Origin of the sequence: Pedobacter sp. AK017 (genome assembly GCF_014200825.1) — a bacterium.
Classification (GTDB): domain Bacteria; phylum Bacteroidota; class Bacteroidia; order Sphingobacteriales; family Sphingobacteriaceae; genus Pedobacter; species Pedobacter heparinus.
Genome location: NZ_JACHCW010000005.1, coordinates 115,343 through 346,028 on the forward strand (window position 1 = coordinate 115,343; position 230,686 = coordinate 346,028).

General features: G+C 41.2%; 212 protein-coding genes and 1 pseudogene (2 of these 213 cut by a window edge). 138 read left to right on the top strand and 75 right to left on the bottom strand.

Annotation, left to right across the window (positions count from 1 at the left end; genetic code table 11):
* From HDC92_RS08620 to HDC92_RS08630, 3 genes are all read left to right on the top strand, one after another.
* On the top strand, positions 1-193 hold the 3' portion of the coding sequence (locus tag HDC92_RS08620; RefSeq protein ID WP_183873822.1) for a VOC family protein. It extends 191 nt beyond the left edge of the window; the window shows 193 of its 384 coding nt (coding positions 192-384); its start codon lies off the left edge, out of view; its stop codon occupies positions 191-193.
* A gap of 244 nt (positions 194-437) precedes the next feature.
* Positions 438-1,163 carry a peroxiredoxin family protein gene (locus HDC92_RS08625; protein WP_183873823.1) on the top strand — a complete coding sequence of 242 codons (726 nt, stop codon included), beginning with the start codon at positions 438-440 and terminating at the stop codon, positions 1,161-1,163.
* A gap of 97 nt (positions 1,164-1,260) precedes the next feature.
* Positions 1,261-1,626, top strand: a complete 366-nt coding sequence (locus tag HDC92_RS08630; RefSeq protein WP_183873826.1) for a thioredoxin family protein — start codon at positions 1,261-1,263, stop codon at positions 1,624-1,626.
* A 31-nt stretch (positions 1,627-1,657) separates the two neighbouring features.
* Here the strand turns inward: HDC92_RS08630 and HDC92_RS08635 are convergent, their stop codons facing one another.
* The 3 genes from HDC92_RS08635 to HDC92_RS08645 form a co-directional block, all read right to left on the bottom strand.
* On the bottom strand, positions 1,658-1,933 hold the full coding sequence (locus tag HDC92_RS08635) for a hypothetical protein (RefSeq protein ID WP_183873828.1): 276 nt from the start codon (positions 1,931-1,933) through the stop codon (positions 1,658-1,660).
* Positions 1,934-1,942: 9 nt separating this feature from the next.
* Positions 1,943-2,539 (bottom strand): sigma-70 family RNA polymerase sigma factor, encoded by a 597-nt coding sequence (locus tag HDC92_RS08640; protein ID WP_183873830.1) that lies wholly within the window; start codon positions 2,537-2,539, stop codon positions 1,943-1,945.
* 235 nt (positions 2,540-2,774) lie between these two features.
* The gene (locus tag HDC92_RS08645) at positions 2,775-3,563 is read right to left on the bottom strand and encodes a DKNYY domain-containing protein (RefSeq protein ID WP_183873833.1); all 789 of its coding nucleotides are present in this window, start codon (positions 3,561-3,563) and stop codon (positions 2,775-2,777) included.
* A gap of 222 nt (positions 3,564-3,785) precedes the next feature.
* Here HDC92_RS08645 and HDC92_RS08650 point away from each other — a divergent pair, with 222 nt between their 5' ends.
* From HDC92_RS08650 to HDC92_RS08665, 4 genes are all read left to right on the top strand, one after another.
* The gene (locus tag HDC92_RS08650) at positions 3,786-4,253 is read left to right on the top strand and encodes a DUF305 domain-containing protein (RefSeq protein WP_183873835.1); all 468 of its coding nucleotides are present in this window, start codon (positions 3,786-3,788) and stop codon (positions 4,251-4,253) included.
* A gap of 50 nt (positions 4,254-4,303) precedes the next feature.
* Positions 4,304-5,020 carry a PRC-barrel domain-containing protein gene (locus tag HDC92_RS08655; RefSeq protein ID WP_183873837.1) on the top strand — a complete coding sequence of 239 codons (717 nt, stop codon included), beginning with the start codon at positions 4,304-4,306 and terminating at the stop codon, positions 5,018-5,020.
* Between the two features lie 84 nt (positions 5,021-5,104).
* On the top strand, positions 5,105-5,443 hold the full coding sequence (locus tag HDC92_RS08660; RefSeq protein ID WP_183873838.1) for a YciI family protein: 339 nt from the start codon (positions 5,105-5,107) through the stop codon (positions 5,441-5,443).
* Between the two features lie 59 nt (positions 5,444-5,502).
* Entirely contained in the window at positions 5,503-6,765 is a 1,263-nt protein-coding gene (locus HDC92_RS08665) for an RNA polymerase sigma factor (protein ID WP_183873840.1), read from the top strand.
* Between the two features lie 152 nt (positions 6,766-6,917).
* On the opposite strand, the gene HDC92_RS08670 is transcribed toward HDC92_RS08665, so the two are convergent.
* Positions 6,918-7,385, bottom strand: a complete 468-nt coding sequence (locus HDC92_RS08670; protein ID WP_183873842.1) for a hypothetical protein — start codon at positions 7,383-7,385, stop codon at positions 6,918-6,920.
* A gap of 928 nt (positions 7,386-8,313) precedes the next feature.
* Here HDC92_RS08670 and HDC92_RS08675 point away from each other — a divergent pair.
* The 4 genes from HDC92_RS08675 to HDC92_RS08690 all read left to right on the top strand — a co-directional run bounded on the left by HDC92_RS08675 (position 8,314) and on the right by HDC92_RS08690 (position 11,853).
* Positions 8,314-9,468 (top strand): hypothetical protein, encoded by a 1,155-nt coding sequence (locus tag HDC92_RS08675; protein ID WP_183873844.1) that lies wholly within the window; start codon positions 8,314-8,316, stop codon positions 9,466-9,468.
* Between the two features lie 13 nt (positions 9,469-9,481).
* Entirely contained in the window at positions 9,482-9,796 is a 315-nt protein-coding gene (locus HDC92_RS08680; protein WP_183873846.1) for an HPF/RaiA family ribosome-associated protein, read from the top strand.
* A gap of 85 nt (positions 9,797-9,881) precedes the next feature.
* Positions 9,882-11,489, top strand: coding sequence for a murein L,D-transpeptidase (locus HDC92_RS08685; protein WP_183873848.1), 1,608 nt, complete (start codon positions 9,882-9,884; stop codon positions 11,487-11,489).
* A gap of 43 nt (positions 11,490-11,532) precedes the next feature.
* Entirely contained in the window at positions 11,533-11,853 is a 321-nt protein-coding gene (locus tag HDC92_RS08690; RefSeq protein WP_183873850.1) for a phosphoribosylpyrophosphate synthetase, read from the top strand.
* A 108-nt stretch (positions 11,854-11,961) separates the two neighbouring features.
* On the opposite strand, the gene HDC92_RS08695 is transcribed toward HDC92_RS08690, so the two are convergent.
* Positions 11,962-12,522 carry a helix-turn-helix domain-containing protein gene (locus HDC92_RS08695; protein ID WP_183873852.1) on the bottom strand — a complete coding sequence of 187 codons (561 nt, stop codon included), beginning with the start codon at positions 12,520-12,522 and terminating at the stop codon, positions 11,962-11,964.
* A gap of 432 nt (positions 12,523-12,954) precedes the next feature.
* On the opposite strand from HDC92_RS08695, the gene HDC92_RS08700 reads away from it, so the two are divergent.
* The 4 genes from HDC92_RS08700 to HDC92_RS08715 all read left to right on the top strand — a co-directional run bounded on the left by HDC92_RS08700 (position 12,955) and on the right by HDC92_RS08715 (position 27,438).
* Positions 12,955-13,863: an SPFH domain-containing protein gene (locus HDC92_RS08700; protein ID WP_183873854.1), complete on the top strand. Its 909-nt coding sequence runs from the start codon at positions 12,955-12,957 to the stop codon at positions 13,861-13,863.
* A 130-nt stretch (positions 13,864-13,993) separates the two neighbouring features.
* Positions 13,994-14,308 carry a hypothetical protein gene (locus tag HDC92_RS08705; RefSeq protein ID WP_183873856.1) on the top strand — a complete coding sequence of 105 codons (315 nt, stop codon included), beginning with the start codon at positions 13,994-13,996 and terminating at the stop codon, positions 14,306-14,308.
* Positions 14,309-14,953: 645 nt separating this feature from the next.
* Positions 14,954-26,509: a gliding motility-associated C-terminal domain-containing protein gene (locus HDC92_RS08710; protein ID WP_183873857.1), complete on the top strand. Its 11,556-nt coding sequence runs from the start codon at positions 14,954-14,956 to the stop codon at positions 26,507-26,509.
* 11 nt (positions 26,510-26,520) lie between these two features.
* Positions 26,521-27,438, top strand: coding sequence for a PorP/SprF family type IX secretion system membrane protein (locus tag HDC92_RS08715; protein ID WP_183873858.1), 918 nt, complete (start codon positions 26,521-26,523; stop codon positions 27,436-27,438).
* Between the two features lie 57 nt (positions 27,439-27,495).
* On the opposite strand, the gene HDC92_RS08720 is transcribed toward HDC92_RS08715, so the two are convergent.
* Positions 27,496-27,750, bottom strand: a complete 255-nt coding sequence (locus HDC92_RS08720) for a hypothetical protein (RefSeq protein WP_183873859.1) — start codon at positions 27,748-27,750, stop codon at positions 27,496-27,498.
* A 386-nt stretch (positions 27,751-28,136) separates the two neighbouring features.
* On the opposite strand from HDC92_RS08720, the gene HDC92_RS08725 reads away from it, so the two are divergent.
* From HDC92_RS08725 to HDC92_RS08755, 7 genes are all read left to right on the top strand, one after another.
* Positions 28,137-28,460 (top strand): hypothetical protein, encoded by a 324-nt coding sequence (locus tag HDC92_RS08725; protein ID WP_183873860.1) that lies wholly within the window; start codon positions 28,137-28,139, stop codon positions 28,458-28,460.
* Between the two features lie 126 nt (positions 28,461-28,586).
* Entirely contained in the window at positions 28,587-29,381 is a 795-nt protein-coding gene (locus HDC92_RS08730; protein WP_221270938.1) for an alpha/beta fold hydrolase, read from the top strand.
* Positions 29,382-29,392: 11 nt separating this feature from the next.
* The gene (locus HDC92_RS08735) at positions 29,393-30,862 is read left to right on the top strand and encodes a PAS domain-containing sensor histidine kinase (protein ID WP_183873861.1); all 1,470 of its coding nucleotides are present in this window, start codon (positions 29,393-29,395) and stop codon (positions 30,860-30,862) included.
* A gap of 49 nt (positions 30,863-30,911) precedes the next feature.
* The gene (locus tag HDC92_RS08740; RefSeq protein ID WP_183873862.1) at positions 30,912-32,618 is read left to right on the top strand and encodes a PAS domain S-box protein; all 1,707 of its coding nucleotides are present in this window, start codon (positions 30,912-30,914) and stop codon (positions 32,616-32,618) included.
* A 251-nt stretch (positions 32,619-32,869) separates the two neighbouring features.
* Positions 32,870-34,327 carry a hypothetical protein gene (locus HDC92_RS08745; protein WP_183873863.1) on the top strand — a complete coding sequence of 486 codons (1,458 nt, stop codon included), beginning with the start codon at positions 32,870-32,872 and terminating at the stop codon, positions 34,325-34,327.
* 65 nt (positions 34,328-34,392) lie between these two features.
* Positions 34,393-35,895, top strand: coding sequence for a sulfatase (locus HDC92_RS08750; RefSeq protein ID WP_183873865.1), 1,503 nt, complete (start codon positions 34,393-34,395; stop codon positions 35,893-35,895).
* 438 nt (positions 35,896-36,333) lie between these two features.
* Complete coding sequence (locus HDC92_RS08755; protein ID WP_183873867.1) at positions 36,334-38,064, top strand: response regulator; 1,731 nt, start codon at positions 36,334-36,336, stop codon at positions 38,062-38,064.
* A gap of 156 nt (positions 38,065-38,220) precedes the next feature.
* Here the strand turns inward: HDC92_RS08755 and HDC92_RS08760 are convergent, their stop codons facing one another.
* Positions 38,221-38,400: a hypothetical protein gene (locus tag HDC92_RS08760; protein ID WP_183873869.1), complete on the bottom strand. Its 180-nt coding sequence runs from the start codon at positions 38,398-38,400 to the stop codon at positions 38,221-38,223.
* A gap of 409 nt (positions 38,401-38,809) precedes the next feature.
* Here HDC92_RS08760 and HDC92_RS08765 point away from each other — a divergent pair, with 409 nt between their 5' ends.
* A complete protein-coding gene (locus HDC92_RS08765) occupies positions 38,810-39,370 on the top strand; it encodes an RNA polymerase sigma factor (protein ID WP_183873871.1) in 561 nt (186 codons plus the stop codon).
* 163 nt (positions 39,371-39,533) lie between these two features.
* Here HDC92_RS08765 and HDC92_RS25360 read toward each other — a convergent pair whose 3' ends face one another.
* On the bottom strand, positions 39,534-39,698 hold the full coding sequence (locus HDC92_RS25360) for a type II toxin-antitoxin system RelE/ParE family toxin (protein ID WP_183873873.1): 165 nt from the start codon (positions 39,696-39,698) through the stop codon (positions 39,534-39,536).
* Complete coding sequence (locus HDC92_RS08775) at positions 39,698-39,955, bottom strand: hypothetical protein (protein ID WP_183873876.1); 258 nt, start codon at positions 39,953-39,955, stop codon at positions 39,698-39,700. Before HDC92_RS08775 ends, HDC92_RS25360 begins: the two co-directional genes overlap by 1 nt.
* 126 nt (positions 39,956-40,081) lie before the next feature.
* Between HDC92_RS08775 and HDC92_RS08780 the strand changes: the two genes are divergently transcribed.
* The 4 genes from HDC92_RS08780 to HDC92_RS08795 all read left to right on the top strand — a co-directional run bounded on the left by HDC92_RS08780 (position 40,082) and on the right by HDC92_RS08795 (position 47,600).
* Entirely contained in the window at positions 40,082-41,218 is a 1,137-nt protein-coding gene (locus HDC92_RS08780) for a FecR family protein (RefSeq protein WP_183873878.1), read from the top strand.
* A 178-nt stretch (positions 41,219-41,396) separates the two neighbouring features.
* On the top strand, positions 41,397-44,681 hold the full coding sequence (locus tag HDC92_RS08785; RefSeq protein ID WP_183873880.1) for a SusC/RagA family TonB-linked outer membrane protein: 3,285 nt from the start codon (positions 41,397-41,399) through the stop codon (positions 44,679-44,681).
* A gap of 9 nt (positions 44,682-44,690) precedes the next feature.
* On the top strand, positions 44,691-46,070 hold the full coding sequence (locus HDC92_RS08790; RefSeq protein ID WP_183873882.1) for a RagB/SusD family nutrient uptake outer membrane protein: 1,380 nt from the start codon (positions 44,691-44,693) through the stop codon (positions 46,068-46,070).
* A 42-nt stretch (positions 46,071-46,112) separates the two neighbouring features.
* Positions 46,113-47,600, top strand: coding sequence for a TlpA family protein disulfide reductase (locus HDC92_RS08795; RefSeq protein ID WP_183873884.1), 1,488 nt, complete (start codon positions 46,113-46,115; stop codon positions 47,598-47,600).
* A gap of 12 nt (positions 47,601-47,612) precedes the next feature.
* On the opposite strand, the gene HDC92_RS08800 is transcribed toward HDC92_RS08795, so the two are convergent.
* The 6 genes from HDC92_RS08800 to HDC92_RS08825 form a co-directional block, all read right to left on the bottom strand.
* Positions 47,613-48,683, bottom strand: coding sequence for a hypothetical protein (locus HDC92_RS08800; RefSeq protein ID WP_183873886.1), 1,071 nt, complete (start codon positions 48,681-48,683; stop codon positions 47,613-47,615).
* A 55-nt stretch (positions 48,684-48,738) separates the two neighbouring features.
* Complete coding sequence (locus HDC92_RS08805) at positions 48,739-48,972, bottom strand: hypothetical protein (protein WP_183873888.1); 234 nt, start codon at positions 48,970-48,972, stop codon at positions 48,739-48,741.
* Between the two features lie 108 nt (positions 48,973-49,080).
* Positions 49,081-49,539, bottom strand: a complete 459-nt coding sequence (locus HDC92_RS08810; RefSeq protein WP_183873890.1) for a MauE/DoxX family redox-associated membrane protein — start codon at positions 49,537-49,539, stop codon at positions 49,081-49,083.
* Between the two features lie 5 nt (positions 49,540-49,544).
* Positions 49,545-50,030: a hypothetical protein gene (locus tag HDC92_RS08815; RefSeq protein ID WP_183873892.1), complete on the bottom strand. Its 486-nt coding sequence runs from the start codon at positions 50,028-50,030 to the stop codon at positions 49,545-49,547.
* 468 nt (positions 50,031-50,498) lie between these two features.
* A complete protein-coding gene (locus HDC92_RS08820) occupies positions 50,499-51,161 on the bottom strand; it encodes a Crp/Fnr family transcriptional regulator (protein ID WP_183873894.1) in 663 nt (220 codons plus the stop codon).
* Positions 51,162-51,170: 9 nt separating this feature from the next.
* Positions 51,171-51,440, bottom strand: a complete 270-nt coding sequence (locus tag HDC92_RS08825) for a hypothetical protein (RefSeq protein ID WP_183873896.1) — start codon at positions 51,438-51,440, stop codon at positions 51,171-51,173.
* Positions 51,441-51,699: 259 nt separating this feature from the next.
* On the opposite strand from HDC92_RS08825, the gene HDC92_RS08830 reads away from it, so the two are divergent.
* The gene (locus tag HDC92_RS08830; RefSeq protein WP_183873898.1) at positions 51,700-52,635 is read left to right on the top strand and encodes a LytTR family DNA-binding domain-containing protein; all 936 of its coding nucleotides are present in this window, start codon (positions 51,700-51,702) and stop codon (positions 52,633-52,635) included.
* Between the two features lie 122 nt (positions 52,636-52,757).
* Here the strand turns inward: HDC92_RS08830 and HDC92_RS08835 are convergent, their stop codons facing one another.
* Positions 52,758-52,958, bottom strand: a complete 201-nt coding sequence (locus tag HDC92_RS08835; protein ID WP_183873900.1) for a hypothetical protein — start codon at positions 52,956-52,958, stop codon at positions 52,758-52,760.
* Between the two features lie 279 nt (positions 52,959-53,237).
* Here HDC92_RS08835 and HDC92_RS08840 point away from each other — a divergent pair, with 279 nt between their 5' ends.
* From HDC92_RS08840 to HDC92_RS08870, 7 genes are all read left to right on the top strand, one after another.
* Positions 53,238-53,447, top strand: a complete 210-nt coding sequence (locus HDC92_RS08840) for a hypothetical protein (RefSeq protein ID WP_183873902.1) — start codon at positions 53,238-53,240, stop codon at positions 53,445-53,447.
* Between the two features lie 20 nt (positions 53,448-53,467).
* Complete coding sequence (locus HDC92_RS08845) at positions 53,468-54,109, top strand: DUF6266 family protein (RefSeq protein WP_183873904.1); 642 nt, start codon at positions 53,468-53,470, stop codon at positions 54,107-54,109.
* Entirely contained in the window at positions 54,106-55,281 is a 1,176-nt protein-coding gene (locus HDC92_RS08850) for a hypothetical protein (protein WP_183873905.1), read from the top strand. Before HDC92_RS08845 ends, HDC92_RS08850 begins: the two co-directional genes overlap by 4 nt.
* 260 nt (positions 55,282-55,541) lie before the next feature.
* Positions 55,542-56,189, top strand: a complete 648-nt coding sequence (locus HDC92_RS08855) for a DUF6266 family protein (RefSeq protein ID WP_183873907.1) — start codon at positions 55,542-55,544, stop codon at positions 56,187-56,189.
* Positions 56,190-56,398: 209 nt separating this feature from the next.
* Positions 56,399-56,803: a hypothetical protein gene (locus tag HDC92_RS08860; protein WP_183873909.1), complete on the top strand. Its 405-nt coding sequence runs from the start codon at positions 56,399-56,401 to the stop codon at positions 56,801-56,803.
* On the top strand, positions 56,782-57,237 hold the full coding sequence (locus HDC92_RS08865) for a peptidoglycan-binding protein (protein ID WP_183873911.1): 456 nt from the start codon (positions 56,782-56,784) through the stop codon (positions 57,235-57,237). The genes HDC92_RS08860 and HDC92_RS08865 overlap by 22 nt, the downstream gene beginning before the upstream one ends.
* Before the next feature lie 29 nt (positions 57,238-57,266).
* Positions 57,267-57,635, top strand: a complete 369-nt coding sequence (locus HDC92_RS08870; protein WP_183873913.1) for a hypothetical protein — start codon at positions 57,267-57,269, stop codon at positions 57,633-57,635.
* Between the two features lie 15 nt (positions 57,636-57,650).
* On the opposite strand, the gene HDC92_RS08875 is transcribed toward HDC92_RS08870, so the two are convergent.
* The 6 genes from HDC92_RS08875 to HDC92_RS08900 all read right to left on the bottom strand — a co-directional run bounded on the left by HDC92_RS08875 (position 57,651) and on the right by HDC92_RS08900 (position 68,650).
* A complete protein-coding gene (locus HDC92_RS08875; RefSeq protein ID WP_183873915.1) occupies positions 57,651-60,326 on the bottom strand; it encodes a glycoside hydrolase family 78 protein in 2,676 nt (891 codons plus the stop codon).
* A 9-nt stretch (positions 60,327-60,335) separates the two neighbouring features.
* Positions 60,336-61,937 (bottom strand): FAD-dependent oxidoreductase, encoded by a 1,602-nt coding sequence (locus HDC92_RS08880; protein ID WP_255484491.1) that lies wholly within the window; start codon positions 61,935-61,937, stop codon positions 60,336-60,338.
* A 17-nt stretch (positions 61,938-61,954) separates the two neighbouring features.
* Entirely contained in the window at positions 61,955-63,394 is a 1,440-nt protein-coding gene (locus HDC92_RS08885) for a RagB/SusD family nutrient uptake outer membrane protein (RefSeq protein ID WP_221270939.1), read from the bottom strand.
* Positions 63,395-63,431: 37 nt separating this feature from the next.
* Entirely contained in the window at positions 63,432-66,662 is a 3,231-nt protein-coding gene (locus HDC92_RS08890) for a SusC/RagA family TonB-linked outer membrane protein (RefSeq protein ID WP_255484492.1), read from the bottom strand.
* 161 nt (positions 66,663-66,823) lie between these two features.
* Positions 66,824-67,978 (bottom strand): FecR family protein, encoded by a 1,155-nt coding sequence (locus HDC92_RS08895; RefSeq protein ID WP_183873917.1) that lies wholly within the window; start codon positions 67,976-67,978, stop codon positions 66,824-66,826.
* A gap of 72 nt (positions 67,979-68,050) precedes the next feature.
* Complete coding sequence (locus HDC92_RS08900; protein ID WP_183873919.1) at positions 68,051-68,650, bottom strand: RNA polymerase sigma factor; 600 nt, start codon at positions 68,648-68,650, stop codon at positions 68,051-68,053.
* A gap of 241 nt (positions 68,651-68,891) precedes the next feature.
* Here HDC92_RS08900 and HDC92_RS08905 point away from each other — a divergent pair, with 241 nt between their 5' ends.
* From HDC92_RS08905 to HDC92_RS08915, 3 genes are all read left to right on the top strand, one after another.
* Positions 68,892-70,238 carry a TIGR00341 family protein gene (locus HDC92_RS08905; protein WP_255484493.1) on the top strand — a complete coding sequence of 449 codons (1,347 nt, stop codon included), beginning with the start codon at positions 68,892-68,894 and terminating at the stop codon, positions 70,236-70,238.
* A 45-nt stretch (positions 70,239-70,283) separates the two neighbouring features.
* Positions 70,284-71,642: a chloride channel protein gene (locus HDC92_RS08910; RefSeq protein ID WP_183873921.1), complete on the top strand. Its 1,359-nt coding sequence runs from the start codon at positions 70,284-70,286 to the stop codon at positions 71,640-71,642.
* Between the two features lie 202 nt (positions 71,643-71,844).
* Positions 71,845-72,933: a mechanosensitive ion channel family protein gene (locus HDC92_RS08915; protein ID WP_183873923.1), complete on the top strand. Its 1,089-nt coding sequence runs from the start codon at positions 71,845-71,847 to the stop codon at positions 72,931-72,933.
* 18 nt (positions 72,934-72,951) lie between these two features.
* Here HDC92_RS08915 and HDC92_RS08920 read toward each other — a convergent pair whose 3' ends face one another.
* The 4 genes from HDC92_RS08920 to HDC92_RS08935 all read right to left on the bottom strand — a co-directional run bounded on the left by HDC92_RS08920 (position 72,952) and on the right by HDC92_RS08935 (position 77,232).
* Positions 72,952-74,688: an APC family permease gene (locus HDC92_RS08920; RefSeq protein ID WP_183873925.1), complete on the bottom strand. Its 1,737-nt coding sequence runs from the start codon at positions 74,686-74,688 to the stop codon at positions 72,952-72,954.
* A 65-nt stretch (positions 74,689-74,753) separates the two neighbouring features.
* The gene (locus HDC92_RS08925; protein WP_183873927.1) at positions 74,754-75,605 is read right to left on the bottom strand and encodes a universal stress protein; all 852 of its coding nucleotides are present in this window, start codon (positions 75,603-75,605) and stop codon (positions 74,754-74,756) included.
* A gap of 11 nt (positions 75,606-75,616) precedes the next feature.
* Positions 75,617-76,858 carry a cation:proton antiporter gene (locus tag HDC92_RS08930; protein ID WP_221270940.1) on the bottom strand — a complete coding sequence of 414 codons (1,242 nt, stop codon included), beginning with the start codon at positions 76,856-76,858 and terminating at the stop codon, positions 75,617-75,619.
* Positions 76,855-77,232: a hypothetical protein gene (locus HDC92_RS08935; protein ID WP_411267831.1), complete on the bottom strand. Its 378-nt coding sequence runs from the start codon at positions 77,230-77,232 to the stop codon at positions 76,855-76,857. Before HDC92_RS08935 ends, HDC92_RS08930 begins: the two co-directional genes overlap by 4 nt.
* A 381-nt stretch (positions 77,233-77,613) precedes the next feature.
* Between HDC92_RS08935 and HDC92_RS08940 the strand changes: the two genes are divergently transcribed.
* Positions 77,614-77,931, top strand: a complete 318-nt coding sequence (locus HDC92_RS08940) for an HPF/RaiA family ribosome-associated protein (protein WP_183873929.1) — start codon at positions 77,614-77,616, stop codon at positions 77,929-77,931.
* A gap of 19 nt (positions 77,932-77,950) precedes the next feature.
* Here the strand turns inward: HDC92_RS08940 and HDC92_RS08945 are convergent, their stop codons facing one another.
* From HDC92_RS08945 to HDC92_RS08975, 7 genes are all read right to left on the bottom strand, one after another.
* Positions 77,951-78,712, bottom strand: a complete 762-nt coding sequence (locus HDC92_RS08945) for a 4-hydroxy-tetrahydrodipicolinate reductase (protein ID WP_221270941.1) — start codon at positions 78,710-78,712, stop codon at positions 77,951-77,953.
* Between the two features lie 28 nt (positions 78,713-78,740).
* The gene (gene nhaA, locus HDC92_RS08950) at positions 78,741-80,054 is read right to left on the bottom strand and encodes a Na+/H+ antiporter NhaA (protein ID WP_183873931.1); all 1,314 of its coding nucleotides are present in this window, start codon (positions 80,052-80,054) and stop codon (positions 78,741-78,743) included.
* A 343-nt stretch (positions 80,055-80,397) separates the two neighbouring features.
* Positions 80,398-81,294 (bottom strand): BT_3044 domain-containing protein, encoded by an 897-nt coding sequence (locus HDC92_RS08955; RefSeq protein WP_183873933.1) that lies wholly within the window; start codon positions 81,292-81,294, stop codon positions 80,398-80,400.
* Between the two features lie 22 nt (positions 81,295-81,316).
* On the bottom strand, positions 81,317-83,338 hold the full coding sequence (locus HDC92_RS08960; RefSeq protein ID WP_183873935.1) for a RagB/SusD family nutrient uptake outer membrane protein: 2,022 nt from the start codon (positions 83,336-83,338) through the stop codon (positions 81,317-81,319).
* 21 nt (positions 83,339-83,359) lie between these two features.
* Positions 83,360-86,491, bottom strand: a complete 3,132-nt coding sequence (locus tag HDC92_RS08965; RefSeq protein ID WP_183873937.1) for a SusC/RagA family TonB-linked outer membrane protein — start codon at positions 86,489-86,491, stop codon at positions 83,360-83,362.
* 104 nt (positions 86,492-86,595) lie between these two features.
* Complete coding sequence (locus tag HDC92_RS08970; protein WP_255484494.1) at positions 86,596-87,957, bottom strand: IPT/TIG domain-containing protein; 1,362 nt, start codon at positions 87,955-87,957, stop codon at positions 86,596-86,598.
* Between the two features lie 325 nt (positions 87,958-88,282).
* Positions 88,283-89,047, bottom strand: a complete 765-nt coding sequence (locus HDC92_RS08975) for a DeoR/GlpR family DNA-binding transcription regulator (protein ID WP_012780743.1) — start codon at positions 89,045-89,047, stop codon at positions 88,283-88,285.
* Positions 89,048-89,238: 191 nt separating this feature from the next.
* Between HDC92_RS08975 and HDC92_RS08980 the strand changes: the two genes are divergently transcribed.
* The 15 genes from HDC92_RS08980 to HDC92_RS09050 all read left to right on the top strand — a co-directional run bounded on the left by HDC92_RS08980 (position 89,239) and on the right by HDC92_RS09050 (position 112,857).
* The gene (locus HDC92_RS08980) at positions 89,239-90,849 is read left to right on the top strand and encodes a glycerol-3-phosphate dehydrogenase/oxidase (RefSeq protein ID WP_183874105.1); all 1,611 of its coding nucleotides are present in this window, start codon (positions 89,239-89,241) and stop codon (positions 90,847-90,849) included.
* 276 nt (positions 90,850-91,125) lie between these two features.
* Positions 91,126-94,392 (top strand): SusC/RagA family TonB-linked outer membrane protein, encoded by a 3,267-nt coding sequence (locus tag HDC92_RS08985; RefSeq protein ID WP_183873939.1) that lies wholly within the window; start codon positions 91,126-91,128, stop codon positions 94,390-94,392.
* 12 nt (positions 94,393-94,404) lie between these two features.
* Positions 94,405-95,976, top strand: a complete 1,572-nt coding sequence (locus tag HDC92_RS08990) for a SusD/RagB family nutrient-binding outer membrane lipoprotein (RefSeq protein WP_183873941.1) — start codon at positions 94,405-94,407, stop codon at positions 95,974-95,976.
* A 13-nt stretch (positions 95,977-95,989) separates the two neighbouring features.
* Positions 95,990-97,549, top strand: coding sequence for a DUF5689 domain-containing protein (locus HDC92_RS08995; RefSeq protein ID WP_255484495.1), 1,560 nt, complete (start codon positions 95,990-95,992; stop codon positions 97,547-97,549).
* Positions 97,550-97,861: 312 nt separating this feature from the next.
* On the top strand, positions 97,862-99,085 hold the full coding sequence (locus HDC92_RS09000) for an O-antigen ligase family protein (protein WP_183873943.1): 1,224 nt from the start codon (positions 97,862-97,864) through the stop codon (positions 99,083-99,085).
* A gap of 49 nt (positions 99,086-99,134) precedes the next feature.
* Positions 99,135-100,409: a hypothetical protein gene (locus tag HDC92_RS09005; RefSeq protein ID WP_183873945.1), complete on the top strand. Its 1,275-nt coding sequence runs from the start codon at positions 99,135-99,137 to the stop codon at positions 100,407-100,409.
* A gap of 80 nt (positions 100,410-100,489) precedes the next feature.
* The gene (locus HDC92_RS09010; RefSeq protein WP_183873947.1) at positions 100,490-102,457 is read left to right on the top strand and encodes a transglutaminase-like domain-containing protein; all 1,968 of its coding nucleotides are present in this window, start codon (positions 100,490-100,492) and stop codon (positions 102,455-102,457) included.
* 259 nt (positions 102,458-102,716) lie between these two features.
* Positions 102,717-103,205: a hypothetical protein gene (locus tag HDC92_RS09015; RefSeq protein WP_183873949.1), complete on the top strand. Its 489-nt coding sequence runs from the start codon at positions 102,717-102,719 to the stop codon at positions 103,203-103,205.
* Between the two features lie 155 nt (positions 103,206-103,360).
* Positions 103,361-104,398 carry a PorV/PorQ family protein gene (locus HDC92_RS09020; RefSeq protein WP_183873951.1) on the top strand — a complete coding sequence of 346 codons (1,038 nt, stop codon included), beginning with the start codon at positions 103,361-103,363 and terminating at the stop codon, positions 104,396-104,398.
* Between the two features lie 301 nt (positions 104,399-104,699).
* The gene (locus HDC92_RS09025) at positions 104,700-107,141 is read left to right on the top strand and encodes a S8 family serine peptidase (RefSeq protein ID WP_183873953.1); all 2,442 of its coding nucleotides are present in this window, start codon (positions 104,700-104,702) and stop codon (positions 107,139-107,141) included.
* Between the two features lie 274 nt (positions 107,142-107,415).
* Complete coding sequence (locus HDC92_RS09030; protein ID WP_183873955.1) at positions 107,416-108,828, top strand: calcineurin-like phosphoesterase C-terminal domain-containing protein; 1,413 nt, start codon at positions 107,416-107,418, stop codon at positions 108,826-108,828.
* Between the two features lie 44 nt (positions 108,829-108,872).
* On the top strand, positions 108,873-109,841 hold the full coding sequence (locus tag HDC92_RS09035) for a DUF6528 family protein (protein WP_183873957.1): 969 nt from the start codon (positions 108,873-108,875) through the stop codon (positions 109,839-109,841).
* Positions 109,841-110,743: a glycerophosphodiester phosphodiesterase family protein gene (locus HDC92_RS09040; RefSeq protein ID WP_183873959.1), complete on the top strand. Its 903-nt coding sequence runs from the start codon at positions 109,841-109,843 to the stop codon at positions 110,741-110,743. Before HDC92_RS09035 ends, HDC92_RS09040 begins: the two co-directional genes overlap by 1 nt.
* Positions 110,744-110,794: 51 nt before the next feature.
* Positions 110,795-112,135, top strand: a complete 1,341-nt coding sequence (glpT, locus tag HDC92_RS09045) for a glycerol-3-phosphate transporter (RefSeq protein ID WP_183873960.1) — start codon at positions 110,795-110,797, stop codon at positions 112,133-112,135.
* A 35-nt stretch (positions 112,136-112,170) separates the two neighbouring features.
* Positions 112,171-112,857, top strand: a complete 687-nt coding sequence (locus HDC92_RS09050; RefSeq protein WP_183873962.1) for a GDSL-type esterase/lipase family protein — start codon at positions 112,171-112,173, stop codon at positions 112,855-112,857.
* A 10-nt stretch (positions 112,858-112,867) separates the two neighbouring features.
* Here HDC92_RS09050 and HDC92_RS09055 read toward each other — a convergent pair whose 3' ends face one another.
* Entirely contained in the window at positions 112,868-114,004 is a 1,137-nt protein-coding gene (locus HDC92_RS09055) for a fatty acid desaturase family protein (RefSeq protein WP_183873964.1), read from the bottom strand.
* Between the two features lie 273 nt (positions 114,005-114,277).
* Between HDC92_RS09055 and HDC92_RS09060 the strand changes: the two genes are divergently transcribed.
* Entirely contained in the window at positions 114,278-115,240 is a 963-nt protein-coding gene (locus HDC92_RS09060) for an acetyl-CoA carboxylase carboxyltransferase subunit alpha (protein ID WP_012780755.1), read from the top strand.
* Between the two features lie 374 nt (positions 115,241-115,614).
* On the opposite strand, the gene HDC92_RS09065 is transcribed toward HDC92_RS09060, so the two are convergent.
* Positions 115,615-118,644 (bottom strand): DUF2723 domain-containing protein, encoded by a 3,030-nt coding sequence (locus tag HDC92_RS09065; protein ID WP_183873966.1) that lies wholly within the window; start codon positions 118,642-118,644, stop codon positions 115,615-115,617.
* Between the two features lie 768 nt (positions 118,645-119,412).
* Here HDC92_RS09065 and HDC92_RS09070 point away from each other — a divergent pair.
* From HDC92_RS09070 to pth, 3 genes are all read left to right on the top strand, one after another.
* The gene (locus tag HDC92_RS09070) at positions 119,413-120,354 is read left to right on the top strand and encodes a ribose-phosphate pyrophosphokinase (RefSeq protein ID WP_012780757.1); all 942 of its coding nucleotides are present in this window, start codon (positions 119,413-119,415) and stop codon (positions 120,352-120,354) included.
* Between the two features lie 61 nt (positions 120,355-120,415).
* Positions 120,416-120,994 carry a 50S ribosomal protein L25/general stress protein Ctc gene (locus HDC92_RS09075; RefSeq protein ID WP_183873968.1) on the top strand — a complete coding sequence of 193 codons (579 nt, stop codon included), beginning with the start codon at positions 120,416-120,418 and terminating at the stop codon, positions 120,992-120,994.
* 136 nt (positions 120,995-121,130) lie between these two features.
* A complete protein-coding gene (gene pth / locus HDC92_RS09080; RefSeq protein WP_012780759.1) occupies positions 121,131-121,691 on the top strand; it encodes an aminoacyl-tRNA hydrolase in 561 nt (186 codons plus the stop codon).
* On the opposite strand, the gene HDC92_RS09085 is transcribed toward pth, so the two are convergent.
* The 5 genes from HDC92_RS09085 to HDC92_RS09105 are packed head-to-tail and all read right to left on the bottom strand — an operon-like array spanning position 121,681 to position 129,857.
* Positions 121,681-123,267, bottom strand: a complete 1,587-nt coding sequence (locus HDC92_RS09085; protein ID WP_012780760.1) for a response regulator — start codon at positions 123,265-123,267, stop codon at positions 121,681-121,683. The two genes, pth and HDC92_RS09085, sit on opposite strands and share 11 nt — an antisense overlap.
* 28 nt (positions 123,268-123,295) lie before the next feature.
* Positions 123,296-124,120: a CheR family methyltransferase gene (locus HDC92_RS09090; protein WP_183873970.1), complete on the bottom strand. Its 825-nt coding sequence runs from the start codon at positions 124,118-124,120 to the stop codon at positions 123,296-123,298.
* 1 nt (position 124,121) lies between these two features.
* Complete coding sequence (locus HDC92_RS09095) at positions 124,122-127,607, bottom strand: response regulator (RefSeq protein WP_183873972.1); 3,486 nt, start codon at positions 127,605-127,607, stop codon at positions 124,122-124,124.
* A gap of 43 nt (positions 127,608-127,650) precedes the next feature.
* Positions 127,651-128,334, bottom strand: a complete 684-nt coding sequence (locus HDC92_RS09100) for a LytR/AlgR family response regulator transcription factor (protein WP_183873974.1) — start codon at positions 128,332-128,334, stop codon at positions 127,651-127,653.
* 8 nt (positions 128,335-128,342) lie between these two features.
* Positions 128,343-129,857, bottom strand: coding sequence for a sensor histidine kinase (locus HDC92_RS09105; RefSeq protein ID WP_221270942.1), 1,515 nt, complete (start codon positions 129,855-129,857; stop codon positions 128,343-128,345).
* Between the two features lie 93 nt (positions 129,858-129,950).
* Between HDC92_RS09105 and HDC92_RS09110 the strand changes: the two genes are divergently transcribed.
* The gene (locus HDC92_RS09110) at positions 129,951-130,346 is read left to right on the top strand and encodes an arsenate reductase (RefSeq protein WP_255484496.1); all 396 of its coding nucleotides are present in this window, start codon (positions 129,951-129,953) and stop codon (positions 130,344-130,346) included.
* A 67-nt stretch (positions 130,347-130,413) separates the two neighbouring features.
* Complete coding sequence (locus HDC92_RS09115; RefSeq protein ID WP_012780766.1) at positions 130,414-131,145, top strand: hypothetical protein; 732 nt, start codon at positions 130,414-130,416, stop codon at positions 131,143-131,145.
* A gap of 123 nt (positions 131,146-131,268) precedes the next feature.
* On the opposite strand, the gene HDC92_RS09120 is transcribed toward HDC92_RS09115, so the two are convergent.
* The gene (locus HDC92_RS09120; RefSeq protein WP_183873976.1) at positions 131,269-131,904 is read right to left on the bottom strand and encodes a hypothetical protein; all 636 of its coding nucleotides are present in this window, start codon (positions 131,902-131,904) and stop codon (positions 131,269-131,271) included.
* 55 nt (positions 131,905-131,959) lie between these two features.
* Between HDC92_RS09120 and HDC92_RS09125 the strand changes: the two genes are divergently transcribed.
* The 6 genes from HDC92_RS09125 to rpsJ all read left to right on the top strand — a co-directional run bounded on the left by HDC92_RS09125 (position 131,960) and on the right by rpsJ (position 136,872).
* Positions 131,960-132,181 (top strand): VF530 family DNA-binding protein, encoded by a 222-nt coding sequence (locus HDC92_RS09125; protein WP_012780768.1) that lies wholly within the window; start codon positions 131,960-131,962, stop codon positions 132,179-132,181.
* A gap of 29 nt (positions 132,182-132,210) precedes the next feature.
* Positions 132,211-133,338 (top strand): acyloxyacyl hydrolase, encoded by a 1,128-nt coding sequence (locus HDC92_RS09130; protein WP_183873978.1) that lies wholly within the window; start codon positions 132,211-132,213, stop codon positions 133,336-133,338.
* A 134-nt stretch (positions 133,339-133,472) separates the two neighbouring features.
* Complete coding sequence (gene rpsL, locus HDC92_RS09135) at positions 133,473-133,886, top strand: 30S ribosomal protein S12 (RefSeq protein WP_012780770.1); 414 nt, start codon at positions 133,473-133,475, stop codon at positions 133,884-133,886.
* Between the two features lie 16 nt (positions 133,887-133,902).
* Positions 133,903-134,370 carry a 30S ribosomal protein S7 gene (gene rpsG, locus HDC92_RS09140; protein ID WP_012780771.1) on the top strand — a complete coding sequence of 156 codons (468 nt, stop codon included), beginning with the start codon at positions 133,903-133,905 and terminating at the stop codon, positions 134,368-134,370.
* Positions 134,371-134,387: 17 nt separating this feature from the next.
* Positions 134,388-136,502 carry an elongation factor G gene (gene fusA / locus HDC92_RS09145; RefSeq protein WP_012780772.1) on the top strand — a complete coding sequence of 705 codons (2,115 nt, stop codon included), beginning with the start codon at positions 134,388-134,390 and terminating at the stop codon, positions 136,500-136,502.
* Between the two features lie 64 nt (positions 136,503-136,566).
* Entirely contained in the window at positions 136,567-136,872 is a 306-nt protein-coding gene (rpsJ, locus tag HDC92_RS09150) for a 30S ribosomal protein S10 (RefSeq protein WP_008244591.1), read from the top strand.
* 67 nt (positions 136,873-136,939) lie between these two features.
* On the opposite strand, the gene HDC92_RS09155 is transcribed toward rpsJ, so the two are convergent.
* Positions 136,940-137,548 carry a hypothetical protein gene (locus HDC92_RS09155; RefSeq protein WP_012780773.1) on the bottom strand — a complete coding sequence of 203 codons (609 nt, stop codon included), beginning with the start codon at positions 137,546-137,548 and terminating at the stop codon, positions 136,940-136,942.
* A gap of 81 nt (positions 137,549-137,629) precedes the next feature.
* On the opposite strand from HDC92_RS09155, the gene HDC92_RS09160 reads away from it, so the two are divergent.
* The 31 genes from HDC92_RS09160 to rplQ all read left to right on the top strand — a co-directional run bounded on the left by HDC92_RS09160 (position 137,630) and on the right by rplQ (position 154,042).
* Positions 137,630-138,466, top strand: a complete 837-nt coding sequence (locus HDC92_RS09160; protein ID WP_012780774.1) for a sulfite exporter TauE/SafE family protein — start codon at positions 137,630-137,632, stop codon at positions 138,464-138,466.
* On the top strand, positions 138,463-138,858 hold the full coding sequence (locus tag HDC92_RS09165) for a DUF1634 domain-containing protein (RefSeq protein ID WP_183873980.1): 396 nt from the start codon (positions 138,463-138,465) through the stop codon (positions 138,856-138,858). The genes HDC92_RS09160 and HDC92_RS09165 overlap by 4 nt, the downstream gene beginning before the upstream one ends.
* Before the next feature lie 182 nt (positions 138,859-139,040).
* Positions 139,041-139,658, top strand: a complete 618-nt coding sequence (gene rplC / locus HDC92_RS09170) for a 50S ribosomal protein L3 (protein ID WP_012780776.1) — start codon at positions 139,041-139,043, stop codon at positions 139,656-139,658.
* Positions 139,659-139,662: 4 nt separating this feature from the next.
* Positions 139,663-140,292, top strand: coding sequence for a 50S ribosomal protein L4 (gene rplD, locus HDC92_RS09175; protein ID WP_012780777.1), 630 nt, complete (start codon positions 139,663-139,665; stop codon positions 140,290-140,292).
* A 1-nt stretch (position 140,293) separates the two neighbouring features.
* On the top strand, positions 140,294-140,584 hold the full coding sequence (rplW, locus tag HDC92_RS09180) for a 50S ribosomal protein L23 (RefSeq protein WP_012780778.1): 291 nt from the start codon (positions 140,294-140,296) through the stop codon (positions 140,582-140,584).
* A 24-nt stretch (positions 140,585-140,608) separates the two neighbouring features.
* Complete coding sequence (gene rplB / locus HDC92_RS09185) at positions 140,609-141,433, top strand: 50S ribosomal protein L2 (RefSeq protein ID WP_012780779.1); 825 nt, start codon at positions 140,609-140,611, stop codon at positions 141,431-141,433.
* Positions 141,433-141,699 carry a 30S ribosomal protein S19 gene (gene rpsS, locus HDC92_RS09190; protein WP_008244581.1) on the top strand — a complete coding sequence of 89 codons (267 nt, stop codon included), beginning with the start codon at positions 141,433-141,435 and terminating at the stop codon, positions 141,697-141,699. The genes rplB and rpsS overlap by 1 nt, the downstream gene beginning before the upstream one ends.
* Before the next feature lie 7 nt (positions 141,700-141,706).
* Positions 141,707-142,069 carry a 50S ribosomal protein L22 gene (gene rplV, locus HDC92_RS09195; RefSeq protein WP_012780780.1) on the top strand — a complete coding sequence of 121 codons (363 nt, stop codon included), beginning with the start codon at positions 141,707-141,709 and terminating at the stop codon, positions 142,067-142,069.
* Between the two features lie 5 nt (positions 142,070-142,074).
* On the top strand, positions 142,075-142,932 hold the full coding sequence (rpsC, locus tag HDC92_RS09200) for a 30S ribosomal protein S3 (protein ID WP_012780781.1): 858 nt from the start codon (positions 142,075-142,077) through the stop codon (positions 142,930-142,932).
* Between the two features lie 38 nt (positions 142,933-142,970).
* A complete protein-coding gene (gene rplP / locus HDC92_RS09205; protein WP_008244578.1) occupies positions 142,971-143,393 on the top strand; it encodes a 50S ribosomal protein L16 in 423 nt (140 codons plus the stop codon).
* Positions 143,394-143,465: 72 nt separating this feature from the next.
* Entirely contained in the window at positions 143,466-143,675 is a 210-nt protein-coding gene (gene rpmC / locus HDC92_RS09210; RefSeq protein WP_012780782.1) for a 50S ribosomal protein L29, read from the top strand.
* 13 nt (positions 143,676-143,688) lie between these two features.
* Positions 143,689-143,943 carry a 30S ribosomal protein S17 gene (gene rpsQ, locus HDC92_RS09215; protein ID WP_012780783.1) on the top strand — a complete coding sequence of 85 codons (255 nt, stop codon included), beginning with the start codon at positions 143,689-143,691 and terminating at the stop codon, positions 143,941-143,943.
* 1 nt (position 143,944) lies between these two features.
* A complete protein-coding gene (gene rplN / locus HDC92_RS09220; protein WP_008244575.1) occupies positions 143,945-144,313 on the top strand; it encodes a 50S ribosomal protein L14 in 369 nt (122 codons plus the stop codon).
* A 1-nt stretch (position 144,314) separates the two neighbouring features.
* Complete coding sequence (gene rplX / locus HDC92_RS09225) at positions 144,315-144,653, top strand: 50S ribosomal protein L24 (protein ID WP_221270943.1); 339 nt, start codon at positions 144,315-144,317, stop codon at positions 144,651-144,653.
* Positions 144,653-145,219, top strand: a complete 567-nt coding sequence (gene rplE, locus HDC92_RS09230; RefSeq protein ID WP_012780785.1) for a 50S ribosomal protein L5 — start codon at positions 144,653-144,655, stop codon at positions 145,217-145,219. The genes rplX and rplE overlap by 1 nt, the downstream gene beginning before the upstream one ends.
* Positions 145,219-145,488: a 30S ribosomal protein S14 gene (rpsN, locus tag HDC92_RS09235; RefSeq protein ID WP_012780786.1), complete on the top strand. Its 270-nt coding sequence runs from the start codon at positions 145,219-145,221 to the stop codon at positions 145,486-145,488. Before rplE ends, rpsN begins: the two co-directional genes overlap by 1 nt.
* A 111-nt stretch (positions 145,489-145,599) precedes the next feature.
* Positions 145,600-145,998: a 30S ribosomal protein S8 gene (gene rpsH, locus HDC92_RS09240; RefSeq protein ID WP_012780787.1), complete on the top strand. Its 399-nt coding sequence runs from the start codon at positions 145,600-145,602 to the stop codon at positions 145,996-145,998.
* An 18-nt stretch (positions 145,999-146,016) separates the two neighbouring features.
* Positions 146,017-146,574 carry a 50S ribosomal protein L6 gene (rplF, locus tag HDC92_RS09245; RefSeq protein WP_012780788.1) on the top strand — a complete coding sequence of 186 codons (558 nt, stop codon included), beginning with the start codon at positions 146,017-146,019 and terminating at the stop codon, positions 146,572-146,574.
* 5 nt (positions 146,575-146,579) lie between these two features.
* Positions 146,580-146,933, top strand: a complete 354-nt coding sequence (gene rplR / locus HDC92_RS09250) for a 50S ribosomal protein L18 (RefSeq protein ID WP_012780789.1) — start codon at positions 146,580-146,582, stop codon at positions 146,931-146,933.
* A gap of 18 nt (positions 146,934-146,951) precedes the next feature.
* On the top strand, positions 146,952-147,470 hold the full coding sequence (gene rpsE, locus HDC92_RS09255) for a 30S ribosomal protein S5 (RefSeq protein WP_008244566.1): 519 nt from the start codon (positions 146,952-146,954) through the stop codon (positions 147,468-147,470).
* 4 nt (positions 147,471-147,474) lie between these two features.
* Positions 147,475-147,654 (top strand): 50S ribosomal protein L30, encoded by a 180-nt coding sequence (rpmD, locus tag HDC92_RS09260; RefSeq protein WP_012780790.1) that lies wholly within the window; start codon positions 147,475-147,477, stop codon positions 147,652-147,654.
* A gap of 115 nt (positions 147,655-147,769) precedes the next feature.
* A complete protein-coding gene (gene rplO / locus HDC92_RS09265) occupies positions 147,770-148,216 on the top strand; it encodes a 50S ribosomal protein L15 (RefSeq protein WP_183874116.1) in 447 nt (148 codons plus the stop codon).
* Positions 148,217-148,219: 3 nt separating this feature from the next.
* Entirely contained in the window at positions 148,220-149,554 is a 1,335-nt protein-coding gene (gene secY / locus HDC92_RS09270) for a preprotein translocase subunit SecY (protein ID WP_183873982.1), read from the top strand.
* A gap of 8 nt (positions 149,555-149,562) precedes the next feature.
* A complete protein-coding gene (map, locus tag HDC92_RS09275) occupies positions 149,563-150,351 on the top strand; it encodes a type I methionyl aminopeptidase (protein ID WP_012780793.1) in 789 nt (262 codons plus the stop codon).
* A 67-nt stretch (positions 150,352-150,418) separates the two neighbouring features.
* Positions 150,419-150,637 (top strand): translation initiation factor IF-1, encoded by a 219-nt coding sequence (gene infA / locus HDC92_RS09280; RefSeq protein ID WP_008244555.1) that lies wholly within the window; start codon positions 150,419-150,421, stop codon positions 150,635-150,637.
* Between the two features lies 1 nt (position 150,638).
* A complete protein-coding gene (ykgO, locus tag HDC92_RS09285) occupies positions 150,639-150,755 on the top strand; it encodes a type B 50S ribosomal protein L36 (protein WP_008244551.1) in 117 nt (38 codons plus the stop codon).
* Positions 150,756-150,867: 112 nt separating this feature from the next.
* Entirely contained in the window at positions 150,868-151,245 is a 378-nt protein-coding gene (rpsM, locus tag HDC92_RS09290) for a 30S ribosomal protein S13 (protein ID WP_012780794.1), read from the top strand.
* A 21-nt stretch (positions 151,246-151,266) separates the two neighbouring features.
* Positions 151,267-151,656: a 30S ribosomal protein S11 gene (rpsK, locus tag HDC92_RS09295; protein ID WP_012780795.1), complete on the top strand. Its 390-nt coding sequence runs from the start codon at positions 151,267-151,269 to the stop codon at positions 151,654-151,656.
* Between the two features lie 65 nt (positions 151,657-151,721).
* Positions 151,722-152,330, top strand: a complete 609-nt coding sequence (rpsD, locus tag HDC92_RS09300; protein WP_012780796.1) for a 30S ribosomal protein S4 — start codon at positions 151,722-151,724, stop codon at positions 152,328-152,330.
* Between the two features lie 77 nt (positions 152,331-152,407).
* Positions 152,408-153,400: a DNA-directed RNA polymerase subunit alpha gene (locus tag HDC92_RS09305; protein WP_012780797.1), complete on the top strand. Its 993-nt coding sequence runs from the start codon at positions 152,408-152,410 to the stop codon at positions 153,398-153,400.
* A gap of 90 nt (positions 153,401-153,490) precedes the next feature.
* Positions 153,491-154,042: a 50S ribosomal protein L17 gene (gene rplQ / locus HDC92_RS09310; protein WP_012780798.1), complete on the top strand. Its 552-nt coding sequence runs from the start codon at positions 153,491-153,493 to the stop codon at positions 154,040-154,042.
* 59 nt (positions 154,043-154,101) lie between these two features.
* On the opposite strand, the gene HDC92_RS09315 is transcribed toward rplQ, so the two are convergent.
* Entirely contained in the window at positions 154,102-154,656 is a 555-nt protein-coding gene (locus tag HDC92_RS09315; RefSeq protein WP_183873984.1) for a 2'-5' RNA ligase family protein, read from the bottom strand.
* 57 nt (positions 154,657-154,713) lie between these two features.
* Between HDC92_RS09315 and HDC92_RS09320 the strand changes: the two genes are divergently transcribed.
* Both HDC92_RS09320 and dnaK read left to right on the top strand, forming a co-directional pair.
* Positions 154,714-155,928: a class I SAM-dependent methyltransferase gene (locus HDC92_RS09320; RefSeq protein WP_183873986.1), complete on the top strand. Its 1,215-nt coding sequence runs from the start codon at positions 154,714-154,716 to the stop codon at positions 155,926-155,928.
* Positions 155,929-156,093: 165 nt separating this feature from the next.
* A complete protein-coding gene (dnaK, locus tag HDC92_RS09325) occupies positions 156,094-158,013 on the top strand; it encodes a molecular chaperone DnaK (protein WP_183873988.1) in 1,920 nt (639 codons plus the stop codon).
* Positions 158,014-158,084: 71 nt separating this feature from the next.
* On the opposite strand, the gene HDC92_RS09330 is transcribed toward dnaK, so the two are convergent.
* The 7 genes from HDC92_RS09330 to HDC92_RS09360 all read right to left on the bottom strand — a co-directional run bounded on the left by HDC92_RS09330 (position 158,085) and on the right by HDC92_RS09360 (position 166,237).
* Positions 158,085-158,987 (bottom strand): NDP-sugar synthase, encoded by a 903-nt coding sequence (locus HDC92_RS09330; protein WP_012780802.1) that lies wholly within the window; start codon positions 158,985-158,987, stop codon positions 158,085-158,087.
* 98 nt (positions 158,988-159,085) lie between these two features.
* Positions 159,086-160,627 (bottom strand): helicase HerA-like domain-containing protein, encoded by a 1,542-nt coding sequence (locus HDC92_RS09335; protein WP_183873990.1) that lies wholly within the window; start codon positions 160,625-160,627, stop codon positions 159,086-159,088.
* A 48-nt stretch (positions 160,628-160,675) separates the two neighbouring features.
* The gene (locus tag HDC92_RS09340) at positions 160,676-161,791 is read right to left on the bottom strand and encodes a M42 family metallopeptidase (RefSeq protein WP_012780804.1); all 1,116 of its coding nucleotides are present in this window, start codon (positions 161,789-161,791) and stop codon (positions 160,676-160,678) included.
* Positions 161,792-161,842: 51 nt separating this feature from the next.
* Entirely contained in the window at positions 161,843-162,262 is a 420-nt protein-coding gene (locus HDC92_RS09345) for a GNAT family N-acetyltransferase (RefSeq protein WP_012780805.1), read from the bottom strand.
* 2 nt (positions 162,263-162,264) lie between these two features.
* Complete coding sequence (locus HDC92_RS09350) at positions 162,265-163,428, bottom strand: MFS transporter (protein WP_183873992.1); 1,164 nt, start codon at positions 163,426-163,428, stop codon at positions 162,265-162,267.
* Positions 163,428-164,969 (bottom strand): acyl-CoA carboxylase subunit beta, encoded by a 1,542-nt coding sequence (locus tag HDC92_RS09355; RefSeq protein ID WP_183873994.1) that lies wholly within the window; start codon positions 164,967-164,969, stop codon positions 163,428-163,430. The genes HDC92_RS09350 and HDC92_RS09355 overlap by 1 nt, the downstream gene beginning before the upstream one ends.
* Before the next feature lie 35 nt (positions 164,970-165,004).
* Positions 165,005-166,237 (bottom strand): porin, encoded by a 1,233-nt coding sequence (locus HDC92_RS09360; RefSeq protein WP_183873996.1) that lies wholly within the window; start codon positions 166,235-166,237, stop codon positions 165,005-165,007.
* Between the two features lie 201 nt (positions 166,238-166,438).
* Between HDC92_RS09360 and HDC92_RS09365 the strand changes: the two genes are divergently transcribed.
* From HDC92_RS09365 to HDC92_RS09375, 3 genes are all read left to right on the top strand, one after another.
* Positions 166,439-166,777 carry a hypothetical protein gene (locus HDC92_RS09365; RefSeq protein WP_012780809.1) on the top strand — a complete coding sequence of 113 codons (339 nt, stop codon included), beginning with the start codon at positions 166,439-166,441 and terminating at the stop codon, positions 166,775-166,777.
* Between the two features lie 82 nt (positions 166,778-166,859).
* Positions 166,860-168,464 (top strand): SulP family inorganic anion transporter, encoded by a 1,605-nt coding sequence (locus HDC92_RS09370; protein WP_012780810.1) that lies wholly within the window; start codon positions 166,860-166,862, stop codon positions 168,462-168,464.
* Positions 168,465-168,470: 6 nt separating this feature from the next.
* A complete protein-coding gene (locus HDC92_RS09375; RefSeq protein ID WP_012780811.1) occupies positions 168,471-169,142 on the top strand; it encodes a carbonic anhydrase in 672 nt (223 codons plus the stop codon).
* Positions 169,143-169,250: 108 nt separating this feature from the next.
* Here HDC92_RS09375 and pruA read toward each other — a convergent pair whose 3' ends face one another.
* Entirely contained in the window at positions 169,251-170,888 is a 1,638-nt protein-coding gene (gene pruA / locus HDC92_RS09380) for an L-glutamate gamma-semialdehyde dehydrogenase (RefSeq protein WP_012780812.1), read from the bottom strand.
* A 78-nt stretch (positions 170,889-170,966) separates the two neighbouring features.
* On the opposite strand from pruA, the gene lpxK reads away from it, so the two are divergent.
* Genes lpxK through HDC92_RS09395 form a run of 3 tightly spaced genes read left to right on the top strand, consistent with a single transcriptional unit; the run spans position 170,967 to position 174,830 of the window.
* On the top strand, positions 170,967-172,028 hold the full coding sequence (lpxK, locus tag HDC92_RS09385) for a tetraacyldisaccharide 4'-kinase (protein ID WP_012780813.1): 1,062 nt from the start codon (positions 170,967-170,969) through the stop codon (positions 172,026-172,028).
* Positions 172,000-172,815, top strand: coding sequence for a purine-nucleoside phosphorylase (locus tag HDC92_RS09390; RefSeq protein WP_012780814.1), 816 nt, complete (start codon positions 172,000-172,002; stop codon positions 172,813-172,815). The genes lpxK and HDC92_RS09390 overlap by 29 nt, the downstream gene beginning before the upstream one ends.
* On the top strand, positions 172,815-174,830 hold the full coding sequence (locus HDC92_RS09395; protein ID WP_183873998.1) for a putative porin: 2,016 nt from the start codon (positions 172,815-172,817) through the stop codon (positions 174,828-174,830). Before HDC92_RS09390 ends, HDC92_RS09395 begins: the two co-directional genes overlap by 1 nt.
* On the opposite strand, the gene HDC92_RS09400 is transcribed toward HDC92_RS09395, so the two are convergent.
* The 3 genes from HDC92_RS09400 to HDC92_RS09410 all read right to left on the bottom strand — a co-directional run bounded on the left by HDC92_RS09400 (position 174,827) and on the right by HDC92_RS09410 (position 176,860).
* Positions 174,827-176,089 (bottom strand): hypothetical protein, encoded by a 1,263-nt coding sequence (locus tag HDC92_RS09400; protein ID WP_012780816.1) that lies wholly within the window; start codon positions 176,087-176,089, stop codon positions 174,827-174,829. The two genes, HDC92_RS09395 and HDC92_RS09400, sit on opposite strands and share 4 nt — an antisense overlap.
* A 76-nt stretch (positions 176,090-176,165) precedes the next feature.
* Complete coding sequence (locus tag HDC92_RS09405) at positions 176,166-176,630, bottom strand: NUDIX domain-containing protein (RefSeq protein WP_183874000.1); 465 nt, start codon at positions 176,628-176,630, stop codon at positions 176,166-176,168.
* Positions 176,627-176,860 carry a hypothetical protein gene (locus HDC92_RS09410; RefSeq protein WP_036675470.1) on the bottom strand — a complete coding sequence of 78 codons (234 nt, stop codon included), beginning with the start codon at positions 176,858-176,860 and terminating at the stop codon, positions 176,627-176,629. Before HDC92_RS09410 ends, HDC92_RS09405 begins: the two co-directional genes overlap by 4 nt.
* Positions 176,861-177,041: 181 nt before the next feature.
* Between HDC92_RS09410 and HDC92_RS09415 the strand changes: the two genes are divergently transcribed.
* The 3 genes from HDC92_RS09415 (at position 177,042) to HDC92_RS09425 (ending at position 178,803) form a co-directional block, all read left to right on the top strand.
* Positions 177,042-177,689, top strand: a complete 648-nt coding sequence (locus HDC92_RS09415) for a DUF4136 domain-containing protein (RefSeq protein WP_143715682.1) — start codon at positions 177,042-177,044, stop codon at positions 177,687-177,689.
* Between the two features lie 138 nt (positions 177,690-177,827).
* Positions 177,828-178,265, top strand: a complete 438-nt coding sequence (locus HDC92_RS09420; protein WP_012780820.1) for a peptidylprolyl isomerase — start codon at positions 177,828-177,830, stop codon at positions 178,263-178,265.
* A 1-nt stretch (position 178,266) separates the two neighbouring features.
* On the top strand, positions 178,267-178,803 hold the full coding sequence (locus HDC92_RS09425) for a DUF5606 domain-containing protein (RefSeq protein ID WP_012780821.1): 537 nt from the start codon (positions 178,267-178,269) through the stop codon (positions 178,801-178,803).
* Positions 178,804-178,872: 69 nt separating this feature from the next.
* On the opposite strand, the gene HDC92_RS25135 is transcribed toward HDC92_RS09425, so the two are convergent.
* Together HDC92_RS25135 and rlmH are read right to left on the bottom strand one after the other, a co-directional pair.
* Positions 178,873-179,001 carry a hypothetical protein gene (locus HDC92_RS25135; protein ID WP_012780822.1) on the bottom strand — a complete coding sequence of 43 codons (129 nt, stop codon included), beginning with the start codon at positions 178,999-179,001 and terminating at the stop codon, positions 178,873-178,875.
* 59 nt (positions 179,002-179,060) lie between these two features.
* Positions 179,061-179,534 carry a 23S rRNA (pseudouridine(1915)-N(3))-methyltransferase RlmH gene (gene rlmH / locus HDC92_RS09430; protein WP_183874002.1) on the bottom strand — a complete coding sequence of 158 codons (474 nt, stop codon included), beginning with the start codon at positions 179,532-179,534 and terminating at the stop codon, positions 179,061-179,063.
* A 104-nt stretch (positions 179,535-179,638) separates the two neighbouring features.
* Here rlmH and HDC92_RS09435 point away from each other — a divergent pair, with 104 nt between their 5' ends.
* Genes HDC92_RS09435 through HDC92_RS09445 form a run of 3 tightly spaced genes read left to right on the top strand, consistent with a single transcriptional unit; the run spans position 179,639 to position 183,280 of the window.
* Positions 179,639-181,453, top strand: coding sequence for a MutS-related protein (locus HDC92_RS09435; RefSeq protein WP_183874004.1), 1,815 nt, complete (start codon positions 179,639-179,641; stop codon positions 181,451-181,453).
* A gap of 37 nt (positions 181,454-181,490) precedes the next feature.
* Positions 181,491-182,828 carry a GH1 family beta-glucosidase gene (locus HDC92_RS09440; RefSeq protein WP_012780825.1) on the top strand — a complete coding sequence of 446 codons (1,338 nt, stop codon included), beginning with the start codon at positions 181,491-181,493 and terminating at the stop codon, positions 182,826-182,828.
* Positions 182,829-182,866: 38 nt separating this feature from the next.
* The gene (locus HDC92_RS09445; protein ID WP_183874006.1) at positions 182,867-183,280 is read left to right on the top strand and encodes a putative signal transducing protein; all 414 of its coding nucleotides are present in this window, start codon (positions 182,867-182,869) and stop codon (positions 183,278-183,280) included.
* Between the two features lie 55 nt (positions 183,281-183,335).
* Here the strand turns inward: HDC92_RS09445 and HDC92_RS09450 are convergent, their stop codons facing one another.
* The 3 genes from HDC92_RS09450 to HDC92_RS09460 form a co-directional block, all read right to left on the bottom strand.
* Positions 183,336-183,863, bottom strand: a complete 528-nt coding sequence (locus HDC92_RS09450) for a DUF3575 domain-containing protein (RefSeq protein ID WP_012780827.1) — start codon at positions 183,861-183,863, stop codon at positions 183,336-183,338.
* A 145-nt stretch (positions 183,864-184,008) separates the two neighbouring features.
* Positions 184,009-186,285, bottom strand: coding sequence for an aconitate hydratase (locus HDC92_RS09455; protein ID WP_183874008.1), 2,277 nt, complete (start codon positions 186,283-186,285; stop codon positions 184,009-184,011).
* A gap of 272 nt (positions 186,286-186,557) precedes the next feature.
* Positions 186,558-187,175: a polysaccharide deacetylase family protein gene (locus tag HDC92_RS09460; RefSeq protein ID WP_183874010.1), complete on the bottom strand. Its 618-nt coding sequence runs from the start codon at positions 187,173-187,175 to the stop codon at positions 186,558-186,560.
* A 45-nt stretch (positions 187,176-187,220) separates the two neighbouring features.
* Between HDC92_RS09460 and HDC92_RS09465 the strand changes: the two genes are divergently transcribed.
* From HDC92_RS09465 to HDC92_RS09480, 4 genes are all read left to right on the top strand, one after another.
* A complete protein-coding gene (locus tag HDC92_RS09465) occupies positions 187,221-188,672 on the top strand; it encodes a TolC family protein (RefSeq protein WP_183874012.1) in 1,452 nt (483 codons plus the stop codon).
* Positions 188,673-188,708: 36 nt separating this feature from the next.
* Positions 188,709-190,070 (top strand): efflux RND transporter periplasmic adaptor subunit, encoded by a 1,362-nt coding sequence (locus tag HDC92_RS09470; RefSeq protein ID WP_183874014.1) that lies wholly within the window; start codon positions 188,709-188,711, stop codon positions 190,068-190,070.
* A gap of 75 nt (positions 190,071-190,145) precedes the next feature.
* The gene (locus HDC92_RS09475; RefSeq protein WP_183874016.1) at positions 190,146-191,144 is read left to right on the top strand and encodes an NAD(P)H-dependent glycerol-3-phosphate dehydrogenase; all 999 of its coding nucleotides are present in this window, start codon (positions 190,146-190,148) and stop codon (positions 191,142-191,144) included.
* Positions 191,145-191,190: 46 nt separating this feature from the next.
* A complete protein-coding gene (locus HDC92_RS09480) occupies positions 191,191-191,544 on the top strand; it encodes a hypothetical protein (protein WP_183874018.1) in 354 nt (117 codons plus the stop codon).
* A 57-nt stretch (positions 191,545-191,601) separates the two neighbouring features.
* Here HDC92_RS09480 and HDC92_RS09485 read toward each other — a convergent pair whose 3' ends face one another.
* Together HDC92_RS09485 and HDC92_RS09490 are read right to left on the bottom strand one after the other, a co-directional pair.
* A complete protein-coding gene (locus tag HDC92_RS09485; RefSeq protein ID WP_183874020.1) occupies positions 191,602-193,479 on the bottom strand; it encodes a DEAD/DEAH box helicase in 1,878 nt (625 codons plus the stop codon).
* 84 nt (positions 193,480-193,563) lie between these two features.
* A complete protein-coding gene (locus tag HDC92_RS09490) occupies positions 193,564-194,028 on the bottom strand; it encodes a DUF4293 domain-containing protein (RefSeq protein WP_012780835.1) in 465 nt (154 codons plus the stop codon).
* Positions 194,029-194,117: 89 nt separating this feature from the next.
* On the opposite strand from HDC92_RS09490, the gene truA reads away from it, so the two are divergent.
* Both truA and HDC92_RS09500 read left to right on the top strand, forming a co-directional pair.
* Entirely contained in the window at positions 194,118-194,903 is a 786-nt protein-coding gene (truA, locus tag HDC92_RS09495) for a tRNA pseudouridine(38-40) synthase TruA (RefSeq protein ID WP_183874022.1), read from the top strand.
* Between the two features lies 1 nt (position 194,904).
* Positions 194,905-196,671: an ABC transporter ATP-binding protein gene (locus HDC92_RS09500; protein ID WP_183874024.1), complete on the top strand. Its 1,767-nt coding sequence runs from the start codon at positions 194,905-194,907 to the stop codon at positions 196,669-196,671.
* Positions 196,672-196,677: 6 nt separating this feature from the next.
* Here the strand turns inward: HDC92_RS09500 and HDC92_RS09505 are convergent.
* Positions 196,678-197,037, bottom strand: a pseudogene (locus HDC92_RS09505) (DUF4180 domain-containing protein).
* A gap of 134 nt (positions 197,038-197,171) precedes the next feature.
* Here HDC92_RS09505 and HDC92_RS09510 point away from each other — a divergent pair.
* Positions 197,172-198,614, top strand: a complete 1,443-nt coding sequence (locus HDC92_RS09510) for a L,D-transpeptidase family protein (RefSeq protein WP_183874026.1) — start codon at positions 197,172-197,174, stop codon at positions 198,612-198,614.
* Between the two features lie 100 nt (positions 198,615-198,714).
* Here the strand turns inward: HDC92_RS09510 and HDC92_RS09515 are convergent, their stop codons facing one another.
* The gene (locus HDC92_RS09515) at positions 198,715-199,134 is read right to left on the bottom strand and encodes an OsmC family protein (RefSeq protein ID WP_183874028.1); all 420 of its coding nucleotides are present in this window, start codon (positions 199,132-199,134) and stop codon (positions 198,715-198,717) included.
* Between the two features lie 354 nt (positions 199,135-199,488).
* Here HDC92_RS09515 and HDC92_RS09520 point away from each other — a divergent pair, with 354 nt between their 5' ends.
* From HDC92_RS09520 to HDC92_RS09530, 3 genes are all read left to right on the top strand, one after another.
* Positions 199,489-202,719 (top strand): glycoside hydrolase family 9 protein, encoded by a 3,231-nt coding sequence (locus HDC92_RS09520; protein WP_183874030.1) that lies wholly within the window; start codon positions 199,489-199,491, stop codon positions 202,717-202,719.
* A gap of 49 nt (positions 202,720-202,768) precedes the next feature.
* A complete protein-coding gene (locus HDC92_RS09525) occupies positions 202,769-203,551 on the top strand; it encodes an AraC family transcriptional regulator (protein ID WP_183874032.1) in 783 nt (260 codons plus the stop codon).
* Between the two features lie 65 nt (positions 203,552-203,616).
* A complete protein-coding gene (locus HDC92_RS09530; RefSeq protein WP_183874034.1) occupies positions 203,617-204,153 on the top strand; it encodes a dihydrofolate reductase family protein in 537 nt (178 codons plus the stop codon).
* Here the strand turns inward: HDC92_RS09530 and HDC92_RS09535 are convergent, their stop codons facing one another.
* Positions 204,154-204,897 carry a DeoR/GlpR family DNA-binding transcription regulator gene (locus HDC92_RS09535; RefSeq protein WP_183874037.1) on the bottom strand — a complete coding sequence of 248 codons (744 nt, stop codon included), beginning with the start codon at positions 204,895-204,897 and terminating at the stop codon, positions 204,154-204,156.
* A gap of 179 nt (positions 204,898-205,076) precedes the next feature.
* Between HDC92_RS09535 and HDC92_RS09540 the strand changes: the two genes are divergently transcribed.
* The 3 genes from HDC92_RS09540 to HDC92_RS09550 are packed head-to-tail and all read left to right on the top strand — an operon-like array spanning position 205,077 to position 207,978.
* Positions 205,077-206,054: an ROK family protein gene (locus HDC92_RS09540; protein ID WP_183874039.1), complete on the top strand. Its 978-nt coding sequence runs from the start codon at positions 205,077-205,079 to the stop codon at positions 206,052-206,054.
* Entirely contained in the window at positions 206,044-207,198 is a 1,155-nt protein-coding gene (locus tag HDC92_RS09545; protein WP_183874041.1) for an MFS transporter, read from the top strand. The genes HDC92_RS09540 and HDC92_RS09545 overlap by 11 nt, the downstream gene beginning before the upstream one ends.
* Positions 207,199-207,216: 18 nt before the next feature.
* Positions 207,217-207,978, top strand: a complete 762-nt coding sequence (locus tag HDC92_RS09550) for a sugar isomerase domain-containing protein (RefSeq protein WP_012780849.1) — start codon at positions 207,217-207,219, stop codon at positions 207,976-207,978.
* 13 nt (positions 207,979-207,991) lie between these two features.
* On the opposite strand, the gene HDC92_RS09555 is transcribed toward HDC92_RS09550, so the two are convergent.
* On the bottom strand, positions 207,992-208,735 hold the full coding sequence (locus HDC92_RS09555; RefSeq protein WP_012780850.1) for a DeoR/GlpR family DNA-binding transcription regulator: 744 nt from the start codon (positions 208,733-208,735) through the stop codon (positions 207,992-207,994).
* Between the two features lie 171 nt (positions 208,736-208,906).
* On the opposite strand from HDC92_RS09555, the gene HDC92_RS09560 reads away from it, so the two are divergent.
* Both HDC92_RS09560 and HDC92_RS09565 read left to right on the top strand, forming a co-directional pair.
* Positions 208,907-209,350 (top strand): hypothetical protein, encoded by a 444-nt coding sequence (locus tag HDC92_RS09560; protein ID WP_183874043.1) that lies wholly within the window; start codon positions 208,907-208,909, stop codon positions 209,348-209,350.
* Positions 209,351-209,555: 205 nt separating this feature from the next.
* On the top strand, positions 209,556-210,242 hold the full coding sequence (locus HDC92_RS09565; protein WP_183874045.1) for a substrate-binding periplasmic protein: 687 nt from the start codon (positions 209,556-209,558) through the stop codon (positions 210,240-210,242).
* Here HDC92_RS09565 and HDC92_RS09570 read toward each other — a convergent pair.
* Positions 210,239-210,667 (bottom strand): hypothetical protein, encoded by a 429-nt coding sequence (locus HDC92_RS09570; RefSeq protein WP_183874047.1) that lies wholly within the window; start codon positions 210,665-210,667, stop codon positions 210,239-210,241. The two genes, HDC92_RS09565 and HDC92_RS09570, sit on opposite strands and share 4 nt — an antisense overlap.
* Before the next feature lie 181 nt (positions 210,668-210,848).
* Between HDC92_RS09570 and sucD the strand changes: the two genes are divergently transcribed.
* Positions 210,849-211,721, top strand: coding sequence for a succinate--CoA ligase subunit alpha (gene sucD / locus HDC92_RS09575; RefSeq protein WP_012780854.1), 873 nt, complete (start codon positions 210,849-210,851; stop codon positions 211,719-211,721).
* Positions 211,722-211,758: 37 nt separating this feature from the next.
* Here sucD and HDC92_RS09580 read toward each other — a convergent pair whose 3' ends face one another.
* Positions 211,759-212,424, bottom strand: coding sequence for a glycosyltransferase family 32 protein (locus tag HDC92_RS09580; protein ID WP_183874049.1), 666 nt, complete (start codon positions 212,422-212,424; stop codon positions 211,759-211,761).
* A 124-nt stretch (positions 212,425-212,548) separates the two neighbouring features.
* On the opposite strand from HDC92_RS09580, the gene HDC92_RS09585 reads away from it, so the two are divergent.
* The 8 genes from HDC92_RS09585 to fabG all read left to right on the top strand — a co-directional run bounded on the left by HDC92_RS09585 (position 212,549) and on the right by fabG (position 220,619).
* Complete coding sequence (locus HDC92_RS09585; RefSeq protein WP_012780856.1) at positions 212,549-213,028, top strand: methionine-R-sulfoxide reductase; 480 nt, start codon at positions 212,549-212,551, stop codon at positions 213,026-213,028.
* A 136-nt stretch (positions 213,029-213,164) separates the two neighbouring features.
* Complete coding sequence (locus tag HDC92_RS09590; protein WP_012780857.1) at positions 213,165-213,572, top strand: septal ring lytic transglycosylase RlpA family protein; 408 nt, start codon at positions 213,165-213,167, stop codon at positions 213,570-213,572.
* 387 nt (positions 213,573-213,959) lie between these two features.
* Positions 213,960-214,934 carry a ribonucleoside-diphosphate reductase small subunit gene (locus tag HDC92_RS09595; RefSeq protein ID WP_183874051.1) on the top strand — a complete coding sequence of 325 codons (975 nt, stop codon included), beginning with the start codon at positions 213,960-213,962 and terminating at the stop codon, positions 214,932-214,934.
* Between the two features lie 105 nt (positions 214,935-215,039).
* Positions 215,040-217,418: a ribonucleoside-diphosphate reductase subunit alpha gene (locus tag HDC92_RS09600; RefSeq protein ID WP_012780859.1), complete on the top strand. Its 2,379-nt coding sequence runs from the start codon at positions 215,040-215,042 to the stop codon at positions 217,416-217,418.
* A 106-nt stretch (positions 217,419-217,524) separates the two neighbouring features.
* Positions 217,525-217,728, top strand: a complete 204-nt coding sequence (locus HDC92_RS09605; protein WP_012780860.1) for a cysteine-rich CWC family protein — start codon at positions 217,525-217,527, stop codon at positions 217,726-217,728.
* Between the two features lie 85 nt (positions 217,729-217,813).
* Positions 217,814-218,689 (top strand): carbon-nitrogen hydrolase, encoded by an 876-nt coding sequence (locus tag HDC92_RS09610; protein WP_012780861.1) that lies wholly within the window; start codon positions 217,814-217,816, stop codon positions 218,687-218,689.
* A 95-nt stretch (positions 218,690-218,784) separates the two neighbouring features.
* Complete coding sequence (locus HDC92_RS09615; protein ID WP_012780862.1) at positions 218,785-219,834, top strand: agmatine/peptidylarginine deiminase; 1,050 nt, start codon at positions 218,785-218,787, stop codon at positions 219,832-219,834.
* Positions 219,835-219,875: 41 nt separating this feature from the next.
* Positions 219,876-220,619, top strand: coding sequence for a 3-oxoacyl-[acyl-carrier-protein] reductase (gene fabG / locus HDC92_RS09620; protein ID WP_183874053.1), 744 nt, complete (start codon positions 219,876-219,878; stop codon positions 220,617-220,619).
* 3 nt (positions 220,620-220,622) lie between these two features.
* On the opposite strand, the gene HDC92_RS09625 is transcribed toward fabG, so the two are convergent.
* On the bottom strand, positions 220,623-221,357 hold the full coding sequence (locus tag HDC92_RS09625; RefSeq protein WP_012780864.1) for a murein L,D-transpeptidase family protein: 735 nt from the start codon (positions 221,355-221,357) through the stop codon (positions 220,623-220,625).
* Positions 221,358-221,440: 83 nt separating this feature from the next.
* Here HDC92_RS09625 and HDC92_RS09630 point away from each other — a divergent pair, with 83 nt between their 5' ends.
* Entirely contained in the window at positions 221,441-223,528 is a 2,088-nt protein-coding gene (locus HDC92_RS09630) for a hypothetical protein (protein WP_183874055.1), read from the top strand.
* A 12-nt stretch (positions 223,529-223,540) separates the two neighbouring features.
* Positions 223,541-224,152 (top strand): trimeric intracellular cation channel family protein, encoded by a 612-nt coding sequence (locus HDC92_RS09635; protein WP_012780866.1) that lies wholly within the window; start codon positions 223,541-223,543, stop codon positions 224,150-224,152.
* Here the strand turns inward: HDC92_RS09635 and HDC92_RS09640 are convergent.
* The 7 genes from HDC92_RS09640 to carA all read right to left on the bottom strand — a co-directional run bounded on the left by HDC92_RS09640 (position 224,149) and on the right by carA (position 230,151).
* Positions 224,149-224,448, bottom strand: coding sequence for an FtsB family cell division protein (locus HDC92_RS09640; protein WP_012780867.1), 300 nt, complete (start codon positions 224,446-224,448; stop codon positions 224,149-224,151). The two genes, HDC92_RS09635 and HDC92_RS09640, sit on opposite strands and share 4 nt — an antisense overlap.
* Positions 224,449-224,497: 49 nt before the next feature.
* Positions 224,498-224,686, bottom strand: a complete 189-nt coding sequence (locus HDC92_RS09645) for a hypothetical protein (protein WP_183874057.1) — start codon at positions 224,684-224,686, stop codon at positions 224,498-224,500.
* A gap of 88 nt (positions 224,687-224,774) precedes the next feature.
* The gene (gene eno, locus HDC92_RS09650; RefSeq protein ID WP_012780869.1) at positions 224,775-226,070 is read right to left on the bottom strand and encodes a phosphopyruvate hydratase; all 1,296 of its coding nucleotides are present in this window, start codon (positions 226,068-226,070) and stop codon (positions 224,775-224,777) included.
* Between the two features lie 148 nt (positions 226,071-226,218).
* The gene (gene aqpZ, locus HDC92_RS09655) at positions 226,219-226,911 is read right to left on the bottom strand and encodes an aquaporin Z (RefSeq protein WP_012780870.1); all 693 of its coding nucleotides are present in this window, start codon (positions 226,909-226,911) and stop codon (positions 226,219-226,221) included.
* A gap of 161 nt (positions 226,912-227,072) precedes the next feature.
* Positions 227,073-228,164 carry an ABC transporter permease gene (locus HDC92_RS09660; protein ID WP_012780871.1) on the bottom strand — a complete coding sequence of 364 codons (1,092 nt, stop codon included), beginning with the start codon at positions 228,162-228,164 and terminating at the stop codon, positions 227,073-227,075.
* 6 nt (positions 228,165-228,170) lie between these two features.
* Positions 228,171-228,941, bottom strand: coding sequence for an ABC transporter ATP-binding protein (locus HDC92_RS09665; protein ID WP_012780872.1), 771 nt, complete (start codon positions 228,939-228,941; stop codon positions 228,171-228,173).
* 97 nt (positions 228,942-229,038) lie between these two features.
* Complete coding sequence (carA, locus tag HDC92_RS09670) at positions 229,039-230,151, bottom strand: glutamine-hydrolyzing carbamoyl-phosphate synthase small subunit (protein WP_012780873.1); 1,113 nt, start codon at positions 230,149-230,151, stop codon at positions 229,039-229,041.
* A gap of 252 nt (positions 230,152-230,403) precedes the next feature.
* Here carA and panB point away from each other — a divergent pair, with 252 nt between their 5' ends.
* A protein-coding gene (gene panB, locus HDC92_RS09675) for a 3-methyl-2-oxobutanoate hydroxymethyltransferase (RefSeq protein ID WP_012780874.1) crosses the window boundary here: on the top strand, positions 230,404-230,686 show its 5' portion. 533 nt of this gene lie beyond the right edge of the window; the window shows 283 of its 816 coding nt (coding positions 1-283); it begins with the start codon at positions 230,404-230,406; its stop codon lies beyond the right edge, outside the window.

The window sequence follows — 230,686 nt, forward strand, 5'->3', positions numbered from 1 at the left end:
ACTCAATTTTCCTGTAGATAGTGTTGATCAAACTGTGGACGAATTGATCCAAAAAGGTGTTCAGTTCGAACACTATGATTATGATGGTCTTAAAACTGATGATAAAGGGATTATGCGTGGTGAAGGCCCGGTTATAGCATGGTTTAAAGATCCGGCTGGGAACATTTTATCTATACTTGAAATAGATAAATAGTTACGGATGTCATAACTATCATTTTTTTCTTCTTTTCACCATTGATGCATCGAACAAGAATACTCCTGGACCAGTAATGAGCAGAGAAACAAGGCCTGCCATTAATTTGGACAGTGAACAGCACTGCCACAGTTACAACTTTTTATTTATTTAAGCGGAAGGACACTATATGTTGTCCGGTTAATTTTCTAAACCTTGTAAGGTATTGGCCATTGGTACGACTATTAAAGAAAGCTTAAATTATATGAAAACGAATCCTAACAAAAACACACATTTAACAAGAAGTCTGTTGGGCGGTGGTTTGCTGTTTTGTGCAGTATTGCATTGCCCTTCAAGTTCAGATGTGAAAGGTGCCGAAGTACATCCGATCTTTGCCAAGGCAAGCTTGTATGCTGAAAATGATACCCTGAAAACGGTAGCAGGAGTGCCCTTAAAGCCACAAGACATTAGTCCGCTACTGATCGGTGAAAGTATACCGGTAATCAATTTATTAAAATCATCAGGAGAAAGCTTTGATCTGAACAAAGCTGTTGCTGAAAAACCCACCATACTTGTCTTTTATCGTGGAGGTTGGTGCCCTTACTGTACTAAACAGCTGTCGGGAATGCAGGAAATCGAAATGGACCTGGTAAAACTTGGATATCAGGTGATCGCAGTAAGCACCGACAGTCCGGAAAATTTAAGTAAGACCATTGGCAAACAAAAATTATCCTATACATTATTGTCAGATGGAGACATTACGGCTGCCAAAAAATTTGGTATTGCTTTTAAAGGGCCTAAAAGTTATGATTCTTTTTTAACAGGAACCTCAGGCGGTAAAAATGTGGATAAACTGTTGCCTGTGCCCTCGGTATTTATCCTCGGAAAAAAAGGAAATATCCTGTTTGAATATATTAATCCAAATATTACACAAAGGCTAAGTGCATCGTTGTTGAAAGCCGCTGCCAGCGCACTGAGAGATGAGATATAGATTTTTTTTGGTCCTTACAATATGTTTATGTCTTGGATTCACAGGGCCGGATTTGTATTCAATCGGACAATCCGGAAAAAATAAAAATGCTGAGGAAATGCACGCGAAAACAAGCGGCATCAGGTTTATTGCAAACATGCTGCCAGTTGCAATTAAACAGGCCAAAGCATCAAAGAAGTACATTTTTGTAGATGCATATGCAGATTGGTGCGGCCCTTGCAAGTTATTGAAATCATCCACGTTTGCTGACCTCCAGGTGTCAACATTCTTTAATTCACATTTCGTAAATGTTGCTATAGATATGGAAAAAGGTGGGGGCATCGCTCTGGCTGAAGATTGGGATATTCAGGCATATCCCACTTTGCTTATCCTGGATTCCACTGGCAAAGTGGTGTTTCGTAGTGTCGGTTTTTTAAGACCAAAAGAATTACTCGAGTTTGGGCGGCAAGGGCTCAACAGATAATCTGAGTTTTCTTATACTGCAGGGGCCACCGTTAATTTTTATCCAATAGTTTGTTAATGCGCTTCTGCAGTTCCTTCTTGAAATTCTCATCTAGTTTCATGTTGGTTTGCCCATCTAAATAAAATAAATTTCGGACCATGTTATTGATCACGACACTTTGCTGCTGGAAGGTTTTACAGATTGAGCAGGTCATCAGGTGTATTTTCAATTCCAGCTTTTCCCGAACAGTGATATGACCTATTTCTTGTTTTTCGATCAGGTAGGTTGCTTTTCGACAGTTGTATTGTATTTTTTGTAATTCGTTCATGGCTAAAGATTAAATCCAGTTTTTTTGCAGACAAGACCTTAAGTTTACTTTAGTGCGATGTATGATCACCCAGAAATTCGATGCGGTCACCTTTAATTCTCTGCATATGGTTTCGGTTGCTTCATCATCCATATGCTTCATGGTAAACACTGCAAGCCATAGTCCCGGGAGCTTTTCCATACATTGTTGGAGTATTTTCTGGAATTCCTTATTTTCGAGTGCATCCGGGTGCTCAATGCCAAGTTCCCGGGGTCTATGGTGGTCATTCCAGTGACCATCCTGAGTGTCGAAAAAATCTTCATGTTCTTCATCCAGATTATTTATATCTGCAGGCTTATATTTTTTCGAGTTTTTCCTGTAGAAATCAATCACCTTGAATTTCAGAATGGCCGTTAGCCAGGTTCGTTCGGAACTTCGTCCTTCAAATTTCTCTGCACTTTCTAATGCGGCAAGAAAAACCTCCTGTACAATATCTCTTGCCTGGTCTTGGTCATTTATCCGCACCAGTGCGTAAGCGTATAAATAATCTGCATGCTTGCTCACCCAATATTGTGGATGAAGCGTATGGCTTTCAGAAATATTGGCTTCATTTGGGTCTGCTTGCATATAATAAAATTAATTGTTTTTACTTCAACTGATGTCTATATTTTGTCGAAAACTTTGAAATAACCTTACAATATCTTTATATGGTTTTCTGGCTATGTTAAACCGACTTAGCTTTTCTTAATCGTCGTTGCTTTTCAGTCGTTCCTTGTACTAAAATCGTATTAAACCCGGAACCCCGGTGCTCTCCAGCAACCATAATGCAGATTCAATAATGGGGAATTTGACCGAAAGGTTATTATCCTAATTGTTGTGAATGTTTAAGTACCTCAAACTCTTTCACAGTAATCTCCATGCCATTCCAGTAACAACGGTATTTGTCGCTGGCCAATCGTAAAGTTCTTTTGGCATTGTTTTCAGGGTAGACAATCTTAAAAGTCTCTACATCAGCATGTGGAATCAGTCTATGAAGATAATATACCTTTTCGAGATCTCTGGAATAGAAAATTCCTGCACCGTACCTTTGCCAGGATTTACGATCTACTCCTTCTATTTCTCTTGCCTGACAGAATATGTGATAGGCATCATATCCGAAGTAACCATCATTCAATGACACAAAGGAGGAAGATACTGCTGTCTCGTTGATAGAGAGTCCATTGCGGAAATTAAAGTAATAGATCCGGTCTTTGTCTTTTGCATAGCCACAAGCAAGTTTAATTTCCTGGAGCGGAAGTCGAACCGGTATTTCTGTTGAATTGGAGAGTATAAATTTTCCAGAGTCACAGACTTCAAAAGTTTTGCGGTCTGCCTGATCTACTTTCCCTGAAGCACACCATATTATATTAATGTCAGCTGCAAAGGAAAGATTGATACCTTCGAAGGTATCGTTTTCTGCTTCTTCCAGTACTTCATTTCCAAGGTAACAGTAGTTTTTATCTTTTGCAAAGGGACCTGTGTAAAATTGGAAAGTTTCGAGGTCTGCACCTGCTATTTCATTAAATTTAAAAAAAACAGACCGGCCATCTGTCCAATAGTAAACGTTTGGATCGTGTTCATTATAAGCGGATTGTATAGTCAAATTGTACATAGGCAATTAGGTTAAAAATTATCCTGCAAAAACCTGGTCTGTTGAAAACCTTTACTGATCTTAAATTTCGGTATGGATGTAAATCACAATTACCAAGCCAATTAGTAGACTGTGACCGCATATATCAATTTAAAATAGCACGATCAGCTCTGTATGCACATTTGTCAAAACTTACTGAGCTCTATCTTGTTAGTTTTATGTATTTAACCTAAACTTTTCAACATGCAATATAATCATTATAAAAAACTGCCATTAATGTTAACTTTTTCGATTGTTACGATGTATGGAGTTATGTTTCTCAATGTTGATGAGATCGATCATATCTATCTTAGCCTTACTCGGCTTTACATGTCTATTCTGATGGTTTGCCCGATGGCTGTTTTGATGCTTTTACTTATGCCTATAATGTACCCTAACAAAAAGCTAAACAGATTTATCTTTTCTTCCAGTACCGGAGTTTTTATTGTAGCTTTGATAATGTTGCGCTCCCAGGCATTTATAAGTGATACTCAATATATGAAAGCTATGATACCACATCATTCTTCGGCGATCATGACCAGTAAAAGAGCGGGGATTAAAGACAGAAATGTAAGAAAACTGGCCGATAGCATTATTGTTTCCCAGCAAGAGGAAATCCTGAGAATGAAGTTTCTCATGGATACACTAGATGGAAAATTTTTACAACGCTGATTGCTAAATTGGCATGTAATATGTGCTATAGTTAAAACCTAACAAAAATTATGCAGATATATGCGCAACAGCTTTTTGGATGTTCGCTCGGTGCCGCGGACGGAGAAATAGGTAAGGTAAAAGATATTTATTTTGATGACCAGGCATGGTCTGTGCGGTACCTGGTTGTGGAAACAGGAACCTGGCTGTTTAAGCGAAAGGTTTTGATTTCTCCATATGCTGTTGATGCCGATCTGAAAATAAATTCAAACTTGTTGACGGTTAAACTCAATAAAGAACAAATCAAAAATAGTCCGCATATTGACACAGACATTCCAGTATCTCGTCAACAGGAATCCAATCTTTCTGATTATTATTCCTGGCCATCACTCGGTGGGGCAGGTATGGGCTATCCTACAACAGGAATGCTGAAGGGAGCAGCCGCACTAGCAAATAGACTGGAAAATCAAGATGAATTTGATCCCCATTTGCGAAGTTTTAGCCATGTGGCACAATACGAAGTTCACAATAAGGAAGGGCGTGTTGGACTGGTTAAAGATCTTATTATCGACCTGTCGACCTGGTCTGTCCCTTACATGCTGCTGGACGATCTATCCACTTCCGATAAAGAAAGGGTGGCGGTGAACACTAACAGTATAATTTCGATCGACTGGGATACCTACCGGGTAATGGTCTCCTTTACCCATGGGGATATGCAAAATGCTCCCAGAATAAATCCGGAAGGGTTCTTTCACGATGGGCGTGAAATATTTCCTCCGCTTAGCTAGGTTCTGAAAATATAAATTAGCCATCCTGTCCATTTGTGAAATGTTCAATTGTTATTAGGGTATAACAATTTAAAAAATAAAACAATGAAAAATTTCTTATTCGTTTACAGATCTGAACCCAACAGAAACCAACCATCACCTGAGGAAATGCAGGCAAATATGAAAAGATGGTTGGATTGGATAGGCAATATAGCCGCACAGGATAAACTTGTTGATGGTGGTAGTGGCCTGCAGGCTGCCGGTAAACTGGTAAAGCAGAACACCATAGTAACTGATGGCCCTTATACTGAAATAAAGGAAGTTGTAGCTGGATATAGCATTGTTAAAGCTACCTCAATTGAAGAAGCTGCTTCACTGGCCGACGGCTGCCCGATCTTTAACGTAGGTGGTAGTGTAGAGGTGCGTGAAATAAATATGATGTAGTACTTTTGAAGGTAATTTTATAAGCCTTTGTAATTTTGCAAAGGCTTTTTTCTGGTTTTATGCAACAAACAGAATTAATACCGCATTTATTCCGGACAGAATACAGAAAAATAACTGCTGTATTGTGTAAGGCTTTTGGTATTGAGCATATGGAGATTGCCGAAGATATTGCAAGCGATACTTTTTTACTGGCAGCTGAAACCTGGGGTATCAAGGGACTGCCTGAACATCCTACAGCATGGTTATACACCGTAGCAAAGAATAAAACAAAAAACTTTCTAAAGCGGGATGAACTGTTCCAGCAGAAAGTCGCATTACAGTTGAGCTCTGAAGCTGGCGACACTAACGAAATGGAGATAGACCTCTCTGAACAAAACATAACAGATAGCCAGCTGCAAATGATCTTCGCCATATGTCATCCAGCCATTGCGCCAGAAGCGCAGATAGGATTGGCCCTGCGCATACTATGTGGGTTTGGCATTAATGAAATAGCCTACGCTTTCCTTACCAATAAAGAAACCATAACAAAGCGCCTTTACAGGGCAAAAGAAAAATTACGGGTGGAAGATGTACAAATCGAATTTCCTGCGGGAACTGAGATCAGCAAACGGTTGGAAACAGTAATGAGAACACTTTATCTACTGTTTAACGAAGGGTATTATTCAGCCCACCATGATGTTACTATACGAAAAGATCTATGTGAGGAAGCCATGCACCTTACTTACCTTTTACTGCAAAATCCCCTCACGAATCTGCCTGCTGTGAATGCACTATTTGCCTTAATGAGTTTTCAGGTATCCAGATTTGAAGCACGTACTGATAGCAATGGTGAAATTGTATTGTATGAAGACCAGGATGAAACATTATGGGACCAGGATGTCATCAAACAAGGTCAGTATTATTTAGAAATAGCTTTTAGCAATAGCAAGCCTAGCCGTTATCACCTGGAAGCAGGTATAGCCAGTTTCCACACACAGAAATCGGATACTAAGGAAAAATGGGAGTATATATTACAGTTGTATAACCAGTTGCTGATACTGGAATATTCACCTATAGCCGCACTTAACCGTACCTATGCATTAGCAAAAGCAAGAAGCAAAACTCAAGCAATAATTGAAGCAGAAAAACTTCGATTGACCGACAACCATTTTTATCATTCGCTGCTTGGAGAGCTGTACAGAGATGTAGACAACTCAAAGGCCTTAGCTCATTTTGACGTAGCTATACATTTAACACGATCTGCTGCGGACAAAATTGTCCTTTCAAAAAAACGATCTCTATGTTTGGAAAGAATGGAAGATAAAAGCGCGAAAACCTTATAAGAATTATTTTGCCGCCACAACCTTACATGCCAGTTTATCAATTGTTCTTGCGTGCATAAACTACACTTCATGATTAATCCATCTAAGAAAAAATTGCTCGACAAAATTAAATAAAAGCGGGAAGAATTTGCACGGACCATAAAACATAAATTTTATGGTTCACATTTTTTTATTTTGAATTTGAACCTTCCTCGTTCAAAGTTAATAGGTTTATCTTTTGCAAAATAGGAATTTCCGAGGGTTGTCTCAATTACTCCGACACCTAGTATTAGCATTCCTTCTTTTTTTAGAAAGGCCAGGGGATTTTTACTAATGACAGTAGACTCACCAACTTTAAATGTATAATCTACAAATACGGTGTCGCGTTTCATTGTCCCCACTATCTTACCGTAATTTTTAGGCATATATTCGAAGGTAAACAGCAAATCACCTTTAACCTTGCCACTTTTTAGTGATTCGATATTAAGGAATGCGCTGTCGCTGCCGTCGATAGCTAAATAACAGGTTTTCTTAATCACAGGGTCACTAACATTATCTTGTATTTTTTCTCTACTATTTCCGGTGCACGCGGATACAAAACACAATATAAGAATTGAATAAAGACAGTGTTGATTTTTCATAATATTGTTATGAGATGGGTTTAATTAAAAGGGTATTTTAAAGAGAATTGTTAGGGATGTACTCCGAGTAAATTACTGTATAGTTAGGATTAAAATGCGGTAGAATTGGCTATCAAACTTTTTATTGTAAAATAAGAACTTTAATTCCATTAATATCTTACATGATTTTGAGCAAGAGTTGCATAATTCACGGATGTTTAAGAGTACCCTCGAAGTTGACTTGAATTTCTCGGGCTAATGTTATCATGTTTCGTCGTTTAAATGGGTCGATGTTATATCAGTAATTTTTAAAGATGAAAAACTGAAAACAAGTTGTTGTTTGGTGAAAATGTGTGAATGATACAACTTTTATTTAATGTTGTGTAACATTTGATCTTGTCAATAGACTTAACTTTAAATTGTTAATAGAATGGTCTGCTAGGTTTAACTTTTGAAAATTACATTTATCTATACAAGATAAGACCAATCGGATGGCAGTACAAACTTATTGTGGCATCATCACTTGGATTGAAATTTAATTTTTTATAAAGTAAAGATATCAGTAATAACTTACGTGGTGGCCGATTGATTATTGGTATGTGGATATGCACGTCAGTTCAGCTATGGTGAAAGAAAGAGATTTTCAAAAAGTGATGGTTACAATGATAAGGGGTTTGTGATTTTGTCAAGAAACAAAAAAGAAGTGAAAGAATTTATAGCTCCTGGAAAAGTTAATATTTACTACCAGATACAACAGTGGTTGAGAATTTTAGGCCTCACTGATGGTAATGAGTTGCCCGGTAATGGGTTCCAGTAACCGGCTTGGTACATTAATAGTAAAGTTCAGTATCAGAAGGCAAATTAGCATTACAGCAATCAGAAAGCTGGTAGTTTTTGCAGTTGAAGCATAGTTTAGGATATAATCAGTTTAAAAAAAGAAAGTTTAATTATGATTTCGATCAACAAAGAATTGGTAAAGGAATTATCCCTATACAAAGATACGCCCTGCATTTCTGTATATATGCCTGCACATCAAAGCCATCCGCGTAATCTTCAGGATATCCTTGATTATAAAAAATTGCTCAAAAAAGTGGAAATTTCTTTATCTCAGCTTTACTCTTTAAATGAAATAAAGCAACATATGAATCCGCTTGAATCTCTTATCAATGACAAAAAATTCTGGAACCATACCACTCCTGGCATCGCTATTTTTAATGGCCCTGGTATATTCAAGGTGATTGGTTTATTAGAGAATGTTGGGAAAATGGCTATAGTTGCTAATAGCTTTCATACAAAACCACTGCGGCAATTTCTACAAACTATGGATAGATACCAGATCCTTGGTTTGAGCCTCGACAGAATTCAACTTTTTGAAGGCAATCGGCACTCATTGATAGAAATTATATTGCCGGAAGAAACGCCTACAACACTTACAGCAGTGCTTGGCAAGGAGGTGACTGAAAAACACACTACTGTTGCATCCTATGGGGGAGTTGGTAAAGGAAGCATTGACATGCATCATGGTGATGGAGGAATAAAAGACCAGATAGATCACGATACAGAGAAGTTTTTCCGTTTTGTAAGCAAAGAAATATTTGAAAATTTTTCCAAGCCAACTGGGCTGCCGCTAATATTAGCGGCGTTGCCAGAGCATCACTCCCTTTTCCATGAGGTGAGTAAAAACCCATTTCTATTAAAAGAAGGCATTTATAAAAACCCAGAACATATATCCACAGACAACTTGGCAAAAATGGCCTGGAAAGTAATGGAACCGGCATACCTGCTAAAAATTAAAGATCTGATAGAGCAGTTTGGTCAGGCAAAAGCAAATAATTTGGGAAGTGATGAATTGGAAACTACTGCCAAGGCAGTAGCAATGGGAAGAGTTGCTACCTTACTTGTCGAGGCCCACCGGATTATATCAGGTAAAATTACAGACAACAATACTGGTTCAATTGAATATAAGCCAATAAAACACCCGAAAATTAATGACTTGTTAGATAACATCGCTAATATGGCAATAACAATGGGATCAGACGTTTTAGTTATACCACTACATGATATGCCTTCTCAAACGGGATTGGCAGCAATATTTCGTTATTAAAAATTAAATAATTATGAACATTCAATTTAATACTGACAAAACTATAAATGCAAGTGAGAAAAATACAGCACCATTTATGGTACAGATAATAGATGAGTTAAGCAGGTTTAGTACAGACATAACAAGGATAGAAGTACACCTTTCAGATGAAAATGGCAATAAAGATGGATTAAATGACATACGTTGTTTGCTGGAAGCGAGACTTGAAGGCAAGCAACCAATTGCGGTAACCAACCAGGCTGATACTCCAGATCAGGCGTTATCGGGTGCGATTGATAAACTGAAGGCCTCTCTTGAAACAATTACAGGAAAAGGAAGGAATTATTAATGCTGTTTGTTGGCTTTATTGATGGGTAAAATGCCCTGAAATTTTAAATAGCCATAAAAGATACACTAAAAATGAAAATAATTACATGAAGCTGGGATATACTTTTACGATATGTTTTGTCATTCTTTTTATCAATTGTTCAGGCCAGGTTATAAACCAGATAGTTACAAAACGAGATACAACTATTACAAAAAATAATGCCTTCTCAGAGTTATTACTTGACAGCACGATGCTGGAAAAATTCATTATCGAACAAAAGATAGAAGTCAGTTCCGCTTTGAGGTTACGCAACTTTTACAATAGTCGGAATTTTCAGTTCGCATGGTTTGGCAGAGATGGGATAGAAGATCAGACCCTAGCTTTTTGGAACCTTCATAACAATTTTAAAAACCTTACAAATGATTCTTCTTTTAAAAATAAGTGGCTACACGACGAAATGGAATTGCTGATAAATGAGGATACAGCTTTTAATGCGAGTAACAATAATATCGTAGAAGCAGAATTGCAACTCACCCAACACTTTTTTGATTTTGCAAAATATGCTTACGAGGGAAAAATTGATCCTATGGAATTGCAGTGGCATATCCCAAGAAAGAAAATAGATCCAATAGCTATGTTGGATTCTTTAATTTCCAACAAAGGGCAACATACAGCGCTGTGGGAACCTGTTAGTGCACAGTATAAATTGATGTATGCAGCGCTAAGGAACTATCAAGGCATTTATAGATCAGGTGGCTTTAAAAAAATGGCATTGGTTGGTAAAATAAACTATATACAGGGGGACTCTGCAGAGAACATTTTGCGGCTTAAAAAAAGGATGCAAGCTGAAGGTGATTATGGGACAGAGGATACCTCAAGAATCTTTACAGAAGAACTTACTTCGGCGGTAAAAAATGTACAAATGCGTTTCGGATACAAACAAAATGGGGTGGTTGATGTTGCCTTTATCAAAGCGTTGAATGTGCCCTTACAGAAACGGATTCAACAGATGCTGGTTAATATGGAACGGATGAGATGGATGCCCAAAGAAGCTCAGGGAGACAGGATCGTTGTAAATATTCCGGAATTTAAAATGCATGTTTACGGGGATTCAGGAAAGGTCTTTGATGTTGATATTGTGGTAGGCACAGCTGCAAATAAAACCGTTGTGTTTAATGATATACTCAAATTTGTAGTGTTTAGTCCATACTGGAATATTCCTCGGAGTATTGTGCGAAAAGAAATTCTACCAGAAATGCGGCGAAGCTCCAACTATCTTGTTAATAATAACATGGAACAAACAGGTTTTAGCAATGGTCTACCGGTCATACGTAAGAAGCCCGGTGCTAACAATGCGCTAGGGAGGGTGAAGTTTATTTTTCCAAACAGTTATAGTATTTATTTTCATGGCACGCCATCGAAATCATTATTTGATGAAGACAAGCGTGCATTCAGTCATGGCTGCATAAGATTGGCGGAACCAAAAAAAATGGCAGCATACCTGTTGAGGAATCAACCTGAATGGAGCAATGTTAAAATTAACGCAGCCATGATTGCATCAAAAGAAAAATGGGTCACCCTAAATAAACCTGTTCCGGTAATCATTAGTTATTTTACTTCGTGGATAGGTGAAGATGGTTTACTCAATTTTAGAGAGGATATCTACGGACGTGATAAAAAAATGGCTGAAAGACTTTTTATAAATCATAATTGAACTAACATTCTCTCTCTAATGTATTTTTAACATTCAAATTCGTATGAAAGAAAGTTACGGCACCTTTTCTGAAACAATTAATGGCTTAATAAAGGATGGTTATTCACTGGATTTTAATATCCGGAAGGAACGAATTACTTGTCATCAGACAAATATCGAATTGTCGCCAGAAGATTTTGAGATTGACAAAGTGTACCGGTTTGAAGGTGCATCTAATCCTGATGACCAGTCGGTGTTATATGCAATATCATCCCCTAAGTTTGGTATAAAAGGCATGTTAGTAAATGGGTATGGAATTTCTGCAGATGCTGCAACAGATGCCATAATTGCAAGGTTGAAAACACATCCGGAAGCAAACTTGTAGAACATAAACTTCTGTATATTAACAGCAACTTACAATAAACTGTTTGCAAAAAATGATAGCATAATGTTGCACCCACTCCCTAATCATTAGGGTTATCAAAAACCTACATTAGAAACTTGATAGTTCTTTCCGCCTACGAACCCTTAAGCTTTTAAAATGTGAAGGGGTTAAGCCTGTGATCTTTTTGAACTGGTTAGACAAATGTGCAACGCTGCTATAATGAAGTTTATAGGATATTTGTTTTATAGAAAGTTCGTCATAAATCAACAATTCTTTGACCCTTTCTATTTTGTGAACAATGATATAATGTTCGATATTAATACCCACTACTTCAGAAAATAAATTAGCCAGGTAGGTATAGTTGTAGTTTAATCTTTCTGACAAATGATTTGAAAAGTTTATCTTTTCCGGTTCATCCTGATAATGGACCAGTTCTATAATAATCTTTTTTATCTTATCAATCAGAATACTTTTTTTATCATCTAAGACTTCCAGACCATATTTTTTCAAATTGAAATCTAGCTCCTCCATTTGATTTGTTTCAATGAATTCAAGGATTTCAATTTCACCTAAGTCTACTTTTACCCATTGTATACCTAATTTTTTTAATTGCTGCTTTACGATCATTTTACATCTGATGCAAACCATATTTTTGATGTAAATTTTCATGTTTTATGTCGGTCAGTTAATATACCGGTTACAAAAGTCAAAATCTGAAAAGGAATCAACCTCGTGCGGGAGAAAATAGAAGAAAGACTTCCGTAGAAAATGTATAATTCTATCTTTTAATATACAACCCATTAAATCGTTGAATGTTTTAATTAAATCTAAAAGCGGTCTATACTTATCATCTGCAATTTTAAATTGCGACTATCAGAAAGAAATAGCTTAAGTAACAATTATATCAGCGGAGAATTTACAATTGCATAGGGTGAATAATTAAAGCTGTCAGCCTAATATGCAGGCGTTATTCATTAATGTGTGAATGATGTAACTAATTTAAACAATTATGTAAAGTACTGCAGATAAAAAAAACCGACCTTAATCGATAGCGAATTTCTCCATTTATACTTACTGACTAAATGACTTAAAATAACGATTATGCAAATATTATTAATAATAATCGGCTTAATTATAGTGCTTTTCTTTTCAGGGATAAACATTGTAAGGCCAACACATAGAGGGTTAATTGAACGACTAGGCAAATATACCAAGTTTGCAAACCCTGGGTTTCACTGGATCATTCCAGTTATTGATAAAATGTATATTGTAAACACTACTGAGCAAATGGTTGATGCACAGCCACAGGAAATTATAACCAATGATAACCTGAATGCGAGTGTAGATGCCCAAATTTATTTCAGGGTGCTTGATGCTGAAGAAGATGTGAAGAGTTCTCTGTATCACGTCAATGATTACAGACTGCAAATTGTGAACCTTGCCCGTACTACCTTGAGAAACATTATTGGTACACTTACGCTAAGATCGGCTAATAGCGAACGGGGTAAAATAAATGCTGAACTTCACATGACACTTAAAAATGAAACTGCTAGCTGGGGAATTGTAATTGTTAGAACTGAGTTAAAGCAGATTGATCCCCCTTCAGACGTACAGGAGACCATGAATAAAGTGGTAAAAGCGGAAAACGAAAAAATTGCAGCCATTGACTATGCAACCGCGGCAGAAACGGTAGCCGATGGCGTAAAACGCGCCAAGATAAAAGAAGCTGAAGGTTACAAACGTGCAAAGGTTTTACACGCAGAGGGTGAAGCAGAGGCCATTAAACTAGTAAATGTTGCTGCTGATGAATTTTTTACAGGGAATGCACAGCTACTCAGAAAACTCGAAGCGGTAGAAAACTCTCTTATGTCTAATGCCAAGATCGTTGTCCCATCTGGCTCGGAATTAATAAACATCATTGGCGAAATGGCAGGGATGTTACCTGTTTCACAAAAGAAAAAATTGAGTGGCGATGATAAGTCGATATTGCTTAATCCTTCAAATCCTTGATATAGTCTAACTGTTGTAGTGTTGGCGTTAACACCGCATAATCAAGATAATGCAGCCAAAACTTATGTTGAGCGATCGGATCTCAAAGCGGAAATAATCAGGCACAATTAAGAATCAAAATTAAAAAAATATGGCTAGTCTGCAGAAAGTTTCATTTGTATCCTGGATTTTGGTATTAATACTAGTAATGTCATTGTTTATTGTGGCTTATTTTTTTAATCTGTGGCCTTCGCAAAGAGCCAAAAAAATAGAACTACGTGCCCCTGAAGTTAGGTTGCTGGAAAAGCGAGAGAATAGTGTTACCGTCAATGACTACATTAAATATGTTCAGGAAAATCCGGAAAAAATGACACTTGATCATGATTTTTTGAATAAGGCATTGCTTAAGCTCTCTGTCGCGATTAATACAATGGCAAAAACTATCAATTATAAGCTTACTGGATAAACCATGGCAAACTGATCCCCCTTCGCCATTTTGAACTATCCCTTTTGTTATTGATGGTCAATTAGTTACTTTGAATTTTGAAAATGGCCGATGAGGGTCAATCAAATTGGTTTTTTCAATATGTTTCTTATTTGGATATATTGAAACCTTTACCAATACAGGAGCGAGATTCAAAGTTTGAAGAGTGTGAATCCCGTGATGGATTATTTTCTATAAACTACTAGGAGATAAGACGGGACTATTTTGCTCTTATTTCGCCACTTTGGGGATTTAGTGCTCAATGTTTGTGTAATATTTTTGATTGATTATTTGGTCTTGTAGATATTCGTTTATTGTTATATTGTTGATAGTGAGTTGTTTAAATTCTAATTCCCTTAAGATATAAAGCTTCATATGTAATTTGTCTAATTAATACTACAAACTCTTTCTTTTTTTGATTTAAATTTATGGCAATTGTATTTGGGGTTTCATCAGCCGCAAGACACATCTATTCTAAGCTCTATATCATGAACAAACTACTACTCCAACATTTGTTAACCCTCCTCAGGAAGAACGCCGGTTCTTATAGAAAAATCTCTATTGCTTTCATTCCAACGGTTCGTGCCACAAAAATGATCTTCCGTCAAACCAGATAACTTATCGCATATGATACAATTTTACTTAAGAAGCCTATTGGCTTGTTTAGTGTTGCTTTTGTTCGGTTCACAGCTCCAGGCTGCCAACTATTATTGGGTGGGCGGCTCTGGAAACTGGAGCGAAGTGAATCTCCACTGGTCATCCACCTCTGGTGGGGTGCCAGACAGATCTATCGTTCCTGGTACAGGTGACGATGTTTATTTTGATGCCAATAGTGGCCTGGATGCCTCTTCGGTAATCATATTGCCAACTTCAGGAAACGCACTTTGTCGCAACATGTCCTGGGTAGGCGTAACTGCCGCTGCTACATTTAGGGCTAACGGTTCTGGCACCACCTTACAACTTCAAATTTATGGCAATTTAGAATTGTCATCTGCGGTGAAGTACGGTATGGTAAACGTAAGGTTTATGGGCAGCAGTAATGCTACTTATAAGATCAATGGTGCACAACGGTTATCAATTAACTGGTATAACCAGCTTTTGGTGGAGAAAACAGGCGGATCATTAAAATTATTGGATGGCATTCCGGCAAATTTTGGTATAGGTCTAATTACTTTAGAAAGTGGAGGTTTAGATTTAAGCGGCAATACGCATGAAATAAACCGCTTTACCAATGGGGCGGTTGGCAATACACGTACACTTAATTTAACCAATTCTACCTTAAATGCTGCGGTTGAGTTTTTTCTTAACGCCACTAATAGCACCCTGTTAGCTACAGGTTCCACATTAATTACCGGCCTATTCACGAGTAATGGACTTACCTTTTCAAAAGTAGAGGTAACAGGGACTAGCGGGGGGCCAACTATATTAAATACTACTTTTGATGAATTATTATTTTCTAATCCCAATTCGGTTACAGGTAGTGTAAGGATAGGTGCAGGTAATCAGGTAGGTCGTTTAGAATTTAAAGGTGGTGGCCGCATTGAATCGGGCAACAACATAATCGGTAAATTGATTTTAGCGCCCAGTAAAGGCTATATTTTTAGAGAAAGCATCACGGTAAACGAACTATTTCAATTCAATACGCCAGATTGCGACGCTTTGGGACAACTTACAGGTGGTCCGTCGATCTCGCTTAATTTGGCAACAGGAGCAGTAGCAGATGTACAGAATGTATTTTTAACCAATATGGTTATTACCGGCAATGGTACACCGCTTACTGTACAAGGTGCTGATGGCGGTGGAAATACTGGTTTTAATATCCAACCTCGTGCTACGGGAACTACTTTATATTGGGTAGGTGGTGCAGGTAATTGGGATGATAAAGATCACTGGTCATCCAGCAGTGGCGGCACTGGCGGTGCCTGTGTGCCTTTCACAGGTGATAATGTCATTTTTGATGCCAATTCTGGATTTACAGCAGTGAGTAAAACAGTTACGGTTGCGGGTGCTGCCTGGTGCCATAATATGACCTGGACCAATGTGGCCAATGCGCCGGTTTTTGATACAGGAACGAATATTTTAGAAGTTTATGGGAATATAGAATTAGATCCTGGCTTATCAATTTCCGGTATTTTACTAGCTGCCGGATCAGAACCCGCTACCTTCACGACCAAAGGCGCAAACTTAGGAAAACTTTCGTTTCGAATATATAAAGCACCTGGCGTTGCATTGACAGTTACAGATGATATCAATTTTCCAGAATTAAGCATTGTTCATTCACGGGGAGGCTTATTGATGGGTAATCGTAACATCAATATATTTGCTTTGACCAGCACGGGAAATGGTCGTATAGTTGATATCAGCAATTCAACGATTACGGTTACAGATAACTGGACTGTGGGGGCTACAAATTCAACTTGGGTAAATAATGCTGCAGGTTCTTTCGTAACCTCAAATAGGGTGTTTTCAACCAATGGATTTACTTACCCCAAAGTCCATATTACCACCAATCTAAATGTGGTTAACATAACGGGTACCACCATTGATGAATTGGTATTTACTGATACCAGCCCAAGCTCTTTGGTGGTTGCTTTAAATGGGGCGGGTAACAATACCATTGGTACACTTGATGTAAGATCGGGTGGGGTAACTTTCATGGGAAATAACACCATTAATAATTTATTTTTAACGCCTTCGCGTACTTATTATTTCCGTAACACGCAGACCGTTAATGGTCTCTTTCGTTTCAATAGCCCTGGTTGTGAAGGATTAGGAGAGCTAAGAGGAGTTGAAGGCTTTGCTCCAACACTCAACTTCGGGCCGTCTTCTACACGGGATTTTGATAATGCTTATGTGCAGAACATGACAGCTACGGGTAGCGGTGTTCCCATTTCAATAGTAGGTGCAGATGCAGGCGGCAACTCAGGTTTTGTATTTACCTCTTCTACAGCAGGTGCACGTTATTGGGTAGGTGGTGATGGCGATTGGAACGAATCCGCTCATTGGAGTACCACTAGTGGTGGCGCCGGCGGTGCCTGTGTACCAACCGTCGCTAACGATGTATTTTTTGATGCCAACAGTTTCACACCGGGTAGCAAGGCCGTGACCATCAACCAGGGAAATGCCTATTGCCGAAATATGGATTGGACAGGGGCTGTCAACGGTGCAACATTTTTTAAAAATGCTTCGTTTACCTTGGAAATATGGGGCAACATGGTCTTAAACTCTGGTGTAACCTCTACTGCTAAGGTGAATTTTATGGGACCAGCTAACGCTTCGTTAACTCCTAATAATGCCAGTTTAGGTGCTTTAAGTATGGAGATCATCAAGCCTGGAAGCAAACTGACTTTCCTTGGAGACTATAACAACGTTAGCTCATCGATCTTGTTGACAAGTGGAGGGCTTGATTTAAGCGGCCGTACCATCACAGCGTCTTTCGTTTATGACAACACAAGTGCCCAACCTCTAAATATAGACATCAGGAATGCAACCATTAATGCGAGATGGCATTTCATGGGGGCTAATAAAGTACTGCAACTGGCGGGCTCGAAAATAACCGCTGGTGCTTTCCGGTCTAATGCCGGAGTATATAACATTGTCGATGTAACTGTTGCTACTGCTGGGGATATATCAATTTCCAACACTACTTTTACTGATCTTTTATTTAGCAACGCGGCTAGTGCATCACAAGCTAATATCGGAGCAAATAATACGATTGGACGTTTAGAGTTTAAAGGAAAGGGTACCATCAATGGCAGTGGGAATACCATTGAGACCTTGATCTTTTTCCCAGGAAAAATGTATACCTTCCTTAGCGGTTCTACTAACACAATTACCAAAGATTGGTTTGGTAGCGGTACGCCTTGCAACCTGACAGAAATCAACAGTTCAGCAGCGGGTGCCTTTACCGTGAATAAAACAACCGGAGGAGTCGAATTGGATTATGTGCGTCTGCGTAACATCACCGCAGTGGGCAATACCGCTAATCCACAATTCCAGGCCTTAGAACATTCGGAAGACTTAGGAGGAAATACCAATTGGTCTATTTTACCATATAACAATTCCACACCTATTTTAGGCCTAGGATCGGATAAAACCGTATTTGCCGCTGAGTTTCCTTATACCATTAATACGGAAGGTTTCTTTGCCTCGCCACTAGCCATTTTCGCCTGGGGCGATGGCAGCACAGGGAAGGCACTTGTTGTAAATGGCCCGGGCACCTATAGTGTAACGGTAAGTTACCCGGATGGATGTTCCCGTTCGGATGAGATCGTCATCTCCCAGGCCGCTGTAGATCTTGCGATAGTAAAAACAGCTAATAACATGACCCCTGCTGTAGGCAGCGATGTGGTGTTTACCCTTGCTGCAACTAATAATGGTCCTCAGCAAAGTACTGGCATATCTGTTACCGACCTGCTTGCGGTGGGATATACGTTTAAGAGTGCAGCCCCTCCGGCAGGGACTACCTATGATGCCAGTACGGGTGTGTGGACCATCGGAACGCTGGCCAGCGGTGCAAGTTCAACCCTAACGGTTACCGCAATCGTAAATGCAGCGGGTCCTTATGTGAACACCGCAACAATTACCGGCCCGGAAGTTGATCCGGTGCCTGGCAATAACAGCTCGTCCATCACCCCGGTTCCTGTTCCTACTGCAGATGTTGCTGTGACAAAAACGGTAGACAATGGGAACCCTTTGGTAGGCAGCAATGTCGTGTTTACACTGGCAGTGAACAATGCAGGTCCGAGCAGCGCCACCAATGTTGCCCTAACAGACCTGCTGCCTGATGGCTATACGTATGTAAGTGCTGTTGCTCCGGCAGGAACCACCTACGATCCTTTAACGGGTTTGTGGACCATCGGGACTTTGGCGAACGGTGCCAATGCCAGTGCAACCATTACGGCTACGGTAAAGGCAACGGGAACCTATGCAAACACGGCATCAGTTACACTGACAGAAAACGATCCTGTATCAGCTAATAACACAGCTACGGTAACACCGGTACCTGTCCCCCAGGCCAACCTTAGTGTTGTTAAAACGATAAACAATGCAGCGCCTTATGCCGGCAATAATGTAATTTTCACCATAACAGCGGCAAATGCGGGGCCAAGCCCTGCCACGGGTGTTCAGGTGAATGACCTGCTTCCTTCGGGTTATACCTTTGTTTCCGCAACACCATCGCAGGGTGCTTACAACCCCTCAACAGGGATCTGGACGATGGGAACACTGGCCAACGCAGCAAACGCTACCTTGACGATAACGGCGACTGTAAAAGACGCCGGAGTATATGCGAATACAGCAACGATCACATCCACAGAGGCTGATCCTGTGATGACCAATAATTCATCAACAGTTACACCAACACCAATTGTTATAAAAATAACCAAAACAGGGCCTGCAACAGTAAATGCCGGCGCGCTGGTACAATATGTTTTGTCTGTAAAGAATACCGGCACAGGTAACGCTCTGGCTGCAGTGATTGCTGATGCTGTTCCTGCTGAACTGACAAACGTAAGCTGGACGACTGTGCTACAGGGCACGGCAACAATATCCAGTGGTGCTACCGGAACGGGCAATAATGTAAGCGTAACGGGCAACATCCCGGCCGGTACCGCCAGCCAGATCGATATTACGGTGAGCGGAACCATCCCGGCAGCTTCATCAGCCAGCTCCATTTCGAATACGGCAACGGTAACTGCTTCCGGCAGCCCGGTGATCAGTTCCAATACAGTGATCACAGCAATTGGCAGAGCAGTAGACCTCCATGTCCAGAAGACAGGCCCTGCCAGTGTTGTTGCGGGAAGTGCGGTTGTGTATACCCTTCAGGTGACCAATACCGGTCCTTCGGATGCCAGCAATGTGGCCATTGCCGATAATATTCCTGCCGGGCTAAACAATGTAACCTGGACGGCAGTTGCACAGAACGGGGCCGTCATTAACGGGGCAGCAACCGGAACCGGAAACGTAAACCTTTCAGGATTTATACCGGCAGGAACTGCTTCCATTTCAGTGAACATCACCGGAACACTGGACGCCAGCTATGCAGGTGCTACCCTTGTAAATACGGCTACCGCGACTCCTTCGTCCGGCGTGACAGATCCTACGCCTGCCAGCAGTACGGTCACTTCTACAGTTTCAAGAACGGCAAATATCCGCATCGTAAAATCCGGCCCCGGTAGTATTGGAGCAGGAGAAGATATAGCTTATATCCTACAGATAACTAATGACGGGCCAAGTAATGCCTCTGGTATAGAGATTAAGGACGACATTCCCGTAGAGGTTGAAAACCCAACATGGACAGCAACCGTGCCAAGCGGGGCAACCTTAAGCGCCTCAGCTGGTACAGGCGACATTGACCTTGTGGGAAGTATCCCTGCCGGAACGGGATTAATTGAGATCCTGGTGAAGGGCAAGGCGGGTACCACATTCACAGATGGTAGTACTTTCATTAATACTGCAACTGCGAACCTTCCTGCGGGAAGTCCGGTTACCGATCCTGAACCGGCTTCAAATACCAGTACGATTTCAACACTTTATACCAATACGCCAAACATACGGGTGTCCAAGAACGGGCCTGCCACGGTAAACATTGGGGATCCGATTACTTATACGATCGTCATTACCAATGGCGGTGGGGGCAATGTGACTGGTGCTGTAATCCAGGATATCGTACCTGCTTCTGTAACTGTAACAGGCTGGGACATCGTTGCTGCAGGAACTGCTCAAGTTACCGGAGACCCATCTGGAACCACCAATAACGTAAACACTGCGGGAGATATTCCTGCAGATCCGGCGGCCAGCCTGACTTTAACGATACAGGGTACGGTGAATGCAACCGCGGTGCCAACATTTACCAATACGGTAACTGTAACAGTAGGCGCGATTGGCGAAAGCTCGGTAACTACAGCGGTAAACCAGTCGAAAGACATTGTGGTAGAGAAAAATGGTCCACAGGCTGTCATTGCCGGCAGGCCGATCTTCTACACGGTTAAACTGAGTAACGCCGGACCGCAGAACGCGCAGGGGCTGATCCTTAACGATGTTATTCCTGCTGAAGTGGAAAATGTGACCTGGAGCGCTGCAACATTCGGAACGGCTTCAATTAACGGCACCTTTACCGGTACGACCAATGCAATCATGGTAAAGGCCGATGTAGCTGCAGGGGCAGGTAATTATGTCCTGATTACGGTTAATGGCACAGTGAGTCCTTCAACGCCACCATCAACCATCACCAATACCGCCTCGGTTACCCTTCCGATACCTTCACAGGATTTCAACCTGACCAACAATACAAGCGAGGTGAACACACAGGTTAGCAGAGAGACCAATCTGGCGATCACAAAAGCGGTAGACAATGTTGCGCCAGATGCGGGCAGCAACGTAGTGTTTACCCTTGCCGCTACCAATAACGGACCAAGTAATGCCTCAGGGGTTATCGTAACTGATCCACTTCCTGCAGGCTATACTTATGTGAGTTCGAATGCTCCGCTAGGAACAAGTTACGATCCGGGCACGGGGGTATGGACCATCGGAACACTAGCCAATGCAGCGAGCTCTGCCCTGACCATTACCGCTACTGTAAACGCAGCCGGTCCGTATGCCAATACTGCCACCATCAGCGGCACAGAGCCTGACCCGATCATGGCCAATAATACAGCAACAGTTACTCCGGTACCAGTGCCCCTTAGCGATCTGATGATCACTAAGACCGCTGATAAGCTGACTCCGGATGCGGGTAGTACTATTGTCTTTACCCTTGGGGCAACCAATAACGGGCCAAGTGCAGCAACGGGGGTTAGCGTGACTGATCTGCTTCCTGCAGGTTACAGCTATGTGAGTTCAACACCTGCCGCAGGGACCACTTATGACCCGGTTACGGGGGTGTGGATGATCGGTACCCTGGCCAATGGAGCGAATTCAGGCTTGACGATAACAGCCAGGGTAAATGCGGCCGGCCCGTATGCCAATACGGCCAGCATTATTGGAACCGAAACTGATCCTGAAACGACAAATAATACGGCAACAGTTACTCCTGTGCCTGCGGCAGTGACTGACTTGTCCATCACCAAAACAGCGGATAACCTGTCGCCCAATGTAGGTGGCAATATCGTGTTCAGCCTTGTGGCAAGCAATAACGGGCCGAGCCCGGCCACAGGGGTTAGCGTGACCGACCTGCTTCCTGCGGGCTATACTTATGTGAGTTCAACTGCGCCTGGAACCAGTTATACGCCGGCTACCGGGATATGGACAATCGGCACCCTGGCCAATTCAGCAACTGCCACCCTGACCATTACCGCAAAGGTGAATGCGGCCGGTCCTTATGCCAATACGGCCAGCATTACTGGAACCGAAACTGATCCTGAAACGACAAACAATACGGCAACAGTTACTCCGGTACCTGCGGCAGTGACTGACCTGGCCATCAGTAAAACGGCAGATAACCTGTCGCCGAATACTGGCGGAAATATTGTTTTCAGCCTTATAGCCACCAATAACGGGCCGAGCACTGCAACAGGGGTTAGTGTAGCAGACCTGCTTCCGGCAGGCTATAGCTATGTGAGCTCCGTACCTGCGGCAGGGACCAGCTATGATCCCCTTACCGGAGCGTGGACGATTGGAACCCTGGCCAACGCAGCCAGCTCAACCTTAACTGTAACTGCTACTGTAAATGCAGCAGGCTCTTATGTGAATACTGCAGTCATCAGCGGAACTGAGGCCGACCTGATCGCGGCAAACAATACTTCGGCCGTTACACCGGTTCCTGTACCGGTAACCGATCTGCAGGTAACCAAAACGGCAGACCAGATGAACCCTGTTATGGGCAGCAATGTAGTGTTTACGATAGTGGCTGCCAATAACGGGCCGAGCGGGGCGACAGGGCTGAAGGTCACCGACCAGCTTCCTACGGGTTACGCTTATGTAAGTTCAGCCCCTGCAGCAGGCACGAGCTACGATGCCGCTACCGGAGTATGGACGATCGGGGCATTGGCCAATGCAGCCAGTTCAACCCTAACCATTACGGCCAGGGTAAATGTAACCGGGCTTTATGCAAATTCGGCAGTGATCAGCGGAGCAGAAACTGACCTTGTAGCTGCCAACAACATTTCGGGCGTTACACCGGTACCTGTGCCCCTTACCGACCTGATGGTTGTTAAAACAGCCGATCAGCCGAGCGCGCCTGTGGGCAGCAATGTCACCTTCAGCATAGTGGCCTCCAATAACGGGCCGAGTGAAGCTACAGCGGTGGTAGTTAATGACCTGCTTACTTCGGGTTATACCTATGTGAGCTCGGTGGCAGAGCCGGGAACCAGTTATGATGAGCTTACCGGGGTCTGGAGCATCGGCAGCCTGGCTAACGGGGCCAATGCGACATTAACGGTAACAGCAACGATCAATGCAAGCGGCGATTATACCAATAGCGCCACCATCAGCGGAGCCGAGGACGATCCTGCAACAGCAAACAATACGGCAACAGCAACGCCATTTGCTGAGCCGGTTACCGATCTGCTGGTGAACATGACCGCCAGTGACCTGGCTCCGGTCACCGGCAGCAATATGAGCTTTGAGATTACGGCCAGCAATATCGGGCCAAGCGGGGCGACAGGGATCACAGTAACAGACCTGCTTCCTGCAGGCTATACTTATGTAAGTTCAGCTGCCCCTTCGGGGAGCACATACAATCCTGCTACGGGTGTATGGACAATTGCAACTCTGTCGGCTACCGAAAGCATGACCTTAAGCATTACCGCCCGTGTAAATGCAGCTGGTCCGTATGCCAATACAGCAATAATTGCCGGAACAGAGAGCGATCCGGTACCGGCAAACAATACAGCATCTGTTACTCCGGTACCAGTACCGGTAACAGATCTGGCCATTGTTAAAACAACAGATCAGGCCAGTCCGGCTGTAGGCACTAATGTCGTGTTTACGCTGGTAGCCACTAACAACGGGCCGAGCCCGGCAACGGGTATTGCGGTGACTGATCTGCTTCCTGGGGGCTACACTTATGTGAGTGCCACTGCTCCTGCAGGCAGCACTTATGTGCCGGCAACAGGCTTGTGGACCATTGGCGCATTAGCCAACGGGGCAAGTTCAACCCTGAGCGTAACAGCGCGCGTTAATGCAACGGGTCCGTATGCCAATACAGCAATAATTGCCGGAACAGAGAGCGATCCGGTACCGGCCAATAACACAACAACTGTTACTCCGGTGCCATCACCGGTAACAGATCTGGCCATTGTTAAAACAGCAGATCAGGCCAGTCCGGCTGTAGGCAGTAATGTTGTGTTTACGCTGGTAGCCACTAATAACGGGCCGAGCCCGGCAACGGGTGTTACGGTGACTGATCTGCTTCCTGCAGGCTATACCTATATTAGTGCCACTGCTCCTGCAGGCAGCACTTATGTGCCGGCAACAGGCTTGTGGACCATTAGAGCATTAGCCAACGCGGCAAGTTCAACTTTGACCATAACAGCCCGTGTAAATGCAGCTGGTCCGTATGCCAATACAGCAACAATTACCGGAACAGAAAACGATCTGGTACCGGCAAATAATACCGCAACGGTGAGCCCTGTGCCGCAGGCAGTGACAGATCTGGCCATTGTTAAAACAGCAGATCAGGCCAGTCCGGCCGTAGGCACTAATGTCGTGTTTACGCTGGTAGCCACTAATAACGGGCCGAGCCCGGCAACGGGTGTTGCGGTGACTGATCTGCTTCCTGCGGGCTACACTTATATTAGTGCCACTGCTCCTGCAGGCAGCACTTATGTGCAGGCAACAGGTTTGTGGAGCATTGGGGCATTAGCCAACGGGGCAAGTTCAACCCTGACCATAACAGCCCGTGTAAATGCAACGGGACCTTATGCCAATACCGCGACAATCAGTGGGGCACAGCAGGACCTTGTTGCTGCCAACAATGCATCAACAGTTACGCCAGGCCCACAAACCCGGGCCGATTTGGTTACCGTTAAGACCTTGAAAGATCCTGCGCAGACCAGCGTTGTGCCAGGGCAGGCGGTTACTTATGTGATCAAAGTGACCAATAACGGGCCAAGCAGTGCTTTGTCGGTCAATATCCGCGATGCCGCGCCTGCAGGCACGACCATCAGCAGATGGACAACGGTGCCTGCTGCAGGGGTAGCTTATCCTAATGCTTCTGGTACAGGAGATCTGAATGAAACGATCGCTGTTCTGGACAATGGACTGACCGCTACCTATGAAGTGACCGTACAAACACCAGTATCCCTTAGTGGTAATTTAACCAATACGGTGCAGGTGAGTAGTCCAACATCAGATCCAAATCCAGGCTGCACAAGCTGTACCCAGGTTTTAACCGTTTTATCACCTCCTAATACTGCGCCAACCCTTGCAGTCATTGCTGATCAGCAGGTTTGTTATGCCAGTGCCGGCCAAACTATTGCCTTAACTGGCATCACGGCAGGTAACGAACAGAATCAGACCGTTACATTAAGTGTAAGCAGCAACAATCCGGACCTGTTCTCATCGCTCGAAGTAACGCCGCTTAGTAGTGGAAATGCCTCGCTCAACTATACCATTAACAATAGTGCCGGGGGCACCGCATTAATTACGGTGACGGTTAAAGACAACGGTGGTACCTTACACGGGGGATCAGATACCTTTAGCCGTAGCTTTACGCTGGTGGCTGCTCCGCTTCCGCAACTTCATATTGCAGCTGATCCTGGTACAAGTGTAAGTAAAGGACAAACCATTGCCCTTGGTGCCAGCGGTGCCTCCAGCTATAGCTGGGCAAATGCCGCCGGGATCCTTGGCGGACAGAATTCAGCTACGCTTACCGTACGTCCGGCACAAACTACCACTTATACGGTAACCGGCACCAGTGCTGCAGGCTGTATCAGCACCCAGGAGATCACCATCACGGTGATTGAAGATTACAACCTGGTTGCCAATAACGTGCTTACCCCGAATGGTGATGGCAAGAACGATTTCTTTACAGTCAAGAACATTGACATGTACCCCAACAATGAGGTGCGCATATTTGACAGGGCCGGAAGATCGGTTTATAGCAAGAGAGGTTATAACAATGAATGGGATGGCACACTAAATGGCAGCCCGCTCGATGAAGATACCTACTACTATATCATAGATTTTGGTAATGGGGTGAAAGCGAAAAAAGGGTTTATATCAATTGTTAGAAAATATTAATACATCAGGAAATGAAAACAATTAACAGACATATCCCCAAAGCAGCAATCCAATGTTTTTTTATACTGCTGTTTATAACCCTTCCTTATTTAAAAAGCTGGGCACAGCTCAATCCGATGAGCGCGGTGTATTATCAGAACCAGTACCTGGCCAACCCTGCAATGGCAGGGTTGCAGCAGCGGCTGACCTTAAATGCAGGCATACGCCAGCAGTTCAGCACCATGCCGGGGGCGCCGGTTACCCAGTTTATAACGGCAGACTATGGCTTTGCCGGGAAATCTGCCCTGGGGCTGCAAGTATATAACGATCGTGCGGGATTGCTTAAACGAACCCGCGCGGCAGCTTCCTTTGCGTATCATCTTCCCCTAGACGCGGACAGCAAGAACCTAAGCTTTGGCCTTGCCTTGTCCTTTGCTGATGATGACATTAACCTTGCCGACCTGCGGGGTGATGCGGATGACCTGGATGTATATGGTGTTAACCAGCGTGAAACCTATCTTGATGCAGATTTCGGGATGGCTTACCGGAGTGATAACCTTCAGATCCAGGGTGCGGTAACCAATATGAAGCGTCTGCTTAAAAAGGATACCTATCATGCATCAGATATGCCGGTATTCTTTTCGGCCGTCAGTTACCGCATACCCACAAGCTTTGCCATGGTAGAGCCGAAGGTGGTTTACCGGGGCGTGAAAGGGTATGACAATTTACTGGATGCGGGCGTGAATTTAGAATTCCGGTCCCCAGCTGCCAGTAAAGTCAACGTACTTGCCTTGTACCACAGTGCCGGCAGTGCAACCTTCGGGATAGGGGTGAACTGGAACAATACACTTGCCATCAATGGCATGTATACGACCAATACTTCACCTTTACAGGGTTATACCAGTGGCGATTATGAAATTGGCATCAGCTATAGCTTTTTTAATAAATAGTTTAGATATTATTGCCGAAAGACTAGCTTCTGCACAGAAGAACCGAATTTACTATTGTTAAGTAATAATATGGGGTTTACGGCTACCAATAAATGATTGATTAGCAAGAAGTATCAGCTGAATAGAAGCTCCGATGACAGGCATGTTTGTCACCTGCATCTTACCGCCAATTACCATGATGATTGCCGTTATGACGAGCTGCAACATTAGGCCATAGGAAAGCATCCTTAACCGCGAACGGTTGATGATATTGAGTTCCTGGCGTAAAATGTTCTTTATTGTCCATTCAAAGAAGAGCATAATCACCTTCATAGAGCAAACTTACTGTTTCAGCCAAAAATAGAAAACAAAATGGATGCTCAGGTTGGTTAAAGGATATTTATTTTCAGATGATACATACAACGCAGACATAGTGTGTCTAATTATAGATCCTCAACTATTTGGTGCTTGTCATTCATAACTCTTCCATGAATCTGGTGATGACAATTTGTGCGTAGTAAGACGAGATCGCAGCAAGTACTGCACCTCGCTCTTCCGCTGTTCTATAAGCCGAATTAATAGTTTCTGGTCCTTCAACTTTCCGCCAAGTACCTCTCCGGAGTTTTTTTCGTGACTCCGATTTGCTTATTTATATTAATTTTCATTACTGAACCGGGATGTGTCATACATGATCGTTAAATTTTCGCCAAATTGTATCCATGGGTTACGAAAATATAATTTCACAGTTACAACGGCTGTATTTTGGTGTAGAGGACTTATCCTACGATAATTTTGATCATCGAGAAGGAGCTAGCGAAATCATTTCACAATATAACAGGATATTGACCACGCTATATCAGCAACATGCAGAGGTTTTTGAGAATCTTTTACAAATAGGAGTCAACGAGCTCTTGGATCATTTGGCGCTGCTGGATAATAATTTGAATGTTGATAACCGTAAGGAATATTTTGATGATTTAAAATTTTACCTGCAAGAATCAATATTGGAAGCACGATCTAAAGTAAAATCTTTGGGATCATGAGTCAAATAAGCTAGTTTTTTTACCTCATAAAATAAGCATCGCAATTCTTCCAGCTTTCAAACCGAAGGTTACTTTACAATGTTATTTGTATCTTGCATTAGATAATTCGCATTTAAGTTGATACCTATGGATATTCTAAAAAGAAATAATGTTACGATTTTAGGGGAAGAAAATAAGCCAACCATGGTTTTTGCGCACGGCTATGGTTGCGACCAGAATGTGTGGCAGGATATGATTAACTCATTTTCGAAGGACTATCGGGTGGTCTCCTTTGATTATGTTGGGGCTGGAATGTCTGATCTTTCTGCCTATAGCAAAGAACGGTACAGTAGCCTTAACGGATATGCCCAGGATATTCTGGAAATATATGAGTCGCTAGGGTTAAAGGATACCATCCTGATTGCCCATTCCGTTAGCAGTATGATCGGACTACTTGCCGGAATTCAAAAACCTGAATATTTTAAAAGCATCATCTTCCTGGGTCCATCGCCGAGATATCTTAATGATGTTGATTATCACGGGGGGTTTGAACAGGAAGACCTTGAAGGCCTTTTTGAAATGATGGACAATAATTATTTAGGCTGGGCACGGGCGCTGGCTCCATCTATCATGGGAAATCCTGAATACCCGGAATTGGGTGAGCGATTGACCAATAGTTTCTGTGCTACCGACCCGGAAATTGCCCAACAATTTGCCCGGGTAACTTTTCTTTCTGATAACCGGGCAGATCTTCCAAAACTAACTGTGCCAAGCCTCACCCTGCAATGCAGCAATGATATCATTGCGCCCATTTCGGTAGGGAATTACATGAATGAAAACATGAGAAACAATACCCTGGTAATTATGGAGGCAACCGGCCACTGTCCTCATATGAGCGCTCCTGGCGAAACTATTGCTGCGGTGAGAAATTATCTGAATTAAAAAAGCCAGAAATGGAAAGAAACCCAAAAGACGATTTTCTTAAAGCAATTACAGACCCGGGTATACTTTATGAAAATGCGCCATGCGGATACCTCTCGTTTACAGCCAATGGAAAAATTGTAAAAATCAACCAGACACTTCTTTCCTGGCTCGGATACAAGCAAAGCGAGGTCATAGATAAGCTATACTATACTGATCTGATTTCCCGTGGCGGCAGAATCTATTACGAAATGTTTTATATGCCATTGCTACAGATGCAACCTAACGTAAATGAGATCAATTTTGATTTTCAGCGCATTGATGGTTCAAAATTTCCAGCGCTGATCAATTCAACAGCTTTTAAGGATAGTAATGGCAGTATGGTCGCCATAAATGCGACTGTATATGATATAACCGACCGGAAAAAATACGAGCGTGAGCTGCTGGAAGCAAAAAAACAAGCGGATGCAGAGCGAAATAAATTTGAGCTGTTGTCAGATTTGATTCCAGAGATGGTTTTCACCGCTGACGCATCTGGGGAGATAAATTATATAAACAAGCGTTTTACAAGTTTCTTTGGCCTGCCGGACGGATCTTTTTCTGCCATTGTTATTTTGTCCAAGATACATCATCGGGATCGTTTCAAGTTATTCAGAAACTGGAAACGTGCCGTTGCAATTGGTGAAGAAGTCCAGATTGAGGTAAGATTGCACAATCAGGACGGTAGTTATAAATGGCATCTGGTTCGGGCCCTGCCGATTAAAGGCATGGACGGAAAGATCGAAAAATGGATGGGCTCTTGCACCGACATTAACAGACATGTAGCCGCTATCCAGCACCTGGATGAGTTTATTTCGGTGGCCAGCCATGAACTTAAAACACCAATTACGAGTTTAAGGGCTTCGCTTCAGTTAATGGACCGACTGATTACTCAACAAGGGGAGCCTAGATTGATGATGTTAATGGCGCAATCAAAAAAAAGTATAGAAAAGATGAATAGCCTTGTGGATGACCTGCTCAATACTGGAAACATCAAGGAAGGACAACTCGTCTTGAACATAAGGCAGTTTGATGTGTCTGAATGGCTTGATAACACCTGCTCTCATGTCCGGTTAGCAGGCAAGTACCAATTGCACATTAAATGTCAACGCGGACTTACCGTTTATGGCGACGAGCATCGGATTGACCAGGTAATTGTCAACTTTGTCAATAATGCGATTAAGTACGCGCCCCTCTCATCTGATATCTTCATCAGCGCTTACAGGGATAATGGCCAAATAATTGTGGCAGTAAAAGATAATGGACCAGGGATTGCCCCTGATAAGGTTCCATATGTTTTCGACCGCTATTTTCGCGTTAGCCATTCAGGTGCCGAATATTCGGGGCTTGGGCTGGGGTTATATATTTGCGCTGAGATTATCAAAAGACATGGAGGGAGGATCGGAGTTGAAAGCATTATTGGAGAAGGGTCAACCTTCTGGTTCAGTTTGCCTGAGTCGTAAATTGGGAACCATCGTACTAATTTAAAAACTACTAAAGTCATCCCAAGCTATGAGTTTTGAATCCGAATTAATAAAATATAAGCAGAAAATAGCAAATATCCTGGAGAGCTTCACAGACGCCTTTTTTGAGGTAAACCTGGATTGGACTGTTACTTACTGGAATAAAGAATGTGAGCGCCTGCTGGGTAAGTCAAAGTCAGATATTATTGGAAAAAATCTTTGGAAGGAGTTTAGCAAAGCTATTTCTCTAAAATTTTATACGGAATATCATAAGGCGATGCGTGAAAAAGTAGCTGTCAGATTTCAGGAATACTGGCCGGAAAAAAAAATGTGGGTTGAGGCCAATGCATTTCCATCCGGCGAAGGCTTATCAGTTTATTTCAAAGACATTACGGAATGGAAGCAGATTACCCGACAGCTGGAAAGAGAAAAAAAAAGGTACTATGACCTTTTTAATCATAGTCCTTTGCCGCAATGGGTGTATGATTTTAAAACGTTATCAATTTTACAGGTCAATGATGCTGCCATTAAGCAATATGGCTATAGCCGAAGGGAATTCCTGAAAATGACATTGATAGATATCCGGCCACCAGAAGACGTAAGCACTTTCACGCAAATTTTAGATAATGATATTTTAAAAGGCCATTTTAATTCCTCAGTTGTCAGGCACCGAAAAAAAAACGGTGATATTATTTTTGTGTCAGTTGATGGGAACTCTGTTTTCTTTGATAACAAAAACGCACGCCTGGTGATGGCGGTAGATCAGACAGAACAGATTAAGGCTGAGCTTGAACTGGGCAGAAGTGAGCAGCGGTTTAAGGCACTGGTACAGGATGGCTCGGACCTTATCGGGATATTAGACCAACAGGGCAACTATAAATATGTTAGCCCTACTACGAAACAGATACTTGGAATTGAGACTGCTCATTTTATTGGTAAAAATGCTTTTGAATTTATCCATCCAGACGACAGGTCTGCAACATTGTCACAATTTGAGCAGCTCGCAAATGAAAAGCGGGTTAAATTATTACCCTTTCGTTTCGTCGATGGCAAAGGACAATACAGATGGATTGAAACCGTAGTGACCAACATGCTTGATGACCCGGCTATTGAAGGGATTGTATCAAATTCCAGGGATATTACGGACCGGGTAGAAGGTGAGCTGAAAACGGAGCAGCTCCTAAACCGGTTTAATATTGTTGCGAAGGCTACGAGCGACGCCATCTGGGACTGGGATATAACAACCGGAAAAATACAGTGGAACCAGGCAATTAAAGGTGTTTATGGTTATCGAGATACCTGTTTTGATATCAATTGGTGGGAGCAACAGGTTCATCAGGATGACATCCAGAATGTGCAGCAACAATTCGATAGATTGACCCAGAGCAAACAATCAAGACTTCAGATTGAATATCGTTTTCGGTGTGCGGATGGAACTTACAAATGCGTGCTGGACAGATCTTTCGTGCTCTTTAACCAGGAGGGGAAGCCAACCAGGATGATTGGGTCTATGGAAGATATCACAGAGCGGATTGCGCATATCAAAGCGATTGAAGATCAAAACACCCGGTTACATGAAATCGCATGGATTCAGGCACATGAGGTCCGTGCGCCATTGGCTAAGATAATTGGATTGGTAAATCTGTTAGAAGGTGATATGAACCAAGAAGCGTTGGGCAACATCATCAACCATTTAAAATGCTCAACGCGTGATCTGGACCAGGTGATCAACAGATTAATCAACAAACCTGACTAGGTGGATAAACCATGGCAAACTGATCCCCCTTCGCCATTTTGAACTATCCCCTTTTGTTATTGATGGTCAATTAGTTACTTTGAATTTTGAAAATGGCCGATGAGGGTCAATCAAATTGGTTTTTTCAGAAACAGATCTAAACAAAAAAGTCCATCGTATATGTAAGAATGTCCATTGTATATGTATATCAAATCGCTCAACTTTATGCAACATATAACTAACGGTCTATTTATTTACTAATTATTAATATTATGAATCGAAATATTTTAATTATAGCAATATTTTGTCTATTATTTATCGCCTGTAAAAAAAGTGGATTAAATGAAGTTGCAGAAACAAGTGATACTACTTCTTTTTCTGTACCAGAGGTGCGCTCTACCTTGTATTCCCGAAATTTGCATGTATATGTAAATGATAAGGTTGATATTCATCCTGAGTTGTTCGGTGTCAATAACGACTGGACCCAGGTAACAAATGCAAATTTCCATAACTTTGCGAATGCGATGAGTGATATATCTGCGAAGATCATCCGCTTTCCGGGAGGCTGGGAATCAGAATTTTATAAATGGGCCACTAACCAGACCCCCGGCTGGTCTTCGGCACCTGTTGTTGCAGGAGCTTCAATTGGAACCCTGAAATATCAGATGGGTTTGCATGGCATAGCTTACGGTATAGTAGTGCCTACCAATGCTGCTATGGAAAAAACAATTAACACCACTGCTTTTAACAACGCAGTAGATAGTTTAGCAAATGTGGCTCTTGCGGCTATAGATAGTGCGGGTGCCGCTAATGTAAAAATAGTTGAAATAGGTAACGAATGGTGGCTTCAATACGCTGCTGGTTCTTCGAGGGCAAACAAGTTAGACAAGTATGTGAAAATTGCAATTGGTATAGCCGAACGTATTTATAGCCAATACCCCAGCCACACCTTCAAAGTGTTGGTTAATGGAGACTGGACAGTTCCGTTTGAATTTACAACTATGAAAAATGGTTTTGCTGGCCATTCAAATGCCTACAATACCCTCGATGGTTTAGCCCTTCATCCATACGCCGGATATGAGCCTAAAGCCCCGTATGCATCATATAATATTGCTGATCTTCAAACCAAGCTACAGTCTTGTGTTAACAATTTTAATCCGAATAAGAAATACCTATATTGTTCGGAATGGATGCCTTCAAGGGCTGTAAATAACAATAAAGCTTATATGGAAACTGCCAATATTATACCTGATTTTATTCAGATATTTGCCCGTTCGAGAGTTAATGCTGCAGCCTACTGGCCTCCAATGAATCCGACAGTATCTGGAAATGGATTATTTACTTATGCTTACACTTCAATTTATCCTGTTGCACAGATCTTTAAGGAACTGGCTGACAATTTTTACGGCAAGTGTGTAAGTACCGTTTCAGATTCTTTACATATAGCTGGCGCACTACATCCAGACAATAAATTATATTTATATGTAACGGGTGGCAAATGGGACGCAACTACTGCCAATATTACAGTACATGGTTATGCGGTTTCTTCTGTTGTTAGTGTAACCAGGTTTAGACCTTACAATAGCAGCAATACACAGTCCGCTAATGGGTATATTACAGATGATATGACCGCAAGTTATGCAGCTTTAAGCAGTAACGTGGTTTCATTTGATATGAATACCCTCTCCCCGTACGAAATTTACAGAATCGTTTTAAGTGTAAGTCCTTAGAATTATCCAATCTGTTATAACAGCAGAAAATACCCTGTAGAGTTTTACGAATAAATTTTGAATACATGAACTTTATTATAACTAAAACGATGATTATTGAAAGCTTGACCTCAACCATCAAATTGATAGTGTTAACCTGGTTATTTGGTCTGCCCGGCTATATCATGGCACAAGAAAAGATACAGAAAAAACCCAATATTATATTTTTTTTAGTTGACGACCTGGGCTGGAGGGATGTTGAGCCTTTTGGTACTACGTTTTATGAAACACCAAACTTAAAACAACTTGCAAAGGAGTCTATGAGATTTACAAATGCTTATGCAGCATGCCCTGTTTGTTCGCCTACAAGGGCAAGTTTAATGACAGGTAAATATCCGGCAAGAACACAAACCACAGAATATTTTGGTGCGAGCCAGCCAGAACAAATTGTTAAAAACCCTAAATTAAGAACCCGGAATATTTTGTTGCCGGCTCAATACCGCGATTATTTACCATTAGAGGAAACCACCATAGCAGAAGCACTAAAGGCCGGTGGATATACAACTATGATAGCCGGGAAATGGCATTTAGGAGATTCGGAGAAATACTGGCCAGAAAATCAGGGATTTGATTATAATTTTGGAGGTTTTGCTAAAGGGCATCCTTCAAGCTATTTTTCTCCCTACAACAATCCCAAATTAAGTGATGGTCCTGAAGGTGAATATTTACCTGAGCGCTTAACTAAGGAAACACTTGGATTTATTGACAACAATAAAAACAGCCCCTTTTTTATCTATTATTCGTTTTATTCTGTACATACACCTTTGCAAGCAAAAAAAGAGAACATTGCAAAGTATGAGCTAAAAAAGCAGAAGCTTGGTATAAAGGATGAGTTTGGTACCGAGGGTAAAAAAACAGTGCGCCTTAACCAGGGACATACTACATATGCTGCAATGGTAGAGGAGGTTGATTTAACTGTAGGTGCAGTTATTGCCAAATTGAAATCCCTAAATTTATATGAAAACACTATAATTGTCTTTTTTTCTGACAATGGCGGATTGGCTGTTAGTGAAGGAAATCCTACTGCTAATGCACCCCTTAGGGCAGGTAAGGGATGGTTATATGAGGGTGGAATAAGGGAGCCTATGATTATAAGATGGCCTGGCGTAACCAAAGCAAATAGTATATGTGAAGAACCAGTTGTGAGCACCGACTTTTATCCAACTTTATTACAGATGGCTGGGCTTCCACAAATACCTAAACAACATATTGATGGTAAAAATCTGTTACCCTTGCTTAAACAAAAGCCAATGCAACGCAGAGCGATTTACTGGCATTACCCTCATTATGGTGGACAGGGTGGTGCGCCGGGATCTGTAATCCGCGATGGCGATTGGAAACTGATCCGTTTTTATGAAACAGATACGGAGGAATTGTATAATCTGAAAGTGGATATCGGCGAAAAGAATAATAGAATTGATAAGGAACCTGTGGTGCTTAAAAAACTACAAACTAAACTAAATAAGTGGCTTGTGGAACAGAAAGCGATTTTACCAAAAAAAAATCAATATTATAAAAAAGAATCCTAACTCCTGTTTTTATCAAGTTAGATAGATGAGGCGCAAAACAAAGAGCCCTCTGGTATCTCCAAAATCAATGGATACTTTAGCTTCTTAGAAATAACTTACCCTCGACTAAGTTATAGGATATTATGTTGTAGAATTCAGGGATACCCCATTTGCCACCCGGTTACGCCGGATAACTATGATATCACGTTGGGGTTACACTTGGCTTACCGAATCCTGACCTCAGCACCAGAACGGCGCTAGATTTTTTCAAAAAAAAGGGGAAAGTAAGAGTGCTGGATGTGAATGACTTCATAAGATAGTGACCCAACACGCTTGAATGCAGAAAACTGTTTGAGTTGCTGTGGTTGTTTCGTAACTTAGTGCCTGATAATGAAAAACGTAGCCATCTATGCTTTTACAATTGAAGGTAAACCATCGGCAAAACAGAACTAAGGAAACATGATCTTTGCCTGCAGGCTTGCGCAGTTTAAATCGTTATTTATACCTCAGAGAAGCACATCAATCCTTGAGGCACAGCTGAAGTTGTTTTACCTGATGCTGGGCGCAAACGTTTTTAAAGGTGGCATCTATTTATATGACGCTTACCACAATCATCAGGGCGATGGCAGTGGACGGGCAATCCGTCTGATCTTAACTTCAATATTGCTGATGGCTGCCTTGCGGTTCTTTCCCAAATATATAAAAGCGGGGATCTTCTGGGCAGTTTCGACAACAGTACTGCATGTTTATTACCGGGCGTTTAACCAGGATGTTGGTGCGGATGTGATCACTCTTCAAGCGATAGTAATGGTGGTGATCTCTTCTTTTTATGGGCTTAATGCCAGGTGGGGTGTATTTTATACCATCATTGCCAGTGCCGCGCCAATTCTTTGCCATTATATTAGCTTCAGGTTTACTGGTCTGGAGCCTTTACCCACAGGGCTCAATGATTTGTATGTTGGAATTAATTTTTTGGTGATTCTGTTGTCCCATGTATATTTTCACGGCGTGCTTTTTGGCAGTTTGCGCGCCAAAGAGCGCCTGAACAAGAAGCTTAAGCGGACTGCTGACAGCAAGACGGAATTCCTGTCTACAATGGCGCATGAGTTGCGTACGCCTTTGAATTCTGTAATCGGTATTGCGAACCTGCTGGTAGAAGAAAATAAGGACCAAAAGGAACGGGAGCATTTGGAAGTACTTAAGTTTTCTGCTAACAACCTGCTTTCACTGGTAAATGATATCCTGGATATCAATAAATTGGGATCTGGAAAACTGGAACTGGACAGTGTTCCTTTTAATTGCCATATACTGATAAGTTCGGTCTCAGCAAGCATGACCCCTCAGGTAAAAGAGAAGTCACTCTCTTTGCAGCTCGATGTTGATCCTCGAATAAAGGAGATGACCTATGATGGCGATGCGACCAGGCTAAGCCAGGTGCTTTATAACCTGATCGGAAATGCAATAAAATTCACGGAAAAAGGTGGCGTAACGGTATCCCTGATGCTGCTGGTACAGGAAGAATATACTGATCTTATAGGTTTCAAGGTTGTAGATACCGGCATTGGGATTAGCGAAAGTCAGCAACGGGTGATATTTGATCCATTCAGACAGGCCTCGGCGAACACCACACGGAAATTTGGCGGTACTGGCCTTGGGCTAGCCATTGTAAAGCAACTGATAGGATTGTTTGGCAGCGAAATTAAGCTGGAGAGTGTTCCGAAAATAGGTACTACAATTTCGTTCGATCTGCGTTTTAGAAGGTCTGCTGCCAAACTGGTAGAAACGGTTGAAACAAAAGCAGTTCCGCTTGATAATTTGCGTGTGCTTTTGGCAGAGGATAACATGATGAATATTTATTTCATGCGGCAACTCCTGCAGCGTTGGAATATCAAAATTGACGTTGCCGAAAATGGCCGGGACGCATTACAATTGCTGAATGAAAAAGATTACGACGTGATTTTGATGGATGTGAATATGCCAATTATGGATGGACTGGAAACTGCAAAGTGCATTCGGAATCTTCAGAATCCGCTGAAGTCATCGATTCACATCATCGCGCTGACCGCGGAGGTTTCTGAAGACGTTAAAAGGAAACTTATATTGCATGGCATGAACGATTACCTGCCGAAACCATTTCAGCTGGAGGAACTTAGAAACAAATTGTCTGAACTGGCCGTAAGGTTAGCTTAGATGATGAACAGGGAAGGTAAATAAAGACAAGTTTATGTCCCTGCCTTTAGGTTGATAAACCATGGCAAACTGATCCCCCTTCGCCATTTTGAATTGCCCCTTTTTGTTATTGATGGTCAATTTGTTATCTTGAATTTTGAAAATGGCCGATGGGGATCAATCAAAATGGTTTTTCCAATAGATACCAAACAAAGTTGATTCACTTACATTGATCGCATCAGCCACCGCTTTCGCTTTCAGCCCACTCGCCTTAACCAGATCATGAATTATTTTACCTATAAATATGGCCATATACAAATCTCCAAAAAGCCCTTTGGAGACCATGTTATTTATCATATCTTAATACAATACATATAACTACTATTTTTTGATAGTATCTCGACAATTAAGTATATTTGATAAGGATATCATTATAATAATGCAGTTTATTACAGTAATTACTATGATAAATTTTGGAGAAAAAAATATATTTTTGTAATTCTTATTAAAAAATAAGGATTGCTTAAAAGAGCCTCGTTCAGAAATCTGACAGTTTTACCCAACGAGTGTAAGTTGAGCATCCATCCCCTATACCTGTGATAGGGCTGGTGCTCGCTTATGTTTATGTTGGGAACCTTTCCGAAAGGAAAGGAGGCTTTGTCAGAGCCACTGGACATTAAACTACGCGGGTTGCCGCCTTATTATATTTGCTGGCAGTTTTGCAGGTCTAATGGCTCAAAATATTAACAATTTAATATGATGAGCAATGCCAGGGTACCGAAATCTTTCTGACGCTGAACTTTTGAAGCTGCTAAAGCAATCAAACCACGCAGCCTATACCGAAATCTACAAGCGGTTTTCCGGCTTGCTCTACATATTCCTATGCAAACGGATAAAAGATCAGGACGATGCCAAAGATATCCTGCAAGAACTCTTCACCAACCTCTGGCTCAAAAGAGAAACCATCGAAGTTCCTGGCGTACTTGCGGCCTACCTATACAGCGCCGTCCGCAATACCATGCTCAATTACATCCAGCGCAACCAATCCCAAAAACGGCGCATCCAAACCCTAAAAGACTTCATAGATCAGGAACCAGTGATGACAGACCACCTCATCCGCGAAAAACAACTGGCGGCAATTATTGAAAAAGAAGTAAACCTGTTACCGGATAAAATGCGATGGGTATTCCTCCTAACCAGAAAAAATAACCTAAGCCACCACGAAATCGCCAGCGAACTCAATATCTCGCCCGAAACCGTACATTCCCATACCAAGCGAGCTTTAAAAATCTTACGGGTTAGGTTATCGTATGATAAAAGATGTTAAATAATTCCTTCGTCGCTCAACCGCTCAATAACAGCCTTTACATCAACAGTGTCGTGTTCACTTTTTAAGTAGATTTCTGAAAGAAAAACTGTATTTCCATCAACAAAAACATAAGTAATTATCCTGGCACCACCGGATTTACCTTTGTTGGTACCGGAAATTGCTAATCTAATTTTATAGACATTCTGACAAGGTCGGTTCCCATAGTGGGATTTTTGGCCAATTCATCAATTAGCTTAGTTAGATCTTTTAAAATCTGTTTATGCTTTTTAGCAATATGCTTCAGCTCCTTTTTAAAATCTGGAGTTAAGACAACGTCGAAAGCCATCAATCTTTAAGGGAGGCTTCTATTTCAGAAATGGCATCTTTAGCATTTTGAAGTTTAATTTTTCCTTCTTTATGCATTTTTATTTTGGTAAACGAGCGCTTTAAATTATTGTACACGCGCTGTTCCTCTTCGTTTAAATTCTGTTTGGCAGAATTAACATTCTGCTCAATATTGTAATTTAAACCTAAAGCATCTAAAACAGCCTTTATGGCTTTTTCAGCTTTTTTGTTGTCAATATTTACAGTCAGTGTTGTCATGATACAAATTTAACGAAATTCTTTCACAATATACCAAAAGGTATAACAGGTATATTTTTTTAAAATAAATTGCACCATTGCTACCCCGCAGTTCTGTCATCAGGGTATAAAACAAAAACACTCTTGATGAAACCTATAGACAATAGCGAAGCACTACTCCATAAATACAATTCAGGGCAATGTACCACTGAAGAAAAAGCATTGGTAGAAACCTGGTTTCTAACCTGGAAAGAAGAAGGAACTGCACCTACCAAAAAGCAAACAGAGCAAGTAGTAAGGGATCTATTAAGCACCTTACCACAACCCCTAATCCAACAAGCGGTATCAAGAAGAACTAACTTCCGATTCAACTGGCCGCTACGTATTGCCATAGCTACAGCAGCAATACTAATCCTGCTCAGTACCTGGACTTTACTTTTTGTGGATACACCAGTCTCAAAAACCTATAGCAATGATATAGATCCTGGCAGCAACAAAGCCACGCTCATCCTGGCCAATGGCCAAACCATCAACCTCAGTAATGCAAAAACAGGGGTTGTAATAGATGCTTCAGAATTAACATACAACGATGGAACGGTTATAGGCTCTTTGTCATCCAGAGCGAATACGAAGGAACCAGATCCCTCGGGACTCGGGATGACAAGTGTAACCACCCCAGCCGGCGGCACTTACCAAATCACCTTGCCCGATGGCAGTAAAGCATGGCTGAACGCCGCCTCATCTCTTAAATTCCCTGCAAAATTTGATCAGCGTAAACGTATCGTCACCCTCACCGGCGAAGCCTACTTTGAAATTTCCAAAGATAAAAAGCATCCTTTCATCGTAAAAACAAACCATCAGGAAGTAACCGTCCTCGGCACCCATTTCAACATTAACAGCTATGCCGATGAGAAAGCAACAAAAACAACATTGCTAGAAGGAAGTGTAAAAGTTGCCACACAAGGCAAAGTCGTTCTCCTAAAACCTAACCAACAATCCCTTAACGCCGGATCGGCCCTAATCATAAAACAAATCGATCCCAACACCGTCATTGCCTGGAAAAACGGCGAATTCGCCTTTTCCAACGAACCTTTAGAATCCATCATGCGCAACATAGCCCGCTGGTATAATGTAACCGTAAGCTACGAAAATCCAGAAGCGCGTAACATACCTTTCGGCGGAAGCATATCCCGCTTTGGCAAAGTATCCGAAGTGCTCTGTATGCTCGAATTAACCGGAAAAGTAAAATTTAAAATCGAAGGAAGGAGGATTACCGTGATTTAAACCATAAAACGGTAATACACAACAAAGCCAGAAGTCTCGATCCTTCTGGCCTCTACCTGTATTGCTAAGTAAATAAATGCGACTCTATTCAACTAACTAACAGACTAAACAAATGTATACATTTTGTACCAATAATTTGGGTATACGGAACACGTATATCTACAAATTCTTACTAGCTATGCGACTGACCACCATCATTTTAATCGCATCAATGCTCCAGGTAAGTGCAGCGGGCTTTGCCCAAAATCTAACTTATCAGCGAAAAAACACCACCTTGCTCCATCTGTTTAACGAAATCAAAGCCCAAACCAGTTATAATGTGGTCTGGCCGGAACAAGACGTAAAAACCAGCACAACAATCCAGGCTAACTTTAAAAATACACCCATTAAAGAAGTACTGGACCAAAGCCTGAAAGGCTTGAACCTAAGTTACCTCATCAGCAACAAAACCATCATCATCAAAGCAGTAAAACCTACGCTTCTTGATAAAGCAAAAGAGATATTGAACACCGTGCAACAGCTCTTTCGCACTATCAGCGTTACAGGCCGGGTTCTGGACGATCAGGAACAGCCAATTTCCGGCGCTGTTGTAAAAGTTAAAGGAACCAATCAAGCTGCTTTAACAAACGTAAGTGGTCAGTTTCAACTGAACAATGTAGATGAAAATGCTATAATTGTAATCAGTTATCTGGGGTATGTAGCCGAGGAACGCAAAGCAACCCAGGATTTAGGCATCATAAAATTAGCTCTCAGTACCGGCGATCTTAAAGAAATCGAGATCAATGCAGGCTATTATACGGTAAAAGACCGGGAACGCACCGGCTCCATAGCAAAAGTAGATGCTAAAACCATCGAACGCCAACCGGTAAACAATCCCCTGCAGGCCTTGCAAAACCGGGTTCCCGGATTAGAGATCACTCAGCAATCTGGTGTCCCGGGCTCAGGGTTCAGGATACGGATACGTGGACAAAACAGCATCATAAGAGGCAGCGAGCCGTTGTACATCATCGATGGTATGACTTATCCCTCATCCAAAATCAACAGCGCAAATTCCGATCAGATCAACACCGGGGGCTCCAATCCATTAAGCCTCATCAACCCCAACGACATCCAAAGTATTGAAGTGCTTAAGGACGCCGATGCTACGGCGATCTACGGTTCCAGGGGCGCCAATGGCGTAGTGCTCATCACCACAAAGAAAGGCAGCCTTGGTGAAACCCAGGTCAATGGCAGCATAGCCCAGGGTTTCAGTGAAGTTGGCCACAGGCTAAACCTGATGAATACAGAACAATACATGGCTATGCGAACAGAGGCTTTCAAAAATGACAAACTCAACCCTGCCGCAACAGATTACGATGTAAACGGCAGCTGGGATAAAAACAAATACACTGATTGGCAAGATTATTTTGTTGGTGGCCGGGCCAATCAAACCAATGCCGCTTTAAGTGTTTCGGGTGGGGGCCTTAAAAGCAATTACCTGATCGGTGGAAATTATTATGGCGAAGGCACCGTATTCCCCGGCAACTTTGGCTTCAAACGCCTGGGTGTTCATACCAGCATCAATCTTGGCGATAGCGAAAGTCGTTTCCAGGCAGCATTCACTGCAACTTTTAACCATACCACCAGCAACCTGCTCTCACAAGATCCAACTGCCAATGTTACGCTTGCACCCAACCACCCTGATCTGTTTGATCAATATGGGCAGCTGAACTGGAACTATAACAATACGGCATTGAGGATAAATCCTATGGCCTTGCTCAACAATACCATCAATTCGCAAACCGATAACCTGATCGGCAACGTAAACCTGAGTTACCGGATCATCAAAAACCTGGTAATAAAAGCATCTATCGGCTATAGCACCATCAAAAGGGAAGAGCTCGCTAAAAATCCGAACATTGCCCGCGCACCGGCAAACAATCCTACAGCAGCCAACCGGACAAGTATTTTTGGCAATATTTATAACAATTCCTGGATTGCCGAACCGCAACTCAACTATGCCGCCAAACTTGGCCCGGGTAAAATTACTGCCTTAGCCGGAATGAGCTTTCAAACTGAAAAATCCGAACTCCGCACCATAAGGGCAGCCAATTTCAGCAGTGACGAGTTGATGGACAATATTGCATCTGCCGCCACCTTTAGCATCTTTGAGCAGGAATATTCTAAGTACAAGTATGCCGCGTTCTTTACCCGGTTAAACTACAGCATGCTAAATAAATATTTCCTTAACTTTACCGGCAGGCGGGATGGCAGCAGCCGTTTCGGCAGCGGCAAACAATTTGCCAATTTCGGGGCTATAGGTGCTGCCTGGTTATTTTCAGAAGAGCAATTTTTTAAGGATCATCTGGATTTTATTAATCTTGGTAAATTAAGGGCCAGCTATGGCATTACCGGCAATGATCAGATTGGCGATTACCTGTACCTTCAGCTATACGATAGCGGAAACTCTACATATGAAGGAAGCCCAACCTTAATTACCACGCGTATCTCTAATGCCGATTTATCCTGGGAAACCAACAAAAAAGCAGAAATTGCTATGGAGCTGGGGCTATTTGAAAACAAGATCAACCTGCAACTGGCCTGGTTCCGAAACCGGTCATCCAATCAGCTCGTTTCCATCCCACAATCTCCAAGTGTTGGGGCTGCTGTGGTAATGGGCAATTTACCTGCTACGGTACAAAACACAGGTTTAGAGCTGGAAGCCAGTTTTCAGCTGATCAAAGCTAAGAACTGGGACTGGACCAGTAGTGTCAATTTTACCCTTCCTAAAAACAAACTTGTTAAATATCAAAACCTGGACAAATCTGTTAACTCAACCGTATATCTTATCGGCGAACCGCTCAACATCCGCAGGTATTACCATACCTACCTGGACCCACAAACCGGAAATTATGCTTTCGAAGACAAGGATGGCAATACCTTTCAAAATGAGACAGACCGGTATTTACACAAATTTATTGGCCAGGTATTTTACGGGGGTTGGCACAACAATATCCGCTACAAACGTTTCAGCCTCGATTTTCTGGTATCCTTTAGCAAGCAAAACGGAAATAGTTTACTTTATGGCTTAACCTATCCTCCCGGCACTTTTGTGGCAAACTATCCCAATCAGAATATCCCGCTGGCCCTTACAGATCGCTGGCAAAATCCTGGTGATCAGACTGCTCTTGCCAAATATACTACAACCACTCCAGGGCGTGTCAACTTTTTAATGGCCAAAGGTGATACAGGGGAACAATCGTTAACAGACGCCTCTTTTGCAAGGTTAAAAAATCTCTCCTTAAGCTATGAATTCCCTTCCAACTGGTTAAACAAGCTTGGGGTTAAAAAACTTGACCTGAGCTTACAGGGACAGAACATCTTTACCATCACCAGGTACGACGGTTTTGATCCCGAGAACCAGAACTTCCTGCGCCTTCCCCCGCTCCGCAGCTGGGCACTGGCTTTAAAATTCACCCTTTAGGTAAGTATCATGAAAATCAAAATTATATCCATCATCACATTCGCAGCAATAAGCAGCTTATTGTCCTGTAAAAAATTCATCGCAAACGATCCTCCTAAAAACAGCCTCGTACCGGCTTCCGTATTTCAAAACCCAGACCTGGCAACAGCTGCCTTACTCGGCATTTACCAGCAAATGGCCACTTCGGGCTTTTCATCTAACGATGCATCCAGCATCTCGACTGTATGTGGCCTTACAGCAGATGAATTCATTGGCCACAGTCCGGTTTTGCAAATTGCTTACCAGAATCTCATCATCCCTGAAAACCAAACCATCACTGGCATCTGGACCGGTATATATACCAGGCTGTACGATGCCAATGCTTTACTGGAAGGATTAAACAGTGCAAATGCTATTGCAACCCCCATAAAATCCCAGCTGCAGGGCGAAGCTTATTTTATCCGGGCTTTTTGCTATTATTATCTGGTTAATTTATATGGCGATGTCCCTTTAATTTTAACTGCCAACTATAAGGCAAACAGTTCCTCGCCAAAAATACCTGCCGATAAAATTTACACGCAAATCCTCGCCGATCTGCAAATGGCAGCAAACCTGCTGGGCGAAAACTATCCCAAAAACGAAAGGGTACGGGCAAATAAAGCCGCTACTCAGGCGCTGCTTGCAAGAGTATATCTTTATCTGGGCGATTGGGAAAATGCAGAGAAATACAGTACGCTTGTCATCAACCGCAGTAGTACCTATAAATTGTTGGCCCTGGACGCAATCTTTCTAAAAAGCAGCCAGGAAAGCATATGGCAGCTGATGCCAAATCCGAATGCAAATTCACCAGCAAGCTTCCTGATCATCCCAGGTACAGCAGCACCATCCCAAGCCTCTCTACGTTCAGATTTTGCCACTCAGGCTTTTGAAACTGGCGACCAGCGCAAAACAGCCTGGGTAAAAAGCATGATGGCAAATGGAGTTACCTATTACTATCCTTATAAATATCGTGCAGTGATTGCGGCAAATACGCCTGTTACAGAATACACCATGGTACTCCGGTTAGCGGAACAGGTTCTTATTCGCGCAGAAGCCAGGGCCCGGCAAAATAAATTATCCGATGCGATTGATGATCTGGACCTGATCAGGAACCGGGCAACCTTACCCCTGATTAAAAACACCAGCCCAGGGATTTCCCAAAACGACCTGCTTGATGCCATTACCAGGGAAAGAAGAGTAGAGCTATTCGGCGAATGGGGCGATAGGTGGTTCACTTTAAAAAGGACAAACAAATTGAACGCAACATTAACAGGATTAAAACCCAACTGGAAGTCCAATTACGTGCTTTTCCCCATACCCTTTGCAGAGCTCAAAAACAACACCAGCATCAAGCAAAACGAAGGCTATTGATGCAAATAAAATACCTGATTCATAATAAAACACAATAATCCAATGAGAATATTAAACATGGTGTTTATGCTAACCTGCATTTGCACAAACATTGAGGCCCAAACCAATATTAATCTGCCCAGCTTCAGTGGGAAAGTATATCAAAATGATCCAGCTAAAATTGATACCATTGCCATCAGCTATAAAACTCCTTATGCCTCTGCAGCCGACGGGATCAGTCATGTTGAAGTTATTACGGATAGCAGTGGTAATTTCGCTTTTAAACTGCCCAGATATAGCCAGCCAGCCATAATAGCAATCAGGCCCCGTGTAAATGGTAAAGTAGGCTTTTTATACAGTTCTTTTTTCTTTGAACCAACCGACAACATCTTCATCAATATTTACAAAAATACAGAGGGCAAAATGGACAGTGCCAGCTTTTCGGGTATTGGATCAGCTAAATACAACCTGATACGTCAGCTTTCTTCCCCTTACCCTGCAAGGCTTAGGAAAAAAGAAATCGTAACTATGCCACCTGCAAATCTGGCAACTTATCTCTCTGAATTGTATCAACATGTAGATGAACTAAAACAATATAAAGAAGACCTGCTTAAAGAAACTGGTCTGGACACTCAAATGGAAAAAATGATCAGGTATGATTTTGCTAATGCTTACAATAATTGGCTCGTTGCGCTTGGTTATTGGTATACGGTAAGCTATAAAGATAAATTTGCAGAACGTGAGTTAATTAAAAGGCACTTCAATACCTTCAAAGAAGAGTTCCAATACCCAGAAGACCCTGCCATGGCTCTGGTCCCTTCCTTTCTGGAAAAAATAGCATTTCGCGAAAACCTGGATCTCGTGATGAACGCACCGGGCGATACCATCCCCTTAAAAAGACTTTACGATGTTTTTAAAACAAAATACACTGGCTTAGTGCGTGAAGAATTGCTGGCGAATTTTTTTCTGGCAGGTAAAGGACGCACAGCAGAAGTTAAGTTTGATGATCAGCTGTACGACTCCCTATTTAAAGATGCCCGTAAACTCATCACCTTACCTATATTAAAAAAGCCCATGGATCAACAGGCCAAAACACTTAAAGGGCGCAAATTTTTTAATACCTCTTACACTGACATCAATGGTAAACAATTTGATTCCAGCACCTTAAAAGGTAAAGTAATTTTTATTGACCTCTGGGGTACCGGTTGTACCTGGTGCGCCATATTTCACCAGGGCTTTCATAAAGATTATTATCCATTATTAAAAGACAACTCAGACTTTGTTTATTTATCCATTGGCACCAACAAAGAAACCAAACGCTGGAAAGAGGGAATTGCAAGCGGGAAATATACCTCAACTGAGTACTTGAACGTTTATACTTCCGGCCAAACATTACAGCACCCATTTACTAAATACTATAACATCAAAGGTGTACCATTTTTGCTGCTTATCGGACGGGATGGCAACATAGTTTCAGGTAACATAGTGGAACCAAAAGGTGCTTTCCAGCTAATCCAACGGGCACTAAAAATGCCTAAACAAGGTAAATAATCAATCTACCGGTTAGGCAGGCAAACTGTCTAGCCGGTATTTTACCATACAATTCCTGTAGAGCACAAAAATGCAATCCTTGCGTACACTAAAATCACGCATCTTCTCCCCTCTGTATTTAGGTATGTAAAAACTATACCGGTAGGTTCCATTATCTGCAGCATATACATCGATCACATGATTTGCATTAAATTGCTGCATGTTTTCATAATCAGCTATTTTAGCCGAGCAGAGATAAAAACGGTTTTGAAAAACACAGGAATAACGGTTTACTGTTTTTGGCGGCTTACTCTGGGTCAGCGCTATTTCATTTTTACCATTTGTACTAGCCATACTTTTCGATAGCTGGATGCTGGCGGTAGTAGTATCTATAGTTTTCCCTTTGTATAAAAGGGATAAATTGGAATCCAGACATAAAAATTCACCTCTGTAATAATAGGTATAAAAAAACCTGGAACCATCAGGATCACGTTCCAGCCGTCCATCGTTACTAAAAACTTCCTCTGGTTCCCGCTTTAATGTATATGTACGGTCAATGCCAGCTTTTTCATAATTCAACCTTACCAGATCTATCTTCATCGCATCTTTTATAATCTGAACATACCTTCCCATCATCTGTCCTTTAGCTACAAAAGCAGTCCGGTCAAAATAAATTCCCGGAATTTTAAACTCCTGGCGCTGTCCGGTTCCTGTATTGATCAGTATCAATTCAGCACGCTGGCTGCTCAATACATAAATGGTAGTGTCGTTAATCACACCCATATTTATTTTTCTATGCTTTACACTAAAATCCCCGGGCAAGTGGAGCGCTATTTCATTCAGCGCCGACAGCGCGTAATCCGTACTAAATAAACCAAATTGGGGATGGTTTAAATTTTGGAGGTATACCTGTGTCTCAGAGATTCCCGCAAGGTGAAATTTGGAAGTAGGGAATGCCAACACCGGCCCCATCTTCAATTGCAAATCCCTGATATCCCTTGTAAAGCCATTCTGGCCATGGCTACGATTGTTTAAGCTGTATACAAACAAAAACACGCCGCATATTAAAAAAATACCAGTGATAAATAATAAGCTCTTTTTCATATCGATAAATTTAAAATACGGACCACCCCCGTTATAGGAATGGCCCGTTTGGTTTTTACAACTCAGCTTCTAAAAAGCTGAGGTCAACAACTGTTCCTGCCAGTCCCTGATTTCCTGAAGAAAAAGGAACAGTATAGGCAGTGCTCACATTGTATTTGGTAGCACAGTTTTGTTGCGTGTCATCACAAATGATTGTGCGACTGTTTGAACCAGAAGGGAAGTAAGCCTGACCAAATGCTCCCCCAATGCCTGCTGTTGCCAGCAAGGCTGCGAAAAATAACTTTTTCATAATTTGTATTTTTATAATTTTAATCGCTTACTATGGATCACGGGTTTTCAGCAACTCCCGATTCAAATTGGCCAAAGAATATCTTGTACCCCTATTGGGTCTTTGTTTCTAAAATTTTTTCTGCAAAACAATCCCGACCACGCCCAACACAATGAACACGACATTAAATACCAAATGTTCCTGCCAGGAAAATTCTTCAATTATGCCCCCGCAGGAACAAGGAACCGAATCGCTGAAGGATATGATCGCTACGATATACACGGTAAAGAAACACATCAAAGTAAATGCGGCATACAAACCCAGTAAAATTGTTCTTTCAATAAAAAGTCCAATAAAAAACAGCATAGCGATGAGGATTTCAAGAGCTGGTACGAACCATACGAGAAACGGCGCAAAATCAGTAATGATCGGCGATTTGCTCATTTGTAATTGCAAATCGTCAAACGCTATGAGCTTATTCGTTGCAGCATATAAGTAAAGCAGCGCAAATGAATAGCAAATAATATTTATGGTGATGTTTTTTAATAGCACTCGCGTTCGAGTTTTTCGCTTTGGTGTAGTTTCCATTTTTTTTACATTTTATCATATATCTCGCCTGTTCCTACCACTACATTCGTTTCCTTTTCAATCAACAGCGCCAGCTGCCATTCTCCCGCCTTTGTCACCACATCCCAGATTACTATCGCTTCTTTTATTGCTTCTGTACGGCTGGTGGCATAAAGCACCAGGCTTATTGCATCATATTTGCCATCCCCTGCTTTAAGGAACTCCAGTATATATTCTTCTGTTTTGGCTTGTAAAACGGAACAGATCAGCTTATAAAAATCCAGATCATAAGAATGTTTTCCGGTATTGTGCAACAGCACACAAAATGCACCCTGGTCTTTATGATCTGAAACATTTGGATTTAGAAAATGTCTTGTAATTTTCAGTGCTGGTGTTACTCTAAACTTGCCCAGAAATTCTTCTGCTTTTTTCTGACTATCAAAAAAAGCATAGATCTCGTTGGTGTTATGACCTTCGGATTTTACAGAATAGGTGATCAGGTTATTTTCCATATACTTTTGTTCTATATCATTTATAAATGGTTTAATTGTAATTACCTCCTTCCGCTAGCATGCTTATTTCCTGCTCCGGCTAGCGCCGTCCAGAAGAGGCGAGATTTTAGATACATATTCTTCATAATTCTTTCCGTATTAGATAAGCAAACGTAGTTCAAATGCCCCGGAGCAGCTGTTGTGCTTACAACACTTTCAAGTAGTGAATACAACACGTTTATGTTGTGCAGGCAACAGATACTTGTTGTAAATACAACACTACTATCCCACCATTCTGCACAATTTTGTCTCCTTAACAATTGGTAAAGGGAAAGCGAATAATGGATCTAAAAATAAGCAGGGCTTTAAAGGAGTTGGATCGGGCCGATTACTATAACGCTGATGTACCGGAGCTACAGTGTACTCTGGAGTATTGGCTCGAATGTATGGTTAAAAGAAAATATAGACAGAAGCCTAGGATTGATCAGTCTAATCCTGAACATTCGCTGATTCCTCAGCCTGCTTTACGCGGTATCTGGTATGAGAAGAGCTGAAATTTGACCTGTCGATGTCAAGTAATTGGGCAATATAATCATTGTTAATTCTTGATGGCAAGCCCGGATTATCCTTAAGATATAGCGCTACCCGTTCATCAAGCGGAACTTTCAAAAGATGCTGGTAGTGTGCAGATTCCCTTTCCCGTTCTGCCTGGAGATATAATGACACGGCATGCATTTCCTTAAAATCATCGAGTAGGGTTTTCAGATTGGTATAGCTGATACTAAGAGCCCTACCACTTTCAAGTACCTGAACGTTGTTTAACCGGGCAGTTCCATGAAGGAAGCTATGGATATCGATGATAAGGTCGTTTCTTTTACTGATCCGGGAGGTCCGTTCTTTGCTGTTTTTATCATCGTAATAATAACTGCGGGTGATACCACTGTCTAGTAGCAACAATTGTCCTTCGTTAGCGGGACCCTCTTCTTCATAGTTTTGCTGACACACCCCGATCAGGATTTTGCAGGTTTGTCTCAATGCTTTTTCAAATCCTGCAGGGATGGTTTTTACAATTTGCTCTAATGCAGGAAGCACGCGTTTATTTAACATTCGCTCCAGGGTCTCGTGTTTCGTTTCATCTATCCGGTGTTTCATCTATTCAATTCATTTAATGATAATCCTCTTTTTTTTAAGCTTTTTTAAAAGCAATTCTCTCAGTTCAAAGCATTCATTACAACTGCCCTTGTGGTTTAAATAAATATTCACTTCTTTAATACCCTGCCGGCCCAACGCCTCCATCTGTTCTTCAGGAATTTGCTGGCCGCAAGGGAAAGGTTTCTGATCAGTTTTAATGGCCCATATAAAGCCAAGCAATATGATCAGCAGCAGAAAGGAGAAAAATATCGGATTGATGTGCTTTAGCAGGTATCGCATATGTTTTCAGTTAAAATAAATTTGGGATAAAACTATAGCCAATCTGATCAAAAGAAAAGATCTGTGAATCAATTTTTGTATGAAATGCCCAACTATTTATGCGAAATGTACTTTTTTACTGGAGTGTAATTTTTCTTTTTTTGTTAAATTTGTTCTAACTACCTTATTATTTTTTCTCTTGATTGGAGATGGTAGTGCCAGGCCTCCAGATAAGGCACGACAATTCTCAATTTGAGTATAGAATTATGGAAAACTGAAAATGAAAGAAGAAGAACACCTAAATGTAGGAAAACCTGGACACGAATCACCTCAAACTGAAATTACCTATTTCAGTTTTTTTGCTTTAATGGTATTTGCCCTTTTGCTTACCATTACCATAACCTTTCCATCTACTTTAAGGGGCACACTTTTGATGCTTAAGTCATATTGGTTCATCAGGAGTTTTCTTATTCAATTCTATCTTTCATTCCTCCTTATATTCCTAATCCAATACATTACCATTCGTCTGGATAAAAAACATAGTTGGAGGGATGATTTTAAAAACAGACTTTTGATGCAGTTGATTTTAGGTGGAGTATTGCCACTGCTCTTATACTTTTTAGTGTTTTATATTTTAACTGTATTTAAAATTTTGCCAAGAATATTCCCTGGCAGACAATTATTTATGGCAGTGCTTCTGCTGAATGCGATCTATGGGGTGCATTATGGTCTTATGACATATAAGGCAGCGTTGAATGTGTTCGATGATCCGCCCGAAGCACCTTTGGAAATGGTAGAAGGGCACCTGGAAACGCCGGAAGAACAACCTTCGGGAACTTATAATGTTCCTTTTGGTTATGGATTTACTCCGGTGGCATATGAAGATATTGCTTATTTTTGGAGAGAAGACAATCATGTTTACCTACGGCATTTGGATGGTAGCCAGAGTGTTTTAAAGGAGCCTCTCGATAAAATTGAAGAGGGGCAGCAAAATGATTATTTTTTTCGGATAACCCGAGATTACCTTGCTTCCAAAAAGTCAATTGTAAGTACAAAGGTGAACAGAAAAAGAGGTTTTACCATTGTATTGAGCAATCACTTAGTGCTGGATATAGCCAGGAAAAAGACCAATAGGTTTGAAATATGGTATGGCCCGGTAAAAAAGAAAAGCCTGATTAAATCTGGAATAGTCGAAAATCCAGGCAGCAATGTTTGAGGTTATGGTAACGCTGCTATCAGGTGTTGCCTTGATTACAGCTTTATGCCTGGCTTTACAGATTTACATTGAAGAGGAATTGAAAAAGTAACGGGTCCGGCTGCGCTGCAGCCGGACCTGATCTATTTACACAATGCATCCAAAGCAAGCTGGACCTCGGCTTCATCAAGACCTTTATATTCGCTAAATTCTTTTACAGTAATGGCCTGATGCTTTTTCTTATTCAATTCCTCCCGGATTGTTTTAAAGAGCCGTTGTGCCTGTCGTTCGCTAAGGCGCAACAGCCGCGCTGCTTCCTGGGGATAAATACATAATCGTCCCATGTCATGGTTGGTTAAAACCGCAACAGAAAAAGTGGCGCGTAGCGTAATGGTCTCCTAACCTTTACGGAACCCAACTGGCAGTTGGTTGATATTTGATTAATTGAATTCAATATAATCATTGTTTACCTCAATGACAACATCCTACAATAAAACGACAAGAACGACAAATGCGACGCTTTACGACGTAAGCGTCCTATTGCGACATGCGCCATTTTCAAGGCATTTACATTTGGCTTAAAGCTGCAGATAATACTGTCAAAGGCTGAAAAATCAATTTATATGAATGCACAGCATCAAATCCACCGAATGGCCCTGTTCCGGCGTATCTCTACTACCTGTAAACTAGGTGTTGGCTGCCTGTTACCTGCCTGTTTGCTAGGTCTGTACACCTATAGAATGGCCATGAAGGCTGTATTTAAGCAAGATGGCGAACCAACATCAGGTACAGCTAAAATCAATAACCCACAATACCAGTTCATTAATTTTTAAACATTTAAATATCAAATATTATGGCAAAATTAAAAAATGGAATCTTTGGGGCTATCTCAGGGAAGCTTGGCCCCCTTGTCGGTGGAATCTGGAATGGCATTCCATATTTACGGGAACGCCCTAAGCAGGGTGAAATAAAGAAAGCCCGGACATCGGCACAAATTGCCAATGAGGCAAAGTTCAAATTCGGCAACAACTGGCTGGTACCATTTCATCCTTTTGTATCGGTCGGTTTTCACAACTACGCGGTTGGAAAAACAGCCATTGCTGCAGCATTCTCTGCAAATTACCTTCAGGTTATTTCTGGTGCTTATCCCAATTTTGTAATAGATTATCCCAAAGTGGTCATCAGTAAGGGCAGCCTTCCTCAGCTAAAAGACCCTTTGCTGAGTTTGTCAGATCCAGACACGCTGGAAATTAGCTGGCTGCCCAATACGGGTACTCATGCCAGTTACAATGATCAGCTGATGCTGGTACTATATAGCCCGGAGCTTCAAATTGCTGATGGCTTTATTGGCTATGCAAACAGGGCAGATGAACAGTATAGCTTTAAGTTTAACCCTCAGCTGGTGGGTGTTTCGCTAGAGGTTTACCTCAGTGTGGTTTCATTAGACAGAAAAAAAGTTGCAGACAGCATATATATGGGGAGGATAGCGCCATGAAAACGCATACTACTACAACCCTCCATAACCTGGTGGTTTATGATCTTGATCCGGCAGCGGATGCTATGGACCTTAATACGATAGAGAACTGGCTAAACGATTTACCAAAAATAACAAAGGAACTGTATTGCATAATGAACTTTATGGTGTTCAGTCCGGTATCCGACCGGCTGGTAAACAGGCATTTCAGGCAAATCCAAAACGAAAGTATTTTCCTGATCAATACCCTGGAGGGGTACCGTGAAATGACCAAAATACTTAGCGTACTGCAAACTGCTGTACTGAAATGCCTGGAAGATATATTGCTCCATATAGAAAACCACCATAACCAATTTTTTAACCTCGATCTGGTGATTCCTGCAGGCAGCTATGCGAAAGCTGTTTTGGAAATTGAAGCGGATATGAACCCTATGTTCGCTGCTTTGAGGGGCAAGAACGTTGACAAAAATCTGCAACGTCTGATAGAAGGGAGCCTTTCTGATTTTATGAAAGCTGGCAACTGTACCTATTACCGGCTGGCTTATATGAAAGGGCTTCAGGAATCGCTGAACCTTCTATGCCAGATCAGCGGGCATGACGAAATTAATGAGCGTTTAAGGGAATATCTGTTTTACAATAACCTGAACACGGCTGCACATACTGCCTATTATAAAAAGGAAATTCAGAAACAGCTGACAGAAACCTTTAAAGTGCGGGAACAACAGGAATTGTTGTTTGCCTATCAAAAACAGTTTAGGGGCTGGCAGCAGCAAAAAACTTGTGCGTTTAGCCCTAAAAATGATGGGATCAAAGCTCTGCTTTCGGCCTACATTAAAGCGGAGATCAAATACCTGGCGAATAAATTAAAAGGGGATACGACAACGGCTCATCGTGTTTTAACTGGTAAGACCATACCCATCGTTTACCATATACCGGTAACATTTTCTGTAGATGCATTGGCCTATTTTTTTAAGCTGCTGGTTAAAGCTGGGGTTATTGAAGCCGGTTCTAAAAATCGATTGCTGTTATTGCTGGCCAATCAATTTAAAACACCTGGGATTGGCAACGGGGTAATTTCGACCAATAGCATCAGCACGAAATATAAACAGGTAGTGCAAACTACGGCTAAAGCGGTAAGAGTAGTGTTGGTCAGGATGCTGAAATTACTGGATGAAGAGTTTGGTCTGGCTTAAGCTCATAGAAATTTTAATTAAAATTTCATTGGGTTTGCTGCAAATGGGCTATGTTTTTTGCCTTTTTACCCTGGGGAGTACCGTACCCTGGGGTACTGCCAAAAGCTTTTGGTTTTATTTCCCTTTGTTTCATCATTTACAAATAACCAATGGCTGACGAGCTGGTGGTTATGCTGAAATCAGGTTTATAGTGACGATTGTAAACGGGCTAAGCAGATGATGTAATAAACAGAATTATTAATCTTTTAATCCTTAAAATTATGGGAATAATCAGACAAGGGATCCTAGGTGGATTTCGGAAAAAAACCGGCAGCGTCGTCGGAGCGTATTGGCGCAACCTCGATGTAATCCGGGGCTTGCCCAGGGTAAGCAACAAGCCCGCTACACAAGCGCAGATTAACCAGCGGTTTAAATTTGGTTTGGTTACGGGTTTTTTAGCACGTATAGGTGGCATTATTGATCTGGGCTTTGGTTCAGGAAATGGTTCTACAAGCCCGATGAATGAGGCTGTGTCCTATCACCTGCGTGAAGCAATTACCGGTGTTGCACCCAATTTTACCATCGATTACACCAAATTGAAAATGAATCGTGGAAAACTTTTGCTGGCCAATGCTATTGAAGTGGCTGTTACTATAGCTGCCCGTATTGATTTCATCTGGTTAAATACGGTGCCGGATGGAAAGTACAAAGATGCAACAGACAGGGCCAATGTGATGGTTTACAATCCGGTAAAAGACAGTTTTGTTGTTTTGCAGGGAGCAGCTGCGCGTTCGGCTTTGGGTTACAACTTGCTCTTGCCTGGCGACTACAGTGGAGATGAAGTTCATGCATACATCAGCTTCAGTTCGGTTGTCAAAAAGAAACTGGTATCTGATACGTATTACGTAGGCGAGTTCCTGGTACTGTAAGTTGAATTAACGGAAGGCTGTTTGGGTTGTTGGATTTGACCTGGGCGGATATGGCATATGACGTGTAAAGGCAAACACAGCCTGAGCAGCCTTCTTATTACAATCGTCATCTCTAGTCGCAATTGTCATCTCGAGGGAAGCAAAGCGATACTGAAATCAATTCAGTACAGGCTTAGAGATCTAAAAATGTTAAATTAAAATTGAAAAAGATGAATACATTAAAAATAGTAAAGGATGAGGTTTCGGAAAGGAACCTGTTCGCCAATAGATTTATTAAGACCAGCGGACGTAGTTACGTCGGATATGTACTGCTTGGTTTACTGTTGTTGTGGCCCTTGTTACAGCATTGGCTAATGCGTTCCGATCCGACGGTTGGCTATGTTGATCCGAATATCTGGTTGCTGGTCCTGTTGAGCCTGATCTGTTTTCTGATCGTTACCGGATTATGCTGGTGGCTTTTACAGCGGTTTTGGATGAGTTTGGGTTTGCCCACATTGGGCAATATGGTTGTACAGTTTAAAAAAATGGAATCATGGAGGCAATTAGGATTTTACTTTGCATCATTTTGTTTATTGTTGTTAGCAGCGGTCGGATGCCTGAGCGCAATTTGTTAGTGCTCAATATAGCCCGCGCGGAGGTGGGTGTTCGCGAAGCTACAGGGCATAACGACGGCAAGCGTATTGAAGAATATCTGGCAGCAGTTGGATTACCCAAAGGTCATCCATATTGCGCTGCATTCATATCCTGGGTTTTCAAAAAAGCCGGATATGATCGGCCAAGAACAGCCTGGTCGCCGGCTTTATTTCCAGCAAAGCTTCTGGTTAAAACAGCCGCTCCGGGCAATGTTTTTGGCATCTATTTTCCGGCACTTAAAAGAATAGCGCATTGTGGTTTCGTTTCGCAGATAAAAGGTGACTGGATACACACCATTGAAGCCAATACCAGCTTGCCGGGAAGCAGGGAAGGGGATGGAGTTTATGCCAGAACACGGCATTTTAGAACCATTCGCTGTTATGCGGACTGGATTGGGAAAGGAGGTGTAAAATGAAACCGGTATATATATTATATATTCTACTCTTGTTTTACCTTGTCCTGGTATTTGCAGGCTGTGGCTTGTTTAAAAAAACAACCATAACCGGCAATAAGGAAAGCAAATCCACATCAAAGCAATTGGAAGCCAATATGCTGATGTTGAAAAACGCCAATAAAGAAACTCAGGTATTTACTTATTGGACTGACAGTGGTTTTTACCAGGTTGCGCAAATCAAAGAACAAACAGATCTGGCTAAATCCGGTCGGCTGACAGTCGGGGTAAAACATGAAGTTAAGCATGAAAGTAAAATCAAGAAAAAAGAGCCGGCAAAGCTTTGGGTTTATATTGGGATTGTTATTGCTGTATTTGGATTGTGTATTGTAGGGATGAGGTTATTTGCATTTTATAGATAGACTGCTAGAGCTTGCTTAATTCGACTCAAACAGGTAAGAACCGGTCTCAACACTGGTTTTTAGACTGCTGACCCTCTTGCCATCCATGTACCATTGCTGATTTTTACTATTTGGCAGGTTTACCGTAGCAGTAGTACCAGGTGGAATGGTTAGGCGATAGCTGATCTTTTTTCCTGAACGTTTCCATCCGGATGTAATGGTTCCGTAGGGAGAGTTATAGCTTGCAGAGAAATGATCCAGGCCTGTGACGAAATGAGGTGCTATCCGTATGTGTTTAAAACCGGGCACCTGTGGATCTGGCCTAATGCCACCCAGGCCTTTGTACAACCAGGCGCCAATTTCGCCAAACATAATGTGATTGAGCGAGATGTCTCTTTTTGCTTCGATATTCCAGTTTTCATAAAGGGTAGTGGCGCCGTTTTTAATCCACCATCCCCAGGAGGGATAAGTTTCCCTGGCGGCAAGCTGGTAGGCCAGATCGGCATAACCGTTTTCACTCAATGCGTTTAGAATGGTTTTAGTGCCCAGCAGACCTACATCCAGTTGTACGCGGTCAGCTTGTACTTTTTTGGCCAGGTTGGCCGCTACCTGTGGTATGAACTCCTCTGGCACAAGGCCCCAATACAACGCTGTACTGAGCTCTGTCTGGGTGCCGCTTCCGTAGATGAAGGTTTTCCTGTCCAGATACTTATTGTTGATGGCGTTCTTTATTTTGCCGGCCAGGGCACTGTATTTGTCAAAATCTGCTGTCCGGTTCAATAGTTTTGCGGTCCGGGCTAAAATATCTGCATCTACAAAAAAATAAATAGAAGAGGTAAGCTCTACGGAAGATTTGGATTTTACCGGTACCCAATCGCCAAGGCCCCAGCCGGTAAGTCCTGTCGGACTGATTTCGTCCAGATGGTCTACATACAATTTGATGTTCTGATAGTTGTCGGCCAGGATAGTGGTATCTCCATAGAAGAGGTAAATGTTCCAGGGTATGATCGCAATGGTACTGGTCCAGTCCGGGCCGTTTGCCCATTCATAGCCCCAGCCAGCCGTGGGGATGATGGCTGGCAAAATGCCATTTGGCTGCTGCTCATCGCGGTGGTCGGCCATCCACTTTTCATAGATGGTAATGCCATCAAAATTATACAATCCAGTTTCAATGGCAATATGGGCATCACCGGTCCATCCGTTTTTTTCCCGCTGCGGACAATCCGTAGGATAGCCAAATAAATTGGATAGATAAGATTGATTGGTGGCCTTCCAGATCTTGTCAATTGTAGGGTTAGAAGACTGGATCTGCCCATTTGCGGGCACATCACTATGCATGAAATAAGCAGTAAGGCTTTGGTCGTTTAGCCGGATGGGTTTGCTACTGGTTATTTCAACGTATTGAAAGCCCTTATAGTTGAAGCGGGGCATGAAACTTTCTTTTCCAATGCCACTCAAAATAAATATATCAGTCTGGAAAGGGTCTTTATCATCTGTTGGACGGAAATGATAATCTATATTGGACAGATCTACCAGGCCCTCCTTGTTGAGGCGTTCGCCATGTTTGATCCGGATGACAGTGCCGCGTTTGCCGCTGACGGTAAGTTGTGATACGCCGGATATGTTTTGCCCGATGTTAAAGACATATGTACTGTCATTGACTTTGCGCATGCTGGCGGGCAGTTTTTTGGTCTGCCGGATCGGATGGAGCATTTGGGAAACAATTTTTGGTGCGGGGGCCGATCTGTAAATGGCATTTTTCCATTTGGTATCGTTAAAGCCAGGACTATCCCAACCGGTTTGCTCCAATCGGGCATCGTAATGCTCTGCGGTATATATACTATTGAAAATAACCGGGCTGAGCGATGTTTTCCAGTTTCTGTCAGTCGAGATGGTACTCACTGAACCATCGTTGTAAGTGATCCGCAAATCCATACAAAAAGCTGGCCTGTTGCGCCAGGGCGCTTTGTCAAAATACCAGACTGCGGTAGACTGATGGTTGTACCACCCATTACCCAGGAGCACACCAATGGCATTTTCATTGTCGTTGAGGTAGCTGGTTACGTCATGCGTTACATAAACAACCCTCCTGTCAAACCGGGTGTAGACCGGATCCAGACTATGATTGCCCACTTTCTGCCCGTTGATGCTCAATTCGTACAAGCCCGCGGCGGCGATAAAGGCCCGCGCAGATTTTATTTTTTTGTCGGTACTGAAGGTTTTTCTGAAGTATGGAGCGGGTTTTAATTCTACATCCTGATTATCGGATATCCAGGAGCCTTTCCAGTTGGTGCCCGATCTCATCCCTGTTTCAAATTCTCCCAGCGTGCCGGCCATTATGGATTTGTTTTCCTTATCCCAGATCTGTACCCGCCAATAGTAGCGGGTAAATGGTTCCAGTACTTTGCCATCATATTTAACCAGATTTGTTGCCGAGAATGTTTTAGGAGAAATCCAGGCATTGCCGTTGCCATTGGCTACCTCAGCAGCGTCGGTTCCTACATAGATCTGATAGGCGGTTTGCCGGGCATCCCTGCGGACATCGGATAGCTGCCAGCTGAGCCGGGGCTGGGCAATATCCACACCTAAAGGATTGGTTAAATATTCGCACCTCATGTTGATCACTTTGCAGGGTGGGATTGCCTTGGTCCATACAGGAAAAAGCAACAACCCGCCTAGTACCAGGTGTTTTATAATGATCTTTAATGTCATATCATTAAATTATTTAACAGGCAGCTGAGGTAAGTTAAGGATTTGTTTTTGTGTTTTTAAACGTTGGGCTAAAGCTGGATAAGAAATGTCCTGAACATTGACGGCCTGCTCTACTGCCATTGCTGCTGCAATTCCGGCACTCTGGCCCAGCACAATCCACGTGGGTTCTACCCGTATGGACGAAAATGCGACATGGGTGGAAGATACGCATACGGGGACAAGCAGATTGGTGCATTCTGCTGGTTTGGGTGTAATGGCCCTGTAGGGAATCTGATGGGGCTGACCAATGTACCGCCCTTTTACATGTGCGGGAAATATGGTGCCTTCGTTGATGAAACCACCATCAGCAGTAGCAATCCTTTGACAATCGTGCGAATCGATAGGGAATGAACTGATACCTATCACATCTTCTTTATTGACATTGGTAAGGATATCTGACTGGGTAAGAAAATAGGTGCCAAGCATTCTTCTGCCTTCTCTGACATATAGCACGGGCGGAAAATGACTGGTATTGGCAAATTCGTCCTTAGCATAGCCTAAGCTGCTCATTTGTTTACGGATCGCTACTGGCATACTTTCATCATTTTGCAGAAAATAGAGCAATCCCTCGGTGAACTGTTGATGTGCATCCCAGATCTTCTGCCGTTTTTTTGGCCTGGCTTCAGGATACTTGTAATTTTCGCCTACCAGGCCGGAAGAGAGTTGTAGGGCAATGCCGTTATTGCCATCAAATTTATTGCCGGGAATGGGGTAAAAATCAATAGGTGTTCTTACTGCTGGGTTGGCTTTATAGTAGGCACTAAATATCTCGAACTGCCTGGGGTTGTAGCTGGCCGGTTTAGTAAATGGCACCCGGTTGTCTGGGTCAGACGAGAGGCAAAGGCGAAAACTATAGGTCATAATGCGATGGTCACCAGCACCTTCCGGGCTCAGTTTTCTGCTGTTGATCAGCGGCAACAGTTTTCCGTTTTCTGTAGTGGCCTTTACAGCAACCTTATCTTTTGGATAGATGGCACCAGCCAGGGATTCGCCAAATTCTTCTCTGCCCTCACGGCCAATACGGTATTTTACCCCTGCTGCAGCGAGCAAGTCGCCTTCATAACTGGCGTCAATGAATACTTTAGCAGCGTAGGTTTTGCCTGAATAGGTTTTGATGGCTGTGATGTTGGAGCCATTCTTTTTTGCAGATTTCAGGGTTTCCCGGAGCACGATTGTAACCCCTGCTTCTTTGAGCATATCATTAAATACTTTTTCCGCCACGTGAGGTTCATACATCCACTTTCTGTTGTCCTTAACCATTACGTCATAGGGCAGGGTAACTCCCTTTTTTTTATAGTTGTCCGCTATACGCAAGTGTATCTCTTCAAAGATCCCTCCCAGTGATTCCCGGGCCATTTGGTTGGAGTCGCTAAAAGAAAGACCGCCACTCATCATTCCGCCGACAATGTTTAACGGCTCTATGAGGGCAACTTTTTTTCCTTCCCTTGCGGCGGCCACAGCCGCCGCAATACCTGATGGGGTAGCACCATATACTACGATTTCATAATTGGTTTCCGCGCTGCTGCTGTTAAAGATAAATAGCAGCAGGATCATAAGTGTATTTCGCATCATTATGTGTTCTTTGCTTATTAATAGCCCGGGTTCTGATCTTTTGCCGGATCCAGGGCTTCATTATAGTTCAGCTCTCCAACAGGTATAGGCCATAGCAGGTGCTTTGTAGCTATGGTCTTGTTTTTGGCAGCAGAAATGAATTCCTGGGCCCTACCTGTCCTTTTTAACTCCAGCCAGCGTTTACCTTCAAAAGAAAATTCATATACCCTTTCTTTCATTACCAGATCAACAAATGGTATAGTTGCATAGTCGGCGCTGGTATAGTCTGCACTTGAGGGTACAGCCGGATCAAATTTATAGGCTCTTCTTCTCACTTTGTTGAGGGCTTCCAAGGCAGCGGCACTCACGGTGTTTTCCGCTTTGCTGGCAGCTTCGGCATAGATCAGCAGTACGTCGGCATAGCGATATAGGGGATGGTCATTGCCAGCTCCCCGGTTGCTGATGGCGGCTTTATCCGAAAATTTTGCCGTGAGCAGGGTATTGGCTCCAAGGCCAAAATTAACGTTGTTAAACAGAGATTTCCGCAGATCATTATTGTTCCAGTTTACATAGATCGGGTTGGTCTTGTCGCTGTATACCGCATAGGCCCCGGTGATATTGTACAGGCCGGTACTTGGGTGGTTAACGATGAACAGAAAATAATTTCCCTCGTTGGCCAGGCGGGAATATTTGAAATAAAAAACCTCTTCTGTACTGGTTAGAAGCGTAGGGCCGTAGATGTTGTTTTGTATATCTGCTATGGAGTTGACCCTTACCAACGTGTATTTGTTAGACTGGATCACTTCATTGGATTTGGCTGCGGCATCGCTGAATTTACCAATTTGCAGATATACATCTGCCAGAAGTGCTTTGGCTGCCCATTTGGTTGGCCTGCCTGCAGCGGCAGGATTGTCTGGTAAAGTAGCTTCCGCGGCGATCAGATCGGCTACGATAAAATCGTAGATTTCAACTGTACTGCTTTTTGCCAGATCTCTTTGGGTCATATTGGCTTCTGTTCTTAGGGGCACAGCACCCCAGTTCCTGACCAGTTGAAAATAAGATAAGGCCCTTAAAAATTTCGATTCGCCCAGGTATTTGTCAACATCTGCCTTACTGATGTTTGTCCCCAATGGTGCGTTTTTGATGACCAGGTTGGCATTCCTGATTGCGGTATAAAATCCGTTCCAGAATGGGATCACACGGGTAATATTGGCATCGTTAAATCCCTGGTATAGGCTCAAGGGCTCCCAGGTCCCCCTGCCATAAGACAGGTCAGACATGCATTCCAGTGTAGCCGTGTATTCTGGAATAACAGTCCTCAATGGAGAATAGATGGCGTTAACGCCTGTCTCTACTTCTGCAGGTGTATTGTAAAACACTTCCACGGCAAGCGACTTTGGTTTTTCTTCCAGTACATCTTTGCAGGAAGTGGCGAGTATGATTAAGGCGATCATGCCAATAAATAAATTTTTCATCATTCAATATTTTAACATCATTCAATTTTTTATTTGTTCATTAGAATCCCGCCCTGAGACCGAAGTTTACTGATTTGGCGTTTGGATAGCTGTGATAATCTAATCTGAAGTTGGTTTCCGGATCCCACCAGGAATAGTTTGTTTTGGTGAAGAGGTTCTGGCCGCTCAGGTAAACCTGCAGGCTTTTGGCCCAGCCGATCTTTAGCGCCTCAACCGGTAGGGTATAAGCGAGCATAATATTTTTCAGGCGGAGGTAGGAACCGTCTTCTATCAGACGATTGGATACCCTAACGGCAGTATTGTTGCTTACGCGTGGATATTTTGCATTGGTGTTTTGTGGTGTCCATCGGTTATCGAAAACATCTTGGGTCATGTTCAGGCCAAATCCGTAATCGAGCGTGTTGGTGATGGAGCTTGCGTTGAATATGTCGTTGCCCTGAATACCCTGGAAAAATAAATTAAGCTCGAAGTTTTTGTAAGTCATTGTCGAGTTTAAGCCGTAGGTGAATTTAGGGTTTGGGTCTCCGATATAGGTTTTGTCGTTTTGTGTAATGCTACCATCGTTATCCGTATCCCTGAAAATGATGGCCCCGTTGGCATCATATCCATCTTCAAGATATCCCCAGAAGGCACCTACAGGCTGGCCTTCTCTTAGAATGCTGGTCACATCGTTGATCACCACTAAACTGATGTTGTCCCTTAGCAGGTCTTCACCACGGTAAAGCTTGATGACCTTACTTTTGTTGAAAGCAATATTGGCGTTAAGGTTCCATGAAAAAGGCCCTTTCAGGGGTTGGGTTTCCAGGCTCAGCTCAAAGCCGGAATTTTTGATCTGTCCTACATTCTGTATGGTGGTGGTATAACCAAGAGAGGAGGGAAGGGTTACGGTGCTCAACAAATCTCTTGTGTTTTTAACATAGTAATCTGCTGTTAATAAGATCCTGTTATTGAAAATGCCAAGGTCTACTCCGACGTCCAGTTGCTCGGTGGTTTCCCATTTCAGGTCGCCTGCCAGCTCCGTCCCGGGAGAGAAGGTGTTAACAAAGCCATCATTAAAAATGGTACGGCCAGGATAAAGCGTGTTCAATGTTCTGTAGGGATCTATGGCCTGGCTGCCGGTTAAGCCCCAGCTGGTACGCAATTTTAGGTTGGAGATTACGGGGTTATCTTTCAGAAATGCTTCATTAGAGGCCCGCCATGCCAATGCTCCGGATGGGAAATATCCCCATTTAGAGCCTTCCGAATAGCGTGAAGAGCCATCCCTCCTTAAACTCACCGTAGCAAGGTAACGGTCATCAAAATTGTAATTGACTCTTCCAAGGTAGGAAAGCAATACCGATTTGATGTAACTTGAGCCGGGAACATTGATATTGGCAGCGGCACCAAGATTATTGGTCTCAAAAATATCGCTTAAAAACCCGGTTCCACCAGCAGAAACACCAGTGTTCAGAAAATCCTGGTAGGTGAAACCCAGTACAGCCGAGAGTTTATGCTGATTGAGTGTTTTATTATAATTTAAGGTATTTTCGTTGAGTAAGCTCGTGAATTGGCCTGCAGTTACATTTGCCGAGCCCAATGAGTTAAAAAATTTAGTAGAGGTATATACATCTGTCCGCTCATCCCGGTTTTCGAGTCCGCCGGCTATTTTTAACATCAGGCCTGGTGTGATGTTGTACTTGATGGCCGCATTTGCCAATACCACATTGGCTTTGATTGAACTATTTTGTTCGTTGATGAAGTTGATTGGGTTTCTGAGATCTGTTGCGATGAAAGGATAAGCGGTAGACAATACCCGGTACGATCCGTCATCGTTGAATGGGGTTAAGGTTGGAGGAGCCGAAACTGCCGCCGATATCATGGTGTTTCCCCTGTTGCCTCCGCCGCTGTCTTTTCTGGCCGTAATTAACCGGGACAGTGTGCTGGAAAAACTCACACTAAACTTATTGCTGATCTGATGATCGATGCTGGACGAAAGAGAGTACCTGTTGTAATCGCTTCCTTTTACGATACCATTTTGCCCGTATATGCTGCCGGAAATCGAAAATTGGGTTTTATCATTCCCTCCGCTAACATTGAGTGCAGAATTACTGATCGGTGCCTGCTGAAAAACAAAGTCCTGCCAGTCAAAGCCTTCACCAAAGCCATCTATATCGGCCTGGGAAAAGTATGGGGTAAGATTGGAATTTGTCCGCTGTTCATTATAAAAGATTGCGTACTCCTTTGCATTCATCAGATCGAGCTTTTTGATCAGGCGCTGTGTGCCGTAGCTGGTTTCAAAATTTACTGCTGTAAGTCCTGCTTTGCCTTTCCTGGTAGTGATCAGCACTACGCCATTGGCCCCCCGGGATCCGTAAATGGCCGTAGCAGATGCGTCTTTAAGTATTTCCACACTCTCAATGTCCGAATTGTTAATGTGTGTTGGATTGCCATTTATAGGAAAACCATCAATGACATATAAGGGCTCGTTGCCACCAAGAATTGAGTTTCCGCCCCTGATCCTTACTGTGCTGGATGCACCTGGCGCGCCGGAACCCTGCCTGATCTGCACACCCGGGGCCCGGCCGGCAAGGGCCTGCAGCACATTGGCATTAGGAAAGGCATTGATTTCCTTTGTTTTAATTTGAGAGATAGAGCCGGTTAGGTCGCTGCGGGTAGTGGTACCGTAGCCAATAACCACAACTTCTTCCAGGGCTGCAGATCTTTCTGTTAAGGTAACATTGATGGTAACCCGGCTGTTAACTTGGATTTCCTGTACAGAAAAGCCAATTGAACTGAAAACCAGTATGCCATTTTGATCGGGCACAGCAATGCTGTACATACCCTCAGTATTGGTTAAAGTTACCTTGTTTGTGCCTTTTAGCGTGACGCTTACTCCTGGTAATGGCATGCCCTTGCTATCCGAAACTTTACCGGTTACTGCATTTTGCCGGGCTTCCGGTTGTGAATCTATTTTCGGGGCTAAAACAACAATCGTTTTGCGGTCAATGAAATAAGATATGGGCTGATCTCTGAAACAGATATCCAATACTTGTCTGAGTGGCCGGTTGGATACTGAAATATTAAAGGGCCTGGCTTTGGCCATCATCTCCTGCGGGAAGAAAAAGTTGTAGCCCGTTTGTTTTTGCACTTCAATTAAAGCTTCCTCTATGGTAATGTTCTTTTTATCTAAACTTATGTTTTGAGCAAAACTTTTGGCATGTGCAAACTGCAGGGAGGCGGCTACCAATAAAACGAGGGTAAGTTTCATGACGAGCAGAAATTTTGTCTTCATACAGCTGGGGTTGCCGCATGCAAATCCGTTACAAATTTTATACATTTGGTTCTTGATTAATCGATATTTGGTTAGTTAAATGGTCATTTAGCGCTTAGTCATTTTTTCCGGGAGTGGTCGTAACACTTCCGGAATTTCTAAGCATTTGGTTCCGGTAAGTTTTATTGCATTACAATAATCCTCCTTCCTTCTATTTTAAAATGGATTACTCCAGTGAGCTCCATCGTATGCAGCATGTCTGATACATGCTCAAACCTTGAAAAGGTTCCTCCAAAATTTTTGTTCAGTATATTTTTATCCTTAAACGCTACATCGACATCATACCAGCGGCTGATTTTTTTCATAATGGATTGAATATTTTCATTTCTGAATACAAAAAGACCGTTTTTCCAGGCAATGGCATCTTCTGTGTTGACATCGGTAATAGTGGTATAGATGTTGGTCTGTGCCTGTTGCCCAGGTTTAAGTATATTGTTGTTTACATCAACAGATCCTTCTACCAGGCTGGTTTTTGCGATGCTTTCATCTATATAACTCATTACGTTAAAATGTGTGCCCAGCACTTTAATTTCCTGTTTGTTTGTTTTTACAAAGAAGGGGTGAGCTTTATCTTTAGCGATCTCAAAGTATGCTTCACCCTCAAGGCTTACACTGCGCTTTCCACGCTCATAAAGGCCGGCATTATAAGTTAAACTGGATGCGGCATTGAGCCAGATTTTTGAACCATCGGGTAAACGCAACTGATAGGTTTCACCTTTGGATGTACTTAAAGTGTTGTATTGTGACGCTGTATTCAATTCAGTATAATCTGAGGTTTTAGTTTGTAAATCATAGATCACTTGTCCGTCAGCAGTTTTGCTGATGCTTATTCCTGATTCTTTTGCCAGTTGCCCATTCCTCGCATCCGACAACCTGATTTTTTTTCCGTTTGCAAGTGTTAAGGTTGCCCCAATTTTTCCCGGGGGAATTTCCAGAGACGAACTTTGGTTAACAGGTGCGTTAAATTGTTGATTGGTATATAGCCAGGTGCCTAGAGTGATCAATATTACAGCGGCAGCAGCATACCACTTTAGCAGGCTAATGCCTGGTTTTTTAGGTTGGATGGCCTGCATGATGCGCAGCTCGTTGTTGTCAACAGAAATTTCATCCTGTGCTGTCAATATCGGCGGAGTTTGTTTTTCTAATGCTGCTTCAATAAATTTAACCATGTCGGTGTCGCCTTGTTGAGTGCGGAAGTAATCAAGAAGCATTTCTGCTTCTTCAGCTGAGCAGTTTTGGTTTAGAAATTTTTGGTACAATGCTTTATAGTCTGTCATATCGGATGGCCCCTTAAAAGAGTATTCGACTGAAATGCCAAAAGTATCGGCTCGCTTTGAAAATATTTTTATTTACCGGATTAAAGTAGCCGCAACCAGTAAAAATAGCGTTTCTGGATGCTCTCTGGCCATCTCATCCCGCAAGAATTTCATGGCCTTTGCCATGTGGTCTTTAATGGTACTTAAAGACACACCAAATTTGGTAGCAGCGTACTCATAGGTTTTCCCTTCGAGTTTGATCAAGGTAAATATTTTTAACCGCTGAGGTGGTAGCTTGGAAATGGCGGTATTGATAGCTGTATTCGTTTCATTGAAGTTGATCAGCTCATCTAAATGATGGTATAGCTCGGTAGCAGTGCTGATCAGCTGTTTCTTTAGTTTGTCGTCACGGATGGCTTTGCGGTAATAATCAATGGCGATACTCTTGGCAGTGCGCATAATAATGGCCTGAAAAGGTACCATTGTGTTTAAGGAAGCCCGATGTTCCCATATTTTCAGGAAAGTATCCTGATGTAATTCTTCGGTTATTTCCTGTTCATGAATCAGCGATTTAAGCCTCGCAAAAACGATCTTCCCATAACGCTTATAAAAATGGTTAAACGCATCGAAATCGCCCTCACTCAATCTGAGTAGCAAATCTCTCTCGTCTACAAAAGTATCAGTTGCGTTCATTTTCAGCAATCCTCAATAAGTTGTGCTCCAGGCTAAGTTAATTAATTCGGATGACAATACTGAATATGTTCATTTCGCCTTTGGATGATCCAAAGCAAGCATAATAATAAACATATGTAAGGTGAGAAATCGTTTAGCATAAAGTTTACAAAGTAATCTGATTAGGTTTGTGGTTTTGAGTGTTTATAAAAAATGGACTATCTTTTGCTATTATTTGGAACAATCTTTAAAACATATTGCTTTGACGGAACCCCAACAAAAAAAAACAGGCAGAATTTTCAGACTGATTAGACTATCCATTGCCCGGCGCTTCGATTTGCATGTGGATAAAGCAGATGAGGATGATGTGGTGCTTTCCATTAAAAAGAATGCGGATTTTGTGGGTGCGAATCTCTGGACTTTGATCTTCGCCATTTTAATTGCCTCAATAGGGTTAAACGTGAATTCTACGGCCGTAGTTATTGGGGCCATGCTTATCTCGCCATTGATGGGGCCAATTATGGGCATTGGTTTGGGCGTAGGGACAAATGACTTTGAGCTGGTAAAGAAAGGGCTGCGGAATTTATTGATCGCTACATTGATTAGTGTAGTGGTTTCGACCATTTATTTTTGGTTGACTCCACTTCATGATGCGCAAAGTGAATTACTGGCCAGAACAACTCCCTCTATATGGGATGTTTTTATTGCTTTCTTTGGCGGACTTGCTGGAATAGTGGCGGGAACACGTAAAGAAAAGAGTAATGTGATACCAGGTGTAGCCATTGCTACTGCTTTGATGCCCCCTTTGTGTACAGCTGGTTTTGGCTTGGCTTCTGGTAATTTTTATTATTTCCTTGGGGCAATTTATCTGTATTTCATCAATAGTGTATTTATCTGCATCAGTACTTATCTGATCGTCCGTTTTTTAAAATTTGGTAAGAAGTACTTTGAAGATCGGGAAACTGAGAAGAAAGTGAGCAGATACATTATGATCATTGTGATCATAGCTGTGGTTCCCAGTATTTTCCTAGCTTATGGTATAGTAGATAAGAGTATTTTTGAGAACAATGCCCAACGGTTTATCAGTGAACAGTTTCAGTTTAAGAATACGCAGGTAGTTAACAGAACATTGAAATACAGTTCAAAGGGAAATGAGATTGACCTGCTGCTGATTGGCTATGAGTTGCCTAAAGCGAGAATTGATTCTATCCGTGCCAGATTGCCGGATTATAAATTAAAACAAACTAAATTAAATATCAGGCAGGGCTTAAACGCGAAACAGGAAATTGATTTTTCACAGATCAAAGCCAGTATTCTGGAAGATGTGTTTAAAATGGATTCTACGGCTAAGCTGAACGGTTCTCAGGTTTCTTTGCTGGATAAACCGTTGCCTGATATCCGGGCAGAGTTAAAAGTATTGTATCCGGAAATGCGTGATTATACAGCTGCTAATGTGATAGTAGACAGGCTGGATAAGCCGGGGAAAGATACATTGACAATGGTAGTTGCCGGATTCGTCAAGCCGGTTAAACGAACTGATCGGAATAAATTAAACCAATGGCTGAAAAACAGGTTGCATGTAGATTCGTTAAGATTACTTATTCCTTAGTCTCTATTTCCTATTTCCGGATCATAATTGCTACTTTTACCGGATATGAATCTCCCTGTTTTAAAAACGTTTACCAATAAAGTGAGAGTCCACTTAAAACATTCCTTTGATCGCATAAAGAATGAGAAATTAAAACACAACATGTTACAGGCCATTCCTTTTTGGATTGCGTCGATAATTACCGGACTGATTGCTGTTGTGTATACTAAATTATTTTTGCTGGCTGAAGAATTAACTAGCTATGTATACCATCAATCTGCCTGGCTTCTATTTCTGTTGATGCCGGGTTGTTTTATCCTGGCCTGGTGGCTGGTTAAACGTTTTGCGCCTTATGCCAAGGGTAGTGGCATTCCCCAGGTAATGGCCGCCATATCCATTTCAAGCCCGGTTACAAACAGCAGGGTGGATAAATTATTGAGCTTAAAAATTATGTTTGTAAAGGTTGCCTCTAGTTTGATCATGGCTGTGGGCGGGGGAGCAATAGGACGGGAGGGGCCAACCATTCAGATTGCTGCTTCGATTTTTAGAAAAATTAATGAAATGCTTCCTGCCTGGTGGCCTAAGGTTGCTAAAACCAATATGATCATTACAGGTGCTGCTGCAGGCCTGGCTGCTGCGTTTAACACACCTTTAGGTGGTATTGTATTTGCAATTGAAGAATTAACCAAAACCCATTTCAGTTATTTTAAAACTGCTATATTTTCATCCGTAATAATTGCTGGCTTAACAGCCCAGGGAATCCTTGGGCCTTATCTTTACCTGGGTTATCCGAAAATAGGTAGCCTTTCGGGGCTTATTTTTTTGGGTGTGGTATTGGTGGCTGTGATCTCTGGTCTGTTGGGCAGCGGAATGTCTAAAATTATTTTGTTGATCCTGAAGTGGAAAGCCAGGTTCAAGTTTACACGACAACATGTGTTTTACGTTACAGGATGTGCTGTTGTTCTTACAGCAATTGCTGTATTTTTAGACTACGGGGTGTTAGGATCTGGAAAGGACCTAATGGAAAAGGTACTTTTTACTCCGGATAAGTATTCTGCCTGGTATACTCCTTTATTGAGAACTGCGGGTCCAATTTTATCATTTACTACTGGTGCTGCAGGAGGAATATTTGCTCCCGCATTATCAGCTGGTGCGGGTGTGGGTTCAGTGGTGTCTGGCTGGTTCCAGCTTTCAGAAACAAACACCAATTTGCTGATACTTGCAGGGATGGTAGGATTTTTAACAGGCGTTACGCGTTCACCTTTTACCTCGGCCATCCTGGTGCTTGAAATGACCAACCGAAACAATGTCATATTTCACCTTATTCTTGCGGGAATGATTTCTAGTCTTGTTGCTGTATTGATTGATAAGCATTCTCTTTATGATCATTTGAAAGTGCAGTACATGAAGGAAGTAGAGGAGTAAGGAAATTCCTGGTTAATTTATTTTTTGTACTTTTGTTTCAATCTGTCAGGTCATTTACTGAGGCCATTTGAACATCTGTTCGTCTGTAATAGCTTCTATGATCTTTTTTTCTTACTGGGGCTTACCCAATTTATCAGCATAAAGGAGCTGTGTTTAACACGACGACATTTCTATCTCAAAGATATGTTGTCTTAATTTTATTATGAAAAATTTAAACCTCATTCAACCAAGTGCTATTTTTGATTATGTTTTCTGGGGCAATAGTATCTATCACTGGGCTGTCGCCCTCGGGATTGTTGCCGGTCTTTTCCTGCTCATCAAACTGTTTAAGTATTTTGTGGTGAAAAAAGTCAAATCATGGGCCTTGACTACCAATACAAACTGGGATAACTTTTTAATTGCTATTGTCGAAAATTCAGTCATTCCGCTACTTTATATTAGCTCGTTTTACTTTGCGCTGTCTACGCTGAATTTCGATGAAAAGCTAGATAAAATTATTCATGTGGCTTACCTGGTTGCTATAAGCTATTTCATACTTAGGGTTATTAGTGCTGCATTTCGCAAATTTGTTTACTCTTTCATACAGCGTGAAGAAAATAGTGAGAGTAAGGAGAAGCAGGCTGGAGGTTTGATCGTCATCGCTAATGTGATCATCTGGATCCTGGGAATTATTTTTTTGATGGATAACCTGGGCTATAATGTAACCACATTAATTGCCGGTCTGGGAGTAGGTGGTATTGCTATTGCACTTGCGGCTCAGGCGGTACTCGGGGATTTGTTTAGTTATTTTGTAATCTTTTTTGATCGCCCGTTTGAAATCGGTGATTTTGTGGTGGTTGGTGACAAGAACGGCGTTATTGAATATATTGGTATCAAAACAACTCGAATTAGAACTCTGAGTGGGGAGCAGTTAATTTGCTCAAATACTGACTTGACCAACTCCAGATTGCATAATTTTAAGCGCATGCAAAAACGGAGAATCATATTTTCTCTGGGGGTAACCTACCACACTTCACATGCCCAATTGTCAAAAATTCCTGAGCTGATAAAAAAAGTCATTGCCAACAGGCCGAAACTTCAGTTTGATCGTTCACATTTCTCTGGATATGGGGATTTTAGCCTCAATTTTGAGACTGTTTATTACGTGCTAGATCCGGATTATAACGTGTACATGGACAATCAACAGGCGATTTACCTTGATATTTTTGAAGCTTTTGAGCAAAGAGGGATTGAATTTGCCTATCCTACACAGACGCTGTTTGTTAATTCGGAGATTACTCCTGATAAATAGTGTTTTAGTATTGGGAGCTCAAATGATCAGCCTTACCCCACCTAAGTCAGAGATGCGGTGCGAGAAGCGGTTACTTGGAGAACTGATAAACATGAAATTGATAGGGATATCCCACTCTTTGCTAAGTTGTGCGATGATTTCAGGACCAAACGTTCCGTGAATGCGCAGGTATTCTATTTTGATGTCCGGGTAGGCGCGATCTAGTACACTAAGGTCATTTAAAAAGGATTCGGATCCCTCTTTGCCATCGCTAAGAACGGTTACAATCTTAAGTTTTTTGGTGATCTCATTTTCCTGTACATAGATCATGACTTTGTTGAGTACAGAAATGTCGTCTCCCTTGGTAAAATAGACGAACTCTTGTTCGGTAAGATTTTTCAGATTACGGTTTATGTGAAATCTGCTGATTGCAGCCATTCTTTTCAGTGAGCTGAAAAAACCATTGACCACGACTAGCATGTATTTCAAAATGATGTTCCTGCTGAGTAGTAAAAAAATAAAGATGATGGATGGGATAAAGTACTGTAAAAATACAATGAGGTATTCAGCATGCATGGTGATGTTGCCATAGAGTGCTGCAGTTACGGCCAGAATGGCCAGCGTGACGGATAGGATGCTGGCTTTTTCTGGTCTGGGTAACCTGCTCCTTTTAATTTTAAGCAGGAAATTTCCGAAACCAAAATAGATCATTACCAGAAGGAAAGATATGGTGTATACTCCGGCGAGTGGCCCTAGCGCACCTCTTGTAATGAAAAGTACAGAAAGACAGAGGAGGTAAAACAGGATCAAAATTCTTGGTGAACTTCCCCTTTTATTTTCTTTTAGCAGGAATTGCGGTAGGATCCTGTCCAGGGCCATACGTTTAATTAGTCCGTTTACCCCGACATAAGAAGTTAAGAGCGCGCCTGAAAGTACCAGTACTGCATCTACTGATATAAAGGTGGCCAGCCAATGACCTCCGGTATTTTTGCCAAGATGCGATAAGAGTGCTTCTTTATTGTTCGCTACTTCTGCCAAAGGTAATACCATAACTGCTGTGAGTGCCATTAGCGGATTGATGACAGACACGGCTACCCACATATTCCGGAGGGTTTTCCTGAACACACCGTGTTTTTGCTCTTCGACAAAATTAGCTGAGCTTTCAAATCCCGATATGCCTAACATTGCCGTACTAAAACCAAGAAACAGCGCTGTACCAAAGCCAGCATTCAGGGGCTGTTTGAAATTTAGTTGTGCTACATCAAGTCCATTTTGCAGCACATACCAGATCCCACTGACGATTAGGGTGAACATGGCAATCAAATGCAGCACAAATATAACGATAGCTACGATTGAAGATTCACTGATGCCTGACATAACCAATAACAAAAATAGCGTGATCAGTATCACAGTGGCAATCATAATGGGAATACTAGGAAATATACCATGCAGGTAATGCATGCCTTCGCTGGCAGAGATTACTGCTGTGGTCATATAGGAAAGAATAGTTAAGCAGGCTGCGATGGATGCATTACTTTTGCTGGTCGTATTGAGTAGCACATTGTAAGCGCCTCCATTTAATGGCAAGGCACCTACTACTTCGCCGTATATTTTTCTAAAGAGAAAAAGTACCGCCGCAACGATGAGTAAGGCCAGCCAGGCATATTGCCCGGCATAAATGATGGTAAGCGATGAAACATATAGGCATGAAGAGGTAATGTCGTTACCGCAAATTGCTGTTGCAGCCAGTTCATTCAATTTTTTGGGATGCTGCATGATAAGGTAATTTAAGTATATATATTAGTTTCCCTGAAATGTTTCAATTTTTCAGTTGACTTTTATTAGTCAATAGGAACATGCATCACCGCTAAATTTGAATGGTTTATAACACGTTGTGCAAACTTCCCAATAAAAAAATCTTTTATAGATGTTGTTACCTTGGATGTGATAATAATAATATCGCAATTCATTTTGTTGGCAGTCTTGATAACATCATCTGCCAGATCGCTGTCAGTATTTTTTGTCATGGAGCTTATGGTAATGCCGTCTTGTCTAACTTGCTGTACAAAATTGGTTATTTTATTTTCGATATCCTGAGTATGACTATCCTGATCACTGAAAATGCCATAGACCAGCAACTCAGTAGTTCCTTTTCTAATAAATTCCAATAGAAAAGTATATTTTTCCAGGGCATTTGCAATGTTTCTGACAGGGAACATCACCTTCTTGAAAGTAAGTGTCTTGGAACTCAAAGGTACTGTGAGAACTGGACAAGTTGCCTTTTCAGTAACCCCATAAGCAATTGACCCAATTAGAAATTCTCTAAAACCGCTAATGCCATGGGCACCTATAACAATCAGTTCTACTGATCGATCTTCAGCCACTTTAACTATTGAATCTACAGTTTGACCGACTATGATCTTCGGTTCTATTTTAACTCCATGGATAAGTTGAAGATCTGCAGCTTCCTTGGTTATCCTGTTGAGACGTTGTTCAATTAGCGTAAGTTGTTGTTCTTTGGTCGCTTTATCTTTATGAAGTCCGTAAAGTTCGGGAATTGGGCTTACTACTTCTAATAATACGATGCTGGAATTGTGGCTTAGAGCGATTGGAATGGTGGCTTCAATTGCTTTAATCGCGCAGTCAGAAAAATCGGTAGGAACTAAAATATTGCTGATCTGGTTTTTATTCATAATGTTTAAATCTATAATGCATTAAAGTTAGTTTCCTTTCTAAATGAGAGAGAACCAGGCTCGCTACTACTTTCAACAGTCATCTGTTTAGATGGCCTATGGAACATCAGTCCGAGCATCATTACCAATATACTCAATATGATCACCTGAAGAACGAGTGATTCGCTTACAAAGGCTATCCTATCCTTTAAGGGGATAGATATAAAAAGCATTATGGTTATCAATCCCCGGGGAGCGATGAATAAAATAGGATTGATTTTTAACCTTGATATCTTTATCTGAACAAATCTGACAACCAAAATAAGAACTACAATTAAGAAAGCATAACTAAGTGTAGACAAATTGAACAACTTTTCTACTGTAATGGTATAGCCGAACAGAATGAAAAATATGGTACGGATTAAAAAGGCTGTTTCAGCTACTAATCTGGAGAAACGGTGAACTTCTATGTCTAACTTTTTAGGTTCCAGTTGTCTAATAAAGGAAATATTTTTAAATTCATCAAGGTTGTTAAGAAAAAGTCCAAAGATCAGAATGAACAAAAGAGCTGGTAAATGATAAGCTTTTGCTACGGAATAAATCAATACTACCATCATCATGATAGGGATAAGCTTCACTTGATGATCTATCTTTTTGATTAAAAAAGCCAGACCCATACTAGCAACCAATGATATAATTAGCATTACGAAAATCTGCAGACCAAAAATTAGGAAAGAGCTGGCTTCAATAACTTCACTTCTAATCAAAAAATTGAATAGTATGACACCTAATATATCAGACATACTACTCTCATATATTACCATTTCTTTTAATTTATTGTTAAGATTTTGAACACTGGGAATCGCAATGGCACTACTAATTATGCAAAAAGGAACAGCATTTATCAATGAGTCCATAAGGCTGGATTTGTTTAGAAGATGAATTGCTATACCTATAAACAGGCATAAAGCAGCCAATGGTAACAATGCTGACCAGACTGCTTTTTTGATGAGTTTTTTTTTCTGTTTATTGATTTCCAAGTCCAGACCACCCTCCAAAACGATGAGAATAAGACCTATTGTTCCAAAAACAGGTAAAAGAGGGCCTAAATCTATCAAATTTAAGTTGAAGACCTCCGTAAGTTTTTTCACACCCCATCCCAACAGCAATAAAAAAATAATCGTGGGTATTTTTGTATGCCTTGAAGTAATATCAAATGCGTAAGCAATTAATATCAGAACACATATGGTAATAATCAAGGGCAATGTCATCATTGGGTTTCGTGATTCGGAGGTATTGTGATCATATTGCCATCTCTTAATGCCTTATAATGTGGAGACATGATTTCTACACCTGCGTGGTTAAAATGATCCTGAATCTTGGAATGTAGGTGTGAATAAATCAAAGCTTGTCGGTTAGGCTCTTTGGTAAATGCATTTATTCTGTAACTTACATAATAATCATCGAGACTTGTTTGCAGGACATAGGGAGAAGGAGATTCTTCTAACATAGCTGTTTGCAACGCAGCATCGATTAAAAGTTGATGTACTTTCCTCCACGGCACGTCGTATCCAATTGTTACCGTTGTATGAATGATCAACCCGTTTTCTTGTGCTACACTGCTATAATTCATCGTATGGTTATTCATAACAGATGAGTTGGGAATAGACCAGGTTATGGCTGACTATAATGATGAAGAACAATATTTTTTTTATGCTCATAATGCCGCCTGTCAACTTTTAATACGGCTGACTCCCGTTGCTAATAATGAAGCTATTCATTATTATTGATATTTATATTAAACTACTGTATTTATTTTTAACATCAAAGGGTATATGTTAAAAGTTAATGCCGTCAATCTATCCGGGTTAATTATCTGAACGATCTGGGTCAAAAACTTTAAAAATCCAAAAAAAATGCGTATTTTGAGATTTTAATAGCCGTTTTTACAATATTCATGAATGATCAGATATAATTGGTTTGTGCTTGTTTTTAATAACACAACGGAATTACTAAAATAAAAAATATTATGAAAATACACATCAATACAGATCATAACATCGAAGGAAATGAGCGTTTACAGTCATTTCTTGAAAATAAAATTTCCAATGCACTTAGCAGATTTGAAAATTATCTTACACGCGTTGAAGTGCACCTGAGTGATGAAAATGCCGGTAAGAATGGGCCCATGGATAAACGGTGCCTTTTGGAGGTACGACCAGAAGGAAAGGAACCGTTGACAGTAACAGCAAATGCGGACACTATTGAAGCGGCGGTTAGTAATGCAATTGAAAAAATGAAACAGGTATTAACTACTGAGCTTGGAAAACAAACTTCTTTACGATAGGTTGTCCGGGAATATTTATTTAATTTTCAATGTTAAAATACGGCCTTAAAATATCTTCAAAATTATATAAGCCCAATGGAAAATTTAACAAATTTCTTGCAACAAAGATAGCTCCGTTGCCAAAAGCTTCTCTTGAGATTGACTCATGGATTAACCTGACGGTTTGATAGGGGAAACCAAATATCAGTTCATGTTTGCCTACTATTCCCCCGGCTCTTACTGAGTTGATCTGGGAAACATCCAGGTCTAATGCATGCGCAATTTTTACTGCGGTACCAGAAACTCCTTCTTTTTGTTTAAAGTGTTCTTCTATGATCTCAATGTCTACACCAGGCGCTATTTTTTGCAGAAACCGGGCTGAAAAAAGTAGGTAATTGACCCCTAAGGTTATGTTGGGTGACCAGAAAACAGTTGTTAGTGAAGCCAGGTCACGCAAAAGTGCCAGTTCCTTTTCTCCATAGTGAGAAATTGCCGAAATGATTTTTATTTTCTGCTTAGCGGCCTCCTTACCATACTGATGAATGCTCTCATTTGAAGAGAAATCAATCAAGACGTCGATCGGATGTTTTTCTAATAGTTCTCTGATTTGAATGTGTTCGCTGGAAAATATCAGGCCTGGTTCGTCACTTTCTAAACCTAGAAATTCGGGAACTGATCTATGTTCTAATGCTGAAGTTTTTCTAAATACCCATTCCAGAGAAAATTCCCTGTTTTGCAAAATTACCGAAGCTACTGCCTTTCCGGTACGTCCGAATCCTATTAATCCAACTTTAATTTTCATCAGTATATAATTTGTTTTTATCGGTTGATCAGGAAGATTTGGATACCTTTTTTAATACAATAGTACCCATTATTCCTGCAATTACAGATGCGATAAGGATGCCGTATTTGGCTTGATCCATAAATATAGGGTTTTTAAATGCCAATCCGCTGATGAAAAGTGACATGGTGAACCCTATTCCAGCTAGTAATGATACGCCAATTATGTGCTTCCAGGTGGCATGTTCTGGAAGTGTGGCCCATCCGAACTTAATCATGATCCAGCAGAATAGCAGAATGCCAACAAATTTTCCGATCAGAAGGCCTGCTGCTACGCCGATAGAAACCGGGTTAATGATCGAGGAGAAAAAATCTGCTCCAATTACAATTCCGGCATTGGAAAGGGCAAACAGCGGCATGATCCCAAATGCTACCCAGGGATGCAGCCCATGTTCTATAGTTTGTAATGGCGTTTCTGCCGCCATACTTAGAGTTTTAACTTCTTGAATTGTTTTGTTTTGTTTATCGGTGATCAGGCTCCCCTTTTCGGGTATGTCCACTTCAAAATCATAGGAAAGTTTGCGTAGGTTCTCCGAATAGATATGTTCGTTGATCTTGGTAACTGCAGGAATGGTAAAGGCAACCAATACCCCGGCAATAGTGGCATGGACACCGGACAGCAAAAAGCCTACCCATACCCCAAATCCGATAATCAGGTAAAACGTACTGTTACGAATGCCCATCAGATTGCCAACGATGAGTGCTGTAAGGAAACAGCCGGCAATCATCAGGGGCAAAAAATGAATTTGTTCAGTATAAAAAAAGGCAATTACCAATACCGCGCCAAGATCGTCGGCTACTGCTAATGCCGATAAAAATACCTTCACTGAGGTGGGAATATGTTTACTGGCCATGGAAAGTAAAGCCAACGCAAAAGCGATATCTGTTGCCATAGGTATTCCCCATCCGTGATCGGCATCAGTTCCTTTATTAATAGTAAAATAGATCAATGCCGGAACAAGCATGCCCCCAAGGGCAGCGGACATGGGTAGCGCAGCCTTGCTGAGTGAGGAAAGTTCTCCCTCCATAAATTCCCTTTTGAGTTCGAGTCCGATCACAAAAAAGAATACAGCCATCAGGCCATCGTTGATCCAGATGTGCAGGGGATGGCTTAGTACGAACTCATCAAATCCAATTGAGAAATTGATGTGCCATAAGTGTTCATAGAATTCATGGTAAGTTGAGTTAGCCCAGGTAATGGCAATGATGACACTGATCAGCAGAACAATTCCACTGGTGTATTCCAGGTGAATGAATCGGCTTACAGGTGCAATGATTTTGTCTATAGGTGATTTTTGAATCATAATTAATGCTTAAAAGCGGGCTTTCTGGGCAACAGAATAGTGATAATGTTTCGTTACCTTGGTAAAATAACGGAAAATTTTTAAAAAGCGCTCGTTTTTTCAGCGGTTTAAATAATAAAAACTTTAATGCATACACTTTGCAGGCGCATTCTGGTCTGTTCAGGGATGCCGCTGCCAGTAATGATGTGATCCACTTCTTCTATGCCAAATAATCTTTCGAAACTGTGTTGCCCGAACTTGTAGAGCCGGCAAAAGAATAGGGGGCCCTTTCTCAGTAGCCCCCTAGCTGGATAATTTTGGTATTCACATGCCAATTGGTCATTGACACTTAAAAATCAGTTAGCTACCGAACGATCTCGATCCGTAATTCCTCCTGCATTACTTTTTTAACATTACCAATTGTATACTCATACGATAATAAGAAGACATTGAATTTACGGCCAAAGGATTCTTCTATCCTGAATACATTTGGATACCTTGCATCACCGTTAATTTGCGTCACTTTCACATCTTTATATGGTTTAATGGTAACGCTTTTGTCAGCCGCTACTTCCAGTATGATGGAAGTTTTATTGATCATGGGTTCCGTACTTTCAAATGATTCCGTTCCGGCAATTACACGAACACTATTTGCCGATAGGGGGAACAGCTTCTTATTTCCAGCTGTTACCATTCCGTTTACCAGGCCAGTCATGCTGTAGAAAGTATTTTGTGCCTGAGAAGCATAATCGTTCTTGATGAGCACCTGGTAAAGAATCGTGGTTTTCTTCGAGTTGATTTCAACTCCGGGGCCAGCTGTCGCTTTTAATCCGATAAAATAAGTCGAATCCGGTGACAGACCGTCTGGGCGCAGCTTAACCATGGTGCGTCCCGTACGTTCTCCGGCTTTGATCTGGATTTTAGTATCCATGATTTCATATTTGTTCCGGGGTAACAGTTTTGCATATAATTTAGTGTCAAAATCAAAAAGAGACCGGTTGTAAAAATCCAGCTGCGTAAGGTCGTCTTCTAATTGGATTACCAGGTCCTTTGTCGATGCATGTGTCCCACCTGCAGAAGCTGCGATGTAGCCTGTTACTTCATTACCTGTCAATGGAACGATTTCCTGAAAAGTATTGTAATAGCTGCTGCTGATCAAAGCAACATCATTTTTGTACATTTCCTTTTCGAACAATTCATTGTCTTTGCACGAGGAAAGCACGGTAGCGAGTGCGAGCATCGTTATATACTTTTGTTTCATCTTTTTATATTTATAATTTAACCTAATAGCCCGGATTCTGATCTAAAGAAGGTAATCTTCTCATTTCCGAACGTGGTATGGGTACAAAAACTGCTTTTTTGTCTACTACACGTGTCATAAATGACGATGTTCCCGGTATAACGCGTTGATAATAGGCATCCTTGGTAGCGCCATCCGGATTCATACCGCGTATAGGTTCGCGTTCTGTTTCTTCATAAATGCCCCAACGACGTACATCATAATAGCGTCTGTTTTCCCACAGCAACTCTACCATTCGTTCACGTTCAATCTGTTTTTGAACCAGGGCGGCAGTACTGATTTGGGTGGTGCTCAATCCAGGCAGCCCGGCACGATAGCGAACGAGATTAAAAGCACTTTTTATCTCTTCCTGGTTTCTGGATAGGGTATATTCTTTATCCCCAAGCTTTACCGTGTGACTACCTGTCAAATTATTAAGCGCCTCGGCATAGGATAAGAGTATCTCCGCATAGCGGATGATGGAGTAAGCCTTTTTGATATGACGTGCACCTGTACCCGAAAAAGCATCCATGGGGTGATTGAATTTTTTGATCACGTAGCCCGTGATGGGGTAGTTGGGTGAAGTTGCGGTTACCCCGCCACGACCATCAGGGGCCTGGTAGTAGTACTTGGCGGTATAGTTGTTGATGGTCGTACTGGACTGTGCCTGCCAAACGGCCTCATTAAATCCGATAGAGGCATAAAAACGCATTTCGCGGTTAGCATACATATTGTAGACTCCGGAATTGAGTGGATATCCGGAAAAATTTTTAGCCTGTGTAGTATAGCCTGTTTCTGAATAATACCCATTGCTGGTGGCCTCTTCTTTAGTACGACCGTCGGCCATCAGATAGGAATCAACTACTTTCTGTGTGACGCAGAAACGCCCCCAGCCACCGAGAGAAGGTGGCATAGATCCCTGACTGATGGTTGTTACCATATAGCCTGTATTTCTGCCCCAGATGATCTCTTTATTAATTTCAGCAACAGCCTCACCATTAAAAATATCCGAATAGGATCTTAACGGATCTATTCCAGCTGCTCCACTTGGATAATCCTTATAGAAATTTGGATCGGAATTAACTCCTGCAGGAAGCGCCGGGGTTTTGTCATCTTTCACTGCGGTATATAGCCTGTACTGACCAAGATCCATCACGCGCTTGGCTGCGGCTGCAGCTACCGCCCATCTTGCTTCATTATATTGCTGTGATACGTAATTGACATTATCGGTTTTGCGTTTCCAGTTACCAAAATAAGAACTGGCTACCGGTCCGCCATTAAACAACGGACTTGCATGGATCAGCCGCAGACGGGCTACCAAAGCAAGTGCAGCTCCTTTACTGGGGCGGCCAAAATCCAGTAGCGAAACTTCTGCAGGCATAAGCATCGCTGCTTTTTCAAGCTCATCGCAGGTGTAGTCCATCGTTTCATCATAGGTCGCTCTGGGGCGGTCATAATATTCAAGGGATTCATTGGTGTTGATCACCTCATCACCCAGCAGGATCGCAGGACCATAATCTACTAAAATGTTGTAGTAAGCATAGGCACGGATAAAACGCGTGTACCCTTCAATCCGGAGCCGGTCTAAATTGGTCATGCCCTTAGGGCGATCAAGGTTTTGCAGGACACTGTTACATTTACGGATAATCTTGTAGTATTTTGCCCATTGATTTAAGTTAGGGTTGCTGTCTCCATAGAAATCTGAAGTAATGCGTCCGGTGGCAAAATCCATTCCATAATACACATTGCTCGAGCCACCTCCGGTAAGCCCGTTCAAGGCTTCATCGGTTGCCATAGGGCCAGGTGTATAACCATAGCGAATGGTATTTGATTCATCAGGAAACATGGCCGCTGCACCCCACATATAGGCTTCCATATTTCGAGGGTTGGCAAAAGCGGAATCGATGTTAAATTCATCATCAAAATACTCATCGATATTCAGGTACTTCTTACAGGATGTTGTCATCGCAATCAGCTGGATGATGACCGCGGCGAATGCTAATCTTTTTATGATTGACGTTTTCATATCATTAATTTCTTGTTTGTATTAAAAATTGACGTACACTTGAAAGGAATAGGTGGTTGGTATCGGGTATTTTCGTCCATTCCATGCGGCTTGTTCCGGGTCATAAAGCTTAACATTATCCCATATGTATAAATTATTGCCCACAAATTGCAGGTCCATAGACTTAATCCCCAAGCGTTTCAGGATCGATGGATTAATGTTATAGCTCAATGTAATTTCCTCCAGACGTATATAGCGCGCATCTCCCTGCCAGAAGGACGACAACTGGCTGTTGTTGCTGTTATTTCCGTATTGGAGGCGTGGGTAGCGGGCATTTGGGTTTTCGGCCAATGCTGGGTCTATACCATTCGCAATGGCATAATCCCTCGGAATCCAGCGGTTTTTAGGATCGGCTGCCAGGCTGAGTACGTTGCCCAGGCCGCCTTCAAAGAACGGCATATAGCCCATTCCGTTAGCTTTTAGTACATCGTTTACCTCCATCTCCTGTCCGACATAGAAAAAGGATGTTTTTCCTGTTCCTTTAAACAATACACCTAATGTCAGCTTTTTATAGCGGAACTCTCCGCCCATACCAAACATCATCAAAGGATAGTTGCTGTGCGTCAAAGGAACCATGTCCAGTTTGTCGATTATGCCATCACCGTTTACATCCTTGTATTTGATGTCACCAGGCAGTACATCTCCAAACGTTTGTTTAGGGCTATATTTGATGTCGTCTTCGTCTTTAAAAAGTCCCAGCGACTGATAGCCTCTTATAGAATTATAAGGGAAACCATTGTACTCCAGGTAAGGATATTCCAGGTAAGCCTGTTCCCAGTTCTGTACTAAATTTTTGGAATAGGTGAAGTTACCTCTTAAGGTAAAGCCTATGTCTTTGGAAAGATTGCCGGTATAGCTGATGTTTCCATCTATTCCGGAACTTTTCATGCGGCCCACATTGGCGAATGGATTGGAAATGACACCCACGTAATCAGGAACCTGTACCCGTTGTTGAAAAATACCGTTACGCTGATCTTTGAAAAAGTCTACCACAAAATCTACTTTACTATCAAAGAGCTTACCTTCAATACCTAAATTGGATTTAATCGCTTTTTCCCAGGCCAGGTTATCTGCACCAATCCTTGTCTCATTAATTATCTCGATATCGGGCACGCCCCATACCGTGCCATTACCCTGGTTAGCCTTGGTCAGGTAGGGGAAACGGATACTTGAAATCCGGTCATTACCCACCGTACCGTAAGAAGCCCTGATCTTAAAATAATTAAGCCATGGTGCGGCCTCTTTTACAAATTTGTAGCCAGTAGGCACCCATCCCAGGGCTATTGACGGGAAAAAACCATATTGCCTGCCGGGTTGGAAGTTTTCAGAACCGGTATAGCCGAAATTGACATCTAAAAGGTAAGTGTCCCGGAAACCATAGGTCAACCTGCTCGATACACCCTGATAACGTAAGGGGATGGCGTTCATGTTACTGGTAGCATTTTCGGTATCTTTGGCATCACTCATGTAATAATAGATCAACGCTGAGGTCCTATGGTCACTGTTGAATACCTTATCATAATTGATAACAGATTCAAAGTGGTATTTACGGTACTGCCGAGTGCCTCTGTAATAACTCGCTTTTTGTTCTTGTACAGTTTGCAAAGTAATGAGCGAGCCATCATAGGCCCGTCCTAAGGCATTATAAAGCGCTGGTTGTACACGCCTACGCTCGCTAAAGTAACTGTATATATCGTAAGCTCCCTGAACCCGGAATTTAAGTCCTTCCAATACATTGGAAAGATCCTGATTGAGGGCTAATGTGGTTTTACCTTTATACACCTCATCAGAGGCCCTGCCTGTGCGGTTAATCATGACATAAGGCGATGACTGCTCTCCACCTCCCAGGCCTGGAAGCAGGCCATTGGAATATCGTGTAGGAATTGTAACGGGGGTAAGTGTAGATTGTGCACCCCATATGTAATCCGTATTTGCTAATCCCGGCTGATTCAGTTTAGATAGAAACCCATCAGAACCCAGGAAAATTTTAGTGGTCTTGGTCAGGTTAACATCCAGATTGATGCGGTAATTATAAGTATTAAAACCCACATTGGAACTGTATTGGCTATTTTTGTCTACTTTGTAAGCTGCACTTTCACTTTTGCCGCCAAGGCTAAGGAAATAGCGTGCAACCTCAGATCCACCACGGCCACTCATGTAATAGCTCTGGCGCCAGGAAGTCTTATTGAGAATTTCATCCTGCCAATCTACATCTGGATACATATCCGGATCCAGTCCGTCACGGATAATACCCAATTCCGTTTGGTTGTACAAAGGACTCTGCCCACGGACCAAACTTGCTTCATTCGCCAGCTGTGCGTAATCATACGCACGCAGATATTCTGGTAAGCGGTTGAGACTGGATAAAGTGGTATTGGCGCGTGCGGTGAGCTGCATGCGGTCTACCTGACCGCGCTTGGTGGTAACCAATACTACACCATTGGCTCCCCTAACGCCATACACTGCGGTTGCTGATGCATCCTTAAGGATCGAAAAACTTTCCACATCCGCCGGATCAATGGTATTCAGGTCGCCCTCCAAACCATCGATGAGCACCAGTGCACTACTGTTGGCCCCAAATGTGCCGATACCACGTACCCAAAACTCAGAAATGTTCTTTCCTGGTTCACCGCTGCCTAATCTGGAGATTACACCGGCTGCTCTTCCGCCAAGAAGGTTAGCAATCGATGGAGCAGGGGATTGAAGGTCCTTAACATCTACCGTTGTAATGGCACCGACTGAACTTATCTTCCGTTGTACATTGCCCAGTCCAACTACCATTACTTCCTCCAGGGCCTCGTTATTGTCTTTTAGGACTATGGTTAAATTCTTTTTTGTTTCGACAGCAACATGTTCTGTATTTTTAAAGCCGATATAGCTAAAGGCAACCTTGTCACCATACGCGACCTGAATGCTGAATTTTCCTTCATTATTGGTAGCGGTACCGGCTGAGGGCCGATCTTTAATGTAAACAGATACCGCTGGGATAGCTGCTCCCTTTTCATCGGTAACAATACCGGCAATGGTGAGTAACTGCTTGGTTTCCTGTGCGTGTAATGTCGTCAGGGACAGACACAGCGACAGCAAACACAAAATTCTAAAAGTCTTTGTCATCTTATATGTGTATTATACTTAATATATCTAATGGGATAATTTAAAGCACATTATTTCTTGCCTTTAAGCAAGAGCTCATGAATAGGATAAATGCTTTGTAGTGATTATTCAATAACTAATTTGCGTATCCTGGCGTTACTCCAGTCTGCAATATAAATGTCACCTTGCTCATTGACAGCTACTCCCCAGGGTTGGTTAAATAGAGATTCTACCGGTCCGCCATCTTTATAGCCTGATTTGCCCGGTTGGCCTGCTACCGTAGTTACGATGTTATCAGGAGATATCATACGGATACAATGGTTGCCATAGTCTGCGACAAACATGTTCCCACTGTTGTCAAACTTAATCTCTTTAGGGTCGTTGAATAGCGCATCTGCCAACGGCCCATCGCGAAAGGCACTACCTCCAGGGGCATTGAGACGTTTAAAGCCGCCTGATCCATTAGGGTCACGAAGATCCAGTACCATAATACCTTGTCTGAAATTGGTAGGTGTGGCATTGGTGGTGAGGGTGATGTACAGCAGCCATGGTTTCGTTGGATTAATGGCCTGACCATATTGCGATCCATAAGGTCCCTGATAAACAATTTTTGCTTCGAATGTCTGAGGATTTATTTTGGCAACCTTTCCATCTCTGTATCTCGTATAAAGATGCCCATCATAAGGGCAGAACGTTACAAAGTTTTTGTAGCGATCCGCTTCTACGATCGAGTTGTAATCTGCGGTGGAGTATTTAACGTTACGCTGGCGGGGATACCAGGCTTCCCGCGGGTCAAAAGTGAAGATTACTTCCTTAGTAGACTCATGGGCTGCTGTCAACATACCTGTAACACGATCCACGGTAAGGCCGTTGGCAAATAAGATCCGACCGGTAGCGACCGACTCGATCAGTGGGGTTACTATATTTTGCTTTTCATTTATCCTGGCTACCCCAAATGTAGCCGGATCACCACCATCCCGCCAGGACATAAATATATTACCTTCGGCATCCAGTTCCAGGTATTTGCCGTAAATTTCAGCTTCTGAGAGCGTTCCGGGTTTAAAGTTTTTTTTCCCGTTACCCGTAACGGTACTTACCTGGGCCTGAATATGGTAAGTAAAAGTGTCTTTATAAACAACCGAGTCAGTACCCACAACCACAGAAATCTTAGGATTATCACCCGGGAGTCGTGGTACAATGGCATAGATCCGGTTACCACTTGACGAGATGACTGAAGCTTTTGCATGGTTAAAATAGACTTTGATTTTACTTGGGTCATTTCCAAAGTTTTCCCCGTCTAAAAGTATTTTATCGCGCGCTCCTCCCTCATTCGGAGAAAAAGAGGAGAGTACAACGGGTTTTGAAGAATCATAGGTTTTACTAGGGCCTTCCTTTTCGCTTTTACAGGAAACAAAACAACAGGAACTGAAGCATACCCATAGGAAGGCGGCAAAACACTTATCCATACTCTTTCGGTAGTTTTTCATTTAAAAAGGTTTAAATTTGGTTAGTATTTGGTTTATTGAAATCGAATATATTAAATAAAAAACAATAAAACGAAATAAAAGAAAAGAAAAAAAGGTTTTAAACGTCATAATTAGTAATTTTATCAGATAAGAATAGTACAAAGTAAAGGCTTTGTAATTATCTTAATATTAAGATAAAATCAACTTACAAATTGAAAATTGCGGGTAAGAGAATATAATGACAGTAGTTGTCGAATGAAAAAACTATGGTCAGCTTAGTAAATTACTGATAGTTCGCGTTTTATAGGAAAAGTAAATTGTGTGCAAGCTAAAATTGCATTAACCATTAAATAATAGAAACCTTAATGCCCATACTTTGCAGGTTTTTCCTGGTCTGCTCGGGGATGCCGCTATCTGTAATGATATGATCTACTTCTTCAATGCCGCAAATTCTTCCGAAGCCACGTTTTCCGAATTTGGTAGAGTCGGCAAGTACAATTATTTTTTGAGAGGAATCTATCATCTGCCTGTTTAAATGAGCTTCATAGGCATTTGTGGTCGTTAATCCGAATTCCAGATCTATGCCGTCTACGCCAAGGTATAATTTGCTGCAAAAAACATTGCCCAATACATTATCGGAATACGGGCCTGCAACAGAAGAAGAGCTTTTCCTTAACAGGCCACCCAGTTGAATGATCTCAATATCATTATGGTGCAGCAATTCGAGGGCAACATTTAATGCAGAGGTAATAACAGTTAAATTTCCTTTGGGTTTGATGCAGCGCGCCATGGCCAGAACCGTTGTTCCCGATGCGATGATAATGGAATCATTTTCTTCGATCAGTTCAGCAGCCATTGTGCCAATCTTCATCTTTTCTGCCGATTGCAGATGTTCTTTTTCATTTACAGGTTTATCAACCGTATAAGGGTTGTTTAGTGTGGCTCCTCCATGGGTCCTGAATAAGAGGTTCTTGTCTTCGAGTAGTTTCAGGTCCTTCCGGATGGTGACCGACGAAACTTTTAACTTTTTACAAAGTGACTGTACATCAATAGTGCCGTCTGTTTGAATTTTGTTTAATATATATTGGTGTCGTTCAGCTATGTTAATCATTTATCGATATATATGGCAATATTAAGATAAACATAATTTTTAAATTACGTATTCAACAAACTTAATGCTAAAAAATAAATTTCCCAATTTGTTTTTTATAATAAAATACTTTTTTTAGTTTCGTTTAGGTATATTTGTCCTATAAACGAAAGTTTACGAAATATCAGTATTTTAAATTGAAAACAAACGAAATGGTGTTTAGTCGCGAATCATTCATAAAGCAGGTAGAAGAACGGAACAGTTGGGATGTGATAGTTGTTGGCGGTGGTGCTACAGGGTTAGGAACCGCTGTGGATGCGGCAAGCAGGGGTTACAGTACTTTGTTGCTGGAACAGTCGGATTTTGCAAAAGGAACCTCCAGCCGTAGTACAAAATTGGTGCATGGCGGGGTAAGATATTTGGCTCAGGGAGATGTTTCGCTGGTTTATGAGGCATTGCACGAACGTGGCTTGCTGTTAAAAAATGCACCTCACCTGGTTAAAGACCAGGAGTTTATCATTCCTGTTTATTCCTGGTTGTCTAAATATAAATACCTGATCGGCTTAAAACTTTACGACTTGCTGGCGGGGAAAAGCGGTTTTAAAAAATCGTCCTTTTTATCGGCGGATAAAGTATTAAAAGCAATACCCGGATTAAAACCTGATGGCTTGATTGGTGGGGTGAGTTATAGCGACGGACAATTTGATGATGCCCGTTTGGCTTTAAATCTGGCGCAGACGGCTGCCGAATATGGCGGGGTGTTGCTGAACTATGCGAAGGTTACCGGGTTAACGAAAGAAAACGAAAACATTAGCGGACTAAGTTTTGTAGATACCGAGACCAATAAAGGCTATACCCTGAAAGCGAAAGTAGTGGTCAATGCTACCGGAGTATTTGTAGATGAGATCCTGAAAATGGATGTTCCCTCAGGAAGAGCAATCGTTCGTCCAAGCCAGGGTGCCCATGTTGTTTTAGATCCTTCATTTTTGAAAGGGGACAGCGCCCTGATGATTCCAAAAACACCGGATGAAAGGGTCTTGTTTGCTGTGCCATGGCACGGAAAAGTATTGGTAGGAACAACTGATACCCCTTTAAATGAGCATAGCCTGGAGCCAGGGCCCTTGGATGAAGAGATAGAGTTTATATTGACAACGGCAGGCAAATACCTGACAAAAGAACCTTCAAGAAAGGATGTATTGGCTGCATTTGCAGGTTTAAGGCCATTGGCTGCCCCGGGTAAGGATACCGATAGTACGAAGGAAATCTCCAGAAGCCATAAGCTCATCATCAGCAAATCAGGAATGATTACGATTACCGGGGGCAAATGGACCACTTATCGTAAAATGGCTATGGATGTAGTAGATAAAGCTATTGAATTGGGCAAGCTACAGGCAAAAAAATGTATTACCCAGGATGTTAAAATCCATGGTTATGTTGCTAAAATGCAAACCGGAGATCTGGGCTTATACGGTGCTGATGCTGCTGGTATACTGGAGCTGATAAGCCTGCAGCCTGAACTTGGTGCCCGTTTGCATCCTGATTACAAATATCTGCAAGCTGAAGTGATCTGGATGGTTAGAAATGAAATGTCACGTACGATTGAAGATGTGCTTTCGCGAAGGATGCGTCTGTTATTCCTGGATGCGAAAGGGGCTTTAATGCTTGCTCCGGCTGTTGCACACGTAATGGCTGCCGAATTGCAAAAAGATGAAGCCTGGGTGAACGGACAGATTGAAACTTTTACTGCGCTGGTAAAACAATATTTGTTGTATACGCCAGGAAAAGAAACCGATAACCTTCAACAGGTGAAAGTTACGGCCTAACTTAATGAATGCTTAACATAAACTTAAAACTACAACCTTGATATTTGCAGCAAATTAAGGAGAATCGAAATGAAACGAAATGCTGCAAAACAAAAAGAACTAACCAAATATAAAATCTGATGAAGGAGCATTCCTGTATATCATTTAATTGTACCCAATTGACTGTTCAGTGCTGCTGGGAGGTTTTTTCTGTACTAAGAAAAAAGAAATCGTCATGTCGAAAAGCATAAACAAAAATATTGCAACTAAAGGGGGAACACCAAATTAATGAAGATTATGAACAAAAAATCTACTCACAATGTGCAATTCAAAAAACCACTCACCTACCTTGCTTATGCATTGGTAATGGTTTTTATGCAATTGCCGCAAATGCTTAGGGCAGGAACAGTACCTGTTGTAGCGAACCTGTTTTGGCAGGAAATAGTTACTGTAAAAGGAACGGTCAAAGATGCCAAGGATGGCGGTGGGCTACCTGGCGTTACCATTTCAGATGGGCAGAGAAAAGTGCTCGGCGTAACTGATGGTAACGGTGCATTCACTATTAAAGTAGCAAAAGGGACTGAAATCTTGTTTAGTATGTTGGGCTACACCCAGGTTAAACGAACGGTTACCATGGCTACCATAACAATGGCTGTCAATATGAACAGCTCAAGTGCAGATCTGGATGAGGTAGTTGTTACTGCGTTAGGAATCAAACGTGAAGAAAAATCATTGGGTTATGCTATTACTAAGGTAGACAGTACACAGCTTACAGATGCGGTATCGAGTAACTGGACTGATGCTTTATCAGGAAAAGTAGCTGGTTTAAACCTGGTGCGTAACGGTGGGCCGGCCGGATCCAACAAAATTATTCTGCGCGGCGAAAACAACCTTACAGGTGACAATGAAGCACTGATCGTAATTGATGGGGTGGTGGCGTCTAGTAGCTCCAGGCGTACAGCTGCTACCGGGGGCGGTGTATATGGTACATCCGGTGATATTATGCCCGCAGACTTTGGTAGCGCATTGAATGATTTAAACCCTGATGATATAGAAAACGTTACAGTGCTTAAGGGACCGGGCGCATCAGCTCTTTATGGTCAGCGTGGAGCCAATGGAGCTATTATCATTACTACAAAGTCTGGCAATAAAAATCAGAAAAAACTAGGAATTACTTTTACTTCAAATACAGCTTGGGAAGATGTAAACCGTAGCCCTGATATTCAACAGGAATATGGGCAAGGCCAATTTGGGGTTTCCTATTTCTCTTATGGAGCTACCGTAGATGGTGCAAGTACGAATGCAACAAGTGCGAGTTGGGGTGCACCATTTGCTGCCGGTGGGAATTACTTTCAATATGACCCTGCAACTAAAGCCAGAGGATTGACAAGAACACCCTGGGTTGCTTATGAAAATCCGATTAATGCCTTCTTTAAAACTGGATTGGAAACGACAAATTCAGTTAGTTTGGACGGAACTGTCAAAAATGTTTTACTACGCTTTTCTGCCAGTCATGGTAATAATGAATGGATTGTCCCAAACACGGGTTTAGAACGGACTTCGGCTACATTAACTGCAAATACCAATATCACTAAAAGACTTAGCCTGTCTTTCAAAGCCGGCTATAACAACAGGCATAGCGATAATTTACCAGCAACAGGTTACGGAAACCAATCTTTGATGTATTGGTTTATGTTTGCTCAGCCAAACGTAAATACAGATTGGTACAGAGATTACTGGGCACCTGGAATGGAAAACCGCCAGTTTGTTAACATTACAACTACAAACCCTGAAAGTCCTTATGCCATTTCAGAGCAATATCTAAATAAGCAAAGAAGAAACGGATGGTTAGGCAATATCCAGGCAACCTATAAGTTTACGCAGGAGTTGAGTTTAATGGTTCGTTCATCGATTGATTATAATAAGGAGAACCGGGAAACATTAAGACCTTTTGATGCGGCAGGAAACAAATTTGCGCAAGGGTCTTATCGTGTTCAGGACATCAACTCTTATGAGGTTAATGCCGATTTCTTATTAAAATATGATAAGAAAATAACTCAATCATTACAAGTTCTAGCTACTGCAGGTGGAAGTATGATGAGAAACCAATACAATAAAGGAGAGCTTCGTGCTGATGGATTGGTTGTTCCGGGAATTTTCAGATTAGATAATAATGCAAATCCATTGATTTCAGTGCCAGATACGGCCCGATATCGCCTTAATAGTTTTTATGGTATGTTGTCATTTACTTATAAAAACTTTTTGTATTTAGACTTAACAGGCCGTAACGACTGGAACAGTGTGCTGGCTACACCAACAAGGACTGATAATGTAGGCTTTTTCTATCCTTCTGCAAGCTTATCTTTTGTGGCCTCAGATTTATGGAAGCTGCCTAAAGCGATCAATTTTGCAAAATTAAGAGCTTCATTATCGCAAGTGGGTAGTGGTGGTACCACGCCTTACCGTACAGCCTATAATTATGTATTGGCTGCAAACGGCATCTACCCGGACAGTGCAATGACCAATCCGACGGTTTTGCCAAATCCAAACCTAAAGCCGCTAAAAACAACTACAATAGAGTTAGGTGCTGAAGCTAAACTCTTTAACAGCAGGTTAAATTTTGATGTAGCGGTTTACGCAGGCTCTACCAAGAACCAAATTTTGAGTCGCCTTGTTGATCGTGCTACAGGTTATAATGTAGCTGTATTCAATGTTGGGCGTGTAGACAATAAAGGGATTGAGGTAGCGGTAAACGGTACGGTATTGCAGGCAAAAGTATTTAAGTGGACTTTGAACGGTACATTTACTGCTAACCGTAACTCCATTAAGGAATTGGCAGATAGTTCAGTCGTATTGCGTACAGGAGCTTTGGGAAGTGGTCAGGTAGTGGCAAATGTTGGTGGCAGCATGGGTGATCTTTATGGCCGGGGATTTCTTCGTTCTCCGGATGGCCAGATTGTTTATGATGCGGTTACAGGAAATGCAAAAGTTAATACTACTGATTTATTATATCTTGGAAACACGATGCCCAAATTCAGGTTTAGTTTCGGGTCTGGGATCACTTACAGGCAATTTAACCTGAGTGCATTATTTGATGCACAATTTGGAGCCGTAGGCCATTCACTTACTTTCTCCAGAATGGCTGCATTAGGTAAATTAAAAATTACTTTACCTGGCAGGTATAATGGTGTAATAGGAGATGGTGTAGTACAGAATCCAGACGGATCTTATCGTAAAAATGATGTCATTGCAACTAATTTTGAAAACTATTACACCTCATTGTATGGATCAGATCAGGCTGAAGGAAGTGTTTTCAGAACAGATTATCTTAAATTTAGAGAAGCTAACCTGAATTACGTATTCAATACCAATTTTGTAAGGAGTCTTGGCTTAAGCAGGGTAACATTGGGGGTATATGGACGTAACTTGTTTATTTGGTCTCCATGGCCGGCCTTCGATCCGGAGTTTGGTACATTGGCCGGCTCTGATATTCAGCAGGGTTTTGAAACAGGACAATTGCCATCAACAAGAACTTTTGGAGTGCGTTTAGTTGTGGGTCTATAAAATAAAAAGAAAATGAAAAATATTAAAAATATAACCATTTATACGTTATTGTTTGTTACTGGCGTTTCGTTTTTTTCTTGTAAAAAAGATTTTAATGAAGTAAATACAGACCCTATCGGAAAAGGTAGCACAACAGCCAATCAGTTATTAGCACCTGCATTAGTAAATGTTTTAAGTGCAAATATGGTGCGTAACCGTAACTTTAATAACGAATTGATGCAGGTTACTGTTGATATTGGAGATTCTGAAGGCAAGGTATTCAGGTATGACATCAGGCGTAATGTGTCAGACTATACCTGGAATACCTGGTATCCCGAACTTACCAACTTAAAAAACATCTATACAATAGCCAGTCAACCAGAATCCTTAAATAAATCTTATCAGGCAATTTCTATGATTACGGAGGCCTGGGTTTTTCAGTTGCTCACAGATGTTTATGGAGATGTGCCTTACTCTCAGGCAAATCAAGGTAAGGAGGGCATCCTGGAACCAGCTTTTGATAAACAAAAAGATATATACCTGGATTTATTGAGGAAACTTGAAGAAGCCAATACGCTGTTGGCAGATGGTGTAGCTATTGTGCCAACGGGCGACCCAGTTTACCAGGGAGATGTTTCAAAATGGCGCAGATTCGGCAATTCATTATACTTAAGGTTATTGATGCGTATTTCTGCTAAGTCAGATGTAAGTGCAACGGTAATTGCCAAGATCAAAGAAATGATAGATACAAACCCTGCAAAATATCCTATTATGCAGACAAATAGTCATACTGCTAAAATTCTTTGGAACGGTACAAATAGCAGTACGGCTGTGTTTTCCTCACCATTTATGATCAATGTGCGTGCAGTTGATTTTAGAACACCGGCAATTTCTGCATTTTTTATGGGCAACATGACAACTTGGGGGGATCCTAGAATCAATCAGTCATTAGGAAAAAATAACGTTACCCGATGGGGCATAGCTCCAGGTCCAAATGGTTATGTTGGTGTTCCAAGTGGTTATGATACTGGAAGTTCAATCACTAAACAATCTTACTTTTATTCAGATGCGACAACAAATAATCCAACTACACTACAGACCGATCCTTATACCGGTATCATCATGAACGTAGCTGAAGTTGATTTTATTTTGGCCGAGGCCGCAGCAAAGGGCTGGATTAACGGGACTGGAGAAACTTATTATTATAAAGGAATAGCGGATGCTATCAACTATTGGCTTCCAACGTTATGGATAAACCCAACTGATCCTGCTGTTAAAGCTTATGCTGTTGCTGCCGATATTGATTGGAATGATGCATTACCATTGAATACTACTACGCCAGGTACAGCTAGTAAAATGGAACTGATTCATTTGCAAAAGTATTATGCTATGTTTTTGGTAGATTTTCAACAATGGTTTGAATATAGAAGAACAGGCCACCCTTTCTTACCAAAGGGTACTGGCCTGGCTAATGGTGGTAAGATGCCTGCAAGGTTAAACTATCCTTTAATAAGCCAATCTACAAACCCAACCAGCTATAAAAATGCTGTTGCTGCACAAGGAGCTGATGATATCAACACTCTAGTTTGGTGGCAAAAACCTTAAAATAATTTCAGATATGAAAAAGACATTAAAATATATCCTTTTACTAATAGCAATTGTTAGTGTTTGGATGGGGTGCAAACGGGACAGTGACTTTATTCTTAGCACACCTAGCGCATATATCTCTAATTTCGACCTTAAAAAGCTTTATAAAGGGGGAGACTTATTGCTTAACGCAGAATTAATGGGTGGGGCAACCTCTATTAAAGGAGTTGTAATATCAGACTTTAGATCAGGAAACTCGCCAGCTGGATTGTTGATTTTACAAAACAGTAGAATGGCTGGCAATGGGATTGATTCATTAAGAGGCATGGCATTCAATATCGGCGCAGATGCTTCAAAATATATTCCTGGAGATTCTGTACACATTAATGTGAATGGAGCAACGTTAAAGAGGATAGATGGGATTTTGCAAATAGTTGGTGTAGCAAATGAATCGGTAACAAAAATTGCAGGTGGTAAAACGCTTAAAACGCAGGCGATTAATACCGGTAGGATTTTAGCAAATCCAGATATGTATGAAAGTACGTTAGTGACTATAAGTAGTGCATTATATGAGCCAGAGCCAGCTCCTGGAACAACCTACGCTGGCGACAAAATTATCAACGATGGTTTTGGAAAAGCTACCGTACATACTGAAGCTACCGCATCTTTCGCCTCAACTGCAGTATTACCGACAGGTAATTTCACCGGTATACCTTTTATTACTGGTTCCGGTGCTTCAACAAAAATAAACTTATGGTTACGTTCGCTGGATGACTTTTTCTTCGTTGTATTACCAAAACTTTCTCCAGCAATCATTACCGGATATTTAGTTGACCCTAATGGTGGAGATCAGAATAATGAATACATCCAATTTTTGGCTACAAAGGATATCAATTTCGCGACAACCCCATTTGCAGTTTATACTACCAATAATGCTGGTGCAACGGTTTTCCCACTTCAGGGATGGAATACTGGGGGAGTACGGACATATAAATTTAATTTGACTAGTGGAACAGTTTCTAAAGGTCAGTATTTTTATGTTGGTGGTTCGGCAAAACGTATCAACGGATCTCCTACACAAGCATCACCTAATACGCCATATTCAACTGATATAAGTTCTGCAAAATGGATAGCTGGTGTGGATTATTCGGTAGAAACCGGAGTAGTTGGTGCAGATGGAATAGGGGCTAAAACAAATAACCTGTTGGCTAACAGCGGTAACATAGCAGGTATAGCTATCTTTGAAGGAACCAATGTGACAATTAACAGTGTCCCGTTAGACGTGATTTTTTGGGGTGGAACAGGTGGTAACTTTTATAGTGCTGGTCCGCCAGAAGTTGGATATAGAATTACTAACACTGATTATTATAGCACAATTAACCCACTTACGCGGTTACCGCAAAACTTTATGGGAGCAGGAACAAATACCAGTCGCTTAGGCTTTCCAACTGCAACGAGCTTCGCTAAACTTGGTGGTGTTTATGATGCTACTTCAGGTAGATGGGTTACCGGAAGAACATTGACAAGTGTTCCTTTAACCCTAACTTCACAGCTTTCACAAATAGAAGGTGGAACGAGCTTAGTTAATTAACTAATATAGGGTCAGCTATTAATAGCTGACCCTTTTTATAATGATGCAGGATGAGATTTTCATCGATAAATACTAATTTAATACAAGATTATCTAGATGATATATTTGAAATAGTTTTAGATAAATGGGTTGAGGATAGATATATAACTAATTAAAAATCATTCGTCTATGTATGTCGAGGTCAAATCGTAAAATATAATATATAAGAGCTTATAAAAACATTGACAGGCGTTGCTTTAACTTAAATATTGTAATTTTATTAATCATGTATCGCTAGAAGAGATAATATATATGAATATATACCAAAAGTTAATGCAAAATAAAGGTGGAATTCCAATTATTCTGAGTATAGCGGGAATTTTGGTTGCATTAATTTCTGGCAGTCGGTCTTTTTTTATCGGATATCTTATTAGCCTTCTTTTTATTGTTTTAGTTTACCGTAACTATAAAGTCAGCATAAGAAACGTTGCGATTTCTGTTTTTTCTCTCTGTTTTCTAGTCTATTCTTTAGTTTCATTTATAAAGCCAGATTCTTCATTGGGAAGAAAATTAGTTTATAAAATTTCTTTTCAAATTTTAAATGATCATTATATTTCTGGAATAGGTTTTGGAAATTTTGGTCAAGTTTATGGAGAGTATCAAATTAATTATTTTGCAAAAGGAGATTTTACAATTAAAGAGCTTTTGCTTGCTGATAATACCAAGCACGCATTCAATGATTATCTACAATTCATAATTGAAGGTGGAATTTTGGGCTGTTTAGCTTTGATTTTATTTGTGGCTTTAATAATTTATGTTATCAAAATTGCATTGAGAAAATATCCTAAATCCATATTGTTAGTTTTGTCAATAGCACAATTGATTGTGATAGCAGTAGCTGCAATTTTTATGCATGTATTTGAAAAGCCTTGGATTCAATTGATAACTGTAATTTTGCTTATTTTTATAATTAAGTATGCTTATCTTAATGAAAAAAAACAATCATTTTTTTATGTTTTAATTGTATCAACAATCTTTTTTATCTGCTATTATCACTATGGGTTTTACGTCATGAACTATAAGAAATTTGAAAAATTTGAAGAAGCAAAACAACTTGGACTTATGGGATTTAATACAGATTCTTTTTCTATTTTAGAATCCTTATACCCCACTCTTAAAGATGATGTTGGATTCTTAACTGAATATGCAAGTCTACTTACATTACATGGTAAGCATTCGGAAGCAGAAAAGATTTACTTGATGGTAGTGCGTAAAAATAATTCTAATATTTTTTATCTCAATCTAGCTAAAAGCTATCTGCAAAGCAGAAAATATAGAGATGCTGAACAAGCTTATCTTAAAAGTATTAATAGAGCGCCTAACCGTTTCGTTCCTAGATTTGAACTCTATAATTTTTATAAAGCAACACAACAATTTCATAAAGCAAAAAGACAAGGAAATGAAATTTTAAAATTACCAGTTAAAATTCCGTCTCTTGTAGTAGATCAAATTAAAAAAGAAGTTTTTACAACTATAAATACATTAACAATAAATTAATAACTATGTAATCCAATTAACCAAATATTAACCCTCACTAACTTTAGAAATGAAAGTAAAATTTATTAGACGCTCTTTAATCGCCCTATTAGCGATTCTAACATTTAATTCTTGCCAAAAGGAAATGCCTGATTTCGCTTCAGCATTGGAAGAATTAAATAATCCTGAACAGCCTGTGACAGTTCAGGCAGCAAAGTTATATTTAAAGAATTTAAGAAAGCAGCAGGGCAACATTGATGCCCCGTTAAAAGGAAGTAAATCTATTCCTAAGTTCTCTAAAAATAAAAAGTTTGTTGTTTTTTCAAAAGCGTATACTGGTGAAACCTCAACTGCAACTTTTATAGAAGCTCCTATACTTTATAATAGACGGTCTGTTCCCATTATTAGAACTAAGGGGGAAACTAAAAATTCGCAAGCAGATACGAAAATTAGGAAATCATCAATAGATAGACTGGTAATTTTTAAGGATAAAAAAACAGGGAAAGTAGGTCATAGCATAGTTACTTTTTTGCCCACTGAAGAGTATCTTACAAAAAGAAACGGAGATATTAGTCGGAATCACATAGATAGACTTGATAATGAATTTAGTGGCTATCTTATCTTCAAGAATTGGAAAGGGAAAATCGTTGGCATAAGAGAAGTACGTGATGGTAAGCTAGTATACGCAAAAAAAACAAACATAAACAAGCTTGCCTCCGATTCTAAGACACCACAAGGTAAAAAAAGTACAGCAGGATTTAACGGCTCAATTTGTGAGTGGGAATGTTCGTTCATAGATGTAGATATTTATGAAATGACTTGTTATGATGTAAATCCTGAAAATGGAACTTGGTCATGTGAATATGAATTTATAGGCACTGAGCATTTAAATGTATGCGTTCCTCAACAAAACCCTCCCGCGGGATGCTCAACACCTCCGATTGAAGAAGGAGAAACGTACATAGTTCCTGATCCTTATAATGAAGGGGCGGTAATTTGTCCTAATCTTCAAGATCGTCCGACTGAAAATTGCATTATGTCAAATAGTCCAAGCTCAGGACCTGCAGGCACCTATGTGCGATTTGATATATTTGGCGTCTATGTTCTTCCTGGTTATACTTGGATGGTGTTTGAAAACATCGTGACCAATGTTGAATATAAAATACCGATTGCTGCTCCGGATGGGTATCTTATGCCCCCATGTATTTATTGGTGGTATGTAACCGTCCAACTTCCACCAACCATACCAGCAGGTGAATATTATATGAAATGGGAATGCGATGGGGAAGTGTTCTATTATGAGTCTAGAACTTTTGTAAAACGAAAATTCGAAGTAACACCATAATTTATATAAATCATATATGATGAGGGATTAATTTAATTAAACTCTCATCATTGTTTAATTATATGTATATCGCATAACTGATGGTTTATAAAAAAATAACATTACTATTTTTTTCTTTATTGTTACTTGGATGCTATCGTAGTCCGGAAAGTGTAACCAAAATCATATCATTAGCAGCAGATAATGGCAAGTATTTAACCGAGGTAATTGAGCATGAACGGCTTTATGGTGACAAGAAAAAGTTAAAGGCAGCAAATTTTTTGATCTCTAATATGATTGATAAGTATAGCATTGAAGGTAATGAAATTGATAACTATAATGGGATTTTTAATGTATTTAGGGATTATCTTCAGCAAAAGAAATTTATTTATAAAAAATCTCCAGTAATTCAAGCTAAATGGGATTCGATTGTAAATATTCATGGTTATCCTACAATTGATGAAATGGAGATGATTGAAGATTACAAGAAAATAAAGTCAAAATTTTTGATTGATAATATAGATTCCGCATTTGTTAATTATAATAGTAAATGGGGTAAACATCTTTCTTTTGATCAGTTTTGTGAATATCTATTGCCTTATAGAAATTATACTGAAAAATTGGAATCTTGGAGAGGGGTGCTTTTTAATACTTATAGTTCACTCTTTGATTCGGTAAAAGAAAAGGATATTTATCATGTTGTAGAAAGTGTAAATACAGCTTTGGAAAAAATAATGGATACTAACCATACTTTATGGGAGTATCCATATGATATCTCAACAACCAATATGTTATTGGCGCGGAGGGGTTCATGTAAGCAAATAGTTGCACATACATCTCTGCTTTTTAGGGCCCATGGTATTCCTGTCGGCATTGACTATACACCTTTATGGGGTGATCGGCCGAATGGACATTTTTGGAATACAGTAGTGCTTGAAAATGGGAAAAATTTTCCTTTTGAAGCAGCTACAATTCCTTTTGGGGGAATTGATAATTTTCCTTATCGACTATCCAAAGTTTTTAGAAGAACTTTTGCTATTCAAAAAAATGAAATGCCTGAAAATAAAAATGAAGTGCCGGAAGATTTATTAGATAATAGGAGGATCGATGTGACTTCATCTTATGTAAAGAGCTATAATATCGAGATTCCTTTAATAAAAAACTTAAGGACAATAAAATGTAAAAGTGCTATTATATGTACTTATTCTAAGACAAGTTGGAAAGCGCAAGATTGGGGGAAAATCAAAAATGGGAAAGCCTATTTTAAAGATATAGGCCCCAACATTTTGTATTTGGCTATGTTTTATTTCAATGGTGAATATATTCCCGCGAGCAACCCATTTATATTGACGAAAAAAGGTGAACTTAATTTTATTACGCCCAATAAAAAGAAATTAACTAATGAAGTCTTAACACGGAAAAATCCAAGCTGGCCTGTTAATATCAAAAACATGAGCATGTCTATAGGCGCTAAATTTGAAGGCGCAAATAAGGCAGATTTTAGTGATGCTGAAATGCTTGACTCTATAAAGGATATGCCTGATAAATATGTTGAAGTAAAACTAAACGGGACAAAGAAATTTAAATATGTTAGGATGATTGGACCTCAAAATAAAAATGCTGTAATAGCAGAGATTGAGTTTTATACCAAATCTTTAACTGGAAAAATGTTAAAAATTCCTGCAACTAAAATAATTGGCTATCCGGAAGTAACCAAAGATGCTGCGACACCATATCAAAATGCTTTTGATAATGATCCAAATACTTATTTTATGGGTGGCAAAAAATCTTTTGGATGGGCAGGCCTAGAATTTCAAAAACCAATTGCACTTTCGAAAATTCGGTATAGTCCACGGAGTGATACTAATTTTATACTTATCGGGGACACATATAACCTTATGATTTGGAGTAACAATTCTTGGGTTTCTTTAGGAAAAAAGGTAGCCGTTGACCAATTTTTAAACTATAATAACATACCGGCAAATTCTTTATTCCTTTTACGTAATTTATCGAGAGGAAAAGAAGAGAGACCTTTTACCTTAGAAAATGGAAAGCAAATTTGGTGGTAATGAACATAAAGTATGCTTATGCAATGAAATTTAAGTAATAAATCCGTCTGAGATTGAGATAGAAATGCAAATAAACCAGTAGCAGAAATTGCTTTCTAAGAGTTAAAAATAACGGGAGCAATAGTAACTGCTTTATTATATGCATAAGAAGTATTGTTAATGAGATAAGTGTCATATGACAGGAAAGTTTTGTTAAACAGATGGTGACTAAAAGATACTATTAATGATAATTAACCTAACATTTTAATCAAAAACAGTTATGAAAAAATCATCCCTTATGAAAGCCTGTTTAAGCATAGGCTTCCTTTTTACTCTGTTATTCCTTTTTTCATTTGAATCTTTTGCTTCCATACCAGTTGGCAAACCAACCGGTAAAGTTATTAAAAGTGCAAGATGGTTCAACTATCCTTATGCAATCAACGGGCAAAGGGCAATGTCCTTTTGTTCAGATGTCGTTAACGAATCCACCGTTGGATTCCAGTCCAATGATTTACAAGATGGAGCAACTGTTTGCCGATGTCAGCTTTATCGCATAACCGTGCCAAATTTATCCTGCGCTCCTATATCATGGGGGGTGTTCAATGCAACAATAGCGTATTCTTATTCTAATTACGACAAACTGGTTCAATTTACCAACGGCATTCTTGTAGATGGCTATGCAAATGTTTGGATTACTGTTACAGATCCTGTAACAAGCGATCTTTATTCTGTTGAATGGGCATTTTCTGGCGGTCAATGCTGTGAATAAACATTTATCAGAAATTCAAAAAATTTGAATTCCTATCTTTTAAATCATTAATAGTTGTTAAGGAAGGAATATACCCCTTCCTTAATAATAATTTTTTTGCCAATGATATTTTAGAATACAATTTTATTAAATTAAGCTCTTAAATTAATCGCCTCATGAAAATATCTTTTGTAAATAGTTGCTTACTATCTTACGTCTTTTTTAGCTTATCAATATCTTTTAAATGTTTTGCACAAAGCAATATTTCTTCACCCTTTAATCAGACTACGTTACCTTTCCTACTGATTACACCAGATGCACGCGCATCAGGGATGGGAGATGTGGGAGTATCTACTTCTCCTGATGTATATTCTATCTATTGGAACGCCGCAAAATATGCATTTGCAGATCAACCTTCAGGCATTGGGATTTCCATAACTCCATGGAAAAGACAGCTGACAGAAGACATGAATCTGTTTTACCTTTCAGGTTATCATCGGTTAGATGAGTTACAAACTGTGGCCGGTTCCATTAAATATTTTGTGTCAGGCAGAAATGTTTTCACGGATGGTGAAGGAAATGAAACCAGTTCTTTTAAACCGATGGATCTGTCTATAGACTTTGCTTATATCAGAAAGTTGTCTGAAGAGGTTTCACTTTCAACAACTTTAAAATATGTTCGCTCTGATATTACTGCATTAGAATTTGTTCAAAAACAAGGTGTTACAGGACAGACCTTTGCTGCAGATGTTGGGATTTTTTATAATAATTCAATACATGCCGGCGGAAAGGAAGGCAATTTGGCTTTTGGGGCTGGTATTGCTAATCTTGGGCCTAATATTAAATACGGATCAGCTAGTCTACCCATGCCCATTTTGGCTAAATTAGGGGGGACGTTTATGGGCTCGTTAGACAATTCCATAAAATATGCATTGAGTCTGGAAATGTATAAACCTGTCGTTAAAAATTCTACAGGTATGCCTAATATTTCAACAGGTGTTGAGGTTTTGCTAGCGAATAAGTTTGCGGTAAGAATGGGCTATTATCAATCGGAAACTATCCCTGAAAAAGGCAGGTATTTTACAGCCGGGATGGGATTGGATTATTTGAATTTTAGTCTCAATTTCTCCTACCTTTTTCCAACCCAGGAATTAAGCGTTATGAATAATACTGTGAGGTATTCTTTAGCATATATAATTGGAAAAAGAGAATAGGTAAACCATTTTTTTCTTATGGTGTAACAAATAAAATTTTGATTTACAGATACTTATTGATATATTTAATCAGTTAAACACTCTTATGATAACGCTCCGATACTCACCTCTTCTTGTTTGCGCCAGGCGTAATAGTTTTTTTAACAAAATTATAATAGCTTTTGCTAACATCAATCGTCAAATCTCTTTTAAGGGTAAACCTCCCGATTGTACTGATCAAAAAAATGTTTATAGCAATATATGGAACTAGTTCATATACTATCATCACATTGTATCACCAATTCTAAAAGATTAAAGAAAAATGAAGAAACTACTATTGATTATTATTTTACTTTCCTCGTTTGCATTATATGCTCAAGAGAAGCTTAGTTACAAGGTAAAGGAAAGTACCATAGAATTCAGCATTTCTCCCAATGAGTATTATATAGAATTTTCAGAAGTCAATAAAGAGAAAACCCTCCAAAAATTATCATCAACAAAGCATACTCAAATTGGCAAAAATGCAGAATTAATAACATTAACCAACCTGCCACAAAAGGATTTTTCAAATAAAAAAGCAGCAATTGTTGACACATTTAATGGTTTATTAACCAGGATAGAACCTGTGCTGATTTATAGCGATAGTACAAAACAGATTTGTAAAGGTGAATTGATTATAAAAATTAAAAACCAGGTTCAACCAATTCAAAGTTTGTTTAAAGAATATCGTATTAATATTACTCCCGATAAGTTTGTAGGTAATCAGTACATTATCAAGATAGACGAAATTACAACTTCCCAATTATTTGCTTTGACAGAACGTTTGCAACAAAATAAAAATGTAGAATTTGCTGAACCTAATTTTATACGACTTTCAAAGCACCATACTGCCGATCCATATTATAATTCACAATGGTCAATTAAAAACTTAGGGTACTACGGTGGCACGACAGGGGCTGATATGCATGTTGAAGATGCATGGAATTATGCAACTGGACAAAATATAAAAGTTGCGGTTATAGACGAAGGAGTGGATTTAAGCCATCCTGACTTAGCTGCAAATTTATTGACTGGTTATGATGCTACAGGAGGTGGCTCAAATGGTGGGCCTGCGGCAGGCACTAATGATGCTCATGGAACTGGTTGTGCAGGTATAGTAGCTGCTGTAGCAAATAATAGCATTGGCATTGCAGGGATAGCATATAATGCTAAAGTGATGCCGGTCCGAATTGCCTACCAAGTTGGTAGTTCTTGGTATTCTACCAATTCTTGGATTTCCGATGGTATTACTTGGGCAAAGAATAATGGAGCTGATATTTTAAGCAATTCATGGGGCGGGGGAAGCCCTTCAGCAGTTATAACTAGTGCTATTAATGATGCTGTAACCAATGGAAGAAGTGGGAAAGGTTGTGTTGTGTTATTTTCAACTGGAAATGGCAATACTTCAATAGGTTATCCGTCAACGCTTAGTAATGTAATTGCTGTTGGAGCTAGTACAATGTGCGACGAACGTAAAACCCCGACTTCATGTGATGGTGAAACTTGGTGGGGAAGTAATTATGGTACAGGCTTAGATATAGTGGCTCCTGGCGTTCAAATTTATACTACAGATATTTCAGGATCTGCCGGGTATAGTGTGGGAGATTATTTGTCTAATTTTAATGGAACTTCTTCTGCCTGTCCTAATGCAGCAGGTGTAATGGCATTGATACTATCTGCAAATCCCAATTTAACGCAGCAACAGGCAAGAGATATTTTAGAAACGACCTGCGATAAGGTCGGTGGCTATACTTATTCATCTAGTGTTTCAGGTCAGCCTAATGGTACATGGAGCAATGATACGGGTTACGGAAGGGTAAATGCATGTGCAGCAGTAAATAAGACATTGGAAGGAGCCCTTTCAATTTCTGGTCAAAACTACATTTGTAGTGATAACATCTACACCATACCTAACCTCCCATCTGGCGCAACAATTACCTGGAGCATAGATGGATGGTGCGCAGAGATTACTGCATCTAGTGGTAACCAAGTAACCGTTTCCCGTATTGATAATGGGACCTTCACTGTAAAGGCTACAATCACAGCGAGTTGTGGAAGTATAATGCTGCAGACAGGCACTATTACGTCAGGTATACTTTGGGGACCATCGGTCCAAATTGCCTGTGAAGATGGATGTGGGGGAAGCGATGTACTTTGTACCGGGGGTGGTCCGCACAGTTACTATAATAATGTAATGACCTATCAATGTAGTTCATTGCCTGCTTATCCATTAACATTCCATTATATGATTATAAATGATACTTATCCTGCCATAATTTTCCAGGATAGTCTCACTCTCGGACCTAGTGGGTATCGCTATCTGCCTACAAACCTCGCCCCAGGCTTCTATAACCTGGAATTTTGGACAAGTGGTGGGCCATGCAACGAATCGTCCGACTGGAACGAGATTTGGTTTGAAGTGGTCAGTTGCGGATCTTCAGCCCGAATGGTGGTTTACCCTAATCCGTCTAATACCGAATTGAAAATTACCTACCAGGATATTGAAAAGACAGGAAAAACAGCAACTACAACCGCTACTAACGATACCAAAAACTTTAATGTAAAACTGTTAAGTAAGGCCGGGAAAGTACTAAAAGAAGGTAAAACAACACAAACGAATAAAGACATTACATTGCAGGTTGCAGACTTACCTAATGACACTTATTTCCTCCATATTTACGAAGGAAAAAATGTAACCAAAAAACAAGTGGTAATATGGCATTGAGAAAACTTATGATATTGATCATATAGTTAAATAAAGGAGCTGGGTACACGCTGTAGTCGCTCCTTTATTTTTTACAGTAAATCATAAAAAGGAAACAAAATGAAATCTATTTTAATTTTGTATTATTTCTTTTTTAAATCTTTGTGCTTTCTTTTGGTTTTTTATTTTTTTGTTATAATTTTAAAAAATAGAAATCTAACCCGATTAATTGATTAGGAAAGTATTTGAAATTCTAGCTTTAATCAATATAAATTATCAAAGAATAGCTACAATCATGAACAGAAGATCCTTTTTACAAAGTGTCGGTTTTGTAACTGGCAGTGCATTCATTAGCCTCCAAACCAATGCTTTTGATCAGCTAAGCAGAGATAAAACCATAAAGGGAACAGTAAAAGATGGGCAGAGAGGAGTCGTTAATGTGGCCATTTCTGATGGCTATTCCGTTGTTTTAACAGATAATAATGGAAAATACAGCATCACACCTGATGCAAAAGCAACAAACATCTTCATGAGCACGCCTGCCGGCTACGAGTTTAAAACGGATTACAATGTGGCCCGGCAATACGAAACACTGGGCAGTCGCAATGCATACGATTTCACCCTTAAAGCGCTTAAAAGAAACGACAATAAGCACAATTTCATCATCTGGGCCGATCCACAGGTAAAAAACAAAAATGATGTAAAACAGATGATGGATACTGCTGTGCCTGATGTACAGCAACTGCTGAAATCTATGGGCCCTGATGCATTGGTACACGGAGTTGGGGTGGGCGACCTGGTATGGGACAACCATGCCCTGTTTCCTGATTATAACAGAGCTGTGGCACAAATGGGCATCCCTTTCTTTCAGGCACTTGGCAATCACGATCAGGATTACAGACTGGGTGGCGATGAAACGGCTGATAAAACATTTAAAGAAATATACGGCCCTACCTATTATTCTTTTAACCGTGGTAAAGCACACTATGTGGTGCTCGATGATGTACGCTATCTTGGGGTAGAACGTACATACGATGGCTATATCATGGAAAACCAGTTGAACTGGCTTGCCCAGGACCTGAAACATGTAAACAAAGATCAGCTGCTGATCATCTGCCTGCACATCCCTGTTCACAATGCGGTTAAAAACAACACTGATTTTTATGCCCTGCTGGAAGGTTATAAAAATGTACACATCATGTCGGGCCATACCCACTATAACCTCAACAACATTACCAATGGCATATACGAACACAACCATGGAACGGTTTGTGGCGCATGGTGGACTGGCCCTATCTGTAGCGATGGTACACCCCGCGGCTATGGTGTGTATGAGGTAAACGGCAATGAACTAAAATGGTATTATAAATCGACCGGTTTCGACAAAACCAAACAGCTGAGTGTTTACACCGAGGAACTGACCAACCAGAAAAGACTGATTGCAAATGTATGGAACTGGGATCCGGAATGGAAAGTTGAATATTTTTTAGACGATAAACCAATGGGGGCACCCGAGCAGCAAAAAGGATTTGACCCACTTGCTGTGCAGTTGTATAAAGGTGATAAGCTGCCTGTTAGCAGGCCTTTTGCCGAACCCAAAAAGATGGACCATTTATTTGTTGCCCACTTTAGCCCATCAGTTAAAAAAGTTAAAGTAACGGCAACAGACCGTTTTGGAGAAAAATATACCGTGATCACCGAATGCTAAAAAACAGTATAAAACTGCTTCAAATCAACTAACAACCTGAATCAATGAAAAAAATCGTAACCTTACTTTGTGTGTTGTCCTTTTGGATAATTGCATGCTCTTCAAAGAAAGCGGTATCTGTACCTGATCATTCAGCGCCATCCGTTGATTATAAAAATACCAACCTGATCATTACCGATCAGTCGCAAAACCGGATAGCCAAGGTAGACCTCAAAACGCAGGCCATCGTTTGGGAATGGAAGGCCGCTACAGGCATTCCGGCAAAAGATGTGGCCTGGTTTAGCAACATCAGCGAAGGGAAACTGGTGTACAGCGGAAAATATATGCTCATTACCGCTTCTGGTGGCGGTGTAGCCCTGGTTAGGATTTCTGATAAGGCAACCGTATTTTATTGTTATGTAGGTGGAAACACACACTCTGCCGAGATCCTTCCGGATGGAAATATTGTTACTGCTTCAAGTACAGGAAAACTGCTTACCCTCATCCATGTAAACCTGAACAGCTTCCCCGATAATATTTATAAAAAAACAATTGTACTGGATGATGCCCATAATGTAGTATGGGACAAACAACGACAGATACTTTGGTCGGCAAATAAAGATAAACTTGTAGCCTATACTTATAACTTCAACTGTAATGCTCCCGGTCTTACCGTAAAAGAAAGCATAAATTTACCCGCTGGCGGTTGCCACGACCTGTTCCCCGTATTTGGAGAAGATGCTTTATGGCTGTCTACCAGTACCAAAGCCTGGAAAGTTGACCTTAAAACCCGGAATATAAAAGAATCATCGGCCCTGCCGCGGATTAAAAGTGTGGGTTCCGGCCCCAAAGGCTATCCGGCAATTACCCTTCAGGGAATAGATACGGATCGGCAATGGTATAACGATAAGGTCCAGGACCTGAACGGTAAAACCATTTTTCAAATGGATGGCTTAAAAATGTACAAAGCAAGATGGGACCTTAAAAATGATTTTAGTTATCCCGCAAATGATGATATAAAAAACTGTAATTAATGAAAAAGATAATCTGTGTAACCAGCCTGACGCTGTTAAGCCTAGCGGGATGTAAAACCATGCAAAACACCAAATCAACTACCAAAGCAGAATTCCCGGCTTTCAGCACCGAAGCCCATAGGGGGGGCAGGGGGCTGATGCCCGAAAATACCATTATAGCGATGCGCAATGCCATCGATATTGGGGTAACTACCCTCGAAATGGATACCCATATCACCAAAGATGGCCAGGTGGTAGTTACACACGACGATTACCTGAGCCCGTCCTTTATGCTTACACCTGAGGGTAAGGAAATCCCTAAAGCTGATGCTAAAAAATACCCTATCTATCAGATGGACTACAATTTGCTGAAACAGTTTGATCTGGGCAGCAAATTTCTGGCAGCTTTTCCTGAACAGAAAAAGATAAAAACGAATATACCTTTGCTGGCCGATCTGATTGATGAGGTACAAACTTACTCTAAAGGAAAAAGGCAGCTATTCTACAACATAGAAACCAAATGTAGCGCAAAAGGTGATGGCATTGTAAACCCAGGGCCAGAGCAATTTGTAAAACTGCTGATGGATGTGATACAGAAAAAAGGTATTACCCCTTATGTAGTGATCCAGTCGTTCGACAAAAGGACCCTGCAGATCCTGCATAAAAAATATCCCGAAGTAAGAACATCCTTTCTGGTGGACAACAAAAATACAGTAGCCGAAAACCTGGCCGACCTTGGTTTTAATCCATTCATTTTGAGCCCGGCCTTTAAAATGGTAAATGAGGAGCTGGTTAAGCAATGTCACGACCGGAATGTTAAAGTTATTCCCTGGACACCCAATACCAAAGCGGATATCGACAATTTAAAACAGCTAAAGGTAGATGGCATCATTTCCGATTACCCTAACCTACTGGTCAATTAAATCCAGCGCCTCAAAAAGCAATACAAATTCAACAAGCACTAACCTAACCAAATGAGTATTAAATTATTTCAGCCTGCAGCACATAAAGAGCTGCTGCCCTTAAACAGGATAGACCCTGAGTATAAGAAACAGCGTATTAAAGTGTTTCTTGGTATATTTCTGGGCTATGCAGGCTATTACCTGGTACGTAAAAACTTTTCACTGGCCATGCCTGATCTTATAGACCAGGGTTATAGCAAAGCCCAGCTGGGCTTTGCCCTTTCCGGTGTATCTATTGCTTACGGGCTCAGTAAGTTCTTAATGGGCAATGTGTCTGACCGCAGCAATGCCCGTAACTTTTTAACTGCGGGACTGGTGCTTTCGGCTTTCACCATGATCTTTATGGGGGTATTCCCTTTTGCTACTTCATCCATTGCCGTTATGTTCACACTGCTCTTTATTAACGGTTGGTTTCAGGGAATGGGCTGGCCACCATGTGGTAGGGTAGTGGTACACTGGTATTCTATAAAAGAACGGGGAACGATGATGTCCATCTGGAATGTAGCCCATAATGTGGGCGGCGGACTGGTTGGGCCGATCGCTATTTTGGCTATTGAAATTTTTACCGACTGGCACAGTAAGTTTTATTTTCCCGGGTTAATTGCCCTTATTTTTGCACTCATTGCTTATGTTCTGGTTAGGGATACCCCTCAATCCTGCGGATTGCCACCCATTGAAGCCTATAAAAACGATTATCCAAAAAACTATTCAGCAGAGCAGGAAAAAGAATTTACAGCAAAAGAGATCTTCTTTAAATATGTATTTAACAATAGAATGTTATGGTATATTGCTTTTGCCAACGCTTTTGTGTACCTGGTACGGTATGGGATTTTAGACTGGTCGCCTACTTTTCTTGAAGAAGCAAAAGGTTTTTCTTTAAAAGAATCAGGTTGGGCATATTTTCTGTATGAATATGCCGGGATACCTGGAACATTGTTATGCGGGTTCATCAGCGATAAAGTGTTTAAAGGCCGTAGGGCCCCCGCAACAATTATTTATATGGTGCTGGTATTGGTTGCCGTATTGGTGTACTGGAAAAATCCACCAGGAAATATCTGGGTTGATAATGCAGCCCTTATAGCCATTGGTTTCTTAATATACGGCCCCGTAATGCTCATTGGTGTACAAGCTCTTGATCTGGTACCAAAAAAGGCTGCAGGTACTGCAGCAGGTTTAACCGGTTTGTTCGGTTACATGGGGGGTGCCTTGTTTGCCAATATTGCGATAGGTATGGTAGTAGACAAATGGGGCTGGGATGGGGGCTTTGAAGTGATTGTAGCCGCCTGTATCCTCTCGATCTTCTTTACCGCGCTAACCTGGAACAGAGAAAAGAGAAACCTGGAAACAAAATGAAATTACTAATTTTTTTCTTAAAAAAATATAAACCGATGAAACAAGCATTCAACAAAATTGTAATTGCCCTGATTTTTGCATTTACCTGCAGCCAGTTAAGTGCCCAGGAGGTTAAATACGACACTACTGCACGTCCGGGTTCCTTTTTAAAGAAAATTGAAGAATTTAAGAAGGAAGGCATCACCAAAAAGGATTTTGTTTTTCTTGGGAACAGCATTACTGCAGGTACCAACTGGGCAAAATTACTTGACCTTCCCAATGCAAAGAACAGAGGCATATCCGGAGACATCACTTTTGGTGTTTTAGAACGGCTGGACCAGGTCATATCCGGTAAACCTGCAAAGGTCTTTGTACTGATCGGGATCAACGATATATCCAGAAATATCCCGGATAGCCTGATCCTCAGAAATTATAAAAACATCATCAGCAGAATCAAAACAGGCTCTAAAAAGACCAAAATCTATTTTTATACCCTACTTCCGGTTAATGCATCGTTCAATAAGTTTAAAAACCACTATGGCAAAGACGAGCACATTTTATGGTTAAACTCAGAAATCAGAAAGCTGGCTGATAAAAAGGTAACGGTTATAGACCTGTATACACATTTTATTGATGGAGAAAATCATTTAAAAGCAAATCTGACACACGATGGATTGCACCTGAAGCCCGAAGGCTATCAGGTTTGGGCAGAGGTGCTCAAAAACGGTGGTTATTTAAAATAGCCGCCGTTCATTATTTTTCAACAACCAATAGCACGGGTATCTGCCTGTTGATATAGGGTGTTTCCAGGTAGGTTTCCCTGCCCAGTCTTTTCAGGGTTTTGTAATGTGATATCAGCGCAGTTCCAAACGAAGAACTTTCTATATAGTCCAGGTTAAACTCTGCAGCGGTCTGCTTTACGATAGCCCCGATGGCAGGGTAGTGAATGTGACATATTTTAGGAAACAGGTGATGCTCAACCTGTCTGTTTAAGCCCCCGCATAAAAAGCCTGTTAGCTTACATTCTACGGCAAAATTTGCAGTTGTCCGCATTTGGTGCACAGCCCAGGCTTCTTCAATATTGCCTTCGTCATTTGGGAAAGGAAAGCTGGTGCCTTCAACCACGTGTGCCAGCTGAAAAACCAGGCCCAATACCAGTCCCTGAGCAAACTGCATCACCAGAAAACCAATCACAAACTGCCACCAGCTAATGTTCATGACCAGTAATGGCAGTACGATAAACAGGAAGTAATAAATGGCTTTATAAAAGAAAAGGTTGAAATATTCAATTTTTGGATGGTTATGTACATGCTCGCCAATTTTTTTCTGAAAAAACTTCTTGTAATCTTTTCTGAATACCCATGAAAGCATGGCGAAGCTGTACAACACAAATGCATAATAATGCTGATACGATTGCACTTTGCTTACTGTTTCAGCTTCCGAAAAGCGGATAAGCCCGGGTGCAACATCGATATCCTCATCATGCCCTGCAATATTGGTGTAGGTATGGTGAACAATGTTATGGCATATATTCCATACATAGGGGCTTGCGCCAATTAAATTAAAAATAAAACTGAACAGTTTGTTTATTGTGGCATTGGAGGAGTAGGCTTTGTGAATGGCATCATGACAAACATTAAACCCCACAAAGGCTCCAAACATACCAAGCAGTACACACAACAGGAGGCTGATTGTGGCGTTAAAACCACCCAGCAATATCAGTAAATAAATGCTAAGCAGTCCCGTCAGAAAAAAGATGGTTTTGAACCACATGGCCCCGTTGGCATGTATCGAAATATCATTTTCAGTAAAATAAGCATCTACCCTTTTCCGCACAGTCACATAAAATGTTGATTGCTCAACATTCGTGAACTTAATCTTTTTTCCCATAAATTCTTTTATCCCCCCTGGGTTGACGACCTCATCTTTATTTGTATTTGGCTAATGTACCATAATAATATATATATCAGGGTAATGCCATGTTATATTTAAGATCGTCCTTGTTATTATTTAGTTACGAAAATACAGCTTGCCTGGTTTTCATCATATGGATTTTCAATTTGTGTGTAAAACTCCTGTGGATTCATTTATATTTAACTTAAATTAATGCTGTATGGTCAAAACTGTTTTTTAAAATAAAATGTCTATTTTTACAGCCCGATTATGGAACAGATAAAAACATCATTTGATTTTGAAAAGCCTATTGCTGAGCTGGAACAGCAAATTGAAAAGGTTAAACAAGTTGCCGATAAAACCAAAGTAGATATGTCTGCTACCTTAACTGAACTTGAAGAAAAGCTGGACAAGACCCAGCAAACACTATATAGCAACCTTACGGGGTGGCAAAAAGTTCAAATGTCCCGTCATCCTGAAAGACCGCAGACCCTTGATTATGTCAGTATGATCTGTGATGATTTTATTGAGATGCATGGCGACAGGACCGTTAAAGATGACAAGGCTATTATTGGTGGTTTTGCAACTATAGATGGCCAGACCGTAATGATCATTGGGCACCAGAAAGGTAAAAACACTAAAGAGCGGCAATACCGGAATTTTGGTATGGCCAATCCGGAAGGTTATAGAAAAGCACTTCGGCTGATGCGCCTTGCCGAAAAGTTCAATAAGCCTGTGATCTCTTTTATTGATACCATGGGAGCCTATCCGGGCCTTGAGGCAGAAGAACGCGGACAAGGAGAGGCCATTGCCCGCAACTTGCTGGAAATGTCGGTACTAAAAGTGCCTATTTTGTGCTTTGTAGTAGGTGAAGGTGCTTCTGGTGGGGCCTTGGGTATTGGTATTGGCGACAGGGTGTACATGCTTGAACATACCTGGTATTCGGTCATCTCTCCAGAATCCTGCTCATCTATCCTTTGGAGAAGCTGGGATTATAAGGAACGCGCTGCTGAATGCCTGAAACTGACATCTGAAGATATGTTTAAAAATAAACTGATCGACGGAATTATTAAAGAGCCACTGGGCGGTGCACATCAAAATCCTGAACTGATGGCACAAACTTTAAAGCAACAGATCCTGGATGATCTGAAAGTATTAAAGAAAGAGAAAACAGAAAAGATGATCACTGCCAGGATTGATAAATTCTGTGCAATGGGAGTTGTTAATGAGTAATAAGCTCCTATACTGTTCTCCGGCTGCATAATTTGGCTCTGAAGGGAGCCAAAAGACGCCAGGCCGGTTCACAGCATACTCGCTTCTACCGAACAATAGCATGGCACAAAATTTAATTGCTTTTACCGAACTATGATGGTAGAAAATAATGGATAAGGACAGAGAAAATATAAACGAAAGCGGCCTGTAGTTGTATACTACAGGCCGCTTTCGTTTTATTACGTGTCATTATAAAAACAAAGTGCAGTCATATAGAAAGCACTGCACTTTGTTTTTATGGTGAGCAGAAAGCGAGTATGCTGTGAACCGGCCTGGCGTCTTTGCGCCCCTTCGGCGCAATTATGCAGCCGGAGAACAGTATAGGAGCTTTCTTACTATTGTCCCTGCGAGAAATACATTGAGAACCTGGCTTCCATTCCTTCAAACTGACGGGTTAAGCTTTCACTCAGTTTTGTCTGCTTATACTGGGCAGTAGTTCTGGCCATCTGGTTCAGGAAGGATAACCCGAGCTGAACATTCTGATTGCCTATAAACCTCCGCTTGCTTTCAGAAACATCGGCCAGATAGGTCAGTTCTTTCTGGATATAAGCGGCCGATTTTTCAATTAATGCATTTGCCCTTGGTGCTTCGTTAAGCAGGTAAAGGTTTTCAGCCATAAAATAAGTGCCCATCATAGAACGCATGCCATAAAATCTTTCCGGCATTACTTCAAAATAACGGTTTACAACTTTCTTTGCATCTGCTGTTTTACCTTCTTTAATTAAACCGGTAATGGTATTGTTGAATACATTGGTAAAGATCGAGATGTCATCAGAAGATTGTGGATCAAGATATTTTGCATTTTTTACATTGCCCCAAACAAATTTGTCCATTACATTTTTATAAAGTACAGGGGTATTGATCAGTTCTGATCTGTTTGCCGCTGTATCAGGTTTTAAAGGAAGCAGGCGCAGGGCAAGACCTTCATTATATAAATACTGGTCCAGGCCATTGTATTGGTCTGAAGGCACCGTGCTGGCAAAGTAAACAGGCCTTTTCCAGTCATTATGCACCAAAATATCAATCATGGCCAGTGTACCTTTGGTTACATAGTTTTTGTTAAAGGTCCATTCCAGTGCCGGTGCAATTTTACTGGAGTCGGTAGCACTTACCACGCCATTTTTAAGTACGTCAGCACGGTTTACAGTAAGTTTGAAGTTTTTGGTAGGGATGAAGTTTTCCTTGCTGCCATCCTGCAGTGGTAATTTATCTTCCGGATCATCTGATAAAAGGATGGCAAGGATATTACTTAATTCTACAGGGCCGGCAACTTTGTAATCCTGATAATACATCACATCTCTTACGCCCTGCACATATTGCTCAGGCTTCATGGATATAGGTAAAGGAGCCGACTCATTTTGTTTGTGCCGCATACCATTGATGTACCAGTCGGTATCAAATAAACTTAAGTTTACCAGGCGGATATCCGGGCGTATATTTTCTACCTCCTGGGCATACCATAAAGGATAGGTATCATTGTCGCCATAAGTGAAAAGAATTGCATTTGGGGCACACGACTGCAGATAATCGACTGCAATGTCATGAGCTACCATTTTGGTTGAACGGTCATGATCATCCCATCCCTGGGCCGCCATGATCACGGGTGCTGCAAATAAACCCGCTACGGTTGCCAGAACAGCCCCGGTTGCAGGGCTTAATTTTTTGAACAACCATTCCCTGATGGCCAGTACACCCAAACCTACCCAAATGGCAAAGGCGTAAAAAGAGCCTGCATAAGCATAGTCCCTTTCTCTCGGTTCCATTGGTTTTTGGTTAAGGTAAAGTACAATGGCCAGTCCTGTAAAGAAGAACAGGAGGGCTACTATTCCGGCATCTTTCTGGTTGCGTTTAAAATGCCATATGGCACCCAATAGCCCCAGTATTAATGGTAAAAAGAAGAAGCGGTTATAAGCATTACTGTCAGTTATAGAAGGGGGCAGGTTTTTCTGATTGCCCAGCATTAAAGCATCAATAGGTTTTATGCCGCTTAACCATTGTCCTTCATACAGGCTGCCCTGTCCCTGATCGTCATTTTGTCTGCCTACAAAATTCCACATAAAATACCGCATGTACATCTGACCTATCTGGTACTTGAACAGGAATCCAATATTGTCAAACAGATTAGGGAAATGATCATCACTAAAGCCCATCATGTCTTTATAATAACCTATATGCCGCTGGTCATCACTATACATCCTCGGAAAAGGCGTAGTTCTATCGTACTCATAATCTGTTTTTCTGCCCGCTGCTTCATACTTCTCGGCACCTTTTCTATATAAAGTTTTGCCTTGTGTAAGGTTAACCTTCTGAGAATTATAGTTAGGGCCAAACAACAGGGGCCTGTCGCCATATTGCTCCCGGTTTAAATAGCTCAGGAATGAAAAAGCATTATCCGGATCACTGTTGTTCAGGTTTGGATCAGCTTTGGCCCGAATGATGATCATGGCAAAAGAGCAATACCCAAATATGATCAGAACTGTGGAAAGTAAGGCGATATTCAGCACCCTTTTCTGGTGTTTGACAGAATAACGGATGCCCCATACCAGGCCGCCGATTAGCAGGATGGCAAAGCACATTACCCCGGTACCAAAGCCCATTCCCAATGTGTTTACAAAGAAAAGATCGAAATAGGCGCCAAATGAAACCAGGTATTGTATAATTCCGTATTGGATAACAGCAAGTATAAGTATTCCTATAATTCCGGTTTTAATGATACCGCTGGTAGTTGTTTTTGATGTCTTTTTGAAATAATAGACAAAAGCAATGGCAGGGATGGTTAGTAAGTTTAACAAGTGAATACCAATGGAAAGCCCCATGATATAGGCAATAAACAACAACCATTTGTCGGCACCTTTTTCATTGGCATGGGCTTCCCATTTTAAAATGGCCCAGAAAACTATAGCTGTAAATAAGGACGACAAGGCATACACTTCAGATTCAACAGCAGAAAACCAGAAACTGTCAGAAAAAGTATAAGCCAATGCACCTACGATTCCTGCACCCATGATAGAGATCATTGTAGATCTGCTGATCTCTTCATTTTCTTTAACCAGCAGTTTTTTTGCCAGGGCAGTGATGGTCCAGCATAAAAACAGGATGGTGGCAGCACTGGCTATGGCAGAACCTACGTTCATAAAATAAGCTACTTTCTGAACATCGCCCAATGCAAACAAAGAAAAGAACCTTTGGATCATTAAAAACAATGGGGCACCGGGCTGATGAACAACCTGCATTTTAAAGGCCGAAGCAATGAATTCGCCACAATCCCAAAAACTAACGGAAGGCTCTAATGTTAAAATATAAGTTACAGCGGCTACAAGGAAGCAAAACCAGCCGGTAAGATTATTGATTTTTGAGTAATTCATTTCTTTATTGAATAGTTAATGTTCTGTTGAGGCGATTAAAATGCAGCCGAAAATAAAGAATAAGATTGAGAATAGCACAATTTAAGCTTAGTTTAACATTTTTAATAGCCATGTATAACTTATTGTTACAAAAACTTGCTGTTTGGCTTGGGCTGGATAAGGTTTGAAAATGGATTTGGTTGGGCTTTGTTCGGAAAACGGGTACCTTTTTCCGAAGCCACCTGCACGCAATCCCGAATCAAACCTTAATCTGGTGTATGCTGTCTGTGCAGATAGCCGAATGGAAGCCGCGTGCCTGGCTTTCTTGAGCTATGATCCAAACATGATAACAAAATGGAATAATATTGCTGTAATCCGGCTTTTGTCTTGCCCGAGCAAGAGGATAGCAAGACAATAGCAAGAGGAAAGCAAGAGAAAAGCAAGACAATTTTATAAAGGTGTCTTATTCGTATATAGATTAACGATGTTTTTTGCTGCAATCAAATTGCTCATTTTAAAGACTTTATTTTACGCCGGAATAAAAAGCTTAAAAATATTTTATTTTTTTTCCGATGGCGCTTGCAAAAACGAAAAATCTGCGTAGATTTGCATTCCATTTCAAAGGAAGCCTTTTAAAATGGAAGATTGTCCGATAGTATAAGGGTAGTACAACGGTTTTTGGTACCGTTTGTCTTGGTTCGAATCCAGGTCGGACAACTAACAATATTCGGATTGTGGGTTTTATTCACAATCCGATTTTTTTTAACCAGCATTGATATACCTTTAATCATGCCATTGCAATTTAATCCAGTTAAGCTTTTTGCCGGTACCGGTACTAAAGAATTAGCAATAAAAATTGCCGAACATTACGGCAAGCCATTAGGCGTTGTAACCCTGAACAAGTTTAGCGATGGTGAGTTTCAGCCTTCTTACGATGAAACGGTGCGTGGTTGTGATGTTTTTTTAATCAATTCTACTTATCAGCCTAATGACAATTTGATGGAGCTTTTGTTAATGGTTGATGCTGCAAAGCGGGCATCAGCACATTACATTACTGCGGTTGTTCCTTATTATGGTTTGGCAAGACAGGACAGAAAAGATAAACCAAGGGTTGCAATCGGGGCCAAGCTGGTGGCTAATTTATTAAAATCGGCAGGAATACACAGGATCATGACGATGGATCTTCATGCTGCCCAGATACAGGGATTTTTTGATATTCCGGTAGATCACCTGGACGGTTCTGTCATATTTGTACCTTATATAAAAAGTTTGGGACTGGAAAACCTGACCATTGCTTCACCAGATATGGGGGGCTCTTACAGGGCACGTACTTTTGCAAAATTCTTTAATGCAGAAGTGGTAATTTGTGATAAAAGGCGTAAACGTGCCAATGAAATAGAATCGATGTCTATCATTGGTGATGTTGCCGGTCTGGATGTAGTGCTGATTGATGATATATGCGATACTGCCGGTACTTTGGCCAAGGCTGCAGCTTTAATTATGGAAAAAGGGGCCAACAGTGTAAGAGCGGTTTGTACACACCCGGTATTGTCTGGTAAAGCGTATGAAACAATAGAGCATTCTATGCTGACCGAGCTGATTGTAACAGATACTATTCCATTGAAACAACAGAGCCCTAAAATAAGGGTTTTGAGTACAGCACCTTTGTTTGCAAAGGCAATTGCCAATGTAAATGAGCACGGGTCTATCAGCGACCTGTTTAATGTTTAATATTAATAATTATATATAAATGAAGCAATAAAGCTTCAGACAATTAAAGCAAATAAAAAAGATGAAAACAATCGCAATTAGCGGTTCTCCAAGAGAGAACGTAGGGAAACGCGATGCTAAAGAGCTTCGCTACGAAGGTAAAGTTCCCGCAGTATTGTATGGTGGCAAAGAGCAAGTGCACTTTGCTGTAGTAATCGCAGATTTAAGGGATGCTATTTACACTCCGGAAGCGAATTTTGTAGAAATTGCCATCAATGGCAGTAAAATTAAGGCAATCATTAAAGAATTGCAATTTCACCCGTTAACAGATGTATTGTTACACGTAGATTTTCTTCAGTTGTTTGACGATAAAGAAATCTTAATGGAAATCCCTGTTAAATTGACCGGTACTTCTCCAGGTGTTAAAATGGGTGGTAAACTGGTTCAGAAATTACGTAAACTTCGTGTTAAGGCTTTCCCTAAAGATATGCCTCAGGCTGTAGAAGTAAGTATTGCTAAATTAGAAGTTGGTAACCTGTTCCGTGTACGTGATCTTGAGAAAGGCAAATACACAGTAACCAATACAGGTGAAGATACTATCGTTTCTGTAGGTATGTCAAGAGCATTGAAGCAGGCAGAACAAGAGGCTAACAAAAAATAATCAGTTTAGCTTGAAATAAAAAGCAGCACCCGATCGGTGCTGCTTTTTTTATGGATTCATTTCGGTGAACGCTGATATAGTGTAAACTATTATCTTTGCAGGTAATGAACAGGGCTGATCAAAAGATAATTTAAAGATGAAGTACTTAATTGTAGGTTTAGGAAATATTGGCCCCGAGTATGCCTGTACACGTCACAATATCGGTTTTATGATAGCAGACGAGCTGGTGAAACAACAGGAAGGTACATTTACCAATACCCGGCTGGCTTATTATGCTGAAATTGGTTTTAAAGGCAGAAAGCTGCATGTGATTAAGCCCACTACTTATATGAACCTGAGTGGAAAGGCCGTAAATTATTATATGCAGGAATTGCGTATCCCGCTGGAAAACGTACTGGTTATTGTAGATGACCTTGCTTTACCATTGGGTAAGCTGCGCCTGAAATTGCAGGGCAGCAGTGCAGGACACAATGGGTTAAAAAGTATAGAAGGACTTTGTGGCGGGCAAGGGTATCCACGTTTGCGGTTTGGCATCAGTGATAATTTCCCGAAGGGCAGACAGGTAGATTATGTGCTGGCACCCTTTGATAAAGATGAGTTACCCGAACTGCCAGGACTGATAGATAAGAGCACCGAACTGATCAAAAGCTTTGTAACCGTAGGCCCTGCCAAAACGATGACGGCCTTTAACCAATAGTATATTCCTGTATTTTTTTGTACAGTACAGCCGGTTCAAATGGTTTGCTGATCACATCATTGGCGCCGGCCGCTATCGCTGTTTCTTTATCGGTGTCGAGTACTGCCGCTGAAAATGTGATGATGGGAATATTTTCCTTTCCGGGAGCATAACCTTCCCTGATCAATCGGATGGCTTCCAGCCCGTTCATCACAGGCATAAAAGTATCCATTAAAATGAGGTCGTAATGCTTTTCCCTGAGCTTGTCTAGGGCTTGCTGTCCGTTTTCTACCACTTCCAATTGTACTTCCCAGTTCTGCAGGATTTTAATGATCAGGAATTTATTAATGGGATTGTCTTCCGCTACAAGAATATTTAAATTTTTAAATGGCATCAGTTTTTCTTCCAGTTGTTTTTCGGGTACATCAGCGTCTTTTAATACTTCATACCAGTTGCTGAAACTAAAAGTACTGCCAATATTTTCTTCACTTATGACTTCGAGCGTACCTCCTTTTAATTTGGCCAGATTTTTAACTATAGATAAACCCAGGCCTGTACCACCAAATTTAATGGTAGTCTGCTCATCTGCCTGTTCAAAGGTTTCGAAAATTTTGTCAATATTCTCTTTGGCTATCCCTATGCCGGTATCTGCAACAGAAAACCGGAGTTGAAGGTTGTTTCCCTTTCTGTTCAGTATCTCAACCTTTAAGGTTACACTACCCTGGTGGGTAAACTTAATGGCATTTCCGATTAGGTTCATCAGGATCTGGTTGAGGCGGAGGGAATCGGCCAGGATCATTTTTGGCAGTTCAGAATCGAGCGCTAGCTTAAGGTCGAGTTTCTTTTCGATAGATGGGATCCGGAGCAAATCTACCACCGATTCACATATTTTAATGATATCGGTTGCAGTACGGTTGATCTTGAACTTACCCGATTCAATTTTTGACAGATCGAGTACATCATTGATTACGCCCAGTAATGAGTTGGACGAAATTTCAAGCAGGTTAACCATCTCCCTTTGTTCATCTGTCAGCTCCGTCTTCTTTAAAAGCTGTGCAATACCGATGATTCCATTGATTGGGGTCCGGATCTCATGGCTCATATTGGCCAAAAAATTATCCTTAATTCTTTTACCTGTTTCGGCAAGTTCTTTGGCCTTGATCAGTTCTTTCTGATAAGCTTCAAGCTCTTTGTTCTTCTTTTTTACTTCTCTTTGGTTTCTGATAAACTGGATAAAAGAATCCACTTTTGCTGCTGTAACATAAGGGTCGAGCGGTTTATACAGGTAATCAACCGCCCCGGTGCTTAGCCCTTTAACGGCATATTTGGTTTCTTTGGATATGGCAGTAACAAATATGATCAGGATCTCTTTGGTCCTGGGATTGCTTTTTAATATTTCTACCAGTTCAAATCCATCCATTTCCGGCATTTGAACATCAATCATGGCAATGGCAATATCCATTTCCCAGGATAAGCGGAGCGCTTCATTGGGATTGGTGGTGCTGATGATATTGATGTCATTTCTTTGCAGCAATGCTTCGAGGGCAATAATATTTTCGGGTCTGTCATCAACAATTAATATGTTAATTTTTTCCATGTTTTTGTTCTTGATATGATTTAAGCCTCTAAGCTATTTTCTGATAAATGTTATTTTTTTTGTCTATTATTTTAAAGCGCCCCAGCTCTGTACTCCTCAATGTTTCTTTTGAACCTAAACATAAAAAACCAAAATTAGCCAAACTATTGTAAAATAATTCAATTACCTTTTTTTGAAGTTCTGTATTGAAGTAGATCATGACATTGCGGCAGGAGATGAGCTGAAATTCATTGAATACACCATCTGAGGCTAAGTTATGTGCAGAGAAGAGCACATTCTTTTTTAAGGAATGGTTGATGGAGGCTGCGTCGTATTTTGCCGTATAATAGTTTGACAAGGTATTTGTTGTTCCCGTTTTTTGAAAATTTTCCGAGTATTGCTTCATTTTCTGTAAATCGTAGATGCCTGTTTTTGCATGTTCCAGCACATCAGCATTGATGTCGGTACCATAGAAGAAGCACCTCTCGTATAGGTTTTCTTCGGAAAAAAGTATGGCAAAAGAATAAAGTTCTTCACCGCTGGAACAACCTGCATTCCATATTTTAATGCGCTGATAGGATTTGAGATAGGGGATGATGTTAAGGCTTACAGATTGGTAAAATGCAGGGTCTCTGAACATTTCGGTCACATTCACCGTTACCTCAATTAAAAAAGATTCAAAGTAATCCTGATCGTTGGTTAGCAGTATACGAAGATCAAAAAGGCTAAGTCGCTGCAACTGCATAATCCTGCTTACCCTTCTTTTTAAGGATGCTGCAGAATAATCGCCAAAGTCAAATCCATGAATGTTTTTGATGAGCGCGACCAGGTTACCCAGTTCCTCATAAGTGATGATGTCAGTTTCTTTATGCATATTAACTTAACCATACCCTCAGCATGGAAAGTAATTTGTCCATATCAACAGGTTTGGAAATATAATCATTTGCTCCTGCTTCAATACATTTTTCTTTATCGTTTTTCATTGCTTTTGCTGTTAAGGCAATAATTGGCAGTTTGGCAAACTCTTTTTTACTGCGAATGGTTCTCATGGCTTCATATCCATCCATTTCCGGCATCATGATATCCATCAATACCAGGTCTATCGGTTCAGTTTCTTCCAATTTGCTGATGGCTTCTCTGCCGTTGTTGGCGATTACAATTTTCAGGTCATAGGCCTGCAGTGCGCTGGATAAAGCAAAAATATTGCGCATGTCATCATCAGTGATTAAAATAGTCTTATCTTTCAAAACCTTTTCCATGGTGGATGAAGCTTTGGTTTTAGGTGGCCTGCCATTGGCTGAAGTGGGCGGGGGACCTTCTTTTTTCAGTTTGTTCATGAAGAGGCTCACTTCGTCAATCAGCCTGTCATTCGATTTGTTAGACTTTAACACCATTGCCTCTGTATACTGCATGATGTGCGCCATTTTATCCTGATCAAGCTCCATTGCAGTATTGATAATTACGGGTACCTGTACCAGTTTTTCCTGCGACTTAATGCTGTCCAGCAGGTCGAAGCCCGATATGTCCGGTAGTTTGAGATCCAGGATGATGCAGTCAAATGTCTGTTCATCAAGCAGTACCAGGGCCTCTTTTCCGGTGAAGGCCTGTTTTACATCGACTCCTTTTTCTGTTAATTGCTGGGCGAGCAATTTGCTGTGTAGTTCCTGATCTTCAATAAGGAGTACTTTGTTCAGGTTATATTTTAGATGGGCGGCACTGAGCAGATCAAAAGCTTCGTCGAGCTGTTCTTTTTCGATTGGTTTTTTTAAAAATCCGATTGCTCCTTCTTTTTTGGCTTTGCCGGCTTTTTCATTTCCTGCCGACATCATGTGTACGGGTATGTGTTTGGTTCTTGGATCGGCTTTTAATTTTTTAAGAATGGTCCATCCATCCATAACAGGGAGCATAATATCGAGAACAATGGCATCGGGTAGTTCTGAAAAGGCCATTTCCAGCGCCACATCACCGCTATGGGCAAGTATGGGTTTAAAACCTTTTTCTATTGCATAATCATTAAGTACGTCTGCAAAAACCAGATCGTCTTCTACAATCAACAGCTTTTGCCCATCTTTGTGACGGTTTACAGGCATTAAAACAGGGTCAGGAACTAAAGGTATAATTGTCGCTTCTTCAATTTCCGATATGTTTTCCTGGTTTTCAGGGGCAGTGGCAGTGTTTTTTGGAAGGTATAAGGTAAAAGTACTGCCTTCGCCCTGTTTACTGTTTACCTGTATCTCGCCGCCAAGGATGTGTGCCAGTTCTTTGCTGATGGACAGGCCCAGACCGGTGCCACCATACTTTCTGCTGGTTGAGCCGTCTGCCTGTTGAAAAGCCTCAAATATCAGTTTTTGCTTATCGGCAGGAATACCTATCCCTGAATCTTTTACACTAATGGCAATGATATCTTCAGTTGTGGTTTTTAATTGCCGGGAGAAGAAGAGGGTCCCTGCGCTGGCCTTGCTGATGGTCATTGTGATCTCGCCATGCTCTGGTGTAAATTTGAAAGCGTTGGAAAGGAGGTTTTTTACGATCTGTTCCAGTCTAGACTGATCGGTAAGTAAAGTTGCTGGCAATTCTTTATCCAGAACCGTATGAAAGCTGATCTTTTTGCTTTTTGCAAGCTCGTTAAATAAGGCTTCCATATCTTGTTTGATGACAAGAGGTTTTAAAGGCAGGATAGAAAGATCAAGTTTTCCGGATTCAATTTTGGAAAGGTCCAGGATGTCGTTGATCAGGGTAAGCAGATCGGTGCCTGCATTGTGAATTACACCAGCGTATTTGATCTGGTCTTCATTCAGGTTTTCCGGTCGGTTCTCTTTTAGTATCCTGGCCAGGATAAGGATGCTGTTTAAAGGGGTTCTGAGTTCGTGGCTCATATTGGCCAGGAATTCAGATTTGTATTTACTGGAGATTTCCAGCTCTTCGGCCTTTAAACTCATGGCCTCTTTGGCCTGATTTACAGCAATGTTACGTTCTTCCAGCTGCTGGGCCTTTTCTTCGAGCTCCGAATTGGTCTGGCGTAATTCTTCCTGTTGTACCCGCAGTTCCTCTTCCGAAGCCTGAAGCTGCTCGGATTTATAGACCAGTTCTTCATTGGTGGTGCGCAATTCTTCCTGCTGACTTTCCAGTTCTTCTGCCTGTTGCTGGGTTTGCTCAAATAAAGCCCTTAATTTTACACGTGCTACAGCACTGTTTACGCCTACCCCTATACTTTCGGTAATGGCCTGAAGAAATAACGAAATCGAATCGTTGGGTTGCTGATTTAATCCAAGTTCAATTACAGCCAGGGTTTGATCTTCAAAAACGATAGGCATGAGATAAATGCAGGCCGGCGGGGCTTCGCCTAAACCTGAATTGACCTTAATGTATCCGGCAGGTACGGGTTCCAGTAGTTTTCTCTTCTTTTCAACGGCAACCTGACCTACAAAGCCTTCCCCAAAATGATACTCCTGCCGAATGCTTTTTGTATGTTGATAAGCATAACCACCTTCAAATCTGAGCGTCTTTTTTGAAGGGTTGGCCAGGAAAAAAGCACCAATGGGCGCATGGATATAATTGCAGATCTGTGTAATGATATTTGAAGCCAGCTCTTCGATCTCCTGTTCTCCCCGCATGGCCTCATTAATTGCTGTAGTGCCCAGTAGCAGCCAGTTTTTTTGTTCATTTTCTGCCGATATCCTTTCGAGCTGAAGATTAGAATCCCTGATCTGGCTTTCGGTTTCTTTTTGCTGATCAAAAGTACGCCTGATATAAGAAAAAAGAAAAAGGATGAGGCAAAATATGATAAAGGCGCTAAGCAACACCACAAACTCGCTCTGTTTACTGCTTTTGATAATGTCAGCTTTCCTTTTTTGGAGCAATTGCTTTTCTTTACTGATGATTTTTCCACTCAGTTCAAGGATTTTATTTTTAAAGAACTGGCCTTGTCCGGCCATTACACGAAATGCAGCAGCATCCTTTCCTTTTACATCATAAAGTTGGAGCACAGCTTTCATTTCATCTACTTTTTCGTGGGCATAATAGTCGAGCGAGTCGATTAATATTTCCTGTGCAGTATCCTGGTCCAGTGTGCTCTTCAGTTCCTGGATGGTGGGCAGGATTTTGACCGAATTTTTTTTGTAGGGGGCGAGGTATTGTGGCTTTCCGGCCAGGATGAAACCTCTTACCCCCGTCTCTGAATTCAGGACCTGGCCTTCTACGTCTTTGAGCAGGCTGATCACATCATAAGTATGGCTTTGCCATTTTGTGTCGCTGTTCAGCTTATCAATGCTGAAATAAGAGGTTATTGCAGAAACAAGAACAAACAATAAGGAAACAGTAAAACCTGTTAATACTTGTTGTTTAAAAGTCAGTTTAAACATCTGGTGTATTGGTTAAGATCAAAATCTTTTATAGCCAACAATATTAATAAAAATCTAGCAAACATTGTGCGTAAGTGGAACCTATGGGTATAATCTGACTACCTATCCATACCTGAGTGCGGTCAAACTTACTGATCTTATCCCTTGAAATGATAAAGGCACGGTGTGTTCTGATGAATTTTTTTGCAGGGAGCAGCAGGAGCATTTCATTTAGGGGGACTCTTGTGCTGAGCAGCTTTTGCTCGTTCAGGTGTATCTGGGTATAATTTCCGGAGGCTTCGATATATTCAATGTCATTGATCAGGACTTTGATCTGTTCATAACCATCTTTAATGAAAATGTATGCCGGATCTGTAACTTCAGTGTTGTTTCGGAGGGTATAAAGTTCCTGAGCTTTATTGCAGGCTTTTAAAAAACGGGAAAGGGAAAATGGTTTTAACAGGTAATCTACAGCATCGAGCTCGAAACTTTTTACCGCATGTTCTGAGTAGGCGGTAGTGAAAATGACCATTGGCGGGTTGTTAAGGCTGTTCAGGAAGTCGATCCCATTAATATCCGGCATTTTAATGTCCAGGAAGATCAGGTCGGTTTTGTTTTGCTGTAAAAAGCTAATGGCATCGAATGCATTTGTAAAGCAGGCTTTTAATTCAATAAAAGGGACTTTGGATGCATGGGATTCCACTACATCCAAAGCTATGGGTTCGTCGTCTATTGCAATGGCAATCATTTTTAAAATTAACTATTTCTTTGTAATTGCAGGGTAAGGTGGATAAAAAACGTTGTAGCGCTTTCACGGATGAGGAGTTCGTGCTGATTTGGATAAAGCAGTGTTAGCCGGCGTTTTACGTTTTGCAGGCCGATACCGCTTTGCAGTTTCTCCGGATCATTGTCGCCTTTTAAATGGATGGAATTCTGTACATCAAAATATAGGGTACTTTCTTTAGTCTGCAAAGTGATTTTTATATGGGATGGCTCCTGCAGACTGATCCCGTGTTTAAATGCATTCTCTACAAAGGGGATCAAAAGCATCGGGGCAATGACAAGATTGTTTAACTGCTCATCAATCTGGGTTTCGATCACTATTGAGGATGAAGGGGAAGTCCTGAGTTTTTGGAGGGCAATGTAATTGTTAAGGTAGTCTATATCGCGCGTTAAAGAAATTTTATCCTGAAGGTTTTCCTGTAGCATGAAACGCATCATGTCGCCCAGTTTTTGTATGCCTTCTCCTGTGCGTTCGGCTTTTTCCTGTAAAGCAGTTCCATACAGGGTATTTAGTGCATTGAATAAGAAATGCGGATTGATTTGTGAACGGAGGAAACTTAAACTGGCATCTGAGCGGCCGAGTTCTGTTTTTAAACTGGTCAGTTCTGCATGGGTGGCACTGCGTTTTTTGTAAATAAACCAGGATAGGGATGTACTGATGATCAGTTGGGTAGGAACATGAAAGGCAATAACTGCTACAGCCATTTCCGCACGGTTATTATACAGGAGTGCGAGCAGGACCAGTGGCACACTGGATAGGATAGCAATTAAACATATTTTCCAAAAATAGTGGCGAAAGGCCTTGCCTTCACGTTTTACCTGAGGAATGAGGTAATAAATGGAAAAGATGATGATGCAAACGGTAGCACAGCTAACCAGTGTCCAGCATAACATTACACCAAAAGGGGAGGATGTTGCAATCAGCAGGAGCAGGCCTACAAACCAGAATGCGCCGCCAAATGCAGCCTCGAGCTTCATGCGGTTATTGGGATCGTACTGGCGGTTGTTTTTATCGTTAAAGTAAAGGATCAGTTTTTTAAGGGCTGCGTAAATGCTGATGACCAGGATTAACCATACGGCATAACTGAACCCTTCGAGGAAAAAATAGTGATAGGCTTCATTTAATGTATTGAAATCAGCAAACAGGTATGCCTTGCTGTAAGTATAGGTTACACTGGTCACCAATCCGGTTACCAGGAACAGGCAAATTAAAATGACTATGGCCAGCATCCTGTCTTTTGGTTTAAACAAGGTAGGCAGAATGCAAAAGTTTAAAAGTAAAAAGCTGAAGTACAGCATAGAAAAGCGGAACAATTCGGGAAGCAGGTAATTGTAGAGGTAAGCATATTGCATGCCTGCGTCTTTCATTCGGTATGCGGTATGGTTTTGGGCTCGGTCTCCGGAGTTGGAGATCAGCGAAAGGATAGCGAAGCCGTAAAGGCCTGTAGCAATCCAGAATTCAATTTTTGAAAGATCTTTTGATTTCATCGCCAATTGGTTTATCACCTTTTTAAGATATTGGTTTATATTTATATGTATTGCAATAGTACAAAGACTACCGGATTCAAATTTTAAAATGTGATGAAACCGGAGAAAAAAGTGACGAACTTAAATGCTAATTTTGTAAACATGATGATATATGGAATACCCAATTGCAATACGGTAAAAAAAGCCAGGACCTGGCTGGAAGAAAATGGTTTCCATGCTGAGTTCCACGATTTCAAAAAGAAAGGCATCAGTATGGAAAAACTAAATGAATGGTGTAAGGTTTTTGGCTGGGAGCAGGTTTTAAATAAAAAGGGTACTACCTGGAGGGCTTTAAGTGCTGAACTGCAGCAAAGTGTTAAAGATCAAAAGACTGCTGTTGAGGTTTTATTGCAACACAATAGCGCAATTAAGCGGCCAGTTATAGAAGTTGGAGGCAAGCCCGTGCTGATCAGCTTTAATGAGGATCAGTACGCTGCAGTTTTAAAATAGGCTGAACTTTTCTTGTTAATTTTTGTTAAATTATCATTTTACCTGCTAAACAGCCTTACATTTGAGTATGCTTAAAAAATTGTTTCTGTTGCTGATATTGGTTGCGCCACTTTGGTTAATGGCACAAAGTTCTGTTTCGGGAACAGTATTCGATTTTGACAACAATACTTTTCCGTTGCAGAATGTAAAAGTCAGAAACTTAAGCAACAATCAGCTAACTTTAACCAAAGCAGCAGGCCAGTTCAATATCACTGCTAAAATGGGCGATCTGCTCGAGTTTTCGTTAATGGGCTATCATACGGATACTTTATTCCTGATCAACCTTTCGCCAAAAACCATATATCTTCCTGGGAATTCAACCGCTTTAAAAGAAGTAGAGATTGTTGGTTCAAAAATAAACCCATCTATTTTATCTCCAGATCCTTTGGCCAGACCCTATAAACGTCTAGCTCCGGATGGGCTTCGGGGTAAAGGGAACAACGACAGGGCAGGGGGCTTGTTGTTTAACCTGGGCTATGGGAAATATAAACGGCAGCAGGAAAAGATCAGGGTGCTGGAAGAGCGTGACCGTTTCCAGGCAGAGATCAATGAAGTTTTTACAGAGGCTTATGTAAGTGATCTGGTAAAGCTTAAGGGACAGGAGCTGAAAGATTTTATGGCCATGTACAGGCCACCTGAAGAACTGGTTAAAAGTGAACGCCCGTTTAATTATGATTTATATACCGTTAAAGCCTATCATACCTGGTTAAAGTTGCCGCCGGAACAAAGGAAGGTAGTGCCGATCTCTTTCCAAAAATAACCATTCTCTTCATGCACTGATTTTTAAGGCGCTGAAGGGCGCATAAAAATGATGTGCCTTCAGAGAAGGTAATTTTTGTTTTATACAGGGAATAAAGAAATGTGTTAGATTGGAATTTTAGCGTTATTTAAAAAAGCTTGCCTTTAACTTTTCAGCATCAATAATCGATTCAGGTTCCTCCAGACTGATTAACCATCCTTTTTGTTTAAGTAATGTGATCTCCTGCTTGGCGACAGAAAGGTCTTTCCCTTTAATGTTTTTGTTAAAAATGATGGGTGCTTTTGGTTCCACATTTGCGGTAGTACTGCTTAATATCTCCAATCGGAACTTTGGCCAGAGCTGTATATCACCCAGTTGGGCGGAGTAGATCTTTTTTGTGGTGTTTGGCGCGACAATGCCGGCAAATTCTCCTTTAAAGGCACCTTGTTTTTCGGTTGTCAGACTGGTGAGGAGCTGGTAGGAAGTTTCATTGATCAGGTGGAAGTGGGCGACAGAGCTGCTGTGCTGGTCTGTTACAAGGGCGAGATAAATCCCTTCTTTTTTAAATTCTGCTTCAGGAACGGCAGGAGCAGGTTTATTGCTGACCACATCATTGTCATGGACGTCGCCATGTACCAATGTTACTTTAGAGGCCAGTACAGGTATTTCAAAATCGTTGGTGTCTGTTACGCCAATGGTGTCCTTATCGATTATCCTGGTAATGTATCCTTCAATGTTCTCGTCTACAAAACGAACAAAATCACCTAATTTTAAATTCATGGTACGTTGGGATTGTTTTTTATACAAATCTAGTTATTCTTATTATTTTTGCGCTATGGCAGTACAGGAACAGGCAAATAATCCACTACATGGTAAAACGCTGGAATTTATATTGAAGCAGCTGGTATGGCATTATGGATGGGAGGAGCTGGGGCAACTGGTCCGCATTGCCTGTTTTAACAATAATCCAACTATGAACTCCAGCCTGAAATTTTTAAGGAAGACCGACTGGGCACGTAAAAAGGTAGAGAAGTTATACCTGAACACTTTTCATTAAAATCCATGTTTGAACCAGCTAAATTTAAAATGAGCATTCGAAAATCAAGTAAAGCCTATATTCTTGTTTTATTTTTAAGTTTTTTAATGGTTGCGGGGGATTTGCATGCCCAGGAAACAGCCGACAGCAGAAATAGTATAGAGTTTTCTCCTCAGGTATCGCTGGGTGTATTTACAGCCCAGAATAAATTGACGGGAACGGCTTATGGTGGTGAGCTGATTTATCATATGAGCACCATTGCCCATCCGAGGCCATGGATGAAAATGTTGAATTTAAAGAGTCTTGACCTGGTATTCAATTATAAGAATATGGGTGATATTGTGATGGTCTCGGATCCGAGACCTCGTAGATTTGGAGATTCTTATGCTTTGATTGCTGCGCTTAATTTTTCGCTGTTTAAAACAAAAAGTACAGAACTGTTTGTTACACCAGGACTAGGAATGGGGTATTTGGGGGAAACCTGGTTTACCAATCAGAATGTGCTGGTGGGAAGCCACCTGAATTTTTCTTCGAGGATTGCGTTAAAGCTGGCTACACGTATTGGCCCGTCTACAAAACTGGCGGCAGGCCTGGATATTCTTCATTTTTCGAATGGGGGAACCCGGGTGCCGAATAATGGAATGAATATAAGCAGCGTGAGTTTTGGACTGGTTCAATCTTTGAAAAGCAGTTTGGACCGGGATACGGCTTCCTGGAGAAAACCAATGGATTATAAGAAGCACAGTATAGATATTGGGATTAATATTGGGCGTCGTGGGGTTTACAGGAGTAAGGATGGTTTATATAAAACAGGCTTATACGCAGGGTACAATTATCGGTTGAATACTGTTTTAGGCTTTGGGGCAGGAGTTGATGCTGTTTACTACCATACCATTTATGATCCGTTACGAAATGTAGAGACTTTTCAGTCGAAAGCCAGTTCTTTTGACAGGTGGCGTATAGGCCTGGCGGTGGGTCCGGATTTATGGATGGGCAGGCTGGGCCTGATGGTTAAATATGGGTATTACCTGCATTATAACAGTTTAATGGAAAATAAAACCTACTGGACGCCCGGATTGAAATACAATGTACTGGACTGGGCAGCCGTTCAGGCTAAAATATATATACACCAGACAGAGGCAGATTTTGTTGGTTTTGGATTCATTTTTACCCCATAGTAATTATGCCTTTGTTTTTTAAGGGATTAAATTTCTGTTAACCCCTTGATTTATAAAATGTATTGTCTTACCTTTGCAGTCCCTTATTGAGGGGTATAGTTTTTAAACATAAATAAAAAAGTAAAAAAGGAACAATGCCAACCATTCAACAATTAGTTAGAAAAGGTAGAGTAGCACTGGAGTTCAAGAGTAAGTCTCCGGCGTTGGACAGCTGTCCACAGCGAAGAGGTGTATGTACACGTGTATATACCACTACCCCTAAAAAACCAAACTCAGCAATGCGTAAAGTTGCACGTGTACGTTTAACCAATGGTAAAGAGGTTAACGCTTACATCCCTGGAGAAGGTCACAACTTACAGGAGCACTCGATCGTATTGATCCGTGGTGGTCGTGTTAAAGATTTACCAGGTGTACGTTATCACATCATCCGTGGAGCATTAGATACTTCAGGTGTTGCGGGTCGTAACCAACGTCGTTCAAAATATGGTACTAAACGCCCTAAACCAGGACAAGTAGCTGCGGCTCCTGCAAAAGGTAAAAAGAAATAATTAGGAGGAAAGAAAAATGAGAAAGTCAAAACCAAAAAAGAGAATTATCCTTCCTGATCCAAAATTTAACGACGTTCAGGTAACAAGGTTTGTAAACAATATGATGTTTGATGGAAAAAAATCTATCGCTTATTCTATTTTTTACGATGCTGTTGAACTTGCTGAGAAAAAAGCAGGTGAAAATGGTTTAGAAGTGTGGAAACGTGCTTTATCTAACGTGATGCCAGCTGTTGAGGTAAAATCACGCCGTGTAGGTGGTGCAAACTTCCAGGTTCCTACCGAGGTAAGACCTGACCGCAAGATTGCATTGGGCATGAAATGGTTAATTTCATATGCACGCAAACGTGGTGAAAAAACAATGAAAGAAAAATTAGCAGGTGAAATTGTTTCAGCAGCTAAAGGTGAAGGTGCAGCGGTTAAGAAAAAAGAAGATACGCATAAAATGGCTGAAGCTAATAAAGCGTTCTCTCATTTCCGTTTCTAATCATATAGAATCATAAAATGTCAAGAGATTTAAGATTTACAAGAAATATTGGTATTGCCGCGCACATTGATGCGGGTAAGACCACCACTACTGAGCGTATTCTTTATTATGCCGGTGTAAACCATAAAATTGGTGAGGTTCACGAAGGTGCATCTACAATGGACTGGATGGTACAGGAAGCGGAACGCGGGATAACTATCACGTCTGCAGCAACTACTGTTGGCTGGAAATACAGAGGACAGGATTATCACATCAATATTATTGATACCCCGGGTCACGTGGATTTTACCGTAGAGGTAAACCGTTCATTACGTGTATTGGATGGTTTGGTGTTTTTGTTTTCGGCAGTTGATGGTGTTGAGCCTCAATCTGAAACGAACTGGCGTTTGGCAAACAATTATAATGTTGCCCGTATCGGTTTCGTAAACAAAATGGACCGTTCAGGAGCTGATTTCTTAAAAGTTGTTGGACAGGTTAAAAGTATGTTAGGTAGCAATGCAGTTCCATTGCAATTGCCTATCGGTGCTGAAGATAGCTTTAAAGGTGTGGTGGATCTGATCAACAACCGTGGTATCGTTTGGAATGAGCATGATAAAGGTATGACCTTTACTGAAGTGCCAATTCCGGAAGATATGTTAGACGAGGTTGCGGAGTGGAGAGAGAAATTACTGGAATCGGTAGCTGAATACGACGAATCTTTAATGGAGAAATTCTTCGATGCACCTGAAACGATCACTGAACGTGAGGTTTTAGATGCATTGCGTCAGGCTGTTTTGGATGCCAAAATTGTACCTATGGTTTGTGGTTCATCTTTCAAAAATAAAGGTGTTCAGACCATGCTTGATTATGTGATGGAATTATTGCCTTCACCTATGGATCAGGAAGGTATTGTAGGTACCAATCCAAACAATGGTGAAGAAGTTTTACGTAAACCAGATGAAAAAGAGCCTTTTGCAGCTTTAGCATTTAAAATTGCAACAGATCCTTTTGTTGGTCGCTTATGCTTTATCCGTGTTTATTCAGGTAATCTTGAAGCGGGTTCTTATGTATACAATGCACGTTCTGAGAACAAAGAGCGTATTTCACGTATCTTCCAGATGCACGCCAACAAGCAAAACCCGATTCCTAATGTAGGTGCCGGAGATATTGCTGCGGTAGTAGGATTTAAAGATATCAAAACAGGTGATACACTTTGTGATGAGAAAAATCCGATCATCCTTGAATCTATGAATTTCCCTGATCCGGTTATCGGTTTGGCAATTGAGCCTAAAACTCAGGCAGATGTTGATAAATTAGGTATTGCTTTAGGTAAACTAGCTGAAGAGGATCCTACATTCAAGGTTCAGACTGATGAAGAAACTGGTCAGACCGTAATTTCAGGTATGGGTGAGCTTCACCTGGACATCCTTATCGATCGTCTGAAACGTGAGTTTAAAGTAGAAGTAAACCAGGGAGCTCCTCAGGTTGCTTATAAAGAAGCAATTACAGGGACTACACAGCACCGTGAAACTTATAAGAAACAAACTGGTGGTCGTGGTAAATTTGCTGATATTCAGGTGATCATTTCTCCTATTGATGCTGATTACGAAAAAGGTGGATTACAATTCGTAAACGAGATTGTAGGTGGTTCAATTCCGCGTGAGTTTATCCCTTCAGTTGAGAAAGGTTTTGCTGCAGCCATGTCTAACGGTGTTGTTGCAGGTTATCCGCTTCCAGATATGAAAGTTCGTTTGATCGATGGTTCGTTCCATGCGGTCGATTCGGATGCGCTATCTTTTGAGATTGCGGCACGCTCTGCTTTCCGTGAGGCTTTACCTAAATGTAAGCCGGTATTGATGGAGCCGATCATGAAAATTGAGGTGCTTACACCAGAAGAGAACATGGGTGATGTTATGGGTGACTTAAACCGTCGTCGTGGTCAGCTGCAAGGTATGGACACGCGTAACGGTGCACAGGTTATTAAAGCCCTGGTTCCACTTTCGGAAATGTTTGGTTATGTGACCCAGTTGCGTACCATTACTTCGGGACGTGCAACTTCTACTATGGAGTTTGATCATTATGAGCCAGCTCCTAAGAATGTTCAGGAAGAGGTGATTGCAAAATCAAAAGGAAAAGTTAAATCATTAGATTAATTTTTAAATAAACTTGCTGCCGGTTATTAATAGCTCTAACCGGCAGCTTTAATTCATATATATCATGAGCCAAAGAATCAGAATCAAATTAAAATCTTACGATTATAATCTGGTAGATAAGTCTGCCGAGAAAATCGTAAAAACTGTTAAGCCGACAGGTGCAGTGGTTAGCGGACCAATTCCCTTGCCTACAGAGAAGAAAATTTTCACTGTTTTGCGTTCACCACACGTGAACAAAAAAGCACGTGAGCAGTTCCAATTGTGTGCTTATAAGCGTTTGTTAGATATTTATAGCTCTAACTCAAAAACAGTAGACGCTTTAATGAAACTTGAATTGCCTAGCGGTGTTGAAGTAGAAATCAAAGTATAACGATATTGAAGTATCAAAAAAGCCTTCCCGAGATCATCGAGGAAGGCTTTTTTAATTGTTTAAGTTTTTATCGCCCCCGGCTTTTCAGTTCTTCGAGTTTGTTGCGCTCATCCTGCAGTTCGCGGGCAAGTTTCTTTTCTTTATCGTTTGCCTTGGTTTTATAGCTCTGATATTCCTGAGAAATCTCTTCATATAATGTACTCCGGTACTTCGCTTCATGAATGTGTTTGGCCGACCTTAATATCACAACAGTCAGGGCTGCCGCCAGGCCAATGATGAGGCTCCATACGATCGTATTGTAGGTGCCTTTTGTAAAGGAAATGCCTAAAAAGCTGATTTCATTTACTTTGGCATTTGTGCTGGCCAAAGAACTTTCCTTTCCACTGATCTGGGTTTTTAAATCAGCTATGCTCTTTTCCTGTTCGGCAATTTTTTGGGTGGCTGAGCTCAATTGCCGGCGTTCTGTACTCAGGGTATCCCTTACATTTTGCCAGAAGGATGACATCCGGTTTGGATTTACCAATTTATAGCCATCCAGGGTTTTTGATTTGGAAAGTATGAGCTGGTATTGTCCTTTCAGACTTGGATCAACTCTAGCTGAATCCTGGGTAATCTGGCCCTGGGCACTTATGCTAAGTATCAAAGCCGAAATAACTGGGAATATAATTTTCTTCATATCGGATATTGGTTTATGTCTAATTTAACAATGATATTTTAATTTTATTGTGTTCGGACTGTAGATAGTATATTTGTAGCAATGTCGGTATTACTCTTTACAATCATCGTTTTGGCAGGGGCTTTTTTAGCCGGACTGGTTGGCTCACTGACAGGACTTGGAGGTGGGGTGATCATTATTCCACTGTTAACACTTGTGCTTGGCGTTGACATTCATTATGCTATTGGTGCATCTATTATATCTGTAATCGCGACTTCATCGGGTTCGGCGGCAGCTTATGTTAAAGAAGGGATTACGAATATACGGATAGGGATGTTTCTGGAAATAGCGACTACAATAAGCGCCATTATCGGAGCCGTGGTTACTGTATTTATCAATCCAAGTTATATAGCTGTTATTTTTGGACTGATCCTTTTGTTCTCTGCCGTAATGATGGTAAGGAAGAAAGTAGACCATTCTGATAACGATACTTCGGGCAAACTGGCTGTTTTCTTGAAATTGAACGGCACTTACCCTGTTGATGGAACTGTTAAAAAATATGCAGTGCATAATGTGCTGGGTGGTTTTTTAATGATGTTTGTGGCTGGTATCATTTCAGGTTTGCTGGGGATTGGCTCGGGCGCCCTGAAGGTGGTGGCTATGGATAACATCATGCGGATCCCTTTTAAGGTCTCGACTACCACCAGCAATTTTATGATGGGGGTTACGGCAGCGGCAAGTGCAATTGTTTACCTGCATCGCGGACAGATTGATCCGGGGATTGCCATGCCTGTAACCATAGGTGTATTATTTGGGGCTACAATCGGATCAAAGATTCTGGTGAGGACCAATACAGATAAATTAAAGGTGGTTTTTGCAGTGGTGGTTACTTTTTTAGCACTTCAAATGATTTATAATGGCTTATCGGGCAGATTATGAGTAAAGGCAATAAGAATTTTTTTGCGGACAAAGATATACAGATCATTCTGGGGACACTGTTGCGTGTTGGGGTGATCGCATCAATGAGCGTGGTGCTTATAGGAGGGCTTATTTACTTGTTTTTTAACCATAATCAGGTAGTTGACTATAAGGAATTTAATCCGGGAAGGTCTGGCTATTCTTCAATAGCAGCCATTCTTCATGGCCTGACTAAGATGGATGGTGCGGCAATTGTGCAGTTTGGAACGGTTTTGCTGATCTTTACGCCTATTGCACGGGTGGTTTTTTCAGTTTTTAGCTTTCTGATTGAGCGGGATTATCTGTATGTTGTGATCGGATTATTCGTTTTGTGTATTATCTTATATAGTTTAAGTGATAAGTTAGTTGGATAAAACTTACTTTAATTGCTTGCTACCCGATCAAAACAAATTTTTAGCATTTATTTGAAAAAATAATTAGCTAACTATTTGAAAATTAAGATTTCTTTCCTATTTTTGCCGTCCCTTAACGGGGATGTGTATCCACCTTGAACGAAGCCCTACTGCTTCGATGGGTGTTAAATTAAAAAAAGAAAATGTCAGGTATTATTGGAAAAAAAGTAGGAATGACCAGCATTTTCGACGCCGATGGTAAGAATATACCATGCACGGTGATCGAAGCTGGGCCTTGTGTTGTAACACAGGTAAAGACCGAAGAGAAAGACGGTTACGTTTCAGTTCAGTTAAGTTTCGACGAAGCTAAAGAAAAGAACACTACCATGCCGCTTAAAGGCCATTTTGCGAAAGCGAAAACTACACCAAAACGTAAGCTGGTTGAATTTGAGCCGTTTGAAGAGTCGTTGAACTTAGGTGATACGGTAACGGTTAACATCTTTAACGAAGGTGATTTTGTTGATGTAGTTGGTACATCAAAAGGTAAAGGATTCCAGGGTGTTGTAAAACGTCATGGTTTCGGTGGTGTTGGTGGGCAAACTCACGGACAGCACAACAGGATGCGTGCTCCAGGTTCATTGGGTGCTGCTTCGTATCCTTCTCGTGTATTTAAAGGTATGCGTATGGCGGGTAGAATGGGTGGTGACAGGGTAAAGGTTCAGAACTTACAGGTTTTGAAAGTTTATGCTGATCAAAATCTGGTTGTAGTTAGTGGTTCCGTACCAGGAGCTAAGGGTTCTTACGTAATCTTAGATAAGTAAGCAGATGGAAGTTAAAGTATTAAACATTTCAGGAAAAGAGACAGGTGCCAAGGTGCAGCTTCCTGAGTCGGTATTTGGCATAACGCCTGTTGACCACGCAATTTATTTAGATGTTAAGCAATATCTGGCCAATCAACGTCAGGGAACGCATAAGTCTAAACAACGTAATGAGATTGCTGGTTCAACCCGTAAATTATATAAACAAAAAGGTACTGGTGGTGCGCGTGCCGGAAGTATTAAATCTCCATTGTTTAATGGTGGTGGTCGTGTGTTTGGTCCTCAGCCACGTGATTACAGCTTCAAATTGAACAAGAAATTAAAATCACTGGCACGTAAGTCAGCTTTATCTTATAAAGCAAAGGACAATAACGTAGTGGTTTTAGAAGATTTTACTTTTGATACGATCAAAACTAAAAACTACATCAATTTGGTTAGCGCATTAAATCTGACTAACGAAAAGACATTGTTGGTTTTACCTACGCAAAATAACAATATCTATTTATCAAGCAGAAACATTCAGAAAGTGAAAGTGATTACTGCAGATCAGTTAAATACTTATGATGTATTGAACTGTGGCAAGCTTTTGTTGACTGCAGATTCTGTTAAAACACTGGAGGAGGCATTTGCCAAGTAATATGGAATTTTTAAAGAAACCAATATTAACAGAGAAAGCTTCTGCATTAACAGAAAAGTCTAACCGCTTTACTTTTAAAGTAGAACACAAAGCAAATAAATTGCAGATTAAGCAAGCCATAGAGAAAATGTACGGCGTAAACATTTTAGCCATTAATACAATGGTTGTAAATGGTAAAGTTAAGTCCAGAAATACTAAAGGTGGATTAGTTACGGGACGTAGCCCGAAATACAAGAAAGCGATTGTAACCCTGGCAGCAGGAGAAACGATTGATTATTACTCGAATATTTAATAAGAATTGAATTATTTATAAACTATGGGCTTAAGAAAATTTAAACCAGTCACTCCGGGAACCCGCTTTAGAGTAGGTGCCAGTTTTACGGAGATTACAGCAACCAAGCCCGAAAAATCATTGGTTGTATCTTCTAAGAAATCGGGAGGACGTAACAATACAGGAAAGATGACTATGCGCTATATGGGTGGTGGTCACAAGAAATCTTATCGTTTAATTGATTTTAAACGTGAGAAATTTGATATTCCTGCAACAGTAGCTACTGTTGAGTACGATCCAAACCGTACCGCTCGTATTGCATTGTTACATTATGCAGACGGTGAGAAGCGTTATATTATTGCACCGGAAGGTTTGCAAGTTGGGCAAAAGGTAGTGTCGGGTGATACTGCAACTCCAGAAGTAGGAAATACATTGAAATTGAGCAATATTCCTTTGGGTTCTATTGTACACAACGTGGAGATTCATCCTGGTCGTGGTGCTCAGTTGGCGCGCAGTGCCGGTGCTTATGCACAATTGGCTGCCCGTGACGGTAAATATGCTACATTAAAAATGCCTTCAGGTGAAGTAAGGTCAATCTTAGTTACTTGTTTGGCAACGATAGGAGCTGTTTCCAATTCAGATCATGCAAATGAAGTATTAGGTAAAGCTGGTCGTAACCGTTGGTTAGGCCGTCGTCCGAGGACACGTCCGGTAGCAATGAACCCGGTAGATCACCCTATGGGTGGTGGTGAGGGTCGCTCATCAGGAGGTCAGCCCCGGTCAAGGAACGGTGTTTATTCGAAAGGATTTAAAACCCGTCAACTTAAAAAATACTCAAATCGTTTCATCATAGAGAAAAGGAAGAAATAATGGCTCGTTCGATTAAAAAAGGACCTTATATTGACCATAACGTAGAGAAGAAAGTAGTCTCTATGAATGATTCAGGCAAGAAGTCTGTAATTAAAACTTGGTCTCGCAGATCAATGATCTCACCAGATTTTGTGGGTCATACATTTGCAGTACACAACGGTAACAAATTTATACCGGTATACGTAACAGAAAACATGGTTGGTCATAAGCTGGGAGAGTTTGCTCCAACCAGAACATTTAGGGGTCACTCTGAAAAGAAAAAATAATTAAGAGATGGAAGCAGTAGCGAAATTAAACAATTGTCCAACCTCACCACGTAAAATGCGTTTGGTTGTAGATCTTATCAGAGGTGAGCGTGTTGAGAAAGCTTTACATATTTTAAAGTTTACCAATAAAGATGCGGCAATAAGGGTTGAGAAACTATTATTATCGGCTATCAAAAACTGGGAAACAAAAAATGAAGGTTCTCGCCCTGAAGAAAACCAGTTATACGTGAAAACGATAATGGTAGGCGGTGGTCGTCAGTTAAAAAGATTAAGACCAGCACCTCAAGGACGTGGTTACAGAATACGTAAGCGTTCAAACCACGTAACTTTGATAGTAGATAGTAAAAACGTTGAAACTCAAACTAATTAACAGAAATGGGACAAAAAGCACATCCAATAGGTAACAGGTTAGGAATCATCAAGGGTTGGGATTCTAACTGGTTCGGTGGCAACAACTATGCTGATAAATTAGTTGAGGACGAAAAAATAAGAAAATACCTTTCTGCACGTATCGCAAAAGGCGGTGTAGCTAAAGTGGTAATCGAGCGTACGTTAAAACGTATCACTGTAACGATCCACACAGCTCGTCCGGGTATTGTGATTGGTAAAGCAGGACAGGAAGTTGACAAGATCAAAGAAGAGTTGAAAAAATTGACTAAAAAGGAAATTCAGATCAACATTTTTGAGATTAAGCGTCCTGAACTTGATGCACAATTAGTAGCAGAAGGTGTTGCAAAACAATTAGAAGCAAGGATCTCATTCCGTAGAGCAATGAAATCTACTATCGCATCAACTATGCGTATGGGTGCTGAAGGTATCAAAATTATGACTTCTGGTCGTTTAGGTGGTGCTGAGATGGCTCGTAGTGAACAGTATAAAGAAGGAAGAATTCCTTTGCATACTTTCCGTGCAGATATTGACTATGCGCTGGCAGAAGCTTTAACTACTTATGGAAAAATAGGTGTTAAAGTATGGATCTGTAAAGGTGAAGTTTACGGTAAACGTGACCTTTCTCCAAACATCGGTGCAACGAGCAATGCTCCTGGCAAAGGTGGCAGACCAGAAGGTGCTTTCGGTGGTGGAAGAGACAGGGATAACCGTGGCGGTGGCGACAGAAGAAACGATAACCGCGGTGGTGGTAATCGTGGCGGAAGAGGCCCTGGTCAAGGTGGTCCGGGTGCAGGAAGAGATAATAGAGGTGGAAATTCTCAAAACAGAGGTCCTCGTAAATAATTAGTTAACAGATCGTTTAACGATAATATTAGAATAAAATGTTACAGCCAAAAAGAACGAAGTTCAGAAAGATGCAAAAGGGCAGAATGAAAGGTTTAGCAACTCGTGGTGCTGAATTGTCATTCGGATCTTTCGGGATCAAATCTCTAGAGTCGACCTGGATCACCAGTCGCCAGATAGAGGCAGCCCGTATCGCGGTAACTCGTTTCATGAAACGTGAAGGTCAGGTATGGATTAGGATATTCCCGGACAAACCGGTAACTAAGAAACCTGCTGAGGTACGTATGGGTAAAGGTAAAGGTGCGCCTGAGTATTGGGTAGCTGTTGTTAGACCCGGACGTATTATTTTTGAAGCTGAAGGTGTGCCTTTGGAAATTGCCAAAGAAGCCATGCGTTTAGCCGCACAGAAATTACCGATCCAAACAAAATTTGTAGTACGTAGAGATTACGTAGAAGCATAATAAGGGATGGGTTGAATGTTGTAAGTAACTTGTTATTATAACCGCTGGACCCACAATATAAAAATTAATAAAATGAAGAACTCAGAAATTACAGGGCTTTCACAAGAAGAGCTAGTAGCCAGGATTGCAGAAGAGACAGAAAACTTAGTAAAGTTAAAGTTTGCGCATACAATTTCGGCTATAGAGAACCCAAGCCGCATTAGCAAGGTTAGGAGAAATATTGCCCGATTAAATACTGAAGTGACTAAGCGTAAAGCTCAGTCTGCTACTGAAACTAAATAACTTTAGAGTCGAAATGGAAAGACAATTAAGAAAAACAAGAACCGGGTTGGTGGTAAGCAACAAGATGGAAAAATCTATTGTTGTAGCGGTAGAACGTAAAGTGAAACACCCGATCTATGGTAAGTTTGTTAAGAAAACTACCAAATTTATGGCTCATGACGAGAAAAACGATTGCGGTATTGGTGATACAGTACTGATCATGGAGACTCGTCCGCTGAGTAAAAACAAGAACTGGAGATTAGTGCAAATTTTAGAAAGGGCTAAATAACATGGTACAACAGGAATCAAGATTAAACGTAGCCGACAATAGCGGCGCAAAAGAAGTATTGGTTATCCGTGTACTTGGTGGTACTGGAAAGCGTTATGCTTCTATTGGTGACAAGATCGTTGTTACCGTTAAGAGTGCTTTGCCTTCCGGAAACATCAAGAAAGGAACAGTTTCTAAAGCAGTTGTAGTAAGAACAAAGAAAGAGATCAGACGTAAAGATGGTTCTTATATCCGTTTCGACGACAATGCAGCAGTATTATTAAATGCACAAGATGAGCCGCGCGGTACACGTATTTTTGGCCCGGTAGCAAGAGAACTGCGTGAAAAACAATTCATGAAAATTGTATCATTAGCACCGGAGGTATTATAAAATGAAAAATAAAGTAACTACACCAAAAATAAAAATCCGTAAAGGTGATTTAGTAAAGGTTATAGCCGGAGATTCAAAAGGTCAGCAAGGCACTGTGCTTTCAGTATTAATTTCTAAAAGCAGAGTACTTGTAGAAGGTGTTAACCTTGTATCAAAACATACAAAACCAAATGCTGCTACCCCTAATGGTGGTATCATTAAGAAAGAGGCTGCTCTTCATATTTCTAACGTGGCGTTAATTGACCCTAAGACAGGAGCAACTACACGCGTTGGCAGAAAGCTTAATGCTGATGGGAAATTAGTTAGGGTATCTAAAAAATCAGGAGAGGAGATCAAATAATGGCTTACGTACCAAGATTAAAAAGTAAATATAAAGAGGAAATTGTAACTGCACTTAAAGATAAGTTCAATTACAAAAGCGTTATGCAGGTTCCTAAGTTAGAGAAGATTGCTATCAACCAGGGGGTTGGTCGTTTCTCTGTAACTGACAAAAAGATTATGGACAGCTCTATTTTAGAGATGACCACGATCTCAGGTCAGCAAGCAGTTGGCGCAAAATCTAAAAAAGATATCTCAAACTTTAAATTGCGTAAAGGTATGCCGGTTGGTGTACGTGTAACTTTACGTGATAACAACATGTATGAGTTCTTAGATCGTTTAATTTCTGTAGCTTTGCCACGTATCCGTGACTTCAAAGGTATCAACGATAAAGGTTTCGATGGAAAAGGAAATTACACTTTAGGTGTAACTGAGCAGATCATCTTCCCTGAGATCAACATAGATAAGATCAGCAAGATTTTAGGTATGGACATTACTTTTGTAACCACTGCGACTACAGATGTTGAGGCATTGGAACTTTTAAAACAATTTGGGTTACCATTTAAAAATCAAAAAACAGAGCAATAATGGCAAAAGAAGGTGTAAAAGCTCGCGAAATTAAGCGCCAGAAGCTGGTTGCTAAGTATGCAGAGAAACGTGCAGAACTTAAAGCTGCCGGAGACTATGAAGGATTAGACAAGTTACCAAAAAACTCATCGGCTGTACGTTTGCACAACCGTTGTAAATTAACTGGCCGTCCTCGTGGTTACATGCGTACTTTCGGTATATCAAGGGTATTGTTCCGTGATATGGCTTTGGCAGGTAAAATACCTGGGGTAAGAAAAGCAAGCTGGTAAACAGCTGATGTGTTTAAGGTTCAATTCCTTAAACTGCAAATAAAAGAATTAACCGATGGCAGGTCGTTCCGAATAGGTCGGAAAGGAAACCACTATCACAATTATATAAAAATGAATACAGATCCAATAGCAGATTATCTTACAAGAGTAAGAAATGCCATAAAGGCAAATCACAGAATTGTAGAGATTCCTGCATCAAACCTTAAAAAGGAAATTACTAAAGTACTTTTTGACAAAGGTTACATTGCTAACTACAAATTTGAGGATACTACAACTCAAGGCACTATTAAAATTGCATTGAAATACAATGCGATCACTAAAATCCCGGCGATCCGTACGTTAACACGTATTAGCAAACCAGGTTTAAGGCAATATGCCGGTGTGGATAATATGCCAAGAGTATTAAATGGTTTAGGTATTGCAATTTTATCTACATCTAAGGGTGTTATGACCGATAAAGAGGCTGCTAAACTAAACATTGGTGGCGAAGTTTTGTGTCACGTTTATTAATTAAAGGAGGATAGCAAAATGTCAAGAGTAGGAAAAGCCCCAATTAATGTACCTGCAGGTGTAACGATTACCGTTTCTAAAGATAACGTAGTAACTGTTAAAGGCCCTAAGGGAGAATTAACTCAAGCAGTAGATTCAGATATCACTGTAAGTCAGGAAGATGGCGTGTTAACAGTACAACGTCCGTCAGAGCAAAAAAGACACAAAGCATTACATGGTTTATACCGTGCTTTGATCAATAATATGGTTGTTGGTGTAACAGAAGGTTATAAAATTCAACAGGAATTAGTAGGTGTGGGTTACCGCGCTACAAACCAGGGAAATACACTGGATCTTGTTTTAGGTTATTCTCACCATTATGTTTTCCAGTTGCCGGAAGAGATTAAGGTGACCACAACCTCAGAAAAAGGTCAGACACCTAAAATCATTTTAGAAAGTATTGACAAACAATTGATAGGACAGGTAGCAGCGAAGATCCGTTCGTTACGTGCACCGGAACCATATAAAGGTAAAGGTATCAAGTTTGTAGGCGAAGTGTTAAGAAGAAAAGCAGGTAAATCAGCTTCTAAAAAATAATCATCATGGCAGGGAAAAAATTATCTCGTAGAGATCGTATAAAAAAAGGCATCAGAAAAAGATTAACAGGTTCTGAAAGCCGTCCACGTTTATCGGTTTATAGAAGCAATAAAGGGATTTATGCTCAAATTATTAACGATGTAACCGGTAGCACAATTGTATCAGCTTCATCTTTATCTAAAGATTTTTCAGGTACAGGCAATAAATCTGAGCAATCAGTTGCCGTAGGTAAATTAGTAGCTGAAAAAGCTATCGCAGCAGGTATTAAACAAGTTGTTTTCGATAGAAATGGCTATTTATACCATGGTCGCGTTAAATCGCTGGCAGATGGTGCCCGCGAAGCTGGTTTAGAATTTTAATCTGAAAATTAGATAAGAATGTCAACTATCAATATAAAAAGAGTTAAGACTAGCGAGATCGAATTAAAAGATCGTTTAGTTAGCATACAACGCGTAGCCAAAGTAACCAAAGGTGGTCGTACTTTCAGCTTCTCAGCAATCGTAGTTGTTGGAGATGAGAACGGAATCGTTGGATACGGATTGGGTAAAGCAAAAGAGGTAACAGAAGCAATTGCAAAAGGCATTGATGATGCTAAAAAGAACCTGGTAAAAGTTCCTTTGTTGAATGGTACTGTTCCTCACGAGCAAATCGGTAAATTTTCTGGAGGTTTTGTATTGATCAAACCTGCAGCTGTAGGTACCGGAGTTATTGCTGGTGGTGCGATGCGTGCTGTATTAGAGAGTGCTGGAGTACATAACGTACTGGCAAAATCAAAAGGTTCATCAAATCCTCACAACGTGGTAAAAGCAACTGTAGATGCTTTAACTAAAATGCGTGATGCTTACACTGTTGCACAACAGCGTGGTGTTGATTTAAATAAAGTTTTTAACGGATAATATTATGGCTAAGATCAAAATAACCCAGGTAAAAAGCATTATCGACAGAAGTGAGCGCCAGAAAAGAACAATGCAAGCTTTAGGTTTAACTAAAATGAACCAAAGTGTAGAAGTTGAGGCAACTGATGCCATTATTGGAATGGTAAGAAAAGTGAATCACTTAATCGCGATAGAGCGCATATAAATTATTTTAAAGGTTGTAAATGTAGTTAATATAATTACATTTGCAACCTTTGTATATTGTTTAACCGTTGACCCTGATTAGTGAAAGCGAAGGGCAACACAATAAGTTTCAAGAAATGAACTTAAGTAATTTAAAACCTGCAGCAGGTTCTACTAAAAATAGTAAGAGAATTGGTCGTGGTACCGGTTCTGGTCGTGGCGGTACTTCCACCCGTGGTCATAAAGGGGCCGGATCACGTTCAGGACATTCAACCAAGGTTGGATTTGAAGGCGGTCAGATGCCATTACAGCGTCGTGTACCTAAAGTAGGTTTCAAACCTATTAACCGTGTTGAATACGTAGGTGTAAATTTAGATGTGTTACAAGGATTGGCTGAGAAGTTTAACTTAACAAGCATAGATTTTGCTGCCTTACAACAACATGGTTTAGCATCTAAAAACGATCTGGTTAAGATTTTAGGTCGCGGTGAAGTTAAATCTAAGATAGAAGTTAAAGCACATGCTTTTTCTGCAACTGCACAAAAAGCTATTGAGGCTGTTGGAGGCTCAATCGAAAAATTGTAATTAATGAAGAAGCTGTTTACTACTTTAAGTAATATTTGGAAAATTCAAGAATTGAAAGAGCGTATTATTTTTACGCTCATGATTCTTTTAGTTTATAGGTTTGTATCTCATGTGGTATTACCAGGTGTAGATGCAACACTTTTAGGCGATAATACGAAGTCTGGCATTTTAGGTCTGTTGGATATGTTTGCCGGAGGATCATTTTCCCGGGTATCTATCCTGGCCTTGGGTGTTATGCCTTATATTTCTGCCTCTATTGTAGTTCAGCTATTAGGTATTGCGGTTCCTTCTTTTCAGAAGATGCAAAAGGAAGGTGAGAGCGGAAGAAAGAAACTCAATCAGATTACCCGTTATTTAACCGTAGCCATTACAGCTGTTCAGGCTGTGGGTTATGTTAAAACACAGGTTCCAGCTGAGGCTATCATTATAGACCACACCTTATTTTTTGTGCTTGCAACATTTGTTTTATCTGCAGGTACATTATTTGTAATGTGGTTAGGTGAGAAAATCACTGACAAAGGTATTGGTAATGGTATATCACTGATCATTATGGTTGGTATTATTGCCCGTTTGCCTATTGCGCTGCAACAGGAGATCAGTTCAAGGTTTGTAGGTGACGGGGGCTTAATTGCCCTGGTTGTTGAGATTGTTGCGCTTTTTGCTGTTGTAATGTTTACGATCATGATTGTACAGGGCGTTCGTAAAGTGCCTGTACAATATGCGAAAAGGATTGTAGGCAACAGACAGTTCGGTGGGGTTAGGCAGTATATACCTTTAAAAGTAAATGCTGCTGGTGTGATGCCGATCATTTTTGCCCAGGCATTAATGTTTATTCCCGCAACTTTGACAGGATTTTTTCCATCCTTGCAGAATACCTGGCTGATTCAGTTTAGTGATTATACTTCTTTGGCCTATAGTTTAACGTTTGCATTTTTAATTATTGCATTTACATTTTTCTATACTGCGATTACAGTTAATCCTACTCAGATGTCTGATGACATGAAAAAGAATGGTGGGTTTATACCGGGCATAAAACCGGGTTTATCTACTTCATCATTTATTGATGATGTGATTTCCAAGATCACCTTTCCAGGAGCAATTTTCCTGGCGATCATTGCAATTCTTCCTTCTATTGCAGTTAAATTTGGGATTAAATCTGAGTTTGCACATTTTTATGGAGGAACGTCTTTGCTGATTCTGGTAGGGGTTGTTCTAGATACCTTACAACAGATTGAGAGTTATTTATTAATGCGTCATTACGATGGATTAATGAAAACAGGTAGGGTTACTGGTCGTACGGGAATTCCTGCAGCGAGTGGTAGCAATGCTGTGATTTAGTAAATACAATGTCTAAAATCTATTACAAATCTCCGGAAGAGATAGAGTTAATAAGAGAAAGTTCTTTGCTGGTATCAAAGACCTTAGCTGAAGTTGCTAAGGTCATTGGTCCGGGAGTAACAACAAAGAAGCTTAATGATCTGGCTGAGACATTTATAAAAGACCATGGTGCGATCCCTGCTTTTTTAAATTATAATGGATTTCCTTATTCTTTATGTATTTCACCAAACGAACAGGTTGTTCATGGATTTCCGGGGGATTATGTAATTCAGGAAGGAGATTTGATCTCTGTAGATTGTGGTGTGATCAAGAATGATTTTTTTGGGGATTCGGCATACACTTTTTCTATTGGAGAGATCGATAGCGAGCGTCAGAAACTTGTGGAAGTAACACAGGAATGTCTGAAACTGGCTATAGAAAAGGCTGTGGTTGGTTCGAGAATTGGTGATGTGGGATTTGCAGTACAAGCTTATGCAGAGGCAAATGGATTTGGAGTAGTGAGAGAATTGGTTGGTCATGGTGTTGGAGTTAAATTACACGAAAAGCCCGAGGTGCCTAATTATGGCAAAAGGGGAAGTGGAATTAAACTGGAAGAGGGAATGGTGATTGCGATAGAGCCGATGATCAATGCAGGTACAGCAGGAGTTAAATTTTGGTCTGATGGATGGACGGTAACCAGTAAGGACAATAAGCCATCGGCACATTTTGAGCATACTGTTGCGGTTAAAAAGGGGAATGCAGATGTTTTATCAACCTTTTCATTCATTGAAGAAGTTTTAAAGAAAAAAAGTAAATAATTAAATTTTTTTATTTAATTTTGCATCCCTGTTGAACAACAGCTAATTAAGTAAAAATCAATATTATATGGCTAAACAAGCCTCAATTGAACAAGACGGTGTAATAAGGGAAGCATTATCGAATGCCATGTTCCGTGTAGAACTGGAAAATGGTCATGAGATTATTGCTCATATCTCTGGAAAAATGAGGATGCATTATATCAAAATTTTACCGGGGGACAAAGTCAAATTAGAGATGTCGCCTTACGATTTATCAAAGGGCAGGATTACTTATAGATACAAATAAAATGAAAGTTAGGTCATCAATTAAAAAACGTAGTGCGGATTGCAAGGTTATTCGTCGTAAAGGTAAACTTTACGTAATCAACAAGAAGAACCCTAAATTTAAGCAACGTCAAGGTTAATTAAATTTTAGATTTTAGATTTACGAATTAAGATTACGTAATTGGGTTGCACAGCTTCCTGATCGTGAATCGTAAATCAAAAGATCGTAAATCAAAATCGCTAAATACAAATATGGCAAGGATATCAGGTATAGATTTACCAAGAAACAAAAGAGGTGAGATCGGGTTAACCTACATCTTCGGAGTAGGAAGAGCAACTGCGCAACGTATATTAACGGAGGCAGGTATCGATTTTAACAAAAAAGTACAAGATTGGTCTGATGATGAGTTATCGGCAATTCGTACCATTATTAACGACGGAGTAAAAGTTGAAGGTGCTTTACGTTCAGAAGTTCAGTTGAACATTAAGCGTTTAATGGATATCGGTTGTTACCGTGGTTTACGTCACAGAAAAGGTTTGCCGGTACGTGGTCAGCGCACTAAGAACAACTCTCGTACACGTAAAGGCAAGAGAAAAACAGTTGCAAACAAGAAAAAAGCTACTAAATAAAATTAGTACTGAATAATAATTATGGCTAAGAGTAAAAAAGTTACCAAAAAGCGTATTGTTGTTATTGAGCCTGTTGGTCAGGCACACATCAATGCTACTTTTAACAATATCATTGTTACCTTAACAAATAACAATGGTCAAACTATTTCATGGTCTTCTGCAGGTAAAATGGGCTTTAAAGGTTCTAAAAAGAACACGCCTTATGCAGCAGGTCAGGCTGCATCTGATTGCGGTAAAGTAGCATTTGATCTGGGGCTGCGTAAAGTAGATGTTTTTGTTAAAGGTCCGGGTTCTGGTCGTGAGTCTGCAATTAGAACATTGCAGGTTTCAGGTATAGAAGTAACCTCTATCAAAGATATTACCCCGCTTCCACACAATGGATGTCGTCCTCCTAAGAAGAGAAGAGTTTAATTTATTAATTTTTAAAGCTAAGAGTCTGCAGCGTAAGGTTGCATGATACTTTAAAACAAAAAACAATGGCAAGATATACAGGACCAAAGTCCAAAATCGCCCGTAAGTTCAGAGAGCCAATTTTTGGCCCTGATAAAGTACTAGACAGAAAAAACTATCCTCCTGGGCAGCACGGTGCTTCAAAAAGAAGAGGAAAACAGTCAGAGTACGCTGTACAGTTAATGGAGAAACAGAAGGTTAAATATACTTATGGTGTATTAGAGCGTCAGTTCCGTAACTTATTTACCAAAGCGTCTTCACGTGGTGGTATTACAGGTGATAACTTATTACAATTATTAGAAGCTCGTTTAGATAACACAGTTTACAGATTAGGTATTGCTACAACACGTTCAGCTGCCCGTCAGTTAGTTAGCCATAAACACGTAACAGTTAACGGTGAAGTAGTAAATATTCCATCTTATCAATTGAAAGCTGGTGATGTTATCGCAGTGCGTCAAAAGTCAAAAACTTTAGAAGCTATTACCAATTCGGTAGCAGGCAGAGTAATCAATAAATTCAATTGGTTAGACTGGAATGCAAGTGAATTATCAGGTAAGTTTTTAGCTTATCCTAATCGCGACGAGATACCAGAAAATATCAAAGAAAATCTTATAGTAGAGTTATACTCTAAGTAATATATTTAGTTAACTGCTTTATAGCAGTTAACTTTTTTACGTTACATAATTTTAATAACGATCTAAAAACATTATAAATGGCAATTTTAGCATTTCAGAAACCCGATAAAGTAATCATGCAGAAATCAACTGATTTCGATGGTACATTTGAGTTCCGTCCTTTAGAGCCCGGTTTCGGTGTAACAATTGGTAATGCCTTGAGAAGAATATTGCTTTCTTCTTTAGAAGGTTATGCCATTACAAGTATTCGTTTTTCAGGGGTATCTCATGAGTTTTCTACCATAAAAGGTGTTGTAGAAGATTTAACAGAAATCATTCTTAATTTAAAACAAGTGCGTTTTAAAAAATCAGGAGATGCCGGTGACTCAGAGAAAGTTTTTATTTTAGTTAATGGACAGGAGCAGTTTGTTGCTGGCGACATTACTAAATTCTCTAATAACTTCGAGGTGCTTAACCCTGATTTCGTTATTTGTAATATGGAGAAATCTGTTACTTTAGAAGTGGAATTGACCATTAATAAAGGACGTGGTTATGTACCTGCAGAAGAGAATAAAATCAATGATGCTGTTGTTGGTGTGATCGCAATCGATTCGATTTTCACGCCAATGAAAAATGTAAAATACACGATAGAAAACTATCGTGTTGAACAGAAAACAGATTATGAAAAATTAATATTGGATATCTCTACGGATGGCTCAATCCATCCGGAAGAAGCATTAAAGGAAGCTGCGAAAATCTTAATCCAGCATTTTATGCTGTTCTCTGATGAGAATTTGGTATTGGAGTCTCAAGCTAAAGAAGAGACCAAAGAGGTTGATGAGGAAATCTTGCACATGCGTAAGATCTTAAAAACTGAATTGGTTGATTTGGATCTTTCAGTACGTGCATTGAACTGCTTAAAGGCAGCTGATATCCGTACGCTTGCTGATCTGGTTTCTTATGATGTGGCTGATATGTTGAAATTCAGAAACTTCGGTAAAAAATCCTTAACTGAGATCCAGGAACTTGTTAAATCTAAAAGTTTATCGTTTGGTATGAACTTGTCTAAGTTTAAACTGGACGAAGAATAATAGGTATAAAAAATAAATAACATATTGTTAATAGTGTATAATTCCCTCAGATAAAATCAAAGAGACGGTATACACTGAATAAATTAAAAAATGAGACACGGTAAAAAAGTAAATCACTTAGGAAGAACAGATTCACATCGTAAAGCGATGCTGGCTAACATGGCTTCATCGTTAATTAAACACAAGAGAATCTCTACTACACTGGCAAAAGCTAAAGCTTTACGTATGTATGTTGAGCCGATCATTACAAAATCTAAAAATGATACTACGCATTCACGTCGTATTGTATTTGGTTATTTGCAAGATAAAGAAACTGTTACTGAATTGTTCCGTGATATTGCTGCAAAAGTAGCTAACCGTCCGGGTGGTTATACCAGAATCATTAAATTAAACAACCGTTTGGGAGATAATGCTGAGATGGCATTGATAGAACTGGTTGATTACAATGAGGTTTATGGTAAAGAAGCAGAATCTGCTGAGAAGAAAACAACCCGTCGTGGCAGAAGCAAAGCTAAAAAAACTGATGCACCTGCTGTTAAAGCAGAAAAAGCAGAGGTTGTAGCTGAAGAGGCGCCTGTAAAAGAAGAAGTGGCTCCTGAAGCGCCTGCAGCTGAAGAAAAAACGGAAGATAAAGGCGAATAATTATTCTCTTATTCCTGATAAAGAAAACCCCGACCAGAATTTGGTCAGGGTTTTTTGTTTTATAGGTTCATTTTATATTGTTCTTCCTGTGGTCTGGATTCAAATTCTCTGAATAGGTTCCACTTCTTCCCGTCATGCTTTAACAGTGCAAATTTACTGACCGTAAAATGAGCGTTGAAACGGCGTTTGCTGTAGGCTTCCATGATCTGTTCGTAAATAATTGGTTCAACGTCTCTATAAGCAATAGTGATGTGTGGCTTGATTGAGCCAGGGTCTTTCTCCAGATATATTTTTAGGTGTTTCCTGAGTATTTTATGTAAGGCTGTAATCCCAGGATTTTTTAAGGCGTTGATGAACACGACTCTGGGTGAGAACCCGGCATAGTCCTTAAGTTCTTGTTCGAATGGCTGGAAATTTCTGCACTGTTCTAGGCTCGAGATTAATTTGTGTTCGAGCACCGGCGCTAAGTTGAACGGAGGGATCAATGTAATGTGTACGGGCGGCTTAAGTGCACTATAAACCTTATAATCCAATGCGCATTGTTTCCTGATTTCATCGATAGCGTTACTGACTGAGCTTGGTGGAAGAATGGTGATGAAAAAAAGGGATTGCATAAAGCGAATTTACTATTCCTTTTCTAAAAGGCTATCTTTGTGGGGTAATCAATTTTCATGTCCAATCAAGTCCATTTACAGCAATTTAAAGATCAGCTTTCGGAAAGCATCACTGCCGGCGTATTTGTAAAAATTTCAATGGGTAATTACCAGGGGAATGAAAAAGAATTGAAGAATATCTATGTGCGGCTGGTTGAAATTAAAAGAACAGCTATGCTTTCATTTACTTATCGGTATAAAACCCGGGATATCATTAAAAATTTTCCGATAACAGAAGGGATCATGTTAATGGGCAATTTTATAAGTAATGACTTTAGAATTGCGACTTTATTTACGACTGAAAAAGAAGTGATCCTTGAATATGGTAAGAAACAACTGATCGCTTTAAGGGAAAAACCAGTGAAAACTGCAGTACAACCCACATTGGCTCATAATAAAGAAAAGAAACGCATTATTGTACCTGCCGGAAAGACTTATTTACAAGAACTGAGGATTAGTGACGCGGACGGAAATGTATTTAAAAATGCCCAGGATAAATATCGTCAGATCAATCAGTACATAGAGATCCTGAGTTCTCTCATGAGAGAGTTACCTGGAGAGGTAAATAATGTGGTAGACATGGGCTCGGGTAAAGGATATCTGACCTTTGCTTTATATGACTATCTGCATCATGTGCTAAACCAAAATGCTAAAATAACAGGGCTGGAATACAGGGAAGATCTGGTTGCTTTGTGTAACAGAATCGCGGAAAGTTCAGGATTTGATAAACTTGATTTTGTTCAGGGAACGATAGCAGATTATGCGGTTGAATCCATCGACTTATTGATCGCCCTTCATGCCTGCGATACAGCAACAGATGATGCGATATACAAAGGAATCCTGGCGAATGCAGGGCTGATTGTTGTGGCGCCATGCTGCCATAAGCAGATCAGACGGGAAATGGAAAAGAACAAATCGAAAAATGAAATTTCATTTTTAACAAAATATGGTATTTTCATGGAACGTCAGGCAGAGATGGTAACAGATGGGATCAGGGCTTTAATTATGGAGTACTTTGGTTATAAAACCAAGGTGTTTGAATTTATCTCTGATGCGCATACGCCTAAGAACGTGTTGGTAGTAGGAGTCAGGACCTCGGGTTCAGATACCTTTGCTAAAGATGGGGACGTCAGAAAAGCAGAGATCAAACAAAAGATCCTGGAATCGAAAGCTTATTTCGGCATTGGCTATCATCATTTGGAACGATTATTTGGGCTCGATAAATTGTATTAAAGACCGATTTCTGTCATACTGTCACATTTTTGTAACAGCTTTCGGCCATAAATTTCTTTAATTATTCTTTGTAAGTAATATTTTCTGCCAAAAACCAATTGGCACATTGCTTGTTAAACAGATACTAAATAATAAGATTTCATAACATAAACAGAGATAAATAGCATGTCAAAAATTATTGGTATAGACTTAGGAACAACAAACTCTTGCGTAGCCGTAATGGAAGGTAACGAACCTGTAGTTATAGCCAACAGTGAGGGTAAACGTACTACGCCATCCATTGTTGCATTTGCAGAGAATGGTGAGCGTAAGGTAGGTGAGCCGGCTAAACGTCAGGCCATCACTAACCCAACAAAAACAATTTATTCAATTAAGCGCTTTATGGGCAGCAGCTTTGCTGAAGTTTCAAAAGAAGCTGGCCGTGTACCTTATAAAGTTGTAAAGGGCGACAACAATACACCTCGTGTAGAGATTGACGACCGTAAATATACACCGCAGGAAATTTCCGCCATGATCTTGCAAAAAATGAAGAAGACTGCGGAAGACTTTTTAGGCCAGGAAGTGACTGAAGCTGTAATTACGGTTCCTGCTTATTTCAATGATGCGCAACGCCAGGCAACAAAAGAAGCTGGTGAGATTGCAGGCTTAACGGTAAAACGTATCATCAATGAGCCTACAGCTGCTGCTTTGGCCTACGGTTTGGACAAAGCACATAAGGACATGAAAATTGTTGTGTTTGACTGCGGTGGCGGTACACATGACGTTTCAGTACTTGAATTGGGTGATGGTGTATTTGAAGTTAAATCTACCGATGGTGATACGCACTTAGGTGGTGATGACTTTGACCATATCATTATCGAATGGCTGGCTGAAGAATTTAAAAATGAGAACGGTATGGACCTGCACCAGGATCCAATGGCTTTACAGCGTTTGAAAGAAGCAGCTGAAAAAGCAAAGATTGAACTTTCAAGTACCACTTCAACCGAAATCAATCTGCCTTATATTACTGCTGATGCTACAGGACCTAAACACCTGGTAAGAACGCTAAGCCGTGCTAAATTTGAGCAATTGGCCGGAGATCTGATCAAACGTACAATTGATCCTTGTAAGTCTGCATTAAAAAATGCTGGTTTAAAAACAAGTGATATTGATGAGATTATTCTTGTGGGTGGTTCTACACGTATTCCTGCTATCCAGGATGCGGTTAAAGCATTCTTTGGCAAAGAACCATCAAAAGGTGTAAACCCTGATGAGGTTGTGGCTATTGGTGCTGCAATTCAGGGTGGTGTTTTGACCGGAGAGGTTAAAGATGTATTGTTATTAGATGTTACCCCACTTTCATTAGGTATTGAAACCATGGGTGGTGTAATGACTAAATTAATTGAGGCCAATACCACTATCCCTTCTAAAAAAGCAGAAACTTTTTCTACTGCTGCTGATAACCAGCCATCTGTAGAGATACATATTTTACAGGGTGAGCGCCCTATGGCTGCTCAGAACCGTACAATTGGCCGTTTCATCTTAGACGGTATTCCGCCAGCTCCGCGTGGAGTTCCTCAGGTAGAAGTCGCATTTGATATTGATGCCAATGGTATTTTACACGTAAGTGCAAAAGACAAAGCCACTGGTAAAGAGCAGAAAATCCGCATTGAGGCCTCTTCCGGTTTGACTGATGAAGAAATCAAGAGAATGAAGGAAGAAGCTGAAAAGAATGCTGATGCAGACAAAGCTGCTAAAGAGGAAGCTGAAAAAATCAATAGTGCTGATGCTTTAATCTTCTCTACAGAGAAACAATTAAAGGAATTTGGCGATAAACTTTCTGCTGATAAAAAAGCACCTATTGAGGAAGGTTTGAAAAAACTTAAAGATGCGCATGCAGCAAGAAACTTTGCTGATATTGATGCTGCTCAGGAAGCTTTACAGAATGCATGGAACGCTGCTTCTGAAGAGATGTACAAAGCTGGTCAGGATGCTGGACAACCAGAGGCTGGCGCTGAAGCACATGCTGATGGACAACAGGCAGCCGATGGTGGTGATAACGTTACAGATGTAGATTTTGAAGAAGTGAAAGACGATAAAAAGTAATTGTTAATCCTATATAAAACAAAAGGCCCCGATCACAATGATCGGGGCCTTTTGTTTTATATCATCAGGTATTAATTATTCCAAAGATTTTCAGGATATGTACCGTCTTTTACCAGCTGGTCTATGCTGTTTTGCACAAAAGGCTTGTCTTCTTTGTAGGTTACACCAAACCATTGGTTATCTGTTGGGATCACTTTAAAACTGGCCGTGTTGGTTTTAACCAGGTTTTCTCCAATTAAGGGGATAAAGAATTCTGCTTTTGGCTTGTCTTTATTTTCTAAAGCAAATACTTTAAATAAATCCTCAGTCAGTTTAAAAACAGCAGGTGTAAATCCCCAAAAGTTCATAGAAACAGGGGTATTGAATTCTAAAGGATATTCTACCCCGTTTTCTTCATATACGATACCATCGCCTTTTTTATAAACCTGGGTGCGTTCTGTGATTTCTTCCAGATAACCTGCAGCATTGGTTTTACAAACACCACGGGAAACTGATCCGAAGTCTGATAAGGTTTTTCCTATCTGATAACCTACAATAGAATAATTGCTGTCTGTAGCCTCATTATTTAAAAAATCTACCATTTTTTTGAAAGCATCAAAGCCATAATAATCATCTGCATTGATTACGCAAAATGGTTCTTTGATTACTTTTCTCGCAGAAAGAATGGCATGTGCCGTTCCCCATGGCTTTTCACGGTAAATTTCTTCTTCGATACCAAACTGCTTTAAATCGAAATTTTGGAATACGTAGTCAGTTTCAATTTTTCCTGTAAGTTTTGGTTCAAAAATCGCCTTAAAATTATCTACAAATTCTTCTTTAATAATGAATACTACTTTGCCAAAGCCGGCTTTTATTGCATCATAAATAGAATAGTCGATAATGGTTTCGCCGTTTGGACCAAAGCCATCAATTTGTTTCATACTGCCATAGCGGCTGGCCATACCGGCTGCTAATATTAATAAGGTAGGTTTCATTCAATAAAAATAGTAATTAGGTTAATATTCAATGTAGTAAGGTAATATTTTATGTGCGCTAAAATACATTTTTTGATTTAGTAAAGGTAGCTTTTTATTTAAAATCCAAACATACCTTTACCTCCGCTTCTTGGTTTTTTACCAGTAAGCATACCAAATATACCACGCACAATTTCTTTCCCTATCTGTCGGGTTATGGTAGCGCCCATTACTTTCTCTATGATACTTTTTTCGTCTTTTGCAGGTGTTTGTGTTTCTTCAGTTTCATCCTGTACTGCCAATCTATCATTTATTCTTTTGGTAAGTATTTCGTAAGCACTTTCCGGGTCAATCGTTTCCTGATATTTTGCTGTCATGGCACTCGACCGGATAAGGTCGTTATATGCTGCTGCTGTTAACGGCCCCATAATTGCCCTTGGCGGAGTAAGCATGGTTGCTACCACTTCTGTAGGGATACCTTTTTCGTTTAATACTGTGATGAGTGCCTGCCCTGTTCCCAGAGCAGTTAATATTTCATCGATCTTATAAAAGTCTGATCTGGGATAAGTATTGACTGTTTTTTTCAATGCATCTGCATCATTTGGGGTAAACACTCTTAAGGCATGCTGTATGCGGTTCCCTAGCTGAGACAATACGCTTTCTGGTACATCTGTGGGTGCCTGGGTACAAAAGAAGACACCTATGCCTTTAGATCGGATTAATCTTATAATGGTTTCAATCTGCTCTAAAAATGCTTTGGAAGAGTTTTTGAACAGCAGGTGCGCCTCGTCAAAAAAGAAAACCAGTTTGGGCTTGTCAAGGTCGCCTGCTTCAGGCATACTATAGAATATTTCTGCCAGCAGGCTCAATAAAAAAGTAGAATACAATACTGGCTGATTCTGTACATCAGAAATATTTAGCAGACTGATGGTTCCCTTACCATCAATTTTTTCAAAAAGATCTTCAATGTCAAAGGAACGTTCGCCAAACATAGCAGCGAGCCCCTGTTGTTCTATGGCTACAATCTTTCTTAAGATGGTGCCTGAAGTAGCCGAGGATATTTTTCCATATGTACCTTTGATCTCTTCGGCACCTTCTCCTTCCGATAAATAAGAAACCAGTTTTTTGAGGTCGTTGAGATCTATAACGGGCATTTTATTGTCATCTGCATATTTGAAGATCACTGCCAGAACCCCTGTTTGCGTATCATTCAGGTCCAGGATTTTTGCCAGCAAAGTGGGGCCGAATTCCAGCACGGTTGCACGCATCTGTGCGCCAAGCTTACCAGATAAGGAATATAGTTCAAGTGGAAAGCCAGCAGGGGAGAATGGCTTATTGAGTTGTTGTGCCCTTTCTTCAATTTTAGGATTGATCGGCCCGGGTTGATTTAATCCTGAAAGGTCACCCTTTACGTCCAGCATGAATACAGGGACACCAGCATCCGATAACTGTTCGGCCAGTAGCTGTAATGTCCGGGTTTTTCCGGTACCGGTTGCACCGGCAACCAGACCATGTCTGTTCATCATCTGCAGCGACAAGTTTACTTCAGCTTCGGCCAATACCTCGCCATTTAATATGCCGGCACCCAGGTAAATATAAGATCCGGTGGGTTGATAAGCGGCTTTAACCTTTGCTGTAAAATTTGCTGACTGATTGCTCATAGGAGGAATTCTTTTATGGGTAACGAAAATAAAATACCAGGGTTTTTATTACTTTGAGTACCTGAAATCATGGTCTTTTTTGATGTTCAACAGCGAGTGATAGATCAGGCTGATCACATTGTCTACATCTTCTTTATGGATCATTTCAACAGTTGTATGCATATACCTGAGCGGTAGTGAGATCAAAGCCGAAGGAACACCTCCGTTAGAGTAAGCAAAAGCATCTGTATCGGTACCAGTTGAGCGCGATGAAGCCTGGCGTTGAAAAGGAATATTGTTCTTCTCAGCGGTCTCGATCAGTAATTTGTTCAGATTGGTTTGAACAGCAGGTGCATAAGAAACAACAGGTCCTTTACCACAGGCCAGGTCGCCCTGTGTAATTTTATTGATCATTGGGGTTGTGGTATCATGTGTTACATCGGTAATAATTGCAACATGTGGCTTAATGCTATCAGCAATCATTTCCGCTCCCCGTAATCCGATCTCTTCCTGTACCGCGTTTACGATATAGAGACCAAAGGGTAATTTTTGCTTGTTCTCTTTAAGTAAACGGGCAACTTCGGCAATCATAAACCCACCTGCACGGTTATCTAAAGCCCTGCCCACATAATAACGGTCGTTCAATGTCATGAACTCGTCTTCGTAAGTGATAACACATCCTACATGGATACCCAGTTTTTCTACTTCTTCCTTGCTGGTGCAGCCACAATCTAGGAATATATTTTTCAGTGCAGGCGCCTCTTCTTTGTCGCCGCCATTACGGGTATGTATTGCAGGCCAGCCAAACACCGCTTTAACCATTCCTTTATCTGTATGGATATTAACCCGTTTAGAGGGTGCAATCTGATGATCAGAGCCACCATTACGGATGACGTAAATAAGGCCATCAGCAGTGATGTAATTTACAAACCAGGAGATTTCATCTGCATGTGCTTCGATAACTACCCTATATTCAGCTTTAGGATTAATTATGCCCACAGCAGTGCCATAGTTGTCTATAAAGCTTTCATCTATATAAGGTTTTAAATAATCCAGCCATAATTTCTGGCCTGGATATTCAAAGCCTGTAGGAGAAGGATTGTTGATATATTCTTCAAAAAACTGGAGCGATTTTTTAGTAACTACAGCAACATGCTTCTGTTTGTCGTCTTTCTTTTTAGCCATTATTTTGTATTTAAGATAAGCAAATATATAAATCGGGCATTAAGCCTCGGGTTAATTGTCAAGTTGTAACTCCATAATGACAAAGTCGATCTCCTTGCTCACAGATCGCTGATCCGTTTGCACAAAGCCAAATTTGCTGTAAAAGTTTGCCGCCGACAGCCGGGAATTACACCAGAGTTTTTCGGCACCCATAAGTTTTACATAACTGATGATGTGTTTTAACAGAAATGTCCCATAGCCTTTGCCCTGTGCGCTAACGATTGTTGCAAATTTTCTGAACCGGTACACTTTACCTTCATTAAAGAGGGAAACCACAGCGGTTAGCAGACCATCAACAAACAGGCCAAAATGTATACCGTTTGGATCATCTTCCAGTTTAATCACCTCATAGGGCAAGTCGGGATACATTACCTCATGTCTGATGCGCCAGGTTAAATCGAATCTGATCTGTTCAATCTGCAGGGTCTCCATGGTCAGGTTTTAAGCTTGTGGCTGTAAAAATTGTAAATTAATATATTTAACCCAACAACCAAAGCCGTGCCCAGACAAAATAATGGCCACTGGCCTTTTTCCCATAGCCATAAGCCAAATGCTGAGCCAACTGATGCACCGACAAAACTGACAGACATAAAAATAGTATTCAGTCGGTTGCGTGCTTCGGGAACCAATGCATAAATCCTGGTTTGGTTGGTAACATGAATGGCCTGTTGCCCTATGTCAATCAAAATTATTCCGGCAACAAACAGATATAGATGGCTGCCAGTAAAATAAAAGGCAGCAATACTGATTAACTGTAAAATAAGTCCTGTTAAGAGGTTTTTGCGCGGATTTTTACCAGTGCTCAGTTTACCTACCAATGGAGCAGCCATGGCCCCGGCAGCACCTGCAATGCCAAATAAGCCGATCTGCAGACTTTGAAAACCAAAAGGCGGATTGGCCAGGAACAATACCATAGTAGTCCAGAAGCCACTAAGTATAGCAAAAGCCAAAAAATTAATAATTGAGGCTTCACGAAGAACAGGTTGTGTTTTGATATAATGCCACATGGATAACATCAGTGCTTTGTAGCTACCATTAAAAGCTGGTCTGCTTTGCGGAAAGCGTTTGGCCATTAATAATAAAAGGAGCGAGCAGATACCTGCGGCAATAAAATACATGGTACGCCAGCCCCATAAATACCCCACACTACCACTCAATGCCCTGGATGCAAGTATCCCTATCAGCAAGCCGCTCATGATCACACCAATTGTCTGACCCCTTTTTTCATCGGAGCTGAGGTTGGCCGCCATCGGTAAAATTAACTGTGGGATGATGGAACTGGCCCCAATTAATACGCAGGCCACCTGCAACAGCAGGAAAGTATGAGCAAGCGCTGCCAGCAACAATGCGGCTATAGCTATAGCTGTAATCAGCAGTATTTGTCTGCGGCGTTCAAACATGTCACCCAGCGGGACAATTAAGAACAGGCCCAGTGCATAGCCGGCCTGTGTCAGATAGGTGATCCGGCCGGCATAACTTTCTGTCAGGTTAAACTCACGGGCTACCAGTATGACCAATGGCTGGCAATAGTAAATATTGGCAACAATAAGCCCTGTGCAAAAGGCCATCAATAAAACATCAGACCGTTTCAGCTCCATTATAAAGGGATATTTCCGTGTTTTTTACGGGGGTTGTTCACCACCTTGTTTTCTAACATTTTAAAAGCCTTGATCAGCTTATTCCTGGTTTGAGCGGGTTCTATCACCTCATCTATAAATCCCCGTTCTGCTGCGCGGTAAGGATTGGCAAAAGTGTCCGAATAAAGTTTTTCTTTCTCCAGCCATTTTTCTTCAGGCTTTTCAGCTGTGCTGATCTCTTTTTTAAAGATAATTTCAGCAGCCCCTTTTGCACCCATAACTGCTATTTCAGCAGTTGGCCAGGCATAATTTAAATCGGCACCAATATGCTTGGAGTTCATTACATCGTAAGCACCGCCATAAGCTTTTCTTGTAATTACGGTAATACGGGGCACTGTGGCCTCACTAAAGGCATAAAGTAGCTTAGCCCCATTGTTAATGATGCCATTCCATTCCTGATCCGTTCCCGGTAAAAAACCTGGTACATCTTCAAAAACAAGCAGAGGGATATTAAAACAGTCGCAAAAGCGTACAAACCTTGCGGCTTTGGCAGAGGCGTGGTTGTCTAAAACCCCGGCAAGATAAGCCGGTTGGTTGGCTACAATACCGATACTTCTGCCTGCTAAACGGGCAAAACCGACTACTATGTTCTCTGCATAAGCGGCATGCACTTCTAAAAAACTCTCGCTATCTGCTGTTTCTGCAATTATACCCCTTACATCATAGGGCTGATTGGCATTTTGGGGCATGATGTCGTTCAACACTGCCCTGTTTTCGTCTGTTGCTTCATAAGGCAGCCGGGCCGGAATTTCCTCGCAGTTTTGCGGCATATAGCTCAGTAACCTTTTAACATGATCAATGGCATCCAGTTCATTTGCGCATGCAAAATGCGTTACACCAGATTTAGTTGCATGTGCAGATGCCCCTCCAAGTTCTTCAGCGCTTACTTCTTCATGGGTTACCGTTTTAACCACATTTGGCCCCGTAACAAACATGTAAGAAGTATTTTCAACCATTAAAATAAAATCTGTAATGGCCGGGGAATATACAGCACCCCCGGCACAGGGCCCCATAATGGCAGACAGCTGGGGCACTACTCCTGAAGCCTGAACGTTCTTGTAAAATATATCGGCATATCCGCCCAATGAAACCACACCTTCCTGTATGCGTGCACCACCACTGTCATTTAAGCCAATAACCGGTGCCCCATTTTTCATGGCCATGTCCATAATTTTACAGATCTTTTCGGCATGAGTTTCAGATAATGAGCCACCAAATACGGTAAAATCCTGTGAGAATACATAAACCAGGCGGCCATTAATATTGCCATAGCCTGTTACCACACCATCACCCAGATATTTTTCAGATTCCATTCCAAAATCGGTGCTTCTATGGGTAACCATCATTCCAATCTCTTCAAAAGAGTTTTCATCCATTAAAAAATGGATCCTTTCCCTGGCTGTTAATTTCCCTTTTTTATGTTGACTATCAATCCTTGCAGCACCGCCACCAGCATGAGCTTGTTTAATCTTATCCTGTAATACCTCTATTTTATTCTTCATTTAAAATGATTTTGTCAAATATCATCAATATATCATTACCAGCGGTATTGCAGTCTTACTGTAAAAACATCGTCTTTAAGGTCATTCATATACCCTGGCAACTGCGTAGGATCGTTTACAACATGTTCATTGTATACAGTGAGCTTAACCCTTGTGTTAACCAGGCAGGTCATGCCATAGCCCAATGTATTAAATCTAATGTCTGCAGCCGTTGTATTGTTGTTTGCCCCAATTTCTGTTTCTTTCACATCTTTATTCGGATCATAAACATCATAAGCAAGCAAAGCTGTAAACCTGCTTTTGGCTATACGCTGGGATAACCAAAGGTAATATCCTTCAAATGGGCGCAGGTACAGATCAGTGTTGGGCTGGGTAGAAAAGCTGGTACTGGCTGCGGGCCCCGTTATGAGTGCTGTGCTGGCTACACCGGGTTGTGTTCCACCAATGTATTCTGCTTTAAACGAGGTGGCACCAAAAGTATTGTCATATTGCAATTGCAGGTTTGCCCCATAATAATCGCGTTTTGCATTCCAGTCTATATTATCCGGGCTTGTATTTTTAACAAAGCCATTTCCATTGCTTGTAAAATAACTCTCCGTGTCGCTGCGTACAGATCCTTTATAAAAAGATCCACCAAAGCCCATCTGAAGTTTTTTATTGGCAAGACTATCAAATTTAAAGCCGAGGTTGCCTACAAAATCCTTTTTTGAATCATAGTCCCTGGCCGAATGCCCGCTTCCGTTTATTACAGCCAATTCGGCAGTAAGAAAATGAAATTTGCCATCTGGCCTGAACGTCAGCATTGCTCCCAGATCCCTTTCACGGGGCATCAGTGTTTGGAATACCCTTGCCCTTTCAGGGAAATCCCTGTAACCTGATGAATAAACAATAGAATATCCAAAAGGACGGTTAAACAATCCGGCTGTAAATAACAATGCTTTTGACTCCGGTCGGTGTAACTGTATAAAAGCATCCATTAGCTGTACTCCGTTTTGGGTAGCATCAATCTGAAAAACAATGCTCGAATACTTATCTGCCCGGTCAATTTTTAACCTTCCCCTGCGGATCATAAAACGATCTTTCGAGTTTTTTGCAAAGTCGCCTCCAGAAAAGGAAGAAATCCCCGCCGATTGTGCCCTTTGATATTGTGTTTGCAGATAGCCGGTAATGGCAATTTCATGCGGATCGTAAGTTGATGGTGAGTTATTACTTTGCCCAAAGGCAAAACATGAACAGAAAAGCAATAAAACGGATAAAACCTGTTTCATAAATGACCGAAAGTATTTGAGTGCCCTAAATTACGCTTAATGCTTTATTTTCCTATAATAAGCCAGCTGATTTTACAAGTTTAACTGAGCGCTTCTTACATTTGATAACAACTAAATTACATTTTTATTACACGACAATTTGTTAGTTAGCCTATTTTGGCGTTATTTTTGGAGAATAGCAATAAAAAAACACGGATATAAATGTTCCTTAGGAAATATCGCTTATTGATTATTATAGCCTTTCTGGGCATCTTTTCAGCAAAGATGATCATATCTGGCGCGCCTGTGTTTTTTAACCATATCGACAAAGAGATCATGAATTCCGTGATTATGCAGATAGAAGCGGAGCATAGTGCAGATGGAGATAATGGCAAAGCAAAAATAAAACTTTGTGATTTTAAGATTGATATGCATTATGACTATAGCTTTTCGGCTGTACTGAGTCATTTTGGCATCAACAACAGTTTTATTGATCACTTCAAACGGCATGTTGATCCATTTCATCCCTCTGTGCCAACACCGCCTCCTAACAGGTGCTAATTTTGTAAGCATCATGTTCCTTTAGCAGGATCATGATGTAATGATTAAAAAATTAGTTTAAAACATTATAAAACTTAGTTTTATGCAAAGCGGAAACTCAATCTTTTCAAGATTGGAAGTGAAGAAGTATATATTAAAAAAGAATTTAAAGCGTGACCTGCCATCCAGTATTGTGGTATTCCTGGTGGCTTTGCCACTGTGTTTAGGTATAGCATTGGCTTCGGGGGCGCCTCTTTTTGCAGGCCTGATTACAGGTGTTGTGGGCGGGATAGTTGTTGCAAGTGTAAGTGGTTCCCAGTTAAGTGTAAGTGGACCTGCAGCTGGTTTAACGGCTATTGTGTTAGGTGCAATTGGTCAGCTTGGAGCCTATCAGACTTTTCTCCTTGCTGTAGTACTTGCAGGGGCAATGCAGTTGATACTTGGGCTATTAAAAGGCGGTACAATAGGTAATTATTTTCCTTCAAGCGTAATTGAAGGTATGCTGGCTGCAATCGGGCTTACGCTTATTCTGAAACAACTGCCGCATGCGCTTGGTGTGGATTCGGATTTTTTTGGGGATGAGAGTTTTTTCCAGAAAGATCATGAAAATACATTTTCGGCCATTGGGGGCGCATTAAGCCATTTTAGTATAGCTGCGATAGTAATCAGTGGTCTGTCTATTGGAGTTTTGTTGTTGTGGCCGAAATTTAAAAAATTAAGTGCTGTTCCGGCACCACTGGTGGTAGTTATCCTGGGTATCGGGTTAAGTGTTGTCTTTCAGGGAACCGGCTATGCCCTTCAGGATGCGCAAATGGTTAAAATTCCCGTTGTAAATGGATGGTCAGAATTTACTGCCCTGTTTACCGCACCCGATTTTTCTCAGCTACTCAATGGTAAAGTATGGATGGTAGCTGTAACAATTGCTGTAGTAGCCAGTTTAGAGACATTATTGAGCATCGAAGCTGTGGATAAAATAGACCCCATCAAAAGGGTTTCGCCTACAAATAGAGAGCTGATGGCACAGGGCACCGGAAATATTGTAAGCGGATTATTGGGTGGTTTGCCCATGACCTCGGTAATTGTACGCAGTTCAGCCAATGTGAATGCTGGTGGAAGGACCAAAATGTCGGCCATATTTCATGGTGTCTGGTTACTTTTATCCCTACTTTTCATTCCAGGTCTGATAAATATGATACCTTTGGCCTGTTTAGCAGCTATACTATTGGTAACAGGTTATAAACTTACAAGAGTAGCTTTATTTAAGCATATGTACCATAAGGGCTGGGACCAGTTTGTGCCCTTTGTGATTACAATTATAGCCGTTCTGCTTACCGATCTGCTGAAAGGTGTAGCCATAGGTATGCTGTTCTCGGTATTTTACCTGCTGCGAACCAATATGAGGAACCCTTTCTTCTATAAGATCCAGGAAGAGGGTGATAAGAAAAACATCAGGATCAAACTGGCCGAAGAGGTATCATTCTTAAACAAGGCTGCCATACAGGTAGTGCTCAATAAAATTCCAAAAGAGACCAATGTGATCATTGATGGAACCAATTCCCGGTATATAGATCCGGATGTACTGGAAACCATTTTTAATTATAAGCATAATGCTTATACTAAGGGTATTATTGTAATTTTAGAGAATATCAAAGAGCAATATACCGTGCCAAAACTGAACAATAAAGTCATTGAAGAAATTAATAATTAAATTATCATGTGCGCAAAATTAGAAAAACTAGAAAGTCATCAAATCACATACGAGAGTTTATTAAAAGGTAATAAAGAATGGGTTGCGGAAACGCTTAAAGAAGACCCTAAATTCTTCGAAAAGTTATCCGCGGGCCAGGCGCCTCCAGTATTGTGGATAGGCTGTTCAGACAGCCGTGTGCCTGCCAATCAAATTACCAATACCATGCCTGGAGATATCTTTGTGCATAGGAATATTGCCAATGTAGTTACCCATACAGATATGAACCTGCTGAGTGTACTGGATTATTCTGTAAACGTATTAAAGGTAAAACATATCATTGTATGTGGTCATTATGGCTGCGGCGGTGTAAATGCCGCCCTGGGCGATAACCAGGTTGGTCTGATCGACAACTGGTTAAGGAACATCAAAGATGTGATCCGCTTACACGAAAGAGAAATGCAAACCATTAAAGATCCTCAGAAAAAGTCTAACCGTTTGGTTGAGCTGAACGCAATAGAAGGAGCGGCAAATGTAATGAGTACTTCAATTGTACAGAACGCATGGGCTACGGGACAGGAGCTTTCTGTTCATGCCTGGGTATATAGCCTGCAAACAGGTTTGATTACCGACTTACAGGTTAGCGCTTCTAATGCGGATGATATTTCTCCGGTGTTTAAAATGAAGACGGGAAAATAACCAGAAGGTAATTTTGCGGTTAAACAGGGTACGGATAGTATGGTACCTAAACTGAACGAATATTGTCATAAAAAAACTCCAGGCCATAAGCCTGGAGTTTTTTTACTCTTATTTTTCCTCTTTTAAAAAGGGATACCTGTAATCTTTAGGCGGGTCAAAAGTTTCTTTTATTGCACGGGGAGATACCCAGCGTAAAAGATTGATCATAGATCCGGCTTTATCATTGGTTCCGGAACCTCTGGCACCTCCAAAAGGCTGTTGACCAACAACTGCCCCGGTACATTTATCATTGATGTAAAAATTTCCGGCCGCATTTCTCAAAGCATGCGTTGCTTTTTCGATAGCATAACGGTCCTGTGCAATTACTGCACCCGTTAAGGCGTATATGGAAGTGGTATCAATCATGTTTAACACCTTATCGAATTCTTTGTCTTCATATACATAAACGGTTAAAACCGGTCCAAAAAGTTCTTCACACATGGTGGTGTATTTCGGATCGTCAACCACCAGAACTGTAGGTTCAATGAAATAACCTTTAGTCTTATTATAGTTTCCGCCGGCAATAATTTCTACACCTTTATCTTTCTTTGCCTCGTCAATGTATGTGGCCAGTTTATCAAAAGAATTCTCATCAATAACTGCATTGATAAAGTTGCTGAAATCTTCAGTACCACCCATTTTGAAAGTGGCCAGGTCACGCTGCATAAATTCTTTTACTTTTGGCCAGATGCTTTTAGCGACATACACACGCGACGCTGCCGAACATTTCTGCCCCTGGTATTCAAATGCTCCACGGATAATTGCCGTGCTCGAAGCTTCGGCTTCCGCAGATCCATGTACCAGGATAAAATCTTTACCACCTGTTTCACCAACTATTCGCGGATAGGTTTTAAACTTGTGGATATTGTTGCCTATAGTTTTCCAGATGTTCTGGAAAACCCCTGTAGAACCGGTAAAGTGTATGCCGGCAAAATCAGGGTGGTTAAAAATAACATCCCCTGCATCAGGGCCTGAAACATACACCAGGTTAATTACCCCATCCGGTAATCCCGCTTCCTTAAAAATCTCCATCAGCACATTGGCTGCAAAAATCTGTGTATTGGCCGGTTTCCATACCACTACATTACCCATCATTGCTGCCGATGTGGGCAGGTTTCCGGCAATGGCTGTAAAATTAAAAGGAGTTAACGCAAATACAAAGCCTTCAAGTGGGCGCTGTTCAACCCTGTTCCAGGATCCCTTTGGCGATACCGGGGGTTGCTGTTTGTAAATGTCGGCCATATAACTTACGTTGAAACGCAGGAAGTCGATCAGCTCACATGCCGAATCAATTTCAGCCTGGTAAGCATTTTTACTCTGGCCCAGCATAGTGGCGGCATTTAATTTATAACGGTAAGGCCCAGCAATTAGCTCTGCCGCTTTTAAAAAAATGGCGGCGCGGTGTTCCCAGGCCAGGTTTTCCCAATCTGCTTTAGCAGCCAGCGCAGCATCAATAGCCTGGGCTACGTGTGCTTTATCACCTTTGCTGTATTGTCCCAGAATATGTTGATGATCGTGCGGCGGGCTAACCTTTCCTTTATTATTGGTATGGACCTCTTTCCCCGCAATGTGCATTGGTATTTCTATTTGTTCTGAACGGGCCTTGGCTATAGCAGCCATTAAAAGTTCACGTTCTTTACTTCCAGGTGCATAACCCAAAATGGGTTCATTAACAGGGATTGGTACGTTAAAAAATCCTTTAAGCATGATATAATAAGTTGTTTCAGCAAAGGTAAGGTAATTTTTAAATAGGCACTTAATAATTGCTATTTTTGGATTCTGAATATGATCAAATACCTTAGGCTAATATTGCTCCCTTTTTCTGTGTTTTATGGCCTGGTGGTTGTATGCAGAAATCAGCTGTACAACATGGGGCTGTTTAAATCAACCAGTTTCGATATTCCGGTAATCTGTGTAGGAAACCTGGTTGTAGGCGGTTCGGGTAAAAGCCCCGTAACCGAATACCTGGTTAACTTATTGGGCGGTTATAAAATAGCTATTTTAAGCAGGGGATATGGCCGTAAAACCAAAGGTTTTATCCTGGCCGATGAAAGGGCCACTGCAGAGACTATTGGTGATGAACCCATGCAGTTTTATCATAAATTTGCCCATGTTACCGTGGCCGTATGTGAAGACAGGGTAAAGGGAATCCGTTTGCTAAAAGACCAACATGATGTGATTATACTGGATGATGCCTATCAGCACCGCGCAGTGCGGGCAGGTTTCAACGTTTTGCTGTTTGAATACGAAAAGTTGTTAAAACGCCAGTTTTTGTTGCCAGCAGGAAACTTAAGGGAGCCCTTTAGCGGCTATAAAAGGGCCGATTTGCTGCTGGTTACCAAAGCACCTGGGCAGCTTGACGCTATAAAACGATCAATGTGTAAGGATAGATTTAATGAAGGGCCACCAAAGCAGCTGTTTTTTTCATTTATTACCTATGGCAACCTGAAGCATTTATTTTCCGGGCAGGAACAGGTGTGTTCGGCATTGCCGGCCGATACAAGTATTTTTTTGCTTACCGGAATAGCCAATCCAGCTCCTTTAGTATCGCATTTGAAAAATTATTCGGCCAATATCCGGCACTATGACTATCCCGATCATTACCAATTCGGCAAACAGAACATCTTGCAGCTGGTAAATGCCTTTAACAGTGATCCTAAAAAAGAAAAGATCATTGTAACAACAGAAAAGGATGCACAGCGTTTATTAGCTATTACCTTAAAAGAATTACTGTTAAATTTACCCGTCTTTTATTTGCCAATTAAAATAGCCTTACAAGACGAAGATAAAACTACCTTTGATCAAAAGATTTTAAATTATGTTTCAAGCACTACACGAAACCGTTGAATATATAAAGCGTAAGACGAATAATTTTCAACCTGAAATTGGAATTGTTTTGGGAACTGGACTGGGAGCCCTGGTAACAGAAATAGAAGTGGAATACAACTTGATGTATTCCAATATTCCTAACTTCCCTATTTCAACGCTGGAATTTCATTCGGGAAAGCTAATCTTTGGAACATTAAAGGGCAAAAAAGTAATTGCCATGCAGGGTCGTCTGCATTATTATGAAGGCTATAGCATGCAGCAAATTACCTTTCCCATCAGGGCCATGAAGGCATTGGGTATACACTGTTTGTTCGTTTCAAACGCAGCGGGGTCCTTAAATCCCAATTTTAAAAAAGGCGACCTGATGATCATCAATGACCACATCAATTTACAACCTGAAAGTCCGTTAAGAGGACATAATGATGCAGATATGGGCCCGCGCTTTCCTGATATGAGCCAGCCCTACAGCCGCGAACTGATTGACAGTGCTATGGCAATTGCCGAAAAAGAAGGGATCAACTGTCACCAGGGTGTATATGTTTCTGTAACCGGGCCTAATTTAGAAACAAAAGCAGAATATAAGTACCTTAGGATTATAGGTGGGGATGCCGTAGGCATGAGTACAGTACCAGAAGTCATTGTGGCTAAACATTCGGGGATTCCTGTATTTGCCATTTCGGTACTTACCGATGAAGGCTTTACAGAAGTACTGGTGCCGGTTAGCCTGGAAGAAATCCTGGAAACCGCAAGAGAGGCAGAGCCTAAGATGACTAAAATATTGAGCCAGTTAATTTCAACATTGTAATGTATAAACGCATTGTTTTATTTGTTTTTTTGCTGATCAGTTTGGGTATTGGGCAGGTAACTGCGCAGGACTTAAAAACTACGGTTAAGGACAATAAGGAACTGGACTCTTTAAGAAAAAAGGAAGAGGAGGGGCAGGATTCAGTAGTGTTTACTTCTAAATATGTACGGTATACAACACTTAAACTTACTAAAGACAGCATACAGACCCTGGCCCTGGATACCAGTTTAAACGGCTTTCAAAACTTTAGTGTGCTTGTTCAGCCACGCAGGCCAACAGTTAGTACCGGAAACCTAGGCCTGGCTGCCATGCCCATGTTGTTTGAACCACTTAAAACAATAGGCTTTGATGCCGGATTTCATGCGCTGGATTATTATGCGATGACCCAGGATGATGTGAAATATTATCAGGCCCGAACCCCCTTTACCAGTCTATACTACGTTGCTGCGAGCGATGTGGAACAGGTTTTTAGGGTTATCCATTCTCAAAATGTAAAGAAGAATTTTAATATTGGCGCCAATTTTAACCGGATAGGTGCCAATGGTGTTTATGCCCGGCAAAGGGGCGACGATTTAAATGGTGCACTTTTTACCTGGTATCAATCGCCCAACAAACGCTATAACCTGTGGAGTAATGCTATATTTAATACACTAAAAGCAGCAGAAAACGGGTCCATCACCAACGACAGCATTTATACCAGTGCTTCGCAGCTTGGCCTTAACCGGATAGCCGAACGCATAAGGTTAAACAATGCCAGGCAAATATGGCGGCAAGGTTCTTTTATGCTTAAGCAAACCTACTTTGTTGGCCGTATAGATAGCCTTGCCCAGGAAATATCAGACAAGATACTGCCCACTAACAAAATCTCTTACACATTTAAGTACAGTAAAAATTCTTATGCCTTTCAAAAGGATGAGGCTGATGACCACTCAGTATTTCCGAAAGGCTATGCCGACAGTACCTTTACAAATGACAGTACCAGTTACAAACACATCCAGAACGAATTCATTTATAGCTTTTTTCTCAGGGCCAAGGCCAGTACCATCATAAAAAATGAGCTGAAACTGGATGCCGGGATAAGGCATGATTATTACGATTATACCCAGCTTGGACGGTACAGGGATAAAACCAATTTTTATAATTACACCTCTTCTTTTCAGAACATTACCCTGCTGGGCGCTGCCGGTTACAGGTTTAGCAACAGGATAGACCTGAATGTTGATGTTGAACAGATTTTTCAGGGCCTCAATACCGGCGATTTCCTTTATGAAGCAAAAAGTAACGTATTGCTCAGCAATTCCGTGGGTAGGGTAGTTCTGGGGGCTTATTTTCAGAATAAATCACCCGAAGAACTTTACAACAGATATGTGGGCAACCATTACAGCTGGTTAAACAATTTTGACCGCACCAAAACCATTAACCTTTCTTTTAAATATTTTAATGATAGGCTGAAATTTGACGCTACCGCCGAATACTACCTGATCAATAATTACCTGTATTTTGAGCAGGATACCCTGGGTTCAGTTACCAAAAATGGCATTAAACCAGTTCAGCTAAGTGGCAGTATCAACCTGCTTAAAATTGCATTAGGCAAGAAATTTAAATGGGGTAAGTTTCATCTGGACAGTTACCTGGTTTATCAGAAAACCGATAATCCCGGAATCCTGCGTACACCTGAGGTCTATACTTTTAACAGCTTTTACCTGGACCAGACTTTTTTTAAGGTGCTCAAAACCAACGTAGGTTTTGATGTACGTTACAATACCTCCTATAAAAACTATTCCTATTCACCTGCAGCAGGGCAGTTTTATGTGGGCAGCAACGACAAGACCTTTGATACCACGCCAATTGTTGACGTTTGGGTAAAGGCCAGTTTAAGAAAGGCCAATCTGTTTGTAAAATGCGATTATGTAAACCAGGGCTTCCCTGTTAATGGCTATTATACCATTAACCAATATCCTATGCAGGATAGGCTATTGTTCAAATTTGGTGTACAATGGAATTTTTACGACTAGGTTTTTTGCGGTTTCTTTTTAGCCGCGGGAAACAGAACATTGTTTAAGATCAGGCGATAGCCCGGAGAATTGGGGTGCAAGTTCAGGTCTGTCGGCGGATCGCCCACGGCATGCTGATAATCTTCCGGGTCATGGCCCCCATAAAAGGTGAACTGTCCCTTTCCAATTTCTCCATTTAAATACCTCACTTCTTCTGCACCTTTATTTTCGCCAAGTACGGTAACCCCGGGTTTTACCAGGCGTTTTCTGAAAGCTGTAGTCTGCCCCATAAAGCCTTTGATCACTTTGTCGTGGTTCTGGGTCAGCATGGTAGGCACCAGGTCCCATTTGGCCGAAAAATCGAACAGCGTAAAGTAGTCATTACTTTGGGTTAAGGTGCGGGTCTGGGTAACATCAATATCCGAAAACTCATAATTGGCCGGGTTCAGGTCCAGCTGAAAATCCTTAAAGGCGAAAGTCTGGTTAAAGTTTAGTTTTGACTGTGCCTGGGGGTCGGCAGCATCCCCGTCAAACATGCTTTCGCATATATCTACCCCTTCAGCACTCAGGGCAATGTCAAAGCTGTCGGTTCCGGAGCACATGGCAAACAAAAAACCTCCTCCTGCACAAAACTCTTTTATTCTTTTTGCTACAGCCAGTTTCATCTCCGAGACTTTTTTAAAGCCATTTCTTTTTGCAGCAGCCTCCTGGTTCTTTACATCTTCCCGGTACCAGGTGGCATTTCTGAAAGCGCTCCAGAAACGGCCATATTGTCCGGTAAAGTCTTCATGGTGCAGGTGCAGCCAGTCGTACCCCGTTAGTTTATCTTTCAATACTTCATCGTCGTATACCACATCATAAGGAATCTCGGCATAAGTGAGCACCAAGGTTACGGCATCATCCCATGGTAGTTTGCTTTTGGGCGAGTATACCGCAATTTTAGGTGCTTTCTCCAGTTTAACCATTTCCATGTTTACCTGTGGATTGCTGATCTCGTTTAAAATTGCAGTTACTTTTCCATCAGGCAGTATCTGGTAAGATACCCCCCTGGCCTTGCATTCATCTTCTACTGCTTTATTGTATTTAATTAAAAAACTGCCGCCCCTGTAATTTAAAAGCCAGCTTACATCGGCCTGCTGTTTAATACTCCAGTAAGTTATGCCATAAGCTTTTAAATGATTTTTCTGATCCTCATCCATATAGATCAGGATAGATGATGCCCTGACCATGATGCTGCAACATAACAGAAAGAATAAAAGAGGGATTTGTTTAGCGGTCATAAAAGGCGTATTGATACGAATGTAACGATATAACGCTATAAAAAAAAGTAAATTATAGGCTTCGGGTACCGCTACATCAGATGTTGTTTTTTGCCAGGTTGCTAAACTGATGCAACAGGTCCTGCTGCTTTTCATTGATCAGTTTGCAGGCTTCTTCAAAGCAATGCCATTCTGCACGATCTATTTCAGGGAAGACCTGTTTTTTTGCCGAATGTGGCGGCCATTCCAGTTCAAAAGTGTTGCTGCGGATGGCTGTAGCGTCCAGGTCGCCTTCAACGGCCCAGCAATGCACCTGTTTGCCACCTTTCTGGACAATAGGGTTTAAGGGAATAAAATGACCAGATGGCCGATAGCCTGTTTCTTCCTCAAATTCCCTGATGGCCGTATGTAGTGGGGCTTCGTCCATGTTGGACTCACCTTTAGGGATGGTCCAGCTTCCGGCATGTTTATTTACAAAGAAAGGGCCGCCGGGATGCACCAGAAAAAATTCTGGTTGGCCCGATCTCCACCTGTATAACAATATGCCGTAACTCTGTTTCATTTAGCATAAACAACTTCAAACCCACCATATAAAGCCATCTCGGCAGAATGGTGAACAGTTAGTTTGAGCTTCATTTTTTCAATCAGTTCTTTCGCAAAAGTAATGCTGCGGTGCAAGTCATTGTTACCCCTGATCTCAATTCCTCTGGCCAGCAGCTTAAACTTGTTGGGTTCAAATTTTTCAATAAATTTTTGAAGGTCTGTACTCGTGTTGGTCTCTTTTTTCTGCATAAAATCTGAAAGTTTAATATGTGTTAAAACTGAAAGCAACATAAAATGTTTGAATGATGTTTTGAACATGGACAGCGTTATCCACATTTAGACAGAAGTTTCCGCAACGGAGTAACGCTATTTTTACCGGCAAATCTTAAACCTTTTTGTATTTCTTTTGTTCTACACTAAAATCTAGATCATGAAACGAATAATGTTATATATCATGCTGCTGATCAGTGGGATGATATGGTCTTGCAGCCCCATTACCAGGGTTACAGGATCCTGGGTAGATACTTCTGCAAGGGGTAAGACCTTATTGAGCGGACAAACCATTTTCATCACCTCGCTAACCCGGAATATGAAAGTGAGAACAGAACTCGAAAATGGGTTTAGCACATTGGTTGGAGAGAAAAATGTAAAAACAGTAAAAGGAAACGATTTCTTTAACCCTGAATTTTATCAGAAAATACCGGCAGAAAAACAAGTGCTTTCAAAAATCAGGAACTCGGGTGCAAACTATATCCTTACGATATCTCTGATCGACAAAAACAGTGAGACCAGGTACGTTCCCGGAAATAATATGTATGCTCCCTATCCTTTTTACAGATGGTATGGCGGATTTTATAGTTATTACAATTACTGGGGCCCCAGGTTTTACGAGCCCGGTTATTACGTAACCGACAGAACTTATTTTATGGAAACCAATCTGTATGATATAGACGGAAATAAGCTGGTATGGTCTGCGCAGTCGGAAACGGTTAATCCTGGTTCTATTGATAATTTTGTAAGAACTTATCCTAAAGTAATGGTAGATCAGCTGGTTAAAGATGGTTTATTGGCTAAGTAAAAGTGTTTTTTGGTATCTGATCCTAAAAAAGCGGCCATATCAATTGATATGGCCGCTTTTTTATATTTAACGCTTTTTAACATCATTCGCTTCTGTAATCGTATGATTTTACTATTTTTGCCATTTACAAAAATGATCATGAGCAAAGCAATAATTAAAACAGATAAAGGTGACATGACGGTTCAGTTTTATGACCAGGATGCACCAAATACAGTTGCTAACTTTTTAAAATTAGCAAAAGATGGTTTTTATAACGGTGTAACCTTTCATAGGGTAATCCCTAATTTTGTTGTTCAGGGTGGAGATCCTACCGGAACAGGTGCAGGTGGCCCGGGTTATAAAATTGATTGCGAGCTGACGGGTGAAAACCAATATCATGACCGTGGTGTATTGTCTATGGCACATGCCGGAAGAAATACAGGCGGCTCGCAGTTTTTTATCTGCCACAGCAGAGACAATACTGCGCACCTTGACAGAAACCATACCTGCTTTGGTAAGGTAATTGAAAATGTTGATGTTGTAGACGACATCAGACAAGGTGACAAAATTTTAGGAATCGAAGTAATAGAAGATTAATATGAATTTAAGAGGAATTGTAGCAGTATCTGGAAGACCTGGTTTATTTAAACTGGTTGGTCAGAACAAAGCAGGATATGTTCTTGAAAGCCTGGATGCCCAGAAAGTTAAAATTGTAGCCAATATCACTACAACCAAACTGGCATCGTTAGAAGACATTACAGTATACGGCGAAGATGAAGATCTGAAGTTAACGGATGTTTTGGCCAATATGGTAGCTGCAAAAGGAGAGGTTCCTGATGCAAAGGCAGATCCTAAAGTGCTGAAAGCATTTTTTTCAGAAGTAGCCCCAAACCACGATCAGGAGAAAGTTTATGCTTCTGATATGAAAAAAATTGTGAGCTGGTACCATTTGCTTAAAGACCTTCCGCTATTTAATGAAGAAGCCCCTGCAGCCCCTGCAGAAGGTGAAGCCGTTAAAGAAGATAAAGCAGAGAAAAAGCCTAAAGCTACACCTAAGCCGGCCAATGCAAAGGCCCCGAGTAAAACGGCCCAGCCAGCTAAAAAGGCCAATATGACGAGCAAAAAAGGAGTATAATGACCTCCTGGTGAAATATAAAAGGGCGCCTTTTGGGTGCCCTTTTATATTTACATCCTTTTTGTTTTACTAAAACAGGTACCAGATCAGCAAAAAGGCAATAATAGAGACCACAATTGCTATAATATAGCTTAGCCTGTCTTTTTTGGTGTCACTTTTAAACCTGTAATCCCGCTTATAATCCGATGGTAAACGCATAATAACCTCCTTTTATGTCATGATGTTTTGCGGCTCTGATTTCCACAAAACCTTTTTTATTATTCGTGGTGATAGGGCTCACCTTTCAATATGCTAAATGCCCTGTAAAGCTGCTCTACAAAAAACAAACGCACCATCTGATGCGAGAAAGTCATGTCTGACAGCGACATGCTGCCGTTGGCCCGCCTGTAAATACTTTCGTCAAAACCATAAGGCCCCCCAATCATAAAAACCAAATGCTGAACACTTCCAATCATCTGTTTGTTTAAATAATTTGAAAAAGAAACGGAAGTATACTTCTTTCCTTTTTCATCCAGCAAAATTACCGAATCCAGATTACTGACCTGCTTTAAGATCAGCTCTGCTTCCTTTGATTTTTGCTGGGCCTCTGTAAGGTTCTTTGTATTCTTCAGTTCAGGGATCACTACCAGGTTAAAACCAATATAGTGTTTCAGCCTGCTCAGGTATTTGTCAATCCCCTCAACCAGGTATTTATCCTCTGTCTTCCCTACAACCAGTAACGTAATCTTCATTTAATTGATCTATTGTTTATCTTAGCACCTAAACGTTCCGTAACACTTTGTCCTGATTCTGGTCAAAGTACAGCGCGATAAATTATTCAGGAATTTCAAATATAATGGTAAAAACAAAACATAGCATCCTTAACGATTATCAAAATAAAGCTGCACAACAACAAAAGCAGATTGACGGGCTTAAACGCAAATTAAATAACATCTCCTTTTCGAGGTTAGGGCTCTTTATTGCCGAGATCCTTATGGTAGCCCTGATCATTAATTTTGGTTTCGAATGGTTTTTTGGGGTATTACTTTTTGTGCCGCTGGTACTTTTTCTGGTCCTGGTCAAAAAACAAACTACCGTTCAAAAAGAGCTAGCTTATACCAAGGCCTTGTTATGGGTTTATCAGAACGAGATAAACCAGTTAAGCGACGGTAGGAACGGATATGACAATGGTAACGCTTATGCTGATGAATACCATCCGTACGCATCCGATCTGGATATTTTTGGACAGGGTTCGCTGTATTCGTATGTTAACCGTTGCAATACCAATGACGGACTAGACCTGCTGGCTGCCAATCTGAGCAGGGCAAACGATAAAGCTACCATCCTGCAAAGACAGGAGGCCATAGCCGAATTGATAAACCACATCGCACAAACCTTTCATTTCAGGGCCGAGTTACAAGACCATAAACCGGAACAGCTGCGTGTTATAAAAAATAAACTACAGCACGAATTGCCAGGGCAGCTTAAGTTTGCCCGCAACCGGACCCTCAGGTTATATGTTAAACTTGTTCCCTTTGTAACCATGGGTATGCTGGCCCTGGCTATAGGGTATGGTGGCTTGTTGTGGCAGTTTTTTGCCCTGGTCCTGCTTTTCAATTCCGGCCTTACTTTTTTTAACCTTGCTGCCATTAACCGGGTTTATAATGGGTTTAGTAAAGGATCGGCCATGCTCAATGCATTTGCTGGTACCGTAAAATGGACTGAGGATGTAAAATGGAACAGCACTTATATCAAAGGCTTTTTTGACAGCAGTAAGTCCGATCAGCCGGTGAGCGCACAGATCAAGAGCTTGTCGGCCATTATCCAGGCTTTTGATGCCAGACTAAACATCATTGTCAGCGCATTCCTGAACCTCTTTTTACTATGGGACCTGAAGTGTTCCATTAACCTGAGCAACTGGCACGACAAGTCGTCTATACAGCTGATCAAAGGGATGCTGCGGATCAGTCAGTTTGAAGAACTGATCTCTTTTGCTACCTTAAGTTATAACCAGCCCGACTGGAACTTCCCTTTAATTGAAGACAATTTTCATTTTAGCGCCAGCAAACTTGGTCATCCGCTCATTCCTGAAAAGGTACGTGTACTAAACGATTTTAATGTAACCGCTCATCCAACTGTTGATATTGTAACAGGCTCTAATATGGCTGGAAAAAGTACTTTCCTGCGTACAGCGGGTATCAATATGGTACTTGCTTTTACCGGTGCAGCGGTTTGCGCAGCCCAAATGTCGGTATCCATTTTCAATATCCTGTCGTATATGCGGATCAAAGACTCGTTAAACGACCAGACCTCTACCTTTAAAGCAGAGCTGAACCGCTTAAAAATGATCCTGGATGCGATACAGACCAACCGGAATTCTTTTGTGCTGATAGATGAAATGCTGAGGGGAACCAATAGCAAAGATAAATACCTCGGCTCCAAAGTGTTCATAGAAAAAATGATCGAACAAAAGACCCCCGCATTATTTGCTACACATGACCTGCAACTGTCTGAGATGGAGGAAGACCATCCGGAAAAGATCCGTAATTATCATTTCGATATCCAGATCTCGGAAGGAGAGATGAACTTCGATTATAAGTTAAAACATGGGCCCTGTAAAACTTTTAATGCAGCTTTGCTGCTGAAACAGATAGGCTTAACGTTAACTTAATATAGGATTACCATATTGCCTTTTAATAACAACAGATATGATCAGGGCCTCAGATTTTGGAAATGATTTTTTATGGGGTGTGGCCACGGCTGCGGCACAGATTGAAGGTGCTGCCGAAGGGTATGGTAAAGGTTTGTCTATATGGGATACCTTTTCCAAACGATCCGGGAAAATCAAAAAAGGACATCTGCCAACTCATACCTGCGATTTTTATCACAGTTATAAAGCAGATATTGCCCTTGTAAAAATGCTGGGTTTCGGTATTTTTCGTTTCTCTATTTCCTGGCCTCGCATCCTGCCCAACGGCAAAGGGCGCATCAATCCGGAAGGGATTCTGTTTTATCATCAGGTTATAGATGAATGCTTGCTGCAGGGTATTGTACCTTACATTACTTTATACCACTGGGACCTGCCCGATGCACTGGAAGATGAGGGTGGATGGACGGCTTTTTCTGTCAACAACAGCTTTAACCACTTTGTTACCGTATGTGCAAAAGCATATGGTGATAAAGTGAAAAACTGGATCGTATTGAACGAGCCTTTTGGCTTTACTTCACTGGGTTATATGCTTGGTGTACACGCTCCAGGCAAAACAGGACTCACTAATTTTTTCTCTGCCGTTCATCATACGGCAATTGCACAGGCCGACGGAGGCCGGATATTAAGAGCTGAAGTTCAAAATGCACATATTGGTACCAGCTTTTCCTGCTCCGAAATTATTCCCTATACACAAAGTGATTCCGACCTGCTGGCCTCAAAACGGGTTGATTGCCTCATGAACCGTTTGTTTATAGAGCCAGCATTGGGTATGGGTTATCCGACGGCCGACTGGGAGCTGATGGAAAAGTTTTCTATCCAGCATTCTACCTGGAGGCATACTGAACGCCTGGCCTTCGATTTTGATTTTATAGGCCTGCAGAACTATTTTCCACTAACCATCAAATACAATGCTTTTATTCCTGTGGTACAGGCCTGGGAAGTAAAGGCCAAAAGCCGTAAAAAGCCGCATACTGCCATGGGCTGGGAAATTAATGCCGGCAGTTTTTACAACATTATCAAACAGTTTAGCGCCTATCCCAATATCAAAAGTTTAATGATTACCGAAAATGGGGCGGCCTATCACGATAAACTGATCCATAACCAGGTGCATGACCAGGACCGGATTGATTATTTTCAGCAATACCTGGGCGCGCTGTTAAAGGCAAAGCAGGAGGGGCTCAACATTACCGGCTATATGGCCTGGACACTGATGGACAATTTTGAATGGGCAGAAGGTTTTAATGCCCGCTTTGGCCTGGTGCATACCGATTTTAAGACCCAACAGCGTACTGTTAAAGATTCCGGACTTTGGTTTAGGGACTTCCTTCGCCGTTAAGGTTTTTTTAGGTATATTTAGCTAAAAGGCAATAAAAAATGGATAAAATTGTAGTATTTGAGACCTATTATAACCCTATAGAAGCCAATATTGTAAAAGCAAGATTAATAGATAGTGGTGTACAGTGTTTTTTGTCTGACGAAAATACAATTACGATTAATCCGCTGTATACACAGGCATTGGGAGGTGTAAAGTTGCATTTATTTGAAAAAGATGTGGAACTGGCCAGAAGTATACTACAGGATGAGCTGGCCGAAATTCCATTGACAGCAGAAGCCGAAGTTGCTGATATTGAAGTATGCCCTAAATGTGGTTCCTCTAATGTGGGTTATGTACAGGCTACCAAAAAGCGCTTTGGTATATTTACTATAATTGTTTCTTTACTGTTGATGGTTTATCCTTTTCATGCCAGAAAAACCTATCATTGTTTCAATTGCGAAAATGAATTCTAAAGTAAAAACCCTCCAGGACGCAGTCATGAAGGGTTTATTAAATAATTTTTCTGGTCTAGAAGCCGAAACCAATGGCAACGCCGGTGCGAAGGCCAAAACCTTCTATGCCACCTTTGATATCCGGTTCATTGGCGCCTGAAGTAGCTTTGTACTTACCGTTGTTGTAGCTGGGGCCGAAGAAGAGGTCTAAAGTAAACCCACTACCATATACCCACTGATAGCCCATCAGCGCACCTCCGCCAAATGAAGTGTATTTACCTTCATCTGATCCGTCAGAAACAGTATAATTCTGATACCTTAAAAACGGTGCAGCATAAAGACCGGCAGGTGCATTTTTTTTGAGATAAAAGCGCAGTTCTGGTGTAAGGGCTAGGCCCGTAAATTTGGTATCACTGATTTTGATACCAGTATAGGCAACACCAAGCTGTGCAGACATACCATCGCTGATTTTGCGTTCGTAAAATACCGATCCGGTTCTTAACAGCGCACTTAGAGGATTAATTTTAATGGTATTTTGTACGTCCTGAGCTTTCGCACAAAAAAAAGTGAGTGCCGTTACAGCACACAACAATAACTTTCTCATAATTTTAATTCGTTTGATTTAATTTGTTTGAGCCGCAAAAATAATACTTAAATCGATTAACGCAAATAAAAAGCCTCAGCCTGGTAAACCAGGCTGAGGCTGTATGGTATTGTAATTCAATTGAACTACAGGATTTTTGTTGTTGCTATGCGTTTTTAGCAGCAGCTTCTCTGCGGATGATATTTAGTGCACCACCTGCTTTAAACCATTCAATCTGTTGTGCATTGTAGCTGTGGTTAACAGAAATTTCCTCTTTAGAACCGTCAGCATGGTGCAATACCAGTGTTAAGGGAACATTAGGGCTAAAAGTTGTCAAACCTACAATGTCGATAGTGTCGTCTTCCAGGATCTTATCGTAATCGTCCTTATTGGCAAATGTTAAACCGAGCATACCTTGTTTTTTAAGGTTGGTTTCATGGATACGGGCAAAAGATTTTACCAGTACGGCACGTACACCAAGGTGACGTGGCTCCATAGCTGCGTGCTCGCGGCTTGAACCTTCACCATAGTTTTCATCACCTACTACAATAGAACCTATTCCTGCTGCTTTATAAGCACGTTGTGTTGCCGGAACCGGACCATATTCGCCAGTCAGTTCATTCTTAACGTTGTCAGTTTTGTCGTTAAAGAAGTTTACAGCACCGATCAGCATGTTGTTGGAAATGTTGTCCAGGTGGCCACGGAATTTTAACCATGGGCCAGCCATAGAGATGTGGTCTGTTGTACATTTTCCCTTTGCTTTGATCAGGAGTTTCAGGCCTTTAAGGTCTGTGCCTTCCCATGGTGTAAACGGATCAAGCAATTGCAACCTGTGCGAAGTAGGAGAAACAAGCACTTGTACGCCGCTGCCATCTGCAGCTGGCTCCTGATAGCCCGCATCTTCAACAGCATAGCCATTTACTGGCAGTTCATCACCTTTTGGCGGATCTAATTTAACCTGTTCGCCTTTATTATTGGTTAAAGTATCAGTTAAAGGATTAAAACTAAGATCGCCGGCAATAGCAATTGCAGCCACAACTTCCGGAGAGGTCACAAAAGCAAAAGTATTGGGGTTACCATCGGCACGTTTGGCAAAATTTCTGTTAAACGAGTGTACAATGGTATTTTTCTCTTGTTTTTCGGCACCAACTCTGTCCCACATCCCAATACATGGTCCGCAGGCATTGGTAAAGATGGTAGCATTCAGATCTTCAAAAGTTTTTAATAAGCCGTCGCGGTTCGCTGTATAGCGTACCTGCTCCGATCCGGGATTGATCCCGAAGTCGGCCTTGGTAGTTAAACCTTTGTCGATGGCCTGTTTGGCAATAGATGCAGCTCTCGACAAATCTTCGTAAGATGAATTGGTACATGAACCGATCAGGCCCCATTCTACTTTTAACGGCCAGCCGTTTGCTGCTGCAACCTCTTTCATTTTAGAAATAGGGGTAGCCAGATCCGGCGTAAAAGGACCGTTCAGGTAGGGTTCCAGTTCAGAAAGGTTGATCTCGATCAGCTGATCAAAATATTTTTCAGGTTCTGCATATACTTCTGCATCACCGGTCAGGTGTTCTTTGACTGCATTTGCAGCATCAGCCACATCTGCCCTGTTTGTTGCACGTAAATAACGCTCCATGCTTTCGTCGTATCCAAAAGTAGAAGTGGTTGCGCCAATTTCAGCACCCATGTTACAGATGGTGCCCTTACCTGTACAGCTCATGCCTGTTGCACCGTCACCAAAATATTCAACGATGGCGCCAGTGCCACCTTTTACAGTTAAGATACCTGCAACCTTAAGGATTACATCTTTTGGCGAGGCCCAGCCATTCAGCTTTCCGGTTAATTTAACACCAATCAGTTTAGGGAATTTAAGTTCCCAAGGCAAACCAGCCATTACATCGCAGGCATCAGCACCACCAACACCAATGGCAACCATACCCAAGCCACCCGCGTTAACGGTATGTGAGTCGGTACCAATCATCATTCCACCCGGGAAAGCATAATTTTCCAGCACCACCTGGTGGATGATACCTGCTCCTGGTTTCCAGAAACCAATACCATATTTGTTAGAAACAGATGCTAAAAAGTCGAAAACTTCTTTACTCTCTGTATTTGCAGCAGGTAAATCAATTGCTGCACCAAGTTTAGCTGTAATCAGGTGATCGCAATGAACGGTAGAAGGAACCGCTACCTGAGGTCTGCCTGCCTGCATAAACTGCAGTAAAGCCATTTGTGCAGTAGCATCCTGCATGGCCACACGGTCAGGAGCAAAATCTACATAATCCACACCCCTGTTGTAAGAAGTATTTGCAGTGCCACCCCAAAGGTGGGTATAAAGTATTTTTTCTGAAAGTGTTAAAGGTCTGCCTACTAATTTACGGGCCGCCTCTACACGGGGGCCAAAGTTTGCATACACCTTTTTGATCATTTCTATATCAAAAGCCATTGATAATATGTATTAAAAGGGTAAGTTATTACAATAATTGGTAGCGAATTTACAAAAAAAAACAGCCCTTCATGATCATCCGCAGATCATTATATTATTTATACCTATTCTAAATAATGCAGGGCGGATTTTCTGCTGCTGCACAGCGGGCGGCGGGCTTGTGGTGCGTGGTAGCATGAGCCTGTTCATATCTCGGGATTTTCCTGCTTTAATCCTGGTTTTATCCTGTCCGACCAAGAGGATAGCAAGAGGAAAGCAAGACAAAAATACCATCAGAGTAAGGCAAACTCAAAACCCTTTTCCTTAAAATACTGCAGGCAGCGGGGCAAAGCATATTCCAGCCTGTCAAAAGCCTTCAGGCTGTCGTGGAATACAATGATAGAACCATTACGTGTATGTCTGATCACATTTTGGTAGCACTTTTGGGGCGATAGGCCGGTGTCAAAGTCCCCGCTCAGTACATCCCACATGATCAGCTGCATTTCCGGCATTAAAGCCCTGATGCCCGAGGCCTGTGATTTTTTGATGCGGCCATAAGGGGGGCGGAATAAGCTGGTACCCGTGAGTTCCTGACATTGCCGAAAATTATCGAGGTAGTATTGGTCCTCAGTTATCCAGCCTTTCAGGTGGTTAAATGTGTGGTTGCCAATCTGGTGTCCTTCTCTTTTAATCTGTTCAAAAATATCAGGATGCTTAACGATATTGTCACCGATGCAAAAAAAAGTTGCCTTAGTATCAAAATTTTTTAAAGTTTTTAAAACAAAAGCTGTAACATCGGGTATGGGTCCATCGTCAAAGGTTAAATAAATAACTTTTTGATCGCGGTTTTTATTCCATGTTAACTTTGGGTAATACCATTTTAACAATAGTGGTGATTTGACCAGGTACATATCCAAATGTAAGTTGTTTGTATTAATATTGTGAAAAAAAAATCTATGAAGACAGTCATCTCCTATAATACATTACTTAAACTTAGCTTTGCTTTGTCTTTTATTTTACTGCTGGGCCAGCCACAAAAATCGGCTGCGCAGGAAGTAATTACCATTCAGCAGGCAATTGAGGAAACATTGCACAATAACCTTCAGATCAAACAAGCTAAGCTTACTGAAAGCCTTTCCGACGAAAACCTCAGTCAGGCCAAGAATGCGCTTTTGCCAACACTAAATGGTAGCGGGAGTTTCAATACCAATTTCGGACGAAGTCTGGATCCTTCAACACAATCTTTTAACAGCCAGAAGTTCTCTTCTTTTAATGGTGGAGTTTCTACTAGCGTAACTGTATTTCAGGGCTTTCAGAAGCTCAACCAGATTAAGCAGAACAAGCTTTTACTGGATGCCGACAAAACTAATGTAGAAAAAATTAAAAATGACCTGGTGCTGCAGGTGGTTACTGCTTATATGCAGATCCTGTATAACAAAGATTTTTTACAGGCAGCAAAACAGCAGCTTACTGTAGCCCAGAAACAATTGAAACAGCAACAGGAATTACTCGATGTAGGCAATAAAACACTGGCCGACCTGGCTGAATCTAAGTCGCAGGTGGCAACGGCAGAACTGGATGTAACTACTGCTGAAAATGCGCTCACCATTTCTTATTTAACCCTGGCCCAGTTAATGGATATTCCGTCTTCAACTAAATATCAGGTTAAGGCCCCTGATGTAGCTAACTTTGAAAATTCGGCATTCATTTATGATCCTGAACAGGTATATACAGATGCACTTTCTTTTTTCCCGGATATTAAACTGGCTGGTTTAAGAAGTGAAGCCACTAAGAAGGGGATTACGATTGCCAAAGGGAATTACTACCCAAGCCTGTCTTTTGGGGCAGGTCTGAACTCCAACTATTCAAGTGGCAGACAGCGGATAACTTCTATACAGGCGAACGGCTTTAAAGAAATTGGGAGAACACAGACAACAAATGAGGCTGTAGTAACGCCCGATTTTACAACGTTTGCAGAAAACTATAAGTTTAAAGACCAGCTTACAGATAATTTTGGCCAGTATGTTGGTGTAAGGCTGGAGATTCCGATTTTTAATGGCTTTACTGCGCGGTCCAGTGTAAGAAAGGCAAAAATCAACTACCAGCAAAACCAGACTGATGAGCAACTGACAAAGAATAACCTGAATAAAGTAATTTATCAGGCTGTTGCAGATTTAAAAGCTGCCCGGAGTACTTTTGAATCTTCAACCAGAACGTTTAATGCCAGAAAAGAAGCTTTTTCTGTAATTGAACAGCGCTATAATGTAGGTCTGGTAAATGCATTGGATTACAGTACTTCCCAAACCAATAAAAATAAAGCAGAAATAGACATGATCAGGGCTAAATACGACCTGCTTTTCAAAGCAAAGGTGATTGATTATTACCTGGGTAAACAGATTGTTTTTTAACCGTTCACAAGAAATTATTATATAACACACATCAGCATGAAATTAAAAACCATATTAATTATAACAGGCGTTCTCATCGCCCTTCTGGCGATCGGTGTATTTACCGGGGTGATTGGCGGCGACAAGAGTGAAAAGATTACCACAGAAAAAGTTGCAGAAAGAAAAGTTGTGGAAACCGTTACCGCAAGTGGAAAAATACAGCCCGAAACAGAAGTAAAACTAAGCTCAGAGGTATCGGGAGAGGTAACCGAACTGCTGGTTAAAGAAGGTGATGTGGTAAAGAAAGGGCAATTGCTGGTCAAGGTCCGCCCGGATGTATTGAAATCTGGCTACGACAGGGCTATTGCTTCAAACAGCTCGCAAAAGGCCAGTGTGGCTGCTGCGCAACAGATGTTACAGCAAAATCAGGCCAACTTTATAAATGCGGAAGCTACTTACAAGAGAAATGTAGAACTGTTCAATAAAAAGGTAATCTCTGCATCCGAGTTTGATGCTGCCAAAGCGGCTTACCTAACTGCTAAAACAAATTTAGGACGATCAAAAGAGGATTATACTGCTGCCAAATTTTTATTGGAACAAACAGGGGCAAATGTACAGGAGGCAAGTGCCAACCTGGCAAAAGCAACCATCTTTGCGCCGGTAGACGGGGTGATCTCCAAATTGTCTGTAGAACTGGGCGACCGTATCCTGGGAACCATCCAGAATGCAGGTACCGAGATCATGCGGATCTCCAATCTTTCTTCTATGGAAGTGAACGTGGATGTAAATGAGAACGACATCAACAGGGTTAAAGTGGGTGATAGCGCTGCTATTGAAGTAGATGCTTTTGCAGATAAGAAATTTAAAGGGGTGGTTACAGAGATTGCCAGTTCTTCGAAGGATGTTGGTTCGGCCACCAGTACGGTAGACCAGGTAACCAACTTTAACGTAAAGGTGCGTATCCTTGCAGAATCATACAGCAACATTACCGGTGGGGCCAAAGACCTTCCTTCGCCATTCAGACCAGGTTTGTCTGCTACTGTGGATATAGAAAGCGAGACTGTAAACGGGCTTTCTGTTCCTATTCAGGCTGTTTTTACAACTGATAAAAAGAAAGAGGGGGATAAGAACAAAAAAACTGATGACAACCAGGAAACTGCTGATAAGCAGAAGTCTAAATTAACAGATAAGAAAGTAAAACAATATGTTTATCTGTACAATACAGACCAGACCGTTAAACAGGTAGAAGTAAGCACAGGCATCCAGAACGATCAGTTCATCGTTATTAAATCCGGACTTAAAGCTGGCCAGGAAGTGGTAACCGGTCCATATTCTGCCATACAGAACAAATTAAAGGACGGAATGAAAGTAAAGAAAGTAACTAAGGATCAATTGTTTGCTGAACCAGGCAAGAAGTAAACTTTTTCAATACTTTTTAAATAAGTAAATTGTCCCGGTTTAAAACATTAAGCCGGGATTTTTTATTTATAATGTATGATACCTAAAGTCGCAGTGATTGGTGGGGGTAGTTGGGCTACTGCTATTATAAAAATGCTCTCAGATAATTTTTCAACAAAAGAGATCTATTGGTGGATGCGGAATGCGGATGCCATTAACCATTTGCAAAAATATAAGCACAACCCGAATTACCTGAGTTCTGTAGAGATCAGGATACCGGAGAACAACATCTCTGATGATCTTGCCACTATTGTTAACCTGGCTGATTACATCATACTGAATGTTCCGGCTGCGTTTCTTAAAGAAACACTCAGTAAGATCAGCCCGGAACAGTTCAAAGGCAAAAAGATTATCTCGGCAATTAAAGGCATCGTTCCAGAAGAAAACCAGATTATTGCCGAATTCCTGAACCAGAAATACCAGGTTCCTTTAGAGCATATCCTGGTCATCAGCGGACCCTGCCACGCAGAAGAAGTAGCGCTTGAAAAACTGTCCTATTTAACCATTGCTTCTGTAAATGTAGGCCTTGCGGGTTTTTTTGCCAATCTGCTCAACACCAGATATATCAAAACCAATGTTTCGGACGATATTTTTGGTACGGAATACGCTGCTGTCCTGAAAAACATTTATGCAGTAGCCAGTGGAATTTGTCATGGTATTGGCTATGGTGATAATTTTCAGGCTGTTTTAATTTCAAATGCGATCAGGGAGATCAAAAGGTTTGTAGATGTTGTACATCCCATTTCGAGGGACATTAAGGAGTCGGCCTATCTTGGCGATCTGCTGGTTACTGCCTATTCACAATTTAGCCGTAACCGTACATTTGGCAATATGATAGGGAAGGGCTATACGGTAAAATCGGCACAGCTGGAGATGAATATGATAGCCGAAGGTTATTACGCGGCCAGCTGTATGCATGTGATCAATAAAAAGTATAAAGTAGATATGCCAATCAGCCGTGCAGTATATGCTATCCTTTACGAAAAACATTCCCCTCAGATTGAAATGCGTTTGCTTACTGAACAGCTAAACTAAGCTGCAAACAAAATCATAGGTTGTTTGTTATAAGAGACAAAAACTTATGATGATGAAAACAAAGTATTTATCAGGGATATTAACCCTGGCTATTTGCGCCGCTCTTACTTTAAATGTTAAGGCTCAGGAAAAGAAAGAAAGCGGAGTAGGCAAAGCACTTGATAAAACCGGTAAAGCCATTGGCAAAACGGCTACAAAAGTAGGCAATAAAACGGCGGAGGTTGCGGTAAAGGGGACTTCTAAAGTTGCCGATCAAACGTTTAAAGGCAAAATGGCACCCGATGGATCTGATGTATATATTGATGGTAAAAATCAAAAATACTACATCAATAAAAAAGGGGCAAAGGTGTATCTGAAAGCTTCGCAGATTAAAGACAGGCCAGAGCCTAAAAAGAAATAAAATAAAAAGCCCTTCAGCAAATACCGAAGGGCTTTTTTTATAAAGAAGATCTGTATGTTATGATCTGCGCCTTCTGTCGCTTCCGCCTTCGCGTCTGCCGGCACCACCAGCACCTCTGTCTTCACGGCTCCTTCCGGAAAAATCCCTGAAACCACCGCCACTGCTACGTTCTCCGCCTTCACGTCTTCCGCTGCCATAGCTTTTTCGCTCAGCACCGCCGCTTCTTCCGCCACCGTAGCTGCCGCCTTCGCGTCTGCCACCGCCACCAAAGCCACCACGGCTACGGCCACCGCCGCCGCCATCAGTATCAGCAGTTTTTTCGATCCTTACGCCCCGGTTGTTAAATTCAACGCCTTTAAAGTTGTTGAATAAAGATTCCACAGTTGCATTTTCAACCTCAAAGAAAGAATAAACCCCTTTCAGGTCAATCTTGCCAATTGCTTTTCCGCTGATCTTACCATTGTTGCAAACAAAAGACAAGAGGTCGCCACGGGTAAAATCGTCAACAGAACCCAGGTTAATGAACAGACGGGTATAACCTTCGCTCGTTCTTGATCCTCTCTCGCCACGTTCACCGCGCTCGCCACGTTCACCGCGCTCGTCTGTAGAAGAGTTCAGGTCGGGTGCGTTTTTGTAATACTCTAAAAAGCGGTTAAACTCTAAAGATGCAAAACGCTTGATCACGTCCTCTTTGCTCAGTTCAGCAAATTCATCCATAATTCTGGGGATGTATTGCTCAATCTGGTTTTCGTTTACTTCTACATTGTGTACCTTGTGTACCAGGGCAAACAATTGTTTTTCGCAAACGTCGAAACCGGTAGGCAGGGCAGCTTTGGTAAACTGCTTTCCTATGATCCTTTCAATCTGACGGATTTTGCCAATCTCTTTCGAGTTTACGATACAGATGGAAATACCCGTTTTACCAGCACGACCGGTACGACCGCTACGGTGGGTATAACTTTCAATTTCATCCGGCAAAGAGTAATTGATTACGTGGGTTACATTGTTTACGTCTATACCACGTGCCGCTACATCAGTTGCAATTAACAATTGCATGTTGCGGTCGCGGAAACGTTGCATGACCTTGTCGCGTTGTTGCTGAGAAAGGTCGCCATGCAAAGCATCAGCATTGTAGCCGTCTTTGATCAGGTGTTCAGCCACATCCTGCGTATCCAGTTTGGTTTTACAGAAAACTACTGCAAAAATTTCCGGATTGAAATCCACAATGCGTTTTAAAGCAGCGTATTTATCTCTTGCACGTACAATGTAGTATTCATGCTCAATATTTACGTTACCCGTGTTTTTCGTACCCATGGTCAGCTCAACCGGTGAGTCCATGTAGTTTTTAGCTATTCTCCTTACCTCAGGAGGCATAGTAGCCGAGAATAACCAGGTTTTTTTGTCGTCAGGTGTAGTAGACAAAATGTCGTTAATGTCTTCCTGGAAGCCCATGTTCAGCATTTCGTCAGCCTCGTCAAGTACTACATATTTCACATTGGTGAAATCTATAGCCTTACGGCCAATAATGTCTAACATACGGCCCGGTGTAGCCACTACAATTTGTACACCGTTTCTAATTTCACGCAATTGCTGCATAATGTTTGCACCGCCATAAACGGCTACAACATTAGCACCAGAGGTGTTCTTTGAGAAATTCTTGATGTCGCTAGTAATCTGCAAGCAGAGCTCTCTTGTTGGGCATAAAATCAATGCCTGAGGCTTATTGCTCTTGAAGTCTATCAATTCTAACAGCGGCAAACCAAATGCGGCTGTTTTTCCTGTTCCTGTTTGGGCCAAACCAACAAAATCGTTATTGCCCTCTAACAGCACAGGAATACTTTGTTCCTGAATAGGTGTTGGATTTTCGAAACCTAAATCCTTTACAGCATTAACAACGTCATCACTTATCCCCAATTTACTAAATGGGTTTATCATGTATTATAATTTATTAAGCCGCAAAGGTAAGTTTAATTTTTGGTATTTTATTGATTCGTAACTAAATAAAAATCAATCAATTAATTATCTGAGCCTGTCGGCCGACCTGAGTAATTGCTCATCTTTTCTGATTCCGCGGATAGCAAGTGTACAAAACAGGAGGGCAAGGACAAACAGTGCAGAGCCTATATGCAGGGAAGAACCGCTGATTCCGCCGGGGAATAAAGATGCATTTAAAGCCGATAATACAGCTGTAGCAGCAATAAGTACCATGTTGATCATGATCAACCGCTTTTGCATCGGACGGTTTCTGAATTGAAAGATACAAACAAGGCACAATAAAATGGTTATTCCGTTTAAGACCATTGCGCCTATAGGTGTGGTTGAAATGCTTGTTCCATTTGCCTCTTTTACAGTTTGATGGTGTCCATCTATATAGAGTAAATATTCGGTATTGTTTACACTTTTAAATAGCAGAGGAAAAAAAAACAGGCAAATCAGCGTTAGGGCCGCCAATAAAAGCCATATAGATTGCACGCGTTGTATCATATCAGTTCAATAATTTTAACAAATATATTAAAAGGCAGATACTAAGCAATCCGATATCCGATTAAAAAGATAATTTTGTAGCCTTGAACATGCAGCGTTATTTTATCGAATTGTCTTACGACGGCACCCCATATCATGGCTGGCAGATCCAGCTAAATGCGACCACTGTGCAGGAATATTTGGACAGCGCACTGACTGTCTATTTTAGGCAGCCGGTAAGTACGTTAGGCTGCGGACGTACAGATACCGGTGTACATGCCAGCCAGTTCTTCGCACACTTCGACCTGCAAACGGAAGCCGAACAAAGTGAGGCCACAGGTATACCGGCCTCAAAATGCCCTGACCCATTGCGTTCAGTTAATGGCATTAATGCCTTGCTGCCTTACCAGATTGCAGTAAAACGTGTTTTTGAAGTTGCAAATACCGCCCATGCCCGTTTTGATGCTACAGCGCGCGCATACCATTACCACATTCATTTTCATAAAAACCCTTTTAAGCTGAACCGTTCCTGGTTCCATAAAGGCGAACTGGATATGGATGCCATGAACCGGGCTGCCAGCATACTTTTAGCTCATACCGATTTTTCCTGCTTCAGCAAATCACATACCCAAACCTTTACCAATAACTGCAAAATAACGGAGGCCTTTTTTGAAGAGATGGAAGATGGCGCTTTGCGGTTTACCATAAGGGCCGACAGGTTTTTAAGAAATATGGTGCGGGCAATTGTAGGTACACTGATCAGAATTGGCAAAAATGAACTTAACTTAGCAGAATTCGAACAGATTATTAAAAGCAAAAACCGCAGCAATGCCGGGCAATCTGTTCCCGCCTGTGGTTTGTATTTAGTAAATGTAATTTATCCCTTTGTGAAATAATATGTCTAAAATAACTGGTGATGCGTTTAATGTAAGCTTATTGAAAAGAGTTTTTCAGTACGTAAAACCTTACCGCAGCATTTTTATATGGTCTGTTGTACTTACTATCCTGCTGGCAGCCATTGCCCCGCTCAGGCCTATTCTTATTGGCTATACGCTCGATCACCACATTCTTACCGGAGATGGTCATGGTTTATTGAACATGACCATACTGATGCTCGTACTCCTGGTACTTCAAACGGTATTCCAATATAGTCATACACTGCTTACCAATACCCTTGGGCAATCGGCCATCCGCGATCTGCGCATCAACGTGTTTAACCACATTACCAAATTAAGGTTGAAGTATTTCGACAATACACCTATAGGTCAGCTCATCACCCGTACGGTATCGGACCTGGAAACCATTGCTGAAATCTTCTCCGAAGGCCTGATTGTCATTATCGGGGATGTGTTGATGGTAATTGTCATTATCGGTGTAATGGTGTATAAGGACTGGGCACTTACGCTTGTTGTATTGTTGCCTATGCCGCTGCTCATTATGGCCACTTCAGTTTTTCAGAAAGCGATTAAGTCGGCCTTTCAGGAAATCCGGACAGAGGTATCCAATTTAAATACCTATTTACAGGAACACATTACAGGCATTTCCATTATCCAGTATTTTTCCCGGGAAGAGCAGGAATATAAAAAGTTTGTAAAGATCAATGGTCGTTACCGCGATGCGAATATCCGCTCTAACTGGTACTATTCTATATTTTTTCCAGTTGTAGAGATCATTTCTGCTATGTCGCTCGGTTTACTGGTGTGGTATGGGGCTAAAACCATATTGAACGATTCAACCATTAAGCCAGGCATCATCACAGAATTTATCATGTATATCAGTATGCTGTTCAGGCCTATCCGCGAGCTTGCCGATAAGTTCAATACCCTGCAAATGGGAATGGTAGGGGCGGAGCGTGTTTTTAAAGTGCTGGACACCGATGAGGTTACGGTAAATGAAGGTTCTTTTGTACCCGAAAAAATGAAAGGTGCCATTGCCTTCGATAAAGTGTGGTTTGCCTATAATGATGAAAATTATGTGCTGAAAGACATTTCCTTCCAGGTACCAGCTGGAAAAACCATTGCGCTTGTTGGGGCTACAGGAGCCGGAAAGTCTTCTACCATCAACATCCTGAACAGATTTTACGAGATACAGAAGGGAGAGATCAAAGTAGACGGGGTGAAGATTCAGGATTATGAGCTCAATTTTTTACGCAGTAATATTGCTACCGTATTGCAGGATGTTTTCCTGTTTTCTGATACCATTTTCAATAACATTACTTTAAATAATGCCGATATCAGTATGGAACAGGTGGTTGATGCAGCAAAAAAGGTAGGGGCACATGATTTTATTGAGCGCCTGCCCGGCGGTTATCAGTACAATGTAATGGAGCGGGGTGCTACACTTTCTGCGGGGCAGGCCCAGTTGATCTCCTTTATCAGGGCGCTGGTGTATAACCCTGCAATACTGGTATTGGATGAGGCTACTTCTTCGGTTGATACGGAAACGGAAATGCTTATTCAGCGGGCTATAGAGAATCTGATGCAGGGGCGTACCTCCATTGTAATTGCGCACAGGTTGTCTACCATACAAAAGGCAGATAAAATACTGGTGCTGGATAAGGGGGAGATCAAGGAAATGGGGACGCATCAGCAACTGCTGAAGCTGAACGGCTATTATAAGAAACTGTATGACCTGCAGTTCAATTCTACCGGCATTTCTGCATAATAGCCCTTACCTGGCCAGTTTTGCCTTGGCCAGTTCTGCTGAGGCTAAAAAGTTTACCAGTTTACCCTTGTTACTCTCGTAAATAAAATCCTTTATACTTTTTCCCGGATACTTATCAAAATCGCCGATGATGAACAATTGCATCCTGTAATTGGAAAACTTCTGCAGAATTTCTCAGGCAATGCCGGTTTTAAGGTCAAAAAAATCAGGTATGATATGCTGCTCGCCAATAATGATGGCATCAAATTCCTGATAATAAAGATCTGCCATGAGTTGTAAGGCTTCTTCAACATTACTGATCAAAATAGTTTCGGCGCTAACTTCGGCAACTTTTTTTGTGCCGGTTTGATGTGTTTCTATATGCATGGCTAATTGGTGCTGTTTTTTGAGGAGACAAAGATATCATACAATTTTTTAATATTTTGTTTGGACTTTTGAGGGGGGCGGCGGACTAAACAATTTCTGTTCCGGTTTGTTAATCAGATAGATGCGTTTGTCTGATGAAAATACAGCTCAATATATGCCTTATGCTGCTGGGGATATCAATTCTTTTGTCCTGTACCGTAAAGCGCGCTGTCGTAAATCCGCCTGTCAGCAACCAGTCGTCAAACCCGGAGCCCCAAAAGTTTGCGATAAAACCAGATTTTCCTGATTTTGAGCTGGAATTTAAAAAGATACTGGAGCAGCATTCAGCTGATTTAAGTTACCCTGAAGTTATTGAGGCCTTTTATCAACTCCACAAGCTACAGCCTGTGCTGGTTCGGCGCTTTATGGCTGAAGGCCAGCTGGATACCCTGTTGTCCAGACTGGAAGAATCGGAAGAGCATGGCCTGGATCCGGAACTTTTTTTTACTGCCGGCCTTAAAAAGATGAAGAATAGGCTGAGCAATAAAAAAACGGGGAATGTATTGAGCAAGTACAGGGACACTGTTGAGCTGGAATTGAATGTGGCCAGTTCGCTGTTAAAATACAGCAATGCGTTGCAGTTTGGCCTTACTGATCCACTGAAGATTTATAAGGAATATTTTGCTGAAACCGTCAGGCCTGATAGCACTTTTATGATGCAGGTACTGGAGCACAAGGAGCTTAAAGGTTATCTGGACAGCATACAGCCAAAAACGGGGCAGTATCTGGCCCTACAGGCGGCTTTAAAAGCACAAGTGCAAGCTCCGGAAAAGACCATATCCCAAACGGGAGAACTTTTAAAGCTGAACCTGGAACGCCTGCGGTGGAAAAACAGACCTCCAGGCCTAAAGTATGTTAGGGTCAACATTGCCGATTTTAGCCTGGATGTGATTGATAAGGGGAAGCTGGTACTGCGCATGAAGGTTTGTGTAGGTGAGGCTGCCAGGCAGACCCCACAGTTGAGCAGTATGATTTACAGCGTACAGGTAAACCCGGTTTGGAACATTCCTGAAAGTATTGCCCGGAATGAGATTATAAAATATGCTTCCCGTGATAAATATTACCTGGCCAATAACAGCATCAATGTATTCAAAAATGGTAAGCGGGTATGGGACCTGGAAGCGATAGACTGGGTTAAGGCCGAGCCGGGCAGTTACTCTTTTAAACAAAGGCCCGGAATGAAAAATTCACTGGGAAAGATCAAATTTCTGTTTAAAAACGAAAGTAGTGTTTATTTGCACGATACGCCTGTTAAATCAGCTTTTAACCAAAAAAACAGGGCCATAAGCCATGGTTGCGTAAGGGTAGAGAAGCCATTGGAGCTGGCTTTTGTCCTTTTCGGTAAAGGCCCCAAATATGACCAGGTTAAAAATGCCATGCAAAGTGGTTATCCACGCGAAAAATATATTGGCCTGCCAACGGCCATCCCCATTTCCATTGCTTATTATACCGCACTTGCCGATCAGCAGGGAAAGGTGATCTTTAACAAAGACATTTATGGATTGGATGATATGCTGGCTGAAGAACTTAAAAAATGACCGATGGTAATTTTTTGCCGGGTAATCCAGTTTCTATTGAATTGTTTGAGCTGGATAAATTAAATGAACAGGCCAATCTGGATGAAGCAGAAGAAAAAACTTAAGGATTAATACTTATCGAATAAGTGATCTCAACACCTCCTGCTACCAGCATATCGTGTACCGAACAATATTTTTTTACGGCCAGTTCTGCTGCACGTTCTGCCTTTTCCCTGTGAATATCCCCTGTAAGGGTAAAAATCATATGGATTTTAGTAAAGATGGTTGGGATCTGTTCCCGGCGTTCGCCTTCTACTGACACGGAAAAATCCCGGATGCCCTGTTTCTGTTTTTTGAGAATGTTAACCAGGTCGAGCGAGCTGCAGGAAGCCAGTGCCATCAGTACCATTTCCATTGGCCTTACACCCAAACCAAGCCCGCCAATTTCCGGTGAACCATCTATTTGAACTTTTACAGTTGACGATGGGGCTGAAGCTTCAAAATGTACCGCATCGTTTACTCTCTTTAAATCTACTTTCATCTTTTACTGCTATCGTATAATATTGTTTAATTGTCTTCAGGCTGCTTTTGACAGTTGTTCAGCCAGAAATTGATTGTTCAATGTTAAAATTTCAGCTAAAATACGGGAATTTGGCCTTCATATCAAGTTTGTATGTGTAATCTTAATTTAGTTGAAGATGCTGGTTTTGCTGTTTTATGCGTTGTTTAATTTATGATTTGGATATTTTGCAGCTTTTTTTGCTTAATTTACGGGTCTGATTGCGTTTTTTTGCGATATTTAAATTATTTAATTAATTTGGTCCAGCTTTTAGGATGTTTTTCCTGTAAGTAGCTGTCCGGTAGTTGGTCAGAAAGAATGGTTATTTAATAAATTATGCACAAATATATGGTGAGGTACATCCGCAAAATGAGCTTATTTTTTTCTTTCTGCTTTCTGCTCTATACTTCGCAGGCTGCGGAAAGCAGCGGAGCCTGGATCAGGATCAATCAGCTTGGGTACTTGCCCAAAGGAATTAAAGTAGCCGTATGGGTAGGTAAGCAAGGTACAGCAGCAGAAACTTTCCAGGTATTGGAAGCCAAAACATCGGCCCTGGTTTTTAGGGGTAAAACAAGTGCAGCCTACGGAGCTTATGGTCCTTTTAACCAATCTTATCGTCTGAATTTTAGTGCTTTTACCAAACCTGGTCATTATTATATCCAATGTGGCGAGGTTAGATCCCCTGTCTTCCGGCTGGCGGATAACATTTATGAAGGAACAGCAGATTTTAGCCTCAGGTACATGCGGCAGCAGCGCAGTGGCTTTAACCCCTTTTTAAAAGATTCCTGCCATACTAAAGATGGTTTTACGATGTATGGACCTATGCGGGACAGTACACATATAGATGTATCGGGTGGCTGGCACGATGCAACGGATTATCTGCAGTATGTAACCACTTCGGCAAATGCTACTTATCATTTGCTTGCGGCTTACCGGGATTTCCCGGAAGTATTTTCCGACCGGCACCAGGCCAACGGCCTTGAAGGGAGCAATGGCACTGCTGATGTATTGGATGAAGCAAAGTGGGGACTGAACTGGCTTTTAAAAATGCATCCTAAAAAGAACTGGATGTTTAACCAGCTGGCAGACGACCGTGACCATGCAGGTATGCGGCTGCCCAATAAAGACCTGGTTGATTATGGCATGGGCAAGGGAAATGCAAGGGTGGTGTATTTTGCCAATGGAGAACCACAGGGATTGGGCAAATATAAAAACCGCTCAACGGGCCTGGCCTCTACAGCTGGTAAGTTTTCAAGTGCCTTCGCTTTGGCGGCTTCAGTCTATCAAAAAACTGATCCGGGCCTGGCCAAGCTGTTCCGGGAAAAATCATTGTCGGCCTATAGCCTTGGTTTGACCAGGCCTGGTGTAAGCCAGACGGCCCCAAACCGGGAGCCTTATTTTTATGAAGAAGACAATTGGGTGGATGATATGGAGCTTGCATCGGCTGCTTTGTACAGGTTAACCGGTGGGCAGCAATACCTTAAGCAATCGCTCCAATACAGTTTAGCAGAACAGGTTACGCCCTGGATGGGTGCCGATACGGCAAGACACTACCAATGGTACCCGTTTCACAATTTCGGGCATGCAGAGCTGGCTGCTGCTACCGATGGAAAAACAAAGGCGGCATTGATCGGTTATTACCGGCAGGGAATTGAAAAGGTGCTGGGTAAGGCAAAGCAAAATGTTTTTTACCGCGGTGTGCCTTTCATCTGGTGTTCCAATAATTTAACTACCTCTTTTGCCATTCAATGTGCATTGTATAGAAAACTGAGTGGAGATGAACAGTATGCCGAGCTGGAACAGGCCTGTATTGATTGGCTTTTTGGCTGTAACCCATGGGGAAAATGTATGGTATATGGGATGCCGGCCATGGGAGATACCCCGGGAGATCCGCATTCTTCCTTATCCTATCTGTATCATTATCCCCTGGACGGGGGACTGGTAGATGGCCCGGTATACGGGAGTATTTTTAAGCACCTGCGCGGACTGACATTGAGCAAGCCTGATGCCTACGCCGAATTTCAGTCAGACCTGGTGGTTTACCACGACGACAAAGGCGATTACAGTACCAATGAGCCTACCATGGATGGCACCGCTTCGCTGGTATACCTGCTGGCCGGCAAAGCCAGTGAAGCCAGACACAGCATTACCTTTCCCGAATCTCATGGTGCCATCATCAGAGGAGATACGAGTTCAAAAAAACTGGCCCTGGTATTTACAGGTGATGAGTTTGGTGATGGGGCTGCATTTATTGCAAATGCTTTAAAACAGGAACAGGTACATGGCTCTTTCTTTTTGACAGGTAATTTTTACCGCAACAAAGATTTTAAAAAGGTGATTGCACAACTGAAACAGGATGGGAATTACCTGGGCTCACATTCGGACAGGCACCTGCTGTATTGCGACTGGGGCAAAAGGGACAGCCTGCTGGTCACAAAGGCACAATTTGAAAAGGATATTGCAGCCGGATATCTGGAATTGAAGAAGTTTGGGATTGAGAAAAATCAGGCCCCTTATTTTTTACCACCTTATGAGTGGTATAACGATACCATTGCTTCCTGGACCAGGGGCTTGGACCTTCATCTGGTTAATTTTACACCAGGTACCCGTTCCAATGCCGATTATACCTATCCGGAAATGGGGGCTAAATATATCAACAGTGAAACGGTGCAGCAATCTATTCTCAATTACGAACAGAAAGACAAGAACGGGTTAAATGGTTTTATTTTATTGGTACACATAGGAACAGACCCCAGAAGGAAGGATAAATTTTATTCCAGATTGCCCCGGCTGATCCCTGCTTTAAAAAGCAAGGGCTACCAGTTTGTGCGGATTGACGAATTGCTGAAACAAGAACCCGCCGGTATTCCGGCAGCTTACTTAAAAGACAGCCTTCCCGCATTGGTTGCAAAATGTAAAAACCTGTTGGACCATGCTTATATGGCCCAGACCCTTATTGCTGAAACGGATACCTTGCCAGGCTGGGAAGGTTTACCTGTAAAACTGTATGCCTATAAAACAGGGAAAGACCTGTATACGGGGCAGCCCAAAACAGGTAAGGTATATCTGCTGAATCCTTCGGCAGAAAAGCTGGCCACCTGGATCATGACCACCTGCTGGGAAGTTAAGAAAAGTGTGGAAGCAAAATACATCAATAAGGTATTTGAAACCATACGTGGACAATCGGGTGCCCAATTTCCGGTAAAGGGGGTGGTTTATGAAGACCAGTATACCCGTAATTTTCAGGAGCCATATATTTTTAAAGATGGGGTAACGGTTTATGTGGCCGATAGTACCATGTTCCCGAGAGATAAAACCTGTACCCCCGCGCAGCTGGATTTTTATTTAAGGATTGAAAACAAAGATTTAAAGGCGCAGACCGGAAGGTACGGCCGCATCATCAGTACCACCAGGGAAATGTATCTCGCCAATGGCGGAACGGCAGATGTGGGCGATGCAGAACACAGGAAAATAAAATGGCTGGATATTGTAAAAGACCTTTATAAGAAAGCATGGCGGTCGGACAAAAATGAGCTGATGATTGCCTGGGCCAGACAAAACCTTTAAATTTCTTTCATTTTATCATTATACTTAGCTTTGTTGCAAAGATGTAGCTATGCGTATACAATTATATGATATTGTTCCCGCTCTGCAGCCCTATATAAAGCTGATATGTGCTATGGAATGTGACGAAGAGGCAGATACACAGCATATTCGGGTGTTGCCCGATACCTGTGTTGAACTTTTTGTGAATTATACGAGTTCACCGGTAGCAATTATTGACAACAAATTGCATAAGCGGAGCATCATTACCTTTCGCATGAGCCGTCATACAGACGTGCAGATGCGTAAGGGAGCTGGTTGCCTTGCGATATGTTTTTATCCGGGAATGGCATGCAGCTTCTTTCAGGTTCCGATGAATCTGTTAACTGATACTACCCTGGCCTTATCCGATATATGGCATGAAATGGCTACAGAAATAGAGGACAGGCTGGCAGGCAGCCTTAATGATGATGAACGTGTAGAGATAGTGCAAAAATGTTTGTTGCAACAGTTAGTTCTGGACAAACACGATGTGCATGTGGCCTATTGCCTGAGCCGGGCACAGCTTTCGGGTGGACTAATGTCTGTTAGCATGCTCGCGAATGATACAGGCCTCAGCCAACGGCATCTTTCACGAAAGTTTCAGCATTGTGTAGGCTTATCGCCGAAAGAATATTTGCGTGTATGCAGGTTTATCCGGTCATTGGATCATTTGAAAAAATATCCTGAGCACTCACTTACTGAAGTTGCTTACGAAAGTGGATATTACGACCAGGCACATTTTAACCGCGATTATAGAACTTACACTGGCCATACACCGGCTGAGGTGGCGAATTCGCAGTACATACTGTACTAATGTCCGTTTTGTACAATTTTTGATCATTAAAACTATGCAATTTTGATGTTCAAAACATTAACGATATGCGTAAAATAATATTAGGATTAGCTGTAACATTGGATGGCTATATTGAAGGGCCTAACGGAGAATTTGACTGGTGTTTTACAGACCAGGACTATGGTTTGAAAGCGTTTTTTACCCGTATAGATGCTATCTTTATTGGCCGTAAAAGCTACGAAATGGCTCAGCAATATGCGGATAGCAACAATGGGGAGTTGGTGCCGGGTATGCCGGCAATGGTAGAGTATGTATTTTCCAATACGCTGAAATCGGTAAAAGAAGGTGCTGAGCTTATAGCTGGGGATAGTATTGCCGAAGCAGGAAGGATTAAGGCGCAACCAGGGAAAGATATATGGTTATTTGGTGGTGCCTCGCTTACCGATGCCTTAATGAAAGAAGGATTGGTAGATGAGTTATGGATGTCGGTGCATCCTATACTGCTTGGTAGCGGTAAACCCTTATTCCGTACGCAGGATACCCGTACGCAATTAACACTGCTGGAAAGCAAAACTTATGAAACCGGCCTGGTATCGCTTCGTTACAGCATCAAAAAAGAGTAACTATAACATGATGATGTTGTTACGGTATCCTTCCAGCTGCTCATCTTCAGGATCTAATTCTGTAATCAGGTGATGGATTTTTTTGCTGTCGCATACCCGCATTTTATGTGTGGAATTCAGCTTCTCGGAAATGGTCAGCACTACCAGTTTGGCAGCAGATTTGATCATTGCTTTTTTTACCTGGGCAACCCGCCAGTCTACCTCGGTTAGACCTTCATTTGCATCAATCGCATTTGCTCCCAGAAAGCAGAGGTCAACATTGATGTCATTGAGCTCAGTGACCGGTTTTTCACCGATGCAGATCTGTGCCGACATGTCCAGCTGTCCGCCAATCAGCACTACAGTCAGTAAAGGGTATTCAGCAAGCTCCAGAGAGATAGAGGGACTAATGGTGAAGAAGGTGGCTTCAAGCGTCTTGGGAATGAGCTTTACCATTTCCATCATTGTCGTGCCTCCTTCTGTGAGTACGATGATGCCATTCCTGAGTAATGAAACCGCTTTTTTTGCAATTTCCTGCTTGGCTTCCCTGGCATAGACCCGGGCTTCCTGTTTGGGGAAATGGTAGGAAATTGACAATGCCCCGCCATGGGTTTTGATGACCTGTCCCTGAGCTGCCAGTTCAGACAGATCTCGACGGATCGTGTCTTCAGATACTTTAAGCTCCACGCTAAGATGAGAAGACAACACCTTGTTGTGTAAATTTATCTGTTTAATGATTTGGGTATGACGCTCTTTTTTTAACATATACTTAACGCAAACTTTAAGCTAAGTTAATATTATTTATAAAATGTTATTGTTTTTGAGGCTTATGTTTGCTCTGCATTGTCTCTTTGCTGTTTTGTGCGGCTATCAAATAAATATTTGCTGTTTTATGCTGCTTTATAAAATAATGTATTTATATTTATAAGGTAAGCAGCAGCATTATGAGATTATTAGCAATTGATCTTGGAGGAACAAAATTAGCCCTGGCTACATTTACAGCAGATGGCGATGTGACCAGTAAGGATACTGTACTTTTAAGTGGGAGACAAGGTAAACAGGTTGGAAAGCTGATTGTAGATCTGGTTGCTGACCAGATTGCTCTTGCCGGCCGGCAGGCTGATGAAATTGCAGCTATTGCGGTTTCCATTCCAGGTATCAGTAATGTTAAAAACAGCACGGTTTGGGCACCGAACATCTCCGGATGGGAAGCTTATCCGCTTTTACAGGAAATCGAGACCGTTAGCGGACAGATTCCTGTAACTATTGAGAGCGACAGGAGCTGCTATATTTTAGGAGAGGTATGGCAGGGGGCTGCAAAAGGCTGCAAGGATGCTATTTATTTGTCGGTAGGCACCGGGATAGGCGCAGGAATAATTGCAGGCGGCCAAATTTTGCGTGGTGCAAATGACATTGCCGGTGCCATAGGCTGGCTGGCTTTAAGACCTCCTTATCATGAAAAATATAAAAACCACGGGCATTTTGAATATTATACTTCCGGAGAAGGTATTGTAAGGCTGACAAGGGAGCTGCTTCATACAAAGCCAGCGTATAAAGGAGGCTTACGCATGAAGGATCCTGGCGAACTTACTACACAAAAGGTATTTGCCGCTTTTATGGCAGAAGACGAAATCGCAATCCAGGTTTTTAAACGTTGTATTGAATACTGGGGAATGGCAGTAGCCAATCTGGTCAGTCTGTTCAATCCGGAAAAGATCATTATAGGCGGCGGGGTATTTGGCCCGGCAAGCGCTTTTATACCCGCTATTTATGAAGAGGCAAAAAGATGGGGCCAGCCTATAAGTGCCGGTTTGTTTGTCTTGGAAGGGTCGGCATTAGGAGCAGATGCAGGTATATACTGTGCAGGTTATGCTGCCTTAAAAACTTTCAGGGAATTTAACGCCAAAAACAATGTTCAATAAAAAGACCGTCTTTCTCTCCGCCTGTTTTGGTATGCTGTTGTTTGGCATTACACTTATCACGCTCGGTTCGGTTGCCCCCATGCTGACCAGCAGGTTTAACCTCGACCAGATTGCTTCAGGCACCCTGTTTTCTATCCTTCCTTTTGGTGTGCTCACCGGTTCCCTGTTGTTTGGCCCTTTTTGTGATAAGTACGGCTATAAGTATTTACTGGCTTTTTCGGCTTTGCTGATCGGCATAGGTTTTGAAGGGATTGCATTTTCCGCTTCCTTTTTATTGCTCAAAGTCTGTATTTTCCTGTTTGGTTTAGGTGGTGGAGCAATTAATGGGGCTACCAATGCAGTAGTTGCAGATATCAGTACAAAAGATAAAGGTGCTAACCTTAGTCTGATTGGTGTGTTTTTTGGAATTGGTGCCCTGGGCATGCCTTTTATCCTGGGTTTTCTGGAAAATACAGTTTCTACCCGGCACATTGTAGCAAGTGTTGGTTTCCTTGCTTTTCTGGCAGCGGCAGTTTTTGCCTTTATTACCTTTCCGCTACCTAAACATATCAATGGTTTCCCCATCAGGCGTAGCCTGTCCTTATTAAAGGACCGTGTGCTGATCATTGTTGCACTTTTTCTGTTTTGTCAGTGCAGTTTTGAAGCCATTGTTAACAACTGGACCACTGCTTACCTGATTAAACAAGTTGGGGCTTCCCAAAGCATGGCCCTGTATGCCCTTTCTTTATTTGTGGTGGGTATGACGGTTATGCGCCTGCTCATGGGCAGCGTACTCAGAAATCTGAGTGTAAAAGCAATACTTGCTATTTCCTTTGTGTTGCTGCTGGCCGGAATTACCTTATTGAATACCTCAGTTTACCTTAGGGCTGTTACAGGTCTCGTGCTTGTTGGCGGCGGACTGGCAGCAGGTTTTCCGGTAATGCTGGGTATTGTGGCTACGCGTTATGCCGACCTTTCGGCAACGGCTTTTAGCCTGGTACTGGTTATGGCTTTATTTGGAAATATGCTTGTCAATTACCTTATGGGCATAGCTGCCAATGCTTATGGAATTCATTACCTGATTTATGTAGCTCTTGCAGAACTGGTGCTGATGACCACATTGGGAATGCTGGTATTGGGGCGCCACAAAAGTAAAACATCTTAAAATTTAAAAATAAATATTATGCTAGCAAAAGAATGGCTCAATAATGCACGTGCAATTATGACCCAAATTGAAGAAACACAAATGGACAATATCCGCAAAGCAGCAGAGATCATGGCCGATTCCATTGAAGCCGGCCGTTGGGTTCATACTTTTGGATGTGGGCATGCGACCATACCCATAGAAGAGATGTATCCCAGGATAGGAGGTTTTGTAGGCTTTCACCCCATGATCGAATTGCCGCTTACCTTTTTTACCAGAATTACCGGAGAGATGGGGGTGCACCAGTTTGTTTTTTTAGAAAGGGTAGAAGGTTATGGCATTGAGATCATGAAGGGCTATAACTTTGATACCCGCGATACGATGTGGTTGTTTTCGCATTCGGGGATAAATAATGTGAACATAGATGTGGCCCTGGAAGCGAAGAAAAAGGGGATGAAGGTAATCGTTTTTGGTTCTGCTGCAGAAGCTAAGGGAAAACAGACCCGCCATTCAAGCGGAAAAAACATATTTGATATAGCCGATCTGGTAGTCGATTCCTGTGCACCCATCGGCGATGCTTCTGTATCGCTTAAAAACCACCAGGATAAAGTAGGGCCTGTTTCTACAATGGCCTTTATTACCTGTGTATGGATGACGGTGACCACTGTTGCCGAGATACTGGCAGAGAGAGGAGTAAAGCTATATATCCATCCTTCGCACAATGTTCCGGGCGATGAAACTGCAAAGGACCGTCTGGAAGAGGCTTTAAGGGTATACAAAGAAAGAATTACAGGGGTATAGCAACCCCTTTTTGTTATTTGACTTTGAAGAGCTGCCGGTATTTTTCCAGTTTTGGATCGGCTGCTGGAAGCTCTGTAATAAGGTAATCAACTGCATTTAAGTTGCAGACCGTTAAATTTTGTACAGAGCCGATTTTTTCTGCAATGGTTAAAATGGCCGTCTTTCTGGCCGAACGGATCATTTGTTGCTTCACCTGTACCACTTCCCAGTCCATATCTGTTACCCCCTCCTCTATAGAAATTCCATTGGTACCCAAAAAGCAGAGGTCTGCCCTGATCTCTGATAACTGCCTGATTACAGTAGAGCCCATGCAGATGTAAGAGTTTCTGGAAAGTTTGCCCGCCAGCAGGATCACATTAACTGTTGATCTTTGGGTAACTTCCAGTGCAACCAGGGGGCTAACCGTAAAAAAGGTACCTTTTAAATCTTCAGGGATCATTTTTGCCAGTTCAAGCATTACCGTTCCCCCTCCGGCAAGAATGGTCATCCCGTCCTCGATCAGCTCTAAAGCCTTTCTGGCAATTTCTTTCTTTTTTTCTTTTGCATATACCGCTGGTTGCTGAAAAGGATAATGAAAGGATTTTGAGATTGCACCTCCGTGCACTTTAACCAGTTTACCTTCATTTTCCAGATCGCTAAGGTCCCGTCTCACTGTGTCTAACGAAACATCAAGCGCTGCACAAAGGTCGGATGTATGAACCTTGCTGTAAATGCTGATCTGATTTAATATGTAGTTTTGTCGCTCTTCTCTTAACATGATGTTTTATCTCTCCTAAATTGTGCTCATTAAAAGAGCGCAAATATAATTCAGTTTGGAATCTAAGATGCATTTTAATCCCAACCAATAAAGATAATTATTTTGAAACAGATATTTCTTTCGTGATAAGGGGATAATTTTTTAAATTGCGGGGGTAGAGTGCATATCATCATGAAGAAATATATTTTAATTGCGTTAGTGCTATTGGGCATGAATACGCTTGCAATGGGCCAGCAAAATAAAATGCCTACAGCTCAGGAAATGACAGCAAAAAATGTCGATGAGCTGGAAAAGAGGTTGAAACTAAGTCCGACTCAGAAAAGCGTAATCTATACTTATGTTTATGACATGTCGAAACAGCAACTCGATCTGATCAAAAGGCAGCAGGCCGGAACTTCGAAAGAAGATGATGTAACTAAATTTTATAAACTTCAGAACGAAACAAACGATAATATCCGTACTATTCTTAAAGGCGATCAGTTGCCTGAATTTGAAAAGGTTTTGGAAGAAAGGCTGAGTGGTGTTGACCGTAAAAAGAAAAAAAATAAAAAAGGGAAACAAGATAAAGAAGAAGAGGTAGTTTCGGATATTTCTGGCTTAAAAATGAAACCTTAGGGCTGTGATTTATATTTTTTGCAGGTATTTTTCTGGTTTTGTTAATGTATTGGTGTTTTGTGAGCGTTTTTTAAGTAAATTTTGACTGATATTTTTATTTGTGCTTTGATTTTTTGAAATCATATAGTTTTTTTGCTTCCGTCTTTGATCGATCGCTGTTTTTATAAGGAAAAAAGGATAACTTTGCGATGCTAACCCTTATTGTATGGTCAACAAAAAAGTACTAAAGGTCGGATTGGATTCGGCAGCACCATTTCCAATGCATTCCGATTATAATGCAGAAAATTTTCAAGGATTTGAGGTTGATCTGCTCGGGGCCATTACCAAACATCTCGGACTGGCCATTGAGTACGAAGTTTCACTGTGGTCTACCATACTCGAAAAACTATTTAAGGGCGAATTGGATATCATCTGCTCTGCTGTAACCGTTACGGCTTCGCGTCAGCATATCCTTGAATTCAGCAATCCCTATCTGCACTTCAGGTTATGTGCTGTAGTGGGGCAGGAGGATACTTTGAACAGTTTACATCACTTTAAAAACAAGACCATTGGTGTAAGGGAGGCTACTGAAGCTGAAAAATATGTGAGAGAGCAGTTTCCAGCCAATAATATTGTTTATGCTGTAACCAATAAAGAATTGTACCGAAAGCTGGCTTCAGGTAAAATTGATCTGCTGGTTGATGATTCGCCAATTGCCGGAGGCTTTCTCCAGAAGAATAAAAAGTTAAAGATCGGCATGTTCCTGCCCAAAACGGATTCATCTTATGCAATAGCGATGAAAAAAGGTGATGTACAGCTTAAAGCTCAGTTCAATGAAGTCTTAAGGTTGCTGAAAGAAAACGGCACCTATCATACCATATACAAAAAGTGGTTTAGCGACATCCAGTTTTAATCTTCCACCACCACTACAGTGATGTCTTTTTCAAGTTTAATGGTGTGCAGCACTCTTGTCTTTTCACTATACACCACCACTTTGTTTTCATCAAGGTATTGTACCAGACGGTAAGGTGCTGAAATCTGGACATAGCGCCATTGGGTATAGAACTGCTCCTGGACGGCTTTTTCTTCCGGTAAAAAAGTCACAATTACTTCTATGTCTGTTACTTTGCTGATAAAGAAGCGGCTGCTGGTTTGTAGTACTGGTTGTGCGTTATTGCTGTGGAATTCTTCGAGTGCGATTTCACGGAGCCGGTTTGCTGGTTTGCTGGGGTTGCGGTTAATCACATCTACAATCAGGTTGTTCACCTCATCTTTGGTTTTCAGGAATTTTCCGTTTCCCACTTTCAGTATTTTAAAATAGATTTTTAATGGCTTCATGTATGGCTGTAATTGTGTTTACAAAGAAATGAGTATTTAGTTAAGTTTAGGAATTAATGTGGCTAAATGTGTGCATAAAAACAGACTGAAAAAGCAATTGCCCAATAAATGTAATAAAATTGGGATTGCATTTGACATTGCATTTCAATTACCTTAGCTTTGCACAAAAAAATAGAGATACATGAGTGTTTTAGTAAATAAAGATTCAAAAGTTATTGTTCAGGGTTTTACTGGAAATGAGGGTACTTATCATGCTTCGCAAATGATTGAGTACGGTACGAATGTTGTTGGTGGAGTAACACCGGGCAAAGGCGGACAAACTCATTTAGATAAGCCGGTATTTAATACGGTAAAGGATGCGGTTGATAAAGCCGGCGCAAATGTATCTATCATATTTGTTCCCCCAGCTTTTGCTGCAGATGCCATTATGGAAGCTGCAGAAGCGGGAATTAAAGTTATTGTTTGTATTACTGAAGGTATTCCTACAAAGGATATGATTCAGGTTAAAGAATATATTTCTGACAGGGACTGCCGTTTAATTGGTCCTAACTGTCCTGGTGTAATTACTGCTGATGAAGCTAAAATTGGTATCATGCCAGGTTTTATCTTTAAAAAAGGTACAGTAGGTGTAGTGTCTAAATCAGGTACTTTAACTTATGAAGCAGTAGATCAGGTAGTAAAAGCCGGGTTGGGTATTACCACTGCAATTGGTATTGGTGGCGATCCGATTATTGGTACAACTACCAAAGAAGCAGTTGAGCTATTGATGAACGATCCGGAAACGGAAGGGATCATCATGATCGGCGAAATTGGTGGTGGCATGGAAGCTGAGGCTGCTCGCTGGATCAAAGCAAACGGTACAAAACCTGTAGTTGGCTTTATTGCCGGACAAACTGCCCCTGCAGGGCGTAGAATGGGTCATGCTGGTGCTATTGTTGGCGGTGCTGAGGATACTGCTGCAGCTAAAATGAAAATTATGGCCGAATGTGGTATCCATGTTGTAGAAAGTCCTGCAGAAATAGGTGCAGCTATGGCGGCCCTTTTAAAGAAATAATAAAGATCTTCTTGTATAATGTAAAGGCTCTGGTGATTTATTCATCGGAGCTTTTTGCTTTTAGTACCATAGTGACCTGTTCCATTTTTTTCCAATGTTGTGATCCCTTATAAAGTAGTTTACTAAAAGGGAGGCGGGGCTTAATGGCTTTCTGATAATCCTGTCCAAAAATGCGGTATTTTATTTCCGGATCCTCTGTTATGCATTCCAGTATAGCTTTAGAATAAGCTGTGGGACCTGTCATCCAGTGTACACTATTGGGATAAGCATTCTGCTGGATGTTCTGGATCACAATATCGAGTGTCCTTTTTAAAAAGGGGTGTCCAGGTTCGTAAATCAGTGCCCATTGTACAAAGATATTGGGGAACTTTTCTCTTGAAATAACGGCAACATCACCGGGTTTAATGATATTGTCCAGTTTGCCCAGCACATACGCGTCAATGTCCAGGTAAACTCCACCTTTTTTATAAAGAATGGCATACCTGAAAAAATCGGCCTTGGCTGCGCCAATATTGAGTTTGTCGTATACGTCAAGTACATCCTGTCCGTACGCTGTTAAAATAAATGTCCTGATCCGTGTATCGTCATAAAACTCATAGCTGTAGTCTTTATTTCTTAACTTTAACCATTTAATGGCAAGCCTGTTAATAAAGGGTAGTTTGGTATTTTTGAAGGTTTGATAAACAACTTTGGGTATAGACATTGTGAAAAATTAAAAACCAAATGTAATATGTTTTACTGCTTTATTACAATGTAATGATGCTGATTTTTGAGCTTCGACAAACCAAAGCCATATTTTGAGCGTATATTGTATAAAAACTACGAGGATGAAAACCTGGATTGATAAAACATTTGTGCTTGCAGGGCTGTTGGTGTTGTTAAACCTGGCCGCCTGTGGCCAGCAGCCTAAAAAAGAGGATATAAAAAAAGCAACCAATACTATGGAATGGAATAAATTAACTAAGGAAGAAGAAGATGTGATTGTACGTAAGGGTACAGAATACCCGGGCACAGGGAAGTTGTTGAACAATAAGGAGAAAGGGACTTATGTTTGTAAGCGCTGTAATGCGCCGCTGTACCGTTCGGAATCTAAATTTGAATCGCATTGCGGATGGCCCAGTTTTGACGATGAGATTAAAGGTGCTGTAGAAAGAATTCCTGATGCTGATGGAATGCGAACTGAAATTGTATGTGCAAATTGTAAGGCACATTTGGGTCATGTTTTTTTAGGAGAAGGCTTTACCGCTAAGAACACCCGCAACTGTGTAAACTCCATCTCTATGAATTTTGTGCCTGATAAGAAATAATATTCCTTTTAAGGAATATCGTTGTATGCCCGGTGATAACTTATCGGGCATTTTTTGTTTTTAAGGATTTAGTTTACTTATGTTTGTCCGTTCACCAACTATAGTAAATATGAAGTATTGTTTATTGTTATGTGGTATGCTAATTTCTTTTATGGGTTTTACCCAGGATTTTTCAGACGGATCAGGCGCAGTGCCGGTATCTGACATCTCAGCAGCCACCACATCCAATCGCTCTTCTAAATTAATCTCAAAAACAGTTTACGCAACCTATTACGCAAGGAAATTTGAGGGCCGCAAAACAACAAGCGGAGCAAGGTACCGCAGAAGCAAAATGACGGCTGCACACATGACTTTGCCTTTTGGGACTATAGTAACGGTTACCAATCCTGAAAACGGCGAATCGGTAGACGTTGAAGTAAATGATCGGGGCCCGCATTCTCGGAAATTCAAAATAGATCTTTCTGAAGCTGCGGCAAAAGAACTTGGTATTTACGGAAAAGGGGTGGCAAAAGTTGAAATCAGTTATTTGCCCGACGAAGACTAAGCTATTTAACTTTAATGTTGTATTAGTCAGTTTCTTGAATTTATTAACACATTCTTTTAAGGATCCTCATTTCTTAAAAGAAATAAATACCAAATTTCAGGCGTAATTACTGTGTCAATTTCTCCTTTTAGTGTTGATAAAAATGCCCGCTTGTTAACAACTATTGTTCTCTTATCAGGGGTCGGTACTTTATATTTGTTTACATAAAGTTCTTTAATAAATCACACATAGATTTTTAGTTAAAGTTTTAATATTTAGTTGTTTAAGGTTGCCGGAGAATTTCGTGTCTTTTTAAACTTTATAAACTGGGTACGGATAGTCTGGCTACTGGATTTATGGAGGGCTTTAAGAATCAAAATATACATTTACCCTATTAAATAGATGCTTATGCAAGAAGAAGAAGTATTATTAAAAGAAAACAAAGACAGGTTTGTTCTTTTGCCGATTAAATATCCTGAAATCTGGGAAATGTATAAGAAGAGTGAGGCCAGTTTCTGGACTGCCGAAGAAATTGATCTTTCAGATGATCAGAAACACTGGGATAACCTGAATGATGGGGAAAGACATTTTATTTCCCATATTCTGGCATTCTTTTCGGCCAGTGACGGTATCGTAAATGAGAACCTTGCCGTAAACTTTATGAGTGAGGTGCAATTGCCGGAAGCACGTTGCTTTTATGGCTTCCAGATCATGATGGAAAATATCCATTCTGAAACTTATGCCTTGCTTATTGACACATATATTAAAGATCCTGATGAAAAGGACAGGCTGTTCCATGCCATTGAAACCGTTCCATGTGTAAAGAGAAAAGCAGAGTGGGCCCTGCGCTGGATTGATAATGGCTCTTTTGCAGAACGTTTGGTAGCTTTTGCTGCGGTAGAAGGAATTTTCTTTAGCGGTAGTTTTTGTTCTATCTTCTGGTTAAAGAAACGTGGTTTAATGCCGGGATTAACTTTCAGTAATGAACTGATCTCGAGAGACGAAGGTTCGCACTGCGAATTTGCCTGTTTATTATATGGCATGCTGAAAAATAAATTAAGCCAGGAGCAGGTACATGGTATTATCCGTGATGCGGTTGAGATAGAAAAAGAATTTGTTACCGATGCATTGCCGGTTGCACTGATTGGTATGAATGCAAAGTTAATGTCGCAGTACATTGAGTTTGTGGCCGATAGATGGTTGCAGGAATTGGGCTATAGCAAAATATATAATGCCACCAACCCGTTTGATTTTATGGAAATGATCTCTTTACAGGGCAAAACTAACTTCTTTGAAAAAAGGGTTGGTGATTACCAGAAAAGCGGAGTGTTGACTTCAACAGAAGATAAAGCAGCAGCTTTTTCTTTAGATGATGACTTTTAGTACTTATTGGGGTTAGACAATAAGAAAATAGATAATAATTAATTCGGTGCCGATGCTGGTTTTTTTCGCTCTGAAATCCAATATGCACCATAAATACCTGAAAATATGTTTGTAATAAAAAGAGATGGCCGCAAGGAAGCGGTAAGATTTGACAAAATAACAGCTCGTATAGAGAAGTTATGTTATGGTTTTAATGCCGAACTTGTAGATCCGATCGATGTTGCCAAGAAGGTGATCGAGGGTTTGTATGATGGGGTTACTACCTCGGAACTGGATAATCTTGCCGCAGAAACAGCAGCTTCTTTAACTACAAAGCACCCTGATTATGCTTTGCTGGCCTCCCGCATAGCGGTATCTAACCTGCATAAAAATACCACAAAGTCTTTCTCCAAAACAATGGAGATGTTATATAATTACGTAGATTCCAAGACAGAAAAACCGGCATCTTTAATTGCAGATGATGTATGGGAGGTGATTGAGAAAAATGCGGATATTTTAGATAGCACCATTATCTATGACCGGGATTTTGGTTTTGATTACTTTGGCTTCAAAACTTTAGAAAAATCCTATTTACTGAAAGTTGACGGACAGATCGTTGAGCGCCCTCAGCATTTATTTATGCGTGTTGCTGTTGGTATTCATAAAGGAGATATTGATAGTGCCATCGAAACGTATAACCTAATGAGTGAGCGTTGGTTTACCCACGCTACCCCAACCTTGTTTAATGCAGCTACACCTAAACCTCAAATGTCATCCTGCTTTTTGCTAACCATGCAGGACGATAGCATTGAAGGTATTTATGATACGTTAAAACAAACAGCTAAAATTTCTCAGAGTGCCGGTGGTATTGGCCTGAGCATCCACAACATCAGAGCTACAGGTTCTTATATTGGTGGCACCAACGGAACCAGCAATGGTATTGTACCCATGCTGAAAGTATTTAATGATACTGCACGTTATGTAGATCAGGGTGGTGGTAAGCGTAAAGGCGCCTTTGCCATTTATTTAGAGCCTTGGCATGCTGATGTACTCAGCTTTTTAGACCTGCGTAAAAACCATGGTAAAGAAGAACTGCGTGCGCGCGACCTGTTCTATGCCCTTTGGGTATGCGATTTGTTTATGAGACGTGTAGAAGAGAATGGCGACTGGAGCTTGTTCTGTCCGCATGAAGCACCAGGCCTGGCCGATTGTTTTGGAGAAGAGTTTGATGCCTTGTACGAACGTTATGAACAGGAAGGACGTGCCCGTAAAACCATTAAGGCACAGGAGTTATGGTTCGCCATCCTGGATTCACAAATTGAAACCGGTACACCATATTTGTTGTATAAAGATGCTGCTAATAGTAAATCTAACCAGCAAAACCTGGGCACCATTAAAAGCTCCAACCTTTGTACCGAAATTATAGAATACACCTCTAAAGATGAAGTTGCGGTTTGCAACCTGGCTTCACTGGCCTTGCCAAGATTCGTGATCAACGGTGAGTTTGACCATCAGAAATTATACGATGTAACGTATCAGGCTACTGTAAACCTGAACAAGATCATCGATTACAATTATTATCCGGTAGAAGAAGCCAGAAACTCCAACATGCGCCACAGACCAGTTGGTTTAGGTGTGCAGGGATTGGCCGATGCATTTATCTTAATGCGTTTGCCTTTTGAAAGTGAAGGGGCCCGCATCTTAAATAAAGAGATCTTTGAAACGATCTATTTTGCTGCCATGACTGCTTCTCATGATCTTGCCGTTAAAAATGGCCCTTATGAAACCTTTAAAGGTTCTCCTTTATCGCAGGGTAAGTTCCAGTTTGACCTTTGGAAGGTACAGCCTGACAGCGGCAGATGGGATTGGGAAACTTTACGTGAAAAGGTAGTAAAAGACGGGGTATACAACTCTTTACTGGTTGCACCAATGCCTACAGCTTCTACTTCGCAGATTTTAGGTAACAACGAGTGCTTTGAACCATATACTTCTAACATTTATACCAGAAGGGTATTGAGCGGAGAGTTTATTGTGGTAAACAAGCACCTGCTGAAAGACCTGGTAGCTTTAGGCTTATGGACCCCGGCCATGAAAGACAGGATCATTTTAGCCAACGGCTCTATTCAGGACATTGCCGAGATTCCTGACTACATTAAAGAGTTATACAAAACAGTTTGGGAGATCAAAATGCGCAGCATTATTGATATGGCGGCCGACAGGGGTGCATATATCTGCCAGTCGCAATCGCTAAACTTGTTTATCAATGCTCCAAATACATCAAAACTAACTTCAATGCATTTTTACGCTTGGAAGAAAGGGCTGAAAACAGGCATGTATTACCTGCGTACGCAGGCGGCTTCGCAAGCAGTTAAGTTTACTGTAGAGAACCAGGCAGGCAAGAACATGGAACCGGTAATTCCGGAACATATTGAACAAAGTGCCGAAGAGATCGTTGAAGGTCCGGTTTGTTCAATGGAAGAAGGCTGTATCAGCTGTTCAGGTTAATCGTTCATATTGAATATATCGCGAAGGAGTAAGGATTCATTCTTACTCCTTTTTTATTACCTGTCCATGAAAAAGTATATCAGATACTTCCTGTATCTTTGTACCGATGGCAAAACACGAGATCATACCTTGCGAACGTTGCAATACTCCTATAGAATGCAAGGCAAACTCTTATACCAAATGCCAGTGCAGCGTGGTTCAGCTGAACCTGAATGAGGTACAATACATCAGTGAGCTTTATGATGGCTGTTTGTGTGCAAAATGCTTGTTCGAATTGCAACAGGAATACCGGGAAGGTATTGCTTCCTGATACGCTACAGCTTGCATTCTTGATAACAGGGCCTCATTTTTGATTTTTTTGGCTAACTTTGCATCAAATTATTTGTTGATAAAGCATGGCTAAAGTAAAGGTTGGAATGGTACAGATGAGCTGTACCGGTAATAAACAGGAAAATTTAGATAAAGCGATTGTAAAAATCAGGGAAGCTGCAGCAAAAGGCGCACAGATTGTGTGCTTGCAGGAACTTTTTACTTCATTGTACTTTTGTGATGTTGAAGATTATGCAAACTTTGATTTAGCAGAAGCAATTCCAGGCCCTTCAACAGATAGCTTACAGGTTGTAGCAAAGGAATTGGGGGTAGTGATCATAGCGTCGTTATTTGAAAAACGTACGGCAGGGTTATACCACAATACCACAGCTGTGCTGGATGCCGACGGGGCTTACCTGGGTAAATATCGTAAAATGCACATCCCTGACGATCCCGCCTTTTATGAGAAATTCTACTTTACACCCGGAGATCTGGGCTATAAGGTTTTTCAGACAAAATTTGCTAAAATAGGGATCCTGATCTGCTGGGACCAGTGGTATCCTGAGGCATCGCGTATTACTGCGTTGATGGGTGCAGAGATCATGTTTTATCCAACTGCTATCGGATGGGCTACAGATCAGGATGAGGAAACCAATAAAGACCAGTACAATGCCTGGCAAACCATTCAGCGCTCACATGCAGTTGCAAACGGAGTACCTGTTGTTAGTGTAAACCGGGTGGGTTTTGAACAAAATGGCGCCATGAAATTCTGGGGGGGGAGCTTTGCCGCAAATGCCCAGGGCAAAATACTTTATTTAGGTTCACACGATCAGGAAGAAACTGAAGTAGTGGAGCTGGACCTGACGGAGTCTGATTTTTTCCGTAAGCACTGGCCTTTTTTAAGAGACAGAAGGATAGATTCATATCAGCCAATTACCAAGAGGTTCATTGATGAGGACTAGTGTATTTATTATATTGACCAGGATATTGCTGTTCAGGACATCTGGATAACAACAGGCGCTTTGGAAAAAACTTTAGAACTACTAAAAAATAAAAATTGAAGGATATAAATTTTTCAGCTTCCCCTAAAAAGCAGGGCTATTCATTTCCGGCCGAATGGGTAAAACATGAAGCAACGTGGTTAAGCTGGCCACATAAGGAAGCTTCATGGCCGGGTAAAATTGAAACGATTTATGCACCTTACTGCCAGTTTATAAAGATTGTTGCGACAGCTGAAAAAGTGCGCATTAATGTAAAAGATGAAGCCATGAAAGCAGAGGCTGCCCGTCATCTGCAGGAAGCCGGTGCAGATTTGACACAGATTGAATTCTATTTTAATGAGAGTAATGATGCATGGTGCAGGGATCATGGGCCGGCCTTTGTATTAAATGGCCGTGAAAAGGCGGTGGTAGACTGGCGCTATAATGCCTGGGGTAATAAATACCCTCCTTATGACCTGGATGATGTAATACCAACTAAAATTGCCCAACATTTTGACCTGCCCTTATATACACCAGATATTGTAATGGAGGGGGGCTCGGTAGAATTTAACGGTGCAGGTACCATCCTGACCACTACGGCATGCCTGCTGAATGAAAACAGGAACCCAGAGCTGAGCAGGGAACAGATTGAACAATACCTGCTGGAATTTTATGGTGCAGAGCAGGTATTATGGCTGGGCGATGGAATTGTAGGCGACGATACGGATGGCCATATAGACGACATTACCCGGTTTGTAAACGAAGATACTGTTTTAACGGTGGTAGAAAGTAACCCCCTTGATGAAAACTATCTTTTGCTCCAGGAAAACCTGGAAGCTTTAAAGGCCATGCGCTTACTGAACGGTAAGCCGTTGAACATTGTCCAGCTGCCAATGCCCTCACCTGTAATCCATGAGGATACCCGTTTACCTGCATCGTATGCCAACTTTTACATTGCCAATGCTGCGGTAATTGTTCCTACCTTCAGGGATGTAAATGATGAAAAAGCATTGAAAATTATTCAGGATGTATTTCCTGACCGGAAGGTCATAGGGATAGATTCAACAGATATCATCTGGGGGCTGGGCAGCTTTCACTGTTTAAGTCAGCAGGAACCAGCAATTTAACCATACGAACAGCTAAAATATAACCAAACATAAAAATACAGATGAAGTTATTAGAAGGAAAAACAGCACTTGTAACAGGTGCATCTAAAGGAATTGGCCGCAAAATAGCCGAGAAATTTGCAGAACAGGGTGCCAATGTGGCTTTTACCTATTTGTCGTCAGTTGAAAAAGGACAGGCTTTAGAGCAGGAACTGCAAAGCTTTGGTACTAAAGTTAAAGGCTACCGTTCTGATGCTTCAAAATTTGATGAAGCCGAAAAACTTATTGCGGACATTGTCGCTGATTTTGGTGCACTGGATATTGTGGTCAACAATGCAGGGATCACTAAAGATGGCTTATTGATGCGCATGAGCGAAGAGAACTGGGATGAGGTGATCAATGTGAACCTTAAATCGGTATTTAACGTGTCTAAGGCCGCGTCTAAGGTCATGATGAAGGCACGCAAAGGCTCTATCATCAATATGAGTTCTGTTGTTGGTGTACAGGGGAATGCCGGCCAGGCTAATTATGCAGCGTCAAAAGCCGGTATTATCGGATTTTCGAAGTCGCTGGCCAAAGAGCTAGGCTCGCGTAATATCCGTACCAATGTAATTGCCCCAGGTTTTATCCGCACAGAAATGACAGATGTACTGGATCCGAAAGTCGTGCAGGGCTGGGAAGAAGGTATTCCATTAAAAAGGGCTGGAGAAACAGAGGATGTAGCTAACGCCTGTGTGTTCCTTGCTTCGGATATGAGTGCATACATTACCGGGCAGGTATTGTCTGTTTGCGGCGGAATGTTGTAAACTTTATTTAAACAGGTATTTACCCTCCTTTTCCGTCACAACAGGAAGGTTGTTGTGCTTTTCAAAATAACGATATCCGGTCTCAAGGTTTGTCCACAATGCCCGCTGGGCCGGATATTGTTTCAGCTGGATATTCAAATTCACACTGGTCATTTTAAAAGGAAAAATATGAACCGGGATCGGGTCCTGACCGGCGTTTTTTGCTTCAACAGCCAGCACATAAACTTCTTTAATTTTATCATCTGTTAAGGGGATGCAACCTACCGTTACACAGTTGCCATGTATATAGATGTCGCCACCCGGCCTTTCCTTTCCACTTCTTCGTTCATCAACCTTATTTGGATAATTTACCCCCAGGGAAAGGTGAAAGCTGCTTTTGGGGTTAAAGACATTGATGTAATAAAAACCCTCGGGTGTTTGCAGGTCGCCCTCTTTTACCTTTGGGCCCAAAGTTCCTGAATGGGCACAGAAGTCGTATATTTTGAACAATTTATAGGCTTTCTGCCCGTTTGTTTTTAACCATAGCTCAAGCTTGCCCTCATTTTTATAAGCGGCGATATATAGTTTAAATGGCCTGGTTATACCTGCAGCACTGAGTTCCGTTTGCAGATTTGCCCATTTTTCATCATAAGCAGCTTTTACCCTGTCAAATGTTAACTGCTCCGTTTTAAATTCAGATTGTGCAAATGCAGGGATAGTCATGGTCAGCAATAAAATGAGTTTAAACAATAGCTTCATATTTAATGGTAGTTTATAAAAACAAACTTAAATAAAATGCCTAGCAGTTTATTTTAAAATTTAGCATCTTTATCCAAATAGATATGAGCGATTCCTTTACGATATACAGTCTGCTGACCTTAACCGGAGCCCTGATGATAGGTGTATTATTTGCCTGGTTATTGTATGGTAAAACATCATATCTGAACACAAAGTTGCGTTATGCGCTGGCTGCAATGCGGGTTGTAAGCCTTACTGCAATTGGTTTTCTCTTGTTTTTTCCCTTAATCAGAAGTATCTCTTATACACCAGAGAAGCCATTGATCATTATTGGGCAGGACAATTCATTGTCGATAGGCAATATAATACCCGCAGGCTTTAATAAAGCGAAGTATGAACAGGATATACAGCTGCTGGCCCGAAAGCTTGGCGAAAAGTATGAAGTGAAAATCTATAACTTTAGTGACAGTATAAAAAATGGTTTTGATTTCTCCAATAAGGGCAAATTGAGTAATGCTGCCAGATTGATTGCAGGGCTGAATGATGAATATTTGAACCGGAACGTGGGGGCTGTAATTATTGCCTCAGATGGGATATTTAACCGTGGAGGTAGTCCACTTTATGAGGTGAATAAACTAAAGGCGCCCGTATATACCATTGCTTTGGGAGATACCATTCCTAAAAAAGACTTGCTGATAGCCAATATTAACCATAACGACCTGGTTTACCTGAACAACGAATTCAATATTGAAGTTCAGGTGCAGGCTTTTGAGGCAAAAGGGCAAGAAAGCAGTATTGCTGTATTGGAAAACGGTAAAAAGGTATATGAAGAGCGTTTGTCCATTACCTCAGATGCTTTTGTGAAAAATATTCCTGTCAGACTTAAAGCTTCAAAATTAGGCCTGTTGAAATATACAGTTCAGCTGCGTCCGGTACAGCATGAGGTTTCGGAAAAAAATAATGAACAAAACCTGTTTGTTGAAGTCATTGATACCCGTATGAAAGTGCTTATTGCGGCGGCCGGCGCTCATCCTGACATTGCCGCATTGAAGCAGGCCATTGGCCTGAACAGAAATTTTGAGGTTAAAGTTGCCCTGGCAGAAGAGCTGAATGCGCTGAACCTTAATGATTATGGTCTGTTGGTGCTGTACCAGCTGCCATCTCTGGCATACGATGCCAATCTGTTCATGAATAAAGTTGCCGCTGCTAAAGCTGCAGTATGGTATATATTGGGTGGCCAAAGCAATATAAATGCTTTTAACCAGGTTCAGAAACAGGTGAATTTTACCGGAGGGAACAATACCATGCAGGAAACTTATAGCCACGTTAACCCTGGTTTTACTGCATTTGATCTGGATGAGACCATGAGAAAAAGGATCGAGGTTTTTGATCCCTTGTTTGCTCCCTTTGGAAAGCCGGTGGTTCAGGGTAATGCTGCCGTTGTCCTGAACCAGCGCATCGGCAAGATCAGTACCGATTATCCCCAGTTGTTTTTTATGACAGAAAACGGGCGGAAAATGGGGTTCTTAATCGGCGAGGGCTTATGGAAATGGAAACTTTCTGAAGCAGGAGAGTCCATGCCGGAAACCCCTGTTTTTAACAGCCTTCTGTCAAAAGCGGTACAATACCTGTCGCTGAAAGACGATAAACGTAAGTTTAAGGTGTATACTTCAAAAAACACTTTTGACGAGAATGAAAACGTATTGCTCAATGCTGTACTTTATAATGACAGCTATATTGCCATAAACGCACCTGACGTTAGTATATCCATTAAAAATGATCAGGGAAAGGAGTATAAATTCTTGTTTTCAAGAACTGAGATGGCCTATCAGCTTGACGCAGGGGCCTTACCACCAGGCAATTATACCTATGTGGCCACAACGGCATTTGGTGCCCATAAGTATAGGGCACAGGGTATATTTTTTGTAAATACCATGGTTGCAGAATACCAGCAAACAACGGCCAATCATCAGCTATTGAATAGTATTTCGGTCCAAACAGGTGGTAAAATGTACATGCCCCAGCAATTGTTGGGACTGGTTGATGAGATAAAAGAAAATCAGGAGATCAGGACTTTGAGTTATGAAGATCGTAAATACGAGGAATTGATTAACTTTAAGTGGTTGTTTGGATTCATCATGGCTTTACTGGCCCTCGAATGGTTTTTCCGGAAAAGAAACGGCGAAATTTAAATCAGACCGGATATGCAGATCAATACCATGGAAACAATTGAAACGCTGGGAACCATCTCATTTGCGATATCAGGTACTTTTGCGGCCATGCAAAGAAGACTGGACCCCTTTGGGGTATTGATCATTGCTTTTGTAACCTCTATTGGCGGAGGAACGGTACGGGATCTGTTAATAGGGGATACGCCGGTAGCCTGGATGAGGGATGTGAACTATTGTCTGCTGATTTTGCTGACTTCCATCGCTACCATCTTCTTTAAAACACATATTAAGAAATTTAAGGTCACACTTTTTCTTTTCGACTCACTGGGGCTGGGCCTGTTTACCATGCTGGGTATTCAAAAAGGGATGATGTTCGGGTTAAGCCCGGGTATTTGTGTTGCCCTGGGTACAATTACCGGATGTTTTGGAGGTGTGATCAGGGATACGCTTTTAAATACCATTCCTTTAATCTTTCATAAAGAGGTTTATGCTACGGCCTGTATTTTAGGTGGAATCCTTTATTACGCTTTAAAATATTTCCACTTGAAAGATGATATCGCTACCATTGCCGTGATCTCGTTTATATTTATATTAAGGATAATTGTAGTGCGTTATAAGCTGGCATTGCCTAAATTTGTGTATTAATCTTTAGGTGCTTCTTTAATGATGACAAATACATCCTCATTGTCCTTTTTCATGAAGTATTTTTCACGGGCAAACTTTTCAGCTGTATTTAAATTGGTGCTAAGCTCATTAAGGTCTTTTTTAACCTGGGAAATCTCTTTTACATAGAAATCTTTTTCTTCCTGAAGTTTGTTCACTTCAGCCCTGAACTCATATTGGGAGATCATATCATTCTTATCAAAAAATAGCATCCATACCACAAAAGCAGCTACAGACAGGAAGTATTTGTTACGAACAAGTTCTAATATGCGGTTCATAAAGTAAAGATATAAAAAATAACTATCCGGGATAATTCTAACAATTTTTTTATACCTGGTACAACTGTACGATAAATACGATACTGAATACAATTGCTGCTATTGCACAGACAAGGGATAAGGTGTTTATCTTGTTTCCCTTAAACCATCCAACTACAATAAATAGCAATGCCAGTGGTGGAAATACACTGAGCAGTGAGGGTATAGCTGATATTTCTTCTTTTTTGCTTTTAACCATGATCACAGAATTAGGTAGTAGTACTGCAATATAACAAAAAAGTCCTGCAATTGCTTGCAAGACTTTTTTGTCTGGTCATTAACCAGGTTTATTTCTTAGCGTATTTGAAATCTTTACCAATAAATTTCGCGGCGGCACCTAATTCTTCTTCAATGCGCAGCAACTGGTTATATTTTGCAATCCTGTCCGAGCGGGAAGCAGAACCGGTTTTAATCTGACCACAGTTTAAAGCTACAGCCAGATCAGCGATGGTCACATCTTCAGTTTCTCCAGAACGGTGAGACATTACCGAAGTATAGCCATTGGTCTGGGCCAAAGTAACTGCATTAATGGTTTCAGTTAATGAGCCGATCTGGTTTACTTTTACCAGAATAGAGTTCGCTGTATGGTTGTCTATCCCGGTTTGTAATCTTTTAACATTGGTTACAAACAAGTCATCACCTACCAGTTGAACACGGTCCCCGATTTTCTCGGTTAACAATTTCCAGCCATCCCAGTCATCTTCTCCCATTCCATCTTCAATAGAGATGATCGGGTACTTTTCTGTTAACGAAGCCAGGTAATCTGCTTGTTCTGCACTGCTGCGAATGGCACCTTTGTTGCCTTCAAATTTAGTATAATCGTATTTGCCATCTTTGTAAAACTCAGAAGCTGCACAATCAAATGCAAGGCAAATTTCTTTACCTGGTTTGTAACCTGCTTTTTCAATCGCTTTAAGAATGGTTTCTACCGCATCTTCAGTCCCGTCAAAAGTTGGTGCAAAACCACCCTCATCACCTACTGCTGTAGAAAGACCTCTGTCGTGTAATATCTTTTTTAAATTATGAAAAACTTCTGTTCCCCATCTTAATGCCTCAGAAAATGAAGAAGCGCCAACCGGCATAATCATGAATTCCTGGAAAGCAATAGGCGCGTCAGAGTGTGAGCCACCATTTACAATGTTCATCATCGGAATAGGTAGTGTATTGGCATTTACGCCGCCAATATAGCGGTATAATGGCTGACGGCTTTCCTGGGCAGCAGCTTTGGCAACAGCTAAGGAAACACCTAAAATTGCATTTGCTCCCAGTTTACCTTTGTTTTCTGTTCCGTCAAGTTTGATCAATAAGTTATCGATGGCATTTTGCTCAAATACGTCAACACCCTTTAATTCAGCAGCAATCTTATCGTTTACATTGGCAACAGCTTTTAAAACACCTTTACCCATATATACAGCTTTATCATTGTCGCGAAGCTCTACAGCCTCATGAATGCCGGTAGAAGCACCTGAAGGTACTGCCGCACGGCCAAGGATACCATTTTCTGTAATTACGTCTACCTCTATGGTAGGATTGCCGCGGGAGTCAAGTATTTGCCGCGCATGAACATCGATTATTAAACTCATTTTTATTGGTTTTTATTAGTTAATCTGCCTTAGTGTAAAAAGTACAATTACTAAGACAATATCCAAAGTTATAATAAATTTTAAATTATAAGTAAAAAAGGCCGTAATTACTTACGGCCCTTTATTTTAATATGTTTTTTAAGCGTGGTTAAGCAGTTTCCGAACCTGCTGCGAAAAATGCCTTATATACGATTCCAGCTAAAATAGCACCTACAATAGGGGCTACCCAGAACAGCCAGAGCTGACTAAGCGCCTCGCCGCCTACAAATATAGCCTGACTGGTGCTCCTTGCCGGGTTAACAGAAGTATTGGTTACCGGGATACTGATCAGGTGGATCAGGGTAAGACACAAACCAATGGCCAGACCGGCAAAACCTTTTGGCGCACGGTTATCTGTTGCACCTAATATAACCAGTAAGAAAATAAAGGTCATAACAATTTCACAGACCAGGGCTGCAGTCATGCTGTATTTCCCTGGCGAAAGATCGCCATAACCATTGCTGGCAAAACCACCAATGTTGCTCCCGTTTCCGGTGGCAATTACATACAGAATGCCCGCTGCCGCAATACCTCCTAATACCTGCGATATAATGTATGGAATAAGGTCTTTACCATCAAACCTTCCGCCTATCCACAGCCCCACAGATACTGCCGGATTTAAATGTGCTCCCGAAATGTGTCCCAAAGCATAGGCGATGGTTACGACAGTTAATCCGAAGGCAAGTGCAACACCCAGAAAGCCGATGCCGGCATTAGGATAGTTACAGGCTAAAACGGCACTTCCGCAACCGCCTAAAACCAACCAAAAGGTTCCAATAAATTCTGCTGCTAATTTTTTCATAGTTAGGATTTTTTTAGGTTAGGCATCCATCCACTACAAAAAAAGCTGTTGCATAAGATGGGTCCATAACAGTTTGTTTGTTAAATAATTAAGGTTTATCTTAATGAATTTAACAACAAATAATCAATATTCCTAATACAAAATTTCAGACCGTATTTTGCTTATTCCCACTTAAATACTTTAACTGCAACCGTATAAATGCCAATACCCCAGATCAGCATGATCAGGATCTGGTGTTTTACATCCCATAGTCCAGCACCTTCAAAGGCTACTTTTCTCATGGCATCGTTTAAATAGGTAAGTGGTAAGGCATGGCTGATTGGTTGTAACCACGACGGAAAAGCATCAATAGAAAAAAAGGTGCCCGAAAGTAAAAATTGGGGCAGGGTAATGATGTTTGAAATGGGTGGAATGGTACTTTCACTTTTCGCTATGCCTGAAACGACAAAGCCGAAGCCCATAAATACGATAAGTCCGATCACCGAAAGCAGCAGCATGTTTAGCACCGTAACCACTCCATGTATCAAGGTAAAATGGAAAAAGAAATGACCGATAAGGATGATAAAAACAGCACCCAGTAAAGCAAAACCTATCCTGGCCAGGCCTTCTCCAAAAACAATGCTGGAGCGTTTAACAGGTGTTGCAAAAAAACGCTTGATCACCAGGTTTTGCCTTAAACTGAAAAATACAAAGGCGGTTCCAAAAACACCTGTACTCAATAAGGAAAAACCAAGCTGTCCAGGTAAAATAAAGTCTATGGTACGGTAAATCCGCCCCTGTACTGTACTTTCATTCAGCTGTGCAACAGTAGGTTTTACATCCCTGGCATTCAGGTTATATAGTAAATTGTTCAATATGGATTTCAGAATGCTGCCTTTATCCAGGGAAGCAGAAGTGTATTGCACATTTGCGAGATAAGCAGGGGTACCGGCTTCATTCTTTTTTACATCGATCAAAGCATCAATATTGCCTTTTTCCAATCCGGTCTTTATTTCTTCCCGGGATTCATCTTTAACCAGTTTTATAACGGGTATCTGTTCCAGTGCCAGTATAATGGGGTTTTGCAGGTCAGACCCTGGGGCTACAGCCAGTTTAACTTTTACACCACCATTGCCCAGAAAGCCAAAGACAAGAATAAATATTAAAGGGAAGGCCAATGTAAACACAACTGCAGAGGGGCTCCGCATAATGGAACGGAAGCTTGCTTTGGCAAGGGCCAGTGTAGCTTTAGTGTTGTTGTAAGGTTTGCTCATGTCTATTTAATTGTCCTCCCGCCATTCTTTACCGGTAAGATTAATAAAAACATCTTCCAGGTTGGCTTTTTTAACTTCTTTTTTTCTTTCAAAACCACTGTTTACCAGTTTGTCTATCAGATTGTCAGGGGTGTCCAGGGCAATGATCTCCCCGCGCTCCACAAAGGCAACACGGTCGCACAGTTGCTCAGCCTCGTCCATGTAATGGGTTGTGATCACTACGGTTGTCCCGTTGTTCCGGATGTCAATAATGAGGTCCCACAAATTGCGCCTGGCCTGTGGGTCCAAACCAGTTGTAGGTTCGTCCAGGAAAATTATTTTGGGCGAATTGATTAGTGTGGTAGCGATAGAAAAACGTTGTTTTTGTCCACCCGACAAAGCTTTGTATTTGGCTTTGGCCTTATCCTGCAGGTTTACCTTTTCCAGCATTTCCATCGGTTTGATATCAACATTATACAATCCTGAAAAGAGTTCCATCAGTTCAACCAGGTTCAGGTTTGGATAATAGCCTGCGGCCTGCAGTTGTACGCCAATGATCCTTTTGATTTTGCCGGCATCCTTTTCTACCGAATACCCATCAACAATGATCTCTCCTGAGGTCTTTTCACGGAGGGTCTCAATGATTTCCAGGGTTGTCGTTTTTCCTGCTCCGTTAGGACCTAAAAGCCCGAAAATCTCGTTTTCATATACGTCAAAGCTAAGGCCTTGAACGGCAATAAAATCGTCGTATTTTTTTACCAGGTTCTTTACACTGATAATGGCATTTGTTTTATCCATGTTATAAATGTAAGAAGGTTTAGCCAAACAGAAAATGCGATTGGGCTAAACCTTCTAAAATGTCGGTAATATGATAGATGATGTCGGTAAACAGGGATTACCAGGTCAGTTCGCCCTTAATCATTCCAATGAAATCATCGAAAAGGTAGCGCGAATCGTGAGGGCCCGGAGAAGATTCAGGATGATATTGTACTGAAAATGCTTTTTTACCTTTTACACGGATACCTTCGATAGACTGGTCATTTAAATTAACGTGGGTTATTTCTACCTTGTCAGAGCTTCTTACTTCATCAGGGATCACACCAAAACCATGGTTCTGCGAAGTTACCTCGCAGTGATTTTTAATGATGTTTTTTACAGGATGGTTTAAACCACGGTGACCGTTAAACATTTTCATGGTACCAATTCCGTTGGCCTCAGCAAGTAACTGATGGCCTAAGCAAATGCCAAACATCGGCTTTTCGGCTGCTAAAACTTTTTTTACCGTCTCTATGGCATAAGGCATAGCCGAAGGGTCGCCAGGGCCGTTAGAAATAAAATAACCATCTGCACCCCATTTGTCCATCTCTTCAAAACTGGTTTTTGCCGGGAAAACCTGGACATAGGCATCCCTGCTGTCAAAGTTGCGCAGGATGTTCTTTTTAATACCCAGATCTAAAGCTGCTATTTTATAAGTGGCCTCAGGCGAACCATAGAAATAAGGTTCTTTGGTCGAAACCTGCGAAGACAGCTCCAGTCCGTCCATAGAAGGCACTTCAGCAAGTTTAGCTTTTAGTTCTTCCAGATCAGTAATTTCAGAAGAGATGATCGCATTCATTGCTCCCTTATGCCTGATGTGACGTACCAGTGCACGGGTATCTATATCGGAAATACCAACAATGTTTTCATTCTGAAAATAATCCTGTATAGATTCTGAAGCTTCTTTACGGCTGAAACCGATGTTGTAGTTTTTACAAACCAGTCCTGCAATTTTAATGCTGTCCGATTCGATCTCTTCTTTGTGTATCCCGTAATTTCCAATATGCGCATTGGTGGTTACCATGATCTGACCGAAGTATGAAGGATCAGTAAAAATTTCCTGATATCCAGTCATTCCGGTGTTAAAACAGATCTCGCCAGTGGTAGTGCCTATTTTTCCGGCAGCTTTACCGTAATATACAGTTCCATCGGCCAGTAACAAGATAGCAGGTAACTTGGTGTAGTTAGTCATCGTAATTATAATGAGAAATTAGGGGTTTGAAAAAAGATAAAAAGGGGGATTCTGCTGCGGTTTTGATGCCGTTTATGTCTTTAACAAATGTGCTGTTAATTAACCCCTTCATTTCAGGGTACAAAGATAGGAGTTTGTGGGGTTTTATTCAAGATATTTTTTGAGATAGTAAGAGTACATTGTCACAAAAACAATAAAACAGTCTTTATTTCGATTGTAAAAACTAATTTTGCTTTAACAAAAAATAAAAGTATGTCGGTAAATAAAGAAGTAAAGCGAATAACGACTCATATATTACAGGAAATGAAACAGCATGGCGAAAAAATCTCTATGTTAACAGCTTACGATTTCTCTATGGCAACCATTCTGGACGATGCCGGACTGGATGTCTTATTGGTTGGGGATTCAGCTTCCAATGTAATGGCAGGTCATGAAACCACACTTCCGATCACCCTAGACCAGATGATTTATCATGCGGCTTCTGTTGTCAGGGGTGCTGCACGTGCTTTTGTAGTTGTAGATCTTCCCTTTGGTT

What these genes read in the sequence shown, in the direction of transcription:
- HDC92_RS08625 (WP_183873823.1), top strand. Translation starts at nt 438, where the DNA reads ATGAAAACGAATCCTAACAAAAACACACATTTAACAAGAAGTCTGTTG.
- HDC92_RS08630 (WP_183873826.1), top strand. Translation starts at nt 1,261, where the DNA reads ATGCACGCGAAAACAAGCGGCATCAGGTTTATTGCAAACATGCTGCCA.
- HDC92_RS08635 (WP_183873828.1), bottom strand. Translation starts at nt 1,933, where the DNA reads ATGAACGAATTACAAAAAATACAATACAACTGTCGAAAAGCAACCTAC.
- HDC92_RS08640 (WP_183873830.1), bottom strand. Translation starts at nt 2,539, where the DNA reads ATGCAAGCAGACCCAAATGAAGCCAATATTTCTGAAAGCCATACGCTT.
- HDC92_RS08645 (WP_183873833.1), bottom strand. Translation starts at nt 3,563, where the DNA reads ATGTACAATTTGACTATACAATCCGCTTATAATGAACACGATCCAAAC.
- HDC92_RS08650 (WP_183873835.1), top strand. Translation starts at nt 3,786, where the DNA reads ATGCAATATAATCATTATAAAAAACTGCCATTAATGTTAACTTTTTCG.
- HDC92_RS08655 (WP_183873837.1), top strand. Translation starts at nt 4,304, where the DNA reads ATGCAGATATATGCGCAACAGCTTTTTGGATGTTCGCTCGGTGCCGCG.
- HDC92_RS08660 (WP_183873838.1), top strand. Translation starts at nt 5,105, where the DNA reads ATGAAAAATTTCTTATTCGTTTACAGATCTGAACCCAACAGAAACCAA.
- HDC92_RS08665 (WP_183873840.1), top strand. Translation starts at nt 5,503, where the DNA reads ATGCAACAAACAGAATTAATACCGCATTTATTCCGGACAGAATACAGA.
- HDC92_RS08670 (WP_183873842.1), bottom strand. Translation starts at nt 7,385, where the DNA reads ATGAAAAATCAACACTGTCTTTATTCAATTCTTATATTGTGTTTTGTA.
- HDC92_RS08675 (WP_183873844.1), top strand. Translation starts at nt 8,314, where the DNA reads ATGATTTCGATCAACAAAGAATTGGTAAAGGAATTATCCCTATACAAA.
- HDC92_RS08680 (WP_183873846.1), top strand. Translation starts at nt 9,482, where the DNA reads ATGAACATTCAATTTAATACTGACAAAACTATAAATGCAAGTGAGAAA.
- HDC92_RS08685 (WP_183873848.1), top strand. Translation starts at nt 9,882, where the DNA reads ATGAAGCTGGGATATACTTTTACGATATGTTTTGTCATTCTTTTTATC.
- HDC92_RS08690 (WP_183873850.1), top strand. Translation starts at nt 11,533, where the DNA reads ATGAAAGAAAGTTACGGCACCTTTTCTGAAACAATTAATGGCTTAATA.
- HDC92_RS08695 (WP_183873852.1), bottom strand. Translation starts at nt 12,522, where the DNA reads ATGAAAATTTACATCAAAAATATGGTTTGCATCAGATGTAAAATGATC.
- HDC92_RS08700 (WP_183873854.1), top strand. Translation starts at nt 12,955, where the DNA reads ATGCAAATATTATTAATAATAATCGGCTTAATTATAGTGCTTTTCTTT.
- HDC92_RS08705 (WP_183873856.1), top strand. Translation starts at nt 13,994, where the DNA reads ATGGCTAGTCTGCAGAAAGTTTCATTTGTATCCTGGATTTTGGTATTA.
- HDC92_RS08710 (WP_183873857.1), top strand. Translation starts at nt 14,954, where the DNA reads ATGATACAATTTTACTTAAGAAGCCTATTGGCTTGTTTAGTGTTGCTT.
- HDC92_RS08715 (WP_183873858.1), top strand. Translation starts at nt 26,521, where the DNA reads ATGAAAACAATTAACAGACATATCCCCAAAGCAGCAATCCAATGTTTT.
- HDC92_RS08720 (WP_183873859.1), bottom strand. Translation starts at nt 27,750, where the DNA reads ATGAAGGTGATTATGCTCTTCTTTGAATGGACAATAAAGAACATTTTA.
- HDC92_RS08725 (WP_183873860.1), top strand. Translation starts at nt 28,137, where the DNA reads ATGGGTTACGAAAATATAATTTCACAGTTACAACGGCTGTATTTTGGT.
- HDC92_RS08730 (WP_221270938.1), top strand. Translation starts at nt 28,587, where the DNA reads ATGGATATTCTAAAAAGAAATAATGTTACGATTTTAGGGGAAGAAAAT.
- HDC92_RS08735 (WP_183873861.1), top strand. Translation starts at nt 29,393, where the DNA reads ATGGAAAGAAACCCAAAAGACGATTTTCTTAAAGCAATTACAGACCCG.
- HDC92_RS08740 (WP_183873862.1), top strand. Translation starts at nt 30,912, where the DNA reads ATGAGTTTTGAATCCGAATTAATAAAATATAAGCAGAAAATAGCAAAT.
- HDC92_RS08745 (WP_183873863.1), top strand. Translation starts at nt 32,870, where the DNA reads ATGAATCGAAATATTTTAATTATAGCAATATTTTGTCTATTATTTATC.
- HDC92_RS08750 (WP_183873865.1), top strand. Translation starts at nt 34,393, where the DNA reads ATGAACTTTATTATAACTAAAACGATGATTATTGAAAGCTTGACCTCA.
- HDC92_RS08755 (WP_183873867.1), top strand. Translation starts at nt 36,334, where the DNA reads ATGATCTTTGCCTGCAGGCTTGCGCAGTTTAAATCGTTATTTATACCT.
- HDC92_RS08760 (WP_183873869.1), bottom strand. Translation starts at nt 38,400, where the DNA reads ATGATAAATAACATGGTCTCCAAAGGGCTTTTTGGAGATTTGTATATG.
- HDC92_RS08765 (WP_183873871.1), top strand. Translation starts at nt 38,810, where the DNA reads ATGCCAGGGTACCGAAATCTTTCTGACGCTGAACTTTTGAAGCTGCTA.
- HDC92_RS25360 (WP_183873873.1), bottom strand. Translation starts at nt 39,698, where the DNA reads ATGGCTTTCGACGTTGTCTTAACTCCAGATTTTAAAAAGGAGCTGAAG.
- HDC92_RS08775 (WP_183873876.1), bottom strand. Translation starts at nt 39,955, where the DNA reads ATGACAACACTGACTGTAAATATTGACAACAAAAAAGCTGAAAAAGCC.
- HDC92_RS08780 (WP_183873878.1), top strand. Translation starts at nt 40,082, where the DNA reads ATGAAACCTATAGACAATAGCGAAGCACTACTCCATAAATACAATTCA.
- HDC92_RS08785 (WP_183873880.1), top strand. Translation starts at nt 41,397, where the DNA reads ATGCGACTGACCACCATCATTTTAATCGCATCAATGCTCCAGGTAAGT.
- HDC92_RS08790 (WP_183873882.1), top strand. Translation starts at nt 44,691, where the DNA reads ATGAAAATCAAAATTATATCCATCATCACATTCGCAGCAATAAGCAGC.
- HDC92_RS08795 (WP_183873884.1), top strand. Translation starts at nt 46,113, where the DNA reads ATGAGAATATTAAACATGGTGTTTATGCTAACCTGCATTTGCACAAAC.
- HDC92_RS08800 (WP_183873886.1), bottom strand. Translation starts at nt 48,683, where the DNA reads ATGAAAAAGAGCTTATTATTTATCACTGGTATTTTTTTAATATGCGGC.
- HDC92_RS08805 (WP_183873888.1), bottom strand. Translation starts at nt 48,972, where the DNA reads ATGAAAAAGTTATTTTTCGCAGCCTTGCTGGCAACAGCAGGCATTGGG.
- HDC92_RS08810 (WP_183873890.1), bottom strand. Translation starts at nt 49,539, where the DNA reads ATGGAAACTACACCAAAGCGAAAAACTCGAACGCGAGTGCTATTAAAA.
- HDC92_RS08815 (WP_183873892.1), bottom strand. Translation starts at nt 50,030, where the DNA reads ATGGAAAATAACCTGATCACCTATTCTGTAAAATCCGAAGGTCATAAC.
- HDC92_RS08820 (WP_183873894.1), bottom strand. Translation starts at nt 51,161, where the DNA reads ATGAAACACCGGATAGATGAAACGAAACACGAGACCCTGGAGCGAATG.
- HDC92_RS08825 (WP_183873896.1), bottom strand. Translation starts at nt 51,440, where the DNA reads ATGCGATACCTGCTAAAGCACATCAATCCGATATTTTTCTCCTTTCTG.
- HDC92_RS08830 (WP_183873898.1), top strand. Translation starts at nt 51,700, where the DNA reads ATGAAAGAAGAAGAACACCTAAATGTAGGAAAACCTGGACACGAATCA.
- HDC92_RS08835 (WP_183873900.1), bottom strand. Translation starts at nt 52,958, where the DNA reads ATGGGACGATTATGTATTTATCCCCAGGAAGCAGCGCGGCTGTTGCGC.
- HDC92_RS08840 (WP_183873902.1), top strand. Translation starts at nt 53,238, where the DNA reads ATGAATGCACAGCATCAAATCCACCGAATGGCCCTGTTCCGGCGTATC.
- HDC92_RS08845 (WP_183873904.1), top strand. Translation starts at nt 53,468, where the DNA reads ATGGCAAAATTAAAAAATGGAATCTTTGGGGCTATCTCAGGGAAGCTT.
- HDC92_RS08850 (WP_183873905.1), top strand. Translation starts at nt 54,106, where the DNA reads ATGAAAACGCATACTACTACAACCCTCCATAACCTGGTGGTTTATGAT.
- HDC92_RS08855 (WP_183873907.1), top strand. Translation starts at nt 55,542, where the DNA reads ATGGGAATAATCAGACAAGGGATCCTAGGTGGATTTCGGAAAAAAACC.
- HDC92_RS08860 (WP_183873909.1), top strand. Translation starts at nt 56,399, where the DNA reads ATGAATACATTAAAAATAGTAAAGGATGAGGTTTCGGAAAGGAACCTG.
- HDC92_RS08865 (WP_183873911.1), top strand. Translation starts at nt 56,782, where the DNA reads ATGCCTGAGCGCAATTTGTTAGTGCTCAATATAGCCCGCGCGGAGGTG.
- HDC92_RS08875 (WP_183873915.1), bottom strand. Translation starts at nt 60,326, where the DNA reads ATGACATTAAAGATCATTATAAAACACCTGGTACTAGGCGGGTTGTTG.
- HDC92_RS08880 (WP_255484491.1), bottom strand. Translation starts at nt 61,937, where the DNA reads ATGATGCGAAATACACTTATGATCCTGCTGCTATTTATCTTTAACAGC.
- HDC92_RS08885 (WP_221270939.1), bottom strand. Translation starts at nt 63,394, where the DNA reads ATGATGAAAAATTTATTTATTGGCATGATCGCCTTAATCATACTCGCC.
- HDC92_RS08890 (WP_255484492.1), bottom strand. Translation starts at nt 66,662, where the DNA reads ATGAAGACAAAATTTCTGCTCGTCATGAAACTTACCCTCGTTTTATTG.
- HDC92_RS08895 (WP_183873917.1), bottom strand. Translation starts at nt 67,978, where the DNA reads ATGACAGACTATAAAGCATTGTACCAAAAATTTCTAAACCAAAACTGC.
- HDC92_RS08900 (WP_183873919.1), bottom strand. Translation starts at nt 68,650, where the DNA reads ATGAACGCAACTGATACTTTTGTAGACGAGAGAGATTTGCTACTCAGA.
- HDC92_RS08910 (WP_183873921.1), top strand. Translation starts at nt 70,284, where the DNA reads ATGAATCTCCCTGTTTTAAAAACGTTTACCAATAAAGTGAGAGTCCAC.
- HDC92_RS08915 (WP_183873923.1), top strand. Translation starts at nt 71,845, where the DNA reads ATGAAAAATTTAAACCTCATTCAACCAAGTGCTATTTTTGATTATGTT.
- HDC92_RS08920 (WP_183873925.1), bottom strand. Translation starts at nt 74,688, where the DNA reads ATGCAGCATCCCAAAAAATTGAATGAACTGGCTGCAACAGCAATTTGC.
- HDC92_RS08925 (WP_183873927.1), bottom strand. Translation starts at nt 75,605, where the DNA reads ATGAATAAAAACCAGATCAGCAATATTTTAGTTCCTACCGATTTTTCT.
- HDC92_RS08930 (WP_221270940.1), bottom strand. Translation starts at nt 76,858, where the DNA reads ATGATGACATTGCCCTTGATTATTACCATATGTGTTCTGATATTAATT.
- HDC92_RS08935 (WP_411267831.1), bottom strand. Translation starts at nt 77,232, where the DNA reads ATGAATAACCATACGATGAATTATAGCAGTGTAGCACAAGAAAACGGG.
- HDC92_RS08940 (WP_183873929.1), top strand. Translation starts at nt 77,614, where the DNA reads ATGAAAATACACATCAATACAGATCATAACATCGAAGGAAATGAGCGT.
- HDC92_RS08945 (WP_221270941.1), bottom strand. Translation starts at nt 78,712, where the DNA reads ATGAAAATTAAAGTTGGATTAATAGGATTCGGACGTACCGGAAAGGCA.
- nhaA (WP_183873931.1), bottom strand. Translation starts at nt 80,054, where the DNA reads ATGATTCAAAAATCACCTATAGACAAAATCATTGCACCTGTAAGCCGA.
- HDC92_RS08955 (WP_183873933.1), bottom strand. Translation starts at nt 81,294, where the DNA reads ATGAAACAAAAGTATATAACGATGCTCGCACTCGCTACCGTGCTTTCC.
- HDC92_RS08960 (WP_183873935.1), bottom strand. Translation starts at nt 83,338, where the DNA reads ATGAAAACGTCAATCATAAAAAGATTAGCATTCGCCGCGGTCATCATC.
- HDC92_RS08965 (WP_183873937.1), bottom strand. Translation starts at nt 86,491, where the DNA reads ATGACAAAGACTTTTAGAATTTTGTGTTTGCTGTCGCTGTGTCTGTCC.
- HDC92_RS08970 (WP_255484494.1), bottom strand. Translation starts at nt 87,957, where the DNA reads ATGAAAAACTACCGAAAGAGTATGGATAAGTGTTTTGCCGCCTTCCTA.
- HDC92_RS08975 (WP_012780743.1), bottom strand. Translation starts at nt 89,047, where the DNA reads ATGATTAACATAGCTGAACGACACCAATATATATTAAACAAAATTCAA.
- HDC92_RS08980 (WP_183874105.1), top strand. Translation starts at nt 89,239, where the DNA reads ATGGTGTTTAGTCGCGAATCATTCATAAAGCAGGTAGAAGAACGGAAC.
- HDC92_RS08985 (WP_183873939.1), top strand. Translation starts at nt 91,126, where the DNA reads ATGAACAAAAAATCTACTCACAATGTGCAATTCAAAAAACCACTCACC.
- HDC92_RS08990 (WP_183873941.1), top strand. Translation starts at nt 94,405, where the DNA reads ATGAAAAATATTAAAAATATAACCATTTATACGTTATTGTTTGTTACT.
- HDC92_RS08995 (WP_255484495.1), top strand. Translation starts at nt 95,990, where the DNA reads ATGAAAAAGACATTAAAATATATCCTTTTACTAATAGCAATTGTTAGT.
- HDC92_RS09000 (WP_183873943.1), top strand. Translation starts at nt 97,862, where the DNA reads ATGCAAAATAAAGGTGGAATTCCAATTATTCTGAGTATAGCGGGAATT.
- HDC92_RS09005 (WP_183873945.1), top strand. Translation starts at nt 99,135, where the DNA reads ATGAAAGTAAAATTTATTAGACGCTCTTTAATCGCCCTATTAGCGATT.
- HDC92_RS09010 (WP_183873947.1), top strand. Translation starts at nt 100,490, where the DNA reads ATGGTTTATAAAAAAATAACATTACTATTTTTTTCTTTATTGTTACTT.
- HDC92_RS09015 (WP_183873949.1), top strand. Translation starts at nt 102,717, where the DNA reads ATGAAAAAATCATCCCTTATGAAAGCCTGTTTAAGCATAGGCTTCCTT.
- HDC92_RS09020 (WP_183873951.1), top strand. Translation starts at nt 103,361, where the DNA reads ATGAAAATATCTTTTGTAAATAGTTGCTTACTATCTTACGTCTTTTTT.
- HDC92_RS09025 (WP_183873953.1), top strand. Translation starts at nt 104,700, where the DNA reads ATGAAGAAACTACTATTGATTATTATTTTACTTTCCTCGTTTGCATTA.
- HDC92_RS09030 (WP_183873955.1), top strand. Translation starts at nt 107,416, where the DNA reads ATGAACAGAAGATCCTTTTTACAAAGTGTCGGTTTTGTAACTGGCAGT.
- HDC92_RS09035 (WP_183873957.1), top strand. Translation starts at nt 108,873, where the DNA reads ATGAAAAAAATCGTAACCTTACTTTGTGTGTTGTCCTTTTGGATAATT.
- HDC92_RS09040 (WP_183873959.1), top strand. Translation starts at nt 109,841, where the DNA reads ATGAAAAAGATAATCTGTGTAACCAGCCTGACGCTGTTAAGCCTAGCG.
- glpT (WP_183873960.1), top strand. Translation starts at nt 110,795, where the DNA reads ATGAGTATTAAATTATTTCAGCCTGCAGCACATAAAGAGCTGCTGCCC.
- HDC92_RS09050 (WP_183873962.1), top strand. Translation starts at nt 112,171, where the DNA reads ATGAAACAAGCATTCAACAAAATTGTAATTGCCCTGATTTTTGCATTT.
- HDC92_RS09055 (WP_183873964.1), bottom strand. Translation starts at nt 114,004, where the DNA reads ATGGGAAAAAAGATTAAGTTCACGAATGTTGAGCAATCAACATTTTAT.
- HDC92_RS09060 (WP_012780755.1), top strand. Translation starts at nt 114,278, where the DNA reads ATGGAACAGATAAAAACATCATTTGATTTTGAAAAGCCTATTGCTGAG.
- HDC92_RS09065 (WP_183873966.1), bottom strand. Translation starts at nt 118,644, where the DNA reads ATGAATTACTCAAAAATCAATAATCTTACCGGCTGGTTTTGCTTCCTT.
- HDC92_RS09070 (WP_012780757.1), top strand. Translation starts at nt 119,413, where the DNA reads ATGCCATTGCAATTTAATCCAGTTAAGCTTTTTGCCGGTACCGGTACT.
- HDC92_RS09075 (WP_183873968.1), top strand. Translation starts at nt 120,416, where the DNA reads ATGAAAACAATCGCAATTAGCGGTTCTCCAAGAGAGAACGTAGGGAAA.
- pth (WP_012780759.1), top strand. Translation starts at nt 121,131, where the DNA reads ATGAAGTACTTAATTGTAGGTTTAGGAAATATTGGCCCCGAGTATGCC.
- HDC92_RS09085 (WP_012780760.1), bottom strand. Translation starts at nt 123,267, where the DNA reads ATGGAAAAAATTAACATATTAATTGTTGATGACAGACCCGAAAATATT.
- HDC92_RS09090 (WP_183873970.1), bottom strand. Translation starts at nt 124,120, where the DNA reads ATGCATAAAGAAACTGACATCATCACTTATGAGGAACTGGGTAACCTG.
- HDC92_RS09095 (WP_183873972.1), bottom strand. Translation starts at nt 127,607, where the DNA reads ATGTTTAAACTGACTTTTAAACAACAAGTATTAACAGGTTTTACTGTT.
- HDC92_RS09100 (WP_183873974.1), bottom strand. Translation starts at nt 128,334, where the DNA reads ATGATTGCCATTGCAATAGACGACGAACCCATAGCTTTGGATGTAGTG.
- HDC92_RS09105 (WP_221270942.1), bottom strand. Translation starts at nt 129,857, where the DNA reads ATGAAATCAAAAGATCTTTCAAAAATTGAATTCTGGATTGCTACAGGC.
- HDC92_RS09110 (WP_255484496.1), top strand. Translation starts at nt 129,951, where the DNA reads ATGAAACCGGAGAAAAAAGTGACGAACTTAAATGCTAATTTTGTAAAC.
- HDC92_RS09115 (WP_012780766.1), top strand. Translation starts at nt 130,414, where the DNA reads ATGCTTAAAAAATTGTTTCTGTTGCTGATATTGGTTGCGCCACTTTGG.
- HDC92_RS09120 (WP_183873976.1), bottom strand. Translation starts at nt 131,904, where the DNA reads ATGAATTTAAAATTAGGTGATTTTGTTCGTTTTGTAGACGAGAACATT.
- HDC92_RS09125 (WP_012780768.1), top strand. Translation starts at nt 131,960, where the DNA reads ATGGCAGTACAGGAACAGGCAAATAATCCACTACATGGTAAAACGCTG.
- HDC92_RS09130 (WP_183873978.1), top strand. Translation starts at nt 132,211, where the DNA reads ATGAGCATTCGAAAATCAAGTAAAGCCTATATTCTTGTTTTATTTTTA.
- rpsL (WP_012780770.1), top strand. Translation starts at nt 133,473, where the DNA reads ATGCCAACCATTCAACAATTAGTTAGAAAAGGTAGAGTAGCACTGGAG.
- rpsG (WP_012780771.1), top strand. Translation starts at nt 133,903, where the DNA reads ATGAGAAAGTCAAAACCAAAAAAGAGAATTATCCTTCCTGATCCAAAA.
- fusA (WP_012780772.1), top strand. Translation starts at nt 134,388, where the DNA reads ATGTCAAGAGATTTAAGATTTACAAGAAATATTGGTATTGCCGCGCAC.
- rpsJ (WP_008244591.1), top strand. Translation starts at nt 136,567, where the DNA reads ATGAGCCAAAGAATCAGAATCAAATTAAAATCTTACGATTATAATCTG.
- HDC92_RS09155 (WP_012780773.1), bottom strand. Translation starts at nt 137,548, where the DNA reads ATGAAGAAAATTATATTCCCAGTTATTTCGGCTTTGATACTTAGCATA.
- HDC92_RS09160 (WP_012780774.1), top strand. Translation starts at nt 137,630, where the DNA reads ATGTCGGTATTACTCTTTACAATCATCGTTTTGGCAGGGGCTTTTTTA.
- HDC92_RS09165 (WP_183873980.1), top strand. Translation starts at nt 138,463, where the DNA reads ATGAGTAAAGGCAATAAGAATTTTTTTGCGGACAAAGATATACAGATC.
- rplC (WP_012780776.1), top strand. Translation starts at nt 139,041, where the DNA reads ATGTCAGGTATTATTGGAAAAAAAGTAGGAATGACCAGCATTTTCGAC.
- rplD (WP_012780777.1), top strand. Translation starts at nt 139,663, where the DNA reads ATGGAAGTTAAAGTATTAAACATTTCAGGAAAAGAGACAGGTGCCAAG.
- rplW (WP_012780778.1), top strand. Translation starts at nt 140,294, where the DNA reads ATGGAATTTTTAAAGAAACCAATATTAACAGAGAAAGCTTCTGCATTA.
- rplB (WP_012780779.1), top strand. Translation starts at nt 140,609, where the DNA reads ATGGGCTTAAGAAAATTTAAACCAGTCACTCCGGGAACCCGCTTTAGA.
- rpsS (WP_008244581.1), top strand. Translation starts at nt 141,433, where the DNA reads ATGGCTCGTTCGATTAAAAAAGGACCTTATATTGACCATAACGTAGAG.
- rplV (WP_012780780.1), top strand. Translation starts at nt 141,707, where the DNA reads ATGGAAGCAGTAGCGAAATTAAACAATTGTCCAACCTCACCACGTAAA.
- rpsC (WP_012780781.1), top strand. Translation starts at nt 142,075, where the DNA reads ATGGGACAAAAAGCACATCCAATAGGTAACAGGTTAGGAATCATCAAG.
- rplP (WP_008244578.1), top strand. Translation starts at nt 142,971, where the DNA reads ATGTTACAGCCAAAAAGAACGAAGTTCAGAAAGATGCAAAAGGGCAGA.
- rpmC (WP_012780782.1), top strand. Translation starts at nt 143,466, where the DNA reads ATGAAGAACTCAGAAATTACAGGGCTTTCACAAGAAGAGCTAGTAGCC.
- rpsQ (WP_012780783.1), top strand. Translation starts at nt 143,689, where the DNA reads ATGGAAAGACAATTAAGAAAAACAAGAACCGGGTTGGTGGTAAGCAAC.
- rplN (WP_008244575.1), top strand. Translation starts at nt 143,945, where the DNA reads ATGGTACAACAGGAATCAAGATTAAACGTAGCCGACAATAGCGGCGCA.
- rplX (WP_221270943.1), top strand. Translation starts at nt 144,315, where the DNA reads ATGAAAAATAAAGTAACTACACCAAAAATAAAAATCCGTAAAGGTGAT.
- rplE (WP_012780785.1), top strand. Translation starts at nt 144,653, where the DNA reads ATGGCTTACGTACCAAGATTAAAAAGTAAATATAAAGAGGAAATTGTA.
- rpsN (WP_012780786.1), top strand. Translation starts at nt 145,219, where the DNA reads ATGGCAAAAGAAGGTGTAAAAGCTCGCGAAATTAAGCGCCAGAAGCTG.
- rpsH (WP_012780787.1), top strand. Translation starts at nt 145,600, where the DNA reads ATGAATACAGATCCAATAGCAGATTATCTTACAAGAGTAAGAAATGCC.
- rplF (WP_012780788.1), top strand. Translation starts at nt 146,017, where the DNA reads ATGTCAAGAGTAGGAAAAGCCCCAATTAATGTACCTGCAGGTGTAACG.
- rplR (WP_012780789.1), top strand. Translation starts at nt 146,580, where the DNA reads ATGGCAGGGAAAAAATTATCTCGTAGAGATCGTATAAAAAAAGGCATC.
- rpsE (WP_008244566.1), top strand. Translation starts at nt 146,952, where the DNA reads ATGTCAACTATCAATATAAAAAGAGTTAAGACTAGCGAGATCGAATTA.
- rpmD (WP_012780790.1), top strand. Translation starts at nt 147,475, where the DNA reads ATGGCTAAGATCAAAATAACCCAGGTAAAAAGCATTATCGACAGAAGT.
- rplO (WP_183874116.1), top strand. Translation starts at nt 147,770, where the DNA reads ATGAACTTAAGTAATTTAAAACCTGCAGCAGGTTCTACTAAAAATAGT.
- secY (WP_183873982.1), top strand. Translation starts at nt 148,220, where the DNA reads ATGAAGAAGCTGTTTACTACTTTAAGTAATATTTGGAAAATTCAAGAA.
- map (WP_012780793.1), top strand. Translation starts at nt 149,563, where the DNA reads ATGTCTAAAATCTATTACAAATCTCCGGAAGAGATAGAGTTAATAAGA.
- infA (WP_008244555.1), top strand. Translation starts at nt 150,419, where the DNA reads ATGGCTAAACAAGCCTCAATTGAACAAGACGGTGTAATAAGGGAAGCA.
- ykgO (WP_008244551.1), top strand. Translation starts at nt 150,639, where the DNA reads ATGAAAGTTAGGTCATCAATTAAAAAACGTAGTGCGGATTGCAAGGTT.
- rpsM (WP_012780794.1), top strand. Translation starts at nt 150,868, where the DNA reads ATGGCAAGGATATCAGGTATAGATTTACCAAGAAACAAAAGAGGTGAG.
- rpsK (WP_012780795.1), top strand. Translation starts at nt 151,267, where the DNA reads ATGGCTAAGAGTAAAAAAGTTACCAAAAAGCGTATTGTTGTTATTGAG.
- rpsD (WP_012780796.1), top strand. Translation starts at nt 151,722, where the DNA reads ATGGCAAGATATACAGGACCAAAGTCCAAAATCGCCCGTAAGTTCAGA.
- HDC92_RS09305 (WP_012780797.1), top strand. Translation starts at nt 152,408, where the DNA reads ATGGCAATTTTAGCATTTCAGAAACCCGATAAAGTAATCATGCAGAAA.
- rplQ (WP_012780798.1), top strand. Translation starts at nt 153,491, where the DNA reads ATGAGACACGGTAAAAAAGTAAATCACTTAGGAAGAACAGATTCACAT.
- HDC92_RS09315 (WP_183873984.1), bottom strand. Translation starts at nt 154,656, where the DNA reads ATGCAATCCCTTTTTTTCATCACCATTCTTCCACCAAGCTCAGTCAGT.
- HDC92_RS09320 (WP_183873986.1), top strand. Translation starts at nt 154,714, where the DNA reads ATGTCCAATCAAGTCCATTTACAGCAATTTAAAGATCAGCTTTCGGAA.
- dnaK (WP_183873988.1), top strand. Translation starts at nt 156,094, where the DNA reads ATGTCAAAAATTATTGGTATAGACTTAGGAACAACAAACTCTTGCGTA.
- HDC92_RS09330 (WP_012780802.1), bottom strand. Translation starts at nt 158,987, where the DNA reads ATGAAACCTACCTTATTAATATTAGCAGCCGGTATGGCCAGCCGCTAT.
- HDC92_RS09335 (WP_183873990.1), bottom strand. Translation starts at nt 160,627, where the DNA reads ATGAGCAATCAGTCAGCAAATTTTACAGCAAAGGTTAAAGCCGCTTAT.
- HDC92_RS09340 (WP_012780804.1), bottom strand. Translation starts at nt 161,791, where the DNA reads ATGGCTAAAAAGAAAGACGACAAACAGAAGCATGTTGCTGTAGTTACT.
- HDC92_RS09345 (WP_012780805.1), bottom strand. Translation starts at nt 162,262, where the DNA reads ATGGAGACCCTGCAGATTGAACAGATCAGATTCGATTTAACCTGGCGC.
- HDC92_RS09350 (WP_183873992.1), bottom strand. Translation starts at nt 163,428, where the DNA reads ATGGAGCTGAAACGGTCTGATGTTTTATTGATGGCCTTTTGCACAGGG.
- HDC92_RS09355 (WP_183873994.1), bottom strand. Translation starts at nt 164,969, where the DNA reads ATGAAGAATAAAATAGAGGTATTACAGGATAAGATTAAACAAGCTCAT.
- HDC92_RS09360 (WP_183873996.1), bottom strand. Translation starts at nt 166,237, where the DNA reads ATGAAACAGGTTTTATCCGTTTTATTGCTTTTCTGTTCATGTTTTGCC.
- HDC92_RS09365 (WP_012780809.1), top strand. Translation starts at nt 166,439, where the DNA reads ATGTTCCTTAGGAAATATCGCTTATTGATTATTATAGCCTTTCTGGGC.
- HDC92_RS09370 (WP_012780810.1), top strand. Translation starts at nt 166,860, where the DNA reads ATGCAAAGCGGAAACTCAATCTTTTCAAGATTGGAAGTGAAGAAGTAT.
- HDC92_RS09375 (WP_012780811.1), top strand. Translation starts at nt 168,471, where the DNA reads ATGTGCGCAAAATTAGAAAAACTAGAAAGTCATCAAATCACATACGAG.
- pruA (WP_012780812.1), bottom strand. Translation starts at nt 170,888, where the DNA reads ATGCTTAAAGGATTTTTTAACGTACCAATCCCTGTTAATGAACCCATT.
- lpxK (WP_012780813.1), top strand. Translation starts at nt 170,967, where the DNA reads ATGATCAAATACCTTAGGCTAATATTGCTCCCTTTTTCTGTGTTTTAT.
- HDC92_RS09390 (WP_012780814.1), top strand. Translation starts at nt 172,000, where the DNA reads ATGTTTCAAGCACTACACGAAACCGTTGAATATATAAAGCGTAAGACG.
- HDC92_RS09395 (WP_183873998.1), top strand. Translation starts at nt 172,815, where the DNA reads ATGTATAAACGCATTGTTTTATTTGTTTTTTTGCTGATCAGTTTGGGT.
- HDC92_RS09400 (WP_012780816.1), bottom strand. Translation starts at nt 176,089, where the DNA reads ATGACCGCTAAACAAATCCCTCTTTTATTCTTTCTGTTATGTTGCAGC.
- HDC92_RS09405 (WP_183874000.1), bottom strand. Translation starts at nt 176,630, where the DNA reads ATGAAACAGAGTTACGGCATATTGTTATACAGGTGGAGATCGGGCCAA.
- HDC92_RS09410 (WP_036675470.1), bottom strand. Translation starts at nt 176,860, where the DNA reads ATGCAGAAAAAAGAGACCAACACGAGTACAGACCTTCAAAAATTTATT.
- HDC92_RS09415 (WP_143715682.1), top strand. Translation starts at nt 177,042, where the DNA reads ATGAAACGAATAATGTTATATATCATGCTGCTGATCAGTGGGATGATA.
- HDC92_RS09420 (WP_012780820.1), top strand. Translation starts at nt 177,828, where the DNA reads ATGAGCAAAGCAATAATTAAAACAGATAAAGGTGACATGACGGTTCAG.
- HDC92_RS09425 (WP_012780821.1), top strand. Translation starts at nt 178,267, where the DNA reads ATGAATTTAAGAGGAATTGTAGCAGTATCTGGAAGACCTGGTTTATTT.
- HDC92_RS25135 (WP_012780822.1), bottom strand. Translation starts at nt 179,001, where the DNA reads ATGCGTTTACCATCGGATTATAAGCGGGATTACAGGTTTAAAAGTGAC.
- rlmH (WP_183874002.1), bottom strand. Translation starts at nt 179,534, where the DNA reads ATGAAGATTACGTTACTGGTTGTAGGGAAGACAGAGGATAAATACCTG.
- HDC92_RS09435 (WP_183874004.1), top strand. Translation starts at nt 179,639, where the DNA reads ATGGTAAAAACAAAACATAGCATCCTTAACGATTATCAAAATAAAGCT.
- HDC92_RS09440 (WP_012780825.1), top strand. Translation starts at nt 181,491, where the DNA reads ATGATCAGGGCCTCAGATTTTGGAAATGATTTTTTATGGGGTGTGGCC.
- HDC92_RS09445 (WP_183874006.1), top strand. Translation starts at nt 182,867, where the DNA reads ATGGATAAAATTGTAGTATTTGAGACCTATTATAACCCTATAGAAGCC.
- HDC92_RS09450 (WP_012780827.1), bottom strand. Translation starts at nt 183,863, where the DNA reads ATGAGAAAGTTATTGTTGTGTGCTGTAACGGCACTCACTTTTTTTTGT.
- HDC92_RS09455 (WP_183874008.1), bottom strand. Translation starts at nt 186,285, where the DNA reads ATGGCTTTTGATATAGAAATGATCAAAAAGGTGTATGCAAACTTTGGC.
- HDC92_RS09460 (WP_183874010.1), bottom strand. Translation starts at nt 187,175, where the DNA reads ATGTACCTGGTCAAATCACCACTATTGTTAAAATGGTATTACCCAAAG.
- HDC92_RS09465 (WP_183874012.1), top strand. Translation starts at nt 187,221, where the DNA reads ATGAAGACAGTCATCTCCTATAATACATTACTTAAACTTAGCTTTGCT.
- HDC92_RS09470 (WP_183874014.1), top strand. Translation starts at nt 188,709, where the DNA reads ATGAAATTAAAAACCATATTAATTATAACAGGCGTTCTCATCGCCCTT.
- HDC92_RS09475 (WP_183874016.1), top strand. Translation starts at nt 190,146, where the DNA reads ATGATACCTAAAGTCGCAGTGATTGGTGGGGGTAGTTGGGCTACTGCT.
- HDC92_RS09480 (WP_183874018.1), top strand. Translation starts at nt 191,191, where the DNA reads ATGATGATGAAAACAAAGTATTTATCAGGGATATTAACCCTGGCTATT.
- HDC92_RS09485 (WP_183874020.1), bottom strand. Translation starts at nt 193,479, where the DNA reads ATGATAAACCCATTTAGTAAATTGGGGATAAGTGATGACGTTGTTAAT.
- HDC92_RS09490 (WP_012780835.1), bottom strand. Translation starts at nt 194,028, where the DNA reads ATGATACAACGCGTGCAATCTATATGGCTTTTATTGGCGGCCCTAACG.
- truA (WP_183874022.1), top strand. Translation starts at nt 194,118, where the DNA reads ATGCAGCGTTATTTTATCGAATTGTCTTACGACGGCACCCCATATCAT.
- HDC92_RS09500 (WP_183874024.1), top strand. Translation starts at nt 194,905, where the DNA reads ATGTCTAAAATAACTGGTGATGCGTTTAATGTAAGCTTATTGAAAAGA.
- HDC92_RS09510 (WP_183874026.1), top strand. Translation starts at nt 197,172, where the DNA reads ATGAAAATACAGCTCAATATATGCCTTATGCTGCTGGGGATATCAATT.
- HDC92_RS09515 (WP_183874028.1), bottom strand. Translation starts at nt 199,134, where the DNA reads ATGAAAGTAGATTTAAAGAGAGTAAACGATGCGGTACATTTTGAAGCT.
- HDC92_RS09520 (WP_183874030.1), top strand. Translation starts at nt 199,489, where the DNA reads ATGCACAAATATATGGTGAGGTACATCCGCAAAATGAGCTTATTTTTT.
- HDC92_RS09525 (WP_183874032.1), top strand. Translation starts at nt 202,769, where the DNA reads ATGCGTATACAATTATATGATATTGTTCCCGCTCTGCAGCCCTATATA.
- HDC92_RS09530 (WP_183874034.1), top strand. Translation starts at nt 203,617, where the DNA reads ATGCGTAAAATAATATTAGGATTAGCTGTAACATTGGATGGCTATATT.
- HDC92_RS09535 (WP_183874037.1), bottom strand. Translation starts at nt 204,897, where the DNA reads ATGTTAAAAAAAGAGCGTCATACCCAAATCATTAAACAGATAAATTTA.
- HDC92_RS09540 (WP_183874039.1), top strand. Translation starts at nt 205,077, where the DNA reads ATGAGATTATTAGCAATTGATCTTGGAGGAACAAAATTAGCCCTGGCT.
- HDC92_RS09545 (WP_183874041.1), top strand. Translation starts at nt 206,044, where the DNA reads ATGTTCAATAAAAAGACCGTCTTTCTCTCCGCCTGTTTTGGTATGCTG.
- HDC92_RS09550 (WP_012780849.1), top strand. Translation starts at nt 207,217, where the DNA reads ATGCTAGCAAAAGAATGGCTCAATAATGCACGTGCAATTATGACCCAA.
- HDC92_RS09555 (WP_012780850.1), bottom strand. Translation starts at nt 208,735, where the DNA reads ATGTTAAGAGAAGAGCGACAAAACTACATATTAAATCAGATCAGCATT.
- HDC92_RS09560 (WP_183874043.1), top strand. Translation starts at nt 208,907, where the DNA reads ATGAAGAAATATATTTTAATTGCGTTAGTGCTATTGGGCATGAATACG.
- HDC92_RS09565 (WP_183874045.1), top strand. Translation starts at nt 209,556, where the DNA reads ATGGTCAACAAAAAAGTACTAAAGGTCGGATTGGATTCGGCAGCACCA.
- HDC92_RS09570 (WP_183874047.1), bottom strand. Translation starts at nt 210,667, where the DNA reads ATGAAGCCATTAAAAATCTATTTTAAAATACTGAAAGTGGGAAACGGA.
- sucD (WP_012780854.1), top strand. Translation starts at nt 210,849, where the DNA reads ATGAGTGTTTTAGTAAATAAAGATTCAAAAGTTATTGTTCAGGGTTTT.
- HDC92_RS09580 (WP_183874049.1), bottom strand. Translation starts at nt 212,424, where the DNA reads ATGTCTATACCCAAAGTTGTTTATCAAACCTTCAAAAATACCAAACTA.
- HDC92_RS09585 (WP_012780856.1), top strand. Translation starts at nt 212,549, where the DNA reads ATGAAAACCTGGATTGATAAAACATTTGTGCTTGCAGGGCTGTTGGTG.
- HDC92_RS09590 (WP_012780857.1), top strand. Translation starts at nt 213,165, where the DNA reads ATGCTAATTTCTTTTATGGGTTTTACCCAGGATTTTTCAGACGGATCA.
- HDC92_RS09595 (WP_183874051.1), top strand. Translation starts at nt 213,960, where the DNA reads ATGCAAGAAGAAGAAGTATTATTAAAAGAAAACAAAGACAGGTTTGTT.
- HDC92_RS09600 (WP_012780859.1), top strand. Translation starts at nt 215,040, where the DNA reads ATGTTTGTAATAAAAAGAGATGGCCGCAAGGAAGCGGTAAGATTTGAC.
- HDC92_RS09605 (WP_012780860.1), top strand. Translation starts at nt 217,525, where the DNA reads ATGGCAAAACACGAGATCATACCTTGCGAACGTTGCAATACTCCTATA.
- HDC92_RS09610 (WP_012780861.1), top strand. Translation starts at nt 217,814, where the DNA reads ATGGCTAAAGTAAAGGTTGGAATGGTACAGATGAGCTGTACCGGTAAT.
- fabG (WP_183874053.1), top strand. Translation starts at nt 219,876, where the DNA reads ATGAAGTTATTAGAAGGAAAAACAGCACTTGTAACAGGTGCATCTAAA.
- HDC92_RS09625 (WP_012780864.1), bottom strand. Translation starts at nt 221,357, where the DNA reads ATGAAGCTATTGTTTAAACTCATTTTATTGCTGACCATGACTATCCCT.
- HDC92_RS09630 (WP_183874055.1), top strand. Translation starts at nt 221,441, where the DNA reads ATGAGCGATTCCTTTACGATATACAGTCTGCTGACCTTAACCGGAGCC.
- HDC92_RS09635 (WP_012780866.1), top strand. Translation starts at nt 223,541, where the DNA reads ATGCAGATCAATACCATGGAAACAATTGAAACGCTGGGAACCATCTCA.
- HDC92_RS09640 (WP_012780867.1), bottom strand. Translation starts at nt 224,448, where the DNA reads ATGAACCGCATATTAGAACTTGTTCGTAACAAATACTTCCTGTCTGTA.
- HDC92_RS09645 (WP_183874057.1), bottom strand. Translation starts at nt 224,686, where the DNA reads ATGGTTAAAAGCAAAAAAGAAGAAATATCAGCTATACCCTCACTGCTC.
- eno (WP_012780869.1), bottom strand. Translation starts at nt 226,070, where the DNA reads ATGAGTTTAATAATCGATGTTCATGCGCGGCAAATACTTGACTCCCGC.
- aqpZ (WP_012780870.1), bottom strand. Translation starts at nt 226,911, where the DNA reads ATGAAAAAATTAGCAGCAGAATTTATTGGAACCTTTTGGTTGGTTTTA.
- HDC92_RS09660 (WP_012780871.1), bottom strand. Translation starts at nt 228,164, where the DNA reads ATGAGCAAACCTTACAACAACACTAAAGCTACACTGGCCCTTGCCAAA.
- HDC92_RS09665 (WP_012780872.1), bottom strand. Translation starts at nt 228,941, where the DNA reads ATGGATAAAACAAATGCCATTATCAGTGTAAAGAACCTGGTAAAAAAA.
- carA (WP_012780873.1), bottom strand. Translation starts at nt 230,151, where the DNA reads ATGACTAACTACACCAAGTTACCTGCTATCTTGTTACTGGCCGATGGA.